Annotated in this window: 214 protein-coding genes, 2 tRNA genes and 4 pseudogenes (1 of these 220 cut by a window edge); 112 read left to right on the forward strand and 108 right to left on the reverse strand. The window is 61.5% G+C overall.

Features of this window, described 5'->3' with window-relative positions; translation table 11 throughout:
* Positions 1-48: 48 nt before the first annotated feature.
* The 6 genes from B7H23_RS16255 (at position 49) to B7H23_RS02395 (ending at position 5597) form a co-directional block, all read left to right on the forward strand.
* Positions 49-177 carry a hypothetical protein gene (locus tag B7H23_RS16255; protein WP_276293304.1) on the forward strand — a complete coding sequence of 43 codons (129 nt, stop codon included), beginning with the start codon at positions 49-51 and terminating at the stop codon, positions 175-177.
* Between the two features lie 177 nt (positions 178-354).
* Positions 355-1776 carry a chromosomal replication initiator protein DnaA gene (gene dnaA / locus B7H23_RS02375; protein ID WP_094075787.1) on the forward strand — a complete coding sequence of 474 codons (1422 nt, stop codon included), beginning with the start codon at positions 355-357 and terminating at the stop codon, positions 1774-1776.
* 192 nt (positions 1777-1968) lie between these two features.
* Positions 1969-3090 carry a DNA polymerase III subunit beta gene (gene dnaN, locus B7H23_RS02380; protein ID WP_094075788.1) on the forward strand — a complete coding sequence of 374 codons (1122 nt, stop codon included), beginning with the start codon at positions 1969-1971 and terminating at the stop codon, positions 3088-3090.
* Positions 3091-3101: 11 nt separating this feature from the next.
* Positions 3102-4292 (forward strand): DNA replication/repair protein RecF, encoded by a 1191-nt coding sequence (gene recF, locus B7H23_RS02385; RefSeq protein WP_094075789.1) that lies wholly within the window; start codon positions 3102-3104, stop codon positions 4290-4292.
* Positions 4289-5053 carry a molybdopterin-synthase adenylyltransferase MoeB gene (locus tag B7H23_RS02390; RefSeq protein WP_094075790.1) on the forward strand — a complete coding sequence of 255 codons (765 nt, stop codon included), beginning with the start codon at positions 4289-4291 and terminating at the stop codon, positions 5051-5053. The genes recF and B7H23_RS02390 overlap by 4 nt, the downstream gene beginning before the upstream one ends.
* Before the next feature lie 127 nt (positions 5054-5180).
* Complete coding sequence (locus tag B7H23_RS02395; RefSeq protein WP_094075791.1) at positions 5181-5597, forward strand: VOC family protein; 417 nt, start codon at positions 5181-5183, stop codon at positions 5595-5597.
* 160 nt (positions 5598-5757) lie between these two features.
* Here the strand turns inward: B7H23_RS02395 and B7H23_RS02400 are convergent, their stop codons facing one another.
* A complete protein-coding gene (locus tag B7H23_RS02400; protein WP_094075792.1) occupies positions 5758-6753 on the reverse strand; it encodes a 2-hydroxyacid dehydrogenase in 996 nt (331 codons plus the stop codon).
* Between the two features lie 192 nt (positions 6754-6945).
* Between B7H23_RS02400 and B7H23_RS02405 the strand changes: the two genes are divergently transcribed.
* The 5 genes from B7H23_RS02405 (at position 6946) to B7H23_RS02425 (ending at position 12018) form a co-directional block, all read left to right on the forward strand.
* The gene (locus B7H23_RS02405; RefSeq protein WP_094075793.1) at positions 6946-7500 is read left to right on the forward strand and encodes an SH3 domain-containing protein; all 555 of its coding nucleotides are present in this window, start codon (positions 6946-6948) and stop codon (positions 7498-7500) included.
* A gap of 175 nt (positions 7501-7675) precedes the next feature.
* On the forward strand, positions 7676-8194 hold the full coding sequence (gene fabA / locus B7H23_RS02410; protein WP_094075794.1) for a 3-hydroxyacyl-[acyl-carrier-protein] dehydratase FabA: 519 nt from the start codon (positions 7676-7678) through the stop codon (positions 8192-8194).
* A gap of 64 nt (positions 8195-8258) precedes the next feature.
* Entirely contained in the window at positions 8259-9476 is a 1218-nt protein-coding gene (fabB, locus tag B7H23_RS02415) for a beta-ketoacyl-ACP synthase I (protein WP_094075795.1), read from the forward strand.
* An 11-nt stretch (positions 9477-9487) separates the two neighbouring features.
* Complete coding sequence (fabI, locus tag B7H23_RS02420; RefSeq protein ID WP_094075796.1) at positions 9488-10288, forward strand: enoyl-ACP reductase FabI; 801 nt, start codon at positions 9488-9490, stop codon at positions 10286-10288.
* Between the two features lie 185 nt (positions 10289-10473).
* Complete coding sequence (locus B7H23_RS02425) at positions 10474-12018, forward strand: putative bifunctional diguanylate cyclase/phosphodiesterase (protein WP_094075797.1); 1545 nt, start codon at positions 10474-10476, stop codon at positions 12016-12018.
* Here B7H23_RS02425 and B7H23_RS02430 read toward each other — a convergent pair.
* A complete protein-coding gene (locus tag B7H23_RS02430; protein WP_094075798.1) occupies positions 12012-13067 on the reverse strand; it encodes a class I SAM-dependent methyltransferase in 1056 nt (351 codons plus the stop codon). The genes B7H23_RS02425 and B7H23_RS02430 overlap by 7 nt on opposite strands.
* A gap of 107 nt (positions 13068-13174) precedes the next feature.
* On the opposite strand from B7H23_RS02430, the gene B7H23_RS02435 reads away from it, so the two are divergent.
* Complete coding sequence (locus B7H23_RS02435) at positions 13175-13426, forward strand: hypothetical protein (protein WP_094075799.1); 252 nt, start codon at positions 13175-13177, stop codon at positions 13424-13426.
* Between the two features lie 85 nt (positions 13427-13511).
* On the opposite strand, the gene pnp is transcribed toward B7H23_RS02435, so the two are convergent.
* The 22 genes from pnp to tsaB form a co-directional block, all read right to left on the reverse strand.
* Positions 13512-15662, reverse strand: coding sequence for a polyribonucleotide nucleotidyltransferase (gene pnp, locus B7H23_RS02440; RefSeq protein WP_094075800.1), 2151 nt, complete (start codon positions 15660-15662; stop codon positions 13512-13514).
* Between the two features lie 268 nt (positions 15663-15930).
* Complete coding sequence (gene rpsO, locus B7H23_RS02445) at positions 15931-16200, reverse strand: 30S ribosomal protein S15 (RefSeq protein ID WP_094075801.1); 270 nt, start codon at positions 16198-16200, stop codon at positions 15931-15933.
* A 273-nt stretch (positions 16201-16473) separates the two neighbouring features.
* Positions 16474-16728, reverse strand: a complete 255-nt coding sequence (locus B7H23_RS02450) for a hypothetical protein (protein WP_094075802.1) — start codon at positions 16726-16728, stop codon at positions 16474-16476.
* A gap of 125 nt (positions 16729-16853) precedes the next feature.
* Positions 16854-17984: a magnesium/cobalt transporter CorA gene (gene corA, locus B7H23_RS02455; RefSeq protein WP_094075803.1), complete on the reverse strand. Its 1131-nt coding sequence runs from the start codon at positions 17982-17984 to the stop codon at positions 16854-16856.
* A 77-nt stretch (positions 17985-18061) separates the two neighbouring features.
* Positions 18062-19123: a tRNA pseudouridine(55) synthase TruB gene (gene truB / locus B7H23_RS02460; RefSeq protein ID WP_094075804.1), complete on the reverse strand. Its 1062-nt coding sequence runs from the start codon at positions 19121-19123 to the stop codon at positions 18062-18064.
* Positions 19120-19542 carry a 30S ribosome-binding factor RbfA gene (gene rbfA, locus B7H23_RS02465; protein ID WP_094075805.1) on the reverse strand — a complete coding sequence of 141 codons (423 nt, stop codon included), beginning with the start codon at positions 19540-19542 and terminating at the stop codon, positions 19120-19122. The genes truB and rbfA overlap by 4 nt, the downstream gene beginning before the upstream one ends.
* A gap of 139 nt (positions 19543-19681) precedes the next feature.
* Positions 19682-20293 (reverse strand): malonic semialdehyde reductase, encoded by a 612-nt coding sequence (locus B7H23_RS02470; RefSeq protein ID WP_240534945.1) that lies wholly within the window; start codon positions 20291-20293, stop codon positions 19682-19684.
* 129 nt (positions 20294-20422) lie between these two features.
* The gene (gene infB / locus B7H23_RS02475) at positions 20423-23002 is read right to left on the reverse strand and encodes a translation initiation factor IF-2 (RefSeq protein WP_094075806.1); all 2580 of its coding nucleotides are present in this window, start codon (positions 23000-23002) and stop codon (positions 20423-20425) included.
* Entirely contained in the window at positions 22999-23637 is a 639-nt protein-coding gene (locus B7H23_RS02480) for an RNA-binding protein (RefSeq protein WP_094075807.1), read from the reverse strand. The genes infB and B7H23_RS02480 overlap by 4 nt, the downstream gene beginning before the upstream one ends.
* 38 nt (positions 23638-23675) lie before the next feature.
* The gene (gene nusA, locus B7H23_RS02485; RefSeq protein ID WP_094075808.1) at positions 23676-25283 is read right to left on the reverse strand and encodes a transcription termination factor NusA; all 1608 of its coding nucleotides are present in this window, start codon (positions 25281-25283) and stop codon (positions 23676-23678) included.
* A 62-nt stretch (positions 25284-25345) separates the two neighbouring features.
* Positions 25346-25957 (reverse strand): ribosome maturation factor RimP, encoded by a 612-nt coding sequence (rimP, locus tag B7H23_RS02490; protein ID WP_240534946.1) that lies wholly within the window; start codon positions 25955-25957, stop codon positions 25346-25348.
* Positions 25958-26120: 163 nt separating this feature from the next.
* Positions 26121-26825 (reverse strand): tRNA (guanine(46)-N(7))-methyltransferase TrmB, encoded by a 705-nt coding sequence (trmB, locus tag B7H23_RS02495; protein ID WP_094075810.1) that lies wholly within the window; start codon positions 26823-26825, stop codon positions 26121-26123.
* Between the two features lie 29 nt (positions 26826-26854).
* Positions 26855-28108 (reverse strand): methionine adenosyltransferase, encoded by a 1254-nt coding sequence (gene metK / locus B7H23_RS02500; RefSeq protein ID WP_094075811.1) that lies wholly within the window; start codon positions 28106-28108, stop codon positions 26855-26857.
* Between the two features lie 164 nt (positions 28109-28272).
* A complete protein-coding gene (locus tag B7H23_RS02505; protein ID WP_094076824.1) occupies positions 28273-28689 on the reverse strand; it encodes a helix-turn-helix domain-containing protein in 417 nt (138 codons plus the stop codon).
* A 121-nt stretch (positions 28690-28810) separates the two neighbouring features.
* Positions 28811-30400: an apolipoprotein N-acyltransferase gene (lnt, locus tag B7H23_RS02510; protein WP_094076825.1), complete on the reverse strand. Its 1590-nt coding sequence runs from the start codon at positions 30398-30400 to the stop codon at positions 28811-28813.
* A gap of 161 nt (positions 30401-30561) precedes the next feature.
* A complete protein-coding gene (locus B7H23_RS02515; protein ID WP_240534947.1) occupies positions 30562-31629 on the reverse strand; it encodes a hemolysin family protein in 1068 nt (355 codons plus the stop codon).
* A gap of 4 nt (positions 31630-31633) precedes the next feature.
* On the reverse strand, positions 31634-32215 hold the full coding sequence (gene ybeY / locus B7H23_RS02520; RefSeq protein ID WP_094076826.1) for an rRNA maturation RNase YbeY: 582 nt from the start codon (positions 32213-32215) through the stop codon (positions 31634-31636).
* The gene (locus B7H23_RS02525) at positions 32208-33236 is read right to left on the reverse strand and encodes a PhoH family protein (RefSeq protein WP_094076827.1); all 1029 of its coding nucleotides are present in this window, start codon (positions 33234-33236) and stop codon (positions 32208-32210) included. Before B7H23_RS02525 ends, ybeY begins: the two co-directional genes overlap by 8 nt.
* A 121-nt stretch (positions 33237-33357) precedes the next feature.
* The gene (gene miaB, locus B7H23_RS02530; protein WP_276294079.1) at positions 33358-34779 is read right to left on the reverse strand and encodes a tRNA (N6-isopentenyl adenosine(37)-C2)-methylthiotransferase MiaB; all 1422 of its coding nucleotides are present in this window, start codon (positions 34777-34779) and stop codon (positions 33358-33360) included.
* Positions 34780-34899: 120 nt separating this feature from the next.
* Positions 34900-35796 carry a lysophospholipid acyltransferase family protein gene (locus B7H23_RS02535; protein WP_094075814.1) on the reverse strand — a complete coding sequence of 299 codons (897 nt, stop codon included), beginning with the start codon at positions 35794-35796 and terminating at the stop codon, positions 34900-34902.
* Positions 35796-36302: a ribosomal protein S18-alanine N-acetyltransferase gene (gene rimI, locus B7H23_RS02540; RefSeq protein ID WP_173861871.1), complete on the reverse strand. Its 507-nt coding sequence runs from the start codon at positions 36300-36302 to the stop codon at positions 35796-35798. Before rimI ends, B7H23_RS02535 begins: the two co-directional genes overlap by 1 nt.
* Positions 36302-36988: a tRNA (adenosine(37)-N6)-threonylcarbamoyltransferase complex dimerization subunit type 1 TsaB gene (gene tsaB / locus B7H23_RS02545; RefSeq protein ID WP_094075815.1), complete on the reverse strand. Its 687-nt coding sequence runs from the start codon at positions 36986-36988 to the stop codon at positions 36302-36304. Before tsaB ends, rimI begins: the two co-directional genes overlap by 1 nt.
* Before the next feature lie 405 nt (positions 36989-37393).
* On the opposite strand from tsaB, the gene B7H23_RS02550 reads away from it, so the two are divergent.
* Entirely contained in the window at positions 37394-37960 is a 567-nt protein-coding gene (locus B7H23_RS02550; RefSeq protein WP_143534712.1) for a hypothetical protein, read from the forward strand.
* Positions 37961-38038: 78 nt separating this feature from the next.
* Here the strand turns inward: B7H23_RS02550 and B7H23_RS02555 are convergent, their stop codons facing one another.
* The 4 genes from B7H23_RS02555 to lepA all read right to left on the reverse strand — a co-directional run bounded on the left by B7H23_RS02555 (position 38039) and on the right by lepA (position 45265).
* On the reverse strand, positions 38039-40201 hold the full coding sequence (locus tag B7H23_RS02555; RefSeq protein WP_094075817.1) for a malate synthase G: 2163 nt from the start codon (positions 40199-40201) through the stop codon (positions 38039-38041).
* Between the two features lie 153 nt (positions 40202-40354).
* Positions 40355-41602 carry a BaiN/RdsA family NAD(P)/FAD-dependent oxidoreductase gene (locus tag B7H23_RS02560; protein ID WP_094075818.1) on the reverse strand — a complete coding sequence of 416 codons (1248 nt, stop codon included), beginning with the start codon at positions 41600-41602 and terminating at the stop codon, positions 40355-40357.
* A 567-nt stretch (positions 41603-42169) separates the two neighbouring features.
* Positions 42170-43207: a GmrSD restriction endonuclease domain-containing protein gene (locus B7H23_RS02565; protein ID WP_094075819.1), complete on the reverse strand. Its 1038-nt coding sequence runs from the start codon at positions 43205-43207 to the stop codon at positions 42170-42172.
* Between the two features lie 249 nt (positions 43208-43456).
* Positions 43457-45265, reverse strand: a complete 1809-nt coding sequence (gene lepA / locus B7H23_RS02570) for a translation elongation factor 4 (RefSeq protein ID WP_094075820.1) — start codon at positions 45263-45265, stop codon at positions 43457-43459.
* Between the two features lie 171 nt (positions 45266-45436).
* Between lepA and B7H23_RS02575 the strand changes: the two genes are divergently transcribed.
* Together B7H23_RS02575 and B7H23_RS02580 are read left to right on the forward strand one after the other, a co-directional pair.
* Positions 45437-46069, forward strand: coding sequence for a biliverdin-producing heme oxygenase (locus B7H23_RS02575; RefSeq protein ID WP_094075821.1), 633 nt, complete (start codon positions 45437-45439; stop codon positions 46067-46069).
* Positions 46066-48678 (forward strand): HWE histidine kinase domain-containing protein, encoded by a 2613-nt coding sequence (locus B7H23_RS02580; RefSeq protein WP_094075822.1) that lies wholly within the window; start codon positions 46066-46068, stop codon positions 48676-48678. Before B7H23_RS02575 ends, B7H23_RS02580 begins: the two co-directional genes overlap by 4 nt.
* A gap of 24 nt (positions 48679-48702) precedes the next feature.
* Here the strand turns inward: B7H23_RS02580 and B7H23_RS02585 are convergent, their stop codons facing one another.
* Together B7H23_RS02585 and B7H23_RS02590 are read right to left on the reverse strand one after the other, a co-directional pair.
* Positions 48703-49713: an NAD(P)H-quinone oxidoreductase gene (locus B7H23_RS02585; RefSeq protein WP_173861872.1), complete on the reverse strand. Its 1011-nt coding sequence runs from the start codon at positions 49711-49713 to the stop codon at positions 48703-48705.
* Between the two features lie 171 nt (positions 49714-49884).
* Positions 49885-50115: a YdcH family protein gene (locus B7H23_RS02590; RefSeq protein WP_420814458.1), complete on the reverse strand. Its 231-nt coding sequence runs from the start codon at positions 50113-50115 to the stop codon at positions 49885-49887.
* Between the two features lie 150 nt (positions 50116-50265).
* Here B7H23_RS02590 and B7H23_RS02595 point away from each other — a divergent pair, with 150 nt between their 5' ends.
* The 3 genes from B7H23_RS02595 to B7H23_RS02605 are packed head-to-tail and all read left to right on the forward strand — an operon-like array spanning position 50266 to position 52104.
* Positions 50266-50469 carry a YdcH family protein gene (locus tag B7H23_RS02595; RefSeq protein ID WP_094075823.1) on the forward strand — a complete coding sequence of 68 codons (204 nt, stop codon included), beginning with the start codon at positions 50266-50268 and terminating at the stop codon, positions 50467-50469.
* 34 nt (positions 50470-50503) lie between these two features.
* The gene (purE, locus tag B7H23_RS02600) at positions 50504-51019 is read left to right on the forward strand and encodes a 5-(carboxyamino)imidazole ribonucleotide mutase (RefSeq protein WP_240534948.1); all 516 of its coding nucleotides are present in this window, start codon (positions 50504-50506) and stop codon (positions 51017-51019) included.
* Positions 51016-52104: a 5-(carboxyamino)imidazole ribonucleotide synthase gene (locus B7H23_RS02605; RefSeq protein WP_094075824.1), complete on the forward strand. Its 1089-nt coding sequence runs from the start codon at positions 51016-51018 to the stop codon at positions 52102-52104. The genes purE and B7H23_RS02605 overlap by 4 nt, the downstream gene beginning before the upstream one ends.
* Here the strand turns inward: B7H23_RS02605 and B7H23_RS02610 are convergent.
* The gene (locus tag B7H23_RS02610) at positions 52077-53168 is read right to left on the reverse strand and encodes a phosphatase PAP2 family protein (RefSeq protein WP_158215747.1); all 1092 of its coding nucleotides are present in this window, start codon (positions 53166-53168) and stop codon (positions 52077-52079) included. The two genes, B7H23_RS02605 and B7H23_RS02610, sit on opposite strands and share 28 nt — an antisense overlap.
* A gap of 143 nt (positions 53169-53311) precedes the next feature.
* Here B7H23_RS02610 and mbfA point away from each other — a divergent pair, with 143 nt between their 5' ends.
* Positions 53312-54295, forward strand: coding sequence for an iron exporter MbfA (gene mbfA / locus B7H23_RS02615; protein ID WP_094075826.1), 984 nt, complete (start codon positions 53312-53314; stop codon positions 54293-54295).
* Positions 54296-54339: 44 nt separating this feature from the next.
* Here the strand turns inward: mbfA and B7H23_RS02620 are convergent, their stop codons facing one another.
* The 8 genes from B7H23_RS02620 to B7H23_RS02655 form a co-directional block, all read right to left on the reverse strand.
* Entirely contained in the window at positions 54340-54897 is a 558-nt protein-coding gene (locus B7H23_RS02620; protein ID WP_094075827.1) for a DJ-1/PfpI family protein, read from the reverse strand.
* A 92-nt stretch (positions 54898-54989) separates the two neighbouring features.
* The gene (gene dut / locus B7H23_RS02625) at positions 54990-55454 is read right to left on the reverse strand and encodes a dUTP diphosphatase (protein WP_094075828.1); all 465 of its coding nucleotides are present in this window, start codon (positions 55452-55454) and stop codon (positions 54990-54992) included.
* Positions 55454-56764 (reverse strand): nicotinate phosphoribosyltransferase, encoded by a 1311-nt coding sequence (gene pncB / locus B7H23_RS02630; RefSeq protein ID WP_094075829.1) that lies wholly within the window; start codon positions 56762-56764, stop codon positions 55454-55456. The genes dut and pncB overlap by 1 nt, the downstream gene beginning before the upstream one ends.
* Before the next feature lie 12 nt (positions 56765-56776).
* Complete coding sequence (gene pncA / locus B7H23_RS02635) at positions 56777-57379, reverse strand: bifunctional nicotinamidase/pyrazinamidase (RefSeq protein ID WP_094075830.1); 603 nt, start codon at positions 57377-57379, stop codon at positions 56777-56779.
* Positions 57380-57468: 89 nt separating this feature from the next.
* Positions 57469-58104, reverse strand: a complete 636-nt coding sequence (locus tag B7H23_RS02640; RefSeq protein ID WP_094075831.1) for a hypothetical protein — start codon at positions 58102-58104, stop codon at positions 57469-57471.
* 94 nt (positions 58105-58198) lie between these two features.
* Positions 58199-58684, reverse strand: coding sequence for a VOC family protein (locus tag B7H23_RS02645; RefSeq protein WP_094076832.1), 486 nt, complete (start codon positions 58682-58684; stop codon positions 58199-58201).
* 13 nt (positions 58685-58697) lie between these two features.
* Positions 58698-59045 carry a DUF1428 domain-containing protein gene (locus tag B7H23_RS02650; RefSeq protein WP_094075832.1) on the reverse strand — a complete coding sequence of 116 codons (348 nt, stop codon included), beginning with the start codon at positions 59043-59045 and terminating at the stop codon, positions 58698-58700.
* A 17-nt stretch (positions 59046-59062) separates the two neighbouring features.
* Positions 59063-59713 carry a TetR/AcrR family transcriptional regulator gene (locus tag B7H23_RS02655; RefSeq protein WP_094075833.1) on the reverse strand — a complete coding sequence of 217 codons (651 nt, stop codon included), beginning with the start codon at positions 59711-59713 and terminating at the stop codon, positions 59063-59065.
* Between the two features lie 103 nt (positions 59714-59816).
* Between B7H23_RS02655 and B7H23_RS02660 the strand changes: the two genes are divergently transcribed.
* The 5 genes from B7H23_RS02660 (at position 59817) to B7H23_RS02680 (ending at position 65740) form a co-directional block, all read left to right on the forward strand.
* Positions 59817-60350, forward strand: a complete 534-nt coding sequence (locus tag B7H23_RS02660) for a thermonuclease family protein (RefSeq protein WP_094075834.1) — start codon at positions 59817-59819, stop codon at positions 60348-60350.
* A gap of 74 nt (positions 60351-60424) precedes the next feature.
* Positions 60425-62020 carry a peptide chain release factor 3 gene (locus tag B7H23_RS02665; protein ID WP_094075835.1) on the forward strand — a complete coding sequence of 532 codons (1596 nt, stop codon included), beginning with the start codon at positions 60425-60427 and terminating at the stop codon, positions 62018-62020.
* A gap of 156 nt (positions 62021-62176) precedes the next feature.
* Positions 62177-62833, forward strand: coding sequence for a peroxiredoxin (locus B7H23_RS02670; RefSeq protein ID WP_094075836.1), 657 nt, complete (start codon positions 62177-62179; stop codon positions 62831-62833).
* 140 nt (positions 62834-62973) lie between these two features.
* Positions 62974-63468 (forward strand): YciE/YciF ferroxidase family protein, encoded by a 495-nt coding sequence (locus B7H23_RS02675; RefSeq protein ID WP_094075837.1) that lies wholly within the window; start codon positions 62974-62976, stop codon positions 63466-63468.
* A 166-nt stretch (positions 63469-63634) separates the two neighbouring features.
* Positions 63635-65740 (forward strand): putative bifunctional diguanylate cyclase/phosphodiesterase, encoded by a 2106-nt coding sequence (locus B7H23_RS02680; RefSeq protein WP_094075838.1) that lies wholly within the window; start codon positions 63635-63637, stop codon positions 65738-65740.
* 10 nt (positions 65741-65750) lie between these two features.
* Here the strand turns inward: B7H23_RS02680 and B7H23_RS02685 are convergent, their stop codons facing one another.
* From B7H23_RS02685 to B7H23_RS02700, 4 genes are all read right to left on the reverse strand, one after another.
* The gene (locus tag B7H23_RS02685) at positions 65751-66641 is read right to left on the reverse strand and encodes a LysR substrate-binding domain-containing protein (protein WP_094075839.1); all 891 of its coding nucleotides are present in this window, start codon (positions 66639-66641) and stop codon (positions 65751-65753) included.
* Between the two features lie 283 nt (positions 66642-66924).
* On the reverse strand, positions 66925-67827 hold the full coding sequence (locus B7H23_RS02690) for an SDR family NAD(P)-dependent oxidoreductase (RefSeq protein WP_240534949.1): 903 nt from the start codon (positions 67825-67827) through the stop codon (positions 66925-66927).
* Positions 67824-69017, reverse strand: a complete 1194-nt coding sequence (gene queG, locus B7H23_RS02695) for a tRNA epoxyqueuosine(34) reductase QueG (RefSeq protein WP_094075841.1) — start codon at positions 69015-69017, stop codon at positions 67824-67826. The genes B7H23_RS02690 and queG overlap by 4 nt, the downstream gene beginning before the upstream one ends.
* Entirely contained in the window at positions 68998-69690 is a 693-nt protein-coding gene (locus B7H23_RS02700) for a glutathione S-transferase family protein (RefSeq protein ID WP_094075842.1), read from the reverse strand. The genes queG and B7H23_RS02700 overlap by 20 nt, the downstream gene beginning before the upstream one ends.
* A gap of 152 nt (positions 69691-69842) precedes the next feature.
* Here B7H23_RS02700 and B7H23_RS02705 point away from each other — a divergent pair, with 152 nt between their 5' ends.
* A complete protein-coding gene (locus tag B7H23_RS02705; protein WP_094075843.1) occupies positions 69843-70649 on the forward strand; it encodes an undecaprenyl-diphosphate phosphatase in 807 nt (268 codons plus the stop codon).
* A 9-nt stretch (positions 70650-70658) separates the two neighbouring features.
* On the opposite strand, the gene B7H23_RS02710 is transcribed toward B7H23_RS02705, so the two are convergent.
* From B7H23_RS02710 to cueR, 4 genes are all read right to left on the reverse strand, one after another.
* On the reverse strand, positions 70659-71642 hold the full coding sequence (locus B7H23_RS02710; RefSeq protein ID WP_094075844.1) for a complex I NDUFA9 subunit family protein: 984 nt from the start codon (positions 71640-71642) through the stop codon (positions 70659-70661).
* A 104-nt stretch (positions 71643-71746) separates the two neighbouring features.
* On the reverse strand, positions 71747-72466 hold the full coding sequence (locus B7H23_RS02715) for an MIP/aquaporin family protein (RefSeq protein WP_094075845.1): 720 nt from the start codon (positions 72464-72466) through the stop codon (positions 71747-71749).
* A gap of 146 nt (positions 72467-72612) precedes the next feature.
* Positions 72613-73035: a c-type cytochrome gene (locus tag B7H23_RS02720; RefSeq protein WP_094075846.1), complete on the reverse strand. Its 423-nt coding sequence runs from the start codon at positions 73033-73035 to the stop codon at positions 72613-72615.
* A complete protein-coding gene (gene cueR, locus B7H23_RS02725) occupies positions 73028-73432 on the reverse strand; it encodes a Cu(I)-responsive transcriptional regulator (RefSeq protein ID WP_094075847.1) in 405 nt (134 codons plus the stop codon). The genes B7H23_RS02720 and cueR overlap by 8 nt, the downstream gene beginning before the upstream one ends.
* 168 nt (positions 73433-73600) lie before the next feature.
* Between cueR and B7H23_RS02730 the strand changes: the two genes are divergently transcribed.
* Entirely contained in the window at positions 73601-75964 is a 2364-nt protein-coding gene (locus B7H23_RS02730) for a heavy metal translocating P-type ATPase (RefSeq protein WP_094075848.1), read from the forward strand.
* 60 nt (positions 75965-76024) lie between these two features.
* Here the strand turns inward: B7H23_RS02730 and B7H23_RS02735 are convergent.
* The 3 genes from B7H23_RS02735 to B7H23_RS16260 form a co-directional block, all read right to left on the reverse strand.
* Positions 76025-76100, reverse strand: a tRNA-Ala gene (locus tag B7H23_RS02735).
* Between the two features lie 153 nt (positions 76101-76253).
* Positions 76254-76694 (reverse strand): TIGR02300 family protein, encoded by a 441-nt coding sequence (locus B7H23_RS02740; RefSeq protein WP_094075849.1) that lies wholly within the window; start codon positions 76692-76694, stop codon positions 76254-76256.
* A gap of 108 nt (positions 76695-76802) precedes the next feature.
* A complete protein-coding gene (locus tag B7H23_RS16260) occupies positions 76803-76931 on the reverse strand; it encodes a hypothetical protein (protein WP_276293360.1) in 129 nt (42 codons plus the stop codon).
* Here B7H23_RS16260 and aroA point away from each other — a divergent pair.
* The 6 genes from aroA (at position 76923) to dxs (ending at position 84469) form a co-directional block, all read left to right on the forward strand.
* Entirely contained in the window at positions 76923-78281 is a 1359-nt protein-coding gene (aroA, locus tag B7H23_RS02745; RefSeq protein ID WP_094075850.1) for a 3-phosphoshikimate 1-carboxyvinyltransferase, read from the forward strand. The genes B7H23_RS16260 and aroA overlap by 9 nt on opposite strands.
* Positions 78278-78940 (forward strand): 2-hydroxychromene-2-carboxylate isomerase, encoded by a 663-nt coding sequence (locus tag B7H23_RS02750; protein WP_158215748.1) that lies wholly within the window; start codon positions 78278-78280, stop codon positions 78938-78940. The genes aroA and B7H23_RS02750 overlap by 4 nt, the downstream gene beginning before the upstream one ends.
* A 16-nt stretch (positions 78941-78956) precedes the next feature.
* Entirely contained in the window at positions 78957-79601 is a 645-nt protein-coding gene (gene cmk / locus B7H23_RS02755) for a (d)CMP kinase (protein WP_094075852.1), read from the forward strand.
* A gap of 195 nt (positions 79602-79796) precedes the next feature.
* Positions 79797-81524, forward strand: coding sequence for a 30S ribosomal protein S1 (rpsA, locus tag B7H23_RS02760; RefSeq protein ID WP_276294082.1), 1728 nt, complete (start codon positions 79797-79799; stop codon positions 81522-81524).
* Positions 81525-81857: 333 nt separating this feature from the next.
* The gene (locus tag B7H23_RS02765) at positions 81858-82463 is read left to right on the forward strand and encodes an SH3 domain-containing protein (protein WP_158215749.1); all 606 of its coding nucleotides are present in this window, start codon (positions 81858-81860) and stop codon (positions 82461-82463) included.
* Between the two features lie 92 nt (positions 82464-82555).
* Positions 82556-84469 carry a 1-deoxy-D-xylulose-5-phosphate synthase gene (gene dxs / locus B7H23_RS02770; protein WP_094075855.1) on the forward strand — a complete coding sequence of 638 codons (1914 nt, stop codon included), beginning with the start codon at positions 82556-82558 and terminating at the stop codon, positions 84467-84469.
* A 167-nt stretch (positions 84470-84636) separates the two neighbouring features.
* Here dxs and B7H23_RS02775 read toward each other — a convergent pair whose 3' ends face one another.
* The gene (locus B7H23_RS02775; RefSeq protein WP_094075856.1) at positions 84637-84858 is read right to left on the reverse strand and encodes a hypervirulence associated TUDOR domain-containing protein; all 222 of its coding nucleotides are present in this window, start codon (positions 84856-84858) and stop codon (positions 84637-84639) included.
* Positions 84859-84988: 130 nt separating this feature from the next.
* Here B7H23_RS02775 and B7H23_RS02780 point away from each other — a divergent pair, with 130 nt between their 5' ends.
* The 3 genes from B7H23_RS02780 to B7H23_RS02790 all read left to right on the forward strand — a co-directional run bounded on the left by B7H23_RS02780 (position 84989) and on the right by B7H23_RS02790 (position 87090).
* Complete coding sequence (locus B7H23_RS02780) at positions 84989-85351, forward strand: hypothetical protein (RefSeq protein WP_094075857.1); 363 nt, start codon at positions 84989-84991, stop codon at positions 85349-85351.
* 2 nt (positions 85352-85353) lie between these two features.
* A complete protein-coding gene (locus tag B7H23_RS02785) occupies positions 85354-85617 on the forward strand; it encodes a DUF7218 family protein (protein ID WP_094075858.1) in 264 nt (87 codons plus the stop codon).
* Between the two features lie 99 nt (positions 85618-85716).
* Positions 85717-87090: an NAD-dependent succinate-semialdehyde dehydrogenase gene (locus tag B7H23_RS02790; RefSeq protein WP_094076833.1), complete on the forward strand. Its 1374-nt coding sequence runs from the start codon at positions 85717-85719 to the stop codon at positions 87088-87090.
* Between the two features lie 89 nt (positions 87091-87179).
* Here the strand turns inward: B7H23_RS02790 and B7H23_RS02795 are convergent, their stop codons facing one another.
* Positions 87180-87338, reverse strand: a complete 159-nt coding sequence (locus B7H23_RS02795) for an entericidin domain-containing protein (protein ID WP_094075859.1) — start codon at positions 87336-87338, stop codon at positions 87180-87182.
* Between the two features lie 364 nt (positions 87339-87702).
* Positions 87703-90636, reverse strand: a complete 2934-nt coding sequence (polA, locus tag B7H23_RS02800) for a DNA polymerase I (protein WP_094075860.1) — start codon at positions 90634-90636, stop codon at positions 87703-87705.
* 400 nt (positions 90637-91036) lie between these two features.
* On the opposite strand from polA, the gene B7H23_RS02810 reads away from it, so the two are divergent.
* The 3 genes from B7H23_RS02810 (at position 91037) to B7H23_RS02820 (ending at position 95389) form a co-directional block, all read left to right on the forward strand.
* Entirely contained in the window at positions 91037-92440 is a 1404-nt protein-coding gene (locus B7H23_RS02810; protein WP_094075862.1) for a dipeptidase, read from the forward strand.
* Positions 92441-92506: 66 nt separating this feature from the next.
* The gene (locus tag B7H23_RS02815) at positions 92507-93127 is read left to right on the forward strand and encodes a ribonuclease D (RefSeq protein WP_094075863.1); all 621 of its coding nucleotides are present in this window, start codon (positions 92507-92509) and stop codon (positions 93125-93127) included.
* 105 nt (positions 93128-93232) lie between these two features.
* On the forward strand, positions 93233-95389 hold the full coding sequence (locus tag B7H23_RS02820; protein ID WP_094075864.1) for a transglycosylase domain-containing protein: 2157 nt from the start codon (positions 93233-93235) through the stop codon (positions 95387-95389).
* Positions 95390-95488: 99 nt separating this feature from the next.
* Here B7H23_RS02820 and B7H23_RS02825 read toward each other — a convergent pair whose 3' ends face one another.
* Both B7H23_RS02825 and B7H23_RS02830 read right to left on the reverse strand, forming a co-directional pair.
* The gene (locus B7H23_RS02825) at positions 95489-95941 is read right to left on the reverse strand and encodes a host attachment family protein (protein WP_094075865.1); all 453 of its coding nucleotides are present in this window, start codon (positions 95939-95941) and stop codon (positions 95489-95491) included.
* Positions 95942-95985: 44 nt separating this feature from the next.
* Entirely contained in the window at positions 95986-96207 is a 222-nt protein-coding gene (locus B7H23_RS02830; protein ID WP_094075866.1) for a hypothetical protein, read from the reverse strand.
* Positions 96208-96448: 241 nt separating this feature from the next.
* Here B7H23_RS02830 and B7H23_RS02835 point away from each other — a divergent pair, with 241 nt between their 5' ends.
* The 5 genes and pseudogenes from B7H23_RS02835 (at position 96449) to gdhA (ending at position 101088) form a co-directional block, all read left to right on the forward strand.
* Positions 96449-96733, forward strand: coding sequence for a DUF2849 domain-containing protein (locus B7H23_RS02835; RefSeq protein WP_173861873.1), 285 nt, complete (start codon positions 96449-96451; stop codon positions 96731-96733).
* Positions 96734-96745: 12 nt separating this feature from the next.
* Positions 96746-98410, forward strand: coding sequence for a nitrite/sulfite reductase (locus B7H23_RS02840; protein ID WP_094075867.1), 1665 nt, complete (start codon positions 96746-96748; stop codon positions 98408-98410).
* Positions 98385-99104: pseudogene (locus B7H23_RS16180) on the forward strand (phosphoadenylyl-sulfate reductase); the annotation flags it as partial. The gene B7H23_RS02840 and the pseudogene B7H23_RS16180, both read left to right, overlap by 26 nt.
* A gap of 27 nt (positions 99105-99131) precedes the next feature.
* Positions 99132-99650: a DUF934 domain-containing protein gene (locus B7H23_RS16185; RefSeq protein WP_240535014.1), complete on the forward strand. Its 519-nt coding sequence runs from the start codon at positions 99132-99134 to the stop codon at positions 99648-99650.
* A 97-nt stretch (positions 99651-99747) separates the two neighbouring features.
* On the forward strand, positions 99748-101088 hold the full coding sequence (gene gdhA / locus B7H23_RS02850; protein ID WP_094076835.1) for an NADP-specific glutamate dehydrogenase: 1341 nt from the start codon (positions 99748-99750) through the stop codon (positions 101086-101088).
* A gap of 31 nt (positions 101089-101119) precedes the next feature.
* Here the strand turns inward: gdhA and panC are convergent, their stop codons facing one another.
* Together panC and panB are read right to left on the reverse strand one after the other, a co-directional pair.
* Positions 101120-101989, reverse strand: coding sequence for a pantoate--beta-alanine ligase (panC, locus tag B7H23_RS02855; RefSeq protein WP_094075869.1), 870 nt, complete (start codon positions 101987-101989; stop codon positions 101120-101122).
* A 3-nt stretch (positions 101990-101992) separates the two neighbouring features.
* Positions 101993-102835: a 3-methyl-2-oxobutanoate hydroxymethyltransferase gene (panB, locus tag B7H23_RS02860; RefSeq protein ID WP_094075870.1), complete on the reverse strand. Its 843-nt coding sequence runs from the start codon at positions 102833-102835 to the stop codon at positions 101993-101995.
* Between the two features lie 171 nt (positions 102836-103006).
* Between panB and B7H23_RS02865 the strand changes: the two genes are divergently transcribed.
* Both B7H23_RS02865 and B7H23_RS02870 read left to right on the forward strand, forming a co-directional pair.
* Positions 103007-103960, forward strand: coding sequence for a GNAT family N-acetyltransferase (locus B7H23_RS02865; RefSeq protein ID WP_094075871.1), 954 nt, complete (start codon positions 103007-103009; stop codon positions 103958-103960).
* Positions 103957-104976, forward strand: a complete 1020-nt coding sequence (locus B7H23_RS02870; protein WP_094075872.1) for a polysaccharide deacetylase family protein — start codon at positions 103957-103959, stop codon at positions 104974-104976. The genes B7H23_RS02865 and B7H23_RS02870 overlap by 4 nt, the downstream gene beginning before the upstream one ends.
* Positions 104977-104985: 9 nt before the next feature.
* Here B7H23_RS02870 and gyrB read toward each other — a convergent pair whose 3' ends face one another.
* Entirely contained in the window at positions 104986-107466 is a 2481-nt protein-coding gene (gene gyrB, locus B7H23_RS02875) for a DNA topoisomerase (ATP-hydrolyzing) subunit B (RefSeq protein WP_094075873.1), read from the reverse strand.
* Positions 107467-107683: 217 nt separating this feature from the next.
* On the opposite strand from gyrB, the gene B7H23_RS02880 reads away from it, so the two are divergent.
* Positions 107684-109066, forward strand: coding sequence for a cytochrome P450 (locus tag B7H23_RS02880; RefSeq protein WP_094075874.1), 1383 nt, complete (start codon positions 107684-107686; stop codon positions 109064-109066).
* A 122-nt stretch (positions 109067-109188) separates the two neighbouring features.
* On the forward strand, positions 109189-109857 hold the full coding sequence (locus tag B7H23_RS02885) for a DUF1236 domain-containing protein (RefSeq protein WP_094075875.1): 669 nt from the start codon (positions 109189-109191) through the stop codon (positions 109855-109857).
* A 264-nt stretch (positions 109858-110121) separates the two neighbouring features.
* On the opposite strand, the pseudogene B7H23_RS16305 reads toward B7H23_RS02885, so the two are convergent.
* A pseudogene (locus B7H23_RS16305) lies at positions 110122-110391 on the reverse strand (lipopolysaccharide assembly protein LapA domain-containing protein); the annotation flags it as partial.
* Positions 110392-110550: 159 nt separating this feature from the next.
* Here B7H23_RS16305 and B7H23_RS02895 point away from each other — a divergent pair.
* From B7H23_RS02895 to B7H23_RS02910, 4 genes are all read left to right on the forward strand, one after another.
* Complete coding sequence (locus B7H23_RS02895) at positions 110551-111444, forward strand: methylated-DNA--[protein]-cysteine S-methyltransferase (RefSeq protein WP_094076836.1); 894 nt, start codon at positions 110551-110553, stop codon at positions 111442-111444.
* A 50-nt stretch (positions 111445-111494) separates the two neighbouring features.
* Positions 111495-112178 carry an endonuclease III domain-containing protein gene (locus tag B7H23_RS02900; protein WP_094076837.1) on the forward strand — a complete coding sequence of 228 codons (684 nt, stop codon included), beginning with the start codon at positions 111495-111497 and terminating at the stop codon, positions 112176-112178.
* Between the two features lie 141 nt (positions 112179-112319).
* On the forward strand, positions 112320-112745 hold the full coding sequence (locus tag B7H23_RS02905) for an Hsp20 family protein (RefSeq protein WP_094075877.1): 426 nt from the start codon (positions 112320-112322) through the stop codon (positions 112743-112745).
* A 122-nt stretch (positions 112746-112867) separates the two neighbouring features.
* On the forward strand, positions 112868-113122 hold the full coding sequence (locus B7H23_RS02910; protein ID WP_094075878.1) for a BQ00720 family protein: 255 nt from the start codon (positions 112868-112870) through the stop codon (positions 113120-113122).
* A gap of 86 nt (positions 113123-113208) precedes the next feature.
* Here B7H23_RS02910 and ptsN read toward each other — a convergent pair whose 3' ends face one another.
* From ptsN to B7H23_RS02940, 6 genes are all read right to left on the reverse strand, one after another.
* Positions 113209-113670: a PTS IIA-like nitrogen regulatory protein PtsN gene (ptsN, locus tag B7H23_RS02915; RefSeq protein ID WP_094075879.1), complete on the reverse strand. Its 462-nt coding sequence runs from the start codon at positions 113668-113670 to the stop codon at positions 113209-113211.
* Between the two features lie 69 nt (positions 113671-113739).
* Positions 113740-114318, reverse strand: a complete 579-nt coding sequence (gene hpf / locus B7H23_RS02920) for a ribosome hibernation-promoting factor, HPF/YfiA family (protein WP_094075880.1) — start codon at positions 114316-114318, stop codon at positions 113740-113742.
* 201 nt (positions 114319-114519) lie between these two features.
* Positions 114520-116040 (reverse strand): RNA polymerase factor sigma-54, encoded by a 1521-nt coding sequence (rpoN, locus tag B7H23_RS02925; RefSeq protein ID WP_094075881.1) that lies wholly within the window; start codon positions 116038-116040, stop codon positions 114520-114522.
* Positions 116041-116164: 124 nt separating this feature from the next.
* Positions 116165-116965, reverse strand: coding sequence for an LPS export ABC transporter ATP-binding protein (lptB, locus tag B7H23_RS02930; protein ID WP_094075882.1), 801 nt, complete (start codon positions 116963-116965; stop codon positions 116165-116167).
* Between the two features lie 16 nt (positions 116966-116981).
* A complete protein-coding gene (locus tag B7H23_RS02935) occupies positions 116982-117566 on the reverse strand; it encodes an LptA/OstA family protein (protein ID WP_094075883.1) in 585 nt (194 codons plus the stop codon).
* Positions 117559-118263 carry a hypothetical protein gene (locus tag B7H23_RS02940; RefSeq protein WP_094075884.1) on the reverse strand — a complete coding sequence of 235 codons (705 nt, stop codon included), beginning with the start codon at positions 118261-118263 and terminating at the stop codon, positions 117559-117561. Before B7H23_RS02940 ends, B7H23_RS02935 begins: the two co-directional genes overlap by 8 nt.
* A gap of 135 nt (positions 118264-118398) precedes the next feature.
* Here B7H23_RS02940 and sppA point away from each other — a divergent pair, with 135 nt between their 5' ends.
* Positions 118399-119370 carry a signal peptide peptidase SppA gene (gene sppA, locus B7H23_RS02945; protein WP_094075885.1) on the forward strand — a complete coding sequence of 324 codons (972 nt, stop codon included), beginning with the start codon at positions 118399-118401 and terminating at the stop codon, positions 119368-119370.
* A gap of 45 nt (positions 119371-119415) precedes the next feature.
* Positions 119416-119703 carry an integration host factor subunit beta gene (locus B7H23_RS02950; RefSeq protein WP_094075886.1) on the forward strand — a complete coding sequence of 96 codons (288 nt, stop codon included), beginning with the start codon at positions 119416-119418 and terminating at the stop codon, positions 119701-119703.
* Between the two features lie 46 nt (positions 119704-119749).
* Here the strand turns inward: B7H23_RS02950 and B7H23_RS02955 are convergent, their stop codons facing one another.
* Positions 119750-120250, reverse strand: coding sequence for a DUF2244 domain-containing protein (locus tag B7H23_RS02955; protein ID WP_094076838.1), 501 nt, complete (start codon positions 120248-120250; stop codon positions 119750-119752).
* 64 nt (positions 120251-120314) lie between these two features.
* Here B7H23_RS02955 and nth point away from each other — a divergent pair, with 64 nt between their 5' ends.
* Positions 120315-121067, forward strand: a complete 753-nt coding sequence (gene nth, locus B7H23_RS02960) for an endonuclease III (protein ID WP_094075887.1) — start codon at positions 120315-120317, stop codon at positions 121065-121067.
* Positions 121068-121073: 6 nt separating this feature from the next.
* On the opposite strand, the gene B7H23_RS02965 is transcribed toward nth, so the two are convergent.
* Positions 121074-121820 carry a sulfate transporter family protein gene (locus B7H23_RS02965; RefSeq protein WP_094075888.1) on the reverse strand — a complete coding sequence of 249 codons (747 nt, stop codon included), beginning with the start codon at positions 121818-121820 and terminating at the stop codon, positions 121074-121076.
* Positions 121821-122001: 181 nt separating this feature from the next.
* Between B7H23_RS02965 and B7H23_RS02970 the strand changes: the two genes are divergently transcribed.
* Complete coding sequence (locus B7H23_RS02970) at positions 122002-123003, forward strand: adenosine kinase (RefSeq protein WP_094075889.1); 1002 nt, start codon at positions 122002-122004, stop codon at positions 123001-123003.
* A gap of 124 nt (positions 123004-123127) precedes the next feature.
* Here B7H23_RS02970 and B7H23_RS02975 read toward each other — a convergent pair whose 3' ends face one another.
* The 3 genes from B7H23_RS02975 to hrcA form a co-directional block, all read right to left on the reverse strand.
* Positions 123128-123712 carry an outer membrane protein gene (locus B7H23_RS02975; protein WP_094075890.1) on the reverse strand — a complete coding sequence of 195 codons (585 nt, stop codon included), beginning with the start codon at positions 123710-123712 and terminating at the stop codon, positions 123128-123130.
* 296 nt (positions 123713-124008) lie between these two features.
* Positions 124009-124671 carry a nucleotide exchange factor GrpE gene (gene grpE / locus B7H23_RS02980; protein ID WP_094075891.1) on the reverse strand — a complete coding sequence of 221 codons (663 nt, stop codon included), beginning with the start codon at positions 124669-124671 and terminating at the stop codon, positions 124009-124011.
* Between the two features lie 137 nt (positions 124672-124808).
* A complete protein-coding gene (gene hrcA, locus B7H23_RS02985; RefSeq protein WP_094075892.1) occupies positions 124809-125900 on the reverse strand; it encodes a heat-inducible transcriptional repressor HrcA in 1092 nt (363 codons plus the stop codon).
* A 110-nt stretch (positions 125901-126010) separates the two neighbouring features.
* Here hrcA and rph point away from each other — a divergent pair, with 110 nt between their 5' ends.
* From rph to olsB, 11 genes are all read left to right on the forward strand, one after another.
* Entirely contained in the window at positions 126011-126730 is a 720-nt protein-coding gene (gene rph / locus B7H23_RS02990) for a ribonuclease PH (protein ID WP_094075893.1), read from the forward strand.
* Between the two features lie 5 nt (positions 126731-126735).
* On the forward strand, positions 126736-127419 hold the full coding sequence (gene rdgB / locus B7H23_RS02995) for an RdgB/HAM1 family non-canonical purine NTP pyrophosphatase (RefSeq protein ID WP_094075894.1): 684 nt from the start codon (positions 126736-126738) through the stop codon (positions 127417-127419).
* Positions 127416-128618 carry a radical SAM family heme chaperone HemW gene (hemW, locus tag B7H23_RS03000; protein WP_094075895.1) on the forward strand — a complete coding sequence of 401 codons (1203 nt, stop codon included), beginning with the start codon at positions 127416-127418 and terminating at the stop codon, positions 128616-128618. Before rdgB ends, hemW begins: the two co-directional genes overlap by 4 nt.
* A gap of 40 nt (positions 128619-128658) precedes the next feature.
* Positions 128659-129591 carry a 16S rRNA (cytidine(1402)-2'-O)-methyltransferase gene (gene rsmI / locus B7H23_RS03005; protein ID WP_094075896.1) on the forward strand — a complete coding sequence of 311 codons (933 nt, stop codon included), beginning with the start codon at positions 128659-128661 and terminating at the stop codon, positions 129589-129591.
* Positions 129584-129967, forward strand: a complete 384-nt coding sequence (locus tag B7H23_RS03010; protein ID WP_094075897.1) for a YraN family protein — start codon at positions 129584-129586, stop codon at positions 129965-129967. Before rsmI ends, B7H23_RS03010 begins: the two co-directional genes overlap by 8 nt.
* A 433-nt stretch (positions 129968-130400) precedes the next feature.
* Positions 130401-131339, forward strand: coding sequence for a class I SAM-dependent methyltransferase (locus tag B7H23_RS03015; protein ID WP_420814459.1), 939 nt, complete (start codon positions 130401-130403; stop codon positions 131337-131339).
* Positions 131336-132193, forward strand: a complete 858-nt coding sequence (locus B7H23_RS03020) for a TrmH family RNA methyltransferase (RefSeq protein ID WP_094076839.1) — start codon at positions 131336-131338, stop codon at positions 132191-132193. The genes B7H23_RS03015 and B7H23_RS03020 overlap by 4 nt, the downstream gene beginning before the upstream one ends.
* A gap of 44 nt (positions 132194-132237) precedes the next feature.
* Entirely contained in the window at positions 132238-132717 is a 480-nt protein-coding gene (lspA, locus tag B7H23_RS03025) for a signal peptidase II (protein ID WP_094076840.1), read from the forward strand.
* 79 nt (positions 132718-132796) lie between these two features.
* Positions 132797-133789, forward strand: a complete 993-nt coding sequence (gene acuI / locus B7H23_RS03030) for an acrylyl-CoA reductase (NADPH) (protein WP_094075899.1) — start codon at positions 132797-132799, stop codon at positions 133787-133789.
* Between the two features lie 95 nt (positions 133790-133884).
* A complete protein-coding gene (locus B7H23_RS03035) occupies positions 133885-136125 on the forward strand; it encodes an ATP-binding protein (protein ID WP_158215750.1) in 2241 nt (746 codons plus the stop codon).
* 201 nt (positions 136126-136326) lie between these two features.
* Positions 136327-137172 carry a l-ornithine N(alpha)-acyltransferase gene (gene olsB, locus B7H23_RS03040; RefSeq protein WP_476703823.1) on the forward strand — a complete coding sequence of 282 codons (846 nt, stop codon included), beginning with the start codon at positions 136327-136329 and terminating at the stop codon, positions 137170-137172.
* A 9-nt stretch (positions 137173-137181) separates the two neighbouring features.
* Here olsB and mutS read toward each other — a convergent pair whose 3' ends face one another.
* Positions 137182-139896, reverse strand: coding sequence for a DNA mismatch repair protein MutS (gene mutS / locus B7H23_RS03045; RefSeq protein WP_240534951.1), 2715 nt, complete (start codon positions 139894-139896; stop codon positions 137182-137184).
* A gap of 155 nt (positions 139897-140051) precedes the next feature.
* Between mutS and B7H23_RS03050 the strand changes: the two genes are divergently transcribed.
* The 6 genes from B7H23_RS03050 (at position 140052) to B7H23_RS03075 (ending at position 149256) form a co-directional block, all read left to right on the forward strand.
* Positions 140052-142331, forward strand: coding sequence for an NADP-dependent malic enzyme (locus B7H23_RS03050; protein ID WP_094075902.1), 2280 nt, complete (start codon positions 140052-140054; stop codon positions 142329-142331).
* A gap of 89 nt (positions 142332-142420) precedes the next feature.
* On the forward strand, positions 142421-145207 hold the full coding sequence (locus B7H23_RS03055) for a [protein-PII] uridylyltransferase (RefSeq protein WP_094075903.1): 2787 nt from the start codon (positions 142421-142423) through the stop codon (positions 145205-145207).
* A gap of 38 nt (positions 145208-145245) precedes the next feature.
* Positions 145246-146847 (forward strand): murein biosynthesis integral membrane protein MurJ, encoded by a 1602-nt coding sequence (gene murJ, locus B7H23_RS03060; RefSeq protein WP_094075904.1) that lies wholly within the window; start codon positions 145246-145248, stop codon positions 146845-146847.
* 67 nt (positions 146848-146914) lie between these two features.
* Positions 146915-147979 carry a tryptophan--tRNA ligase gene (gene trpS, locus B7H23_RS03065; protein ID WP_094075905.1) on the forward strand — a complete coding sequence of 355 codons (1065 nt, stop codon included), beginning with the start codon at positions 146915-146917 and terminating at the stop codon, positions 147977-147979.
* Positions 147980-148068: 89 nt separating this feature from the next.
* Positions 148069-148572, forward strand: coding sequence for a universal stress protein (locus tag B7H23_RS03070; protein ID WP_094075906.1), 504 nt, complete (start codon positions 148069-148071; stop codon positions 148570-148572).
* 108 nt (positions 148573-148680) lie between these two features.
* On the forward strand, positions 148681-149256 hold the full coding sequence (locus tag B7H23_RS03075) for a NifU family protein (protein ID WP_094075907.1): 576 nt from the start codon (positions 148681-148683) through the stop codon (positions 149254-149256).
* A gap of 169 nt (positions 149257-149425) precedes the next feature.
* Here the strand turns inward: B7H23_RS03075 and B7H23_RS03080 are convergent, their stop codons facing one another.
* Positions 149426-149998, reverse strand: a complete 573-nt coding sequence (locus B7H23_RS03080; RefSeq protein WP_094076842.1) for a L,D-transpeptidase — start codon at positions 149996-149998, stop codon at positions 149426-149428.
* Positions 149999-150209: 211 nt separating this feature from the next.
* On the opposite strand from B7H23_RS03080, the gene B7H23_RS03085 reads away from it, so the two are divergent.
* Entirely contained in the window at positions 150210-150713 is a 504-nt protein-coding gene (locus B7H23_RS03085) for an MmcB family DNA repair protein (protein WP_094076843.1), read from the forward strand.
* Between the two features lie 20 nt (positions 150714-150733).
* Here the strand turns inward: B7H23_RS03085 and B7H23_RS03090 are convergent, their stop codons facing one another.
* The 5 genes from B7H23_RS03090 to B7H23_RS03110 form a co-directional block, all read right to left on the reverse strand.
* Positions 150734-151078 (reverse strand): VOC family protein, encoded by a 345-nt coding sequence (locus B7H23_RS03090; protein ID WP_094075908.1) that lies wholly within the window; start codon positions 151076-151078, stop codon positions 150734-150736.
* A gap of 128 nt (positions 151079-151206) precedes the next feature.
* Positions 151207-153696 carry an ATP-dependent helicase HrpB gene (hrpB, locus tag B7H23_RS03095; protein WP_094075909.1) on the reverse strand — a complete coding sequence of 830 codons (2490 nt, stop codon included), beginning with the start codon at positions 153694-153696 and terminating at the stop codon, positions 151207-151209.
* Positions 153693-154373 carry an ATP-binding cassette domain-containing protein gene (locus tag B7H23_RS03100; RefSeq protein ID WP_094075910.1) on the reverse strand — a complete coding sequence of 227 codons (681 nt, stop codon included), beginning with the start codon at positions 154371-154373 and terminating at the stop codon, positions 153693-153695. The genes hrpB and B7H23_RS03100 overlap by 4 nt, the downstream gene beginning before the upstream one ends.
* Before the next feature lie 12 nt (positions 154374-154385).
* A complete protein-coding gene (locus B7H23_RS03105; protein WP_240534952.1) occupies positions 154386-156077 on the reverse strand; it encodes an ABC transporter permease in 1692 nt (563 codons plus the stop codon).
* Between the two features lie 5 nt (positions 156078-156082).
* Entirely contained in the window at positions 156083-157327 is a 1245-nt protein-coding gene (locus tag B7H23_RS03110) for an ABC transporter substrate-binding protein (RefSeq protein WP_094075911.1), read from the reverse strand.
* Positions 157328-157413: 86 nt separating this feature from the next.
* On the opposite strand from B7H23_RS03110, the gene B7H23_RS16085 reads away from it, so the two are divergent.
* The 3 genes from B7H23_RS16085 to B7H23_RS03120 all read left to right on the forward strand — a co-directional run bounded on the left by B7H23_RS16085 (position 157414) and on the right by B7H23_RS03120 (position 161102).
* Complete coding sequence (locus B7H23_RS16085; RefSeq protein ID WP_173861874.1) at positions 157414-157578, forward strand: hypothetical protein; 165 nt, start codon at positions 157414-157416, stop codon at positions 157576-157578.
* Positions 157579-157836: 258 nt separating this feature from the next.
* On the forward strand, positions 157837-160245 hold the full coding sequence (gene pheT, locus B7H23_RS03115) for a phenylalanine--tRNA ligase subunit beta (protein WP_094075912.1): 2409 nt from the start codon (positions 157837-157839) through the stop codon (positions 160243-160245).
* A 191-nt stretch (positions 160246-160436) separates the two neighbouring features.
* Complete coding sequence (locus B7H23_RS03120; RefSeq protein WP_094075913.1) at positions 160437-161102, forward strand: hypothetical protein; 666 nt, start codon at positions 160437-160439, stop codon at positions 161100-161102.
* A 42-nt stretch (positions 161103-161144) separates the two neighbouring features.
* On the opposite strand, the gene B7H23_RS03125 is transcribed toward B7H23_RS03120, so the two are convergent.
* Positions 161145-163010: an EAL domain-containing protein gene (locus B7H23_RS03125; RefSeq protein ID WP_094075914.1), complete on the reverse strand. Its 1866-nt coding sequence runs from the start codon at positions 163008-163010 to the stop codon at positions 161145-161147.
* A 237-nt stretch (positions 163011-163247) separates the two neighbouring features.
* Here B7H23_RS03125 and B7H23_RS03130 point away from each other — a divergent pair, with 237 nt between their 5' ends.
* From B7H23_RS03130 to B7H23_RS03140, 3 genes are all read left to right on the forward strand, one after another.
* Positions 163248-164237: a Gfo/Idh/MocA family protein gene (locus B7H23_RS03130; protein ID WP_094075915.1), complete on the forward strand. Its 990-nt coding sequence runs from the start codon at positions 163248-163250 to the stop codon at positions 164235-164237.
* Between the two features lie 212 nt (positions 164238-164449).
* Entirely contained in the window at positions 164450-166384 is a 1935-nt protein-coding gene (gene dnaK / locus B7H23_RS03135; RefSeq protein ID WP_094075916.1) for a molecular chaperone DnaK, read from the forward strand.
* Positions 166385-166456: 72 nt separating this feature from the next.
* Positions 166457-166918 carry a hypothetical protein gene (locus B7H23_RS03140; protein ID WP_094075917.1) on the forward strand — a complete coding sequence of 154 codons (462 nt, stop codon included), beginning with the start codon at positions 166457-166459 and terminating at the stop codon, positions 166916-166918.
* 71 nt (positions 166919-166989) lie between these two features.
* Here the strand turns inward: B7H23_RS03140 and B7H23_RS03145 are convergent, their stop codons facing one another.
* The 3 genes from B7H23_RS03145 to B7H23_RS03155 form a co-directional block, all read right to left on the reverse strand.
* Positions 166990-167589 carry an SCO family protein gene (locus B7H23_RS03145; RefSeq protein WP_094075918.1) on the reverse strand — a complete coding sequence of 200 codons (600 nt, stop codon included), beginning with the start codon at positions 167587-167589 and terminating at the stop codon, positions 166990-166992.
* A 2-nt stretch (positions 167590-167591) separates the two neighbouring features.
* Positions 167592-168119 carry a copper chaperone PCu(A)C gene (locus B7H23_RS03150; RefSeq protein WP_094075919.1) on the reverse strand — a complete coding sequence of 176 codons (528 nt, stop codon included), beginning with the start codon at positions 168117-168119 and terminating at the stop codon, positions 167592-167594.
* Between the two features lie 69 nt (positions 168120-168188).
* Positions 168189-168632 (reverse strand): hypothetical protein, encoded by a 444-nt coding sequence (locus B7H23_RS03155; RefSeq protein WP_094075920.1) that lies wholly within the window; start codon positions 168630-168632, stop codon positions 168189-168191.
* A gap of 137 nt (positions 168633-168769) precedes the next feature.
* Here B7H23_RS03155 and B7H23_RS03160 point away from each other — a divergent pair, with 137 nt between their 5' ends.
* From B7H23_RS03160 to B7H23_RS03185, 6 genes are all read left to right on the forward strand, one after another.
* On the forward strand, positions 168770-169906 hold the full coding sequence (locus tag B7H23_RS03160) for an acyltransferase family protein (RefSeq protein ID WP_094075921.1): 1137 nt from the start codon (positions 168770-168772) through the stop codon (positions 169904-169906).
* 130 nt (positions 169907-170036) lie between these two features.
* Positions 170037-171173 (forward strand): molecular chaperone DnaJ, encoded by a 1137-nt coding sequence (gene dnaJ, locus B7H23_RS03165; RefSeq protein ID WP_094075922.1) that lies wholly within the window; start codon positions 170037-170039, stop codon positions 171171-171173.
* 123 nt (positions 171174-171296) lie between these two features.
* Positions 171297-171896, forward strand: a complete 600-nt coding sequence (gene pmtA / locus B7H23_RS03170) for a phospholipid N-methyltransferase PmtA (RefSeq protein WP_094076845.1) — start codon at positions 171297-171299, stop codon at positions 171894-171896.
* Between the two features lie 42 nt (positions 171897-171938).
* A complete protein-coding gene (gene pyrF / locus B7H23_RS03175; RefSeq protein ID WP_094076846.1) occupies positions 171939-172643 on the forward strand; it encodes an orotidine-5'-phosphate decarboxylase in 705 nt (234 codons plus the stop codon).
* A gap of 226 nt (positions 172644-172869) precedes the next feature.
* Positions 172870-174102 carry a polyhydroxyalkanoate depolymerase gene (locus tag B7H23_RS03180; protein ID WP_094076847.1) on the forward strand — a complete coding sequence of 411 codons (1233 nt, stop codon included), beginning with the start codon at positions 172870-172872 and terminating at the stop codon, positions 174100-174102.
* A gap of 181 nt (positions 174103-174283) precedes the next feature.
* Positions 174284-174904, forward strand: coding sequence for a transglutaminase-like cysteine peptidase (locus B7H23_RS03185; protein WP_094075923.1), 621 nt, complete (start codon positions 174284-174286; stop codon positions 174902-174904).
* Between the two features lie 48 nt (positions 174905-174952).
* On the opposite strand, the gene B7H23_RS03190 is transcribed toward B7H23_RS03185, so the two are convergent.
* On the reverse strand, positions 174953-176485 hold the full coding sequence (locus B7H23_RS03190) for a YifB family Mg chelatase-like AAA ATPase (protein ID WP_094075924.1): 1533 nt from the start codon (positions 176483-176485) through the stop codon (positions 174953-174955).
* Between the two features lie 135 nt (positions 176486-176620).
* Positions 176621-177574 carry a glutathione synthase gene (gene gshB, locus B7H23_RS03195; RefSeq protein ID WP_094075925.1) on the reverse strand — a complete coding sequence of 318 codons (954 nt, stop codon included), beginning with the start codon at positions 177572-177574 and terminating at the stop codon, positions 176621-176623.
* Positions 177575-177730: 156 nt separating this feature from the next.
* Here gshB and B7H23_RS03200 point away from each other — a divergent pair, with 156 nt between their 5' ends.
* Positions 177731-179098, forward strand: coding sequence for a putative bifunctional diguanylate cyclase/phosphodiesterase (locus B7H23_RS03200; RefSeq protein WP_094075926.1), 1368 nt, complete (start codon positions 177731-177733; stop codon positions 179096-179098).
* A 64-nt stretch (positions 179099-179162) separates the two neighbouring features.
* On the opposite strand, the gene B7H23_RS03205 is transcribed toward B7H23_RS03200, so the two are convergent.
* Together B7H23_RS03205 and B7H23_RS03210 are read right to left on the reverse strand one after the other, a co-directional pair.
* Positions 179163-179516, reverse strand: coding sequence for a septal ring lytic transglycosylase RlpA family protein (locus B7H23_RS03205; RefSeq protein WP_094076848.1), 354 nt, complete (start codon positions 179514-179516; stop codon positions 179163-179165).
* A 255-nt stretch (positions 179517-179771) separates the two neighbouring features.
* Positions 179772-180026 (reverse strand): hypothetical protein, encoded by a 255-nt coding sequence (locus B7H23_RS03210; protein ID WP_094075927.1) that lies wholly within the window; start codon positions 180024-180026, stop codon positions 179772-179774.
* Between the two features lie 271 nt (positions 180027-180297).
* Between B7H23_RS03210 and B7H23_RS15810 the strand changes: the two genes are divergently transcribed.
* Both B7H23_RS15810 and B7H23_RS03220 read left to right on the forward strand, forming a co-directional pair.
* A complete protein-coding gene (locus tag B7H23_RS15810; RefSeq protein ID WP_143534713.1) occupies positions 180298-180747 on the forward strand; it encodes a plasmid mobilization protein in 450 nt (149 codons plus the stop codon).
* A complete protein-coding gene (locus B7H23_RS03220) occupies positions 180744-183509 on the forward strand; it encodes an AAA family ATPase (RefSeq protein WP_094075929.1) in 2766 nt (921 codons plus the stop codon). The genes B7H23_RS15810 and B7H23_RS03220 overlap by 4 nt, the downstream gene beginning before the upstream one ends.
* Before the next feature lie 271 nt (positions 183510-183780).
* Here the strand turns inward: B7H23_RS03220 and B7H23_RS03225 are convergent, their stop codons facing one another.
* From B7H23_RS03225 to B7H23_RS03235, 3 genes are all read right to left on the reverse strand, one after another.
* Positions 183781-186978, reverse strand: coding sequence for a phosphoribosyltransferase-like protein (locus B7H23_RS03225; protein WP_094075930.1), 3198 nt, complete (start codon positions 186976-186978; stop codon positions 183781-183783).
* Positions 186979-187310: 332 nt separating this feature from the next.
* A complete protein-coding gene (locus B7H23_RS03230) occupies positions 187311-188045 on the reverse strand; it encodes a hypothetical protein (RefSeq protein ID WP_094075931.1) in 735 nt (244 codons plus the stop codon).
* A complete protein-coding gene (locus tag B7H23_RS03235) occupies positions 188046-188393 on the reverse strand; it encodes a hypothetical protein (protein WP_094075932.1) in 348 nt (115 codons plus the stop codon).
* A 197-nt stretch (positions 188394-188590) separates the two neighbouring features.
* Between B7H23_RS03235 and B7H23_RS03240 the strand changes: the two genes are divergently transcribed.
* Both B7H23_RS03240 and B7H23_RS03245 read left to right on the forward strand, forming a co-directional pair.
* Positions 188591-189157 (forward strand): recombinase family protein, encoded by a 567-nt coding sequence (locus tag B7H23_RS03240; RefSeq protein ID WP_094075933.1) that lies wholly within the window; start codon positions 188591-188593, stop codon positions 189155-189157.
* Between the two features lie 141 nt (positions 189158-189298).
* The gene (locus tag B7H23_RS03245; protein ID WP_143534714.1) at positions 189299-189514 is read left to right on the forward strand and encodes a hypothetical protein; all 216 of its coding nucleotides are present in this window, start codon (positions 189299-189301) and stop codon (positions 189512-189514) included.
* A 153-nt stretch (positions 189515-189667) separates the two neighbouring features.
* On the opposite strand, the gene B7H23_RS03250 is transcribed toward B7H23_RS03245, so the two are convergent.
* The 4 genes from B7H23_RS03250 to B7H23_RS03265 all read right to left on the reverse strand — a co-directional run bounded on the left by B7H23_RS03250 (position 189668) and on the right by B7H23_RS03265 (position 193275).
* Positions 189668-189955, reverse strand: a complete 288-nt coding sequence (locus B7H23_RS03250; RefSeq protein ID WP_094075935.1) for a hypothetical protein — start codon at positions 189953-189955, stop codon at positions 189668-189670.
* Positions 189956-189967: 12 nt separating this feature from the next.
* The gene (locus B7H23_RS03255; RefSeq protein WP_206608840.1) at positions 189968-190672 is read right to left on the reverse strand and encodes a DNA methyltransferase; all 705 of its coding nucleotides are present in this window, start codon (positions 190670-190672) and stop codon (positions 189968-189970) included.
* Between the two features lie 591 nt (positions 190673-191263).
* Positions 191264-192142, reverse strand: coding sequence for a hypothetical protein (locus B7H23_RS03260; protein WP_094075936.1), 879 nt, complete (start codon positions 192140-192142; stop codon positions 191264-191266).
* Positions 192139-193275, reverse strand: a complete 1137-nt coding sequence (locus B7H23_RS03265) for a TIR domain-containing protein (protein ID WP_143534715.1) — start codon at positions 193273-193275, stop codon at positions 192139-192141. The genes B7H23_RS03260 and B7H23_RS03265 overlap by 4 nt, the downstream gene beginning before the upstream one ends.
* Before the next feature lie 337 nt (positions 193276-193612).
* Between B7H23_RS03265 and B7H23_RS03270 the strand changes: the two genes are divergently transcribed.
* From B7H23_RS03270 to B7H23_RS03295, 6 genes are all read left to right on the forward strand, one after another.
* The gene (locus tag B7H23_RS03270) at positions 193613-194107 is read left to right on the forward strand and encodes a TIR domain-containing protein (protein ID WP_094075938.1); all 495 of its coding nucleotides are present in this window, start codon (positions 193613-193615) and stop codon (positions 194105-194107) included.
* On the forward strand, positions 194107-194757 hold the full coding sequence (locus B7H23_RS03275; RefSeq protein WP_094075939.1) for an Nmad2 family putative nucleotide modification protein: 651 nt from the start codon (positions 194107-194109) through the stop codon (positions 194755-194757). The genes B7H23_RS03270 and B7H23_RS03275 overlap by 1 nt, the downstream gene beginning before the upstream one ends.
* Before the next feature lie 108 nt (positions 194758-194865).
* Positions 194866-196488, forward strand: a complete 1623-nt coding sequence (locus B7H23_RS03280) for a thymidylate synthase (RefSeq protein WP_143534716.1) — start codon at positions 194866-194868, stop codon at positions 196486-196488.
* Positions 196485-197435, forward strand: coding sequence for a TylF/MycF/NovP-related O-methyltransferase (locus B7H23_RS03285; protein ID WP_094075941.1), 951 nt, complete (start codon positions 196485-196487; stop codon positions 197433-197435). The genes B7H23_RS03280 and B7H23_RS03285 overlap by 4 nt, the downstream gene beginning before the upstream one ends.
* A 41-nt stretch (positions 197436-197476) precedes the next feature.
* A complete protein-coding gene (locus B7H23_RS03290) occupies positions 197477-198541 on the forward strand; it encodes a nucleotide kinase domain-containing protein (RefSeq protein WP_240534953.1) in 1065 nt (354 codons plus the stop codon).
* A gap of 52 nt (positions 198542-198593) precedes the next feature.
* Positions 198594-199553, forward strand: a complete 960-nt coding sequence (locus B7H23_RS03295) for a CBASS cGAMP-activated phospholipase (RefSeq protein WP_094075942.1) — start codon at positions 198594-198596, stop codon at positions 199551-199553.
* A 291-nt stretch (positions 199554-199844) separates the two neighbouring features.
* On the opposite strand, the gene B7H23_RS03300 is transcribed toward B7H23_RS03295, so the two are convergent.
* The 3 genes from B7H23_RS03300 to B7H23_RS03310 all read right to left on the reverse strand — a co-directional run bounded on the left by B7H23_RS03300 (position 199845) and on the right by B7H23_RS03310 (position 203944).
* Entirely contained in the window at positions 199845-200582 is a 738-nt protein-coding gene (locus B7H23_RS03300) for a hypothetical protein (protein WP_143534717.1), read from the reverse strand.
* 2 nt (positions 200583-200584) lie between these two features.
* Complete coding sequence (locus B7H23_RS03305) at positions 200585-201847, reverse strand: toll/interleukin-1 receptor domain-containing protein (protein WP_094075944.1); 1263 nt, start codon at positions 201845-201847, stop codon at positions 200585-200587.
* A gap of 429 nt (positions 201848-202276) precedes the next feature.
* Positions 202277-203944 (reverse strand): NB-ARC domain-containing protein, encoded by a 1668-nt coding sequence (locus B7H23_RS03310; RefSeq protein WP_094075945.1) that lies wholly within the window; start codon positions 203942-203944, stop codon positions 202277-202279.
* 680 nt (positions 203945-204624) lie between these two features.
* Here B7H23_RS03310 and B7H23_RS03315 point away from each other — a divergent pair.
* From B7H23_RS03315 to B7H23_RS03330, 4 genes and pseudogenes are all read left to right on the forward strand, one after another.
* On the forward strand, positions 204625-205146 hold the full coding sequence (locus B7H23_RS03315) for a hypothetical protein (protein ID WP_094075946.1): 522 nt from the start codon (positions 204625-204627) through the stop codon (positions 205144-205146).
* Between the two features lie 367 nt (positions 205147-205513).
* Positions 205514-206458, forward strand: a complete 945-nt coding sequence (locus B7H23_RS03320) for a hypothetical protein (RefSeq protein ID WP_094075947.1) — start codon at positions 205514-205516, stop codon at positions 206456-206458.
* A gap of 11 nt (positions 206459-206469) precedes the next feature.
* On the forward strand, positions 206470-207774 hold the full coding sequence (locus B7H23_RS03325; protein WP_094075948.1) for a hypothetical protein: 1305 nt from the start codon (positions 206470-206472) through the stop codon (positions 207772-207774).
* Between the two features lie 259 nt (positions 207775-208033).
* Positions 208034-208638, forward strand: a pseudogene (locus tag B7H23_RS03330) (transposase).
* A gap of 30 nt (positions 208639-208668) precedes the next feature.
* Here the strand turns inward: B7H23_RS03330 and B7H23_RS03335 are convergent.
* On the reverse strand, positions 208669-209802 hold the full coding sequence (locus B7H23_RS03335) for a hypothetical protein (RefSeq protein WP_094075949.1): 1134 nt from the start codon (positions 209800-209802) through the stop codon (positions 208669-208671).
* Positions 209799-210155 (reverse strand): hypothetical protein, encoded by a 357-nt coding sequence (locus tag B7H23_RS03340; RefSeq protein ID WP_094075950.1) that lies wholly within the window; start codon positions 210153-210155, stop codon positions 209799-209801. The genes B7H23_RS03335 and B7H23_RS03340 overlap by 4 nt, the downstream gene beginning before the upstream one ends.
* Before the next feature lie 326 nt (positions 210156-210481).
* On the opposite strand from B7H23_RS03340, the gene B7H23_RS03345 reads away from it, so the two are divergent.
* The 5 genes from B7H23_RS03345 to B7H23_RS03365 are packed head-to-tail and all read left to right on the forward strand — an operon-like array spanning position 210482 to position 213388.
* Positions 210482-211024 (forward strand): hypothetical protein, encoded by a 543-nt coding sequence (locus B7H23_RS03345; protein ID WP_094075951.1) that lies wholly within the window; start codon positions 210482-210484, stop codon positions 211022-211024.
* 3 nt (positions 211025-211027) lie between these two features.
* Positions 211028-211402, forward strand: a complete 375-nt coding sequence (locus B7H23_RS03350; RefSeq protein ID WP_094075952.1) for a hypothetical protein — start codon at positions 211028-211030, stop codon at positions 211400-211402.
* On the forward strand, positions 211399-211707 hold the full coding sequence (locus B7H23_RS03355; protein ID WP_094075953.1) for a hypothetical protein: 309 nt from the start codon (positions 211399-211401) through the stop codon (positions 211705-211707). The genes B7H23_RS03350 and B7H23_RS03355 overlap by 4 nt, the downstream gene beginning before the upstream one ends.
* Entirely contained in the window at positions 211704-213131 is a 1428-nt protein-coding gene (locus tag B7H23_RS03360; protein WP_240534954.1) for a type IV secretory system conjugative DNA transfer family protein, read from the forward strand. The genes B7H23_RS03355 and B7H23_RS03360 overlap by 4 nt, the downstream gene beginning before the upstream one ends.
* Positions 213128-213388 (forward strand): hypothetical protein, encoded by a 261-nt coding sequence (locus B7H23_RS03365; RefSeq protein WP_094075954.1) that lies wholly within the window; start codon positions 213128-213130, stop codon positions 213386-213388. Before B7H23_RS03360 ends, B7H23_RS03365 begins: the two co-directional genes overlap by 4 nt.
* Here B7H23_RS03365 and B7H23_RS03370 read toward each other — a convergent pair.
* The gene (locus B7H23_RS03370; protein ID WP_094075955.1) at positions 213382-213648 is read right to left on the reverse strand and encodes a hypothetical protein; all 267 of its coding nucleotides are present in this window, start codon (positions 213646-213648) and stop codon (positions 213382-213384) included. The genes B7H23_RS03365 and B7H23_RS03370 overlap by 7 nt on opposite strands.
* A 62-nt stretch (positions 213649-213710) precedes the next feature.
* Here B7H23_RS03370 and B7H23_RS03375 point away from each other — a divergent pair, with 62 nt between their 5' ends.
* The 4 genes and pseudogenes from B7H23_RS03375 to B7H23_RS16310 all read left to right on the forward strand — a co-directional run.
* Positions 213711-214190, forward strand: a complete 480-nt coding sequence (locus B7H23_RS03375; RefSeq protein ID WP_094075956.1) for a hypothetical protein — start codon at positions 213711-213713, stop codon at positions 214188-214190.
* Between the two features lie 14 nt (positions 214191-214204).
* Positions 214205-214813: a hypothetical protein gene (locus tag B7H23_RS03380; protein ID WP_094075957.1), complete on the forward strand. Its 609-nt coding sequence runs from the start codon at positions 214205-214207 to the stop codon at positions 214811-214813.
* Between the two features lie 146 nt (positions 214814-214959).
* Complete coding sequence (locus B7H23_RS15815; protein ID WP_143534718.1) at positions 214960-215382, forward strand: hypothetical protein; 423 nt, start codon at positions 214960-214962, stop codon at positions 215380-215382.
* Between the two features lie 4 nt (positions 215383-215386).
* A pseudogene (locus B7H23_RS16310) lies at positions 215387-216346 on the forward strand (recombinase family protein); the annotation flags it as partial.
* A gap of 548 nt (positions 216347-216894) precedes the next feature.
* On the opposite strand, the gene B7H23_RS03395 reads toward B7H23_RS16310, so the two are convergent.
* From B7H23_RS03395 to B7H23_RS03425, 7 genes are all read right to left on the reverse strand, one after another.
* Positions 216895-216981 (reverse strand) — tRNA-Leu (locus B7H23_RS03395).
* A 120-nt stretch (positions 216982-217101) separates the two neighbouring features.
* Complete coding sequence (locus B7H23_RS03400) at positions 217102-217725, reverse strand: 2,3-bisphosphoglycerate-dependent phosphoglycerate mutase (RefSeq protein ID WP_094075959.1); 624 nt, start codon at positions 217723-217725, stop codon at positions 217102-217104.
* 48 nt (positions 217726-217773) lie between these two features.
* Positions 217774-218577 (reverse strand): 4-hydroxy-tetrahydrodipicolinate reductase, encoded by an 804-nt coding sequence (gene dapB / locus B7H23_RS03405; protein ID WP_094075960.1) that lies wholly within the window; start codon positions 218575-218577, stop codon positions 217774-217776.
* 19 nt (positions 218578-218596) lie between these two features.
* A complete protein-coding gene (locus B7H23_RS03410; RefSeq protein WP_420814460.1) occupies positions 218597-220423 on the reverse strand; it encodes an ABC transporter ATP-binding protein in 1827 nt (608 codons plus the stop codon).
* Positions 220424-220502: 79 nt separating this feature from the next.
* Positions 220503-221468 (reverse strand): penicillin-insensitive murein endopeptidase, encoded by a 966-nt coding sequence (gene mepA, locus B7H23_RS03415; RefSeq protein ID WP_240534956.1) that lies wholly within the window; start codon positions 221466-221468, stop codon positions 220503-220505.
* Between the two features lie 101 nt (positions 221469-221569).
* Positions 221570-222493, reverse strand: a complete 924-nt coding sequence (locus tag B7H23_RS03420) for a pirin family protein (RefSeq protein ID WP_094075962.1) — start codon at positions 222491-222493, stop codon at positions 221570-221572.
* Between the two features lie 118 nt (positions 222494-222611).
* On the reverse strand, positions 222612-223994 hold the full coding sequence (locus B7H23_RS03425) for a hypothetical protein (RefSeq protein WP_240534957.1): 1383 nt from the start codon (positions 223992-223994) through the stop codon (positions 222612-222614).
* A 143-nt stretch (positions 223995-224137) separates the two neighbouring features.
* Here B7H23_RS03425 and B7H23_RS03430 point away from each other — a divergent pair, with 143 nt between their 5' ends.
* Positions 224138-224416, forward strand: a complete 279-nt coding sequence (locus tag B7H23_RS03430; RefSeq protein WP_094075963.1) for a hypothetical protein — start codon at positions 224138-224140, stop codon at positions 224414-224416.
* 42 nt (positions 224417-224458) lie between these two features.
* Here the strand turns inward: B7H23_RS03430 and coaBC are convergent, their stop codons facing one another.
* A complete protein-coding gene (coaBC, locus tag B7H23_RS03435; RefSeq protein WP_094075964.1) occupies positions 224459-225904 on the reverse strand; it encodes a bifunctional phosphopantothenoylcysteine decarboxylase/phosphopantothenate--cysteine ligase CoaBC in 1446 nt (481 codons plus the stop codon).
* A gap of 74 nt (positions 225905-225978) precedes the next feature.
* On the opposite strand from coaBC, the gene B7H23_RS03440 reads away from it, so the two are divergent.
* A complete protein-coding gene (locus B7H23_RS03440; protein ID WP_094075965.1) occupies positions 225979-226392 on the forward strand; it encodes a hypothetical protein in 414 nt (137 codons plus the stop codon).
* A gap of 58 nt (positions 226393-226450) precedes the next feature.
* Entirely contained in the window at positions 226451-227005 is a 555-nt protein-coding gene (locus B7H23_RS03445) for a cysteine hydrolase family protein (RefSeq protein ID WP_094075966.1), read from the forward strand.
* Positions 227006-227008: 3 nt separating this feature from the next.
* Here B7H23_RS03445 and ubiB read toward each other — a convergent pair whose 3' ends face one another.
* Both ubiB and ubiE read right to left on the reverse strand, forming a co-directional pair.
* The gene (ubiB, locus tag B7H23_RS03450) at positions 227009-228586 is read right to left on the reverse strand and encodes a 2-polyprenylphenol 6-hydroxylase (RefSeq protein ID WP_094075967.1); all 1578 of its coding nucleotides are present in this window, start codon (positions 228584-228586) and stop codon (positions 227009-227011) included.
* Between the two features lie 30 nt (positions 228587-228616).
* Positions 228617-228981, reverse strand: partial view of a bifunctional demethylmenaquinone methyltransferase/2-methoxy-6-polyprenyl-1,4-benzoquinol methylase UbiE gene (ubiE, locus tag B7H23_RS03455; RefSeq protein WP_094076853.1) — the end only. It continues 412 nt past the right edge of the window; the window shows 365 of its 777 coding nt (coding positions 413-777); its start codon lies off the right edge, out of view; the stop codon is at positions 228617-228619.

The following is a 228981-nucleotide window of genomic DNA, read 5'->3' on the forward strand; positions in this document are numbered from 1 at the left end:
TCGAAGCGGGTGATGCGCGTCCTTTGCGGTATTCTGGGGTAGGATATTGTGACCATTGAACTTCCGGGTTTCTCCGGTTTTGCGGAGGAACTCGACGAACGGACTTCATCCGTGCCGCCATTGGCGGACCGGACATGGTGGGGCTATGCCTCGCCGACTGGGAAAATGGCGGCCTGAACGAAGCCATCTGCGCATGGGCGCGGCGGCGGCACGTTCAGGATCGACGGCGGACAAAAGCGAGGTAAGACAGTGAGACAAGTGGATCGGCATAAGGGCGCCCACAAAAAAGGGGCAGCCCTACCCGATGGCGGAACGACGCCAGACGATAGCGATATTTCACCCGCTCTCCTGGAAATGTTCGAACGTGTCCGCCAGCGGCTTCGATCCGCACTCGGTCAGGAAGTGTTCAGTTCGTGGTTCGGCCGCATGATGCTGATGGAAGTCAGCGGCCCGATCATCCGCCTTTCCGTGCCCACGACATTCCTGCGCTCGTGGATCAACAGCCACTATCTCGATACGCTGCTCGAGATATGGAAAGAAGAGCGCCCGGAAACGCTCAAGGTCGAGGTTCTGGTCCGCAGCGCAACCCGCATGCCGCGCGCCACGGTGGTCTCCGCCGAGTTCGGGAACGAGGCGGCCGGCGAAAAACGTCCAAGCCGCGCTCCGACGGCCAAACCTTCGGCCGCACCGCCACGCGCCAGCAAGCTGCCCGATATTCGCCATGGCATATTCGGCTCGCCGCTCGATCCGCGTTTCACCTTCGAGAGCTTCGTCGAGGGGCCGAGCAACCGCGTTGCGCACGCGGCAGCCTGCGCAGTTTCGGAAGCCGGCGGGGGAGCGGTCCGGTTCAATCCGCTCTATATCCACGCATCGGTCGGCCTCGGCAAAACCCATCTTCTGCAGGCCATTGCCGACGAAGCCATCCGCAAGAACAGCAATGCCCGCGTGGTCTATCTGACGGCCGAATATTTCATGTGGCGGTTCGCCACGGCCATCCGCGACAACAACGCCCTTTCCTTCAAGGAGCAATTGCGCGACATCGACCTGCTGATCATCGACGACATGCAGTTCCTGCAGGGAAAGACGATCCAGAACGAGTTCTGCCATCTGATCAACACGCTGCTCGACAGCGCCAAGCAGGTTGTGGTGGCTGCTGACCGGCCCGCCGGCGAACTGGAATCTCTGGAAGAGCGCGTGCGCTCGCGCCTCAATGGCGGCGTCATTCTGGAAATGGGCCGGCCTGACGATTCCATGCGACTGCGCATGCTGCGCGGCAAACTGGAATCGGCACAAAACGACGATCCGTCGCTGGTGGTCTCCGAGGAGGTTCTGGAACATATCGCCCATACCGTGACCGGATCGGGCCGCGAGTTGGAGGGCGCTTTCAACCAGCTTCTGTTCCGCCAGAGCCTGGAGCCGGAAATGACCATCGAGAAAGTCGATGAGTTTCTGTCGCATATCTACAAGCAAGGCGAGCCGAAGCGTATCCGCATCGAGGACATTCAACGCGTCGTCGCCAAGCACTATAATGTGTCCAAGACCGAATTGCTGAGCAACCGACGCACCCGCACCGTCGTTCTGCCGCGGCAGATCGCCATGTTCCTGTCGAAGATTCTGACGCTGCGCAGCCTGCCAGAAATCGGCCGCCGCTTCGGCGGGAAGGACCACACCACGGTGCTTCATGCGGTCCGCAAGATCGAAGGCCTCATCGAGAACGACAAGAAGCTGGCGCAGGAAGTCGAACTTCTGAAGCGGCTCATCAACGAACAGGCCTGAACGAAGCGAGTCTAGTGTTTCTAGGCGGACCGGCACGTTTCCACAGGCCCCGGCAAGCGAAGCGGCAAATGTGCCGTTTCGCTTGCCTTTGCACCCCGAAAGATGCTCCTTTGCAGGACTGACCGGCGGCCTTAGGCGGTGCGCCGGCTCTTTTGTCGGTTCTGGTCTTTTTTCAAGGGAAGTAACGTCGCCATGCGTGTCACACTCGAGCGCTCCAATCTGCTGAAGTCTCTCGGCCATGTGCATCGTGTGGTCGAGCGACGGAACACCATTCCGATCCTTTCCAACGTGCTGCTCTCAGCCGATGGCGGCAATCTTCAATTGAAGGCCACGGACCTGGATCTCGAAGTCACCGAAGCGGTGCCAGCGACGATCGACGTGGCCGGCGGTACCACCGTTCCTGCCCATCTTCTCCACGACATCGTTCGCAAGCTGCCCGATGGCGCGGAAGTCGATCTGAAGATGGATGAGGACGGGCGCGCCATGAGTGTGGCGTCGGGCCGCTCATCCTTCCGCCTGCAATGCCTGCCGCAGGGCGACTTCCCGGCGCTGACGGCCGGACAGTTTTCCCATCAGTTCGACGTTGCCGCCGCCGAGTTGAAGCGACTGATCGACAAGACGCAGTTCGCGATCTCCACGGAAGAGACCCGCTACTACCTGAACGGCATCTATCTGCATGCCATCGAGAGCGATGGCGACCTGATGCTGCGGGCCGTGGCCACGGACGGACATCGGCTCGCCCGCACGCAGATGGCGGCGCCCGCCGGTTCGGAAGGCATGCCGGGCATCATCGTGCCGCGCAAGACCGTGGCGGAACTGCAGAAGCTGCTCGACCTGCCGGAAGAAGCCACGGTGAAGGTGGAACTGTCGGACACGAAAATCCGCTTTACCGCCGGCGAGGTGGTGCTGACCAGCAAGCTGATCGACGGCACCTTCCCCGACTATCAGCGTGTTATTCCGACCGGTAACGACAAGCGCCTCGTTCTGGAGCGCGACCGGTTCGCCGCCGCCGTCGACCGCGTGTCGACCATCTCTTCGGAACGTGGACGCGCGGTGAAGCTCTCTGTCGGCGACGAGCAGATCGTGCTGACCGTCAACAATCCCGATAGCGGCAGCGCCACCGAGGAGTTGCAGGCCGGCTACGAGTCCGAGCCGATGGATATCGGTTTCAATGCAAAATATCTGCTCGACGTCACCGCGCAGTTGACCGGCGACGAAGCTGTGTTCCTGCTGGCCGACGCCGGCTCGCCAACCCTTATCACCGATGAGGACGACAAGCAGACCCTCTACGTGCTGATGCCGATGCGTGTCTGACCGGCGATCCGGTGGATGAAGTCCGACAATCGGCCGACGCCGTCCCGCCAGTCTCGATCACGGCGTTGCGGCTGACGAATTTTCGCAGCCATAGCGAACTGTCGTTGCGGCTCGACCGTCGCCATGTCGTGCTGTTCGGCGAAAACGGAGCGGGCAAGACCAACATTCTGGAAGCCGTCTCGCTGCTGTCGCCCGGACGCGGTTTTCGCCGCGCGACCTATGCCGACATGGCGGCAAAGGGTGCCAGTGGTTTCGCCATCCATGCCAGTCTAGACGGCCCCGTTGGCCCAGCTGAGATCGGAACGGGTACGATTGCCGGAGGCGCTTTTGGATCGGCGAGCGCCAATGGCGAAGGCGGACGGCGCGTTCGCATCAACGGCGCCAGCGAGCCGGCCGAAGCGATGGCGGAATGGCTCCGCGTCGTCTGGCTTCTCCCTTCGATGGACGGGCTGTTCTCCGGCGGCGCCTCGGACCGGCGGCGCTTCCTCGACCGGATGGTGCTGGCGATCGACCCGTCGCATGGACGGCGGGCGCTGGCCTATGAGAAGGCGATGCGTCAACGGAACCGACTCTTCGCCGACGATGTGCGCGACGATCTCTGGTATGAGAGCGTGGAAGCGGAACTGGCGGAAGCCGGCCTGCCGATCCTCGAAGCCCGGCAACGTCTGGTCAGCGTATTACAGGCGCAGATCGACCGCCTGCCCGAACCCTCGCCTTTTCCGAAGTCTGACCTGACGCTTCTGCCCGGCTTCGAGGATGACGTGCCGGAGACGATCGATGCCTATCGCGAGGCGCTGGCCGCTGGCCGCTATCGCGACCGGGCGGCGGGCCGTGCGCTGGTCGGCCCGCACCGCGCCGACCTCATGGTCCAACACCGGCCAAAGGCGATGGCGGCCCGACTGTGTTCGACGGGCGAACAGAAAGCGCTCCTCATCGGTCTCGTCCTGGCCCATGCGCGCCTGACCGCGGCCCAGACCGAAATGACGCCGATCCTGCTGCTCGACGAGGTGGCGGCGCATCTCGATGCCGGACGGCGGGCCGCGCTCTTCGACATTCTCGACGAACTCGGCAGCCAGGCCTGGATGACAGGCACGGATGGCCATCTCTTTGCCGACCTTGCGGATCGCGCGCAGTTCTTCCATCTGTCGTCGGAAGGCGTGCGTCCTGTCGATGCGCCGCCCTCGATGGAGACCGACCGATGAACGATTCCGCGCTCAGCGCCGACGAATTGCGGCGTTACGCCCGCCATATCGTGCTGCCGGAGATCGGCGGGGCGGGCCAGCAGAAGATGAAGGCGGCGCGCGTGCTGGTGATCGGCGCGGGCGGTCTCGGCGCGCCGGTCCTGCTTTACCTGGCCGCAGCAGGCGTCGGCACGCTCGGCGTGATCGACGACGATGCGGTTTCGCTGTCCAACCTCCAGCGGCAGGTGATCCATTCGACCGATGCGATCGGAGAGGCGAAGGTCGAAAGCGCCGCCGATGCGCTGGCGCGGGTCAATCCGCATGTCCGGGTCGAGACGTACGCCATGCGGCTGACGGCGGAAAATGCCGCCGATCTGATCGGCCGACACGACATCGTCGTCGATGGTTCGGACAATTTCGAGACGCGCTATCTGCTGGCCGATCTGTGTGCATCCCACAAGGTGACGCTCGTGACCGGCGCGGTCGGGCGCTTCGATGGATCGCTGACGGTGCTGCAACCGTGGACGGAAAATGCGGACGGGCGGCCCAACCCGACCTATCGCGATCTCTTTCCCGAACCGCCCGCGCCCGGAACGGTGCCGTCCTGCGCGGAAGCGGGCGTGATCGGCGCGCTGACCGGCGTGATCGGCACGCTCCAGGCGATGGAGGTCATCAAGCTGATCACCGGGGCGGGCGAACCGCTGATCGGACGACTCCTCCTCTATGACAGCCTCGCCGCCCGGTTCGAGACGATCCGCTATCGCGGGAAGCGGGTCGCATGAAGATGAAACGATGGCACCCTTCAATACAGAAAGGCGGTGTCTTCGACTGAGCTGAACTGTCTGCTATGCGGACAAATTGGGCTTTCGCCGCGGTTGCACCAAAGTCGGCTTTGGGCGAGTATTCAGCATGATTTCCTACATCACTGTCGGTGCAGATGACATTGCCCGCGCGAAACGGTTTTACTCCGCGTTCCTGCCGGCCCTCGATTACGAGTTGGAGGAGGGGTCCGAAGGCCTGAGCTATGTGCTGCCCAAACAACCGGGTCAGTCTGCCGCCCTACCGGATATATACGTAAAACCACCCTTCGATGGACGTCCTGCCTCGGCTGGGAACGGCGTCATGATCGCATTCGAGGCTCGCAGTCAAAAGCAGGTTCGCGACCTTCACTCCGCCGCGATTGCCGCAGGCGGCTCCGACGAGGGTCAGCCGGGCTTCCGTGACGCGTACGGACCTCATTTTTATGTCGGCTACATTCGCGACCCTCAAGGTAACAAGATCGCACTGTTCTCCAACGATCCGAACGAAGCTGGGCGAGACGGATAGCTCGGGCTGCATGGGCGGCAAAAGCCGTTCGCCACATCGCAGAAGATCGGCATGATGGGCTCCGAGCGGGTATCTGAACCCGCATCTGGATTGATGATGCGCGACACCGCCGGCGTTTCCTGCGGGCGCTCTTGCGCCTGCTCGTACCGGCCTGGGCGGCTTACCGCCGAGACGGCAGCACGCGGTCCGGCGGGCGGTGGCCGTCGAAGACGACGCGGATATTGATCAGAACGCGCTCGCCCATCTCGATGCGGCTCTCCAGCGTGGCCGATCCCATATGGGGCAGCAGGGTGATGCGATGCTCGCGGCAGAGGTCCAGCAGACGCGGATTGACGTGCGGCATCTTGTTGAAGACATCGAGCGCCGCGCCGGCGATCCGGCGTTTGTCGACGGCGTCGATCAGAGCGGCCTCATCCACGATCCCGCCGCGCGAGACGTTGACGAAATAGGCTTCGCGTTTCAGCAGACCGAGCCGGCGCGCATCGATCATGTGGCGCGTTTGCGGCGTCAGCGGCGCATGGATCGTCACGATATCCATCCGCGCCAGCATGTCGTCCAGATCGTCCCAATAGGTTGCGTTCAGTTCGGCCTGGGTCTGGTCGGCAACGGGCGTGCGGTTGTGATAGTGGATCGACAGGCCGAAGGCCTTGGCCCGCCGCGCCACCGCCGTGCCGATGCGACCCATGCCGACAATGCCGAGTTTCTTGCCGAAAATCCGCCGGCCGAGCATCCAGTTGGGCGACCAGCCCTTCCATTCGCCGTTCATGTCCAGCAGGGCCTGACTGCCCTCCACAAGACGGCGCGGCACCGCAACGATGAGCGCCATGGTCATATCGGCGGTGTCTTCGGTCAGCACACCGGGCGTATTCGTCACGATGATGCCGGCGCGGTTGGCGGCCTCCACATCGATATGTTCGGTGCCGGCGCCGAAATTGGCGATCATGCGCAACTGATCGCCCGCCGAGCGGATCAGATCGGCGTCGATCCGGTCGGTGAGGGTCGGCACGAGCACGTCCGCTGTCTTCACCGCGTCCAGCAAGGCTTCCTGCGGCAGGGCTTGGTCGTCCGGATTCGGAACAAGATCGAACAGTTCACCCATGCGCTGCTCGACCGGAACGGGGAGTTTCCGGGTAAGAACAACACGGGGTTTGGTCATGGGAGCCCTTCCTCGCCAAAATTTTCAGCGTTCGATAAAGTCACTCTTAACCCTGTCGGCGCAGGATGGCAGGAGTGAATGCTTCGTCTCGTCCCTCCCTTAGCAGTGGGTCGGAAGGAAGCAAAGTATCGACCGGATCGCTGGCTATCCCCCGTGCCGTTCCGGTCGAATATCCAGATTAGGTCTGAACCCATGAACCGCCAGATACGCGCCGCCCTACCGCTTCTCGCCCCGATCTTCATCTGGGTTTTCATCCTGTGTCTTCCGGCCGGACAGGTCCGCGCGCAGGACATTACCGGATCCATCGAGACCGGGGCTTCGGGTCTGCCGCTTCCCCGCTTCGCCTCGCTGAAGTCCTCGCGCATCAATATGCGGGCCGGGCCGGGGCGCGACTATCGGGTCGAATGGAACTACCGCAAGGCCGGCCTGCCGATGGAGATCATCCAGGAATACGACAATTGGCGGAAGGTTCGCGATGCGAGCGGCGATGAAGGCTGGATCCACGTCTCGCTTCTGACCGGCAAGCGGACCGGCGTTGCCGCGCCCTGGCAGAAGGACGCGCTACTTCCACTGCGCAAGCGCCCAACGCCCGATGCCCCGCTGATCGCGCAGGTCGAGGCCGGCGCTGTCGGTGAGGTCATCTCATGCGACGGCCAATGGTGTGTCGTCGACTATGACGATCACGAAGGCTATATGCGCCAGGCGCAGCTCTGGGGCGTCTATCCCAGCGAACAGATTCGCGACTGATCACGATCGGGCGTCGGCCAGATGAAGTGAGCGAGGAACGGCGGCTTTTCCCATGGGGTTGAGACTCCGAGACCTTTCGCCCAGCCACCGATACGTGTAATCCGGGCAAAACGACCGGAAACCGTGCAGTGAGGGGCACTGCCCGGAGCCGTGTCAGGGAGATGAGTGCCGAACGATGAGCGAACGCAAATCCAGCTACGATTACGAAGACCTTCTTGCCTGCGCACGCGGGGAACTGTTCGGACCCGGAAACGCGCAACTGCCAGCTCCGCCCATGCTGATGTTCGACCGCATCACACGAGTATCCGAAGATGGCGGCGCCCATGGCAAGGGCCAGATTCGTGCCGAACTCGACGTCAAACCCGACCTCTGGTTCTTCCCCTGCCACTTCATCGGCAATGAAATCATGCCGGGTTGCCTCGGGCTGGACGCTATGTGGCAGCTGACCGGCTTCTACCTTGGCTGGCTCGGCCTGCCCGGCTACGGCATGGCGATCTCGACCGGTGAAGTGAAGTTCAAGGGCATGGTGACGCCCAAGACCAAGCTGGTCGAATATGGCGTCGATTTCAAACGCGTCATGAAGGGCCGGCTCAATCTCGGCATCGCCGATGGCTGGCTGAAAGCCGATGGCGAGCAGATCTATAGCGCAACGGATTTGAAGGTCGCCCTTTCGAAAGAAAAGGCTGGCGCCTAAATCCTATTCAGGGCCTATCGTCCCTACAGCACACACAATCTCCGCGATGGAAGGGAGAGCCCCCATGAAACGAGTCGTTGTAACCGGAATGGGCATCGTGTCGTCGATCGGCGACGATGCGGAGGCGGTCGCCGCCTCGCTTCGGGACGCAAAGAGCGGCATCAGCTTTGCCGAGCCGTTCTCCGAACACGGCTTCCGCAGCCAGGTCTGGGGCATGCCGTCGCTTGATCCGGCCGAGCAGATCGACCGGCGCGCCATGCGCTTTCTGCATCGTGGCGGGGCGTGGAACCATGTCGCGATGAAGCAGGCCATCGCCGATGCCGGCCTCGAGGAAGGCGGAATCACCGATCCGCGGATCGGCATCATCATGGGATCGGGCGGACCGTCCACGGAGATCGTCGTCGACGCCGCCGACATCACTCGTGAAAAGGGATCGCCCAAGCGCATCGGGCCGTTCGCGGTACCGAAAGCCATGAGCAGCACTGCTTCGGCGACGCTCGCCACCTGGTTCAAAATCCACGGCGTGAACTATTCGATCAGTTCGGCCTGCTCGACCTCGGCGCATTGCATCGGCAACGCCTATGAACTGATCCAGTGGGGCAAGCAGGACATGATCTTCGCCGGCGGGCATGAGGATCTGCACTGGACCTCGTCAAACATCTTCGACGCCATGGGCGCGATGAGCAGCAAATACAACGATACGCCAGCCGAAGCGTCGCGGGCCTATGACGCCGACCGCGACGGTTTCGTGATCGCCGGCGGTGCCGGTGTGCTGGTTCTGGAAGAGCTGGAGCGGGCCAGGGCGCGTGGCGCGACGATCTATGCCGAGATCGTCGGCTATGGCGCGACATCGGATGGCTACGACATGGTTGCGCCGTCCGGCGAAGGCGCGATCCGCTGCATGAGGATGGCGCTGGAGACCGTTGATGCGAAGGTGGACTACATCAATACGCATGGCACCTCGACGCCGGTCGGCGACCAGAAGGAAATCGGCGCCATTCGCGAGGTCTTCGGCGATGACATGCCGCATATCGGCTCGACCAAGAGTCTGACCGGCCATAGCCTCGGCGGAGCGGGCGTTCAGGAGGCGATCTACAGCCTGCTTATGATGAAAAACGACTTCATGGCGGAGAGCGCACATATCGAGACACTCGATCCGGAGTTCGAAGGCGTGCCGATTCTGACCGAACGGCGGGACGGCGCATTCGATGTCGCTCTTTCCAACTCTTTCGGGTTCGGCGGCACCAACGCCACGCTCGTCTTCCAGCGCTATCAGGATTGAGGGAGCCCGACGTGGACGGAATCATGAAGGGAAAGCGCGGCCTCATCATGGGCATCGCGAACCGGAACTCGATCGCCTACGGCATCGCCAAGACGCTTAGGGCGCAGGGCGCCGACATTGCGGTGACCTATCAGGGCGAAGCGTTCGGAAAGCGGGTCAAGCCGCTCGCCGAGGATCTCGGCGTCGAACTCATGATCGACTGCGACGTTGAGAATATCGATTCCGTCGATGCAGCTTTTGCGACACTGAAGGAAAAATGGGGCAGCATCGACTTTCTTGTCCATGCGATCGGTTTTTCCGACAAGAGCGAATTGAAGGGCCTCTATGCCGACACCACGCGGGAAAATTTCTCCCGCACCATGGTGATCTCGTGCTTCTCATTCACCGAAGTCACCAAACGGGCGGCGGCCATCATGCCAAATGGCGGATCGATCCTGACACTGACCTATGCAGGGTCGGTGCGCGTCATGCCCAATTACAATGTCATGGGCGTCGCCAAGGCCGCCCTCGAAGCGTCGGTGCGTTATCTCGCCGCCGATTACGGCCAGGACAATATCCGCGTCAACGCCATCTCCGCCGGTCCGGTGCGCACCCTTGCGGGCGCCGGTATTGCCGATGCGCGCGCCATGTTCAGCCATCAGGCCAGCAATTCGCCGCTTCGTCGCACCGTTACGCTCGACGAGCTCGGCGGCTCGGCGCTCTATCTTCTGTCCGAGCTTTCCGGCGGCGTGACCGGCGAAATTCACTATGTCGATAGTGGTTTCAACATCACCTCCATGCCCCGGCTCGATAATCTGCAGAAAGCGGAATAACGGGTCGAACGAACATCAGGGCAAATGGCGTTTCGTTAACGCCTGAACACCTTGTTTCCCGGGGTCGGCGGCGTCTGTTCCTTTGAGAAGAATTTGAACTTTATTCCTTCATTAACCTGATTTTCTGACTTGGCTTTAATTCCTGTCGGTGCAGATTTGCGGTGAACCCACCGGAATCAGTCTCAATGAAAAAAATACAAAATCCAAAACGAAGCAGAGCTGTCCGGCTCGCAACCCTCGGTTCACTCGGGGTCGCAGCCGTTAGCGGTACGGTCTATTTTTCCCGTATGTTCACCGATGCGTCATCCTTCGTTGCGATGGATGTCTATGTCGCTTCGGTGGCGGCCCTGTGTGCGCTGTGCGCCATGTTTGCCGCTTTGTCATTCTTTGCCGGCGTCGATGAATCGGAAGATTACGTCTTTCAGGAAACGCATATCGACAAGCTGACCGGCTTTCATACCCGCGTCGCCATGATCGGCCATATCGCCCAGGCCATGGCAAAGGTTCTGAAAAGCGGAAAGGCGCAGTTTCTGATCGATGTGGACATCGACCGTTTCAAGCAGATCAACGATCAGATCGGCTTCGAGGAAGGCGATGAGCTGATCGTGGCCGCTGGCCAGCGGATGCGCGACTTCTTCGGCGAGGACGCCAAGATCGGACGGATGGGCGCTGGCGAATTCGCTGTGATCCTGGAAGACGATGTCGACGATTTCGAGAATATGCTCGATCGGCTGATCGAACTTCTCATGGAGCCCTACCGGCTGAAGACCCACCACCAGAGCGTGACTTTTTCCGCAGGCGTGGTCGCCATGCCGAAGGACGGTCGCGACCCCCTGCAACTGGTACGGCGCGCCAATCTGGCCCTGCAGCGTGCACGGGCCGAAGGCGTTGGCGGCTGGACCTGTTTCGAAAGCGAAATGGGCCGCGTCGCCGACTACCGCCACTGGGTGGAAAGCGAACTGACCGACGCCATCGATCGCGGCGATTTCGTGCTCTATTACCAGCCGCAGCTTTCGTTGGAGGGCGAGCGAATCGTCGGCTATGAGGCGCTGATCCGCTGGCAGCATCCGCAGCGCGGCATCATTCCGCCCAATGAGTTCATTCCCGTGGCTGAAGAAAGCGGCATGATTTTGCAGATCGGCAAATGGGCGCTGCATCAAGGCTGCCACGATGCACGGCTGCTGCCGGACGATACCTATGTTGCAATCAATCTCTCGCCCGTTCAGTTCAGCGACCGCAACCTGACCGACACCGTTCGCCAGGCGCTTGAGGAATCGGGGCTGCCCGCGCATCGGCTGGAACTGGAAATCACCGAAACGGCCATGACGATGGATCGGATCGAAGCCCGCAAGGTCATGGCTGCGCTCGCCGATATGGGCGTGCAGATCGCCATCGACGATTTCGGCACCGGCTATTCCAACCTCAGCTATCTGATGGATTTCACCTTCCACAAGCTGAAGATCGACCGTTCCTTCGTCTGCCGCCTTCAGGACGACGATACGACCGGTGCCGTTATCTCCACGATCGTCGGCCTGTCACGCGCTCTTGGGGCCGAGACGCTGGCCGAAGGCGTGGAGACCGCCGATCAGGCCACCTTGCTGCGGGCTGCGGGTTGCGATTCGGTTCAGGGCTTCCACTATGCGCGTCCGGCGCCGCTCTCAACCTTCGTCTCCGCCAATGATGCGGATGCGCGTCTTCTGCCGCGGGCCGTCGGCGCGACCTATCACTGACGAGCAGCGACCGGCCGCGCTGCCTCGATCACCTTATAGATCGGCGTTTCCGCCAGAAGCCTTGCCGTTGCGAACCTCCGGTCGATCACCCCTTCATAGGGAAGCTGCCTGTTGGCGACGAGGAACAGCCGCCCGCCGGGCTTGAGACAGGACGCCGCCCGTTCAATGATTGCCGCGCCAAGCGCCGGTTCCGCCGCGCGGCCGGTGTGAAAGGGCGGGTTCATTACGATGGTATCGAAGCGGCCCTCGACCGGCTCGTGGGCCAGGTCGCGCCAGTGATAGGCGATAATAGCTCGAGTGCCCGTGAGATTGCGCTTGGCCGCTTCCAGCGACGCCCAATCCGCCTCGAACAGATCCAGCGAAGCGAGTGCTGGACAGCGCTTCAGAGCGGCAGCCGACAAATAGCCCCAACCTGCACAGAAATCGGCGACGGCGCCGTCTAGATCGGACGGTAAATGCTGTGCGAGAAGGGCGGAGCCGGCATCCACACGTTCGGCGCTGAACCCGCCGGGTGCCGTCACGAAACCAGCCGCCGACGGCTCTTCTTCCGGATGAAAGGCCGCGATCAGAGCCGTGCGAACCGCGTTGTCGACCCTCAACCACATGACGATACCATGATGTTTCGGCAACGATTGCAGGTCGTCGGTGAGACGCGACAACGCCTTGCGGATCGCCCCTGCCCCGTCGGTCTTTCCGCCGGCCGCGACGATCGTTCCGCCTTCGGCGCACACTCTGGCAGCGGTGGACAGCATCTGTTCGTTCCATCGGCGGTGGCGCGACAGGCAGACGATCACGATGTCGAATGATCCGTCGTTTGCGATCTCAGCGGAATCAGGAACGACGTTCAGTCCGTGCTGCGTCAGCTTCAGATAATCCGGGCGGAAGCCCTGAACCGCCAGCAGATCGTTCGTCAGCCCGTCAGGTAGCTGAAGATCGCCTGGCGGTGCGAGTAAAAGGACGCGGGCGGACGCGTCTGCCGAAAGCGTGTCATGCGAAAATGGCCGAGCGATCAGTTTGGACAGATCGCGGCCTGCACCCCCACTAGACATTCGACAGCCCTCTTAAGTCAGTAATCTTGATCAATGCGTCATAACAATTCGTTTGATTGAATCACGTCGAAGACCGATCTTCCTGTGACAGGACAGGAGAGATCACCATGCTGTTTCATTCCATCGACAACGCCGCCCGTCATCGAGCTTCCTTCTACGAACGGGCACGGACGTGGACAATAGAGAAGCGCCGGCAGAAACTTCGCCGCGATTCCATTTCAACTCTTCTCAATGTGGACGACAACATCCTGCGCGATGTTGTCGGAGTCAGCGGCGACGACATCCGGCGAGCGGTCGCGATGCCGCTCGACGTCGATGCGGCGAAAATGATCCGGCTGATGCAAAAGCGGATTTTCTAGAATCCGCCGGTCCGGCCGGGTCACAGAAAAAGGGGGCGCCGGTAAAGCGCCCCCTTTTCGTCATTCGTCCGGTTTAACGCGCAGATTATTCCGCGGCGTCTTCCCGCTTCTTCTCAGCTTTCGGCTTTTCCTTGCCGCTCTCCTGGTCGACGACCTTCATGGAAAGGCGGACCTTACCCCGTTCGTCGAAGCCCATCAGCTTGACGAAGACCTTCTCGCCTTCCTTGACGACATCGGTGGTCTTGCCGACGCGCTCCTCGGCGAGCTGGCTGATATGAACAAGGCCGTCGCGCGGGCCGAAGAAGTTCACGAAAGCACCGAAATCGGCGGTCTTGACGACCGTTCCTTCGTAGATCTCGCCAACTTCCGGCTCGGCCGTGATGGAGTGAATCCACTTCTTGGCCGCTTCGATCTCCTTGCCGTTCGACGAGGCGATCTTGATGGTGCCGTCATCCTCGATGTTGATCTTGGCGCCGGTCTTCTCGACGATCTCGCGGATCACCTTGCCGCCCGTGCCGATCACGTCACGGATCTTGTCGGTCGGAATGGTCATCACTTCGATGCGCGGAGCGAATTCGCCCACCTGCGAACGGCCTTCGCTGATCGCGTTCGCCATCTCATCCAGAATGTGCAGGCGACCGTCCTTGGCCTGAGCCAGCGCGATCTTCATGATTTCCTCGGTGATACCATCGATCTTGATGTCCATCTGCAGCGAGGTGATGCCTTCGGCCGTACCGGCGACCTTGAAGTCCATATCGCCAAGATGATCCTCATCGCCGAGAATATCGGACAGGACAGCGTAACGATCCTCTTCCTTGATGAGCCCCATCGCGATGCCCGCGACCGGCGACGAAAGCGGTACGCCCGCATCCATCAGCGCCAGCGAGGTGCCGCAGACGGTCGCCATGGAAGACGATCCATTGGATTCGGTGATCTCGGAGACCACGCGCAGCGTGTAGGGGAACTGCTCCTGCTCAGGCAGCAGCGGGTGCACGGCGCGCCATGCCAGCTTGCCGTGGCCGATCTCGCGACGGCCGGGTGAACCCATGCGACCGGTCTCGCCGACGCTGTAGGGTGGGAAGTTGTAATGGAGCATGAAGCGCTCCTTGTAGGTGCCGGTCAGCGCGTCGACGAACTGTTCGTCCTCGCCGGTGCCAAGCGTGGCAACCACGACAGCCTGGGTCTCGCCGCGAGTGAACACGGCCGAGCCGTGGGTGCGCGGGAAGACGCCAACTTCGGAAACAATCGGGCGAACGGTCTGCAGATCGCGGCCATCGATGCGGCTGCCATCGTCCAGAATGTTCCAACGCACGACGCGGGCCTGAAGCGCCTTGAAGGCGTCGGCAATCTGCTGCGGGCTATAGGCACCGGATTCGTCGCTGTCCTCGGCGGGCAGATACTTTTCCTTGACCTTCGCCTTGGCGGCGTCGACGGCCTTGTAGCGCTCACCCTTGTCTGTGATGCGATAAGCGGCGCGCAGATCGTCCTCGATGAAGGACAGCATCTCGTTTTCAAGCGCGGAATTGTCCGGCGCATTGTGCTCGCGCGGCTCCTTGGCAGCGACTTCGGCCAGCTTAATGATCGCATCGATCACCGGCTGGAACTCCTTGTGACCGAACATGACGGCGCCGAGCATTGTCTCTTCGTCGAGCTGGTCGGCTTCCGATTCCACCATCAGGACGGCGTCGTTGGTACCGGCAACGATCAGGTCGAGATCGCTCTCTTCCATTTCGTCGATATGCGGGTTGAGAACGTATTCGCCGTCGATGTAGCCGACGCGCGCGCCGCCGATCGGGCCCATGAAGGGCACGCCGGAGAGGGTCAGCGCGGCAGAAGCGGCGACGAGCGCCAGAATATCCGGATTGTTCTCAAGATCGTGCTGGAGAACGGTCAGGACGACCTGCGTGTCGTTCTTGTAACCGTCGGCGAAGAGCGGGCGAATCGGACGGTCGATCAGACGCGAGGTGAGCGTCTCGTTCTCGCTCGGACGGCCTTCGCGCTTGAAGAAGCCGCCCGGGATCTTGCCGGCGGCGAACGCCTTTTCCTGGTAGTTCACGGTCAACGGGAAGAAGTCGAAGCCCGGCTTCGGTTCCTTGGCGGACACGATGGTGGCGAGGACGACGCTCTCGCCATAGGTAGCGACGACGGCGCCATCGGCCTGACGTGCGACCTTGCCGGTTTCCAGGATGAGAGGGCGGCCGCCCCACTCGATTTCGACCTTGTGGTGTTCAAACATACGATATGTCTTTCATCTTGCTTTGGCCGCGCCCCAGCGCGCTTCATGCTGCGCCAGATGCGGCCTTCTTGCGGTGCTTCTTAGGCTGGCCACGGGCAAGACGGCAGGAGGCTTCGTTTCGATCGGCCGGCAATGCCGGCGGAAGCATCCTGCAATCCTGCCCCGTGACAGGCCTTCGGATGGTCGTTGACGCGGCGCGGACGCCGCGCATCTTCTCCAATATGAGAACGGCCCCGGCGCTAAGGAAGCGGGGGCCGTTTCACACGCCTTAGCGGCGGATGCCGAGGCTCTGGATGAGCTTGCGGTAACGCTCCTCATCCTTCTTCTTGACGTAGTCCAGCAGGCTGCGGCGGGTCGAGACGAGCTTTAGCAGACCACGGCGGGAATGGTTATCCTTCTTGTGGCCCTTGAAGTGCTCGGTCAGATTGGTGATGCGCTCGGTCAGGATCGCGACCTGCACTTCGGGCGAACCGGTGTCGCCTTCGGCGGTTGCGTATTCCTTGATCAGTTCGGCCTTACGCTCGGCAGTGATCGACATCGGATTGTCCTTTCAAAATCAGGAGGATCGGGACGCCCTTCGCCGGGATGTCGTCCAGCGTGGGCCATGACAAATAGCCGGAGAGGATCGAACCTCACCGGCCAATGGCGTGCCTATAGGCCATTTGTGGCGGAAATGGAAGCCGCGGCGTCAACAACCGCTTTTGACGTAGGCATCCGGCACAGCCTCACGCCAGGCGATGGATTCTGCGGCGCCACGAGACGAATAGGGACCATCCATTACGCAGTAGAACCCGTTGCGGAAATTGGGATACTAGTTGGTATCGATGACGCGCGTGCCGGCGCCGCCGCCCACACCCGGTCCGCCAAGCTGATCGAGGAAGGATCTGGCCGCTCTTTGGCTGCGACCGCAACGCAGAACGATGAACCAGCCGCAGGCCTGGACCTTTGTCACAGGTCGCTCGCTGCGCATTGGCGGTTCGATGTGAATCGAAACCGCCAAGGCTGGCAGAGCCGGCAGGGCCAGCCCGGCGGACAGAACGGTTCGCAAAAAAAGCTTTCCGGACATTCGTGCAACCTCCCCAATTGCATCGGCGCTTTCGGCCAACGCTGGTCAGACTCGGGATTGCGGGCCCTAGCGGTCAATTCGCCGACGGCCGTCCTCACGAGAAGTTGACAAGCGTTCATTGCGCTTCAATTGCCGCCCAGCCAGCCCTTTCGCCGGAAAAACCAGAGCAGGCCGAGCGCGATGACCAGCATCAGGCCAAGCGCCGTCGGGTAGCCGAAATAGAAGCTCAGTTCCGGCATGTTCCAGGGCGACACGTCCGGATCGAAATTCATGCCCCAAAGCCCCGCGAGGAAGCCCAGCGGGATGAAGATGGTCGAGACGATGGTTAGAAGGTTCACCACCTCGTTGGTGCGCGCCGAGGCCAGGCTCATATGCAGTTCGATCAGGCCCGTCAGCGTGTCTCGGTGGGTTTCGCTCATCTCCAGAAGCTGGATCGCGTGGTCCTGCGTGTCGGTCAGAAAGCGCCTCGTGTCGTCCGACAGAATATCGTTGTCTGTGCGGACCAGCGTGGCGATCGCATCGCGCAGCGGCCACAAAATCCGCAGCAGATGGCGGACCTCGCGACGCAGCTCGTACATACGCGTCAGCTGTTCCTGTTCGGCGGAATGCAGAACCTCTTCCTCGATCCGGTCGATCTCTTCGCTACGGGTTTCCAGAAGCGGGAAGTAGCCATCGACAATCGCGTCGATCAGAGCGTAGGCCAGGTAGTCCGCGCCACGGCCGAACAGACGCTTGCCGCCGGCATCGATGCGCTTTCGGACCGGATCGAAAACGTCGCCCGGCCGCTCCTGAAAGGTAATGACGAAATCGCGGCTGAAGAAGATGGTGATCTGTTCGCGCGCCCGATCGTCGTGAGTATCGAGCATCGGAAGGACCACGAAGAGATGGTCATCGTGAAATTCCGCTTTCGGTCGCTGGCCGACATTCAGCACATCCTCCAGCGCCAGAGGGTGGAACCCGAACCGCCGGCCGATCTCCTCGATCAGCCCGGCCTGCGCCAGCCCCGTGCAGTCCAGCCACAGTTTCGACCAGCCGCTCTTCAGCCGGTCCACATCGGAGAGCGTGACACCGTCATGGATTTCGTGACGGCCATCTTCGCCCAGCAGACGAAGCGTGAGGCGTGGCGGATGCGCGTCGGGATCGGCGATCAGCGTACCGGGCGGTGCGCCGACCGGGGCACGGCGGGATTTCGTTCTCTGCTTTCTGCGGCGGCTGCGCTTCGGCTTGTCGTCAACCGTTTCGGACAGTTCGGCCATGGCGGTGTCCCCTCGCAATGCGCTATCGATAAGAAAGAAAGCGCGAAGGCAGTGAAAGAAAAGGCCAGACCCGACGATCAGCTATGGGTGAAGACGCGCTTCGGCTGAAACTGACCGGCTTCGATCGCCCCAAGCGCGACCAGCCGGCCCCGATTGGTGACGAAAGCCTCTTCCGCTTCGGCCGGGGCGTCGCGTCCCCGGATGATGACCGCATTGCCGAGGCGCACGCGCGTCGCCGCATCGTCGTTCAGCGCGACATGCGGCAGGTCTTCAAGCGCGGCGGCCGTCGCGATCAGCAGATCGTCTAGCGCGGCGAAGCGTTCGATGCGCGGGCGCTCTGCCGGCTCCTCGCCGCGTTCGCGCGCGGCCTCATCGGCCGCAACCGCTGCGGCAACCTCGTCATCGCCGGTCTTCCGTGCGGCTTCGAGAGCTTCGAGCGTGACGAAATCCTCTTCCACGAAGGGGGCGACCTCGATCCGGCGCAATTCGCTGATATGGCCGTAGCAGCCAAGCTGGCGACCCATGTCGCGGGCAAGAGAACGGACATAGGTACCCTTGCCGCATTCGACCTCGAAGACGGTTCGGCCCGCCGCCTCGTCCATTTCGATAATGTCGAGCTTGTCGATCTCGACCTCCCGGGCCGGAATCTCCATCACCTCGCCGCCGCGCGCGACGTCGTAGGCGCGTTCGCCGCCGATCTTGATGGCCGAGAACTGCGGCGGCACCTGCATGATGACGCCGGTATAGTCGTCAAGAATGGCCTCGAGCGCCTCCCGCGAAGGCCGTGCTTCCGATGTTTCGGTCACTTCGCCTTCCAGATCGTCGGTGGACCGTTCCTCACCCCAACTCACCGTGAAGCGGTAGACTTTGATGCCGTCCATAACGAAGGGCACGGTCTTCGTCGCCTCACCCAGCGCGATCGGCAACATGCCGGATGCCAGCGGGTCGAGCGTACCGGCATGGCCGGCCTTTTCGGCATTGAACAGCCATTTGATCTTTGAGACGGCTTCTGTGGAGCCCATGCCGAAAGGCTTGTCGAGAATGACCCAGCCACTGACCGGGCGGCCCTTCTTCTTGCGCTGACGCGGCCCCTTGCCTTTCGGTTTGCCGCCGCGCCGGTTGCGGCCGTCGTCGCTCATTCGTCATTCTCCCGGTCGCCTTCATCGAACCGGTCGAGATCACGCGCCACCTCCGGGCTGCGCAATACATTGTCGATGCGGCTGAAATTGTCGAAGCTGGTATCGATACGAAACCGGAAGTCCGGCATGTATTTCATGTGTTTTAGCGCGGTTGAGACACGCTTTCGAATGAAGCTGCGATGGCGCGCGAGCGCTTTGACGATCTCGTCACCCTTGTCGCTGCCCATCGGCGTAATGAAGACGGTGCCGATTTTCAGATCGGGGCTCATCGCCACTTCGGAAACGGAGATCACCGCGCCATCCAGAACGGGATCGGAAATTTCCCCGCGTTGCAGCATTTCAGCGATGGCGTGACGAACCTGTTCGCCGACACGCAATTGCCGCTGGCTGGGGCCCTTGGAACGATCGAAACGGGACATGGACGGCCTTCCTTTCAGGATGGCGACAGGACGGGATGGAACCGGCCCGACAGGAAATGAGGCGGCGCTATAGCGAAGCTGGCCCGCTTTGGCCAGTCCCCTTTTTTCTTCCTTATTGAATCGCCGACTTTTATGGCTGCTAGGCCAAAATATCGGCCGCCTGCTCAAACGTCAGCCGCGGCAGGCGCTCATGCTTTGCGGGAGTCATATGACCGAGATTGCAGAGCCAGCTCGACCGCCAATTGCCACGCTTCTCATCGTCCCTGAAGAACTCCGCATCGACGCCATCGGCATCGAACCCGCCCATCGGGCCGCAATCGAGCCCAAGGCCTCGCGCTGCAAGGATCAAATAAGCGCCCTGAAGGCTGGAATTGAGAACGACATGGTTCTGAAATTTCTCAGGGTTGTCCGAAAGATTCTCAAACCGTGTCGGCTTTGGCGGAAACAGAATCGACATCGCCTTAGGGAATGCCGTGTCGTAGGCCACGACCACGGTCCAGGGCGCCTTCTCCGTCTTTTCCTTGTTGCCATCGCTCATATGCGGAATGAGCCGCGCTTTCGCTTCCGACCCGCGGGCGATGAAGAGGAAACGCGCCGGACAGGAATTGCTGGAAGTCGGGCCGAATTTCAACAGATCGTAAAGTTCGCGGATCGTCTCTTCCGACACGTCCTCGTCAGTGAAGCCCTGCGCAGTGCGGGCATCGCGGAAAAGGAGGTCGAAGTCGGCATCGGCTAGGCGCTCGGTCATCATCGGGTTCCGGTATCGGTTGAACGGTTCAGGAAGACCTATCGCCCAGCCTCGCAAAGGGAACGCCACGAACAAAGAAAAGGCGGGACCTTTCGGCCCCGCCCTGTCGATTGTCTGCTGTCGCGGTATCGGTCAGAGCGAGCGCGCGACCTCTTCGACCGTGAAGCATTCGATGACATCCTTTTCACGAATGTCCTCGTAATTTTCGAAGGCCATGCCGCATTCCTGCCCGGACTGCACCTCGGACACTTCATCCTTGAAGCGCTTCAGCGTCTTCAGCTTGCCGGTGTGGATGACGACATTATCACGCAGCAGGCGCACGCCGGCGCCGCGCTCAACGCGCCCTTCGGTTACGCGGCAACCGGCCACCTTGCCGACCTTGGTGATGTTGAAGACTTCCAGTATCTCGGCGTAGCCGATGAAGGTCTCGCGCATCTCCGGCGAAAGAAGGCCGCTCATGGCCGCTTTCACATCGTCCACCAGATCGTAGATGATGTTGTAATAGCGAATTTCCGTACCGTTCTGCTCGGAGGCATCGCGCGCCTGCTTGTTGGCGCGGACATTGAAGGCGATGATCGCGGCGTTGGACGCTTCGGCCAGGCTTATGTCGCTCTCGGTGATGGCGCCGGCGCCAGCATGGACGACGCGCACCTGCACCTCGTCATTGCCGACTTTTTCCAGCGCACCGATGATCGCTTCGGCCGAACCCTGCACATCGGCCTTGATGAGCAGCGGGAACTCCGTGATCTGGTTGGCCTGCGCCTGCGCCATCATCTGTTCGAGCGAGCCGCGCGAACCAGCCTGACGGGCCACCTGCTTTTCACGCGCCAAACGCTGACGATAATCGGAGATTTCACGGGCACGCGCCTCGTTCTCCACCACGGCAAGCCGGTCGCCGGCCTGCGGCGTACCTGACAGACCCAGCAGTTCCACCGGCATGGAAGGGCCGGCTTCCTTAAGTTGCTCACCGGTGCTGTCGACGAGCGCACGGACACGGCCCCATTCATTGCCGGCCACAACGATATCGCCGGTCCGCAGCGTGCCGGCCTGCACCAGAACGGTCGCGACCGAGCCACGGCCCTTGTCGAGCTGCGCTTCGACCACCGAGCCCTCTGCCGGCCGATCCGGGTTGGCCTTCAGATCGAGCAATTCGGACTGCAGCAGGATGGCCTCGAGAAGGCCATCGAGATTGGTCTTCTTGGTCGCCGACACCTCGACGTCCAGAACCTCACCGCCCATGCTTTCCACGAAAACCTCGTGCTGCAGCAATTCGGTGCGCACCTTGCTGGCGTCCGCTGCGGGTTTGTCGATCTTGTTGATCGCAACGATGATCGGCACACCCGCCGCCTTGGCATGATTGATGGATTCGATGGTTTGCGGCATCACGCTATCATCGGCCGCGACCACCAGAATGGCGATATCGGTGACTTCGGCGCCACGGGCGCGCATCGCCGTAAAGGCCGCGTGGCCGGGCGTATCGATGAAGGTGATCTTCTGACCGTCCTTCTCGACCTGATAGGCGCCGATATGCTGGGTGATGCCACCAGCTTCCCCGGACACCACATTGGCTTCGCGGATCGCATCCAGCAGCGATGTCTTGCCGTGATCGACATGGCCCATAATGGTCACGACGGGCGGACGGCTCTGCATGTCCTCTTCCCGATCTTCCACATCGTGGAGGCCAAGTTCGATGTCGCTTTCGGAAACGCGCTTGACGGTATGACCCATCTCGGTCGCGATCAGTTCGGCGGTGTCGGCGTCGATGATATCGCCGGGCTTGAGCATCTGGCCCTGCTGCATCATCAGCTTGACCACGTCGACGGCGCGTTCGGCCATGCGCTGGGCCAGATCCTGCACGGAAATGGTCTCGGGCACGGTCACTTCGCGCATCACCTTTTCGCGCGGGCCGCTGGACTGACCGCCACGCCGCGCCTTTTCCTGACGGCGGCGCATCGAGGAGAGCGAGCGGCTGCGGCCCTCATCATCGTTCAGGGCGCGGTTCAATGTCAGCTTGCCGGAACGGCGACGATTGTCGTCCGCACGCGGTTTGGCCGGGCGTGCGGCTTCGTTCTCGCGAGCCTTGGTTTCCTTGCGCTGCGGGGTCGCCTGCCGCCCTGCGGACCGCTCCTCGACCGGCGCATCGATCGCCTTGGCTTCCTTGCGGGCCACATCGTCGACACGCTTGCCGCCGCGCTTTTCCTCGACCACGGCCTTCGCCTCGGCCTCGGCCTGCAGACGGGCGGCTTCCTCGGCAGCCTTGCGTTCTGCTTCGGCGCGTTCGGCCTCACGCTTGGCATCTTCCTCAGCCAGGCGCTTGGCTTCCTGAGCCGCCGCCTCACGCTCAACGGATTCACGGGCCTTGGCTTCTTCAAGCGCGCGGGCGCGAGCTTCCATCTCGGCGCTGGACAGCCGTCCGCCGCCACCCTTCGCTACTGCCGGTCGCCTGGGCTGGGGCGCTGCGGCCGGGGCCTGGCGCTGCTGCGGCGGAGCCTTTGCCTCGACCTTCGGTTCAGGGGCTGCGGGCGCTGCCGCGTCCGCCTGCCGGTCTTCGGGCCGTGTGAACTTGCGCTTCTTCGTTTCAACGACGACGGCCTTGCTGCGGCCATGGCTGAAATTCTGCCGCACCGTACCAGCCTGATTGCCGGAGGGACGCAAGCCGAGCTTCGGCCGGACCTTGAGGGTCGTCTTATCGTCGTTCTTGTCGTCGCTCATTCCGTATCCTTCATTGCGGCTTCGTCCGCAGTTCCTTCGTGCTCCGCCGGTCCCTGCCGGTAGAGCGCCAGCGCCAACACGCGCTCGAATGCCGCCTGCCCGGCCGGATGACCAAGCACGGCAGCATGTATCACACTTCCCGCCCCCAATGCCAAACCCAATTGTTCGGCATCGAAAAGTCGGTAAACCGGGATGTCCGGGCCACCAAGATGGCGGGTTGCCGTGGCCGCCTGCTCCACCTTGCGCAGACCGTCCTGCGCACCATCGGTCGCATGAAGCACACAGGCCGCCTCGCCGGAGCGAATCTTCGCATCCACCTTTGCCGCACCGATAACGGCCCGACCGCTCTTGCGCGCCAGACCCAGCGCGCCAAGCGCACGTTCGGCCAGCAACCGGTCGACCCGATCCGCCAGATCCGGCGGCACCGCGACATCGGTCTTCAGGGCGCGGGAAAAGGCGCGGCGCTTTACCGCTTCTTCTATATATCGGCGCTCGGCGCGTACCCAGCAACCCCTACCAGGCAGAGAAGCTTTCAGATCCGGAACGAGCGAGCCATCCGGGCCCGCGACGAAACGCAACAGCGCGTTACCGCGCTCCGCCTTCGCTCGCGTCACAATGCATGTGCGGGTGGCCATCGCTTCCAATCGACTTCTCCCCGACGCCAATCATGGCGTCAGACGCTCGCTTCTTCGGCCTCGGCTTCGGCGCCAGCGTCGCCTTCGGCCTCTTCCTCTTCGGTCACCCAGCCAACGGCCTGGCGGGCATGCATGATCATCGCCTCGGCCTCTTCGGCGCTCACGCCGAAATCGGAGAGTGTGCCCTCATAGATGATCGTTTCGCCGTCCTTGCGTTCACGCCAGCCGGTCAGATCGTCGACAGCATAACCGGCGAAGTCTTCCATCGTCTTCACTTCATCTTTTTCACCGACGGCAACCATCATCGCCGAGGTCAGGCCGGGAATGTCACGCAGTTCGTCCTCGACGCCCAGTTCGCGGCGCTTTTCGTCCAGTTCGCCTTCGATCCGCTCGAGATATTCGCGGGCACGGGTCTGGATTTCCTCCGCCGTCTCGGCATCGAAGCCGTCAATCTCCGAAATTTCTTCCGGTTCGACATAGGCCACTTCCTCGATGGACGTGAAGCCTTCGGACGCAAGCACCTGGCCAACCATCTCGTCGACGTCGAGCGCTTCCATGAAGAGTTCGGAGCGTTCCTGGAACTCCGCCTGGCGGCGTTCGCTCTCCTTCTCTTCGGTGAGAATATCGATCGCCCATCCGGTCAGTTGGCTGGCGAGACGCACATTCTGACCGCGGCGGCCGATGGCCAGGCTCTGCTGGTCGTCCGGCACCACAACTTCGATGCGGTTGGCGTCCTCGTCGAGAACGACCTTGGCGACTTCCGCCGGCTGTAGTGCATTAACGATGAAGGAGGCCGCGTCGGGCGACCATGGAATGATGTCGATCTTTTCGCCGGACAGTTCGCCGACAACGGCCTGAACACGGCTACCGCGCATACCGACGCAGGCGCCGACGGGATCGATGGAGGAATCGCGACTGATGACCGCAATCTTGGCGCGGCTGCCCGGATCGCGCGCCACGGCGCGAATCTCGATGATGCCGTCATAGATTTCCGGCACTTCCATCTGGAAGAGCTTGGCCATGAATTGCGGATGGCTGCGCGACAGGAAGACCTGCGGGCCACGCTGCTCGCGGCGCACATCGTAGACATAGGCGCGAATACGGTCGCCATATTTGTAGAGTTCGCGCGGGATACCCTCGTCGCGACGGATGATGCCCTCGCCCCGGCCGAGATCGACGATGACATTGCCGTATTCGACGCGTTTAACCGATCCGTTGACGATCTCGCCGACGCGATCCTTGTATTCTTCAAACTGACGGTCGCGCTCGGCTTCGCGCACCTTCTGCACGATGACCTGCTTGGCCGACTGGGCGGCGATCCGTCCGAAATCCATCGGCGGCAGCTGCTCGGCAATGAACATGCCGACTTCCGCGTCCGGCTGACGCTCGCGTGCATCGCCGAGCTGGATCTGGGTGTGGTAGTCCTCAACGTCTTCGACCACTTCGAGCAGACGCTGCAGCTTGATCTCGCCCGATTGCGGGTTGATCTCGGTACGAATGTTCGTTTCCTGGCCGTATCGGGCGCGGGCCGCCTTGGAAATAGCGTCCGCCATCGCCTCGATGACGATCCGGCGATCGATGTTCTTTTCACGGGCGACCGCGTCGGCGATCTGCACCAGCTCCAGTCTGTTCGCACTGACAGCCATGGGTGTTTCTCCTGATGTCATCGCCGGCAACCGCGCCTGTTTGCGCTCCGGCGGTCGAAATCTCAATCCTCCGCCGAACCGGCGGTATCGTCGTTGTCGTTGTCGCTATCGAGGCCCTTCTTCAAAGCCTTGCGCACCGCCCGTTCCTTGGCCAGAGCGTCGCGGATCAGATCGTCCGTCAGTATAAGCCTGGCATCGGAAAGCGTGTCGAAGGGAATGGCGACTTCCACTTCATCGCCATAGCCGAGCGTGTCGCGCTTCAAGGTGAAGCCGTCATCGGTGACAGCCTCGATATAACCGCGGAACTTGCGGCGACCCGACAGGATCACGCTCGTTTCGATCTTCGCCAGATGACCCTGCCAATTGCGGAAATCGCTTTTGGCGATCAACGGCCGGTCGATGCCTGGCGACGAGACTTCCAGATGGTAAGCGCCTTCGATCGGATCGTCGACATCGAGCGCCGGCGAAATGGCGCGCGACAGCTCTTCGCAATCCTCCACACTCATCGTGCCGTTGGTCTTCTCGGCGAAGATCTGAAGCGTCTTGCCGTTCTGGCCGGTGATCCGCACCCGCACGAGACGGAAATCCAGCGTCTGCATGACCGGTTCGATAATCGCGGCGACATGCGCCTCGACACCTGTTTCGTGAATGATGCGATCATCCGACCCGGACAAAGCGCGCTCCGTTCTCTTCAAAAAAGGAAGCCGGTAATAAAAAAGAGCGGGACCTGGGGGACCCACTCTCCGTCTGACCGACCAAGAAGTTGACCTCCCTATACGCCCGCGATCCGTCATTTGCAAGACCGCTGACGCCCGCGGAAAAAGCGATCCAGCCCAGTCAGATGCGCTCGAACGCCAGATAGGCGGGCGGGCGTCCTTCGCGGATGGCCTTGGCTTCGTAGCGTGTGCCCGGCCAGCCATCATAGGGCGTGCGCCAGTGCTGCGGGCCGTCGGCGCGCCATTCGAAGGCGTCATGCCGGCGACAGTGCTGGAGCGTCCAGTTCACATAGGTATCGATGTCGGAGGCGAACCGAAAGACCCCGCCCGGCTTTAGAACGCGGGCGAAACGGTCGAGATTGGCGTCGTTGACAAACCGGCGCTTCCAATGGCGCTTTTTCGGCCAGGGGTCGGGATAAAGAAGATCGATGCCGGCAAGCGAATCGTCCGGCAGCCAGTCGAGCAGCCAGGTGGCGTCATCGTCGTAAAGGCGCAGATTGGGTCGGTCCTCGGCGTCCAGCGCCATCGCCATCTTGGCGAATCCGTTGACGAAGGGCTCCACACCGATGAAGCCGATCTGGGCGAAGCGGCCGCTTTCATAATGCAGGCGCTCGCCGCCGCCGAACCCAATTTCCAAACGCACCGCCTCAACCGGCACGGAGAACAGGTCGCGCAGATCAGCGGGAGCCGGTTCAGACAGATCGATAAGGCGCCCGCGTCTCGCACGGTCAAGCGCCGCGGCCTGTTTCGGTCGAAGGGTCTTTCCCTTGCGCCGGCCGAAAAAGGCGTCGGTCGTCCGGCTCGCTCTGGGTTTGTCGTCCGACATGGCAGAAAGACTTCAGGTTCGGATGCGAATCAGGCGCCCTGCCGGATCGCGTCCTTCAGAGCTTTCTTCAGATCGGTCTTTTCCCAGGAGAACGAGCCGCCGCGACCCGGCTTCCTGCCGAAATGACCGTAGGCCGCCGTCTGGGCGTAAATCGGCTTGTTCAAGTCGAGATGTTTGCGGATACCGGTCGGCGACAGGTCCATAACCTCCCGAACGGCCTTCTCGACGGCTTCGGCGGTGACGCGGCCCGTGCCATGCAGATCGACATAGACGGAAAGCGGCTGGGCCACGCCGATCGCATAGGATAGCTGAAGCGTGCAGCGTCCCGCCAGTCCGGCAGCCACCACGTTCTTAGCGAGGTAACGGGCGGCATAAGCGGCCGAACGGTCCACTTTCGTGGTGTCCTTGCCGGAAAACGCGCCGCCGCCATGAGGCGCCATGCCTCCATAGGTATCGACAATGATCTTGCGGCCGGTCAGGCCGGCATCGCCGTCCGGGCCGCCAATGACGAATTTGCCGGTCGGGTTGATATACCAGTTGCAGTCGTCGGCAATGGCCAGGCCGCCTTCTTCGAGCGCCTCGCGGATGTATGGCTCGACAACCTTGCGAACCTTTTTGTTGTCCCAGCTTTCATCCATGTGCTGGGTCGACAGGACGATCTGGGTCGCCTCCTTCGGCTTGCCGTCCACATAGCGCACGGTCACCTGGCTCTTGGCGTCCGGCCCAAGCTTGGCGGCATCGCCTTCGCCGGCATGGCGCGCTTCTGCCAGAAGCTGAAGGATACGGTGCGAATACCAGATCGGCGCAGGCATAAGATCGGGCGTCTCATCGCAGGCGTAGCCGAACATGATGCCCTGGTCGCCAGCGCCTTCTTCGCCCTGGCGATCTGCAGCATTGTCAACGCCTTGCGCAATATCGGCGCTCTGGCTGTGCAGGAGAATATCGATCTTGCAGGTTTTCCAGTGGAAGCCGTCCTGCTCATAGCCGATATCTCGGATCGCGCGGCGGGCGGCCGAACGGAACCGTGTGGGATTGATGACGTCCCGGCCGTTCTTGTCCTTCTTCATCAGGGTCGGCGGCAGGCGTACTTCGCCGGCGATCACAACGCGATTGGTCGTGGTCAGCGTTTCGCAGGCGACACGAACCGTCCAGGGATCAACGCCGGTCTTGCGCGCTTCCTTGTAGATCAGATCGACGATTTCATCAGAGATGCGGTCACAGACCTTATCGGGATGACCTTCGGACACCGATTCGCTGGTGAAGTGATAATTCTGTCGTAGCACGATTGGTTTACCTGTTGTCGATCAGCGGGACCGGGCGGAATCGCCCTTCATTTGCGGGAAAGGTCGCGCGGCCTTGTGCCAATCGAACAGAGCAGGGTCAAGCGTGTTCGGCGTCGCTCGTAGAGAAAACCCGCGTCCAGGTTGCGGGCGCAGCAGATCGGCGTTCAGTTCTCTTCCATCTCGCCCAGCGAACGGACCAGATCGATGATCCGGCGGCGCACCTTCGGGTCGCCGATCTTGATGAAGGCGCGGTTGAGTTGCAGACCTTCCGTGGAATTGAGGAAATCCACGACGTAATTGGCGTTGCCGACTTCGGCAAAACCGCCGTTCTTCGCCTCGCCATTTCCAGGCGCGCCTTCGAAGAAGAACGACACCGGCACCTGCAGGATATCGCTGATCGCCTGTAGCCGGCTGGCGCCAACACGGTTGGTGCCTTTTTCGTATTTCTGGATCTGCTGAAAGGTGATTCCGAGATTGTCGCCAAGTTTCTCCTGGCTCATACTCACCATATTGCGCCGCAAACGAATACGACTGCCAACGTGGACATCGATCGGATTCGGCTTCTTCTTTACATCCGCCATCTTTTCCTCATCGAGCGCCTCGGGGGGCATGGCGCCCGGGTCCGGACCGATCTGCAACCGCAAATCGCGTCGCGTGAGAACAACCCCTCGAATGTTTGGATAAATTGCCTAGACCAATCGGTCAATCCAAAGCACGGCGGGATGGAAGCGTGAGCAATAGAGCCAATATCCAAAACACAACCATAAGGGATATTCCGATTGTAGACCTTGATCGCATAGGTTGCAAGTCCGGTGAACGCGGCACATCGATATCGAGCATTGCCGAAGTGCCAAGCGCAAGGCCGGAAAGAACGCGTCCGCGGGCATCGATGACGCCGGAAATCCCGCTATTTGCTGCACGGATCATCGGGCGTGCGGCCAGCACGGCGCGATATTGCGCCAGACGGAAATGCTGAGCCGGTCCGGGCGTATCACCGAACCATGCATCGTTCGTAACATTGAGAATCAGCTCTGCATCGCCCTCCAGTTCCGCCGCTTCCTGTGGAAAGATGGTTTCGTAACAGATCAGCGGAAGAATGGCCGGCAGACCCGGCAACTCTATCAGTTCATGGCGTGCGCCAGCCTCGAAACCGCCGGGCAGGACTGCCAGTTCCGTCAAGCCAAAGCGCGACAGAAGATCGGCCAGCGGCAAATATTCACCGAGCGGAACGAGGTGCACCTTGTCGGCGCCGCCGATGATCGTGCCGGTGTCGTCGATGCCCAGCACGGCGTTCGTATATCGGGTCGCAGCGCCCTCGCCGTAGGCTCGCACCGATCCGGTCAGCAGAGTCTGGCCGGGTTGCAGCACACGGGCAATCGCCAGCAATGCCAAAGGCTGGCGCGTCAGCACCCAGGGCGTAGCCGTTTCCGGCCAGACAATCAGTTGCGGCAGTTCGCCATTCTCGACCGGCGCCTCCGTCAGTTCGAGATGGCGTTCGAAAATTGCCGTTCGCGTATCGTCGTCCCACTTTTCGGTCTGGGCGATAGCAGGCTGCACGATCCGCACGGCAAGACGATCATTCTCATTGTCCGGGCCAGCACTATCGGGTGCGATAATCAGACGCCAAGCGCCAAAGCCAATCTGAGAAGCGATAAGAAGAACCAGAAGCGACAGGCCCGCCCGTCGCCAGCGCGGCCCGGCCAGCAGCACAGGCAAGCCGAAAACGAAGGTCGCCAAGACATTCATACCGACCATGCCGACAAAGGGCAGAGGTTGCATCAGAAGCGGTACCGGCATAGCGGCGGCGGCCACCGGCGCCCATGGGAAGCCCGTAAACAGAAACGTGCGCAACCATTCCATCATGCCGAAACTGGCGGCGAGGGCGAAGACGCGACCGAGATCGTCGGCCCAGACCACCCGCGCCAGTGCTGCCGCCGCACCATAAAAGCAGGCCAGAATCGCCGGCAGAACGATCACGCCGATCGGCACCATCCATGCATGCAGATCCGCCTCGACGAAAAATGCCGCGCCAACCCACCAGAGCGTTGCGGCAAACCAGCCGAAACCGAACCAGAACCCGATGGAGAATGCCGGCATGATCCGCGCACTGAACGCGCCGCCACCGTCGGCAACGCCGTCCAGTAGAAGGATAAGTACCGGAAAGCTGATGAAGCAGACGAAAGGGAAGTCATATGGGGCCTGAGCGAAGCTTCCAAGCGCACCGACAAACAGCGCCAGACCGTGGCGCCGCCAACCTGACAGCAGAACGATGCGTCCGGCCAAGTCCTCCAGCATCGCGCGCGCCGCCCCTTTTTTCGAATCGCACCCTCGATCCGGTGGTATCAGATCGCGTCGGTCGATAAAATTGCGGGATCCTGCCGCGATCAGCTTCGAACGCCGCCGGGGAGCATCCGGTACGGAGCGGCTTCGCGAAGGAAACTCACAACCGGCTGTTACTCGGTTCCGCCTTCGGGTAGGACCGGAGCGCTGTCGCCACTGCGCGATACGCGACGCCGCCGGTCGGCCCGCAACTGGATGATGCGAACGCGTTTGATGCGACGCGGATCGGCATCGATGACGTGGAATTCCCAACCCGGCACCGCCTGCACGACCTCGCCGCGCGCCGGCACGCGGCCGAGCGCGTTGAACAGAAGGCCGCCAACCGTGTCGACATCCTCCAGCATTTCTTCGTCGGCCACGAAATCTTCGCCGATTTCCTCCGCGACATTCTCAATCTCAGCTTTGGCGTCCACGATGAAGACGCCCTCGGCGCGCTTGCTGATCAGCGGTTCTTCGTCATCGTCGTGCTCGTCCTCGATCTCGCCGAACACGACTTCGACAATGTCCTCCAGCGAAACCAGTCCGTCCGTGCCGCCATATTCATCGATGACGAGCGCCATCTGAATGCGCGCGGCCTGCATTTTCGCCATCAGATCGCCGGCGAGCATCGAGGCAGGCACGAACAGGACGGGGCGGATAAGGCCGAGATCGGAGAGCGGTTTGGCCAAATCGATACGGGTCAGGTTCATGTCGGCCAGTTCTGCCAGCGCATCGATCTGGCCATCGGCCTGCTTGGCCGCCGGCCCCTCGCGGCCACAGGAGCGGCGCGTCACATGGGCCAGCACGTCGCGGATATGAATCATGCCGCGCGGATCGTCCAGCGTATCGGCATAGGCCGGCATGCGCGAACGCCCCGATGTTTCCAGAAGGACCATCAACTCGCCGAGCGTGGTGCCGATTTCGACGCCTTCGATATCGCCACGCGGGATCATAACATCCTCGACCCGAACCTCGCGAAGGCGCAGAATATTGTTCAGCATCGCCTTTTCGGTTGGCGAGAAGCTCTCCGTGTCACTGTCGGAGGATTCCAGCGCCTCGGCCAGATCGGCGCGGAGGCTGCCCGGTCGACGCGCGCCGAAAAGGCGTTGCAGAAAACCGGGGCCGTCCTCGCCTGCCGCAGACGCCTGCTGGTCGGCCGGCTCAACTTCCGATTGTCGGCCCTCGTCGTTTTCGTCAGCCATTTCGTCAGGTCCGTTCACTGAAGCCACCATCATCGTCACGCTTATCCAGGCCGGTGCGGTAGGGGTCGGCAATGCCGAGCCCTTCGAGGATCGCGGTTTCCAGTCCCTCCATAGCGTCGGCGTCTTGGTCCGTTTCGTGATCCCAGCCGGCAAGATGCAGAAAGCCGTGGACGACGAGATGGGTCAGATGATCGTCGAAGGTTCTGCCGGCCTCGGTCGCCTCTTTCGCAACGACGCCATGGGCGATGACAATATCGCCCAACATGGGCGGGAGCGCTTCGCCCGGCATCAGATCAAAGGCGGGAAAGGACAGCACGTTGGTGGGTCGGTCCTTGCCGCGCCACTGCCGGTTCAGAGCGTGTACCGCTTCATTATCCGTGAGCACGATGGAAAGTTCGCAGCTTCCCGCCGCGGTCTGCAGACGCGTTTCGCGCATGACCGCCGCAACGGCCCGCGCCGCCAGCGCTTCTCGTCGATCAGGCTGGCCCCAGCCATCGCTATCGATGGAAAGCAGAAGATCGATCCCGCCACTCGCGGGACTGGGAGGGTGCTCGTCGTCTGCGGGCAATCGGGTCGGTTCAGGCATCGGATGGCCCTTCATCGCCATCTTCCGGTTTGGTGACCGACGAGCGCGCAACCGTCCGCTTCTCGCCTTCACGCTCATAGGCGCGCACGATTTCCGCCACGAGCGGATGACGAACCACATCGACATCGCGAAAGCGCACCTTCACGATACCAGGAACCTCACCCAGCACACGCAGCGCTTCGACCAGACCGCTATGGGTGCCGCGCGGCAGGTCGATCTGGCTGGGATCGCCGGTCACGATCATCCGGCCGCCTTCGCCAAGGCGCGTCAGGAACATCTTCATCTGCATGGACGTGGTGTTCTGCGCTTCGTCCAGGATGACGCAGGCATGGGCGAGCGTGCGGCCGCGCATGAAGGCGAGCGGGGCAATTTCGATCACGCCGGCGGTCAGCGCACGTTCCACCTTGTCGGCGGGCATCATGTCGTAGAGCGCGTCGTAGAGCGGACGGAGATAGGGATCGACCTTTTCCTTCATGTCACCCGGCAGGAAACCGAGCCGCTCGCCGGCCTCGACAGCCGGGCGCGAAAGAATGATCCGTTCGACGATGCCGCGCTCCAGCAGCATCGCGGCGTGGGCGACGGCCAGATAGGTCTTGCCGGTACCCGCCGGCCCGATGCCGAACACCAGTTCGGCCCGGTCGAGCGCGCGCATGTAGGCGTCCTGATTAGGCGAGCGGGCATAGATCGTCTTCTTGCGGGTGGAAATCTGCGCTGCAGCGACCCGGCTGCCGGCAATGTTCGGCAGGTCGAGCTGGTCGTCGGCGGCCACCGCCATGCGAATCGCCCCGTCGACATCGGAAGGGGCAAGTTCCGCGCCCTTTTCCAGCAGATCGTAGAGAAAATCGAGCGCGCGGCGCGCCTGCTCCGCGCCCTCCGATCCGCCGCGAATCGTCACTTCGTTGCCCGTGGCCCGCAGATCGACCTGAAGGGCGCGTTCGATACGCGCCAGATTCTGATCGAACTGGCCGAACAGCCGACTGGCAAGATTGTTGTCGTCGAAGGCAAGTACAAGATGAGCCATGTCCGACGCGCCGGAGGGCGCGGGCTTCACCGGTGAGACGTGACTCAAGCTGCGCTCCTTCGCTTCGGCTCGATCTTTCTGCGACTCACAAGCGCGGACCACGCTTGTGGGCTCCACCTTCTCATGAGACTCGCTTTTGCCTCATATGGGAAGAGGCAGGCACGGCAAAAAGGGAGTTAGGCCCAGCTTCCGTGACCGTCACGGTTACGAGATCGCCAATTTCACCGATTGGCTGGTCGATCACGACCGATTGCAGCCAGGGCGAACGGCCGATGAGCTGGCCAGGTTTGCGACCGGGCTTTTCCAGCAGAATATCCATCGTCTCGCCGATCTTCGAGCGACCGAAGGCGATCTGCTGCTCCGTCAGAAGCGCCTGCAGGCGCTGAAGGCGCTCATCCTTGACAGCTTCGGGCACATGGTCGGGCAGTTCCGCACCGGGCGTGCCGGGTCGCGGCGAATATTTGAAGCTGAAGGCCTGAGCGTGTCCGATGTCGCGCACGAGCCGAAGCGTCTCCTCAAAATCGGTGTCTGTTTCGCCGGGAAAACCGACAATGAAGTCACCGGAAATCGCGATGTCCGGTCGCGCGGCGCGGATGCGCGCGATCACGGCGCGGTATTCGTCCGCCGTGTGCTTCCTGTTCATCGCCTTCAGGATGCGGTCGGAGCCGGACTGCACCGGCAGATGCAGATAAGGCATTAGCACTGGCAGATCGCGATGGGCCGCGATCAGATCGTCATCCATGTCGCGCGGATGCGAGGTGGTATAACGCAGCCGTTCCAGACCCGGCAGTTCGGCAAGGGTCCGCAAAAGGCCGCCAAGGCCGATGGGCGATCCCGCCGCGTCTTCGCCATGCCAGGCATTAACGTTCTGGCCAAGAAGGGTGATCTCGCGGACACCGGCTTCGGTCAGGCCGCGCGCTTCTTCGACCAGCCGGGCAAGCGGGCGGGAGACCTCCGCGCCGCGCGTATAGGGCACGACGCAGAAGGTGCAGAATTTGTCGCAGCCTTCCTGGACAGTAAGAAACGCGGTGACGCCACGCTTGCGCGTCACCTTCGGCTTCGCCATCGGCAGATGATCGAACTTGTCCTCGGCGGGAAAATCCGTCTCGACCACGGTTTCGCCGGCACGGGCGCGGCGGACCGCTTCGCCGATCCGGTGATAGGTCTGCGGACCGATCACCATATCGACGGCCTTCTGGCGACGGACGATCTCCGGCCCTTCGGCCTGCGCCACGCAGCCGGTGACGCCGATCAGGAATTCGCGGCCATCGGCGCGCTTTTCCTGCTTCATGTCGCGCAGCCGGCCCAGTTCCGAATAGACCTTCTCGGCCGCCTTCTCGCGGATATGGCAGGTGTTCAGCAGAACGAGGTCGGCCTCGTCTGCGCTGTCGACCGGCCGGTAACCTTCGGCGGCGAGCGCATCGCCCATACGCTGGCTGTCATAGACATTCATCTGGCAGCCATACGTCTTGACAAAAACGCGTTTGGCCGGGGCAACTGAACCTGCGCCATCGCCGGCATCCCGGTCAGTGCTGGCATCCACCGGATCGCTGTCGATGAGATTTTCGGTCACGCGCCACTCTTTTTCGCATTCATTCAAGCGCGGCTCCATAACGCTCTTTTGCGGCAAAAGGGAGTCCCCTTCCGCCCCGCGCCCCGACTCTCAGCCCTGTGTCAGGCCACGTTCCAGAAGAGCGGCGATGTCGCCTTCGGCGCGGCGGGTCAGGTGTTTGCGGTCGGTCCCATGGCCGGCTTCGAAATGATCTCCGAAAATGAGGCGAACGGTCATGGGCGGGCCGAAAAGCACCGAAGTCAGGTGCGGCGCAAAGTCCTCATCGTCGATCCAAGCCGCGTAGTTTCTCCGCTCGTCCGCGTCCATTGGCGCACCACCCCGGCGAACATAGGCAAGCGCGGCGGTCTGGATCGTCATCGCCGTGTCCTCGCTCGGCAGCGCCAGCCGTACGGCGCCGAGCAGCGACGATTTGAAGGGCTTCAATTGCGTGCCTGCTGCCGTCGTGCCTTCCGGGAAAAGGATGACCGGTTCGCCGCCCCGCAGTCGATCTCCGATCTCACGCGTCTGTTCGCCGACTTTCCTCGGATCGTCCCGTTTGACGAAAATACTGCGGGTAAATCTCGTCAGGAACCCGATGGCCGGCCAGTCTTCCATATCCGCCTTGGCGACGAAGCAGCCCGGCACCGTGGCGCCGAGAACCAGAATGTCGGTCCAGGAGACATGGTTGGCGAGCAGCAGAAGCGGCCGGCCCCGTGTCGGCCCGCCTTCCCGGATCACACGAAGGCCGACGACGCGCAGCGCAAAGCGGTACCAGAGCTGCGTCATCGCGTAGCGGTGCGATGGCACGGGCGAGCGTGTCAGAACGACATGGACAAGCCCCATCGGAAGAAGAGCGGCAACCAGAAGTGGGCCGAGCACGGCTGCACGAATAACGGAGCGCCGACGTCGCGGGCGATGCGGAGCGCGCGGTTCGCCGGGTTCGTGCTGTTCTTCTGCACTGGTATTCGTGTTAAGCTCGTCATTGTCCGGCATTGCCGTCCGGTCCATCAAATTTCCCGCCTCATGATAAGCGCGTTCGAAGGCGAGCCATCGGCGTCGCGATAATAGCCCGAACGCTCACCAACCTTACGAAAGCCCAGACGACGATAAAGACCGATTGCGCCGTCATTGTTCTCGTCGACCTCAAGAAACAGCGCCTTGACCCGGTCTTTGTGAAGCTGGCGCATGACCTCATCCATCAGTGCCCAGCCGACACCGCCTCTTCTGCGAAAACGATCGACGGCAATGGACAAAATCTCAGCTTCGTCCGCCGCGATCTGGGCGATGGCGAACCCCTCGATTTGCCCGTTCGCGAACCCCTCGCGAATGGCGACCACCGCCTTTGTGTTCGGTCGGTCGATAATCCGCTCGATCTCGTCCTCGCTCCAGCCCTGCGCGAAGGATTGCGCATGGATCCGCGCCATGGCCGGCACGTCCTCGGGCGCCGCAGGAATGACCTGCCGCTCGCGCCGGCCTATTCCGGGAATAAAGGGCGTCAGGATCGGCCAGAACATCAGCCCGCGCTCCCTTCCACCTTCCGTGCGATCCGCGCGGCGGCGGAGGGCGGCTTGGCATCCGCGCCCCGGAGATAAAGTGGCTCGGGTGCGTCATTCGGCTCCCGGTGCCGCCCAAGCACGGCGATGGTCTCGATGGCGCCGGTGCGGCTGTCGGGCAGCGCATCCGCCGTGAGCCCAAGCGATGCGATCCCATCGCCAACAAGTCGCAGATCGTTCAGCGGAAGATCGCTGCGTCCCTCGGCGAAACGGCCATAAGGCAGCCTGCACGGCTGCATCACACAGTTTCCGTTCGCATCGAACGCAGCGGCATAGACCTCGTCCCGTCCCGCATCGATCGCAGCCAGAATGGGAACGGCCCCGAGTTTGAGGCGCGCTTCTGCCGCCAAAGCTTCGAGGGTCGTCACGCCCACCGCTGGAATGGACAGCGCCAGCGCCAGGCCGCGCGCTGCGGCGATGGCGGTTCTGACGCCTGTGAAGGAGCCCGGACCGATACTCACCGCGATCTTCGTCAGGTCGCCTTTGGCAAGGCCTGCCTCCGCCAGAATGTCGGCGATCATGGGAACGAGCCGTTCGGCATGACCGGTGCGCCGTTCTTCCAACCGCTCGGCCAAGACCGTGCCGTCCGCGCCGACAAGGGCAACGGCGCAGGACGACGATGCGGTGTCGAGCGCGAGCAGAACCATGATTTCCAGCTAAGCGATCCTGCCTGACGGAGCAAGCCGAACGCCCGTTCCATCGACGCTCCGCCTCGCCAAACATGGATTAAGCGATTTTCGATTGGCGACGCGGAACGGGAAAGCGGGCGGAACATTTGTCCCGTCGAAAGACCGGCAAACGCGTGTCAAACGGGCGCGGCGGCACGGTGGACGGAGCGGTTTTCCCGTTTTCTCGCTCCGGCATCAACGAATTGGCAGACGAGCACCTGTCCCGTCCGCGTTCGCCGGTCTTTCGACCACCATAATCTCCGGTCGTTTCCCCGGCGTTATTTTCGACCGCCGCTTTGGGCGGGGCGCGAATAATGATACATCGCGGCCATGAAATGTGCCCCGTTTCTTTTCCTTCCGCTTTTTCTGGCGGGCTGTACCACTATGCCGGGTGATCTCGCCGAACCCGTTCGCGCCCAAGCCTTCGCCGAAACGAAACTAGCGATCTGCTCCGGCTATGGCTGCACGTTCAAGGACGGTTTTGCGCCAGGCGCGGCCGACCGTAGCCGGCTGAAGGCCATCATGGCGCGGGGCGCTGCTTCGCCCAAAGCCGAGCGCCGTGCGATCCGCCGCGCCATCGCGTTGATGGAACGTAGCGCGCAGCAACAATCCCGCTTCGACATAGATGTCCCGCTTTCGCTGCAACGCCACGCCAACCGGCGCGGCCAGATGGACTGTTTCGACGAATCGACGAATACGCGCACCTATCTGCGCTGGCTGCATAAGGCCGGTATGATGCGGCACCACAGGCCCTCCCGCACAATCGCCCAGCGCGGCTATCTGCTCGATGGGCGCTATCCGCATAAGACGGCCGTGATCCAGGACGATAACGGATTGGCTTGGGCTGTCGATAGCTGGCGCGGCCGAAACGGTCAGCCGCCTGAGATCATGCCGATATCGCGCTGGGAAAACAGCAGTAGCAGCGATTTCGCCTACGATCCGTCGACTTGACCGCACCTTGTCCGGAATAAAAAAGAAAAGCCGGCGAAGTGTCCTCCGCCGGCTGCTATCATCTGCATCTTTCGACGACTATGCCGCGTGTTTTTCCTTGGCCTCGCGCCGACGGGCATGCAGCACCGGCTCGGTATAGCCGTTCGGCTGCTCGGTGCCCTTGAAGACCAGATCACAGGCCGCCTGGAAGGCAACGCTGTCGTCGAAATTTCCGGCCATCGGGCGATAGTTCGGATCGCCCTCGTTCTGCCGGTCGACCACCGCGGCCATCTCCTTCATCACGTCCATCACCTTGTCTTCGGTAACGACACCGTGGCGCAGCCAGTTGGCGATGTGCTGGGACGAGATGCGCAGCGTCGCGCGGTCTTCCATCAGGCCGACATCATTGATGTCCGGCACCTTGGAGCAGCCGACGCCCTGATCGACCCAGCGGACGACGTAGCCGAGAATGCCTTGCGCATTGTTGCGCAGTTCGGCCGTTTTGTCCTCCTCCGTCCAGTTGGGGCGCGGCGCGACGGGAACAGAGAGAATATCGTCGAGGCTGGCGCGCTCGCGGCTCTTCAACTCTTCCTGCACCTCTTCGACATCGACCGTATGATAATGCGTCGCGTGCAATGTCGCAGCGGTCGGGCTCGGCACCCATGCCGTGTTGGCGCCGGCCTTCGGATGGCCGATCTTCTGCTCCAGCATGTCGGCCATCAGATCGGGCATGGCCCACATGCCCTTGCCGATTTGGGCGTGGCCCTTCAGGCCGCATTCCAGACCGATATCGACGTTCCAGTCTTCGTAAGCCTTGATCCAGGGCGCGCCCTTCATGTCAGCCTTCCGGATCATCGGGCCGGCCTCCATCGAGGTGTGCATCTCGTCGCCGGTTCGGTCGAGGAAGCCGGTATTGATGAAAACGACGCGATCTTTCGCCGCGCGGATGCACTCCTTCAGATTGACAGTGGTGCGGCGCTCCTCGTCCATGATTCCCATCTTGATCGTGCCCGTCGCCATGCCGAGCAACTTCTCGACCCGGGTGAAGATCTCCACGGCGAAGGCGACCTCGTCCGGGCCGTGCATTTTCGGCTTCACCACATACATGGAGCCTTCGCGGCTGTTCATGCGGCGGCCGTTCGGCCCGACATCCTGCAACGCGCCAAGCGCCGTCATCGCCGCGTCCATCAGCCCTTCGAACACCTCGTTCCCTTCGGCATCGAGGATCGCCGGATTGGTCATCAGGTGGCCGACATTGCGCACCAGCATCAGCGCGCGACCCTTCAGCACCAGTTCGGAGCCGTCCGGCGCGGTGAATTTCTTGTCGGCGTTCAGTTCGCGCGTGACGGTCTCGCCGCCCTTTTCGAAGCTCTCCTTGAGCGTGCCGTCCATCAGCCCGAGCCAGTTTTCATAGACGTGGGTCTTGTCGGCGGCATCGACCGCGGCGACGGAATCCTCGCAGTCCATGATCGAGGTCAGCGCGCTCTCCAGTTCGACATCGGCGATGCCGGCCGGATCGTCCTTGCCGATCTGGTGGTTGCGATCGATATGGATCAGCGCGTGCAGGCCGTTATTGACCAGCGCCACGGTAGACGGCTCGCCGCCTTCCTCCGAGAAACCGGCCAGATCCTCCTCATAGCGCAACGTCTTGTCGCCATCATGGGTACGGACGGACAGCTTGCCATCCTCGATGGCGACGCCGGTCGCATCGGCCCAAAGCGCGTCTTCCAGCGGGAAGGTGCGGTCGAGAAACTCCTTGGCCCAGGCGATGACGCGCGCGCCGCGCTCGGCATCGTAGCCGCTACCGGATGGCAGATCGCCCAGCGCATCGGTGCCGTAAAGCGCGTCATAGAGCGAGCCCCAGCGCGCATTGGCGGCGTTCAGCGCATAGCGCGCATTGTCGACAGGCACGACGAGTTGCGGGCCGGCGACCGTTGCGATCTCCGGATCGACATTGCTGGTCTCAACGGAGAACTTGTCGCCTTCCGGCACCAGATAGCCGATCTCCTTCAGGAAGGATTTGTAGGCTTCGAGATCGGTCGGCGCGCCGTTTTCCCTGTACCAGCCATCGATCTTCTCCTGCATCTCATCGCGAACCTCAAGCAGTTCGCGATTCTTCGGCGTCAGATCGGCGACGATCGATGCGAAGCCCTCGAAGAAAGCCTCTTCCTCCACACCGGAATTCTTCAGCGCCTTCTCGACGATGAAATCGTGCAGCGCCTTGTCGAACTGCAATCCGTTGCGGGTGACGCGGTCGTTCATAATGATCCTCCGGGCATGTTGCTGGCGTGTCGGTTCGTTCAGCCGACAGATGGCCTTCCTGCCAGCGCATTCAACATGCCGCGCCGAACCGGTCAATTCCGGCAAAGGTGCAAATCACTTTTGCTCTATTGGAACAGGTCAGGCAGGCGCGTCTCAATCGCCGGCGGCGATGGCCGTGCCGGCGGCATGGGCCGACGCCCAGGCCCACTGGAAATTGTAGCCGCCGAGCCAGCCCGTCACATCGACCACCTCGCCGACGAAATAAAGACCCGGCACCGCCTTCGCTTCCATCGTGCGCGAGGAGAGCGCGTCGGTATCGACACCGCCCAGCGTCACCTCGGCCGTCCGCCAGCCTTCCGTGCCGGCGGGCACGATGTCCCATTCATTGGCGGCGGCGTCGAGCCGGTCGAGACTTTTCCTGCCCTGTTCCGCCAGACGCCCGGCCACACCGGCGCGGGCGCAGACGGCGCCGGCCAGCCGCTCCGGCAGCAGCGTCGCCAGGGCGGTCTCCACCGTCTTTCTGCCATCGCCGGCTCTGGCCTTGTCCTTCAGCGCCCCGGCCAGCGACACGCCCGGCGCCAGCGACAGGCGCACCGTCTCGCCCTCGCGCCAATAGGACGAGGCCTGCAGGATGGCGGGGCCGGACAGGCCGCGATGGGTGAAGAGGATCGCTTCGTCGAAGGCGGCTTCGCGTGCGCCCCGGCCCGCAACCACCCGGCCCGCCACCGAGACGCCGGCCAGCGCCTTCGCCTCTTCATGCAGCGCGCCGGTCAGCGTGAAGGGCACCAGCGCCGGGCGCGGTTCGACGACCGGCAGGCCGAACTGACGCGCCAGATCGTAGCCGAAGCCGCTGGCGCCCATCTTCGGAATCGATTTGCCGCCCGTCGCGACCACCAGATTGGCGCAGGACAGCGTCTGCCGCCGCCCGTCGCGCTCGACGGTCACGGCAAAGCCCTGATCGGTCTTCTCGACTTCAATGATCGCGGTGTTCAGCCATAGGTCGGCACCGGCGCGCGCCATCTCGTCCAGCAGCATGGCCACAATCTGTTTCGCCGAATCATCGCAGAACAACTGGCCGAGCGTCTTTTCGTGCCAGGCAATGCCGTGCCGTTCGACCAGCGCGATGAAATCCGCCGGCGTGTAGCGGGCAAGCGCGCTCTTGGCGAAATGCGGATTGGCGGAGAGGAAGTGCTTCGGCGCGGTGCGCGTATTGGTGAAATTGCAGCGCCCGCCGCCGGAAATGCGGATCTTCTCGCCCGGCGCCTTCGCATGGTCGATGACCAGCGTGGAACGCCCCTGCCCCGCCACATAGGCCGCGCAGTGCAGCCCCGCGGCGCCGGCACCGAGGATGATGGTGTGGTGGTGGGTCAGATTGAATTTTCTACGAGCCTTCTCAGACATAATCCCAATTCGGACACGTTATGATCAAAGTAGGACACATTATTTTGAAACGAGCTTCGAAGGTAGAACCCAGGAACGGAGCTTTGCTTAGGAAGCTGAACTTGACTAAGCACTTTTCTTTGAAATTGAGCCTTAGTTTCGCTGCTTCTATGCGCTATGTGATTACGTATTGCGGCAGAGCGGGCTAAGGCATTTTTGTGCTGCTGTGCAATTGTCGAAAATGGCCCGCCGTCTTTTAGAAAAATGCGAGCGGTATTTTCTAAATTCTCGACAGGTAGCAGCTGAATATAGCCATTACGGCCTCTTAGAATTTTAAGGGCATCGGCGCGATTTCGACACTGTACTAGACTACGTCGACGTCCAGCAGCACACGACGGCATCATCATGTTTGTGACGAACAAGCCAAGGAGATCGGTCTCAAACTCAGCAAATATCCTTAAAAAGGATAGCTCATATATCGCCTCAAGCTCCGTGATAGGTACGCTGTTTCGATTAAATAAACCTATCTGACGATTGAGCAACTTTCTGGTTGAAGCCAATCGACTTTTAAAACTTTGAAAATGACCATCAAGCGACATTTTCAAACAAAAAATTAGAGACTTCTTGGCGATTGCTTTTCCGATTGAAACGCGTTTCAGTAGCTATAGCTACTTTCGATGGAAGATCTTCACGTCGATTCAGTCTCTCGAAAAGACGAAAAATCTCCCTCACCCTCGCAGGAGTAATTTCAATATTGCTTTTAATTAATCTATCTATCAATACAAATAGGTGGAAAAACATGTTTTTATTGGAGATTGAGCTGCTATCGATACTTCGTCCAAAATTTCGATCAATAATATCCATTATCTCATAGAATAATTCTATGTGATCATCTCCATCTTTGTATTTATCGTCATTCTTTCTATAAAAATCATCTATATTTTTTTTGGTCTGCTCAAATATCCCCTGAGAGAGATACATGAGCAATATACTCGTAAATTCAACCTCCAACATTCTTGCTATATCATTCTCACTGAAAACTCTCCACTCTCTCCATCTTCCTAACTGATCATACGAAATGCCGTAGCTGGCTTCTTTGAAGTCCCCGAAAAACTCCGCGTTTCGGAGCTCCTGATCATTGAGCTTCGATCCCGTGGAGTTCATCCTTGCGAAAACGCCCAGTACGTCGGCGTCACTAGTATCCAACGGCAGCACGTGGACACTAAATTTATAGGAAAGAAGAGATTTTCTTTGGCCCTCTCTGAGGTCGGAAAATTTCCTATTAGCCAGCTCCGTATTGTGCTTTTTTAAAACTGTAAAATAATCGCTTGTTTCTACATCATCTAACAAATCAATATCTACATATGATATAATCGTACGCAGTCTCTGCTGCCCGTCAACAACCTCCCTAATCGTTGCTAACGAGTCGATATCTGTCTGCTCTCGCAAAAATATTATTGGAACCGGCATTCCACGATAAAGAGTATCGATCAGATACGATTTCTGGACGGGCTTCCAAACCGATCGTCGTTGAAAACTCGGGCTCAAAATGAGAGATTTACTTCTTTTCCAGCTTAAGAAATCGCCTATAGTATAGGTAGTTTGTTGAATATCCCACTGTTTCATCTTTTCTGGAAACTCCAAGCATTTATGCCATCATAGGGACTCATGCGGCGAAAATAGTATGGGCCAATACCGCTGTCTTTGCCATTCGCAGAGATCAGACCCTAGCATAGGAAACGAATAATCTTGGCTATTGCGCTGATGGCTGTCAAATTGGATCTCTCCGAGGCCTGTCTCAGTGGTGACTAGTCCATCCGGTTTGGCAAGAACCGCACATATCGATCACCTTTCGGACAGTAATCGTCCAGCCGATCAACTGTCCATCTTCAGGGCCTGAATAAACGCTTCCTGAGGGATTTCGACGCGGCCGAACTGGCGCATCTTCTTCTTGCCCTCCTTCTGCTTCTCCAGAAGCTTGCGCTTGCGGGTCGCGTCGCCGCCATAGCATTTGGCGGTCACGTCCTTGCGCATGGCGCTGAGCGTCTCGCGGGCGATCACCTTGCCGCCAATGGCTGCCTGGATCGGAATCTTGAAGAGGTGGCGGGGGATCAGTTCCTTCAGCTTCTCGCACATGCCGCGGCCGCGCCGCTCGGCCTGGCTGCGATGGACGAGCATCGAGAGCGCATCCACCGGTTCCTCATTGACGAGGACGCTCATCTTGACGAGATCGCCCTGCCGGTAGTCGCTGAGCTGGTAGTCGAAGCTGGCATAGCCCTTGGAAATGCTCTTCAGCCGGTCGTAGAAATCGAACACCACCTCGTTCAACGGCAGGTCGTAGACCACCATGGCACGGCTGCCGACATAGGAGAGGTCCTGCTGGATGCCGCGCCGCTCCTGGCATAGCGTGAGAATCGGGCCGAGATAATCGTCCGGCGTCATGATGGAGGCGCGAATCCACGGCTCCTTGATGTGGTCGATCTTGACCACGTCCGGCATGTCGGCGGGGTTGTGCAGTTCGATCTCGCTGCCGTCAGTCATGGAGAGCTGATAGACCACGGATGGCGCGGTCGCGATCAGTTCGAGGTCGAATTCGCGCGACAGGCGCTCCTGAATGATCTCCAGATGCAGGAGGCCGAGAAAGCCGCAGCGAAAGCCGAAGCCGAGCGCGGCGGAGGTTTCCATCTCATAGCTGAAGGAGGCGTCGTTCAGCCGCAGCCTGCCGACGGCCGCGCGCAGATCTTCGAAATCAGCCGCATCGACCGGGAAGAGGCCGCAGAAGACGACCGGTTGAGCCGGCTTGAAGCCCGGCAGCATCTCGGCGGTCGGCTTCTTGTCCTCGGTGATGGTGTCGCCGACGCGGGTGTCCGCCACTTCCTTGATGGACGCGGTGATAACGCCGATCTCGCCGGGGCCGAGTTCGCCCGTCAGCACCATTTTGGGCGTCAGCACGCCGACGCGCTCGACCGGATATTTCGCGCCCGTGCCCATCATGCGGATGGTCTGGCCCTTCTTCAGCCGGCCGTCGATGATGCGGACAAGGACGATCACGCCGAGATAGGCGTCGTACCAGCTATCGACGAGCATGGCTTTCAGCGGCGCGTTGGGGTCGCCTTGCTTCGGCGCGGGCAGGCGATGGACGATGGCTTCCAGCACATCCGGAATGCCCATGCCGGATTTGGCGCTGATCGGAATGGCGTCGGACGCATCGATGCCGATCACCTCCTCGATCTGCTCCTTGATGCGGTCCGGCTCGGCGGCGGGCAGATCGATCTTGTTGAGGACGGTCACCAGCTCGTGGTCGTTATCGATCGCCTGATAGACATTGGCCAGCGTCTGCGCCTCGACCCCCTGGCTGGCGTCGACGACGAGAAGGGAGCCCTCGCAGGCGGCGAGCGAGCGGGAGACCTCGTAGGCAAAATCGACATGGCCGGGCGTGTCGATCAGGTTCAGAACGTAATGCTCGCCATCCTTAGCCGTGTATTCCAGGCGAACGGTATTGGCCTTGATGGTGATGCCGCGCTCGCGCTCGATATCCATGGAATCGAGGACCTGATCCTTCATCTCCCGCTCTTCCAGCGAGCCGGTCGACTGAATCAGCCGATCAGCGAGCGTGGACTTGCCATGGTCGATATGGGCGACGATGGAAAAGTTGCGGATATGGGAAAGCGGTGTCTCGGTCATGGGCGCTCATATAGAGGCGTTCGCGCCCGCACGGAAGCGCCAAAAACGCCGACAGGTCGACCGCCCGTTCGCGGTCCGTGACATGGCGGCGATCGTACCGCTTGATGCTATGGATGCCGCGCCCTACTTACCGCGAATTGTTGCGGGACGCGACCGCTACCCGAGGGTGCAATGACACTGACGTTTACGACACAGCGTGACATGCTGGATCGGTCGGCGGACAAGCCAGCCGTCCGGCTTCGCATGGCGCTGCGCCATGAAACGCGGGAAGCGCACCAGGCGCTCGACGATCTCATGAGCACGTTTGTGTTGGACGATCCGACGGACTACGCGCGGTTTCTGACCGTGCATGACATGGTTTTGCCGGCAGCCGAACGGGCTCTCGAGGAGAGCGGGATCGCGCGGGACTTGCCGGACTGGCCCCGCCGTCGCCGGCGCGCCGCCCTTCATGACGATCTGGCTGAACTGTCGGACCGCCCGCAACGCCCGGCCCTTCAACCATCGTTCGATTTTTCTTCGCAGGCCGCACGGCTCGGCGCGGCCTATGTGCTGGAGGGCTCGCGAATGGGCGCACGCATGCTTGTCGACAAGGTACCCGAGGGCGATTCGCGCTTTCCGACGCGCTTCCTGCGCCATGGCGAGGGCGAACGGCTCTGGCCCGGTTTTATCCAGATGCTGGACACGGCCGACGGCGCGGGCCTACAGCAGGAACGCGCCATAGCCGAGGCCGAGCATATGTTCGATAGCTACCGACGCGCTGCCGAAGCGCTCCTGAAAGCGGAAAGTCTCAAGACAGTTTTATGAGCGATTATTTCGATGCGGATCAGCCCGCCGTTGACCTGACGAACTGCGACCGCGAACCGATTCACCTCCTGGGCCGGGTGCAGAGCTTCGGCTTTCTGATCGCCGTATCGTCGGACTGGATCGTCAGCCACGTATCGGAAAACATCGGCGCATTCCTCGATATCGATCCGGATTCGCTGATTGGCGAGCCGCTGGCGCGCCATTTTCCGCAAAGCGTCATCGACGTGGTACGCAACCGCCTGCAAAGCTTCGTCAATCGCAGCTCGCGCGAGCGGCTGCGCGACGTTCCGTTCGAGGATCAGAACCGCTCATTCGACATGACGGTTCATGTGATCGAAGAGACCGGCACCATCGTTCTGGAAATGGAGCCCGCACGACCGTCGGATATGGCCGAAGAAGAGCTGCTGTTGGTCCGCAATGCGCTGCCGCGCCTTTCCCGCCACGATTCCCATCGCCGTTTATGCCAGGATGCGGCCCGATATCTTCAGTTCATCACCGGATTCGACCGGGTGATGGTCTATCAGTTTCTGCAGGACGGCGCGGGCGAGGTCATCGCCGAAGCCCGGCAGAGCCGCCTCGATCCGTTTCTCGGCCTGCGCTATCCGGCAAGCGACATCCCCAAACAGGCGCGCGCCCTCTATGTGCGCCAGCCGATCCGCGTCATCGCCGATTCCTCCGAGGAGGGCATGCCGGTTCTGCCCAAGAGGACGATCGACGGGCGCCCCATCGATCTTTCCTCGTCGATCCTCCGAAGCGTGTCGCCCATTCATCTGGAATATCTGCGCAATATGAACGTCGCGGCGTCGATGAGCATTTCCATCATTATCGACGGCAAGCTCTGGGGCCTGTTCGCCTGCCATCACGATTCACCAATGGTGGCCGATCATGTGAAGCGCGGCGTTGCAGAAATGTTCAGCGAACTGTTCTCGCTGATGCTCTCGAACCGTTTGAACGAAGAGGAAAGGCGCTCCGACGAGGAGGTTCAGCGACTGACCAACACCTTCTCGGCATCCGTATCGCCCGATAGCGACCCGATCGAAAGCATGTTTCCGGTGCTGAAAGCGATTTCCAAACTGCTTTCAGCGGACGGGTTCGCGGTGGTCCTCGACAATGACCGGCGAACGTCCGGCCTCACACCCGAGCCCGGCGATCTTCAGAAGATTACCCGTTTTCTCAACACCGCTTCGGCCCATACGATCTTTTCCACCCACAAGATGGGCGAGGTCTTCTTCGACAATGACGGCGTGGAACGCAAACCGGCCGGACTTCTGGCGATTCCGATCAGCCGCAGCCCACGCGACTACATTATCTTCTTTCGCCGCGAGATCGTAAAAACCGTCACCTGGGCCGGCAATCCGGACAAGCCGGTGAAGGCCGGGCCGAATGGTGAACGCCTGACGCCGCGAGAGAGCTTTGCCTCCTGGCAGCAGGAACAACGCGGCTTGAGTGAAGTCTGGTCCAATAAGGATCTGCGCATTGCCGAGCAGCTGCGCCTCGTTATCCTCGAAGCCGTTCTGCGGTTCACAGACGAGGTCGCGCGCGAAAGGAAAGTGGCGCAGGAACGGCAGGAACTGCTGATCGCCGAACTGAACCACCGCGTCCGCAACATCCTATCGCTGGTCAAGGGGATCGTCAGTCAGAGCCGCGGCACCAATCTGTCCGTGGACGATTACATCGGTATTCTGGACACGCGCATCCAGTCCCTCGCCCGCGCGCACGACCAGATCACCAAACAGAACTGGTCGGCGGCCTCCTTTCACCGGATGGTCGAAGTCGAAGCGGCAAGCTATCTGGGAGAAAGCAAGGAACGGGTCCGCATTGTCGGCGACGATTGCCTCCTGGAGCCAGAGGCCTTCGCCACCCTTGCCCTCGTAATTCACGAGATGGTGACCAATAGCGCGAAGTATGGGGCGCTGTCGGCCTCGGCGGGCCATGTCGACATTACCACCAGGATGGAAGAGAACGGCTTTTACTCGATCGACTGGCTCGAGCGGGGAGGTCCGGCCGTCAAGGCGCCGGAACGGCGAGGCTTCGGCTCTACGATCGTCGAACGGTCCATTCCATACGAGCTGAAGGGCCAGGCAACCGTCGATTTCGAACTCGCCGGCCTGCATGCCAGGTTCGAACTGCCGCCGCGACATGTGAAGCCGGCACCGGTTCAAGCGAAGAAAGAGCAAGCCAAAAAGAACGAGAAGGCGACGGCAGCCAAGAACGATGCCCCTCTCGAAGCGGCGTACGCGCCCAGTCGCTTTCTCGTGGCCGAGGATAATCTTATTCTGGCGATGGAGCTTGAGGATCTTCTGCTGGAAAGCGGTGCGGAGAGTGTCGACGTCGCCAGCAATCTTTCGGATGCGAAAGCCATTGCCTCCAAGTCCGAGCTGGACTTCGCCATACTGGACGTCAATCTCGGTTCGGCGACGAGCTTTCCTATTGGCGAGATTCTCGCCGAGCGCGGCATCCCGTTCGGATTTGCGACGGGCTATGGCGAGGAACTGAAAGTCCCGGAATCGCTCGGCGAACGGTGTTGCATCTCAAAACCCTACGATCGCGACACGGTTCGCGGTCTCATCCGCGACGTTCTGGAACTGCACCGCCGGCAGACAGAATAGGCGCCAGGGGTACTGTTCCCGCGCTCAGGTCTCGGTCCGGGCCGTCAGGACAATCTTACCGATATGGTCGCCCTGCTCCATCCAGCGATGGGCGGCTGCGGCCTCGTCCAGGGCGAAGGTTCTGTCGATCAGGGGCCGCACCTTGCCGGCCTCCATCAGGGGCCAGACCTTCTCGTGCAGTTCCTTCGCCAGCGCCGTCTTGAAGGCGTTGGAACGCGGGCGCAGGGTCGAGCCGGTGTGAGTGAGCCGCTTTCTCATCAGGACGGACAGATCGATTTCCTGCTTGGCGCCGCCAAGCGTCGCGATCTGCACGATCCGCCCATTGACGGCCGCCAGCCTGTGATTGCGCGGCGCATAATTACCGCCGACCATGTCGAGGATCAGGTCGATGCCTTCGCCACCGGTCGCCTCCTGCAGAACGTCGACAAAATCGTCGGTTTTGTAATCGACGCAGCGCTCTGCACCGAGTTCTTCGGCCGCGCGGCACTTGTCGGCGCTTCCCGCCGTCGCAAAGGGTCGCGCGCCGAACGCCTTGGCCAGTTGAAGGGCGATGGTGCCGATCCCGCTCGTGCCGCCATGAACGAGAAAAGTCTCGCCCTCGGTCAGTCGACCGCGCTGGAAGACATTGTGCCAGACCGTGAAAACCGTCTCGGGAATCGCCGCGGCTTCGATCATGGAAAGGCCGTTCGGCACGGGAAGGCAGTGCCCCGCCGGCACGGCGACGTAACCGGCATACCCACCACCCGGTGTCAACGCACAGACTGCATCGCCCACGGCAAGACCGTCGACATTATCGCCGAGACTGGCGATCCGACCGGATACTTCCAGACCGGGCAGGTCGGAAGCATCTTTCGGCGGCGGGTAGAGGCCCTTTCGCTGGAAGACGTCAGGCCGATTGACCCCCGCCGCTTCAACTGCAACCAGAACCTCACCCTCACGAAGGGTCGGTAAAGGCCGGCGAACCCGCTGCAGAACATCCGGCCCGCCCGGTTCGCTGATTTCGATAGCTGTCATCTCGTGCGGCAGTTCGGCCATGTGGGGCTCTCCGATTGGCGGGTCGCCTTACCATCTGGTTCGAAGATGCGGCTTGAAAAGAGCCGATCGCCGCGGAGGCGCAAACGATAAGGGCGGATCGATGACGATCCGCCCCCGGAAGCGCAAGGCTTCGAAAACTCGAACGACCGATAAGGTCGTTACATTTCGGTACTAGTGGCGAACAGGCGGAGACAGACGCATGATCTCGTCTTTGAGAGCGAGTTTCTTTCGCTTCAGCCGGGCAATTTCAAGGTCATCTTTGGCCGGAGCAATCTGCAAACTCTCGATCTGCTGATCCAGATCACCATGCTTGCGCTGAAGCTGGGCGAGATGAGACTCTAGAGACATTAGCATTCCTCCGTTCGGTTTGTTGTTGAAGCGCCGATTGGCGACATATCTCATGTAGGCACGCGCCAGCGAGGCTTCAAAGTGCAGTGTGCCGTATAGATCGATTCCTGTCGAATGCTGTCTGACAGCATTTCAAAGAGAGTGTGAATGTGATAGGGAAAGTGCCTGCTTTTCAGGGAATTGGCCCTTAAAGGAATGCCCCTCATGTCCGATCAGGAGCAGGCTGAACTGCGCCTCCAACTCGCCCGTCTCAAACAGGAACACGCCGATTTCGATGCGGCCATCGATGCGATGAACCAGACCGGCTGCGATGCGCTTCGAATTCAGCGCATGAAGAAGAAGAAGCTGGTCATCAAAGACAAGATCAGCCAGTTGGAAGACGGCACGCTCCCCGACATCATCGCGTGAGCACGGACCGCACGAAAAGAACAGGATCTCAAAGATGAGCGCACCGGGAACGGACGCCGCCATGGCTCCGAAAGTCGCTATCATCATGGGCAGCCAATCCGACTGGCCCACCATGAAACATGCGACCGCCATTCTCGACGAACTGGCCATCCCGCACGAGGCGCGAATTGTCTCGGCCCACCGTACGCCCGATCGCATGCGGGATTTTGCCTGCTCGGCGCGGCAGAACGGGTTTCACGTTATCATCGCCGGCGCTGGCGGCGCGGCGCATTTGCCGGGTATGGTAGCTGCCTGGACCAGCCTTCCCGTCCTCGGCGTACCGGTTCAGTCGGCAGCGCTATCGGGTCAGGATTCGCTGCTGTCGATCGTTCAGATGCCAGCGGGCGTTCCGGTCGGAACACTTGCGATCGGCAAGGCCGGCGCGTCGAATGCCGCGCTTCTTGCCGCCTCGATCCTTTCCGTCTCGGACGGGCAAATTGCCGAGCGGCTCGACGCATGGCGCAAGGCACGGACCGGAGCGGTTGCCGAACGGCCGAGTGACGACGCATGACCAGGACGCCCCTTTTACCCGGATCGACCATCGGCATTCTGGGCGGCGGACAGCTCGGACGGATGCTGGCCATGGCAGCAGCCCGTCTCGGCTATAGCTGCATCGTGCTGGAAAAGGATGGCTGTCCGACCCGCGACGTCTGCGTCGATCATATCGATGCCGCCTATGACGACCCCGATGCATTGGCAGCTCTCGCCGAACGAGCGGACGTCGTGACTTACGAGTTCGAGAACGTGCCAATCGCCACGGTGGAGCGCTTGACGCGGGACGTTCCAGTCTATCCGCCGGCAATGGCTCTGTCCTGTAGTCAGGACCGCCTGGCAGAGAAGCGTTTTATCAACGAGACCGGCATCGGCACCGCGCCCTTTCTGCCGGTCGACGGCGACCGCGACATTGCCGAAGCGCTGAAGCGGTTCGGTGGCAAAGGCGTTCTGAAAACCCGGCGCATGGGTTATGACGGCAAGGGCCAGCGCGTCTTCGACGGACAGGGACCGGCCGATACCACAGGTATCTTCGAAGCGATGGGCGGGGTGCCGCTCATCATGGAAGGCTTCATCGATTTCGCCTGCGAGATCTCGATCATCGCGACGCGCAGCCAGAGCGGCGAGATCGCGCTTTACGATCCTGCCCGCAACGATCATGCCGAGGGCATTCTTCGGCGCTCCACGGTGCCGTCGGGTGCGGCATCATCCGTCGAGGATAAGGCCCGGAACGCTGCGCGCAAAATCGTCGAGGCGCTGGACTATGTCGGCGTCCTTGGCATCGAATTCTTCGTCACCGCGAACGACGAACTGCTGGTCAACGAAATCGCGCCGCGCGTCCATAATTCGGGCCACTGGACCGAGGCGGCCTGTGGCATCAGCCAGTTCGAGCAGCATGTCCGCGCCATTGCAGGCCTGCCGCTCGGCAGCACGGCCCGGCACAGCGATTGCGTCATGGAGAACCTGATCGGCGACGAGATCGCGGGGCTGCCGAAGATTGCCGAAAAGGCCAATGCCGTTCTGCATCATTATGGCAAACGGCAGGCCCGCCCTGGCCGCAAAATGGGACATGTCACCTATCTGTCGCCACGCACCAAACCCTGATCGTTGTCGATATGGAGGCGAGCGGACACGAAGCCGGCGACTTTCCAGGCGCAAAGAGCGATAAGGATTCCCGCATAGCCATCCACCGCATAGTGCCAGCCGAGCAGCACCGATCCGAACAGGATCGTCGCCAAAAAGGCGAGCCCTGCCATGCGTCCCAGCCAGCCTGACGGCCAGGCGAAAAGCGCGATCAGTGTCGCGGTGGCGACGTGGAGGGACGGAAAAGCGCTGATGGGCGAAGCATTGACGCCACCGGCATAGCTTTCCCAAAGCATGTTCTGGGTGGAAAGCGCGTAGAGGTTATGGGTCAGATCTATGGCGCCAAGACGGGCCATGAGAAGCGCGTAATCGCCGCCGAAACCCAGACGCCCATAAAAGCAGGGACCGGCGGACGAAAACACGGAAGCGATCAGGACGCCGCCGATAAGCCAACTTGCCATGAAAGCGAACAGAAAGCGGAAACGGTTTTCGAGCCCGCCGCGACCGATACCGATGGCCAGAACCACGCCTATAATGACGAAGTACCAGAGATTATAGATGAAATTGACGATCTGGACGGCGAGCGGCCAATCGTAGACAGGCCGCAGCCATTCATGCGGCAGGCGAGCGAAATGCAGCCAGCGCTCCAGATGCATGAAGCTCTCGTCCCAGGCGAAGCCACCAATCGCCGCCAGCCCCTTCAGCTCGCCGAATCCGATCGCGAAAAGGATGAAGATCGCCGCTGTTCTGGCAAACTGCATAAGACGAGCGGCATCGAAGAGGAAGCCGAACAGCGTGGTCAGGATATCACGGGCCGGCGTTTTGCTGCGGCGGCGCGCCGCGTCGATGAACAATATGAAGCTGACGACCGCAAATGCGAGCAGGCCCAGCAGCGCCAGATCCTCGAGAACGGAGGTGACAACGCCCATATCCGTCCGCCGTCCGGAGAACACGCCCACCGCTTGGCCGACAAGGGCGGTACCGAGGGCGATAATGAGAAGCGTTCCGTCGCCTGCCGGAAGGGCCGAACGCCTTGGCGCAGCCGAACGGAGGGCGGGTTTGCTGGTATCGGCAAAAAGGCTCATCGGCCCCGATTTCCCTTCCCGTGAAGGCGTGACGCCGGCATTCTCGACTATCGACATTGCTGTTCGGTAAAGACGCACCATCCGTCTTGACGGAACCGCCCCGCCCTACAAATTCCGGGAGGGTTCATGCCGGGAGACAATCGATGATCGAGCGCATATTCGGCGGCTCTCGCCGCCGGTTCGACAGCCTGTCCGAGAAAGAAATTCTGGCTCTCGCCATCTCTTCGGAAGAAGAGGACGGGCGCATCTATCGAAACTATGCCGACGGGCTGCGTGCCGAGTTTCCGGCCAGCGCAACCGTCTTCGAAAACATGGCCCGCGAGGAGGACGATCACCGACGCCGGCTGATCGAACTCTTCAAGACGAAGTTCGGCGATACGGTGCCATTGATCCGGCGCGAGCACGTCTCTGGTTTCTATCAGCGCAAGCCGGACTGGCTTGTTCGCCCGCTTGGACTGGAAAAGGTTCGGGGACAGGCGACCGATATGGAGCGGCAGGCCCAGCGCTTCTACGAGCAGGCGGCCCAACGGACCTCCGACATTGATATCCGCAAACTCCTTGGCGACCTTGCAGCCGCAGAAGCGCAGCACGGCCAGCGCGCCGAGGAACTGGCCCAAGAACACCTCGGACCGGAGGCGCGGGAGACAGAAGACGAGGCCGAACGGCGGCAGTTCATCCTGACCTATGTCCAACCGGGGCTCGCCGGCCTCATGGACGGTTCGGTCTCCACCCTTGCCCCGATCTTTGCCGCCGCCTTCGCCACACAGGATACGTGGCAGACGTTTCTCGTCGGTCTCGCCGCCTCGGTCGGCGCCGGCATCTCGATGGGCTTCACCGAGGTCGCGAGCGACGATGGCGTCATTTCAGGACGCGGCTCGCCGATCAAACGCGGTTTTGCGACCGGCATCATGACGACGGTAGGCGGGCTCGGCCACGCTCTGCCTTACCTCATTCCCCATTTCTGGACGGCAACGATCACCGCCATGGTCATCGTGGTGATCGAACTTTTCGTCATCGCCTGGATTCAACGGCGCTATATGGAAACGCCCTGGAGCCGGGCGCTCTTCCAGGTCGTCCTCGGCGGCGCGCTGGTCTTTGCCGCAGGCATGTTGATCGGCACGGCCTGAGCGTCTGCTTCCCGACCAATAGCGGGCCCTTTACGAAGCGGACCTCAGGCGCTTTCCAGTTCGCGATCCCGGACAAGAAACCGGTCTGCGATGGCCGAGATGAAGTCGGGCAATTCCCGATTGCCCGCCGACGTTACGATCTGCCGATCGCTTCGCGGCCCGCTTTCGCGAACGAAAGCGCCTGCATTGCGCAGATCGTTGCGGATGGTTCTCGTGCCGGTCACTATGCGTCCGCGAACGATGCCGGCTTCGCTCAGCAGGATGGGCGCGTGGCCACAGGCGGCGACAACTCGCCCGCCAGCATGGAACCGGGCGATGAAATTGATGGCGAACCGCTCGCCCTTCAACGCATCGACGGCGATGAGTCCCGGCGGAATAACGAGCATGTCGAAATCGGTGCGAACCACTTCGTCGAGCACCATATCGACGTGTTCTTCCTTGCTCCAACCGTCCTTGGACCATCCTCTGATCCGCCGATCGGCAAGCGACAGAAGGCGCACTTCCGCGCCCTCGAGGCGCAATTCATCACGAATGGCATGAAGCGCCGGCGCGTCGAAGCCATCCGTCGTCAATATGCCAATACGACAAGTGTCGAGTTTCATCGGGCGTCCCTTCCCATGTTCTATTCGGGGAGAACGCCTCAGATCGGCTTCCGTTCTTTCCGTTCAGGAGAAAGCGAGACGCGTTTCTCGCATCATGCCGAGCCGGTCGACCCGAACCCGCCGGCGCCCCTTTTCGTTTCGGTCGCGGTCCGACGCTCTTCCATCGTCGCGCGGATGACCGGGGCAACGACAAGCTGCGCGATCCGCATCCCGCGTTCGATGGTGACGCTTTCGGTGCCGAGATTGACGAGCAGCACCTTCACCTCACCGCGATAATCCCAGTCGATGGTGCCCGGTGTGTTGAGGCAGGTAATGCCCTGTTTCAATGCGAGACCAGAACGCGGGCGCACCTGCACCTCGAACCCTTCCGGGATTTCCAAAACGAGACCGGTCGGGATGGCCATGCGCTGCATCGGGGCGAGCGTTACCGGTTGGTCTTCGGGCAAGGCCGCGCGGACATCCATGCCAGCCGCCCCTTCGGTCGCGTAGGATGGCAGGTCGAGCCCTTCGCCATGCGGCAGGCGGACAATCCCGATGGTCGGCACGCCGGACGCCATCAGACGAGCACCGCCTGTTCCACGCGTCGTTCGGAACCGAACAGCCGCAGATAGTCCTGCACCACGGCCTCGTCCCCCGTCGCCTTGTTGGGATTGTCTGACAGCTTGACGGCCGGCCGGCCCACCGCCTCTGTGACCTTGATGACGATGCTGAGCGCGCGCAGCCGCTCGTTCTCGGTCGGCGCCATGCCGACGAAATCATTGGTCAGATTGGTGCCCCAGCCGAAGGCCATACGCACGCGGCCGTCGAAATGGCGATACGTCTTCTCGATGGTCTCGACATCGAGCCCGTCGGAAAAGATGAGAATGCGGTCTTGCGGATCGATGCCCTTTTGCCGCCACCAGTCGATGATGCGTTCGCCGCCCTCGATAGGCGGTGCGCTATCGGGGCGAAAGCCGGTCCAGTCGGCGACCCAATCCGGCGCGTTTTTTAGAAAGCTTTCCGTGCCGAACGCGTCGGGCAGGACGATCAGCAGATTGCCGCCATAGAGCGTGTTCCAGTCTTCCAGCACCCGATAGGGCGAAAGCAGCCGCTCCGCGTCGCTGCCGGCCAGCGCCGCATAGACCATCGGCAGTTCGTGCGCATTGGTGCCGACCGCTTCGAGGTCTGTATCCATGGCCAGCTTGACGTTCGACGTGCCGGTGAAATTCTCGCCGATGCCCTCCTTCAACGCCTCGACGCACCAGCGCTGCCAGAGGAAGGAGTGCCGACGCCGCGTGCCGAAATCGGAAATGCGGAGGTTTTCCAAATGGCGGAGCCGCTCGGTCTTTTCCCACATGCGCGCCTTGGCCCGTGCGTAGAGAACGTCGAGATGGAACCGGCCCATGCCGGCCATCGCCTGGCGGCTGCGCAGCTCCATCAGGATAGCCAATGCCGGGATTTCCCACATGGACACTTCGCACCACGGCCCGGAGAAGCTCAGTTCGAACTGGCCGTCGCGCACCGACAGATCGTAGTCCGGCAGGCGGAAACCGGCGAACCATTCCAGAAAGTCCGGCTCGAAGATTTGGGTCTTGCCGTAGAAAGTGTTGCCGGCGAGCCAGATGCGCTCCTTTTTCGACAGCATGACGGTGCGCGCATGATCGAGCTGTTCGCGCAGCACCGCCTCGTCGATCTCGTCGGCGAGGCGGATCCCGGGTTTGCGATTGATGAGCGAGAAGGTCACCGGCAGGTCGCGGTGCATCTTCCAGATCATCTGCAGCATCAGCAGCTTGTAGAAATCCGTATCGAGGAGCGACCGGACGATCGGATCGAGCTTCCATGTGTGATCGTGAACGCGCTTGGCGAGGTCGGTGATCGGGGTTGCCATGATTGTCTCCGGTCAGGCGAAGGTGACGCCTGCCTCCTCCATTGCCTGTCGCATCCGCCCCTTCGACCCGTCCAGATCGATCGACGCCGTCGCCTGCTCGACCACGCGTGCGGAAAAACCGTAGCGGCGCGCATCGAGCGCCGACCACGCCACGCAATAATCGAACGCCAGCCCGCACAGGACGAGATCGGTGATCTGCCGCTCGCGCAGATAGAAGGCAAGGCCCGTCGGCGTCTGCCGGTCGTTCTCGCGGAAGGCGGAGTAACTGTCGATCTCCGCGCGGAAACCCTTGCGGAGCACGAGTTCGGTCTTGGTCCATTCGAGACCGGCGTGAAACGCCGCGCCTTCGGACCCTTGAAGACAATGATCCGGCCAGAGCGTCTGTTCGCCATAGGGCCTCGCGACCGTCTCAAAGGGCGCCTTGCCTTCGTGCTGGCTGGCGAAGGAGGAATGGCCCGCCGGGTGCCAGTCCTGCGTCAGGATCACATGATCGTAACCGGCAATGAGGCTGTTCACGACCGGCACGATGGACGTCGCACCGTCCACGGCGAGCGCGCCGCCCTCGCAGAAATCGTTCTGCATATCGATAACCAGAAGTGCCGTCTTGCCGTCCATGGCGGCCCCTTTCTTCTCCGTCCCACGTCTAGTGGAGCAGCCCGATCAAGAAAAGGGGTCCCGACAAACAGGCCGGACTGCGGCCATTATCAGCGGTCGCCCATCATGAACTCGCCCTTGACCAACCAGGACAGGCCGAAGGCGATCACGGCGACGGCTTCGGCGGCAAGAATCACGAAGCGATCCGCCATATCCTCCGCCGGGCACCGCGCCACCGTAGTGAACTCATAGGCGATGATGCCGAGGCAGATGAAGATCGTCAGGCCGGCCGCGATATAGACGGCATTGCGGCGGCGCTTCATCGGCGTTTTCGCACCTGACGATCGGGTAAAGAGGAAAAGGCTCATCACGCCTAGTGCCGCCAAAAAAACGGCCGCGGCGACGACGTGAATCTGAGCCGACGCGCCCGCGCTCCAGAAATCGAGGCAATTGTTCTCCGATGTCGGAAACAATGCCACCGCATAGGCGGAGACGCCGGCGATGGTGGTGACGATATCGTCCATCTGCTCATAGCGATATGTGATTAGAAAGGTGCCGATAGCGAACAGCGTGCCGACGAAAATGTCGCGGAGATCGCCGTGATAATAGCTGCTGAGCGTCGGCCGAAACGTCATATCGATGAACAGGCCGCCACCAATCAGGACGAGCGGAAGGAGCAGGCCGAGCCAGCCGACGAGGCGGCGCAGGCGCATATAGTTCATCAGTCGCGGATCGCTGCCAGTCATGCCCGTCTCTCCTTCCGACAAAGGGAGACGGACGGCCCGGTAAAGTCAATCGGAAGAGTGATTTATCCGCAGCTCCGTCCGTCAATCGGGCAATTCAGGCGTCCTCCGCCGCGACTTCCAGCGCGGCGATGTCGAATTTCGTCATGGCGAACATGGCGTTCATGACGCGGCTTCTCTGACCGGGATCGCCATTCATCAGTTCAACGAAACGGCGCGGAACGATCTGCCAGGGAATATCGAACCGGTCGCGGCACCAGCCGCATTGCACTTCCTTGCCGCCTTCGGTGAGCGCGTTCCACAGCCGATCCGTCTCGGCCTGATCGTCCGTCAAGACTGATATCGAAGCGTATTCGTTGCGCGGCATCGCCATACCGCCATTCATCGCCTGATAGGGCGTGCCGGCGAGCGTGAAGTCGACCATCATGACATCGCCTGTCGTGATGGGCATCTCGTCGGGCATTCCGCCGGGCACATGCGCGACGTTCTCGATGCGGCTGCCGTGCAGCAGCGAAACATAGAAATTCGCCGCCTCTTCGGCGTCGCCGTTGAACCACAGACAGGTGCGCACTTTCGAAGTCATCGGCTTGGCCATCTCATGCTTCCAGAACGGGTTCGAAGCCGCCCCAGAACATCCGCTTTCCATCGAAGGGCATGTCCTGCGGCATCATCGACGGATCGTCCATCATCTTCTGCCAGGCCGCGTCGCGTGTTTCCTTGTCCGGCCATTTGATCCAGGAGAAGACCACCGCTTCGTCATCCTGTCGCTTCGTCGCCAGCGAGAAGGAGGTGGTTTCGCCTTCCGGCACATCGTCGCCCCAGCACTCGACGATCTCGAGCGCGCCGTATTCACGGAACAGTTTGGCGGCCTCCTCGGCATGCGCGATATAGCTGGCCCTGTTTTCGGTTGGCACCGGGGCCACGAAACCGTCGATATAAGCCATGGTCTTTCCTCCTGATTTCAATTCGCTGATGATTTGGGACGGCGCCCGAACAGCAGTTCGACATAGCGCCTCAGATGACCGACGCTTTCGCGTGCGCGCTCCGGCCCGCCATCGGCCTTGGCGATGATGAAGGCGCCCTGCAGGACCGCCTGGGTGTGAAGCGCAAGACTGTCGGCCGTCCAGTCCGCATCGGGGCAGGACCGGCTCTTCGCCGCTTCGATATCGGCGGTCAGCGTTTGCGCATGATCGAAAATCGAGGCCCTGGCGGCGTCGCGAATGGTCGGCGCGGACAGATGCGTTTCCTGCGCCAGCGTGCCCGCAAAACAGGTGAATTCGTCGGTCTGCCCGCCAATGATGTCACGGCGGAAATCGATATAGGCCAGCACCCGATCCAGCGGATCGTCCGGGAGGTGATAGGGCGCAGCTTCGAAGAGCTGGCCCGTCACCTCGCTCCAGCGCATGGCGGCGGCCACGGCCATCTCTTCCTTGCTGCTGAAGTGGTGGAAGAAGCCGCCCTTGGTGACGCCGGCGCAGGACGCCACCTCGTCCACCCGCGTCGCCGCGTAACCCTTCTGCCGAACGGAGGCGATGGCTGCATCGAGTATGCGCATTCTCGCCTCCTGTCCCTTTGCGTAGCCCTTGTGGCGCTGCGTCGTCTGTTCACTCATGTAGAATACATACCAACCGGTTGGTATTTTTGTCAACAGTCCAAGTTAGGGCGGCGGTAACCCGGCTTTGCCATCCTTCGCTGCAGTTGCAGCAGGACATGTCATGGGCCGGCCTCTTACTCATTCCCGCTTTCACTTTTGCCGACACCTGTTCGGTGCCTGCAGGGTGCCTGTCGCGACAGCCACTTTTCTGGCGGCGGCGCTCGTCGCGTCGTGCGGCGTCGCACCCCGTCAGGCGACACCCGAAGAAGTCGCCCTGGTGTCCTCGGCGGGCAGCGATCTTTATCAGCCGCGCAGCATGACGCGTTGCGAGGGCAAAGGCCGCAGGAACTGCGTGGTGGACGGCGATACGCTCTGGATCGGTGGCGAGAAAATGCGCCTCACCGGCATTGATGCGCCCGAACTGAAATATCGCTGCATCAAGGAGGCGGCACTGGCGCGCAAGGCGACCTGGTCGCTCGTCGAGATGGTAGACAACCAGCCTCTCGCGGTGCGCCGCCAGGGAACCGACCAATACGGGCGAACGCTGGCCAGATTGGCCAACGTCAACGGTGACATTGGCAAGCAGATGATCGCGCGTGGCGTTGCGGCCCCGTGGCGCGGACGACGCTACCCCGCTTCGTTCTGGTGCGGCTAGTCGGCGACCCACCGCGTTGACTTCGGCCCGGGCGCTTGCCACATGGCGGGCAAAGCTCACGCGGAACACCATTCATGGCCGATACATTGGAAGACAAGGTCGCGCGGCGGCGCACCTTCGCCATCATCTCGCACCCGGACGCGGGCAAGACCACGCTGACCGAAAAGCTGCTGCTGTTCGGCGGCGCGATCCAGCTCGCCGGCGAGGTCAAGGCCAAGAAGAACCGGCAGAGTAGCCGCTCCGACTGGATGAAGATCGAGAAGGAGCGCGGCATCTCGGTCGTCACCTCGGTCATGACGTTCGAATATGAGGATCACGTCTTCAACCTGCTGGACACGCCCGGCCACGAAGACTTCGCCGACGACACCTACCGAACGCTTACGGCGGTCGATTCCGCCATCATGGTGATCGACGCCGCCAAGGGTATCGAGCCGCGCACGCTGAAACTGTTCGAGGTCTGCCGGCTGCGCGACATTCCCATCATCACCTTCGTCAACAAGATGGACCGCGAGGCGCGCGACAATTTCGAGATTCTCGACGAGATCGAGGAGAAGCTGGCGCTTGATACCGCACCGATCACCTGGCCGATCGGTCAGGGCAAGAGTTTCTGCGGCACCTATCACCTGGCCGAAAGCGCGGTGCGCCACGGCGATGACGAGACGGAGCGCACCAAGGTCAACGGTCCGCAGGCCGATGCCGCCGCCGGCATGCTGCCGGACAACGAACAGGAGGGCTTCGTCGAGGGCGTGGAACTGGCGGCCGAGGCCTGCCGGCCGTTCGACATGCAGGCGTTTCGCGAGGGCCATCTGACGCCGGTCTTCTTCGGCTCGGCGCTGAAGAATTACGGCGTGCGCGACCTGATCCATGCGCTGATGGACTATGCCCCCGCCCCCCGCGCGCAGGAAGCGGAGAACCGCCATGTCGAGGCGACCGAGAAAGGCATGAGCGCCTTCGTCTTCAAGATTCAGGCCAATATGGACCCGAACCATCGCGACCGCATCGCCTTCGTCCGCGTCTGCTCCGGCACGCTGGCGCGCGGCATGAAGGCCAAGCTGGTGCGCACCGGCAAGGCCATGCCGCTCTCCGCGCCGCAATTCTTCTTCGCCAGTCAGCGGCATCTGGCCGAGGAAGCCTATGCGGGCGACGTCGTCGGCATTCCGAACCACGGCACACTGCGCATCGGCGACACGCTGACCGATGGCGAGGACATCGTCTTTCGCGGCGTGCCGAATTTCGCCCCGGAAATCCTGCGCCGCGTGTCGCTGAAGGATGCGATGAAGGCCAAGAAGCTGAAGGAGGCGCTTGCCCAGATGGCGGAGGAAGGCGTCGTCCAGCTCTTCACGCCGGAAGACGGCTCGCCGGCAATCGTCGGCGTTGTCGGCGCGCTGCAGATCGACGTTCTGGCCGAGAGGCTCAACCAGGAATATTCGCTGCCGGTCGGCTTCGAACAGGCCCGCTTTGCCGTTGCGCGCTGGATCTCCGCGCCGAGCCCGCAGGAGCTGCGCGATTTCATGGAAGCCCATCGCGGCGAGATGACGCGCGATCTGGATGGCGATCCGGTCTATATGGCGCCGAACGCCTTCTCGCTGAACTATGAGGCCGAGCGCTGGCCGAAGATCGAGTTCGCGACGGTCAAGGACTATCAGATCGGCGCGAAAAAGGCGGCTTGAGCGTGTAGCCAGGCGAACCGGCAACATATTCCGCCGGAGTGGCTGCAAAGCGAAATCGGTGCTCCGTCATGGCTTTTAATCGCCAAGCGAATCCCTAAATCGGGAGTGCCCACACCCTATATGTTTTCAACAACACCAATTGCCAAAGGAGCCATTATGAGCCTCCGTATCAACGACACGATCGAGAACCTGGAAGTCGAGACCGATCAGGGCACCTTCAAGCTGCATGACTGGATCGGCGACAGCTGGGCCATCATCTTCAGCCATCCGAAGGATTTCACGCCGGTCTGCACGACCGAGTTCGGCGCGGTCGCGCAACTTGCCGATGAATGGGAAAAACGCGGCACGAAGGTGCTCGGCGTCTCCGTCGACAGCGCCGACGATCACGTCAAATGGAAAGGCGACATCGAAAAGGTGGGCGGCGCGAAAGCCGGCTTCCCGATCGTCGCCGACACCGACCTGAAGGTCGCCAAAGCCTTCGACATGCTGCCGGCCGAGGCCTATCTGCCCGATGGCCGCACGCCGAACGATACGGCGACGGTTCGTACGGTCTACATTATCGGGCCGGACAAGAAGCTGAAGCTCTCCATGACCTATCCGATGAATGTCGGCCGCAACTTCGCCGAAGTCTTGCGCGCGCTGGACGGCCTGCAGACGGCGGCCAAACACACGGTCGCGACGCCAGCCAACTGGAATGTCGGCGAGGACGTCATCATTCCGGCGACGGTGTCCGATGAAGACGCCAAGGCGAAATTCGGCGAATTCGATACGGTGCTGCCCTATCTGCGCAAGACCAAGCAGCCGACTGCCTGACCGAGGCGACAAAACACCGAGTGAGAAAGGGCCGACACAGCAATGCGCCGGCCCTTTTCGCTATCCGGCATGGAACGAGAGCGGCGTCTCACGTGTTAGTCGAACAACCATTTCGAACACACCGAAGGAAGGTTCATTTCATGGCGATCGATAATCTCAAGGACGTGTATGTCGACCAGTTGCAGGACATTTTCAGCGCCTGCCACCAGTCCAAGAAGGCGACGGAAGAGCTCAAGGGCGCGGCAAACGATTCGGAACTGAAGGATGCGCTGGATGCCGGCGTAAAAGGCATCCAATCGGGCATGGATACGCTGCGCGAAATCATCGAAGGCCACGGTGCCGACCCGAAGGGCGAACACTGCAAGGGCATGGAGGGGCTTGTCGAAGAGGCCCGCTCGCACGGCATCAAGGAAGACATCAGCGATCCTGATGCGCGCGACGCCATGATCATCACGCAGTATCAGCGCATGGCGCATTACGCCATCGCAGGCTACGGTTGCCTTGTCGCCTTTGCGCGCCGGCTGGAACTCGATGGCGAAGCCGAAAAGCTGCAGGATTGCCTGAACGAAACCTATGAAGGCGATCGCCACATGACGGACCTCGCCATGGGCGGGATCAACAAAGCAGCCGTCTGAACCACTCCCGATCGACAGTATTACCGAAGGCCGGCGATTTATCTCGCCGGCTTTTTCACTTTGATAACCGTATCTAAAGCCGGTGGCGACGCAAACTTTCCTTTAGGGTCTTTTCGGTAATCTGTAAGGCTTAACGTTTTTCGGGTTTTCCATCGGTGCCGCAGATATGATCGAACGCTTTACGACGCTCATCGGCCATCACGATATTCCCACGCTTCTGCTTGCCATCCTGATCTGTACCGCCGGTTCCATACTGTTCGTGCAGCTTCTTGGCCGGGCGCGCCGGACGGATGGGCTTCAGCGCGTGATCTGGACATTCTATTCCGGCCTGGTCGGCGGCGGCACGGTCTGGACCACGCATTTCATCGCCATGCTGGCCTGGCGACGTGATCTGCTGCTCGGTTTCGATCCCATTCTGACCGGTAGCTCGCTCGTCGTCGCCGTTCTCGTCACGGCGCTCGGCGCTCATATCGTCGCCATCGGGGCGGAGCGACGCTGGGTCGAGTTCGGAGGCCTTATCATCGGACTTGGCATCGCCTCCATGCACTTTCTTGGCATGGCCGGCATCAACCTGTGTGCCGATCTGACGGCCAATCCCGGCGGTATCGTTTTGGCGATCCTCCTTGCAGCCGGATTCAGTGTGCTCGCGGTGCATCGACTTGCCCGGCCGATCACCCGCTTCTGCCGGTTCGGCGGCGCGCTCTCCTTCGCGCTCGCGATCCTCCTTCTGCACCTGACGGGCATCGGAGCGCTCGACGTGGAGATCGACCAGGCTCTGCTGGCGATGGGCAAGTCGTTTTCGCCCTACCTGATGGTCGAGGCCATTATCGCTGTCATGGTGCTGATCCTGATGACGGCGGGCGGCGCCTATCTCAACGATAGCCGCCACAAGGAAGAAACGAACCGGCGCTACCGCCATATGGCGATGCACGACTCGCTCACCGGCCTGCCAAATCGCCCGCAGATTCAGGAGCACCTCGTGGCGACGCTCGAGGATGTGGAGCACGAGGATAGCTGGGTGGCCGTGCTGTCACTCGATCTCGACCGGTTCAAGGAAATCAACGACGTTCACGGTCACGCGGCAGGCGACGAAGTCTTGCGCACCCTCGCTGATCGTTTTGCCACTCTGCAGGATGACCACGTCATGATCGGCCGGTTCGGGGGTGACGAGTTCCTTGCCGTGATCGGACCGGTCTGGCGCAAGGGCAGGATTCACACTCTGGCCGAGAGACTGTTGGCGGAAGTCCGCAAGCCGATGCCATGGCAGGGCCATGAGCTCAGCGTCGGCATCAGTATCGGCATGGCGCGCTTTCCCGAGGACGGTTCAAACGCCGAACAGTTGCTCGATCGCGCCGACCTGGCGATGTACCGAGCCAAGGAAAACGGCAAAAACCGTATCGAGCGCTACGAAGCAGGCATGGAGGAATCCAATCGCTCCCGCGCGGCGCTGGCAATGGATCTCCGCAACGCGATCGGCAATGACGAATTCGAAATCTACTATCAGCTGCAGAACGATACCGTGACGGGCAAAGCGCTGGGCGCGGAGGCGCTTTTGCGCTGGCACCATCCCGAACGCGGCATGGTCCCGCCCTCGGAGTTCATTCCCATCAGCGAGGATACCGGGCTAATTACGCAGATCGGCGAAATGGTGCTGCGGCGGGCCTGCCACGACGCCGCTGCCTGGCCGAACCGGATGCGGCTTGCGGTCAATGTCGCGCCGAAACAGCTTCTGGACGACAAATTCATTCGCATCGTGCAGGAAGCCCTCCTCGAAAGCGGACTTTCGCCCGACCGGTTGGAACTGGAGATCACCGAAAGCAGTATCATCGCCGACCAACAGCATGCGCTGCACGTCATCCGCCAGTTGAAAGCCTTTGGCGTACGGATCGCGATGGACGATTACGGAACCGGTTATTCCTCATTGTCCACGCTGCACAATTTTCCGTTCGATAAGATCAAGATCGACCGGTCCTTCATTGCGGACCTGCCCGGCAACGACCATTCGGCAGCCATCGTGCGCGCCACCCTCATTCTGGGCAAGGCGCTCAAGATCCCGATTCTCGCGGAAGGAGTCGAAACGGAAGAGCACATTGCTTTCCTGAAAAACGAGGGCTGCCAGGAACTGCAGGGCTTCTTTTTCGGAAAACCGATGCGGCTCAACCGTCTGAATGAGCATTTCGGCGAATTAACACAGGACGGATCGGCACAGGAGAACGACTGCGAGCTTCGTTCCGCCGAAATGAAGCCGGTTCCGGCCCGCGGGGTGGCCTAAGTCTGCGCGGTTAGGCCGGAAAGGACGATGCGACCTCGTCGCGCAGCCATTTGGAAAAAGCTGTCATCGCAGCATTCGGTCGCCGTCTTTCCGAGCGGAGGAGCCAATAGGCAAGGCCTGTCGGCTGACAGCCAGGGAACGGCGCAACGAGCTGCCCTGCCGCGATCGCATCCTGCGCCAGAAACTGCCATGCCAACATGACGCCCTGGCCGGCGATCGCCGCCTCCAGACAGAGCGCGCCATCGGAGAATGTGTATCCTTCGGGAAGGTCCTCTTCCTTCATGTCGAACTGGTCCAGCCAGACTTGCCATGGAATGACGGAGTTCACGTCCCGCAGGATCGGCACCGCCATCAGGTCGGCAGGCGCCTTCAACGTCTTCGCATGGTCCGGCGAACAGACAGGAAAGACCTGCTGCGGCGCCAGAAAGGTCGCCGCAACATCGGGGTAATCGCCATTGCCGACGCGGATGGCCAGATCGACATCGGATGCGTCGAGGTCGACAAGCATCGTCGTCGCTTCCACGCGCACCCGGATATCGGAATGAAGGCGCGAGAACTGGGCAAGACGCGGCACCAGCCATTTCGATGCGAAATTCGGCGCGACGGACAGGGTGAGGACCGATTCGTCCCGCCTACGCGCGGCCAAAAGTGCCTGATCGAGATAGCCGAACCCCTCGGTCAGTTGCGGCAGAAATTTCTCGCCGAACGGCGTCGGAAGCATACCGGTAGCGGACCGCTCGAAAATACGATGGCCGAGCTGCCTTTCCAGACCGATCAAATGCTGGCTGATCGCACCCGGCGTGACGCCGATTTCGGTAGCAGCTCCCTTCAGCGAACCGGTTCGTCCGACCGCTTCGGCTGCCCGCAAGGCGTTAAGATGGACACGACTGAGTTCGCTCATTCAGTTTTTCTATACAATGGGCGAGGGAACTTCCATTGAATAGGAGGTCTGGTACGCCGTATTTATGACGATCAGATTGATATCAGGTCAATGCGGTATGTCATGTCGGAAACTATCTTCCAGAAAATCTACAGACACATCCTCGGCGTGGGAGATCGCAACGATGCATCGTCCCACGCGGCGCTCATGGCTATGACACCCGATGAACTGGCGGATCTGCCGATGAGCCCCTGGGTAGATCTCCGTGCGCTGGCAGAGACCGAATTTACGCCGCTCGGCGCAATCAGCCCATCGCCCGCGGCGCATCCAGCACGCCGCGTCCCCGCCACGCATCCGTCTGCCAGAGATGGTCGAGCGCGCTGCGATAGTCCGGAAAGCGGAAGCGATAACCCGCCTGGCGGAGTTTCGCGTTGCTGACGCGCTTGTTGTCGCCATAGAAGCTTCGCGCCATCGGCGAAAGATCGGCACTTTCGAAGTCGATGGCGGGCGGTGGTTCGACACCCATGAGCGAGGCAGCATAGTCGATGACGTCCTGGGGCGGGGCCGGTTCGTCATCGGTCACGTTCCATGCGCCATCCGCTTTCAACCTCATGACATGCGCGGTCGCGCCGGCAATGTCGTCGACATGGATGCGGTTGAAGACCTGGCCCGGCTTGATGATTCGTCGCGCCTTGCCTTCGGCCAGTTTGACCATCTGGTTGCGGCCCGGCCCGTAAATGCCGGCCAGACGAAGGATCGCCACGGGAAGGTCGAGCTCTTCGCCCAAGGCGGACCACCCGTCTTCAGCCGCGATACGCTCGTGGCCGCGCTTCTTGCTGGCCAGACGACGCGCGGTTTCGTCGATCCATCCACCCTCCGCGTCTCCATAGACACCGATGGTCGAGAAATAACCGATCCATTGCAGCGACGGCATATGGTGACGAATGGTATCGCCGACGGCCTTCAGCACCGGATCGCCCTTTGCGTCCGGCGCGACGGAGATCAGAAGATGGGTGACGTTGCCGAGCGGGAGCGAGCCGACATCATCATCGCGACCACCGAAGCGGAACGGCTCGATGCCGTAGTCGGGAAGGGTCTGCAATTGCGCATCGGAGCGCGAGGTGCCGCCGATCCATTCCGCCTCGTTCGCCAGTTCCGTGGCGACGCCGCGCGCACTGTAGCCGGCCCCAAAGAGAAAGAGTTTCACGCCGCACCGGCCCCCTTTTCGCCATCCACAAGGGCCGTACGCCATTCGGCCCGCACTTCGTCATTCTCTTCGGTGGCGGCGCGATGCTGATGGCACGAGAGCGCCTGCCGGTCCAGCCGCGAAAGGGCCCAGACTGCCATGGCGCGCACCTGCGACGACGGGTCGTCGAGCAGTTTCGTCACTTTCGGCACCAGCGCGGGATCTTTACTATTGCCGGTGGCGATCAACACGTTTCGAACAAACCGGTCCCGGCCGATCCGCTTGATCGGCGAGCCGGGGAAGAAAGCCCGGAAGCTGACATCGTCCATCGTAAGGAAATCGGTCAGCGGCGGCGCCGTCAGATCGTGCCGGGCGGCGAGCTTCGCCTCTTTGGTTTCGCTGGCGAATTTGTTCCACGGACAGACGGCGAGGCAGTCGTCGCAGCCATAGATGCGATTGCCCATCTTTTCTCGGAAGGAAAGCGGGATCACACCGTCATGCTCGATGGTGAGGTAGGAGATACAACGCCGCGCATCGAGCCGATAGGGTGCGGGAAACGCATCGGTCGGGCAGATGTCGAGACAGGCGCGGCAGGAGCCGCAATGGTCGCTCTCCGGCTCGTCGCGTGGCAGATCGAGGGTGGTCAGAATCGCGCCGAGAAACAACCACGAACCATGGCTCCGGCTGACCAGATTGGTGTGCTTGCCCTGCCAGCCGAGGCCGGCCGCTTCTGCCAGCGGCTTTTCCATCAAAGGCGCGGTATCGACAAAGACCTTCACCTCGCTGTTATCGTCCTCGTTTATCTGCCGCGCACGGGCCAGCAGTTTCGAGGCCAGCGTTTTCAGCCGACCCTTTATGAGATCGTGATAATCGCGGTGACGTGCATAGACGGAGATATTGGCCCGGTCCCGCTGTTCCAAAAGCGGCAACGGATCGTGGTCCGGTCCATAATTGAGGCTGAGCATGACGACCGAGCGGACATCCGACCACAGCGCGGAAGGATGAGCGCGGCGCTCGGCCGTTTCCGCCATCCAGCCCATTGTTCCGTGATGACCCTCGGCCACGAAGCGCGCCAGCCGTTCCGCCGCTTGCGGGATCGCATCGGGTGCCGTGATCGCGACGCCGTCGAAGCCGAGCGCGTCGGCTTCCCGCCTCAGAAAGGCGCCGAGCCGACCGGCTCTTTCGGTTCCGCTAGAAATCGGGGTCCGCATAATGGGCGGAGGGCGGCAATCCGCGCACTCGCTCCTGCAGAAGGGGCCGGAAGGAGGGCCGACTTTTCACGCGAGCATACCAGTCGCGCGCCGCATCGTGACCCGACCAGTCCAGCTCGCCGAGATAATCCAGAATGGAGAGCGTCGCACCAGCGGCGAGATCGGCGATGGAAAGCCGGTCGCCAGCCAGCCAGTTTCGGCTGCCGGCCAGATAATTGGTGTATTTCAGATGCTGCTTGATGTTGTTGCGCGCAGCGCGCAGCGCCCCGGCATCGGGCGATCCTCCGCCTTTGTCGGTCGGCATGAGCGGGCGCGTCACCCGTTCGCGGACCATGTGGCGGGTCACCTCGTTTTCGCATTTTTCCAGATACCACAGCGTCAGCCGCCGCGCCTCGGCCCGACCGAACACATCTTCCGGCATCAGCCGGTTTTCGCGCGCCATACTGCCGCGCGTCTCATCCAGATATTCAAGGATCGGGATCGTGCCCGCAACCGGCTGATCGGCCTCGGCCAGCAGAACCGGGACCGATCCGGCCGGGTTAAGCTGAAGGAACTCACGCCGACGCACCCAGGGCAGTTCCTCGATCAGCGTGAACGGCACCGCATATTCGGAGAGGAGCAGGCGGGTGAAGCGGCTGCCCGCATTCATGGGATAGTGAAAAAGGGTCAGCATCGCTCACGCATCAGGGCTACGCATGGCCATCGTTATCCCGCACCGTTAAAGGGTATCCCAAAGTGCGATTCGATTGGCCATCGGGTGTTCCGGCTATAGAGGCTAACAGTTAAGCGCACAAGAATTAGCAACGTGTGAAGGACCAAGCGGCCGTGGGTGAACAGACGATTCTGGAAGCGCTGGTTCTGGGCATTCTGGAGGGGCTGACGGAGTTTCTGCCGGTCTCCTCGACGGGGCATATTCTCCTTGCCGGCCACTTCATGGGCTTCGAATCGACCGGCAAGGTGTTCGAGATCGTCATTCAGCTCGGCGCAATCCTGGCGATCGTGATGCTCTATTTCAGCCGGCTTCTCAATCTGGCGGTCACGCTGCCGAGCAGCGAGCGCTCACGCCATTTCGTGACCGGCATCCTGTTGGCGTTCCTGCCGGCGGCCGTGATCGGCGTTCTGGCGCATGACTTCATCAAGACGGTGCTGTTCGAGACACCCATGGTGATCTGTGTGGCGCTGATCGTCGGCGGCGTGGTGCTTCTCTTCGTCGACCGGCTCGTCAAGGCTCCACGCTATGACGATGTGATGGATTATCCGCTCTGGCTGTGCCTTGCCATCGGCTTTTTCCAATGCCTTGCCATGATCCCGGGCACCTCGCGCTCCGGTTCCACCATCGTCGGCTCGCTTCTTTTGGGTGCGGACAAGAGAAGCGCGGCGGAGTTCAGCTTTTTCCTCGCCATGCCGACCATGACCGGCGCGGTCGCCTACGACCTCTTCAAGAACCGGGATGTGCTGTCGGGTGCCGATACCTCGATTATCGCCGTCGGCTTTATTGCGGCCTTCATTGTCGCCGCGTTGGTGGTGAAGGCCCTGCTCGCCTATGTCAGCCGCTACGGCTATGGCCTGTTCGGCTGGTGGCGCATCATGGTCGGCGCTGCGGGGCTGGCCGGGCTGCTACTGGTGGGATGAGTCGGGCCTTCAGACGGGGCCGTGGCCGCGGTTGAACTCACCTTCAGGCCGGTAGCGCCAGATATAGGACGGGATGACGGCACGTATCGTGTGCGGCACGATGCCCAACCCTTCGAGCGTCCGGCCATCGCTCTTCGCCTCGTCGGAGACGATATTGTCATTGTCCAACTGCTTGACCTGATCGGAGGTGATCGGGGCCAGACCGAAGGGGATCAGATCGCCGACCGCGCCCATCATGCTGGCAATCGGCTTCGGAAGCGTCAGGAGAAGACGTTTGCGGTCGACCTGATCCAGAACGATTTCCATCAGTTCCTTGAAGGTGAAGACCTCCGGGCCGCCCAGTTCATAGACCGTGCCGCCCTGCAGTTCGCCGGCAACGCTGCGCGCGACCACTTCCGCGACATCGGCGACGTAAACCGGCTGGAACTTCGTGTCGCCGCCGGCGATCAGCGGCAAAGCCGGGCTGAAGCGCGACATCTCGGCGAAACGATTGAAGAAGCTGTCTTCGGGCCCAAAAATGATGGAGGGTCGCAGGATGACGGCATCCGGCACCGCGTCCAGAACCGCCTGCTCGCCCTTCGCCTTGGCCCGTGCATAGGCGCTTGTGCTGTCGTCATCGGCGCCGATGGCCGAAACGAAGGTGACGCCCGCCCCGACCTGCGCCGCCGCCCGCGCAACGGACGCCGCGCCTTCGTGCTGGATCGCGTCGAATGTCTGCTTGCCGCCTTCCATCAGAATGCCGACGAGATTGACCACATGGTCAGCGCCCTGGCAGACGCGCGCCACCGCCTCATCGTCGCGAATATTGGCTTTGACCGCCACGATCTGACCGACATCGCCCAGCGGCTGCAGATGATGGGCAGTGTTGGGGTTGCGACATGCCACGCGAATGCGGAACCCGCGCCTAGCCAATGCCTGCACGACATGCCGGCCCAGAAAGCCGGAGCCGCCAAAAACGGTGACAAGAGTGGGGTCTGACGGGTAGCGGGTCATGTTCGATCTCTGGACTGGACTGGGCCTTCCGGCCCATTTCATTCGCTCTTCCCTGCCGATTTAGCGGTTTTGGCGCAAAGCGCAACGCGAAGCACGATTTTGCGTCAGCTTTCCAGCGGAGTCGTATCCAAAGACCGCCTGTCATTATCGGCGCGGGCGGCGCGTTCACCAAAGAGCCATGTTGCCAGCGCGCCCGCAATAATGGCGCCGACGATCTGGCACAGGATGAATAGCGGCACGTCGACCGGGCGGATACCGGCGAATGTATCGGAAAAGGCGCGGGCGATGGCGACCGCCGGATTGGCGAAGCTGGTGGAGGCGGTGAACCAGTAGGCGGCGGTGATGTAGAGGCCGACGAGCCATGGGACACTGTCCGGGCGAAACCGGATGCCGCCGAGGATGAAAAAGACCAGGCCGAATGTCGCGACGATCTCGGCCAGCCATTGGCCTATGCCGGACCGGACGGTCGTGGAGGCTTGCAGGATCGACAGATCGAACATGCCGTGGGCAATCAGCGTGCCGACGACGCCACCGGCGATCTGCGCGGCCATGTAGGCGCCGGCGACGCGAAGAGAGGATTCCTTGCGGAGCAGGAAGGCGAGCGTCACCGCTGGATTGAAGTGGGCGCCGGAAATCGGGCCCAGAACGGTAATGAGGACGACCAGAATCGCCCCTGTAGGCAAGGTGTTTCCGAGAAGCGCCAAGGCGGTATCGTCGGTCAGATTGTCGGCCATGATGCCGGAGCCAACAACCGTGCCGACCAGCATAGCGGTGCCGAGCGCTTCGGCGATCAGGCGTTGCGGAAGGCCGAAATGCACGCTCATGCTACCGCGCTCCGCCATTCCCGGTCATTTCTTATCGCCACTACCGGCATCCGTTCGGCCCCTGCCCCGCTTCCATTCATTATCGTATGGCGGCGTCGATAGTCTCAACCGTGTAACAGAATGATGACATGGCGATCGGATCGCAATCAGTCGATTCCGTTGGCGCGCTGGATGGTGCGGATGTAGTTCGTGATCTTGCCAACGTCGCTTTCGCTGACGCCCTTGACCGGCGGCATGTTGCCGAACTGCCAGTGATGCGCGCGCACGCCGTTGAGAGCGGCAAGAATAAAAGCCTGATCGCCATGATGGCTCGGCTCGTAGATGCGATGAACGAGCGGCGGCCCCTGTTCCGAACCCGCAGCGTTGGCACCATGGCAGGTCGCGCAATTGGCGTCGAACAGAGCCTTGCCGGCCAGCTGCTCGGTCGAGAAATCGGGTATGGACAGTTGCAGGCCGGCCTCGTTCCGCTCCGCAACCGCGTCCGGCGCATCGCCGCGGAACAGGACGAACCAGGCGGTCGCAACGGCGGCCAGCAAAGCAATTGCGATGAAGGCGCTTTTCCTATCCATTCGCTACGCTTCGTCTGCCGGAAAGATCGTCGATGATCGGGCAGTCGGGGCGATCATTGCCCTTGCAGCGCTTGACCAGATCGCCCAGCGTGTCGCGCATCGCCGCCAGTTCCTCGATCTTCCGGTTGATCCGGTTCATGTGTTCGCTCGCGACCGCCTTCACATCGGCGCTGGCGCGGCTGCGATCCTCATAGAGCGACAGTAAAATCCGGCAATCTTCGATGGAAAAACCGAGCGAACGGGCTCTTCCGAGAAAAGCCAGCTTGTGGCCATCGGCCTCGCTGAAGTCGCGATAGCCATTGGTGCTGCGGGCCGGCCGGATCAGGCCGATCTCTTCGTAATAACGGATCGTCTTGGGCGGCAGGCCGCTAGCCGCCGAAACATCACTTATATTCATCGGGCACCTCCGAACATTGCGAGGATAAAGCTTCCAGCGGCAGGAAGGTCAACGGGGAGGTTTCGACAGAATGCCGTTTGGCCCGCCTTACGTCTCCATCGAAGATGGCCTTGACCTTCCAGTGACTGGAAGAGTTATCGTCCCGACAAATCGAGACAGGATCTTCCCATGACTGACACCACCCATCACCATTCCGGCCACAGCTGCTGCGGGGCAAAAACCGATCCCCAATCTGCCGCGTCAGCCGATCAAGCGACCGACCCGGTCTGCGGGATGTCGGTGACGATCAAGCCGGATGCCCGCAGCTACGACTATGACGGCACGACCTATTATTTCTGTTCGGAAGGATGCCGCACCAAGTTCCGGGCCGATCCCTATTTCTATCTGTCCGGCAATGCGGAGATCGTCAGAAACCGCCCACAGGTCGGCGTGCAGTACACCTGCCCGATGCATCCGGAGATCATTCGCGACGAACCGGCCGCCTGCCCGCTTTGCGGCATGGCGCTGGAGCCGATGGTGCCGTCCGACGAGCCGAGCGAGGAACTGGTCGATTTCAGCCGGCGCATGTGGATCAGCGCCGCGGCGGCCATTCCGCTGCTGATCCTGACCATGGGGCCGATGGTCGGCCTGCCGGTCCGGGAATGGATCGGCGAACGCCTGGCCGTTTATCTTGAGTTCGTGCTCGCAACGCCTGTCGTTCTCTGGGCAGCGCTTCCCTTTTTCCAGCGCGGCATCGATTCGATCCGCAATGCTTCGCCCAATATGTGGACGCTGATCGCCATCGGCGTCGGCGCGGCCTATCTCTATTCGCTGGTCGCGACCTTCCTGCCGGGCGTGCTGCCCGAACAATATCGGGAGGGTGGCGTGGCCGGCACCTATTTCGAGGCCGCCGTCGTTATCATCGCGCTGGTGTTTTTGGGCCAGGTCCTGGAACTGCGCGCCCGCGAACGGACCGGCGACGCGATCCGCGCTCTCATGGATCTGGCGCCGAAGACCGCCCGGCGCATCCTGCCAGACGGTTCGGAATACGATGCGCCGCTCGACAATATCGTCGAAGGCGACCGCCTGCGGGTGCGTCCGGGCGAAAGCGTGCCGGTCGATGGCGAGATCGAGGATGGCCGCTCATCCGTCGATGAAAGCATGATGACCGGCGAATCGGTGCCCGTCGAAAAGATAGAGGGCGACCGCGTGACCGGCGGCACGATGAACAAGAACGGCACATTCGTCATGCGGGCCACACAGGTCGGCTCCGACACTGTGCTCTCGCAGATCGTCGGCATGGTCTCTTCGGCCCGGCTGTCCAAGGCGCCGATTCAGGGCCTCGCCGACAAGGTGGCCGCCTATTTCGTGCCAACCGTCGTTGCGGTGGCGGTGCTGGCTTTCGCCATCTGGCTGTTCGTCGGCCCCTCGCCGTCTCTGGTCTTCGCCATGGCGGCGGCGGTCTCGGTCCTGATCATCGCCTGCCCCTGCGCGCTGGGTCTGGCCACGCCCATTTCGATCACCACGGCTGCGGGCCGCGGCGCGCAGGCGGGCGTTCTCGTCAAGGATGCCGAGGCGCTGGAACGGATGGCCGCCGTCGATACGCTGATCGTCGACAAGACCGGCACGCTGACCGAGGGCAAGCCGAAACTGACCGATGTGGTGGCGCTTGGCGAGCTTGGCGAGGACGCGGTGCTGTCGGTCGCCGCGGCGCTGGAGCGCGGTTCGGAGCACCCGCTGGCCGAGGCCATTCTCGAAGGCGGCGTGGCGCGCGGCGTGGACAAGCAGAACGCGGAGGGGTTCGAAGCCGTCACCGGCAAGGGCGTCACCGGCACGGTCGCCGGTCGCAAGACAGCGCTCGGAAACGCCGCCCTCATGGCCGACCTCGGCGTCGATGCGCTCAATGCGGAATCGGCCGCCGACGCACTGCGGACGGACGGCAAAACCGTCATGTTCGTCGCCGTCAACGACGAACTGGCAGGCCTCGTCGCTGTGGCCGATCCGATCAAGGCGAGCACCGAAGGCGCGATTGCCGATCTGCACCGCCAGGGCCTTCGCATCATCATGGCGACCGGCGACGATGAGCGGACGGCGCAGGCCGTCGCATCCAAGCTCGGCATTGACGAGGTCCGCGCCGGCATTCTGCCGGCGGGCAAGAAGGCGTTGGTGGACGAGCTTCACGCGGCGGGAGCGAGCGTCGCCATGGCGGGAGACGGCGTCAACGATGCGCCCGCGCTGGCTGCCGCCAATGTCGGGATCGCCATGGGTACGGGCGCCGATGTGGCGGTCGAAAGCGCAGGCATCACGCTGCTCGGCGGCGATCTGACGGGGATCGTCCGGGCGCGGACACTGGCCCTGGCGACCATCCGCAATATCAAGCAGAACCTGTTCTTCGCCTTCTTCTACAATGCGGCGGGCGTGCCGATCGCGGCCGGCATCCTCTATCCGATCTTCGGCATCGTGCTCTCGCCGATGATCGCCGCGGCGGCGATGTCGCTGTCCTCGGTCTCGGTCATCACCAATGCGCTGCGGCTGCGGCGGATCGATCTGTAGGCGAAAAATGAAAAAGGCGGCGCTAGCGCCGCCATCATCATGCGTTCGACGAAGAGGAACTGGTGGAGCCAAGGGGAGTCGAACCCCTGACCTCTACAATGCCATTGTAGCGCTCTCCCAACTGAGCTATGGCCCCACGCTTCGCCCGTCAAAGCGGACGTTCCTGAATGATGGCGCGATCGTCTGACAGCGCCATCCGGGATGGCGGGCTTCTATCCGTCCCCGCCCCAACGATCAAGTGGCAAGAACCGCCGTGGGCGAGATTTTTTCGTCCACTGGCGCCGATCGCCTAGCTGTCGTCTTCGTCGTCCCCGCCGACTGCGATGATATCGGACACGTCGTCATCGTCGTCGTCATCATCGTCATCGCCCAGGAAGGGGTCGTCATCGTCGTCGCCCAGATCGATGTCTTCGGCATCCAGATCGACGTCGGCATCGGCGGCTTTCGGCTTGGCCTTGCCGGTTTCCTCTTCGTCGTCATCGGCGTCTTCAAGGCTGACCAGCGCGGTATCGTCCTCGTCTTCCGTCTCGGTCTCCGCTTCCGTCTCGGTGACCTCTTCGGCCGGCGCTTCCGACTTCTTCACGGCAACGGTGGTTGCCGTTTCCTCGAAGAAGGAGAGCGGGTAGGTCTTGCCCGTATAGGGCGAGACGACGGGATCCTTGTTCAGATCGTAGAACTTCTTGCCGGTTTCGGGGCAAGTGCGCTTGGTGCCGAGTTCGGTTTTTGCCACGGTTCCAGATTTCCTCATCTATCGCGCTGCCGGTCGGCGCGCCTTGGCCGGTCTTTGCGTCAGATCGCCTGTTTGCGGGCCTGCCCATAGCGTCGGTCGGAAAGCCTGTCAAAGGGCCATCGCACGGAAAGCGCGCATCGGGCGGATGACCATTTCACAAAGCCGTGCTAAGCGCACGCCGCCCCCTTCGCTGAAAAGCATCGGCCAACCGATTGAAAAGACGTTCTCATGAGCCATTCCAGCATTCCCTCTCCAGCGACCGCGCATAAAAGCGAAAACCTTTCCGGGACAATCCGGGTTCCGGGCGACAAATCCATTTCTCATCGCTCACTGATGTTCGGCGGCCTGGCATCCGGCGAAACCGTCATCTCCGGTCTGCTGGAGGGCGAAGATGTTCTGGCGACGGGTCGAGCCATGGCGGCGATGGGCGCGAAGATCGGCCGCGATGGCGAAAAATGGCGGGTCGCGGGCACCGGCAATGGCGCATTGCTGGAGCCGGCGGATGCGCTCGATTTCGGCAATGCGGGCACGGGCTGTCGGCTGACCATGGGCCTCGTCGGCCCCTATCACATGACCACGCGCTTTACCGGCGATGCCTCTCTTTCCCGGCGGCCAATGAAGCGGGTTCTCGATCCGCTGCGGCAGATGGGCGTCGCGGTCGAGGCGATGGAAGGCGACCGCCTGCCGGTCACGTTGCGTGGGCCGAAGGCCCCGGCGCCGATCACCTACCGCGTGCCGGTCGCCTCGGCGCAGGTCAAAAGCGCCGTGCTGCTGGCCGGGCTGAACATTGCCGGCACGACCACGGTGATCGAGCCGGTCATGACCCGCGATCATACCGAGAAGATGCTGGCCGGTTTCGGCGCCCAGCTGGATGTGGAAGAGGACGCATCGGGGGTTCGGACAATCCGCCTGGAAGGCCAGCCGGACCTTAAAGGCCGCACCATCGACGTGCCGGGCGATCCGTCTTCGGCGGCCTTTCCGCTGGTTGCCGGGCTGATCGTGCCCGGCGCCGACATCACCATCGAAAACGTGCTGATGAACCCGACCCGCACAGGCATAATTCTGACCCTTCAGGAGATGGGCGGACAGGTCGACATCGTGAACTGGCGCGATGCGGGCGGCGAGGATGTCGCCGATCTTCGCGTGCGCTATTCGGAGTTGAAGGGCATCACCGTGCCGCCGGAGCGCGCGCCTTCCATGATCGACGAATATCCGGTTCTGGCCGTCGCGGCCGCTTTTGCCGAAGGCGAAACGGTTATGGATGGCCTGGAAGAATTGCGCGTCAAGGAGAGCGACCGGCTGGCCGCCGTTGCGCGGGGCCTTGAGGCCAACGGAATCGACTGCACGGAAACGGAAGCCTGCCTGACGATCCGGGGCACGCCCAGCGGCAAGGGGCTCGGCAGCGGCACGGTCGAGACCCATCTCGACCATCGCATCGCCATGGCGTTCCTGACACTGGGCCTCGCTACAGAGAAGCCGGTGGAGATCGACGATTCCACCATGATCGCGACGAGCTTCCCGCAATTCTTCGATCTGATGGGACAGTTGGGCGCGAAGATCGAGCGGACTGGAGCAGCAAGCCAGTGAGCCGCACGATCGAGTTCTGGTACGATCTGATCTCCCCCTACAGCTACGCCGCCTTCGGGCGGATCGCAGAACTGCCCGAAGACGTGGAGTTGCGTCCGCGCGCTCTGCTCTTCGGTGCGGTCCTCGCCCATTACCGCCATCTCGGCCCGGCCGAACTGGCGCCGAAGCGGCTCTTCACCTATCGCCAGGCGGTCCATCTCATTGCTTCGCTCGGCCTGCCGGTATCGTTTCCGCCCCGCCATCCTTTCAATCCGCTCGGAGCGAACCGCCTTCTGGCCGGTGCCCATGACGGTGCCGGCGCGACACTCGACGAGGTTCGCTCGGCCTTTACGTTCGTTTTCGGCCATGGCGGCGCGGTCGATACGGTGGAAGGGCTTGCGGCGCTCACCGAGCATCTCGGTCTCGAACCGGAACTGGCGACGATGCAGCAAAGCAAGGATCGGTTGAAGGCGAATACGCAGGAGGCCATCGAAGCTGGCGTCTTCGGCGTGCCTACGTTCGTGCCTCTCGACGATAAAGGCCGACGAGGACCCGTTTTCTGGGGCGTCGACGGCATGGATCTGCTGATCGACTGGCTGGACGATCCGATGCTGTTCGAAAAGCAACCTTATGTCGGGCTTGAAACGATCGAGGTCGGCGTTCGGCGTGAGCGCTCATGATGGAGAAAACCACTCAATGAAAGAACGCGAACCCTTCACCATCGCCATTGACGGCCCGGCGGCATCCGGAAAGGGCACGCTGTCGCGGCGGCTGGCGGCGCATTACGGGCTGCGCCATCTTGATACGGGCCTGACCTATCGGGCGGTCGCCAAGGCGTTACTCGACCGCGGCGTGTCGCTCGACGACGAAGCGGAAGCGGTGGAGGCTGCCCACACGCTCGACCTTTCGGCAATGGACCGGATGGTCCTTGCGGCGCACGGAATCGGCGAAGCAGCCTCGAAAGTCGCGGTGATGACCGACGTCCGCAAGGCGCTGGTGGAACGCCAGCGCGCCTTTGCCGCCGAAGGGCTCGGCGCGGTGCTCGACGGCCGCGACATCGGAACGGTGGTTCTGCCGAACGCCGATGTCAAACTCTATGTCACCGCTTCACCGGCCGTGCGGGCCGAACGCCGTTATCACGAGATCCTGCGCGATGGCGGCGTTGCCGACCGGGCTGCGATCCTCACCGATATCGAACGACGCGATGCGCGGGATATGGGGCGGGCCGATTCGCCGCTGCGCCCTGCCGAAGACGCGCACTTGCTGGATACGAGCGAAATGGGTATAGAAGCGGCGTTCAACGCGGCCCGCGCGCTGATCAACAGCAAGCGGGACGCCTGACGCAAACTATGCCCGTCCGCATCCTCCGCGCCGGATTGGCCGCCTGCCAATAGCTGAAATGGCAGGTCGGTTCACATGGTTTTCGAACAGCATGTTCGACAGACCGGGATCGCGAAGACGGGCTTTTGAAACACGAACCACCGGCGCAGAACGGGCAGGCGATGCGGCATTAGCCGCAAATTCCGACGCCGCCCGCTGGAGACTTCTTATCAAATGAGTGAAATGAATCCGTCGCGCGACGATTTCGCCGCCATGCTCGAACAGACCGAAGCGTCTGGCGATTTCGCAGCCGAAGGCAATGTTGTCGAGGGCCTCGTCACGGCCATCGAAAAGGACATGGCCGTCATCGATGTCGGCTTGAAGGTCGAAGGCCGCGTGCCGATCCGCGAATTCGGCGTCAAGAACGGCGAACCGACCCTGAAGGTCGGCGATACGGTCGAAGTCTATGTCGAGCGCATCGAGAACGCGCTGGGCGACGCGGTGATCAGCCGCGACAAGGCTCGTCGCGAGGAAGCCTGGATCCGTCTTGAAAAGAAATTCGAGGCCGGCGAAAAGGTCGAAGGCCAGATCTTCAACCAGGTCAAGGGCGGCTTCACCGTCGATCTGGACGGCGCCGTCGCCTTCCTGCCGCGTTCGCAGGTGGACATTCGTCCGATCCGCGATGTCGGCCCGCTGATGCACACCCCGCAGCCCTTCGAAATCCTGAAGATGGACAAGCGCCGCGGCAATATCGTGGTGTCGCGCCGGACCGTGCTCGAAGAGAGCCGTGCGGAGCAGCGCTCGGAGATCGTCCAGAACCTCGAAGAGGGTCAGACGGTCGAGGGTGTGGTCAAGAACATCACCGATTACGGCGCATTCGTCGATCTCGGTGGCATTGACGGCCTGCTGCACGTGACCGACATGGCATGGCGCCGCGTCAACCATCCGTCCGAGATCGTTCAGATCGGTCAGACGGTGAATGTGCAGATCATCCGCATCAACCAGGAAACGCACCGCATCAGCCTGGGCATGAAGCAGCTTGAGGCCGATCCGTGGGACGGCATCGGCGGCAAGTACCCGCTCGGCAAGAAGGTCAGCGGCACGGTCACGAACATCACCGATTACGGCGCGTTCGTGGAGCTGGAGCCGGGCATCGAAGGCCTGATCCACGTCTCCGAGATGAGCTGGACCAAGAAGAACGTCCACCCCGGCAAGATTCTGTCGACGACGCAGGATGTCGATGTGGTCATTCTCGAGGTCGATCCGGTCAAGCGCCGTATCTCGCTTGGCCTGAAGCAGACGCTGGAAAACCCGTGGGATGCGTTCGCGCAGAACTTCCCGGTCGGCGCGACCGTCACCGGCGAGGTCAAGAACAAGACCGAGTTCGGCCTGTTCATCGGTCTCGAAGGCGATGTGGACGGCATGGTGCACCTCTCCGACCTCTCCTGGGATCGCCCGGGCGAGCAGGTCATCGACGAATATGAGAAGGGCGACGAAGTGTCGGCCCAGGTTCTCGACGTCGATGTCGACAAGGAGCGCATCAGCCTCGGCATCAAGCAGCTTGGCCGCGATGCTGTCGGCGAAGCCGCCGCTTCGGGCGAACTGCGCAAGGGCGCCGTCGTCACCTGCGAAGTGACGGCCGTGACCGATGGCGGTCTGGAAGTGAAACTCGTCGATCACGATGTCGACAGCTTCATTCGCCGCGCCGATCTGTCCCGCGACCGCGGCGAGCAGCGCCCCGAGCGTTTCTCGGTCGGTCAGAAGGTCGATGGTCGCATCACGCAGTTCGACAAGAAGAACCGTCGCATTTCCGTGTCCATCAAGGCGCTGGAAATTGCCGAAGAGAAGGAAGCCGTCGCTCAGTACGGATCGTCCGACTCCGGCGCGTCGCTCGGCGATATTCTTGGCGCTGCGCTCAAGGAACGCGGCAGCGACGACGAATAAGCGTCCTCGTTCGCCATCATGCTATTGGGAAGGCCCGGCGCGCTGCCGGGCCTTTTCTTTGACCCGGTCATGCCGGCGGGACCCTCGACGAAACAACCGTCAAGACAGGCATGATTGCAATAAATGTGATGAATTGTGACCGCACCCAATAGTTGTGGCGGCTGACGTTGGGTGATAGCCAAACATGTCCTATTGCGGTCGAATTTCTTCGTTATCGCGCTTCTTATAGGGACCCATTCGAATAACTGGAAACGCCTGACTATGGCCAATGCCGGACGCGCCCTTGTTTTCGCTGCTTGTTTGCTTTTTGTCCCCACATGGGTCGTTCAGACCGTGCAGGCGGCTGATATTTCGGTCCGCGCCCGCGCCGGCATGAATGTCCGCTCCGGACCGGGCGTGGATTTCAGCCGCGTCGGCTCCATGGTCGAAAACGCCCGCGGCGTTCTCCTGGAGTGTACGCCTCTTGGCCGCTGGTGTCGCGTGCGCACGGATGAGGCGACTGGCTGGATCGCCGGCTCCTTCCTGATCGTCGATGGCGGAGAACTGGCCGGCGCGCGCGTTCGCGACGTGATCGAACGCATCAGTTTCTCCGATGCCAACGCCAGCGATGCGCGAACCGCTTCGACCGAGCGCAAAACCGAGGGCAGCGTCCCCGCAGAGAAAGCGGCCGGCGCCGTCTCGCAGGGCGTCTGCTTCTTTTCCGAATATGATAATGCGGGCGACGCGGACTGTTACGAAAAACCGGGCGAAGCCATCACGCTGGGACGGTCATGGAACGACCGCATCTCCTCGGTCGTGATCGCCGAGGGCTACTCGGTTACCGTCTGCGACAATTACGGGCTGACCGGTCGCTGCGAAGTCTTCGATACCTCCGTGAACCGGATGCCGGCCGCGCTGAACGGGCGCATTTCTTCGTGGCGAATCGAAAAGGCCCGCTGACGCAATTCGCGCCGGCATTGCATCGCCCCCTTTCCTCTCTTAGGAGCAGTTCGATATATGGCTGTCTACGTGGATGAAAGAGCTTACCGCCCGTGCCCGACCGACCGATCACACCGCTTCTTGACCGTATAGCCACCCCATCCGATCTGAAGGGGCTGAGCGACGACGAGTTGTCGCGGCTGGCGCATGAGCTACGTCAGGAAACCATCTCGGCGGTTTCCGAGACCGGCGGTCATCTCGGCGCATCGCTTGGCGTCGTCGAAATGACGGTGGCGCTTCACGCCGTGTTCGACACGCCGCGCGACAAGCTGGTCTGGGATGTCGGTCACCAGACCTACCCGCACAAGATACTCACGGGACGGCGCGACCGGATCCGCACGCTGCGGCAGGAAGACGGCCTGTCCGGTTTCACCAAGCGCAGCGAGAGCGAATACGATCCGTTCGGTGCGGCGCACTCCTCCACCTCGATTTCTGCGGCGCTCGGCTTTGCTGCCGGCCGCGATTTCGGCATGGAGACGGGCGACGCCATCGCAGTGATAGGCGATGGCGCAATGAGCGCCGGCATGGCCTATGAAGCGCTGAACAATGCGGGCCATCTCGGCAAGCGGCTGATCGTGATCCTTAACGACAATGAGATGAGCATCGCGCCGCCGGTGGGCGCGATGAGCCGCTACCTTTCGCGGCTTTACGCCGGCAAGCCGCTTCAAGATGTCCGTTCGCTCGCCAAGGGCGCCGTGTCGCTGCTTCCGCCACCGCTCCGCGAGGGGGCCGAGCGGGCGAAACATCTCGTCAAGGGAATGGTGGTCGGTGGCACGCTGTTCGAGGAACTTGGTTTCTCCTATGCCGGGCCGATCGACGGCCACGATATTCACGCTCTTCTGGCCGTTCTTCGGGCAGTCAAAGCGCGGGCGACGGGCCCGGTTCTGATCCATGCGATCACAAAGAAGGGCAAGGGATATGCGCCCGCCGAAGCGTCCGCCGATAAGTATCACGGCGTCGCAAAATTCGACGTGCCGTCCGGCAAACAGTTCAAGGCGAAGAGCAACGCCCCGTCCTATACGCGCGTCTTCGCCGACAGCCTGATCCGGCAGGCGGAGGCCGACCGGCGGATCTGCGCGGTCACGGCCGCTATGCCGTCCGGCACCGGCCTCGACGTGTTCGGCCAACGCTTTCCGTCCCGAACCTTCGACGTCGGTATTGCCGAGCAGCACGCCGTGACCTTCTGTGCCGCGCTGGCCGCCAGCGGTATGAGACCGTTCTGCGCGATCTACTCGACCTTTCTGCAGCGCGGCTATGACCAGATCGTCCACGATGTCGCGTTGCAATCGCTACCGGTGCGCTTCGCCATCGACCGGGCCGGGCTGGTCGGCGCCGACGGCGCGACGCATGCCGGCTCGTTCGATCTCGCCTATCTTGGCAACCTGCCCGGTTTCACCATCATGGCGCCATCCGATGAAGCGGAACTGCGGCATATGGTCGCCACCGCCGCGACCATCGATGACGGGCCGTCCGCCATTCGTTTCGCGCGCGGCGAGGGTGTCGGCGTCGACATGCCCGAAACTGGCGAGGTGCTACCGATCGGCAAAGGCCGGATCGTTCGCGAAGGCGGCAAGGTCGCCATTCTCTCGCTCGGAACACGGCTTGCCGAAGCCCTTAGGGCTGCCGAGGATCTGGAGACAAAAGGCCTGTCGGTCACCGTGGCCGACGCGCGGTTCGCAAAGCCGCTCGATACCGACCTGATCTTCCGGCTTGCCCGCGAACATGAGGTTCTACTGAGCGTCGAGGAAGGTGCAATCGGCGGTTTTGGCAGCCATGTTACGCAAGCCCTTCTCAATGAAGGCCATCTCGACGGTGGTTTGAAATTCCGGTCCCTTACCCTGCCGGACCAATTCATCGATCATGCCTCGCCAAAGCGGATGTACGACCAGGCCGGTCTCAATGCCGCGCATATGGTCGAAACCATCCTTGGCATGCTGGGCGTTGCGTCTCTGTCGGGCACAAATTAGGTCAGGCGGCCAGCACCGCGGGGATCAGAGAATTGGGCACTGCGCAATGAATATTCTATCGGGTCAATACCCCGTTCCTGGCCGACTTGTATGCACCAAAAGCCAGCCACTTGATGCGATGACCAGAACCATCGCATCGCGCTCTCAATGCCGTGCGAAAGCACGGTTCAGCTGGCCTTCCGCAGCTCGCTATGTTTCTTCAGGACACGCTGGCCGTCTTCCTGTTCGATCATATAGGCGGGGTTGTCTTCGGATGCGTCCCGCGTCACCTCGTTTCCATCGATCTGGCGGCTGACCTTCTCGGTGAACTTCTCCTGAATTTTGCCCTTCGCGGTGCCGTTGCCCCAGTCCCATTCCACCTTCGTATTGGCAGCGTAATCTTTTGACATGTGCTGATCCCTTGCTCTGTTAGAATGGCGGCTCAACCCATTTGGCAGGCAATCGGTTCCCTGCAACAAAACCTGCCGGGCGGGCGTTGTGACCACATAATTTCAGCACCAATGATGAAAGGGACGAACGATGCCGGAATATCAATTTGAAGTGGGCGTAGTGCCGTATGACCGCGATGTCGGCGACGATGGCGATGCGCCCGGTATCAGCCAGGAGATTACGGTCGACGATCTGGAAGGCATCGCTTTTTCCAACCAACCGCGCGACCAGAGACTGCGCCGCCTGCGCGAGATGCATAGCGAGATCTACAGCCGCCAGAGCGCCGATCGCGGCCATGATTTCGACGGTCTGCTCAATGAAGTCGAACGGCTGATCGCCGAGATCGACGTCGACGGCGACACCGATACCGGCGTCTTCGCCGCAATGAGCGGCGACGAGAACCTTTCGACCATGTCGCCGGACGAACGCGAGGACATGCTGGACAGGGACTGATCATGGCAAAAGATCACGGGCCGTCCGTCAAAGACGATGAGGTCTATGAGGAACTGCGCAAGAAGGGCTATTCCAAGCAAAAGTCCGCCGCGATCGCCAACGCCCAGGCAAATGACGATATGGAGCCATCCAGGAAGGGCGGCCAGGCACCGCCCTATGAGGACTGGACCAAAGACGATTTATACCGCCGCACCCAGGAACTCGACATTGCCGGTCGCTCCGATATGTCCAAGAGCGAACTGATCGAGGTGTTGCGCGACAACTAGATCAAACCGGCCGGCCCGGTATTTTTGCGCCGTGGCCGGCCAGCGCTTTCATTGTCCGTCGACCATGTGCGAACCAACCGTTTTATCCAGGAGATTTTCATGCCGAAAAGCACCAACCCCGCCACTGGCCAGACGTTCGAGGACATCGCCGGTCACGACGACGATTTCGTCCAGCGGGCTTTGGAAAACGCCGATCGGGCCTATGCGGAATGGCGACTGACTTCGTTCGACGAGCGGGCCGTCATCCTGCGCAGGGTGGCAGACATTCTGGAAGCCGGTCAGGACAAGTATGGCCGACTGGCAACATTGGAAATGGGAAAGCGGTTCGAGGAGGCAAAGGCCGAGGTCAAGAAATGCGCGTCGGTCTGCCGCTACTACGCCGACCATGCCGAGGAATTTCTTGCCGACAAAAGCCATGACAGCGATGCGGAAAAAACGCTCGTCAGCTATCAGCCGATCGGTCTCGTGCTTGCCGTCATGCCGTGGAACTTTCCGTTCTGGCAGCTTTTCCGCTTTGCCGCGCCGAACCTGATGGCCGGTAATGTGGGCATTTTGAAACACGCCAGCAATGTGCCGCAATGCGCCATGGCAATCGAGCAAATTTTCACCGAAGCCGGGCTGCCGCAAGGTTGCTTCCAGACCCTTCTGATCGGCTCGGACAAGATCGAAGCCATGATCGACGATGAACGGGTAAAGGCCGTCACCCTGACGGGTTCGGAGCCCGCCGGTGCCGCCGTTGCCAGCCAAGCCGCCAGGCAGATCAAGAAAGCGGTTCTCGAACTCGGCGGCTCTGACGCCTTCATCGTCATGCCAAGCGCCGATATCGATGCGGCCATCGCCACCGGCATCAAGGCGCGGCTTCAGAACAATGGGCAGAGCTGCATCGCCGCCAAGCGCTTCATCGTTCACGAAGATGTCTACGATCGGGTGCTTTCCGGTTTCAAGGAGAAGTTCGAGGCCATGTCGCTCGGCGATCCGATGGACGGCGACAACGATCTCGGACCGCTGGCGACCAAATCCATTCGCGACGAGCTGGCCGACCAAGTGGATCAGAGCGTGAAGGACGGCGCAACACTCGTGACCGGCGGCAAGGTGCCGGAGCGCGATGGCTGGTTCTACCCGCCGACCATTCTCGCCGACATTCCGAAGGATGCGCCAGCCTATATGGAAGAGTTTTTCGGCCCGGTGGCGCTTTTCTTCAAGGTGAAGGATATCGACGAGGCCATCGAGATCGCCAATGCCACGACCTTCGGCCTGTCATCGGCGGCGTTCACCAAGGATGGCGGGGAGCAGAAACGTTTCATCCGCGATCTTGTGGCCGGTGGCACGTTCATCAATCGGATGACGGCGTCCGATCCGCGCGTGCCATTCGGCGGCGTGAAACATTCCGGCTATGGGCGCGAACTTTCCGCGGAAGGCATTCACGAATTCGTAAATATCAAAACCGTCGCGGTGGACGATCCGGCCTTTTGATGGCGCTGTAGCCACGAAACGCGTAAAGAAAAAGGGCGATGGTCGAACCATCGCCCTTCAGTTCCCAACAGTGACAGGACCGTCTTCGATCAGTTGGCGACCGCGTTGGCCGTGGTTCCCGCAGCGGCCTGTGTGGCGTCGACCGTATTAGCCGTATCCTTGCCGAGGCCGCGAATCGTGTTGCCGCAACCCGCAAGCGATGGGGCGATGAAAGCGACAAGTGCGGCAACGAAAATAACGTTCTTCATGATGGAATTCCCTCTAACAATCACACAGAGGAAAACCGCCACGCCCGAACTTGTTCCCATGCACGGCAAAATTTTTGTCTTCTCTAAATCAGCAAGGCCGGTAAAACCGATTTCGGCGGTCGGCCAGGCTAATCCTCCACACCACTATCCAGCGCCAACGGCCGAATCCTTCTCTCATCTTCCGTCAGGGGTTGAAGCCGTTCCGAAGCGGTAAGCGCGCTATTCGGTTCCGGCACGGAACGATCCGTGGCGGGGCGTGGACCGGCAACCCCGCATCCGCTGACCGCCAATAGAGAAACCGCCAGGACGATGCCGGCGCGAAAAGGCAACGCCCAACAGCGCAGCCGCCGTGCGGCATCGCGGTTCAATGCGCTTCGTCCCAGTTCGACGCGGCCTGCGCATCGACCTGCAGCGGCACGGCCATGTCGACCGCCGGCATGGCGGCGTTCTCCATGACTTCCTGGATAAGGGGTATAGCCGCGTCCGCCTGGTCCTTCGGCAGTTCGAAGATCAATTCGTCGTGCACCTGCAATAGCATCTTCGCATCCAGCTTCGCCTCTTCCAGCACCCCATCCATGCGGATCATGGCGCGGCGTATGATATCCGCCGCCGAGCCCTGAATCGGCGCATTGATCGCCGCGCGCTCGTTGAAGGCGCGAACCGAATGGTTCGACGATCTGATGTCGGGGTAGTAGGCGCGGCGGCCGAACAGCGTCTCGACATAACCATGCTCGCGGGCGAACGCCTTGGTGCTGTCCATATAATCGCGAATGCCGGGAAAGCGCTCGAAATAGCGCTTGATATATTCGCCCGCCTCGCCGCGTTCGATGGAAAGCTGATTGGCCAGACCGAAGGCCGATATGCCGTAGATGATGCCGAAATTGATGGCCTTGGCGCGACGGCGCACCTCGCTCGGCATCCCTTCCACCGGCACGCCGAACATCTCGCTCGCAGTCATGGCGTGAATGTCGATGCCGTCGGCGAAAGCCTGCCGGAGCTGCGGAATGTCGGCGATATGCGCCAGGATTCGTAGCTCGATCTGGCTGTAATCCGCCGAGATCAGGACATTGCCCGGTTCGGCGATGAAGGCCGTCCGTATCTTTCGGCCCTCGCTCGTTCGGATTGGAATGTTCTGCAGGTTCGGCTCGGAGGACGACAGCCGGCCAGTGGTGGTCGCCGCCATCTGATAGGATGTATGGACGCGCCTGGTTTCGGGGTGGATGTAGCCCGGCAGCGCGTCGGTATAGGTGCTCTTCAGCTTGGTCAGCTGGCGCCAGTCGACGATGCGGCGCGGCAGGGGATGGCCTTCGGCGGCAAGATCTTCGAGCACCCGCGCACTGGTCGACCACTGGCCGGTCTTGGTCTTGCTGCCGCCCGGCAGGCCCATCCGCCCGAAGAGAATATCGCCGAGCTGCTTGGGCGAGCCGATATTGAAGCTTTCGCCGGCCATCTCGTAGATCTCGGCCTCGATTCCGGCGGCCTGCTGGCCGAACTCGCCGGACAGGCGCGACAGGATCTGCCGGTCGATCGAAACGCCCGCCTCTTCCATCTTCGCGATCACCGGCACGAGCGGGCGTTCCAGACGCTCGTAAACCGAGACCACGCCCTCGGCCACCAGACGTGGCTTCATGGCGAGCCAGAGGCGCAGCGTGATGTCGGCATCCTCGGCGGCGTAGTGGGTCGCCTTGTCGATCGGCACGCGGTCGAAGGTGATGGCGCTTTTGCCGCTGCCGCAAACCTCCTTGTAGGGAATGGGCTTGTGGCCGAGCCAGCGGTCGGCCAGCGGATCCATGCCGTGACCGCCCTGATTGCCGGCGGTTCGGCCCGCCTCGATCACGTAGGAGATCAGCATGGTGTCGTCGAAATTGACAAGCGGCAGGCCGTAGCGCGCCGTCACCAGCATGTCGAACTTGATGTTCTGGCCGATCTTCAGGCAGGCAGGATCCGCCAGAAGATCGCGCAGCGCGTCCAGCGCTTCCTTTTCCGGGATCTGTCCGTCGGAAAGGCTGCTTGCGCCAAGGAGATCGCCTTCGCCCTCCCGGTGACAAAGCGGCACATAGCAGGCGCGACCCGGCTCGACTGCCAGCGAAAACCCACACAACGTCGCCTGCATCGGATCGAGGCTATCCGTCTCGGTGTCGAAGGCGACGTGGCCTCGCTCTCGCGCTTCCGCGATCCATTCGCGCAGGTGTTGGATATTGCCGACCGTCTCGTATTTTTCGTGATCGAAGGCGATGTCGCGAATTTCTGCGGCGCGGCTCTCGGCGAAAGCCTGCGGCGTCATGCCGTCAGCAGACGACCCCGGCAGCACGTCATCCTTCGATGGCCCCTCGCCCGGATCGAGATCGGGGCCCCGCGCCTCTTCCCATTCGACGGGCACCTCCGCCGCCTCGATGGAAGCGGCATCCGCCTCAGTCTGCTCGGCGACGCGCCTGGTCAGCGAGGTAAACTGCATCGCCTTCAGAAAGCCGATCAGTTTCGGCCCGTCGAGTTCGTCCAGCGTCAGCGCGTCGAGCGGCAGTTCCAGATCGACATCGTCGCGCAGCGTCACCAGTTCACGGGAAAGACGCGCATTGTCGGCATGCTCAATCAGGTTTTCGCGGCGCTTCTTCTGCTTGATCGTGTCCGCTTTGGCCAGAAGCGTATCCAGATCGCCGAACTCTTCCAAAAGCTGGGCCGCGGTCTTCGGGCCGATGCCCGGCACGCCCGGCACATTGTCGATGGAATCGCCGGTCAGCGCCTGCAGATCGATCATCTTTTCCGGCGGCACGCCGAATTTTTCGATCACCTCGTCGACGCCGATCTCCTTGTCCTTCATCGGATCGTACATGCCGACAGTGGGACCGACGAGTTGCATCAGATCCTTGTCGGACGAGATGACGGTGGTATCGCCGCCCGCTTCGCAGGCGAGACGGCAATAGGTCGCGATAATGTCGTCGGCCTCGAACCCTTCCTGCTCGATGCAAGCGACATCGAAGGCGCGCGTTGCTTCGCGGATCAGGCCGAATTGCGGCACCAGATCGTCCGGCGGCGCAGAGCGGTTGGCCTTGTACTCGTCGTACAGATCGTTGCGGAACGTCTTTGAAGAATAGTCGAAGATAACCGCGAAATGGGTCGGCGTGATGCCCATTTCCGTGTCGCGCGCATTGCGCAGCAGCTTCCAAAGCATGTTGCAGAAACCGGACACCGCGCCGATGGGCAGGCCGTCCGATTTGCGCGTCAGCGGCGGCAAAGCGTGATAGGCGCGGAAGATGTAGGCCGAGCCGTCGACGAGAAAGAGATGATCGCCTTTTTTCATGGTCGAAACGCTTAGCGCGGCGCAGGCGACTCGTCCATCGCACAGTTGCAGCTGCCGGCTTGCTAGACCGCCGTTTTGCGTCGGCTTTGCGTATATTACCGAAGCTTAATGCTTCTGCCCTTGTTTTGCCCGTTTCCAATTATCAATTGTCTATGGTCGGCGACGTTAGAGCGCCACCGTCCGGATCAAGAGACCTGTCCCCCGTCTCCCGGACGACACGACGGAAGATCGCGTCCCCCTCTCGCTGATCTCCGCTCAGTAGAACGCCGCCGTGGCACCCCTCCGCCACGGCGGCTTTTCTCTGCCTATCTTTGGCGCACATCTTTTTATGGTTCGGCATTTGCCCCACCGCGTCGCGCGCCCTACCGTTGCGCGCAAACAAACCGCAACGGATCCCTTCATGTCCTCTTTCGATTCCATCCTCTCCCGTCTCGACGACCGTCTGGATGGCGCACTCGATCACCTCAAGGCGCTGATCGCCATTCCCTCCATTTCCACCGATCCGGACTATGCGGGGGCCTGTCGTCAGGCGGCGGAATGGCTGCGACAGGATCTTGAAGAAATCGGCTTTCGTGCTTCCGTACGCGAGACGCCCGGCCATCCGATGGTGGTCGCTCATCATGACGGGCCCGGCCCCGATGCGCCTCACGCTCTTTTCTACGGCCATTACGATGTGCAGCCGGTCGACCCGCTCGACGAATGGGATGCCGATCCGTTCGAGTCGGAGATTATCGAACGAAATGGCCGCAATATCGTGACCGGTCGGGGCGCAGCGGACGATAAAGGCCAGTTGATGACCTTCGTCGAAGCCTGCCGCGCCATGATTGCCGAAACCGGCACCCTGCCCTGCCGCGTGACGATCCTTTTCGAAGGCGAGGAGGAAAGCGGCTCGCCTTCGCTGCTGCCCTTCATCGAAGCGAACAAGGATGAGTTGAAGGCCGATTTCGCGCTCGTCTGCGACACCAATATGTGGGACGCCGATACGCCCGCCATTTCCGGCGGCCTGCGCGGTCTTGTCGGCGAGGAGGTAACGATCCATGCCGCCGATCGCGATCTGCATTCGGGCTATTATGGCGGGGCGGCGGCCAATCCGCTGACTGTCCTTTCGCGTATCCTCGGCGATCTCCACGACGAGACGGGGCGTGTCACGATCCCGAACTTCTACGATGGCGTGAATGAGACGCCCGATGCCATAAAGGCGAGTTGGCAGAAACTGGAACGCTCCGCCGAAGGTTTCCTGAAGGAGATCGGTCTGTCGGAACCCTTCGGTGAAGAAGGCCGGTCCATCATGGAACTGACATGGGCGCGACCGACCGCCGAGGTGAACGGCATTGTCGGCGGTTATACGGGCGAAGGGTTCAAGACGGTTATTCCGGCGAAGGCGACGGCGAAGGTCTCCTTCCGTCTCGTGCACGACCAGGACCCGGCGGCGATCCGAAAGAACTTCCGGGCCTTCGTCGAAGAGCGCCTGCCGAAGGATTGCACGGCCGAGTTTCATGAGCATGGCGGCTCGCCGGCGGTGCAGCTTCCTTACGAATCGGGACTTCTCACCAAAGCCAAACAGGCGCTGACGGAAGAATGGGGCGTCGAGGCGCCGATCATCGGCATGGGCGGCTCGATCCCGATCGTCGGCACGTTCCAGACCGAGCTCGGCATGGACAGCCTTCTGGTCGGGTTCGGTCTGGCAGACGACCGCATTCATTCGCCCAACGAGAAATACGAACTGAAAAGCTTCCACAAAGGGATGCGATCATGGGCGCGCATCCTGACCGCGCTCGGCCAAAAGGCCGGGGAGAGCGCATAGCGGACGCTAGGCCAATCTGCGCCGTGCCGCTAAGAGAGGCACGACCTTTCCGACACAGGATGAACAATGACCACGATCCGCGCCCATAAAGGCGATCTGCCCGACCTCTCGAACTACGATGTAGAGGCGGTGGCGATCGACACCGAAACGCTAGGGCTCGATCCCCATCGCGACCGGCTCTGCGTGGTGCAGCTTTCGCCAGGTGACGGAACGGCCGACATCGTGCAGATCGCGAAGGGCCAGAGTTCCGCGCCGAATATCGAAAAGCTTCTGGCGGACAAGGCCATCACCAAGCTGTTCCATTTCGGCCGGTTCGACATCGCCGTTCTCTATCACGCCTTCGGTGTGCTGGCCGAACCGGTCTGGTGCACCAAGATCGCCAGTCGGCTGGTGCGGACCTATACGGACCGGCACGGGCTGAAGAATCTCTGCGAGGAACTGATCGACGTTTCGCTTTCCAAGCAGCAGCAGTCGAGCGACTGGGGTGCGGACGAGCTTTCGACCGCGCAGTTGGAATACGCCGCCTCGGACGTGCTCTACCTGCACCGCCTGCAGCAGAAATTGCAGGAGCGGCTGGTCCGGGACGAGCGGATGGCGATGGCGGAGGCCTGTTTCGATTTCCTCCCGATGCGCGCGCAGCTCGATCTGGCCGGCTGGCCGGAAACCGATATTTTCGCCCATAGCTAAGCGACCGGCGCATTTGCGAAATCCTTAGCGGCCCGTTAATTCGCCGCATTTATCCTGCTTTCGACCCAACGGGGACATGATCGACGAAAGCGGGGCAAACCGGGCATGGCCGGACGCAAGAAAAAACTGCGCATCGAACCGAGGCTGGACGGACCGGCGACACCACGCAAACGGAGTGGCCAGACCGTGCCGGCATCCTCGCGACGGAAGCCTTCCACGAAGGGTCGCAAGCGCGCCCCCGCCCGCAAGCGCCGCGGTCTTTTCGGCGGCGCGCTCTACTGGTCGCTCACGCTGTCGCTCTGGATGGCGATCGGTCTTGGCGTCGTCTTCGGTTACTACGCGCTGAAAATGCCGCCGACGAGCGAATGGGCCATTCCCGACCGGCCGCCCAATGTGCGAATCGTCTCCGTCGATGGCGAACTGGTCGCCAATCGCGGCATGACCGGCGGCGAAGCCATCGGCATCGAGGATATGAGCCCGTTCATCCCGCAGGCGGTGATCGCCATCGAGGACCGGCGCTTCTACCACCATTTTGGCATCGACCCGATCGGCATCACCCGCGCCGTGTTCAACAAGGTTGCCAAGGGCGGGCGCACGCGGGGCGCATCGACGCTGACGCAGCAGCTTGCGAAGAACCTCTTCCTGTCGCCCGAGCGCTCCATCGAGCGCAAGGCGCAGGAAGCGATGATGGCGCTCTGGCTGGAGCGCAAATATTCCAAGGACGCCATCCTGCAGATGTATCTGAACCGGGTCTATTTCGGTTCGGGCGCGTATGGCGTGGAAGCCGCATCGCGCCGCTATTTCGGCAAGAGCGCGCGGGAAGTGACCGTCGATGAAGCGGCGCTTCTCGCCGGACTTCTGAAGGCGCCCTCGGCCCTGTCCCCCGCCAAGGCGCCGGACAAGGCGAAGGCCCGTGCCGAGGTCGTGCTGGCGGCGATGAAGGATCAGGGCATGTTGACGGACAGCCAGTTCGTCACCGCCATGAGCGCGCCGGTCACGCGCGCCGCCGCCCATTGGAACGGCTCGGAGCATTATGTCGCCGACCATGTAATGGACGAACTGCCGGGGCTGATCGGCGATGTGCGCGACGATCTCATCGTCTATACGACGATCGACCTGACGCTGCAGCGCATGGGCGAGAAGGCGATCCGCGGGCGAATCGCCGAAAACGGCCGCGAAAAGAATTTCAGCCAGGGCGCGCTCGTTTCGCTGGATGGCTCCGGCGCGGTTCGTGCGCTTGTCGGCGGACGCGATTACGCACAGAGCCAGTTCGACCGCGCGACCGAAGCACGCCGGCAACCGGGCTCGACCTTCAAGCCCTTCGTCTATCTGACCGCCATTGAGAATGGCTGGCGGCCGGAATCGCGCGTCACCGACGCGCCGGTCCGCTACGGCAAATGGGCTCCGGAAAATTACGGCGGCAAATATTTTGGCGAAGTCACGCTGGCCGAGGCATTGCGGCGCTCGCTCAACTCCGTGGCGGCGCAACTCATCATGGCGGTCACGCCGGAAAGGGTGGTCGATACCGCCATGAAAATGGGGATCGAAAGCCCGCTATCGATCAACGCATCGCTCGCCCTCGGCACCTCGGAAGTCACCCCGCTGGAACTGGCCTCGGCCTATGTCCCCTTTTCCAATGGCGGCTACCGGCCAATGCTGCACATGATCGACCGGGTCGAAGACCGGAACGGCAAGGTCGTCTACCAGTTTGAAGGGAACGCGCCGCGCGTTCTCTCCAACGAGGCGCTCGGCATGATGAACTTCATGATGAACGGCACAATCGAGGCGGGCACCGGACGCAACGCCGCCTTCGGCTGGCCCGCCGCCGGCAAGACCGGCACCACGAACAAGAGCCGCGACGCATGGTTCGTCGGTTACACATCCAATCTCGTCACCGCCGTCTGGTTCGGCAATGACGATGGCGCGCCGATGAAGAACGTCACCGGCGGCTCTATGCCTGCCAAAGCCTGGAAACAGTTCATGACAACCGCCCATCAGGGCCTGCGCAAGCGGCCACTTCCGGGCCATTTCACCCCGTCGCTTTTGCCGGACGGCGTGATCGCCAGTCATGATCGCCGGCCTGTCGGCGCCATCGAAACGCGCCAGCATTTCGACGAGACGGACGCCCGGATCCGGGACATCATTTCCGGCGGACAGAAGCGCAGCGACGCGCCGCGTCCGCAAGCGGGAGTGGGCGATAAGGTTATCGGACGGGTGAAAGAGCGAACGGGCGGTTTTCTGGACCGGCTTTTCGGGCAGTAAGCACAGCGGAGAACTTCGTTTCTCGCCAACATTGGAATTGAGAAGGGCGGGCCGCCGAGAGGCAGCCCACCCCATCCCAATTCGCACTGGCAATCCGCGTTATTTCTGCAGGATTTCCTCGATCTCATGAATCGGATGGTTGGCCAGTTCCTTGTCCACCTCGCCGACGATCCGGTCGGAGACCTCCTTGTGATATTCCTTGCGCATATCGCCAAGAACCTGCGGCGGCGCAGCGACGATCAGCCGTTCGATCTTGCCATTATGCGCCATCTTGTAGAGGCGGTCCGCAATGGCGCGCGCGAAGCGTTCCTTGCCGAGACGCTGCCAATCCGTGTCCTCGACCGCACTGCGCTGCGCCCCACCGGCGCCACCGTCATTAAACCGGCCGGGGCGATTGGCGGCCTGCTCACGGTTCGGCGGATTGTCCTGCTCCATCTCGCGGAAAACGTCGAGATTGGGATAGGTTGCATCGCCCTCATTGCGCAGGAAAAGCGCCTTCTCACCGTCGGCAATCACGACGATGTCGCCATGCTTCATTCGAAAATCGGCCATTCAAAACTCCCTTCAATACAATAAATTAAGACATTCAAACCGGGTCAGGCCGTATCGGCCTCATCGCCCTTGGTCACGCGTGTGGCGCCGGCAGGGCGCTCGAAAGCCCGTTTTTCCTCGTCTTCCTTGGCGATCTTCCTTGCGGGCTGGCCACCGGCCGTTCCCTGCTGATCCGGCGTCTCGCCATGCCCGAACGATTCCGGCGTTTCAAGCCGGGTCTGACGTTCGCCCTTTTCTTCAAGCATCTGCCTGGTTTCGCCTGCCATCTGCGATTTCCTTTCGTGATGATTTGTTCGGAAGCTCAACGCGAAGCGCGCCGTCAGCGTTCCGTTCCGAAAGCGCGGAATAGCTTTGCCGAGTTTCGCCGCTTCATGAAAAAGCGGTTGCCTCCGTCCCTACCGAAGACATCGCCATTTCTTTAGAACGACAGGGCATCGGCCCATCTTTACCGGCATCGTGGCGCGGACCCTCTTCGCGCCGTTGACGAAAGAGAAGACGGAGCTAGGCATGGCCCTGAAAGTGCTGACCGCAAACCGGCTGAAGGACGGCGAAGTCGTCTATTACAATCACGCCGAGGGCTGGACGCCGACCTTCGCCGGCGCATCGATCGCGCGGGATACCGAGACGGTGGAGACCCTTCAGAAGACGGGGGCAGCCGCCGCTGCGCGCAACGAGGTCGTCGATGTGAATCTGATCGACGTCATGCACGATGGCGACGACATCAAGCCGCTGCGCCTGCGGGAGATCATCCGCGCGTCCGGCCCGACGACCCATCCCCAATTCGCCCGCTGAAACGAGATCACCATGTATCGTTACGATGAATTCGACGCTGCCTTCGTTGCCGCCCGGACCAAAGAGTTTTCGGGACAGGTTGAGCGGCGGCTTTCCGGCGAACTGACCGAAGACCAGTTCAAGCCGCTGCGGCTGATGAACGGCGTCTATCTGCAGCTTCATGCCTACATGCTGCGCGTCGCCATTCCCTATGGCACGCTGAACAGCCGGCAGATGCGGAAGCTTGCCCATATCGCGCGGACCTACGACCGCGGTTACGGGCACTTCACCACGCGCCAGAACATCCAGTTCAACTGGCCGAAGCTCTCCGACATTCCGGCGATCCTGGAAGAACTGGCAGAGGTCGAGATGCACGCCATCCAGACCTCTGGAAACTGCATCAGGAACGTAACCTCCGACCAGTTCGCCGGCGCCGCCGCCGACGAGGTCGCCGACCCACGCCCCTATGCCGAAATCCTCCGGCAATGGTCGACCGTCCACCCGGAATTCAGCTATCTGCCTCGCAAGTTCAAGATCGCGGTGACTGGCGCAGAGGACGACCGCGCAGCCATCCAGTTCCACGATATCGGCCTGCAGTTGAAGGCGAACGAGGCCGGTGAGATCGGTTTTGTCGTCTATGTCGGCGGCGGCCAGGGCCGGACGCCCGTCATCGCCAAACTGATCGCGGATTTCGTGCCGGAAGAGCACCTACTCTCCTATGTCACCGCGATTTTGCGGGTCTACAATCTGCATGGCCGGCGCGACAACAAATACAAGGCGCGCATCAAGATCCTCGTCAACGAGATGGGTACGGACGTCTTCCGTAGCGAAGTCGAAGCCGAATGGTCGCATCTGAAGGATGGCGAACTGACGCTGCCGGACGCGGATATCGGAGCGATCCAGGCTTATTTCGCGCCACCGGCGCTGCCGGACCGCGCCGAGGGTGTTGTGACCGAGATCGCCGCGCGCAAACGCCTGCCCGGTTTCGACGAGTGGCGTCGGCAGAACGTCGCGGCACACCGTCATCCCGACTATGCGGTCGTCACCGTTTCGCTCAAAGGCATCGGCGATATTCCGGGCGACGCAACAGCCGATCAGATGGACGCCATCGCCGATCTTGCCGAGCGCTACTCCTCGGACGAATTGCGCGTGACGCATGAGCAGAATCTGGTGCTGCCGCATGTCGCACGCGCCGATCTGCCGGCGGTGTTCGAGGCGCTCGAAGAGATCGGTCTCGCCACGGCCAATGCCGGTCTTGCCACCGACATCATCGCCTGCCCCGGCCTCGATTACTGCGCGCTTGCCAATGCGCGGTCGATCCCCGTGGCGCAGGACATCTCGAACCGCCTTGCCGACCGCCAGCAGCAGATCGGCGAGTTGAAGATCAAGATTTCCGGCTGCATCAATGCCTGCGGGCACCACCATGTCGGCCATATCGGCATTCTGGGCGTAGAGAAGAAGGGCACGGAACTCTACCAGGTGACGCTCGGCGGATCGGCCGACCAGAACGCGGCCATTGGCGACATTATCGGCCGTGGCTTTTCGTTCGAAGAAATCGGCGGCGCCATCGAGACCATTGTCGACACCTATCTGGCCGAGCGGCTAGGACAGGAAGAAACCTTCCTGTCCTATCTACACCGCGCTGGGTCCGCACCGTTCAAGGAGGCGCTTTATGGCCCTTCATCGAAAGCAGCCTGAGACCTTTCCCACGATCGAGGAGAAGGCGGCATGGCTGGACGAGACCTATGGCCATCTATCGGCTGGCGAGATCGTCCGGGTTTCCATCGAGACGCTCTTTCCTGGGGCCATCGGCACGGTTTCCTCTTTCGGCGCGGATTCCGCGGCGCTGTTGAAGCTGATCGCCGATGTCGATCCCGCGACGCCCGTCGCCTTTCTGGATACGGGCCAGCATTTTGGCGAGACGCTCGGCTATCGCGACGATCTGGCCGTCGATCTGGGGCTCACCAATCTGCAGATCGTCCATCCGAAAGCCGATGCGCTTGGCCGTTTCGATCCGGCCAACGATCTGCACAAGAGCGACACCGACCAATGCTGCGATATTCGCAAGGTCGAGCCGATGGCGCGCGCCGTCGCGCCGTTCGATGCCTGGTTCACGGGGCGCAAGCGCTACCAGAGCGCCCAGCGCGCCGAGATGCCGGTCTTCGAAGCCGTCGGGCCGCGTATCCGCATCAACCCGCTGGCGCGCTGGACGACTGAAGATCAGGCCAACTTCATGCGCGCCAACGATCTGCGCGAAAACCCACTGGTCGCGTTCGGCTATCTGTCCATTGGCTGTTTTCCCTGCACTCAACCATCCAGTGACGGTGATGAGCGGTCGGGCCGGTGGGCCGGGCAGGCCAAAACGGAATGCGGAATTCATCTGGACGGGCTCGTCGCAATCGACGGCCAAGGAGACGCCATGAACGAGAGCAAGACGAAAATCTGGAATGGCGAAACCTTCATCGACGATGAATGGATCGAGGCTGAAACGGTAGCCGATCTTGCGCCGTCTCGCCCATCGATCCTGCCCGTTGCCGAATGGCAGGCGCTCGGCGATGAAGGCCGACAGGCTCACGGCGCGCCCATCGGCGTCCGGCTGGAGCCGGGCGACGATATCGCGGCCATTATCGAAGCGCTGGACGACCTGCCGATCGTTGCGCTTTCCTTTCCCGCCTATACGGACGGGCGCAGCTATTCGAAAGCCGTGCGTCTGCGTCGCGCCGGCTATGACGGGCCAATCCGCGCCGTGGGCGATGTGCTTTACGATCAGGTCGATCATATGATCCGCACAGGCTTTTCGGAACTTGTCATCACGAATGCGCCGACGATCGCCAAGCTGGAGCGCGCCGAGTTGCCGGGCATCGATCATCGTTATCAGCCTTCGCTGGATGAAGAGCAAAAGACCAACCGTTTTACATGGCGGCGCCACGCCGCCTAAAGCCCTGCCTGGCCGGTGAACAGACCGGCACGCTGCTTGCCGGCCGAACGCACTGGAATATCTCTTCGCTCTGATTTCGAAGTTGGAGCAGCAATCGATGAGCAAGGCGGTCGACGATTACGTCAAGAGCTTCATGAAGGGGCTGGAAAAACGAAACCCCGCGCAGACGGAGTTTTATCAGGCCGTTCGCGAAGTCGCCTGTTCCGTCGCACCGGTCTATCTGGACCGCAAGGACTGGGTGCAGGACCAGCTTCTGGAACGATTGACCGAGCCGGATCGCGTCGTCTCCTTCCGCGTGCCATGGGAAACCGATGACGGGCTGATCCGCGCCAACCGGGCCTGGCGGGTGCAGTTCAACCACGCCATCGGACCGTATAAGGGCGGGCTTCGCTTTTCCGACACCGTGACGGAAAGCGTGCTGAAGTTTCTCGGCTTCGAGCAGACCTTCAAGAATGCGTTGACGGGTTTGCCCATGGGCGGGGCGAAAGGCGGCTCCAATTTCAATCCGAAAGACAAGAGTGAGCGCGAGATCATGCGCTTCTGCCAGTCGCTGATGAACGAGTTGCATCGTCATATCGGCGAGGACATCGACGTACCGGCGGGTGATATCGGCGTCGGTTCTCGCGAGATCAGCTATCTGTTCGGCCAATACGTCAAGATCAACAATCGCTGGGCAGGCGTTCTAACCGGCAAGGGCACCTGCTTCGGCGGGTCGGCGATACGGACGGAAGCCACCGGCTGGGGCGTGGTCTACTTCCTGCGCGCCATGCTGCAGCGAATCGGCGAGGACATCGAGGGTCGGACGTTCTGCATTTCCGGGGCCGGCAATGTCGCGACCCATGCGGCGGAAAAGGTGCTCGATCTGAACGGCAAGGTTCTGAGCCTCTCCGACTCCACCGGCACGCTCTATTTCAAGGACGGGCTGCGCCAGGACGATATCGACGCCATACGGACGCTGAAATCCGAGAAGGGCAGTCTTGGCGATTATGACGGCAAAGGCACGTTCCGAAAAGGTAAAACGCCCTGGTCGATCAAATGCAACGTCGCCCTGCCCTGTGCGACGCAGAACGAGCTGGGCGAAGATGACGCCGAGACGCTGATCGAGAACGGCGTCACCGCCATTGTCGAGGGCGCGAATATGCCTCTGACTGCCAAGGCGCTCGAACAGGTGCGCAAGGCGAAGATCCTCTACGCGCCGGGCAAGGCCTCCAATGCCGGCGGCGTTGCCGTATCGGGCCTGGAGCAGACGCAGAACGCCATGCGCATGTCGTGGTCGAGCGAGGAGGTCGACCGTCGCCTCGTTTCCATCATGGAAGAGATGCATGGCCGCTGCCTTGAGCACGGCATGAAGGACGACCATGTCGATTATGTCGACGGCGCGAATATTGCAGCGTTCCTTAAGGTCGCCGCCGCCTTGAAGAGCTACGGCGTCTGGTAGCGCACGTCTCGTATCTGCGTGCAAAGTCCGTTCAGCGGCGCGGACCTTTGACGGTCAGGTTGTCGATCAACCGCACGCCACCCAGAAAGGCTGCGCCGACGAGCCGTCCGTCGCGGTCGCGCTCGTCCATCGGCTGCAAATCTTCCGCACCGACGAGAGCCAGGTAATCGATCTTCTCGAAGCCGTCTTCGAGGATCGCAGCCTGGGTGCGGTTGAGCGTGCCGGCGATATCTGCTCCGCCCTCTATGGCATCCACGGCGTTGGTCATCGCTCTATAAAGCGCAGACGCCTTCCTGCGGTCGTCGGCCGATAACCGACTATTGCGCGATGAAAGCGCCAGGCCGTCCTTTTCACGGACGGTCGGCGCACCGATGATCTCCACATCCATATCGAGATCGCGCACCATGCGGCGCAGCACGGCGAGCTGTTGGAAATCCTTTTCGCCGAACACAGCCGAATGCGGCCGGACCTGATTGAAGAGTTTGCAGACCACCGTCGCCACTCCGGCGAAATGACCGGGCCGATGCGCGCCTTCCAGCGGGATGGCCGGCCCCTCGACCACAATACTGGTGGCGAAGCCAGAGGGATAAAGCTCTTCGGTCGCGGGTGCATAAAGCATATGCGCGCCCAGTTCGGTCACCAGTTCGCGGTCGGTGTCCTCGGTGCGGGGGTAATTGGCCAGATCCGTCCGGTCGTTGAACTGCTTGGGGTTGACGAACAGGCTGACAATCACCCGGTCGGCGTCTTTCTGCGCAAGCCGCACAAGGCTGGCATGGCCTTCATGGAGCGCGCCCATCGTCGGCACGAGGCCGACGCGCAGGCCGTCCGCCTTCCACGCCGCGACATGGCGGCGCAATTCATCGATCTGGCGAACCAGCAATATCGGTTGCTTGTCGGTCATGGCTCAGTTCTTCGCTGTCTTCGAAGCCGGCGCCCGATCGCCAAAGAGGTGTTCGGGACCGGGGAAGCGCCGGGCGCGCACGTCGGAAGCGTAAGAGGAAATCGCTTCGCGTCCGGCAACGGCCCAATCGCCGTAGCGCTTGACGAATTTCGGTTTGAAATCCTCGAACAGACCCAGCATGTCGTCGGTGACGAGAATCTGGCCGTCGCATCTGGGCGACGCGCCAATGCCGATGGTTGGAATATCGATCGTTTCAGTGACCGTCTCGGCGATGGAAGCCGTGACCTTTTCCAGCACGACTGAAAAAGCGCCAGCTTCGGCCACGGCCTTCGCGTCGTCCAGAAGCTTTTCGGCGGCATCGCCCCGGCCCTGCACCTTGTAGCCGCCAACCGTGTTGATGGCCTGTGGCAGAAGGCCGATATGCGCCATGACAGGAATGCCGCGCTCGGTCAGAAAGCGGATCGTCTCGGCCTGCACGGCGCCGCCTTCCAGCTTGACCGCGCCGGCTTCGCCTTCCGTCATCAGGCGGGCAGCGCTCTCGAACGCCTGTTGCGGCCCGGCCTCGTAAGCGCCGAAGGGTAAATCGACCACCATGAGCGGTCGTGTCAGGCCACGCCTCACCGCACGCGCATGCATGAGCATCATGTCCATCGTCACGCCGACCGTGGAGGGCAGGCCATGCACCACGACGCCGAGCGAATCACCGACCAGCACCAGTTCGCAATGCTCGTCCATCAAACGCGCAATGGGTGTGGTATAGGCCGTCAGACAGACGATCGGCTCGCCGCCCTTCATCGCCTGAATATCCGGCGGCGTCAGGCTTTTCATGGTCCCGGTCGCGCTCATGGCCCGTGGCCTCCCTCTTCTCGGCCGCAATCGATATGGCGGCGGGGCACCGTTAGCATTTTTCGGCCCGGTGGCCATAGTCATGCCGCTTTGCACAAATCGGCGTATTTACCGCTTCGCAAAGTGGATAGGGCACAATGACCGTCGAACACGCGACGAAAGGCCGGTTGCATGGAGCCATCGATCACTGCCTCGGTCGAGACCGAACACGATTACGAGGAGACCGCCGGGCTGGCCACCATCGCCTTTGGCCGGCAGGCGGACCCGTTCGATCCGGCGCGGTTTGCATGGTTTTACGAGCGCGCCTTTTCGGAAGGCGCCACGGTCGTGCGCCTAACCGATGAGCGGACCGGCCAGAAGATCGGGCAGATCGCCATGGTCAACCATGCCATTGCGACACCGGGCGGGATCGAGCGCGCCAGCGCGCTGGTCGATCTTTTCATCCTTCCGGATTATCGCGGCGGCGCGCGCCTGCAGACGCTCTACGATACGGTCGGCGAGCAATTTCAAGCCCAATCGATCCGCTTCGGCCTCGGTATGCCCAACAAGAAAGCGCTGCCGGTCAATGAACGTTTCTTCCAATTGATGGCCTATCGTCGACTGGATCTGCGCGGCGGTCTCCAGCCACCGGCTTTGCGTAACAAGGTCCGAATTAGCGAGGAAGTGACCGGGGCCGGTGCGGAGCGCATCACCGAACTGTTCGCTCCCTTCGCGACGTCGCCCAGCGAAACCGGCCTCATCTGGGACGGGTCGCGAATGGCAGCGCGACTGGCCAATCCCGGCCAGCACTACGGTTTTCACGCCACGGACAATCTGGCGCTGATCTCATCGCCGCGCCGGTTCAAAAATGTTCCCGTGACGCTTCTGATCGGCTTCTTCGTCCGGCAGGGGGCCCGACCACGGAAGCGCGATATCAAGGCCCTCGTAACGAGCGCGACAGCGTTGTGGCGTCGCCCCGCCTTCATCTATGCCGGCCTTCACCGGTCCCTTCCCGCTCTGCCCGGCTGGCCGTTCCCCGAGCGGCTGCGCTTTTCGCCCATGGTCCTACAATTGCGTGATTTCGCATCGGAACGCGAACCGCTCGATCTCGACCGGTTCCAGCTCATCGATTTCGATTTCGGATGATGAAACAGTCCGCCCGCCATTTCGCCATTCGCGCCGCCCTCGAAGCCATCGCCGCGACGAATCCCCGCGCAATCGTCCGTCGCATGGCCGCCCATAGCGTGATCTTCACGCTTCATCACGTGCGTCCGGCCTCGGACGAAACCTTCGCGCCCAATGCAGGCCTGTCCGTGCGGCCGGATTTTCTGGACGAGGCCATCGAAGAATGCACTGCCTGCGACTTCACGCCCATTCGGCTTTCGGACCTGCCGGCGCGTCTGGCCGCCGAACCCCATGGCCGCTTCGTCGCCTTCACGCTCGACGATGGCTGCCGTGACAATCGCGATCACGCCGCGCCGGTCTTTCGCCGCCATGGCGTGCCTTACACGCTGTTCGTGACGAAGGGTTTCGCCCAGCGTACACAGACCATGTGGTGGGAGACGGCCGAGGCCGCGATCCGGCAGGTCGAACGCTGGGTTCTCGATGGCGAAGCGATGGACTGCTCGACGCTGGCGGATAAAACCGCCGCCTTCCGCCGGACCGCAGCCCTTGTCGACGGTTCCGAGGACGAGACCCGGGCCGTCACCGCCGTGGAAGCCGCAGCGCAGGCGGCAGGCGTCGATGGCAAAGAGATCGTCAAGCGCGAAGCCATGGACGAAGCGGAACTGACAACGCTTTCCAAGGATGATCCATTCGTCGAGTTCGGCGTCCACACGCTGACGCATTCGGCACTGGCGAAGCTGCCGGATAAAACCATGCGGCGGGAAATCGATCAGTCCATCGATTGGATCACGGAGCTGACCGGCAAGCGCCCCGTCAGCGTCGCCTATCCCTACGGCCATCCCTGGGCATGCGGCAGCCGCGAAGCTGCGGCGGCCGACGAAGCGGGTTTGTCAGTCGGCGTCACGACGCAGCCCGGCAAGATCGTCGTCGCGCCCGCCGCACCGCTGCTCCTGCCGCGCGTCTCGCTGAACGGCCTCTATCAGGAACCGCGCTTCGTCCGCGCCTTCCTTTCCGGCCGATTGCTGAAAACCGCCTGAGCCCGGCGCTCAGACGTCCAGATTGGCGACCGAGAGCGCGTTTTCCTGAATGAAGTCGCGGCGCGGCTCCACATCGTCGCCCATCAGGCGGGCGAACAGGCTGTCGGCATCGTTGGCGTCGTTCACCTTGACCTGAAGCAGCGAACGGGCCGCAGGATCCAACGTGGTCTCCCAGAGCTGGTCGGAATTCATCTCGCCAAGGCCCTTATAGCGCTGCATCTGAATGCCCTTGCGACCGGCGGCGAAAATGGCGTCCAGAAGAGCGAGGGGACCGGGGATGCTGACGCCGTTCTCCTTGCGTCGCAGTTGCGGCATCTTCGTATAGATCGGCGCCAGCCTTTCATGGAAACGGTGCAAAGCGCGCGCATCGGCCGAATTGATCAGCGCCGCATCCAGGTGGACGACCTCTTTGACACCACGCACGGTGCGCTCGAACATGTAACCGCCCGACTGTGGTGCATTGGGATCGTTGGTCGGCGACACACGCCCGGTCCAGCCCCGCTCCGTCTCGTCGGCAATCATGTCGAGCCGCTCTGCCATATGGTCGGCCGTGGCCTGCGCCTCGCCGCTATTGAGGATGGTCGGATCGAGAGCGCCGGCGATCACCGCCTGCTCGACCACGGAATGGTCGTAGCGGCTGTGCAGACCGGCCATCAGACTGCGAACGGATATCGCATCCTCGATCACGACGCGGAAATCGCCGCCCATGCGCGTTTCGCCATCGGCAAGGACAAGCGAGGCGTCTTCCAGGCCGCTATCGATCAGATAATTCTCGAAGGCCGGCTCGTCTTTCAGATAGACCGCACTCTTTCCCCGGCTCACCTTGTAGAGAGGCGGCTGGGCGATGAAGAGATGGCCGCGCTCGATCAGCTCCGGCATCTGCCGGAAGAAGAAGGTCAGCAGCAGGGTGCGAATGTGCGCGCCATCGACGTCGGCATCGGTCATGATGATGATCTTGTGGTAGCGCAGCTTGTCGGCATTGAACTCTTCGCGACCGATACCGGTGCCGAGCGCGGTGATCAGCGTGCCGATCTGGTCGGACGAGATCATCCGGTCGAAGCGGGCCCGCTCGACATTCAAAACCTTGCCGCGTAGCGGCAGGATCGCCTGGTTCTTGCGCGAGCGGCCGGATTTTGCCGAGCCGCCGGCGCTATCGCCCTCGACGATGAAGATTTCGGATTTCGCCGGATCGCGTTCCTGGCAGTCCGCCAGCTTGCCCGGCAGCGAGGTGATGTCGAGCGCGCCCTTGCGCCGCGTCAATTCACGCGCCTTGCGGGCCGCCTCGCGGGCGGCAGCGGCTTCCACCACCTTGCCGATCAGCGCCTTGGCTTCATTCGGGTGCTCTTCCAACCAGGTGCCCAGCGCCTCGTTGACGAGGCCTTCGACCACCGGGCGGACTTCGGAACTGACCAGCTTGTCCTTGGTCTGGGACGAGAATTTCGGATCGGGCACCTTCACCGAAAGAACCGCTGTCATTCCCTCACGGCAATCATCGCCGGTCAGGCTCACCTTCTCGCGCTTCATCATGCCGGATCGTTCCGCGTAGCCGGTGACCTGACGGGTCAGTGCGCCGCGGAAGCCGGCGAGATGGGCACCGCCATCGCGCTGCGGAATGTTGTTGGTGAAGCAAAGGACGTTCTCGTGATAGCTGTCGTTCCACCAGAGCGACAGTTCCACGGTGATACCGTCGCGCTCGCCCACAATGTGGATCGGATCGTCCACCAGCGGCTTCTTTGCGCGGTCGAGATAGCGGACGAATTCGATGAGGCCGCCCTCATACCAGAGTTCGACCTTCTTCTCGTCGGCATGGCGCTTGTCGATCAGGACAATGCGCACGCCCGAATTGAGGAAGGCCAACTCGCGCAGACGGTGCTCCAGCGTGCCGAAATCGAATTCGGTCTTGGTGAACGTCTCCTCGGAAGGAAGGAAGGTGATCTCAGAGCCTGAGCGCCCCTCATAGGTGAAGGGTTGGCGATCTTCCACATAGGTGCCTGTCACTTCGAGCGGCGCATCGGCAACGCCGTGCGTGAAGGTCATCTCGTTTGTCTTGCCGTCGCGATTGATGCGCAGCTTTAGGTATTTGCTGAGCGCGTTGACGACGGAAACACCGACGCCGTGCAGACCACCTGAGACCTTGTAGGAGTTCTGATCGAATTTTCCGCCGGCATGGAGCTGGGTCATAATGACCTCGGCGGCGGAAACCCCTTCTTCCTTGTGGATATCGGTGGGAATGCCGCGCCCATTGTCGATGACGGTGCAGGAACCGTCCGCGTTGAGCTGCACCGTGACAAGGTCGGCATGGCCGGCGAGCGATTCATCGATCGCGTTGTCCACCACCTCATAGACCATGTGATGGAGACCCGAGCCGTCATCGGTGTCGCCAATATACATGCCGGGGCGCTTGCGCACCGCATCCAAACCTTTGAGAACAGTGATGGAATCGGCGCCATACTGGCCACCTTCATTCCGTTCCGCCGCCGCTTCGCTCATACAGACTCCACATTGAAGAGGGCCGGGACGACGCGGCTTTCGCCAGCCGTTCGAATCGCCCGTCTAAATCCTTTTGAATATAGGCTTTCCGGCACCAAAAACCAAACGGCAGGCCGGCTTTGCGCACCCGTGCCGACGACCTTCGGTTGTGCGGTTTGCGCCTGCCCCTACATGACAGAAAGACACCGGTTTCGCCAAGCGACAGGAAAGACCCGCCATGGACGCCGAGCCTGCCCCCTTCATTCCGCCCGCGCCGCAGCCGCGCACCTCGCCGCCCAGCTTTCTGGAGATGCTGCGCACTGTCTATCGCAACCCGATCGCGCTGTGGGGCGAGCCCTCCTATAATCAGCCCTATGTCCACATCACCAAGGGCATCGGCGCGCCGATGGTGGTCGCCAACGATCCGGCGCTCATCCGCCACATCCTCGTCGACAACGTCAAGAACTACCGCATGGCGAAGGTGCGTCAGCTCATTTTGCGCCCGATCCTGCGCGACGGCCTGCTGACGGCGGAAGGCGAAACCTGGAAGCGTGGACGCAAGGCAATGGCGCCGGTTTTCACACCGCGCCACATTCGCGGCTTCGCTCAGCCGATGAAGACGGTCGCCGAGCGTTTCGTGCAGAAATACGAAGAGCCAGCGGAACGTGGCGATCCGGTCGAGATTGCGCACGACATGACGCAGATCACCTACGAAATTCTGGCAGAAACGCTGTTCTCCAACGAGATCGCCGGCGTGCCGGACGAGTTCGGCGACAAGGTCGACCGGCTTTTGCACACGATGGGCCGGGTCGATCCGCTCGACCTTCTGGCCGCGCCGGAGTTCATTCCAAGACTGACACGCATTCGAGGCCGCAAGACGCTGCGCTATTTCCGCGGCATCGTTCGCGAGACCATGGATATGCGACGCGAAAGGCTGGAACGGGGTGAGGATGCGCCGGAGGATTTTCTGACGCTTCTGTTGCGCGCCATGGGGCCGAACGGGCTGTCGGAAGAAGAGGTGGAAGACAACATCATCACTTTCATCGGCGCGGGCCACGAAACTACGGCGCGGGCGCTCGCCTGGACGCTCTACTGCCTGTCGCAGGCGCCCGCCGAGCGCGCGAAGGTCGAGGAGGAAGTCGACCGGGTGGTGGCCGACATTGCCGACCCCTACGATTGGCTCGACGCCATGCCGATCACGCGGGCCGCCTTCGAAGAGACGATGCGCCTCTATCCGCCAGCGCCATCGATCAACCGCGAATCGATCGAGGCCGATGAATGGCGCGATCTCAAAATGGCGGCGGGGACGACCATCCTCGTCATGCCGTGGACCCTTCACCGCCACCGCCTCTATTGGGATCAACCCGAAGCTTTCATGCCCTCCCGCTTTCTGCCGGAGAACCGCGAACGGATCGACCGCTATCAGTATCTACCCTTCGGAGCGGGTCCGCGCGTGTGCATCGGCGCGACCTTCGCCATGCAGGAAGCGGCCATCGCGCTCGGCGTCATGCTGTCGCGATACCGGTTCGATCTGGCAGAGGGTGCGCCCCACCCCTTTCCCGTGCAGAAGCTGACTGTACAGCCGCAGAACGGCATCCGTATGCGTGTCGCCCGGCGCTAGGCGGCCCTGCCAGAACCGAAACAGCCTGAAATGTGGCAGCGGCATGTTCTTCTGATGACGGCGGAACCAAGGGTCGTGGGCTTTGTTGTTGAGGCGACGGGACACTTAATAGGAGTTTTAAGATGACCAATTTGAAAGCGATTTTGCTTGGAACCGCCGGCGCCATTGCCCTGACCGGCGCCGCCATGGCCCAAACCACTGCCAGTGCCACTACCGAACTGAACGTTCGCTCCGGCCCCGGCCCGAACTTTGAAGTGATCGGCGCGATTCCGGCCGACGGTCAGGTCACGGTCAATGGCTGCACCGAAACCGGCAATTGGTGCCAGGTGACCATGGATGGCACGACCGGCTGGTCCTATGCCCAGTATCTGACCAGCGACTATGAAGGCCAGCGCGTCGTCGTCGTCGAGCAGCGTGAGGCGCTCAACGTCCCCGTGACCACCTATGACGGCGCAGAAGCCACTGGCGTCGTGACGGGTGCAGCTGGCGGCGCAGTCGCCGGCGCGCTTATCGGCGGGCCCGTTGGCGCCGCTATCGGCGGTGTGGCCGGCGCAGCGATCGGTGGCGGCACGGGCGACGCTCTCAGCCCCGACGACCGCGTGGTCACCTATGTTCGCGACAATCAGGTCGACCCCGTCTATCTGGATGGTGAAGTCGTCGTCGGCGCAGGCGTACCGGATACAGTTCAGCTTCGCGAGATCCCGGACTACGAATATCAGTACGCCTATGTGAACGGTCAGCCGGTTCTTATCGAGCCGTCCAGCCGTCAGATCGTCTACGTCGTCCGCTAAAAAGCGACAAGACGATTCCCGTAAGGGACGGGAGGCCTGCCGGAAACGGCAGGCCTTTTTTCGTCGATCAGCGCAATATAACTATAATAGCCAGGCGATCCGGAGCAGGCGTAAACTTTACGCGCGGTTGGCGTCCGGCGACGGCAGGCCCGCCAGTTGCGTTCCCGTCACGCCGGTATCGGCGCCATCGTCCCGACCATAAGGCCAGGTGCCATCATCGCTCGTACCATAGGGCTTCCCGGTCTGGACCGGCTTTTCGTTTTCCAGCCGGTTCACCTCCTGCTTACGACGCCTTGCAAGTCGGCGGTAACGGCCCTGCCGCATCCATGACACGAAGCCGCCGATCATCATGCCGAGAATCAACGCCGCCAGAAGCCAGATGAACAGCGGCAGCGACACGCTAAGCCCCTCATTGCCCGTCTGTAGAACATCGAGCGTCAGCGGCACGGACTGACGATTCACAACCGCCAGCGCTACGAGAATGATGGCGAGCGGGGCCAGGACGACGAAGGTGATAATACGGGAAATCATCAAGAATGTCCGTTTCGAGGAGTTCGGTTCATGGCGCGAAGATAGGCACCGATGCCCAAGGGGTCCAGCACGATGTGGCGGCACCACGCGAAAATCGGGTGGCGCGACGATGGACCTATCTGCCATTGTCGGCGAAACGAAACCCGAATGGTTCCAGCAATCATGACCCTCGCCGCTCTCAACATCGTTTACGGCTCTCCGGCCAGCCACAACGGTTCGGCAGACTTCGCCATCATCGAAAAGGTGATCGGCCATATCAGTGAGCGCCATCGCGATCAGCCCGGTCTGAACGAGCTGGCTGCGATGACCGGGCAGAGCCCCGACGGGCTGATCCGTCTCTTTCGGCGGTGGGCGGGCTTGACGCCGAAAGCGTTTCTTCAGGCGGTGACGCTGGATCATGCCCGACGTCTGCTGGTGGACGGGGCCGACCTTCTGGATGCCAGTCTCGAACTGGGCCTATCATCGCCGGGGCGGCTGCACGACCTCTTCGTCACGCATGAGGCCATGAGCCCCGGCGAATGGAAGGCCAAGGGCGCAGGGCTCCAGATCTTCCATGGCTGGCACGACAGCCCGTTCGGGCCGGCTTTGTTCATGGTGACGGAACGTGGCCTTTGCGGGCTGGCCTTCGCCGATGAGCCGGACGATCCCGTGACGTTCGATGACATGGCCCGGCGCTGGCCGGACGCGACCTACAGCCACGCCCCTGGCCGCACCGCGCCCTATGTGGCCCGCATCTTCGATCCCGCCGAATGGCGCGCCGACCGGCCCCTGCGCATCGTCCTCATCGGATCGGACTTTCGCATCCGGGTCTGGGAGGAGCTTCTTCGCCTGAAACCGGGCCGCGGCACGACCTATGGTGCGATCGCCCAGTCGCTAGGCGACAAGAAGGCCGCGCGCGCCGTCGGCGCTGCGGTCGGCGCCAATCCCATATCCTTCGTCGTTCCGTGCCATCGCGCGCTCGGCGCCGGCGGAAAGCTCACAGGCTATCACTGGGGCTTGACGCGCAAGCGCGCCATTCTTGGATGGGAGGCCGGCCTGCCGTCACGCGGCGACTGACGCTGACGCGCGCGCCTTTCCTGAGAAACCTCGCGCGCCACATAGACGGCATGACGCAGAAGATCGTAATCCATGAACGGCATGGGGCGTTGCTGGACGCTGAAGAGGTCGGAACGGTTTTCCGCCTTCTCAGCGAAAATCTGCCAGGACGAACCCACAATGCAAAAGGCCCGAAGGGTCAGCGCACACCGTTCCGCTCGGCCATCGCCTGCCTGCTTTCAGCGCAGAGCCGGGATGCCAATACGGCCAAAGCCACTGAAGCGCTGTTTGCACTGGCCGACACGCCCGAAACGATCCTGGAACTCGGTGACGACGAGATCCGCGAGGCCATTCGCCCCGCCGGCCTTTACAACATGAAGACCAAACGCATCCGGGCTTTATGCGAAACACTGCTGGTGGAGTTCGGCGGCACCGTACCACGCACCCGTGCCGAACTGATGCGCCTGCCTGGCATCGGGCGCAAATGCGCCGATATCGTCATGCATTTCGTCTTCGACGAGGCGGTAATCGCCGTCGATACCCATGTCGAGCGCGTCTGCCGGCGAACGGGTCTGGCGCAGGGCGTCAACGCGGGGAAGATTGCCGAGAATCTGGCTGGCCGCGCGCCGGACTGGGCGCTGGACGAAGGTCATTTCTGGCTGATCCAGCATGGCAAGCGCACCTGCATTGCCCGCGCGCCGAAATGTCCGTCCTGCCCCGTCGAACGGCATTGTCTGGCGCGCCGAACCGCCTGAGCCTCAAGCGCTGCACGGAAAGACGTTGGTCGATCGTCAGCTTGTATCGGTCCGATCACGCCCCCATATTCCTGATGAAGCAGAGCCACGCCAATCAGGGTGGCCCGCACGACAATGTCGCTCAATCGAGGACAAACGACGATGACACGGATGACCCCGTTTTCCAGCCCGCTCTTTCTGGGCTTCGAACAGATGGAAAAGACCATCGAACGTCTGGCGAAGTCCGCCGATGGTTACCCGCCCTACAATATCGAGCGTATTCGCGACGATGAGGGGCAGACGGTTCGGCTCAGGATCACGCTGGCGGTCGCCGGCTTTCAGGAAGCCGATCTCGATGTCACGACGGAAGAAAACCAGCTGATCGTGCGCGGCCAGCAGGGCGAAGAACCTGAACGGGAATTCATTCATCGTGGCATTGCCGCACGTCAGTTCCAGAAGAATTTCCTTCTGGCCGACGGTATGCGGGTTCTGAGCGCCGCACTGCGAAACGGCCTTCTATCGATCGATCTAGACCGTCCGGAGGCGGAGCGCCTCGTTCAGAAGATCGATATTCGTACTGTCGAATAGCCGGATTTGTACGATCTGCGCCCCGATCTGGGACGCATCGTCAAAATCGTTACCTTTCATTAACGGCTCAAGAGGACGATTGGACCCGGCAAGGGGAGGTCGTTCTCAGCAGGAGGCTGACCATGACTGACATGCAGAATGCAAATGTTTCACCCGAACAATTCGCTCATCTGGGCGAAGGCGCGATCGGTTACATCCGCAAGATTTCATCCGACGATTTCATGGCGGCGTGGCCGGGTGTCGCCGAAATGCCCTCCGGTATCGATATCTGGGCACTCTTCGCAGCCGACGGCGCGCCAATTCTGCTGACGGATGAGCGCTCCACGGCGATTGCCGCGGCGAGCGAGAAGGAATTGACGGCGGTTTCACTGCAATAGCAGCAGGGGCCGTTTACAGAACGAATCGAGCCGCACTGGCGCAAAGGCCGATGCGGCTCGATTCGTTTTTGGGGAATCGCTTCGGTTCAGGCGGCTTCCTGCGCCGGTGACGTCAGAATCTCGTAAATCGCGGCGGCGTCATACATGCCACGGATCTGCTTCATCGTATCGGACCGGCGGAGAACGCGCGCGATGCGCGACAGCGCCTTCAAATGGTCGGCTCCTGCATCTTCCGGCGCCAGCAGCATGAAGGCGATATCGACCGGCTGTTCGTCGATCGCATCGAACTCCACAGGCTGATCGACCGTTGCAAAAACGCCTTGCAGACGGTCCAGGCCGGCCAGCTTGCCATGAGGGATGGCCAAGCCGTTGCCAGCGCCGGTGGAACCGAGCCGCTCACGCTGCAGCACGGTATCGAAGATGTCCCGCTCCGGCAGCCCGGTCAGTTCCGCGGCGCGGCCTGCCATCAGTTGCAAGAGCTGTTTCTTCGACTTGGCTCTCAGCGCCGGCAGAATCGCCCGGGCGCTCAGTAGATCGGAAAGTTCCATCCCGCCCCTTTCGACTTGCCGTTTCACACCGATGCGGAAAGGCAAATCCTACTTCTTCTTCGCCGGCGATCAGTTGCCGGGATTGATTCCGGCCGGATCGATCCAGCCGATATTTCCGTCTTCGCGCCGATAGACCACGTTGACATGATCGCTGGAGGCATTGCGGAACACGAAGACCGGACTGTCCTTGGTATCCAGTTCCACCACGGCGTCGGCGACGCTCATCACGCGCAGAGACAGCGACGATTCGGCAACAATAGCGGGTGCGTAATCCTCGGCGACCTCGTCCTGCTCCTCGGGCAACGCGCTCATTATGCGGTATGCCGCATCGAACGCCTGATCCTGCCCATTGTCGCGATGGCTCTTGAGCTTGCGCTTGTAGCGGCGAAGCCGCTTTTCCACTTTGTCGGCCGCCGCGTCGAACGAAGCCTGCGCATCGTGCCCCTTGGCGCCGGCCTGGAACACCATGCTGGTATCCAGGTGAATCCGAATGTCGGTTTCAAATCCGCTGCCGGATTTTTCGACCACCACATTTCCCGAGAAGCCGCCATCGAAATATTTCTCGAGGGCTTCGGAGATCCGCTCGTCGATCCGCGTCCGGAAAGCTTCACCGATATCCATATGTTTGCCGGAAATGCGCAGGGTCATGTAAAAAGTCCTCGTTGAAAATCATATCGTGCTGGCAAGAGAATCTACTCTTCCGAAGCGACCGCACAAGGCGTTGACATCGACAACCAGATCATGGGTGGCTGAGTCTGACGGCGGCCTGACAGCATCGTGCCGATGGGCGGGCGGAATATTGGGGTGCGGCCCGGAAGTCAAGCTTTGCAAAGAAATAGCGGCTGCCGCTTAAAGGCACGCCGCCTGGGCAAGCGCCTTCTTTTCACGCCGGCGCTGGACGGAGGACGCAATATTCATCGCCTCGCGATATTTTGCGACGGTGCGGCGGGCGATCTCGATGCCTTCCTGTTGCAGACGTCCGACAATCTGATCGTCGGAAAAAACCGCATCCACCGCCTCGGATTCCACCAGTTGGCGAATGCGATGACGCACCGCTTCGGCCGAATGGCTCTGGCCGCCTTCCACCGCAGCGAGAGCCGCGGTGAAGAAATATCGCATTTCGAACGTGCCGCGCGGCGTCAGTAGATATTTGTTGCTGGTGACACGGCTGACCGTCGATTCATGCATTCCGATCGCATCGGCCACGGTTTTCAGATTGAGCGGGCGAAGCTCCGAGACGCCATGCACCAGAAAGGCGTCCTGACGGCGGATGATCTCGCTTGCGACCTTCAGGATCGTCTTGGCGCGCTGATCCAGGCTGCGAGTCAGCCATTGCGCATTGGCCAGGCACTCCGAAACGAACGCCTTCTCCTTATTGTCCGACGAAGCGGCGCTGACGCGGGCGACATAGGCCTGGTCGACAAGCACGCGCGGTAGCGCCTCACCGTTCAACTCAACCTGCCAGGAGCCGTCGGCTGCCGGCGTCACCACAACGTCCGGAACGATCGCATCGGTAAAAGCCCGGTTGAGTTGGACGCCGGGCCGGGGGTCGAGCCGTCGAATTTCGGAAAGCATGTCGATCAGATCGTCTTCGCCCACGCCACAGATCGTACGAAGCGCGATAAAATCACGACGCGCCAGAAGGTCCAGATTATCGATCAACGCCGCCATGGCCGGATCGAGCCTGTCTTTTACCGAAAGCTGGGCCGACAGGCATTCGGCGAGTGTGCGGGCGAAAATGCCGGTCGGTTCGAAACGCTGGCAAACGGCCAGAACGGCTTGGACATCTTCCCGTTCGGCGCCGAGCCGCAACGCCACCTCGTCCAGATCGGCACGAAGATAACCGCATTCATCCAGCAGATCGGCCAGTTCGCTGGCAATCAGCCTGTCGCCCGCCGTTCGGAACGAAAGAGCGATCTGCTCGGCAATACGATCGTCCAGCCCGACAGGCGCGGCGGCAAAAGCATCCAGGTCGTTGAGATCGGCTCCCGATAACGGCACGCCGCTGCCGGCGCTTTTCCACTGACCTGTCAGATCGGGCGATAGAGCCGGCGCGCGGCCTGGATCGTCGGGGAAGACATTATGAAGAGAGGTGTCCATGGCAGATGCCATAGCCGCGCTATCGGCCTCCACCAGAAGAGCGAGCGGGCTGTCGACAATCTCGTCCGGCAGCACATCCGGCTCGCTAGCCAGCCTGGCGCCGGTGTCGCTCTCGCCCCTCTCGATCAGCGGATTGCGTTCGACTTCCTCATCGATGAACCGGTCCAACTCCGCCTGGCCGAACTGCAACAGACGGATCGACTGCATCAATTGCGGCGTCATCACCAGAGACTGGCTCTGTCGCAACTGTAGACGCGCGGAAAGACTCATGAACGCTACCCCTTGATACCGCCGAAATGGCAGTCCGGCCCTCGCTCTTCTGCCGTAGCGGGTGGCGTGCCAAATTGAACTGGCATGAGGCTTGCTTGTCAAGCGTCGTGGGTGAACAATACCATCAAAGGGTAAAATTCTCGCCGAGATAGAGACGCCGCACTTCGGGATTGTCGACGATCTGCTGCGGCGTGCCGTGTGTGAGGACGCGGCCTTCATGGATGATGTAGGCCCGATCGATCAGGCCGAGCATCTCGCGAACGCTGTGATCGGTGATGAGCACGCCGATACCTCGCGCCTTGAGATGACGCACGAGTTCCTGAATATCGGCGACGGCAATCGGATCGACGCCCGCGAAGGGCTCATCAAGCAGCATGAAACGCGGACGGCTGGCCAGCGCCCGGGCAATTTCCAGTCGGCGGCGTTCGCCGCCCGACAATGCCGTTGCCTGGCTCTTGCGCAGATGCGCGATGCCGAACTCCGACAAGAGTTCATCGAGCCTTTCCTGCCGAGCCGAGCGATCCCTTTCGACCAGCTCGAGCACGCCCATAATATTGTCTTCGACCGTGAGGCCGCGAAAGATCGAGGCTTCCTGCGGCAGATAACCGATGCCGAGCCGGGCCCGCCGATACATTGGAAGGGTGGTGATGTCGTAGCCGTCGAGCTCGACCGAACCTTCGTCGACCGGCACCAGGCCTGTCACCATGTAGAATGTCGTGGTCTTGCCCGCGCCGTTGGGTCCGAGAAGACCGACAACCTCGCCGGTTCGCAGGCCGAAGGATGCACCCGAGACGACCTCGCGGCCGCCATAACGCTTATGCACCGCCCTTGCGATCAGCGTATCGGCAAGCCGCTTCTGATCGTCTTCGGACGGAACGTAAAATGTCTCGGTCGCATCGGTGCGGGGCAATTTTGGAATACGCATCGGTGAGGCCCGTTCCTCACTGACTGTCGGGAGAGATGACCATGCGAACCCGGCTGCCGCGACACGGCTCCAGCTTCGCCCGGCCGGTTTCGGTCTGCACGGTGAGCGCGCAGCCGGTCAGAACGTTGTCGCCATCGGACAGGACGACGCGCTTGCCCGTCAGGCGCAGAACGTTGGTCCGCATATCGAAGCTGCCTTCGTCCCCCGTCGCGGTCTGCGTGCCGGAGTTAACATAGACCTTGCCACCGACTTCGATGCGGTCGATGTCGGAAGACGATTGCCCGGTTGTCGAGGCTGGCTCCGCCTCGGCCTTCGCGGAATCGGCCCCGGCTTCCTTCTCATTGCTGTAAAACACCTTCATGAAGCTGGAGCGCATCTGCGTCTCCTTCTGCGTCACCACGACATTGCCGGTGAAGATCGCCGTGTTTTCCTTGTCGAACACCTCGAGCTGATCGCTCTCGATCTGGATAGGCTGGCCGCCTTCCAGCTTGAAATTGGTGTCCTGGCTCTGCTCCTGAGCGATAGCAGGGGCGACCATCATGGCCATAAGGCCGATAGCAGAAAGGCCGTTGCGAACACCGGCCCGCACAGATTTATCCATTGTCTGGTTCCTTCGAAGAGGGATCCGTTGTCACCGTTTCGGTCACCGGCTTCACATCGTTCGGCACCAGGCGCATTTGCACCGCACCTTTGAAAAGAGCCGTTCGATTCCGACTGTCGATGCGGACGCTGTTGGCCGTGAGAGTGGTTGTCTTCGTCGTCAACCTTACCGGCTTGTCGCTGGTGAAGCTACCCGCAAGAAGATCGATCCGCCCTTCCTTCACATGAGCGGTTTCGCCCGCCGTCGTTTCCAGATCGAGCGGCGAGAGAAAATCGAGATACTGATTTTCCGCATCGTAGAAGCCGGAATCGGATTCGAAGGCGACGCGGTTGTCCGATCCGAAAGGCAATTCGCCGGACAGGTTGCGCAATTCCAGGCGGTTCAGGTCGTCAGGCGATTGCAGCGCGCTCTCGGCGGTTATGCTGTAGGGCTGATCGGCGCTGTTTCGCCCTTCCACCTTCGGGGCGCCCATGACCACGCGGCCATCTTCCAGATCGTTGTTGTCGAGCTCGGGCACCGGAATAGCAAGCGTTGCAAGCACCGTCGCCAGAATGCCGAAGGCCAGAACGGCTCCTGCGCCGAACAGAAGCACATCGCGCACCCGGCGCACACGTCGGCTGTGACGGTGGGCCTGGCCGACCCGATCCCTCATCAGTTCCGTGGTTTTCGCACCGTCTGGCAGTTGCACATCGCTCATGAATCGTTCTCCTGCCCCGACAAAATGGCAAAGGCAAGCAGAAGGCTGAAATCGATGGCTCTTGAATCTCCGGCAAATCGCACAGATTCCAGTCCAGTCCATCGCGACGAAGCAGAGCGGAAGCGGAGAGAAGCCATGAGTGCATCCGATGTGGAGGAGATAGTCGCGCGCCGCCAGCAAAGGCGAAAACTCGGGCGCTGGCGGATCGCGGCCATAGTCTTCGCCCTCATCGCGATCGGCGCTCTTGTATGGCGGGTCGCTGGCCCTGGCAGCGAGATGTCGCTGAACGCGCAGATCGCCAAGGTCAAAATCGAAGGCACGATCACCGAAGATACCGATCTGCTCGACCGGCTGGACCGCATTGCCTCCACCGACAGCGTCAAAGGCGTCGTTCTCATGATCGATTCGCCCGGCGGAACGTCGGTTGGTGGCGAAGCGATACACGATGCTGTCCGAAAAATCGCCGACAAGAAACCCGTCGTCGCACAGGTCGGCACGCTGGCTGCCTCCGCCGGATACATGATCGCGGTCGCCGCCGATCACATCGTGGCGCGCCAGAGTTCTATCGTCGGCTCGATCGGCGTCCTGGTACAATATCCCAATGTCGAACGAGGGCTCGACATGATCGGCATCGAAATGGACGCGGTGAAAAGTTCTCCTCTGAAGGCCGAACCGTCGCCCTTCAATCCCACCACGCCCGCCGAACGCGAGGTGCTGCGGCGTGTGGTGGACGATATCTACGAATGGTTCGTCGGGCTCGTTGCCGCGCGGCGTCCGCTGTCTGTCGACGAGACGCGCCGATTGGCCGATGGATCGGTGTATTCGGGCCGTCAGGCCATCGCCAACAAGCTTGTCGATGCGCTCGGCGGCGAAGACGCCGCGATCGAATGGCTGGAAAGCAAGGGAGTGGAAAAGGATCTCGCCATTGTCGAATGGAAGCCGAAGGACGAGTACAGATTCCTCGGCGTGCCGCTCGGCATGGCAGGCGAAGGCCCGCTCGATGTGCTGGACCGGCTTCCGCTACCCCTTATCGGTCAATGGTTTAAGCGACAGCTGATGCTTGACGGTGTCATGGCTGTCTGGCAACCTTCCCGAACCGGGGGGTAAGGGACTTGCGATACGTCCGGAAAACCGGAGGGAGTGTCATCGAACATGATAAAATCTGAGCTCGTGCAGACGATAGCCAATCGCAATCCTCACCTCTTCCAACGGGATGTGGACCGCATCGTCAATGTGGTCCTGGAGGAAATCTCGCAGGCGCTGATCCAGGGCGACCGTGTGGAACTGCGCGGGTTCGGCGCGTTCTCCGTGAAGAACCGGCCAGCGCGCACCGGGCGGAACCCACGAACGGGCGAGACCGTGGAGGTCGAGGAAAAATGGGTGCCGTTCTTCAAGGCGGGCAAGGAATTGCGTGAAAGGCTCAACGCCGAGAAGAATTGATGGCGGCAGGCGCTTCAGCCTGCTTCCACCGATCTTCGGAACGAGGTTACTTTCCCTTCACCGTAGCCAGCGCGTAGCCGAATTCGCTGGCGAAGCTATCCCGGTCGTCCGGGTTGAGAAAATGGCCGATCGGCAAATGCCGCGCACGGTCTTTCAATGCCATCTCGGTAATACCGATATCCGGTTTTCTTTGCACGGCGAAACGCGTCCAGAACGGATTGAACCGGTGCTCCGCCACCCGGCCGGAAGGGGCATATTGGCGCACCGCAATATCATGCCGCCAGACCGTCACCTCTTCGCGCGCCCGCGCCGCCCGGTAATTCAACCGGAAGGCGATGTAGAGAATGACCAGGTCGAGACCGAAAAAGCCGAAGACCGGCCACGCTCCCAAAGACCAGAAATAAAGGCCGATCCCCAGCCACAGAAAGGCGACCGTGCCCATCAGGATCGCAAAGCCGGTGCGACCGAGCGAGCGATGGGGCGTCAGAACCGCATCGAAAATCGGCGCGCCGGCATCGTCCAGTCCATCATCTCTCTTTTCAGCCATCGGGCGGGGTTCCTTTTCACGGCCATCTTTCGATCCGGCAAGGACGGCATTATAGGCCATCATCATGGCAACGAAAAAAAGCATAAAAGCGGCGGACAAACCGTCCGGCAGAGCGAAACGGAGGTCCCGACGCTCCGCCTATACCAAAGCGCAGATCGAAGAGATCTTCCGGCGTTTTTCCCTGCAACGACCTGAGCCGAAGGGCGAGCTGGCCCATACCAACCCGTTCACGCTGGTTGTCGCCGTGGCGCTGTCTGCGCAGGCTACGGATGTGGGCGTGAACCGCGCAACGACCGATCTTTTTGCAATCGCCGACACGCCAGAAAAGATGCTGTCCCTCGGCGAAGAAGGCGTCGGCCGCCATATCCGCACAATCGGCCTTTGGCGCAACAAGGCGAAAAACGTAATCGCGCTATCGCAAAAACTCATCGACGATTTCGGCGGTGTCGTGCCTCAGACCCGGGAGGAGCTCGTGACGCTGCCCGGCGTCGGGCGCAAGACGGCGAATGTCGTCCTCAGCATGACGTTCGGCCAGAAGACGCTGGCTGTCGATACGCATATTCTGCGGCTCGCCAACCGCCTCAAGCTGGCCCCGGGCAAGACACCCGATGCGGTGGAGCAGAACCTGCTGGCGATCATTCCCGACCATTATCTCTACCATGCCCATCACTGGCTGATTTTGCACGGGCGCTATGTCTGCAAAGCCCGAAAGCCCGATTGCGAAGCCTGCATCATCGCCGATCTCTGCAAGGCCGATGAGAAGACGACCGACAGTGCCGCGCCGCTCGTCGAAATCGCCGACCAGAAGATCGGCTGACGACGATCAGGCCGGCAGTGCCTCGCTTTGCACCGCAGGCGGCAGGGCGTATTCGGCATCGCGCCGGCTCAGCTTCAGATGCAGATGCACCATCAGCGCCGCCGCGAAGAGCGGCGTCAGAAGGTTGAGCAGAGGCACCGACAGCATCGCGGCGATGGGCAGGCCGGCCAGAAAGACCGTCATGCCATGGCGCTTTCGAAAGACCTTCGCCTCAGCTTCGGACCGGTAGCGCAGCGCGGCAAATTCGAAGAATTCACGGCTGAGCAGGTAGGCATTGACGGCGAAGAAAGCGAAGAGATTGACGAAGGGCACGAACAGGAGCAGCAATGCCAGCAGATTGCCGAGGATGACCACGCCAAGGAATTTCACGCTCAGCCAGAAGCCGGCGATCATGGGCACAGGCTTGCCCCGCCGCACAGCCGGATAATCCTCCCGTTCGATCACCTCGGCAGCATCGTCCAGAAAAAGTGAAGCGATGATGGCGCTGGCCGGCGCGATCAGAAGGCCGAGCACGATGGCGAATACGATGGCGAATAAGATGGATGTCGTCACTTGTAGCCAGCCCTCCCACTGTGTCTCACCTTCCCATAAGGCGTCCACCCAGGGCAGCGCGGCCCATTCGAACAGTTCGCGCAGGCCGAACCACGTCGCCAGCAGGGCCAGCAACGTCAAACCGATGGACTTGAAGAAAACGCCGCGAAACTCCGGCGAGAAAAGGCGAAAAAAGGCGGCAGTCGTTGCGGTCAAAATCATGGAGGTGCGGATCGCCTTTTTCTACTGTGAAGTGAACACGGTGAAGTCGAGGTATGGTGCCGCGGGCCAGGCTTCAAGCAAACGCTGCGCCAACATGTCGGGCTTTGCCGATTGAGGGCTTTGCAATTCGTCGGTTTGCCCGCTATGCGGAAGCAACTTTCCCATCATGACGGATAGACGAATGAGCAACGGACCCACCCATCACGTGCTATGCATCGGCAATGCGATGGTCGATATGCTGGCGACCTGCGACGACGCCTTTCTGGACGAGCACGAGATTATCAAGGGCGCGATGAACCTCGTCGACGCCGAACGTTCGGCGCGCCTATACGATGCGATGGGGCCGTCGGAGACGATGAGCGGCGGATCGGCCGGCAACACTGCCGCGGCCATAGCCGCGCTTGGCGGATCGGTCGCCTATATCGGCAAGGTGGCGGACGATCAGCTTGGCACGATCTTCGAGCATGACATCCGCGCGCTCGGCGCGACTTTCGAAACGGAGCCCTTGCAGAACGGCGATCCCACCGCGCGTTGTATGATCTTCGTCACACCGGATGGCGAGCGTTCGATGAACACTTATCTCGGCGCCTGTACCGAGCTGACGGAAGCAGATATCGACGAAGACATCGTCAGCGATTGCGACATCACCTATTTCGAGGGCTACCTCTGGGATCCGCCGCAGGCCAAGGCAGCGATCCGCAAGGCAGCGGACATCGCCCACAAGCATGGCCGAAAGGTTGCCATCAGCCTTTCCGATCCCTTCTGCGTGGACCGGTATCGCGAGGAGTTTCTCGATCTGCTGCGCAGCCGCACGGTCGACATCGTGTTCGCCAATGAAACGGAACTTCAGTCCCTCTATCAGGACGATGATTTCGACAGCGCGCTGGAGCAGCTCGGCAAGGACTGCCTGCTGGCGACCGTCACACGTGGACCAAGCGGCTCGGTCGTCATTCGGGACGGGCAGCGACACGATGTGCCGGCTTTCATGGCAGCGATTCGACGCGACACCACCGGGGCCGGCGATCTCTATGCGGCCGGTTTCCTGCACGGATTAACCAATGGCATGGCGCTGGAGGAAAGTGCCGCGCTCGGCAATTTCTGCGCCGGCGTCATCATCGAGCAGATGGGCCCGCGACCACCCGTGAACCTGGCCGAACTGGCGCACGAGGCCGGCAAACTCTAGAGCGAGCTTCGGCCATTCGCTCACGATCGCGCATGGCCATTTGCCGAATCGTCAAAAAAGAGCCGGACGTTGCCGCCCGGCCCCTTCGCTCCCCAGCAGAACTGCGGATCGGTCTATTTTCGGATCAGAACTTGTACGACACGCGCGCACGCACCGTATGGAGATCGACATCGGCGTCGGTGTCGTCGAACTCACCGAAATTGTGGTACATGTAGTCGGAACCAACGACGATATTGTCAGTGGCAGCAAAGTCCAGCCCGGCTCCGACTTCCAGAGCGCCATCGCTCACATCGCCATCCGTATCGCTGTCACCCCAGGCATGGGCGTAACCGACCGTACCGCTGATGAGAACGCGGTCGACAGCGACACCGGCCTTCAGCTTGGCGCGAGCGATCACGTCGATGTCGAGATCTTCCCCGTCAATGCCACTGGCGTCGACATCGAACTCCGGACCGACGACGAAAGAACCGTACTGCATCAGGTAACCAGCGTGGACACCGCCGACAATGCCGCTCGGATCGTCGCCCGGATCGGCTTCGGCAAAGCCGTAACCGACCTGTGCACCGGCATAGCCACCGTCCCAGCCGAAGCGCTCCGGCGCGACGTCATAGGCCGGCGCGGGCGTCGGTGCGGAATAATCGATGGCGTCGGCAGCCATAACAGGCGTTGCCATTAAGGCGAACGCCGTGGTTGCGAGAAGAATCTTCATTTGGGGACCTCGTTACTCGTTTACGCTTACTCAAAAAGCGACGACCGATCGTCGCGGCGTGACGGGATAATGGGCCGCAATGGCGAACCGTTCCAGCCCATTGCGCAAGTAAAAGATCGAAGAGGCGGGATGGGCAGACCGGAACGATCGGCAAATGCTAAAAAACCTAAAGTTTTAAATGGTTTGTAGCATTAAACCTTTGTTCACCATCAATAATCTTTGTCGCTGGCGGCATCTTCGCTAAAGAAAAAGCGGCCCGCAGAGGCCGCTTTTCAAGGTAAATACGGGATTAACGATCAGGCATCGCGCGTCGCCATCTCGTCAGGCGGGCCTGGCTCGGCACTATCCTCCTGACCGGATCCTGTGTCGCCTGCAGGCGCTGCTTTCGGACCGCCCTTCGAAACGCCGACCATGGCCGGGCGCAGAACGCGCTCGCCAATGCGGTAACCGGCTTGAACGACCTGCACGACCGTATTGTTGGGCATGTCGGGATTGGGCACTTCGAACATCGCCTGATGGAAGTTCGGGTCGAAACGTTCGCCTTCCGGCTCCAGCTTGACGACACCGTGGCGCTGCAACGCGCCATGCATGGATTTCTGCGTCAGTTCCACGCCCTCGATCAGCGCGGCAAAACCAGGATCGCCATTTTTGCGGGCGTCCTCAGGAATCGCTTCCAGCGCACGGGTCAGATTGTCCGCGACGCCCAGCATGTCGCGGGCGAAATTGGCGATGGAGAAGCTCTTGGCATCGGCGACCTCCCGCTGCGAACGGCGGCGAACATTCTCCGCCTCGGCTGCGGTGCGAAGCAGCTTGTCGCGCAGTTCCTCGACTTCCTTGCCAAGTTCCATCAGCGCGGCGTTGGCCTGTTCGGCCTGATCGGCGGTGTATTCGCCGGAAGCGTCGGGCTTCGCGCCGTTCGCCTCGTCCATGGCTTCGATGGGATTGTCTTCGGCGTTCATCGATCCTCGTTCCATTCTGCGGCGGTCCATGCGACCGCTTTGATGTGTCGTGCCCGATATCGAGACAGCGGGCCCGCAAATCAACCCCTTACGCAAGGAATAGAGAAATGCCCTTACCGGCAACAGGCTGCGGGCATTCAGCTGCGCGAAAGCATCTTGCTGATGACTTGGGCCGTATAGTCTACGACCGGTACGACCTGCCGGTAGTTCAGCCGCGTTGGTCCGATCACCCCAAGCGCGCCGACGACCCGGTTGGCGCCATCGCGATAGGGCGCGACGACCAGCGACGAACCGGACAGCGAGAACAGGCGGTTCTCGGAGCCGATGAAGATGCGCACACCCGACCCTTCTTCCGCCAGATCGAGAAGCTGAACCAGATTCTCCTTGCGCTCCAGATCGTCGAACAGATGGCGCATGATCGAAAGGTCGTGCTCGTCCTGCAGGGTGCCCAGCAGATTGGAGCGGCCACGCACGATCAGGCGGGTGCCGTCGTCCTGGCCCTCGCCCCAGATGGCCAGCCCGCGGCGCACCAGATCGGCCGACAGGCTGTCGATCTCCTGGCGCATCTCTTCCAGCCGCAACGTCATCTCTTCACGGGCTTCGGCCAGGGTGCGACCACGAACATTGTGATTCAGGAAGTTGGCTGCTTCTGTCAGTTGGCTCGGCGTCACGCCTGCCGGCAGATCGACGATCCGGTTTTCGACCTCGCCACCTTCGGCAACGAGGATCGCCAGCGCCTTGCCCGGCTCCAGCATCACGAATTCGACGTGCTTGAGCGCGATTTCCGCCTTGCCGGCGACCACGAGGCCTGCGCCATGAGTCAAACCGGACAGAAGCTGGCTCGCTTCCGTCAGCATGGAATCCATGGTGGCGTTGCGGCCTGCATCCAGCACCTGCCGGTCGATGGACTGGCGATCCTCCTCGCCAAGACCGCCCAGTTCCATGAAAGCGTCGACGAAAAAGCGAAGCCCGCCCTCGGTCGGCATCCGCCCGGCGGATGTGTGCGGCGAATAGATAAGGCCGAGATATTCCAGATCGCTCATCACATTGCGGACGGTGGCCGCCGACAGCGCATTGGGCAGCATCCGCGCAAGATTGCGGCTGCCGAGCGGCTCGCCGGTATCGAGATAGGACTCCACGATCAGTCGGAAGATTTCACGCGAGCGCCCGTCCAGACCGCCGCCTGAAGCGTCGTCAGCGATGTTGAGAACGGGTCGTCGAGGCGCCATGCCATGGAATATAGGCGAGGGAGCAGCCGGGAAAAAGCCGTCTTCCGCCCTTTCCCCCCTCGATCCACACCGCTAGAAGGCGCGCAACAACGAACCCAGAGGATCGATATATGCGCCCTTCCAGCCGAACGCCCGACCAGATGCGAGCCGTTTCCTTCGAACGCGGCGTCTCCAAACATGCGGAGGGCTCGTGTCTCGTCAAGTTCGGCGATACGCATGTGCTTTGTACGGCGAGCCTCGAAGAGCGGGTACCGCCATGGATGCGCAATAGCGGCAAAGGCTGGGTTACGGCGGAATACGGCATGCTGCCCCGCGCCACGGGCGACCGCATGCGCCGCGAGGCCTCCGCCGGCAAACAGGGCGGCCGAACACTTGAAATCCAGCGCCTGATCGGCCGTTCGCTACGCGCCATCTGCAATCTGCAGAAGCTGGGCGAAAACCAGATCACCGTCGATTGCGACGTGATCCAGGCCGATGGCGGCACCCGCACCGCATCGATCACCGGCGGATTCGTGGCCATGATGGACTGCCTACTGTGGATGCAGGAGCGCGGCATGGTACGCGCCTCCGACGTCGCGACCGATCATGTTGCGGCGATTTCCTGCGGCCTCTACAATGGCGCTGCCGTGACCGATCTCGATTACGACGAGGATTCCTCGGCGCAGGCCGATGCCAATTTCGTGATGACCGGTTCCGGCGGGATCGTCGAGATTCAGGGCACCGCCGAAGGCGATCCGTTTACCGAAGAACAGTTCGCGCAATTGTTCGGCCTTGCCCGCCAATCCATTGCCGAACTCGTCAAACTGCAGAAGGAGGCGCTGGCGCGCTGAAGCCGATGGCCGATCCGATTGCCCTTTCGCGCGGCGACACGCTGGTTCTTGCCACACATAATGCCGGCAAGCTGGCCGAGATCACCGATCTGCTTGCGCCCTACGACATTACGGTCAGGGGCGCGGCGGAACTCGGCCTGCCGGAACCGGAGGAAACCGGTGACACGTTCGAAAAGAACAGCGCGCTGAAGGCCCTCGCCGCGGCGGAAGCGACCGGTCATATCGCGCTTTCGGACGATAGCGGATTGTGCGTGGCCGCTCTGGGCGGCGCGCCGGGGGTCTATACCGCGGACTGGGCCGAAAAGGAGGACGGGTCGGGCCGCGACTTCGCCATGGCAATGCAGAAGGTGGAAACGGCCCTGAAAGAATCGGAGGCGAGAAGCCCGGACGAGCGCCGCGCCCAGTTCGTTTGTATGCTTTGCCTTGCCAGTCCCGACGGGCGGACGGAATTCTTCCCCGGCATGGTCGAAGGCGCGCTGGTCTGGCCGCCACGCGGCGAAAACGGGTTCGGCTACGATCCGGTCTTTCAGCCGGAAGGCCATGACCGCACCTTCGGCGAAATGGACAAGTCGGAGAAAAAGGGTCAGACCCGCCAGGGCGATGCGGGACGGGCCGATCTCGGTCTGTCGCACCGTGCCCGCGCCCTAACAGCCTTCCTCGCCGCCAAGCTGCCGACGCAAGCCGGATGAGCGCGTCCGCCGATCTTGCCTTGCGCACACCTTCGCCGATCAATGGCGACGATGGCGCGCCCGGCTTCGGCATCTATCTGCATTGGCCGTTCTGTGCGGCCAAATGCCCCTATTGCGACTTCAACAGCCATGTCCGCCATGCGCCGCCCGATCAGGCGCGCTTCGCCGCCGCTTTTGCGCGTGAGCTTGCCACCATGCGGGAGGCAACCGGCCCGCGGGAGGTGACATCGGTTTTCATCGGCGGGGGCACGCCCTCGCTGATGGCGGTGGAAACCGTCGCGGCCGTTCTGGAGGCGGCGGACCGCCAATACGGGCTGCCGGACGGCATCGAAATCACCATGGAGGCCAATCCGCAAAGCGCCGAGGCGGACCGCTTCGCCGGCTATCGCGCCACGGGTGTGAACCGGCTGTCGCTCGGCGTGCAGAGTCTCATCGACACCGATCTGCGGTTTCTCGGCCGTCTGCACGACGTCACCGAAGCGCGAGCGGCCATTGAACTGGCGCGCACCATTTTTCCGCGCCTTTCCTTCGACCTGATCTATGCTCGCCCCGGCCAGACGCTGGAAGGCTGGACGACGGAGCTGAACGCGGCAATCGATCTGGCTGCCGATCATTTGTCGCTCTACCAGCTCACCATCGAGGACGGCACCGCCTTCAAGCGTCTTCACGACGCCAGGAAGTTCCGGCTGCCGGAGGACGGGCTCGCCGCCGATCTCTACGCCCTCACCCAGGAAATCACGACCACGCGCGGGCTGCCGGCCTATGAGGTGTCCAACCACGCCATGCCTGGCGCGGAGAGCCGGCACAACCTGACCTATTGGCGCTATGGCGAATATGTCGGCGTCGGACCCGGCGCCCATGGCCGGTTCCGTTTCGAGAACGGCCGCCGCGTGACCATGGCCGAACGCCATCCCGAACGCTGGCTGGAGCAGGTCGAGCGCGTTGGGCACGGCACCGCCGAGATCGAACAGCTGACCGAATACGAACAGGCCGACGAGATGCTGCTGATGGGCCTGCGGCTGACCGAGGGGCTGGATCTGGCCTGTTATGAAGCGATCGCCGGGCGGGATCTCGCGCCCGAAAGGCTGACGCTGCTGATCGACGAAGGCTTCGTCGAGCCGCTCGGCAACAGCCGAATCCGCGCCACCCGCGCCGGCATGGTGGTCCTTGACGCGGTGGTTGCCGATCTGGCGGCGTGATGGCGATTGCCTCCATCGCATCGCTTTGCGACAAGCAGTCATGAGCAATGCCCAAATCAGGGCCGATGCCGGTCCTAACCCGAAAGACAGCCGTCGCTACCTGATCGGCGGGCACAGCTTCTCTGCCCCGCTCCTGCCGGCTGCGCTGCATCTGGTGGCGACGCCCATCGGCAATCTGTCCGACATCACGATCCGGGCGCTGGAAGTGCTTGCCGCGGCGGACATCATCGCCTGTGAAGACACCCGCACCAGCCGCGTGCTGCTGCAACGCTACGGCATCACCGGAAAGCTTGCCGCCTATCACGAACACAATGCGGCAAGCGCCGGGGCGAAGCTGATCGCCGCGATTGCGGACGGGCAAAGCGTCGCGCTGATCTCGGATGCCGGCACGCCGCTTCTGTCCGATCCCGGCTACCGGCTCGTCGACGAAGCGGTGGAGGCGGGCATTGCCATCGTGCCGATTCCGGGCCCATCCGCTGCTCTGGCGGCGCTGACCGCCTCGGGCCTGCCAACTGATGCCTTCTTCTTCGCCGGGTTCCTGCCTTCGAAGGCCAAGGCCCGCGCCGACCGGCTGGCGGAGATCGCCGCCATTCCCGGCAGTCTCGTCGTCTACGAATCGCCGCGTCGCCTATCGGAAAGTCTCGCGACCATGACCGAAGCATTGGGCGGCGACCGGCCAGCCTGTGTCGGCCGCGAATTGACCAAGACGTTCGAGGAATTTCGGCGCGGCTCGCTCGCACACCTTGCCGGGCATTACGCCGAAGCCGGTGCACCGAAAGGCGAATGCGTGGTCTGCGTCGGCCCGCCCCTGCCGGTCGCTGCGCCGGAGGGAGAGGTGCTGGACACCCTGCTGCGCGACCTCTCCGACGAATTGCCGGCGGGTAAGGCGGCCGCCGAAGCGGCGCGGCAGACCGGCCTTGCCAAAAGCGATCTCTACAAGCGGATCGTCGAACTGAAGGCCGGCAATGGCTAGGGCGCGGCAACGCCATGGGTTGAAGGCGAAAAGAGGTTTCCTAAAGCGCGGCGCGCGCGGCGAGACGCTGGCGGCCTGGTTCCTACGCCTGAAGGGCTACCGCATTCTCGGCCGCAATGTCCGCACGCCGCTCGGCGAGATCGACATCGTCGCCAAACGCGGCGACGTGATCGCCATCGTCGAAGTCAAGGCGCGGCCGACACTGTACGAGGCAATGGAGGCCGTGACACCGACCGCTCAGCGCCGGATCGCCAACGCTGCCGACCTTTGGCTTGCCAAACGGCGCGACGCCCGGAAGCTGTCGATCCGCTTCGATATTATCGCGGTGGTCGGGCGGAGATGGCCCATTCACATCCAGAATGCATGGCATGGTTGATTTAGATATTAGTAAAATTGATACCCGATCCGCGAAGAGCGTTGAAAAATACGCTAATCGATTATATTTGTTGCCAAAGTGTGGATCGTCTGTGGATAAGCAAAGGCCCATCTGCGGTTGATTCCGGTGGATCGCATCGATTGACCGAACTTTTCGTTCACCCAATAAGCTCCTCCTGTTCACCCGTGAAACCGCGTTGCGACCCCACTTTGCCTATGGCACAAGCTCGGCCCATGACATCTGTTCCGCCTGGTAACAAATCGCGGCGCGGCAACAACGTTCGAGGCATGGCATCATGAGCGCGCGCGATACCAATCGGCGAAAACGAAACCCGGCGCGCGGGCCAGTTGGTTCCAAGTCTGATCCGGAGAGGAAGGCGAGCCGCCAACGCAGAAACGACGATTCCTCAGCGGCGAAGAAGCCCGACGCGACCATGCAGCCTCACCTTCCCCGACCGCCGGGCAATCTGCCTGCCGAGACACTGCCGCTCATTCTCGAAGTGAAAGGCGATACTGACTACGCGCTGCTGGATTCGGGCGACGGGCAGAAGCTGGAGCGATACGGCCCCTACCGCATCGTCCGCCCGGAGGGACAGGCGCTTTGGAGGCCGGCATTGCGGCAGGCCGAATGGGATGCAGCAAACGCCATCTTCACCGGCGACACCGATGAGGAAGGCATGGGGCGCTGGCGCTTTCCGAAGATGCCTCTTGGCGAGACCTGGCCGATGAAACATGACGGGATCGATTTTCTCGGCCGCTTCACCTCCTTCCGCCATGTCGGCGTCTTTCCCGAACAGGCGACGCATTGGCGACATATGGCCGGGCTCATCGAGAACGCCGGCCGGCCGATCAAGGTGCTGAACCTCTTCGGCTATACCGGCCTGGCATCGCTCGTCGCCGCACGCGCCGGAGCGGAAGTCACCCATGTCGACGCCAGCAGGAAGGCGGTTGGCTGGGCGCGCGAGAACCAGCTTCTGGCGGGACTGGACGACAAACCGATCCGCTGGATCGTCGAGGACGCCATGAAATTCGTCGAGCGCGAGGGCCGGCGTGGCAACAGCTATGACATCGTCCTGCTCGATCCGCCCGCTTTCGGACGCGGGCCAAAGGGCGAAGTCTGGCAATTGTTCGAGAGCCTGCCCGCCATGGTCGCCGGATGCCGGGCGATCCTCTCGGACAAACCGCTTGCGATGGTCCTGACCGCCTATTCGATCCGCGCCTCCTTCTACGCGATCCATGCCCTGATGCGCGAGCGGATGGCCGGCATGGGCGGACGCGTCGAATCCGGCGAACTCATCATCCGCGAACACGGTGAGGATGCCGGCGGACGGGCCATCTCGACCTCGCTGTTCTCCCGATGGGTGCCGGCATGAACGAGGCGGCGAAGGGGCCGGGCCGGCCGGGGCGCGTCAAGGAGATCACGGCGCTCACCAATCCGACGATCAAGGCGATCCGGGGCCTCGACCGCAAGCGCAACCGCGAGGCGGAGAACAGCTTCCTCGCCGAAGGGCAGAAGCTGGTGATCGATGCGCTCGATCTCGGCTGGACGGTCAAGACCCTGATCTACGCCAAGAATGCGCGCGACCATGCCGGCGTCGCCGATCTGGCCGCCAGGGTCGTGGCGCGGGGCGGCGACGTGCTGGAAGTCTCCGAAAAGGTGCTTGGCGCGATCACCCGGCGCGACAATCCGCAAATGGTAGTGGGCGTCTTTGCCATCAAATGGGTCAACCCGGATAAGTTGCCGCGCGACGACGACACGGTGTGCGTGGTTCTCGACCGGGTGCGCGATCCCGGCAATCTCGGCACGATCATCCGAACCGCCGATGCGGCGGGCGCAGCGGGCGTCATCCTCGTCGGCGACTGCGTCGATCCGTTTTCCATCGAGACGGTCCGCGCGACCATGGGCTCGCTTTTCGCCGTGCCCGTCGCGCGGATGAGCGAAGAGGCGTTTCTGTCGTTCCGGAACGACTGGCCCGGCAAGCTGATCGGCACGCATCTGGAGGGATCGGTCGATTACCGCACCATTGGCTGGGCGGAGAGCGAGCCGCTGCTTCTGCTTATGGGCAATGAAAGCCAAGGGCTTCCCGATACGCTGGCGAAAAGCTGCGACATACTGGCGCGTATCCCGCAGGCCGGGCGGGCCGACAGTCTCAATCTCGCCGTCGCGACCGGGCTGATGCTGTTCGAGGCGCGTCGCCACGGCCTTTCCATCGAGGATCACCCATGAACGAGCGTCCGCAGTCCGCGCCGCAGAATACCCGCAGCGACGAGATGAAGGCTTTCGGCTGGGCCGTGTTTCTCATCTTCGCCCTCGTAGTGATCGACCAGACCGTGAAGATCTGGGTCGAAGCCTATATGGAATATCATCAGGAGATCGAGCTTTTGCCGGTCTTCTCGCTGTTCCGGACACATAATACGGGCGTCGCCTTTTCCATGCTCTCCGATGTCGGACCGGGCCTGCTTACCCTTCTCTCACTGGCGATCTCGGCCTTCGTTCTCTGGCTGTTGTGGAAGACGCCGCGCGATCATCGCGTCGCCCGTCTCGGCTATATGCTCATCATCGCCGGCGCGCTCGGCAATCTCATCGACCGCGTCACTCTCGGCTATGTCGTCGACTATTTTCTTTTTCATACCGAAAGCTGGTCGTTCGCCGTCTTCAATCTCGCGGACGCCTTCATCACGGTCGGCGCGATGCTGGCCGTTCTTCAGGAAATTCTGATCTGGCGGGCATCGCCACGAAAACCCTCCTAGGATCAGGTCCGATTTGACTGGCGCGGCGCCGACCGCAAATAGACGTTCATCAACAAGTAGCCGATCCGGGAGGGACCGCATGGCCGACGAATTCAAAGCAATCCTCATCACCAGGGGCGACGGCGACGAGCAGACCGTCGAGGTCACGACCATCGGCGAGGACGATCTGATGGAGGGCGACGTCACCGTGCGTGTCGAGGCCACCACCGTCAATTACAAGGACGGGCTGGCCATCACCGGGAAGAGCCCGGTCGTTCGCCGCTTCCCGATGGTGCCGGGAATCGATTTTGCCGGCACGGTGGAGACGAGCGACCATGCCGACTGGAAGCCCGGCGACAAGGTGATCCTGAACGGCTGGGGCACGGGCGAGACCCATCTCGGCGCCTATGCCGAGAAAAGCCGCGTGAAGGGCGACTGGCTGGTCGCTCTACCCGAAGGTCTGTCGGTCAAGGACGCCATGGCGATCGGCACCGCCGGCTACACCGCCATGCTGTCGGTGCTCGGGCTGGAAGATGCCGGCTGCAAGCCCGACGATGGCCCGGTCCTTGTGACCGGTGCGACAGGCGGCGTCGGCTCCGTCGCCGTCTCCATTCTTTCGAAGCTCGGCTGGCACGTCATTGCCGCCACCGGCAGTCCAGAGAAGCGCGCCGACTATCTGAAGGGTCTCGGCGCATCCGAGATCATCGACCGCACGGAACTGAGCGAGAAGGGCCGCCCGCTTGGCAAGGAGCGCTGGGCTGCCGCCGTCGATGCGGTCGGCAGCCATACGCTCGCCAATGTGCTGGCGCAGACAAAGCATGGTGGGACCGTCACATGCTGCGGCCTTGCGCAGGGTTTCGACCTGCCGACCACCGTGATGCCCTTCATCCTTCGCGGCATCGCGTTGAAGGGCATCGATTCGGTGATGGCGCCCAAGGCGCTGCGCGAGCGCGCCTGGCAACGCCTCGCTACCGATCTCGACAGAGAAAAGCTGCAGTCGATCACCACCGAAATCGGCTTCGACGACCTCATCCCCTATGCGCGCCAGATCATCGAAAGCGGCATCCAGGGACGCGTCGTCGCGACCTTCTGACAAATTCGAGGCAAAAGCGACAAAAACGCCCGATCGTTAAAATGCGAACGATCGGGCGAAGTGTTCGGCAAAACTCCTGCGGTAGCGTCCTCGACATGACGACCGAAACCGCTCTTTCCCTGCCGCCCGTCCATGAAGCGTCCGATGCGCCGTCGCACGAAACCGTGACACCGCCGCCATTGCTGGACGACAAGTTCAAACCGGATCTGGAAATCGACGAGCCGACGCTGAAGGAAAGGCTTTGGCAGGCCGGGTTCCTTGTGCTTGCGCTGGCCGTTTTCGGCGCCGCTGCGATCTTTGCAGTCGGCGACGCCGGGCGCACGGCCGCGGCCGTCCTGGGTTTTGCCGCCTGCCTCTTCTTCCTTGCCGGAATGACCGATACGGGCCTTTCCAAACGGCTCAAACTGAACCGCGCCTTCCTTCTGGCGCGAGCCCGCAATGCCGAAGCGCGTCAGCTGTCGTTTCTCCGGCTATCCGAGGCGGCGGGCGATCTGTGCATTCAACGCGACGACAAGGGCACGATCCTTTGGGCCAACCAGAAATTTGCCGAGCTGTTCGGCCTTTCTCATTGCGATGCGTTGAAGGGCTGTACGCTACGCGAACTCGGCTTTGGCGGTTCACTCGAAACGGACGACCGGAGCGAAATCACACTTCTGACCAATGGGGAATATCGCTGGTTCGCCTTCACCGATCAAAAGGATGAAAAAACCGGTATTCACCAGTCGATCGCGCGGGACATCACGGCGCATCGCAAGGCGGAACAGGCGCTGATCGACGCACGCGAAAAGGCCGACGCGGCCAACCGGGCCAAAGGTCGTTTCCTTGCAACCGTCAGCCATGAGATCCGCACACCGATGAACGGCATTTCCGGTATGTCGAAGCTGCTCGCCGACACGACGCTGACCGACGAGCAGCGCACCTATGTGAACGCCATCGATGGATCGGCGGATGCTTTGATGGTGCTGATCGAGGATCTGCTCGATTTCTCCAAGATCGAAGCGGGCAAGCTGACCATCGACGAAGCGCCGACCGATCTACGCGAACTGACCGAAAGCGTCGCCGAGCTGCTGGCAAGCCGCCATGCCGATAAAGGCATCGTCATCAATGCCCGCACGGCCCGCAACGTGCCGAAGACCGTTCCCGCCGACGCGGGCAAGCTGCGCCAGGTTCTGCTCAATCTCGTCGGCAACGCGGTCAAATTCACCGAGAAGGGCGGCGTGACCATCGACGTCGCCATCGCGCCGACCGATGATGGCAGGGGACGCCTGACCGTCGCCGTGCAGGATACCGGTCCCGGTCTCAAGCCCGCCGATCAGGCCAAAATCTTCGGTGAGTTCGAACAGGCCGACAATTCGGAGACCCGCCGTCACGGCGGCGCCGGTCTCGGTCTCGCTATCTCAAAACGCATCATCGCCGCTATGGGCGGGACGATCACGCTTAAAAGCAAGCTTGGCAAGGGGTCGACCTTTACCATCGAAATCCCGGTCGACAGTGCGCCGGTCGATGCGGCTCCGCAACGGTTCGAGGGCCATTGCGTCGTGCTGCTTACCGATCCGGTCGAAGGCGATATTCTGCGCCGCATGCTGGAAGACGAAGGCGCAAGCGTCGTCTGCGTCGGCTCGCGCGACGATGCGGCAGCGCAACTCGAAGCGACCGGTGGCCTGCTGCTCATGGCGGCGGCCCGGCAGACCGAAGACGATGCGGGCGACCGGCTTTCGGCCTGGCTGAGCACCGACAAGACCGGGGCCATCACGCTGATCGACGCGATCGACCGCGGCCGTTTGTCGACGCTTCGCGAGGCCGGATTCGACCACTATCTTGCACGCCCGGTGCGCGGCCAGACATTGCTTCGCATCGCACGCACCGCGCTCGATGAGCGATCGGAAGCCAAAGCGCCAGCTCCTGCTCCGGTCGCGGCGAAAAAAGGCGGAACGCCCAAACTGGTGCCGAACGGTCAGAGCGGCCGGCGCGTTCTGGTGGCCGAGGACAACCCCGTCAACGCCCTTCTGGTCCGTTCCGCACTTGCCAAGGGTGGTCATCTTGCCGAAATCGTCGGAACCGGCCGTGGCGCTGTTGAGGCAATCCGATCCGGCGAACAGTTCGATCTGGTGCTGCTCGATCTCCACATGCCGGAAATGGGCGGGATGGAAGCGCTCGATCTCATCCGCCAGTCCGAAGAGGCCAATGGCCAGCCTGCCATGCCGATCCATGTGCTGACTGCGGACACGCAGGAGGAAACCGTGAGCATCGCGATGCAGCGCGGAGCCAATGGCGTGGTCCACAAGCCGATCAACCCGGTCGACCTCGTTGCGCTGGTGGAGCGCGCCACGGCATAGGGGTAGCATCTGCTCTTTTCCCCGATCGACCCCTGTCATAGACTTGTCGTGCAAGCGTATTAGTCAGGCCGCGACAGAGCGGTGGAGGATGACATGGCTGTTGGCGTTTCCCGGATACGGAAAATCATCGATCCGCGTCAGATCGTCCCATCGCCGTTTCGGGTATTTCCGCTCCGTTGGAAGGAAGCGCGCGGCGCAACTGTGCCGGCGGCACCGAAGAACCTTTTGCATGAAGCATCGATACCGCCGATCCTCGGACATAGTGGCAGCCTCATGGTGCGCCTGGCAACAAACCCGTCCGAGGTCGAGGCGGCCCAGCGCTTGCGGTCGACAGTATTCGATACGGCGGAAAGGCGGACAAGCGCCGCGACCGACCCGATCGATCGGGATATGTTCGACCACTATTGCGATCATCTTATCGTTCTGGACGAAGCGGCGGGCGGCTCTCTCATGAACCAGATCGTCGGAACCTACCGCCTTCTGTCGCCGGAGGCTGCGCTCAAGGCTGGCCGCTTCTATTCCAGCGCCGAGTTCGACCTGCCGGCGCTCATGGCGCGCCATCCGAACCGCCGTTTTCTGGAACTCGGCCGCTCCTGCGTTTTGCCGGCCTATCGCGGCAAGAGGATCATCGACCTGCTTTGGCAAGGCATCTGGACCTACTGCCTGACCCATCGGATCGATACGATGATCGGCTGTGCTTCCTTTGCCGGCACGGTGCCGGCGGCTCACGCCGAGGCGCTCTCCTTCCTGGCCCATCATGCGCCGGCCGACCGGGCGTTTGCCTGCCCGGCCGTTGCCGGACGCGGCATCCCGACCGACATGATGCCGGCCGAAGCGCTCGCGACCAAGAGAGCACTGGCGGCCATGCCGCCGCTCGTGAAGGGCTATCTGCGTGTCGGCGCAACCTTCGGTCACGAAGCCGTCATCGACGAGGATTTCGGCACGGTGGATGTTCTGACGATCCTGCCCGTCGAGCGGATCGCCGGACGCTATCTCAACCATTTCACGCCGAAGGCGAAACCTGCCGCGCCAGCGCTCGCGGCCTGAAGCCGGCCTTTATTTCGCGAGGCTCTTCTTGAGACGGTAAAGCGCGTCCAGCGCTTCGCGCGGCGTCAGATCGTCGGGCTCGATCCCGTCCAACATTTCGGCAATCGCGTTCTGACCGGGATTGATGGCGGCCTTTGCTCTACCTTCGGTCTCCACCTGGCGGACGGCAGCAGAAAAGAGCGGCAGATCGTCAACCAGTTTCGCTGCGCCGGAGCCGGACGTGCCTTCCGCCTCGAGCCGGTCGAGCACCGTCTTGGCACGCGCCAGAACGCTTTTCGGCAGGCCAGCGAGCCGCGCGACCTGAACGCCGTAGGACCGGTCCGCCGCGCCCTTGCCGACCTGGTGGAGGAAGATCACCTCGCCTTCCATCTCCTTGACCCGCATCGTGACATTGGCGAGCCGGGAGAGGGTTTCGGCAAGCGCCGTCATTTCGTGGAAATGGGTCGCGAAAATTGCCCGACAGCGATTGGTCTCGTGCAGGTGCTCGGCCGTCGCCCAGGCGATGGAGAGCCCGTCGAAGGTCGAGGTGCCGCGGCCGATCTCGTCGAGGATGACGAGCGAACGTTCGCCGGCCTGGTTCAGGATCGCCGCCGTCTCGACCATCTCGACCATGAAGGTCGAGCGCCCGCGCGCCAGATCGTCGGACGCGCCAACGCGCGAGAACAGCCTGTCGACAATGCCGATATGCGCCGCCGTCGCCGGCACATGGCTGCCCATCTGCGCCAGGATTGCGATGAGGGCGTTCTGGCGCAGAAAAGTACTCTTGCCGCCCATATTCGGGCCGGTCAGCAGCCAGAGCGCACCGGCATTTGCGCCCTCGGGCGGTGACAACAAGCAATCGTTGGCGATGAAGGCGTCGCCCTGCTGGGCGCGAAGCGCGGCCTCGACGACGGGGTGGCGGCCGCATTCCACCTCGAAGGTCAGGCTTTCGTCGATTGTTGGCGCGCTCCAGTTTTCCGCCTCTGCCAGTTGGGCGAGCCCTACCGAAACATCGATCACGGCAAGGGCGTCGGCGCCGGCCCGCAGCGCATCCGTTTCTTCGAGGACGGCGGCGGTAAGCCGTTCGAAGATGGCGGTCTCGATCATGAGCGCCTTGCCGCCCGCATCGGCGATACGGCTTTCCAGTTCGGCCAGTTCGGTCGTGGTAAAGCGCATGGCGTTGGCCATCGTCTGGCGATGGATGAAGCGCGCCTTTGCGTCGCCTTCCGTCAGTTTCACGCCATGGCTCGACGGCACCTCAATATAATAGCCGAGCATATTGTTGTGCCGGATCTTGAGCGCCTTGATCGCCGTTTCGGCGGCGAGGTCTGCCTGCATCGCCGCGATCACACGGCGGCTGTCGGAGGCAAGAGAGCGCTGGGCGTCCAGTTCCTCGTCGAACCCTTCCGCCACGAAGCCGCCATCGCGGGCCAGAAGCGGCAGATCGTACGCCAGCGCTTTGCCAAGAAGGCGTGCGAGGTTCGGTGGTAGCGCGCGCAGCGCCTTCTCGGCCGTTTCGAGCTCTTCGGGCAGCGCCGCCTCGCCGAGCCGTTCGACCAGCGCGGCGGTCGCCTCCAGCGCGGTGCGGATTGCGCCGATATCGCGCGGACCGCCGCGTCCGAGCGACAGGCGCGACAGGGCGCGCATCATGTCCGGCAGACCGCGCAGAACAGTGCGCAGCTCATCGCACAAGGCGCTTTCCTGGCGCAGAAACGTCACCGAGCGCTGTCGCCTGACGATCCGGTCGGGATCGGTCAGCGGCGCGGCCAAGCGCTCGGCCAGAAGGCGCGCGCCAGGGCCGGTCACCGTCCGGTCGATCACCTTCAGGAGGCTACCGTCGCGGCTGCCGGCAGAAGTCCGCGTCAGTTCGAGGCTTGCCCGCGTCGCCGCATCGATGAAGAGCGTGGAGGCGCCCTCCTCACGCTGCGGCGGCGACAGCGGCACGCGCGCGCCAAGTTGGGTCTTCTCCACCCAGGCGACCACACCGCCCATGGCACTCAGTTCGGCGCGGGAAAACTGGCCGAACCCGTCAAGCGTCGAGACGGAGAGAGCGCGGCAAATGCGCTCGCCGGCGGACGCGCTGTCGAAGAGAGCTGCGGGCTGTGGATTGGCGGTTCGGCCAAGCGCATCCCAGACCGGTCGGAATGCGGCGTCTTCGAACAGGCTCTGCGGAACCAGAATCTCGCGTGGATCGATTCGTAAAATGTCCGACAGAAGCCGGTCCGACCCGCTCATCGCGGTGCGGAACGCGCCGGTGGAGATGTCGATCCAGGCGAGAGCCGGATCGGCCTCACCCTTCACCCGCCCAACGGCAAGAAGCCAGTTCGGCTCGCCGGGCTCCAGAATATTCTCTTCGGTGATCGTGCCCGGCGTGACGAGCCGCGTCACATCGCGCCGCACCAGTGTCTTGCCGCCGCGCTTCTTCGCTTCGGCCGGATCCTCGACCTGCTCACACACCGCGACGCGGTGGCCGGCGGCGATCAGTTTCTGCAGATAGTCGTTGGCGGCATGAACCGGTACGCCGGCCATCGGAATGTCGCGGCCCAGATGCTGGCCCCGCTTGGTCAGGGTGATGCCGAGCGTCCGCGCGGCGATTTCGGCATCGCCGAAGAACAATTCGTAGAAATCACCCATGCGGTAGAAGAGCAGGCTGTCGGCATTGGCGGCCTTGATCTCGATGAACTGCTCGATCATCGGCGTCGCCGAGGCACGGCTGTCCGGCGAGACAAGCTCATTAAGGTTCATGCTCGCTTGCGGTTCTGCCATAAGGGGTTAACACTCTTTTGAGACCGACGGCCAAAGGGGGAGGCGCCGTCGGCGCGTAACACCTATGCCGATCATGGATTTGCATGTCCAGAGATCGGACTTGGCCAGTACGTCAACAATGACAGGGAGGACACATGACGAAGCGGAACGGAGAAGACGGCCCCTCGATCACCGAGCAGGAAGCCCTGGACTTTCACGCCTTGCCAAAGCCGGGCAAGCTGGAAATCTCGCCGACCAAGGCGATGGCGACCCAGCGCGACCTGTCGCTGGCCTATTCGCCGGGCGTCGCCGTTCCCGTCATGGCCATCGCGGAGACACCCGGCCGCGCCTTCGACTATACGGCGCGCGGCAATATGGTGGCCGTTATCTCCAATGGCACCGCCATTCTGGGCCTTGGCAATCTCGGCGCTCTGGCTTCCAAACCGGTAATGGAGGGCAAGGCGGTCCTCTTCAAACGCTTCGCCGACGTCGATTCGATCGATCTGGAGGTCGATACCGAGGATGTCGACGAATTCATCAATTGCGTGCGCCATCTCGGTCCCTCCTTCGGCGGCATCAATCTGGAGGACATCAAGGCGCCGGACTGCTTCATCATCGAACAGCGCCTGCGCGAACTGATGGATATCCCCGTCTTCCACGACGATCAGCACGGCACCGCCATCATCGCCGCCGCCGGACTCATCAACGCGCTTCATCTGACGGGGCGGAAGATGGAGGATGCGCGCCTCGTGGTGAACGGTGCGGGCGCGGCGGCCATCGCCTGCGTCGAACTGGTCAAGGCGATGGGTTTCACGCCGGACAATGTCATCATGTGCGACACCAAGGGCGTGATCTACAAGGGCCGTGAAAACGGCATGAACCAGTGGAAGAGCGCTCATGCCGCCGAGACGGACTTGCGCACGCTCGAAGAAGCAATGGAAGGCGCGGACGCCGTCTTCGGCCTGTCGGTCAAGGGCGCGTTCAGCGACAAGATGATCGCATCGATGGCCCCTCAGCCGATCATCTTCGCCATGGCCAATCCCGACCCCGAAATCACGCCCGAAGAGGTCAGGCGCATTCGCGACGATGCGGTGATGGCGACGGGACGTTCGGACTATCCCAACCAGGTCAACAATGTCCTCGGCTTTCCCTACATCTTCCGCGGCGCGCTCGATGTGCGGGCCCGCACGATCAATGAGGACATGAAGGTCGCCGCCGCCCAGGCGCTCGCCGAACTCGCCCGCGAGGACGTGCCGGACGATGTGGCAGCCGCCTATCGGGGGGCCCGTCCGCGCTTCGGGCGCAATTACATCATTCCCGTACCGTTCGATCCGCGCCTCATCTCCTCCATTCCGCTGGCCGTCGCCAAGGCGGCCATGGATAGCGGCGTCGCCCAGCAGCCCATCGTCGATCTGGAGAAATACGCCCAGAACCTTCAGGGCCGGCGCGATCCGATCGCCTCGACCCTGCAGCGCATCTATGAGCGGGTGCGGAGGCAGCCCAAGCGGATCGTCTTTGCCGAGGGCGAGGAAGAACAGGTGATGCGGGCCGCCATCTCCTACGTCAACCAGCGGCTCGGCACTGCCATTCTCCTCGGTCGCGAGGACCGGATCGACGAGATGGCCAAACAGAACGGCATCGATCTCAACCGGCAGGGCATCGAGATCGTCAATGCCAGGAAGTCCGAACGGGTCGACGCCTATGTCGAGCATCTCTATTCCCGCCTGCAGCGAAACGGCTATCTGCAGCGCGACGCCCTGCGCATGATCAACAATGACCGCAACCATTTCGCCGCCTCCATGGTCGCGCTCGGCGATGCGGACGGCATGGTCTCGGGCGTCACGCGCAACTATTCCACCGTGCTGGAGGACGTCCGGCGCGTCATCGATACCATGCCGGGCCATCGCATGATCGGCGTTTCCATCGCGCTGTGCCGGGGGCGGACCGTGGTTATCGCCGATACCGCGGTTCACGAAATGCCGGACGCCGAAGCGCTAGCCGATATTGCCGAGGAGGCCGCCGGGGTCGCCCGCCGTCTCGGCTATGAGCCGCATGTCGCCATGCTTGCCTATTCCACCTTCGGCCAGCCGCCGGGCGAACGCAGCGACAAGGTGCAGCAGGCGGTCCGTATCCTGGAACGGCGCGGCGTCGATTTCGAGTTCGACGGCGAGATGGCCGCCGATGTGGCGCTCAATGCCGATCTGATGGCGCAATATCCGTTCGTGCGGCTGTCACGGCCGGCCAATGTGCTCGTCATGCCGGCCTTCCACTCAGCGTCGATCGCGACCAAGATGCTGCAGGAACTGGGCGGCTCTACCGTGATCGGCCCGCTGCTCGTCGGGCTGGAAAAAAGCGTTCAGGTTGTCTCGCTCGGGGCCAAGGATTCCGACATCGTCAATATGGCGGCCATCGCCGCCTATAACGCGACGAATTGAGGGTGTTGGAAGTGAAGGGCGAAACCGGTTAGGACATATTCGAACCGTCCCGCCCTTCACCGTCCACCACGATGCCTGCCGGAGTTTCCATGCGTCATCCCGCCCTGAAGCTTGCCGAGGTGATCGACGCCGATACTCTCCGGGACAAACTAACGGCGCTGACCCATGAGCGCGACGGCGACGGCTCCGATCCGGCGATCCGCATGCAGGTTCTGGCGATCCTGAAAGCGGAGCTTACCGCGGGGCGCAAACGCATCGAAACCATGCTGCTGGAGGATCGCAGCGGCACGGCCTGCACGCGCCGGCTGTCGCACCAGATGGACGAGATCATCCGGCTCATCCACGATTTCGCCATCGCTCATGTCTACCGCGGCGCCAATCTCAGCCGTGGCGAGAAGATGGCGATCGTCGCTACCGGCGGTTATGGCCGCGACGCGCTGGCGCCGGGTTCCGATGTCGATCTTCTGTTCCTGCTGCCGCACAAGCAGACGGCGCGGATCGAACAGATCGTCGAATACATCCTCTACATTCTCTGGGATCTGGGCCTGAAAGTCGGGCACGCGACGCGCAATATCAATGAATGCATCCGCCTTGCCAAAAGCGACGTGACCATCGCCACCGCCATGCTGGAAGCGCGTTTCATATGGGGCGAGCGGCCGCTCTTCGACACGCTTGAACAGCGCTTCGTCGACGATGTCGAGAAGGCCGGCGGACGTGATTTCACCACCGCCAAGATGGCCGAGCGGGACAGCCGGCACGAGCGGCACGACAATTCCCGCTACAAGGTCGAGCCGAACATCAAGGACGGCAAAGGCGGGCTGCGCGATCTCCAGACCCTCTACTGGATCGGCAAATTCGTCTATCGGGTGGACCATTCGCGCCAGCTCGTCGGCAAGGGCGTCTTCACCCAGCGCGAATACAACCAGTTCCAGCGCTGCGACGACTTCCTGTGGGCCGTCCGCTGCCATCTGCATTTCGTGGCCGGCAAGGCGGAAGACCGCCTCGGATTCGATTTCCAGCCGGAGATCGCCGAGCGCCTCGACTATCAGAGCAAGCCCGGCCTGTCTGGCGTCGAGCGCTTCATGAAGCACTATTTCCTTGTCGCCAAACAGGTCGGCGATCTGACGCGCATCTTCTGCGCCGCGCTCGAACTGGAGCAGGCCAAAACCGCGCCGGGCCTCGCCGCGGGGCTGGTTCGCCCGTTCACCCGTCGGCGCAAGGCCGTGAAAGGCTATCCCGATTTCGTGATCGAGAATGGCCGCCTGAACGTCGCCGATGCCGATGTGTTCGAACGCGACAATCTGAACCTCATTCGCCTGTTCTGGCTCGGCGACCGTGAAGAGCTGGAATATCATCCCGATGCGCTTAGCCTCGTGACGCGCTCGCTCAAGCTGGTCGACCGCGATCTCCGGCGCAACCCGGACGGCAACGAGATGTTCATGGCCATCCTGACCAGCCGGCGCGATCCCGAAATCCAGCTTCGGCGGATGAACGAGACAGGCCTGCTCGGCCGCCTCATCCAGGACTTCCGCAAGGTCGTCGCGATGATGCAGTTCAACATGTACCACCACTTCACGGTGGATGAGCATCTGCTGCGCTGTATCGCCAATCTGGCGGAGATCGAAAAGGGCCACCTGGCCGACGAGCACCCTTACGCCACCGATTTCTGCAAGGATCTTTCCGATACGCAGCGGCGCATTCTCTATGTCGCCCTTCTGCTGCACGATATCGCCAAGGGGCGTCCCGAAGACCACTCCATTGCCGGCGCGCGTGTCGCCAAGCGCCTTTGTCCGCATATGGGTCTGACCAAATCGGAAACCGCGACGGTCGCCTGGCTGGTGCGCGAGCATCTGACCATGAGCATGGTGGCGCAAAGTCGCGATCTCAATGACCGCAAGACCATCGAGGATTTCGCCGATACGGTTCAGTCGGTCGACCGGCTCAAACTGCTGCTGATCCTGACCGTCTGCGACATTCGCGGCGTCGGGCCGGGCGTCTGGAACGCCTGGAAGGGCCAGTTGATCCGTCAGCTTCACACCGAAACCGAACTGCTGCTGACCGGCGGCTTTTCCGGAGCCAGCCGGGCCACGCGGATCGAGGCGGCGCGCCAGGGCCTGAAGGAAAGCCTCGCCGAATGGCCGCAGGACGACCGCGAAGCCTATGTGGAACTGCACTATCCCGCTTATCTTCTGGCCGTCGACCACGAAGCGCAACTGCGCCATGCGGACTTTATCCGCAACGCCACCCGCTCGGGCGAGCAACTGGCGCTCGATTACCGCACGCTTGCTTTTGAAGGCATGACCGAAATCACCGTTCTGGCTTTCGACCATCCCCGCCTGCTGTCGATCATCGCCGCGGCGTGTGCCGCCTCCGGCGCCAATATCGTCGACGCCCAGATCTTTACCACCACGGACGGACGGGCGCTCGATACGATCCGCATCGCCCGCGAATTCGACGCCGATGAGGACGAATTGCGCCGGGCACGGGCGATCGGACGCACCATCGCGGCGGTGCTGAAGGGCGAAGCGCATATTCCGCAATTGAAGAAGCGCAGCAAAGGCCGCCGCAAGGTGCGCGCCTTCTCGATCCAGCCGGAAGTGTCGGTGGACAATTCGCTGTCCAACGAGTTTTCGGTCATCGCCGTGGAAGGGCTGGACCGTACGGGGCTTCTGTCCGACCTCACCCACGCGCTGTCGGACCTCAATCTCGACATCGCTTCGGCGCACATCACCACATTCGGCGAAAGGGTGGTCGATACGTTTTACGTGACGGATTTGACCGGCGCGCAGATCGAATCGCCAGCAAGGCAAAAGCGCATTGTCGAACGGCTCTGCGGCATTCTCGATCCCGATGCCGACGAACGGGCGGCAGCGTGAACCGATGATCGAGGCAGAGCAGTGAGAGACGGCCGCCCATGAGCCTCATCCGCAAATTCGCTTCGGTCGGCGGCGCGACCATGCTGAGCCGGGTGCTCGGCTTCGCCCGCGAGGCGCTGATGGCAGCGACGCTCGGCGCCGGCAATTATGCCGACGTCTTCTTTGCCGCCTTCCGTTTCCCGAACCTGTTCCGTCGCCTCTTCGCCGAGGGCGCGTTCAATGCGGCCTTCGTGCCCCTCTTCGCCCGCCATTACGAGGGCGAAGGCCGAAAGGATGCCGAGCGCTTCTCGACCGAAGTGTTCAACGTGCTCTTCTCGGTCCTGCTGGTGCTGACCATCGCAATGGAACTGGCGATGCCGGTTCTGGTGGCGACAATCATCGCGCCGGGCTTCGCCGACACGCCGGACAAGTTCGACGCGACCGTCACGCTGTCGATGATCATGTTCCCCTATCTGATGTGCATGAGCCTGGCGGCGATGATGGCCGGCATTCTCAATTCGCTGCAGCGCTATTTCGTCGCGGCGATTGCGCCGGTCTTTCTGAACGTCATCCTCATCGGCGTTCTCGGCTGGGCGCTTTATCGCGACACCCCGCCCGCCGATGTCGCGTTCTGGCTGAGCTGGGGCGTTCTGGCGGCGGGGCTCCTGCAACTGGCCATCGTTACCGTCGGCGCGCGAAGGTCCGGGATCCGCGTGACCTTTCGGGTGCCGAAGCTGACGCCGAACGTCAAACGCCTGCTGATCCTGGCCGGGCCGGCGGCGATCACCGGCGGCGTCACGCAGATCAATCTGGTGATCGGCCAGATCATCGCTTCGCAGAAGGATGGCGCGATCTCCGTGCTACAATACGCCGACCGTGTCTATCAATTGCCACTCGGCATTGTCGGTATCGCAGTCGGCGTCGTTCTGTTGCCGGAACTGGCGCGTGCGCTGCGCGGCGAACGGGCCGAGGAAGCGACCCATCTGCAAAGCCGATCGGTCGAGTTCACGCTGGCGCTGACCCTGCCGGCGGCGGCCGCCATTCTCGTCATCAGCCCGGAGATCGTCCGGCTTCTGTACGAACGCGGCGCCTTCACCGCGGACACCACCGGGACCGTCTCGGGCGTTCTGGCGATCTTCGGCATCGGTCTGCCGGCTTTCGTCCTCATCAAGTGTTTCCAGCCGGCCTTTTTTGCGCGGGAAGACACGCGCACGCCGATGTTGTTCTCGATGATTTCGGTCGCCATCAATGTCGCGCTTGCGCTGACACTCTTTCCGCTTTTCGAAGAGCGCGGCATCGCGACCGCAGAGATCGTCGCCGGCTGGACCAATGCGCTCGGCCTTCTGACTGTTCTTCTCTGGCGCGGACACTGGCAGCCGGACCGCCTCCTACTGAGCCGCCTGCCGCGCCTGCTCTTCGCCGCAGCGATCATGGGCGGCGCGCTGTGGTACATCTCCGGCTGGACGGATCAGTGGTTCGGCGCCGAGGCCTTCACCGCCAAGCTCGTGACGATGCTGCTGCTGGCGGCTGTCGCCTTCGTTCTTTATTTCGGCCTCGCCTACGCCATTGGCGGGCTCGACCGTAATGAACTGCGTCAGGCGCTGCGCCGGAAGAAGGGCGAAAAGCCGGGCGACGAAACCCCGCCGGACATGCTGGCTTGATCGGCGCGGCCCGCTCTGCCACAAGGCCCGCCGACCCGATCTCCTTCCTATTGCGGACGCACCGTTCATGACCGACAGTTTCAAACCCCTCGTCTTTTCCGGCGTGCAGCCGACCGGCAGCCTGACGCTCGGCAATTATCTCGGCGCGATCCGCAAATTCGTGGCGCTTCAGGACAATCACGACTGCATGTATTGCGTGGTCGATCTACACTCGCTTACCGCGCGGCTCGTCCATGACGATCTGGCCGACCAGACCCGCGCCATCGCCGCGGCGTTCATCGCCGCCGGGATCGATCCGCACAGGCACATCGTCTTCAACCAGAGCCGCGTGCCGGGCCATGCGGAACTGGCCTGGATCTTCAACTGCGTGGCGCGGATCGGCTGGATGAACCGGATGACCCAGTTCAAGGACAAGGCCGGCAAGGACCGTGAGAATGCTTCACTCGGCCTGCTTGCCTATCCGTCGCTGATGGCCGCCGACATCATGCTCTACCGGGCCACCCATGTGCCGGTGGGCGACGATCAGAAACAGCATCTGGAACTGGCGCGCGACATCGCGATCAAGTTCAACAACGACTTTTCGGAGCGTATCGAGCAGGCCGGCCTTTCCGTGCCTGTCACGATGGGCGAGGAGAAGGTCAATGCCTATTTCCCCATTGTCGAGCCGCTGATCGAAGGTCCGGCCCCGCGCGTGATGAGCCTGCGCGACGGGACCAAGAAAATGAGCAAGTCCGATCCGTCGGATAATTCCCGCATCAACATGACCGACGATGCGGAGACGATCGCCAAAAAAATTCGCAAGGCGAAAACCGATCCCGACGGGCTACCCACCGAGGTGGACGGCCTCAAGGGGCGGGCTGAAGCGGACAATCTGGTCGGCATCTTCGCCGCGCTTTCCGACCGCTCCAAAGCCGATGTACTGGGCGAATTCGGCGGCCGGCAATTCTCCGAGTTCAAGCCGGCGCTTTCCGAACTGGCGGTGAGCGTGCTGTCGCCTATTGGCGAAGAGATGCGTCGGCTGATGGCCGATCCCGGTCACCTGGACGCCATTTTGTGGAACGGCGCCGAACAGGCCAATGGAATGGCCGAAAAGACGCTGGACGATGTGCGGCAGATCGTCGGCTTCGTATGATCGTATGAAGCGCTTGCCACGGTCGCGGCCGGCATGGTTAGGATAATGGTTGCCGGCCCGCTCCTGCCGGTCTCGCGAGAGGGACATGCATGGAAGAAATACCGGAACGGTTGAGCCGCAAGGCCGGTCGTAAACGCAAATTCCTTGCGATTATCGACGACACACCCGAATGCGAGCGCGCCGTGACCTATGCCGCCTATCGCGCGCAGGCGACCTCCGGCACGCTGAAGCTTCTTTACGTCATCCAGCCGGAACCCGGCGAATTCGCCCATTGGCTTGGCGTCGAGGAAAAGATGCGCGAAGAGGCGATGGATGAGGCGGAGCGGCGCCTCTCCCGTTTTCGCGATGCGATCGCCCGCCGGCTCGGCGTGGCTCCCGAAATCGAGATTCGGGAAGGCAAATATGCCGAGCAGATCCACGAACTGATCCGCGAAGACCCGGAGATCGTCATTCTCGTTCTGGCGACGTCGGCCTCTTCGGAAGGCCCGGGGCCTCTGGTGTCGTCTATCGCCGGACGCAGCGCCGCCTTTCCGATCCCCGTCACCGTCGTGCCAGGCAATCTTTCGGACGAAGATATCGAGACCCTTGCTTGACCGGAACGGGCCGCGCCCAAGCGAAAGAACTTGAAGGCACGCGGGCGCGACGCTACATTTAGAACAATTCTAAAGACACATTCGGCTTGCCGAAGAAAGCGTGAAATCATGTTCATTCAAACCGAAACCACACCGAACCCCGCCACGCTGAAATTTCTGCCCGGAGAGATCGTGATCGGCGAAGGCACGGCCGAGTTCAAGGATGTGGAAGACGCCGCGTCCCATTCGCCCCTCGCCGCGCGCCTTTTCGATGTGCCAGGCGTGACCGGCGTGTTCTTCGGCTATGATTTCGTGACCGTGACCAAGGATGACGATACCGCCTGGCAGCACATCAAGCCGGCCATTCTCGGCGCGATCATGGAGCATTTCATGTCCGGCGATCCGGTCATGGCGGCGGCGTCGAAGGCGATGGGCCAGCGTGCCGATGGCGAAGAATTCTTCGACAAGGCCGATGCGCCGCTTGTCGAGCAGATCAAGGAACTGCTCGACACCCGCGTACGGCCCGCGGTGGCGCAGGATGGCGGCGATATCACCTTTCGCGGCTTCCGGGACGGCGTCGTCTATCTGAACATGAAGGGCGCTTGTGCCGGCTGCCCGTCCTCGACGGCCACGCTGAAGCACGGCATCCAAAACCTGCTCCGGCATTTCGTTCCGGAAGTGCAGGAAGTCGAACAGGTCATCTAACCGCCGACTTTTATCGGGTCTGCATCCGACCGGCGTCCGTTGTGGACGCCGGTTTTTTTTGGCGGCGATACAAAGGCGCCTGCCAGAAAAACGGAAGGCCGGGTGTCCCCCGACCCCGGCCTTCCGGGCGCGGCCCCTCGGCGCGCCACCCCTCTGGAGGGGATCTGGATTAGAGGACGATGACCTTGGCCCCCACTTCGGCACGTTCGTAGAGATCGATCACGTCCTGATTGATCATGCGAATGCAGCCCGATGAGACGTTGCCGCCAATGGACCAGTATTCCGGCGAGCCGTGCAGGCGATAACCCGTGTCGCCGCGCTTGTTGTGAAGGTAGAGCGCGCGAGCGCCGAGCGGGTTGGAGAGGCCTGGCGGTTGGCCATTGCGCCATTTGGCGGTGCGCGGATCGCGCTTGATCATCTCGGGCGGCGGCGTCCAGGTAAAGCCTTCGCGTCCGACGCCGATGCCGTAGCGCATCGCCTTGCCGCCATCCATCACGAAATAGAGATATTTCGCCTTGGTATCGACGACGATGGTGCCTGGCTTTTCCGCCGTGTCGTAGCGCACCAGCGCGCGGTGATATTTCTTCGCCACCTTGCCGGGCGGGATCCGGGGCACGGTGTAGGATGCGTCCTTTACCGGCAGATAAGACATGCTGTAGGTGCGCAGCGTACTGCCGCTGGTACATCCTGCCAGCATCGCGAGCGCCAGACCGGCACCCAGAAGAACGCGCATTCTCGGCATGGTCGTCCTCAGTTTGTCGGGCCGTCGGAAACCGGCCGCCACATTTCCGTCACAAGCTATCTCTCATGCCTTCTTGGTTAGCAACAGGTTAACGAAACGGCATTTGTTCGTCTTGCCGCCTCGATGAGGTGCCGTTGCAGCGATGCAACGGCTGCGTTGCACGGTCCACATCGGCCTTTTCTGTCAACATCGTTCATGGCATGTTCCATTCATGAGTGTCGGGTCACCCCTCCGATTCGCCCATCCCCTGGCGGATGGTCGGCAATCTGATCGTGCCATGCTCGTGCGGCGGGGCGTCCAGCGCCTGTGCGTCGATCTTGGCGCCGTGGCGCTTCCCGAAGTCATGCTGAAGGGCGGCCGCCGCGCCGATCTTCTGGTGATGACCGCCCGGAACGAATTCTGGATCGTCGAGATCAAGACGAGCTTGGAGGATCTGCGCGCCGACACCAAATGGCCGGACTACCGCGCCCATTGCGACCGGCTCTTCTTTGCCACCCACCCGGCGGTGCCGGCGGACATCTTTCCGGACGATGCCGGCTTCATTCTTTCGGACGGATACGGCGCCGAAATCCTCGGCGAAGCGCCGGCCCATCCGCTGGCCGGGGCGACGCGCAAGGCGCTGCTGCAGCGTTTCGCGCGGCTCGCCACCCGGCGACTCATGCTGGCCGAGATGGCCGGGCTCGACGTGCCCGGACTGGACGAGGATGCGGGCTAGCGGCGATATCAAGCAAAAGCTCAGGCGCGTCCGGGTTGGGCGAGGACCACCAGGTTCCGGTCGGGATCGTGCAGTCGGACGAGGCTCGTCGTGTCCGCCGGTTCGATGGCGGATGGTTCCAGACCTGCGTTAGCAAGCCGTGAGTGCTCCGTTCTCAAATCGCTGACGATGAGTGTCAGCGTCCCCTTGCCGGCATTGGGCGCGTTCCGGAACAATTGAAAACCGGCAGTGTCTGCATGATGCCATTCGGCGAGCCCATCCATTGGCCTTGCATCGGGCGTCCGCTCGAACAGATGCTCGAACCAAACGATGCTTCGCTCAAGATCGCTGCACGACAATTGAGCGTAGACTTTCTCAATCGGCATCTTCTTTCCTCCGGGTGTTCCAGGCCAACGCCAGCCTTGAAGGGCAGTTCCCATTCGTCGACATCGATCAACGATTGGTGCAATCGGCGTTGATGCTACCAAAAGTTGCGCATTGCATCCGATTCGGATCACCCCTTCCGACGCTTTGCCCGTGCCGTCGGTGCGGCATTGGCCGGGTCGTCGGGCCATTCGTGCTTGGGGTAGCGACCGCGCATATCGGCGCGGACATCGGCCCACGACCCGGCCCAGAAGCCCGGCAGTTCGGTGGTCGTCTGGATGGGCCGGTGGGCCGGCGACAGAAGCTCAAGCAAAAGCGGTGTGCCGCCGCCAATCGTCGGATGGTCGGTCAGCCCGAACAGTTCCTGCACGCGGATGGCCAAAACCGGCCCCCGTTCCGGCTCATAGCGGATCGGCAGGCGGTTGCCGGTCGGCGCCTCGAAATGGGTCGGGGCGTCTTCGTCGATCTTCCGATGCAGATCGAACGGCACGCGGCTGCGCAAGGCGTCTGAGAGCTTACCGGATAGCGGGTCGAGCCGGCCGGCCCCATCGAGAAACGGGCCGAGCCAGTCGTCCAACTCAGCCAGAAGCGTGGGTTCGTCCATGGCCGGCCAGGGCGCGCCGACGGTGTCGTGCAGCCAGCGCAGACGGGCCAGCAGGCTTTCGGTCCTGTCGGTGAAGGGCAGGATGGAGAGCCCCGCTTGACGAACGGCCGACAGAAGCGCGGCGTCCGCTTCCGGCCCTTTCTCGATGGTGAGGGGCTGCTCGCTTAGCGCAATCGCGCCGATGGCGGTAATGCGCCGGCCCTTCAAACGGCGCGTCTCTGGATCAAAGGACGCTTCCACCCGGTGTTCGATCCGGTCCGTCATGGCATCGCGCACCGTTGCCTCGTCGAGCGCGGCCGCGGCAACGATGCGGCCCTGCCGCGCCTGCCCGGTCATATCGGCGACGACCAGCCATTCCTCGCCGGCCAGTGGGTCGGTCTCGTCGAGCGCCGCACCGCGCCCATTGGCCAGGATGTAGCGGCCGTGGCCGCCCCGCCGGCGGGCCAGACGATCCGGATAGGCCAGAAGCAGAAGCTCGCCGACCGACATGCCCGATGCCTCGCGACGCCCTGCGCCGGCGCTCTTCGCCAGACGGTCGGCAAGAGCGCGAGCGGATTTGGCGCGCGACGAATTATCGCGTTCGAAGCCGGAGAGGCGACGTTCCAGATCGGCCGCCATGCCGCCGAGCCCGCGTTCGGTCAGCAGAATCGCCAGTTTGGCGGCGCGTTTCACTTCGCTATGTTGTGCGGCCTCTGCGATCATGAAGGCGAGGCGCACTGGCAGCGCCAGTTTGCGCATCGCATGGCCGCTCGCCGTGATGGCGCCGGCCTCGTCCAGCGCGCCCAACAGGGCGAGCAACTTATGCGCTTCGTTCAGCGCCGGTTCGGGCGGCGGGTCGAGAAAGGGCAGCTTGCGCGGATCGATGACGCCGAAGGCGGCGCTGTCGAGCAGGAGGCGGGAGAGGTCGGCCTCCATGATCTCCGGCGTTCCATGGGCGATGAGCGCGGCGGTCTGCGGCTCGGCCCAAAGGCGGATCGCGACGCCCGGCCGGGTGCGGCCCGCGCGGCCGGCCCGCTGGTCGATGCTCGCGCGCGAGGCGCGAACCGTTTCAAGGCGCGTCACACCGCTGCCGGGCTCGTATTTCGGCACACGCGCCAGCCCTGAATCGATCACCACGCGTACGCCATCGATGGTGACCGAAGTCTCGGCGATGGGTGTTGCCAGCACGATCTTGCGGCGTCCATCCGGCGCGGGGCGAATGGCGGCGTCCTGGTCCTTACCCTGAAGGCCGCCATGCAGCGCCATGATGTCGACGCGCTCGGCCATCGCGGATGGGATCGCCTCGTGGAGGCGCTCCTCGACCCGGCGAATCTCGGCTTGGCCCGGCAGGAAGGCAAGGATCGAGCCCTCCTCCTCCGCCAGCGCCGCGCGGATCGCGGAGGTCATCACGTCCTCGATCCGCTGATCCGCCTTGCGCGGGCGATAGCGAATATCGACCGGAAAGGCGCGGCCAAGACTTTCGATCACGGGCGCATTGCCGAGCAGTTCGGCGACGCCCGCCGTATCCAGTGTCGCGCTCATCACCAGCAGCCGCAGATCGGGCCGCAGCGCGCCGGCAACATCCAATGCGAGGGCCAGGCCGAAATCGGCATCGAGACTACGCTCATGATATTCGTCGAACAGGACAGCGGCGATGCCTTTCAGTTCGGGATCGTCCAGGATCATCGCGGCGAAAACACCCTCTGTGACGACGAGAATGCGCGTCGCCGGTCCGGTGCGATTGTCCATCCGCATGGCGTAGCCGACCGTCTCACCGACCTCTTCGCCCAGGATCGCCGCCATGCGCCGCGCTGCCGCGCGGGCCGCCAGGCGCCTCGGCTCCAGCAGAACGATGGTGCCGTCGCCGCGCCAGCCGGCAGCCAGAAGCGCGAGCGGCACCAGGGTCGTCTTGCCGGCCCCGGGCGGGGCGACCAGGACGGCGCTGCTCCTCTCGTCCAGCGCCTGCAGAAGCTTCGGCACGGCTTCCCGAACCGGCAAGTCCGGCAGATCATCAAGCGCAGGCGCATGCGTTGTCATGCGATCCCCGGCTCGCCGATCGTGACGACCGGTCCGCGCGCTGCTTCCGCGTCGACCTTGTCGTGTGTAACCAGAATGGCGGGAATGCCCGCCTGGCGGATCGCACCGAAGGTCAAATCGCGCATCGCGGTTCGCAGATCGGCATCGAGGCTGGAGAAGGGCTCGTCCAGTAGCATGGCGTCGGGTCGTGACAGAAGTGTCCGCGCCAGCGCCACCCGCGCCTTCTGGCCGCCGGACAGCGTCGCGGGGTCGCGTTTCTCGATGTCCGGCAAACCGATCTGTCGCAGCACCCGGCGAACTTCCTCCTGCCGCGTCTGCCGACCACGGACCGCACTCGGCAAAGCGAAGGCAAGGTTCTGCCCGACATTCATATGTGGAAAAAGAAGCGCGTCCTGAAACAGAAGCCCGCAATGGCGGTCCGAGGCCGGTCTGCCGTCAATCTTCCGTCCCCCGAGCCAGACTTCGCCGCGGGCGGTGAACGCCGGATCGAGGAAACCGCCAATATAGGCCAGCAGGCTGGACTTGCCGGAACCGGACGGCCCCATAACGGTCAGGATCTCGCCCGGCGCGACGGTGTGCTCCAGCTGCAGCAGAGCCTGGCCGTTCAGTGCAATCCGTACGGCGCGCAGATCGAGGCTCGCATCCGCTTTTGCGCCTTGCCGCGCCCCATTGTCCAAGATCGCTCTCTCCTATGCCGCCATGGCCCTGCGGTTTCGCCATAGCAAGGCGGGCAGGATGGCGGCAATGGCGAAGAGGATCAGCGGCGGCAGCGTCTGCAGCAGCGCATAGACGGCGATGGTCCGACGATTGTCGCCGGCGGCCAACGCCACGGCTTCGGTGGTGAGCGTCGGCAGACGGCCCGCGCCGATCAGAACGGTCGAGAGGTACTGGCCGACCGAGACCGCGAAACCGATGGCGAACGCGGCAAGCAGCGCGTTCATCATCATGGGCAGCCGCACTCGGAAAAACGCGCGCAATCGGGAAGCGCCGAGCGCGGTGGCGACACGCTCATAGCGCGGATCGAAGGCCGCCCAGGCATCCTGCATCGTGATCATGAGATAGGGCAGCACGAAAATCAGATGCGACAGAATCAGCGCCGCATAGGAGCCGTCCGTTCCGGTGCGGATCGCCAGAAACTGCAGCCCGAAGAGAAAGCCAACCTGCGGCAGCAGCAAGGGCAGCCACATCACGCCTTGGGACAGGACGCTCGCCGGCCGTCCCACAGGGCGCGTCGCAAGGCGAAGCACCACCAACACCATTCCGATGAAAGCCGAGGCGAAGGCGGCGATCAGCGTGGTGGCGAGCGGTCCGCCAAGGCGTGGCCATGCCGTTCGCCAGCTACGCAGCGTCCAGTCCTGTGGCAGCGTATCTGGAAACGGCCAGAAGCCGGCACAGCACCATAAAAACAGTGCCAGGAACCCCGCGATCAGGAAAGACGCCGTTGCGACGGGCAGGCCGATAGCGACTGCGCGGGGGATGCGATCTCTAGCCAGCCGCAAACCTCTTTCCCGCATCACGCCAAGAATGGTCGCGCCGACCCGCTCCAGGCCGACCCAAAGCAGAATGGCAGCGAGTGTTACGGCGAGTTGCAGGATCGCGCCCGCGCTTGCGGTGAAGCGTAGAGAAAGGTCCGGATCGACCATCCACTGCGCCAGCCGGACCGAAAGCGGTGCCGGCAGGTTCGGTCCGAGAATCAGGGCGACGTCGATGACGGAGGAGGAAAAGGCGATCACCGCGAGAACGCCGAGTCGTATCTGCCGGTAGAGCGGTTGCCATTGCAGGAAAACAAAACCGGTCATACGACCGTAGCCCAGCGAAGCGGCAAGCTGGCGGCTGCGCGCCACCGGCATCTGCGGCAGTGCGGCGAGGATCAGCAGGATCAAGAACGGCGTTTCCTTCAGCACCAGCCCCGCGATCAGAGACAGTCCCGCCGGATCGCCGACGATCAAGACGTCCGGGGGGCGCTGCAGGCCGGTCGCCCATGGTGAAAGGAAGCGCAGGATCAGGCCCGATGGAACGATGAGGAAAGCGAAGGCGAAGGCCGCCGCGGCATGGGGAATTGCGAGAAGCGGCGCGAGCAGACGGCGCATCCGCTCGAAGACCGGCGTACCGGCCGCGGCGGCGGTAAAGGCGCCGGCCAGTCCGAGCGAGATCAGCGCGGCGGCCAGTCCCGTCACCAGCGACAGGCGGATGCTGTCATTCAGGCCCGGTGTCGCCAGCAGATCGTGGAAGGGTTCGAGCGACAGGGTCCGACCGCCGAGCGCGGGTAGATAGCCGAAGGCCGGCAGAACCGTACCCGCCAGCCCTGCCAGAACCGGCAGTGCGATTACGGCCAGGGCCAGTCCCGACGAAATGAGCAGAAGCGGCGCCCTCTGTCGCAAGGCGCTCAGCCGCCGACCACGTAGCGCTTTTCCCACTCCGCTTCGAGCCGATCCTGCCAACTGCCATGCGGTTCGACCAGAACCGGTCCGGTCTCAGCCGGCGACGGAGTCGCCACCCCCAGCGGCAGGGCCCCGAACGCCTTGCGATCGTCTTCTGGCAGGCTGGCAACGTCGAGCACGGTCGGGTCGCCCCATATTTCGGGGTTCTCCTTTCTGATCTGCGCTTCGGGCGAGATCAGGAAATTGGCAAGCAGGAGCGCGCCTTCGCGATTGGCCGCATTGAAGGGCACCGCCACGAAATGGCTGTTGCCGAGGGTGCCGCCGGGAAAGGGAAGCGGGCGCACCGTTTCGGGCAACTCACCGGCGGCGATCCCCGATGAAGCCTCGCCCGGATTGAATGCGAAGAGGATATCGATCTCGCCATCGGCAAGGAGCGCCTTCATCGCCGGATAGTTCTCCGGGTGGCGCTGGCCGCTGCGCCAGAGATTTGGCCGCATCTCGTCCAGCATGGCGAACATCGCTTTCGTGGCGGCGGGAAATGTCTCGTCGGTCGCCGGCTGGGACAAGTCGATATCCTTCGGCGCGGTTTCCGCCAGAAGCTGTTTCAGAAAAGTCGAGCCGACGAAATCGGGCGGTGCGGGATAGGTGAAACGTCCCGGATTGTCCTTAAGCCAGGCGGCAATTTCTTTCGCCGAAGCAGGAAGGTCCGCCGCTGCCGTCCGTGCCGTGTCGTGCCAGAAGGTCAGCTTGGCCATGCCCCAGGGCGATTCCAGCCCGTCGGTCGCTACCGTAAAATCCGTCACGACGGTCGGCTTGCCTTCCACGTCGACATATTCCCAGTTGGGCAGCGCCGTCGCCCAGCCGGGCGTCTCCAGAAGGCCGCGCTCCTTCATGGCGACGAAGTTCTCGCCATTGATCCAGATGAGGTCGACCGATCCGTCATCGATCCTGCCCGCCGCCTTTTCGGCGATGACGCGCGAGACGGCCTCGGCGGTGTCGGACAGACGCACATGGTTCACGGAAACGCCGTAAAGCGCCTCCATTCGGTCGCCGACCCAGTCGATATAGGCGTTGATGTTTTCCGCCCCGCCCCACGCATTCCATTGCACGGTCTGGCCTTTGGCCGCCTCTTCGATCGCCGGCCAGTCGGTGACGGAAGGTGCCTTATTTTCCGCCAAAGCGGGGTTCAGGTTCGCTACCAAGCCAACAAGAAAAAGGGCGGTGGAGAGCCAGGCTTTTCCAACTGTCATCACAGTGTTTCGTCTTTCCTGTTGTCATTGCGAAGGGTTTCGGGGCTGCCCTTCATGCCATGATACGTATTCATCGGATCGTCCCCATGCATCTAAACATTCCCCTTATTGCCGGAACCCTCAAGATCAAAACCATTCAATATATGCGCCGCTGCGAACTGGAGCGTCAGGTGCCGACACGCCAGATCGGCTCGCTCTACTTCATCTGGTGGCGCAAGGGCCTCAGTCCCCGTGCTTTTCACGACCATTGATCCGCCACGCATTGACACGGGCCGCGCTTGGCGCGATCGGCCTCTCTTCCATCTCCAGTAACGGGCGGAGGCCGCTTCTTATTACAACGACCTTGCAAAATGCCGCCGGACGATACGTTGCCAGTCGCGGAACGGCAGACAAGTGAGCGGAGCGGGTTTTCCCGCGCCGCCAAACAGCGTATGCAGCCGACCGACTGAATATTGGCAGTCCGGGCCGAAGAGCGCGGACCGCAGCTTTGTCTGGAGCGATTGCACGCGATGAAACTGACCCTGTCCTGGCTGAAGGATCATCTGGAAACGGACGCCGATCTTTCCACCATCTGCGAGCGGCTGACCATGATCGGTCTGGAGGTCGAGGATGTCGACGACCGGGCGAGCCTGAAACCCTTCACCATCGCCCGTGTGATCGAGGCGGGACGCCACCCCGATGCCGACAAGCTTCAGGTACTGAAAGTCGATACCGGCCAGGGAGAGCCGCTGCAGGTGGTTTGCGGCGCACCCAATGCACGCGCCGGCCTAGTAGGCGTTCTGGCACGACCGGGCAGCTATATTCCGGGCCTCGACACCACCATTGGCAAGGGCAATATTCGCGGCGTAGAGAGCTTCGGCATGATGTGCTCGGAGCGCGAGCTGGAACTGTCGGACGAGCATGAGGGCATCATCGACCTGCCGGAAGATGCGCCGGTCGGCCAGAGTTACGCCGAATGGGCGGGTCTCGCCGACCCCGTCATCGAAATTAATCTGACGCCGAACCGGCCAGACTGCACCGGCGTCTCCGGCATCGCGCGCGATCTGGCGGCCTCCGGTCTCGGAACGCTGAAGACGCCGCCCGTCCCCTCCATCGTCGGCGAAGGCGCATGCCCGACAGGCCTTACCATCGAAGCATCAGACCTTTGCCCCGGCTTCGCTTTGCGTCTGGTGCGCGGCGTCAGGAACGGCGCATCGCCCGACTGGATGCAGCGCCGGCTGAACGCGATCGGCCTTCGCCCGATCAACGCGCTCGTCGACATCACCAATTACGTCACCTTCGACCGAGGCCGCCCGCTACATGTGTTCGATGCGGCCAAGGTGAAGGGCGACCTTACCGTCCGCCGCGCAAAGGATGGCGAGGCGGTCGAAGCACTCGACGAGCGGACCTATGAGTTGAATGACGGCATCTGTGTCATTGCCGACGAAAACGGCGTGGAAAGCATTGCCGGAGTGATGGGCGGCGAGGCCTCCGGTTGCGATGAAACCACCACGGACGTCCTGATCGAATCGGCGCTCTGGGACCCAGCGAACATCGCACGCACGGGACGCGATCTCGGCATCATTACCGATGCGCGCTACCGCTTTGAGCGTGGCGTCGACCCTACCTTCATGGAGCCCGGTCTCGATCTGGCGACGCAATTCGTCACGGATATTTGTGGCGGCACACCGAGCGAGAAGATCATTGCCGGCTATGAGGAGCCTGAACGCCGGCAGATCGCCTTTCCGCCAAGCGAGGTGAAGCGGCTCACCGGCATTGACATATCGAAGGACGAAAGTCTTTCCATCCTTTCGCGCCTCGGTTTCGATAGGATGGATGACGGGGACGGGACCGCACGGATCAGCGTGCCGAACTGGCGGCCCGATATCGACGGCAAGGCCGATCTCGTCGAAGAGGTCATTCGCATTCATGGCGTCGACGAGATCGAGCCGGCGCCGCTTCCGGCCCATGGCGCGGTTGGCGGCCCCATTCTGACGCCGCTACAGAACCGCACCCGCGCCGCCAAACGCGCGCTTGCAGCGCGCGGCATGATGGAAGCGGTCACATGGTCGTTCATTCCGGCCGATCACGCCAAGCTGTTCGGCGGAGGCGATCAACGCCTGAAGCTCGCCAATCCGATCGCCGCCGATATGAGCGACATGCGGCCGTCGCTACTTCCGGGCCTGCTTGCCGCAGCCGGGCGAAACGCCAAGCGCGGCTATGGCGACGTCGCTCTCTTCGAGGTCTCGGGCACCTATGAAGACGACACGCCGAAAGGCCAGCGCCGCGTTGCCGGCGGCGTGCGCACCGGCAGCGCCCATATGGATGGATTTGGGCGGCACTGGTCCGGCGCCTTGGCGCCGGTCGGCGTGTTCGACGCAAAATCCGATGCGCTTGCCGTTCTCGAAGCCATCGGCGCGCCGGTCGACAAGCTGATGATCATGCAGGGCGCGCCCGACTGGTATCATCCCGGTCGGTCCGGCACCCTGCGACTCGGGCCGAAGACCGTTCTGGCCAGTTTCGGCGAATTTCATCCACGCGTGCTGGACGCGCTGGATGTCTCCGGCCCGGTCTGCGGCTTCGAAGTCTTCGTCGATGCCCTGCCCGCGCCGAAGAAGAAGGCGACCCGCACCAAGCCGAAGCTGGAACTGTCGCCGTTCCAAGCCGTCTCGCGGGACTTCGCCTTCATCGTCGACAAGACCGTGCCGGCCGGCGAGATCGTCAAGGCAACGGCTGCCGCCGATCGCGGGCTCATCTCCGATGTGAGGGTGTTCGACGTGTTCGAAGGCGCTTCGCTCGGCGAGGACAAGAAATCGATTGCGGTGGCGGTGACGATCCAGCCTCTGCAGCGAACGCTGACCGACGAGGATTTCGAAACGCTGTCCTCGACGATTATCGCCAATGTCGCCAAACAGACCGGCGGTATTCTTCGCGGTTAAGAACCGCGAAGAGCCGGGGGCAACGCATCATTAAGCACAATGGCCTAGTTTCGTCATCATAGCGTCGTTTTCGTTGCGAATATGCCGCACGACGCTGCCGATGATTTGCAAATTGGTCTCATCCGGTCGACTTGACGATCATCTAATGTTTTATCTGTGCAGTCGATGGGGCGTTCGTCGGTGGAGAAATCATGCGACATTTTATATTCGGCATAGGCCTTTCGATCCTTATGATGGCAACGGCCCCTTTGCGCGCCGCCGACATATTGGAGCCGAGCCTCGATACGGGCGCGATGCCGAAGGCCATTTCGGACACATCGCTTCTCGTCTTCGCCGGCCGCTCGATCGAGGGTCATGTCTGGCAACGGGATTCCTTGCCATTCGTCGCGGATTTCGGCGGACAGGTGCAGATCGGGGCGGCCGTGGCCCATACCCCCTACGACCTGCCCCTTGGCCTGGTGGTCGGCGGCGAGATCGGTGCTTCGGTTCGTATCGACAATGACGATTTCGGGCCGTCGGGCACGTCCGGCGAACTCTGGGCCGGCCCGACCATCCGCCATAAGGGCCTTCCCATCGGTCCCATCCTCATCAAACCGGCCTTTACCTTCGGCCTGACGGCGGTGACGGGCTCCTACGGTCTGGAGCGGCGGCGCGAAATCGAGGAAGACGGCGATGCGACGCTCCTCTACTTCATGGCGCCGGAAATCGCCGTTTCGCTGAAATCGATGCCGAACATCGATTTCGTCTACAGGGCGCAGCACCGCTCGGGCGGCAAGAACATCTTCTTCCTGCCGGCCATCGGCAATATGGGCGACACGACCAACGCCAACACATTCGGCGTGCGGGTCCATTTCTGACCGATACGCGCTCATTGGCGCTGTCACGTCTGGCGACTGATCCTACGCTGCCCGTTCATCGCTGGCCGCCTTGCCCGGCCTTTGTGCCCTATGGCGAAAAGGGCCATCGTAAACTTCGGTTGCAAGGCCGTCATGTGCGCGCTTTGCGTCCCGTTTCAGACGAGTGATGGCAGTCATCAGAGGATCGACATTGTCGACGCTCCGCCCGGCGGGCACCGTCAGCATGGCGATCGAACACTGCAAAAGCGGGAACTGGCGGCGATTGCCATATCGGTCCATACCCACAATATGGCCTCGGTCGCGATCTTCGGATCGGTAGAGGCTCGCCGCGTTGGTGGCGAATCTTTGCCTCAGAAGCTGCAGTTCGGCAGCCAGTTCTTCCGGTAGGATATCTTCGGCGCCAAGAAAGAAATCGTCACCGCCGACATGGCCGATCATGTAGCGTGGATCGAGGAATTGCTTCTTGAGCAAGTCGGCGAAAAGCGAAATCGCCCGATCGCCCTCTCGAAACGAGTAATTGTCGTTGAACGGCTTGAAATTGTCGAAGTCGAGATAGCAAAAGTGACGGGATCGGTCTGCAGAGTCGGCCTGCTTCTCGCAATATTTGCTGATCGTCGCATTGCCGGGCAGATTCGATAGTGGATTCTGGTCCCTGGCAGTTTCCAGGCGTCGGTCGTTTATGATCTCCAGAAGCGATCGGGCCGACAGGAAGCCTGCATAGGCCATATTGTCGGTCAGAATAATGCCATCTGCGCCATCCCAATAGGCAAACACGTCCAAAATCGCATCGGCCGACGAGCCGATTTCCGCGATTGGGCAAGGCCTTATGAAATGCGTGAGGCTTCGGCTGCATGAACTGTTGAGCAGCAGGTCGCGTCCATAGGGCGAATAGGTGAATTCCTTCAGGTCGATCTCGCGCACGAGGCCCTTGGCTTCGCCGGCGGCATCGAGAACGGGAAAGACCGACTGCTTCTCGGAATAGCGGAACGCTTCGAACACTTCGCTCATGCGGTCCGTCTGGTTGACCGTGCTGAGCTGCTCGATACGGTCGTGAACAATATTGGCGGACCGCGCGGGACCCGCCATCTCCTTTTGAAGCGTCAGCCGAAGATGCGGATAGCTCACATGACCGTCGTCAAAATCGAGGCGCGGCGGGCAGACAAAATAGCCCTGAACGAGATCGCAGCCCAGCCGCCAGCATCGCCGGTATTCCTCCTCGGTCTCCACCCCTTCGGCGACAATGCGACTGCCCAGAACATGGGCCAGGCTGACCAGCGTCGATACGAACAGTTCCTTTCGATTGTCGGCCATCATACCGGTCACGAAAAACCGGTCGATCTTGATGAATTCGGGATGGTATTCGTACAGAACCTTGAGCTCGGACATGCCCCGGCCGAAATCGTCGATGGCAAACCGAATGCCGTGTTCGCGGTGATCGGCGATCGTCTGCCGAATATTGGCATCGTTGGTGTAGTCATAGGTTTCGGAGAATTCCAGACAGAGCGCCGAGGGCTCGAACCTGTATTTGTGCAGCAGCCTTGCCGTGCAATCCGCCAGGCTGGTCGTGCCCTCAAGGGCGCGACCATCGAGATTGAAGAAAAGCTTGACCTCCTCATAACCGGCCGTGGCGGTTAGTTTCTTCAGTGCTTTTTCCAGGAGGATCAGGTGAAGGGCATCGGCCTGCCCCAAGCGATATGCCATGTCGAGGACGCTTTCGATCGATGCGAACCCCATCTTATCGTATCCGCGCATCAGCGCTTCGTAGCTGTATAGCGAGCCGCTTCTCATCGAAACGATGGGCTGTAGCGCCATGTCGAGACCATGCCATGCACGCGCAAGAAACCCGTCGATGGTCCAACGCGGTTGGTCGGCGGTTGGTTGTGACGGTATGTCTGGCGCGGTCTGCATTGGAACCTCTATATTCTGGGCGGTCGCGCCAATTTAAGACGGCAAAACTAAACTCGCATAAAGATCAATGCCGTAAAAAGCAGAATATTCAATAACTTAGAATTTTGGTGAAGAGGTAATAAATCACAGAATTGTGACAGCTCGCCAAAGGAGCGCCGACCTGTTTCACTGATCGGTTCACGGCGCGTCTAAGCTAAGGGTCCTCGCCTTAACGACACCTGCCGAAAGGAGACGGTCATGTTCCGCTGGGGCATTCTATCGACAGCCAAGATCGGGCGCGAGCACGTCATTCCGGCGATCTGCGCTGCGGACAATTGCGTGTTGAGCACCATCGCCAGCCGCGACGAAGGCGCAGCGTGGGCTCTCGCCGACCGGTTCGGCGCGCCGCACGCCTTCGGCTCCTATGACGCGCTTTTGGACAGCGATAAGATCGACGGGGTTTATATTCCGCTGCCGACCTCCATGCATGTGGAATGGGCCGAAAAGGCTGCCCGCGCCGGCAAGCATGTGCTGTGCGAAAAGCCCATCGCACTGAAGGCTTGCGAGATCGACCGGTTGATTTCCGCACGCGATGAGACCGGCGTTCTGATCTCCGAAGCCTTCATGGTCACCTACCATCCGCAATGGCACAAGGTGCGCGATCTCATCGCCGACGACGCCATCGGCAAGTTGCGGCAGGTCGATGCGGCCTTCACCTATTTCAACAAGGATGCGGACAATATGCGCAACCGGCCGGAGCTCGGCGGCGGCGTCATTCCCGACATCGCGGTCTATCCCACGGTCACGACCCGCTTCGCCACAGGGGCGGAACCGCAGCGAATCAGCGCAAGCGTCGACTTCGATCCGGAGTTCGGCACGGATCGCTATGCGTCCGTCCGGGCCGATTATGGCGCATTCGAGCAGAGCTTCTATGTTTCGACGCAGATGGCGCATCGCCAGACAATCGCCTTTCATGGGGACGACGGCTTCATCGAAGTGACCGCGCCATGGAACTCCAATCTCTATGAGGGCGACGAGGTGCGCCTGCACGACCGCTCGCATTCCCGCATGGAAGTGTTCCGCTATAGCGGCGTCGACCAGTACCGGCTGGAAGTCGAGACCTTTGCAACGGCCATCGAGACGGGCGACCGCTCGCCCATTTTCAGTCTGGAGGATTCGGTCAGGAACCAGAAGGCGATCGACGCCATCTATCGCGCAGGCGAGGATGGCGGTTGGGTGGATGTGTGAAAAGCCGGCGCGTCCGCTGCGGACCGCCCGTTCACATTTCCGTGATCTTCCCGCCGGCCATCGCTTGCGACCACCGGCCTTGCTCCTTATATGCGCTGCGAACGGCGCAAATCGCTTCCGCTGAACGGTTTTCGCTTCGCACTTTCAATCGGAACGGGGACTGCCACGGAACGCCATAACGGGTCCCGGCAGTCTGCTAAACGGAGATAAGAATGGCTAAAGTTATTGGTATCGACCTCGGCACCACCAATTCCTGCGTCGCCGTCATGGACGGCAAGGAAGCCAAGGTCATCGAGAATTCCGAAGGCGCGCGCACCACGCCTTCCATGGTTGCCTTCACCGAGGATGGCGAACGCCTTGTCGGCCAGCCGGCCAAGCGCCAGGCGGTCACGAACCCGGAAGGCACGCTCTTTGCGGTCAAGCGCCTGATCGGCCGCCCCTATTCCGACCCGACGGTCGAAAAAGACAAGAAGCTGGTCCCCTACGCCATCGTCGAAGGCAGCAATGGCGACGCCTGGGTGAAAGCCGGCGGCAAGGACCACTCCCCCTCGCAGATTTCCGCGATGATCCTTCAGAAGATGAAGGAAACCGCTGAGGCCTATCTCGGCGAGAAGGTCGAGCAGGCGGTTATCACCGTTCCGGCTTACTTCAACGACGCCCAGCGCCAGGCCACCAAGGATGCCGGCAAGATCGCCGGTCTCGAAGTGCTGCGCATCATCAACGAGCCGACGGCTGCCGCCCTCGCCTACGGTCTCGACAAGAAGGACGGCAAGACCATCGCCGTTTACGATCTTGGCGGCGGCACGTTCGACGTCTCCATCCTGGAGATCGGCGACGGCGTGTTCGAGGTGAAGTCGACCAATGGCGACACTTTCCTCGGCGGCGAAGACTTCGACATGAGGCTCGTCGAATATCTTGCCGACGAGTTCAAGAAGGATCAGGGCATCGATCTGCGCAACGACAAGCTGGCCTTGCAGCGCCTGAAAGAGGCCGCGGAGAAGGCCAAGATCGAACTGTCATCGTCTTCGCAGACCGAGATCAACCTGCCCTTCATCACCGCCGACCAGTCCGGCCCGAAGCACCTGACCATGAAGCTGACACGGGCGAAGTTCGAAAGCCTCGTCGAGAGCCTCGTCAAGCGTACCGTGGAGCCGATGAAGGCCGCGCTGAAGGATGCCGGCCTCACCGCCAACGAGCTGGACGAAGTCGTTCTCGTCGGCGGCATGACCCGTATGCCGAAGGTTCAGGAAACGGTGAAGCAGTTCTTCGGCAAGGAGCCGCATAAGGGTGTGAACCCCGATGAGGTGGTCGCCATGGGCGCCGCCATCCAAGCCGGCGTGCTGCAGGGCGATGTCAAGGATGTGCTGCTGCTCGACGTCACGCCCCTGTCGCTCGGCATCGAGACACTGGGCGGTGTGTTCACCCGCCTGATCGAACGCAACACCACGATCCCGACCAAGAAGAGCCAGACCTTCTCCACCGCTGAAGACAATCAGAATGCGGTGACGATCCGGGTCTTCCAGGGCGAGCGCGAGATGGCGGCCGACAACAAGATCCTCGGCCAGTTCGATCTCGTGGGTCTTCCGCCCGCACCGCGCGGCGTGCCGCAGATCGAGGTGACCTTCGACATCGACGCGAACGGCATCGTGCAGGTTTCCGCGAAGGACAAGGGCACCGGCAAGGAACAGCAGATCCGCATCCAGGCCTCCGGCGGCCTTTCGGACGACGATATCGAGAAGATGGTCGCCGATGCCGAATCGAACGCCGAAGCCGACAAGAAGCGGCGTGCGGCGGTCGAGGCCCGCAACCAGGCCGAGGCGCTGATCCATTCCACGGAGCAGAGCCTGAAGGACTACGGCGACAAGGTCTCCGAAGAGGACAAGACGGCCATCGAGACGGCCAAGTCCGATCTGCAGGCCGAACTCGACAATGAGGACGCCGATCCGGACGCCATCACGGCGAAGACGCAGACATTGGCCGAAGCTTCGATGAAGCTTGGACAGGCGATGTACGAAGCCAGCCAGACCGAAGCCGCCGCAGCAGATGCGCAGGCGGATGGCGCATCCGAAGGCAGCGAGAGCGATGATGTCGTCGATGCCGAATATGAGGAGATCGACGAGGATGGCGACGAGAAGAAGAGCGCCTGATCGTCCTTACAATGCATTGTAAACGAAAGCCCCGGCTGGAGACAGCCGGGGCTTTTTGTTGTAGGGGTTGTCATGGCATATGAACCAAATCCCGACGAAATGGACGATCCGGCCAAGCTCCGGACCCTTATCCAGAACGCATCGCGGCTCGGCCGCGACGATCTCGTCTTTCGCTGTCAGATGCAGCTAGCCCGCCTTGCCTCGCCTGAAAGTGACGATGCGCTGGAATGTGAGTTCTGGCAGGCCGTGCACATGGCCGAGGAGTTGCGGACGACAAAACCCGGGCGCACGAGTCGCCTGTCTCGAGCCAAGCAGAAGCACAAGCGCGACGGCGCCAGGAAATGCATTGCCGATGTCGCCACGAGCCCCGATTTGAGCGACGACTTTCGCGTTCTCAGCGATGGCGGTCATCCCGAACTGACCTTCGAATCGATCCTGCTACGCCACTCCGATCAATTCACGGCGGAAGAGGCAGAGCAGGTTCGCGAGAAGCTGGGCCGCGAGGGCATAAAACTGGACGATCCGGTGGGATAAGACCGGCATAAACGCTGCAAGCAATATGCCGGTCTCGTCGTTCTTCTGAACGTGCCGCAGAATTGGCGACACTAACCGTTGGCCAGCCGCCGCAACTTCTCCACCGCCGTATCGGACGATTCGCCATAGGCGATCGTGCCCTTGAAGCGGCCCTGCGAGTCGATCAGCAGGACCGAAGCGGTGTGGTCCATCGTGTAATCGCCATCCTCGAGCGGCACTTTTCTGGCGTAAATCCGCCAGGCCTTCTTCAGCTCGGCGACCTTTTCGGGATCGCCGGTGATGCCGGTGATGCGGTCTGTGAAGTTCTCGACATAGGACTTCATCATCTCCGGCGTATCGCGTTCCGGGTCGACCGTGACGAAGAAGGCGCGAATGCTCTCGCCGTCTTCACCCAGCCTGTCGAGCCAGTTCGCCATTTCATAGAGCGTGGTCGGGCAAACCTCCGGGCAATGGGTAAAGCCGAAGAAAATAGCGGCGGGCTGCCCTTCCAGCGACTTTTCGGTGATCGGATCGCCATTGTGATCGATCAGTTCGAAAGGTGCGCCCATTTTCGTATCGGCAATCATGGAACGCTCCGAACCGCCGAAAACCGATTGATAGACGAGCGCGCCGGCAATGGCCACGATCAGCAGACCGACTATCGTCCAGCTGACGATACGGAGCGTTCTCATTGTCAGTGCTCCTTATGTTCGGCGGCGTGACCGGAATCGCCGCTCATGGCAAACGGAACCACCGGCACGTCCATGGTGAGGGCGCCGGCCTTCTCGAACTCCACCGTCAGCGTCCGCGTCTCGCCTTCCTTCAGCGTGTCCCGCATGCCCATCAGCATCAGATGGTAGCTGCCCGGTTTCAATTCGACCTCCTCACCGGGCGCGATCTCCAACCCGTCCGCCAGCGGGCGCATCTTCATCACGCCGTCTTCCACGGCCATTTCATGGATTTCGACCCGGTCGGAAAAGTCGACCGAACCGCCGATCAGCCGGTCGGCTTCCCCACCCTTATTCTCCACCGTCAGATAGCCGGCGGCGACCTTGGCGTTGGGCGGCGTGGCGCGAAGCCGCGCATGCTCCACTTCCAGATTGCCAATGGTGTGCTTTTTCATTTCCACCATCCCGTCCGACATCTTGTCGGCTTCGGCCATGGCAGAAACGGGCATGATTGCGAGCGCCGCAACAGCGGCCAGAATCGTTCTTTTCATCATTCTATCCTTTTGACGCCTGTCGAGAGGCGTGTCCTTGCATTTCGTCAAACAGGACCGGCTTTGCCGGCTCTAGATGCGAATGGGCGGACCGCGGGCGAAAAAGGCTTTGGATGGAGAGAATGCCGGCGCGGCCTTCTGGTGGACCAGACGCGGTTTCGTCAGAGGCGCGGCGATGACCGGCGCTTTGCCGGACATCGGCGGCAGACCGGCGATCTTTGCGAAGGCGCAGACGAAACAGTGAAGCTGCGACGCATGGCCGGGCGCATCATCATCGCCGGCCAAACCACCGCGACAGATGACCGGCAGGGTTCCATCCGGCAGGGCGTAGTTCGCCAGTTCCACAGCCTGGGCGCGACCGTCCGCAGTGGCGGATGCGCGAACGGCCGAACCGAAGCCGAGACCGACCACCAGAATGGCGGCCAGTAGCAGGGCCAGGCCCTGGCGTATCGTCGGCGAGCGTCGCAATCGGCCGGTCATGCCGCGCTTATATTGTGAGACGATCCGGAAATCCATCCCGATCCGCCCATGGCAACAACAACGCTGTTTCAGCCAGACGAATTTGTCCTGTTTACCACCATGCGAAGTTTCCGTTTCGCGGATAACTCCGACGCGCTAAATGGGCCACTCCGTTTCCGTCGCCGGATCGTTCTATGACCATTGCCGCATCAGCGCCGAAGCCGACCATATACCACGCTTTTGCAGTCTGGCGGTTTGTCGCGGCGCTGATCGTCATGATGTACCATTTCGTTCATCTATCCGATGACTGGCGCATCTGGGTGCCATGGCTGGAAAACATGATGCCGCTGCTTGACCTGTTCTTCATGGTCTCCGGCTTTCTGATCTATGAGCGCTATCGGCACCAGCTCGGCAATCTGAAGTCGTTCGGCACCTTTCTTTATAAACGGCTGGCGCGGCTCTATCCGCTTCATCTGATCACCACGACGTTCTTTGTTCTGCTCGGTCTCGGCTGGGAGGCCGGCCTGATCCGCGCCGAGAATGGGCCCTACCTGTTCGACTGGAGCGCGCTGCCGGCCAATCTGCTGCTATTGCAGGCGTGGGGCACTACCGAATGGCTCAGCTTCAATTTTCCATCCTGGTCGCTCTCGGCAGAGTGGCTCTGCTATCTTCTGATGCCGCTCGTCGTTTTCATCGCCGCGCGGAACGGCATTCCAGGGCTGATCTTCGGCGCCGTGATCGCCTATCTGCTGGCACTGTTCGTCATCGCACAGGGCTGGTCCGCGGCCCAGTCCATTGCGGAAATGAAAAGCTGGGGCGCGTTGCGGGGCCTCGGCAGCTTTTTCATCGGCGCCGCACTCGTTCGTTTCGTTGAAATCTCCACCTTTCGCATGCGATCCCATCTGGTCGGCCAGTTCGCCATGGGCATCACGGTCTGGCTTATGTTCCAACCAGTTGCCTATGGCTATATTCTGGCCGCGCTCGGCGGAACGCTCTGGCTTGCCGCGCTTGCCGAACGCGATAATCCGGACGGCATGGCCTGGCTGCGTCCAGGTCTGCCCCTCTTCGCCGTCAGTTTCGGCATCTATCTGTGGCACCCCATTCTGGAAGCCTTCTTTCTCAAGGGCGTCTGGCGGATCATCGAACCGATCGTGGATTTCCGGATCGACTGGCTCTTCATCCCTGCCGCTCTCGGAACCATCATCGTTGCGCTGGTCAGCCACGCCCTTCTCGAAAAGCCGACCGGAGACTGGCTGATCGACCGGCTTCGCGGACGTAAAACCCGCCATGCACTGGCGGCCCGGACCGCCCTGATGGAGGGTGGCCGCTGAACGCGGCGGCAATCTCCCCCTTTCATCCTGGGCCAAGCCCCATTACATAGGCAACGCTGCCGCTGCGGCGCTTCGATGCGCTCCGGCAGATATTGCCCGCCTATGCCGTTTCAGGGACCGATCGCCAAGCATGGCCACCAAACACGACTATTACGAGCTTCTCGGCGTTGGACGCGAAGCGGACGAGAAGGCTTTGAAGAGCGCATTCCGCAAGGCCGCCATGAAATGGCACCCGGACCGCAATCCGGGCGATGCCGGGGCCGAGCACAAGTTCAAGGAACTCAACGAAGCCTATGACGTGCTTCGTGACCCGCAAAAGCGTGCCGCCTACGACCGGTTCGGCCACGCCGCCTTCGAAAATGGCGGCATGGGCGGCGGTGGACGCGGCGGCTTCGGCGGCGGCGGCTTCTCCGACATTTTCGAAGATATTTTCGGCGATATGATGGGCGGCGGTCGATCCCGCCGGGCCGGCGGTCGCGAACGTGGCGCCGATCTGCGTTACAATATGGAAATCAGCCTGGAAGAAGCCTTTATCGGCAAGACGGCCCAGATCCACGTGCCGACTTCGCGCAGCTGCGAGGAATGCGATGGCACCGGAGCGGCTCCCGGCAGCCAGCCGACCACCTGCCCGATGTGTAATGGCATGGGCCAGGTTCGCGCCGCTCAGGGCTTTTTCTCCATTCAACGTACATGCCCGCAATGCCACGGACGTGGAACGGTGGTGTCCGATCCCTGTAAAAACTGTAGCGGCGACGGACGCATCCAGGAGGAACGCTCGCTCTCGGTCAACATTCCAGCGGGGATCGAGGACGGCACACGCATCCGTCTGGCAAGCGAAGGCGAAGCGGGGCTTCGGGGCGGCCCGTCCGGCGATCTTTACATCTTCGTTTCCATCACTCCGCACGAATTTTTCCAGCGCGACGGCGCCGATCTCTATTGCCGGGTTCCGATCTCCATGGCGACGGCGGCCCTTGGCGGCCAGTTCGATGTCGGCACGCTCGACGGCAGCCAGGCGCGCGTCAAGGTTCCCGAAGGCACACAAAACGGCAAGCAGTTCCGCCTGAAGGGCAAAGGCATGCCGGTTTTGCGCGAAACCGTTGTCGGCGACCTCTATATCCAGGTCGCAGTGGAGACACCGCAGAAGCTGAACAAGCGTCAGCGCGAATTGCTGCAGGAATTTGCGGACATCTCCGAAGCCGAGAATTCGCCGCAAAGCACTGGTTTCTTCAACCGTATGAAGGATTTTTTCGAATCCTTCGGGGAATAGGCCAGAACCATCGTTACCGATGAGATCCATGAAGATGAGGATGGAAACTTCCGCTGACCGGATCGTTCGGTTAAAAAAGATGATATTCCGCGCATAGCGGTTGCGATCAAGGGACGCATGTTCATGTCACAAGCTGTACGAAAACCCCAGAAGCGGGCCCGCTTCAATGAGGAAATCCGCTTCATCAAGGGGTGGCTGGCTGATGTGAAGGCGGTTGGCGCCATCCTGCCCACCTCGTCCGTCACCGCGCGCATCATGGCATCGGTCGTGGATGTCTCCAGCGGGTTGCCTGTACTGGAACTGGGGCCGGGCACCGGCGTGATCACAAAGGCGATTCTGGAGCGTGGCGTTGCGCCCGACCAACTCTACAGCATCGAATATTCCAAGGATTTCGCCGACCATCTGAAAATCGAGTTTCCCGACGTCAACATCATTCAGGGCGATGCGTTCGATCTCGATACGACGCTGGGCGCGAAGAAGGATCAAGTCTTCGATTGCGTCATCTGCGCCGTGCCGCTGATCTACATTCCGGTCGAGCAGCGCGCCGGACTGATCGAGGATCTGCTGGACCGGGTCAAGCCGGGCCGTCCGGTCATTCAGATCACCTACGCGCCAAAATCTCCGGTTCCGCCCGGTAGCGGCAATTTCGAAGTGGTCCACTACGATTACGTGCTGCGAAACGTGCCGCCCGCCAATCTGTTCGTCTATCGCCGGCCGGCCTGACCGGCTGATCGTCCTTTCCTCGGTGACGCTTTCTTGACCGGCATCCGCCAGCCCGTATCCGCCCGCGACCGCCTCATTGTCGGACTGGACGTGCCGACAGTGGACGAGGCACGCCGGATCGCCGAGGAAACGCGCGGAATGGTCGGTCTCTACAAGATCGGCCATCAACTGGCCTTTACCGGCGGGCTCGACCTGGCGCGCGACCTGATCGAACGCGGGGAGAAGGTCTTTCTGGACCTCAAGCTGCTGGATATCGACAATACGGTGGAGAAGGGCGTGGCGTCGGTCGCCTCGCTCGGCATATCCATGCTGACCGTCCATGCCTATCCGAAGGCGATGGCGGCCGCAGTGCGTGCAGCGGCCGGTTCCGAACTGACGCTGCTCGGCGTTAGCGTGCTGACTTCGATGGACACGGCCGATCTGGCCGAGGCCGGCTATCGCGAAACCGCCGAAGAACTCGTTGGGCGCCGCGCGAAACAGGCGATGGAAGCCGGTATGGGCGGTCTTGTCTGTTCCGGCCTTGAAGCGGCGGCAGTCCGCGCCATTGTCGGCCCGGATATGGCCATTGTAACGCCGGGCATTCGGCCAAACGGGTCGGCATCGGGCGATCAAAAGCGGGTCATGACGCCTGGCGAGGCAATAAAAGCCGGCGCCAGCCACCTCGTCGTCGCACGGCCGATCCTCGGGGCGGACGACCGGCGGGCCGCCTGCGAGACCATCATGGCGGCTATTGGCGACGCCTTATAGGCGGACAGCTCGCGGGCTGCCGGCCTGGCATTCCCGGTGGCTGTGGATTGTTGCAGGGCAGCCAATCCACCGACCCGTCAAAGCGAAAGCAGTTTCACACAAGGCCCTGTTGCCATAATGTCGCGAGATTCGCTGCGTTGCCAACCGCCTGTTGCATTGCAACCGACACTCTTTAGTGTTGCTCGACCTCGGACGGACCACTCAGCAGGAGGATTAGGGGATGGGGATGCTATATCACGTCTATGAGTGGCAGCGCGCGGCGCTGGGACCGGCCAGGGTCATGGCGGACGCCACCCGAATGACCTTTTCCAACCCTTTGAACCCCTTCTCGCGCAACGCGCTCGGACGCTCGATAGCCGCCTCGGCCGAACTGTTCGAACGCATGACGCGACGCTACGAAAAGCCCGCTTTCGGCCTTTCGGAGACGGTGGTCGACGGTCAGACCGTGGCTGTTTCGGAAGAAATTGTCTGGCAGCATCCGTTCTGCAATCTTCTGCATTTCCACCGCGACCTGCCCGACACCGCCGATAAGGGGCCACGTTTCCTGCTCGTCGCGCCCATGAGCGGCCATTACGCCACGCTCCTGCGCGGCACGGTCGAGGCCATGCTACCGCATGGCGACATATTCATAACCGACTGGATCGATGCTCGCGACGTTCCGCTTTCCGATGGCGGCTTCAACCTCGACAGCTATGTCGACTATGTCATGTCCATGCTGCGCCACCTCGGCCCCGACACCCATATCATTGCCGTCTGCCAGCCCTCCGTGCCGGTCTTCGCGGCCGTGGCGCGGATGAACGAGGAAGGCGACGAAGCGGCGCCGTCATCGATGATTCTGATGGGCGGGCCGATGGATACGCGCCTGTCCCCCACCGCCGTGAACGATCTGGCCGCAGAGAAGGGCATCGCCTGGTTCCGCGACAATGTCATCATGACCGTGCCATGGCCGCATCCCGGCGCCGGGCGCAAGGTCTATCCGGGTTTCATGCAGCTATCCGGCTTCATGACCATGAATCTGGACCGGCACGTTATCGCGCATAAGGACTATTTCCTTCACCTCGTGCAGAACGATGGCGACAGCGCCGAAAAGCATCGCGATTTCTACGATGAGTATCTTGCGGTCATGGACATGACGGCGGAATTCTACCTGCAGACCGTCGAAAACGTCTTCATCCGCCACGACCTGCCGCTCGGCCAGATGCGTCACCGCGACCAGAAAGTCGATCCCTCGGCTATTACCAAAACGGCGATCTTTACGATCGAGGGCGAGAAGGACGATATCACCGGCCATGGCCAGACCAAGGCCGCGCTTGCCTGGTGCACCGGCCTGCCAGCGTCCATGAAGCAGCACTACACCCAACCCAATGTGGGACATTACGGCGTCTTCAACGGATCGCGCTTTCGCAAGCACATTGTCCCCAGGATCGTACAGTTCGCCAAGGATCATGGCGCAGGCTGAATAGCGCCACTTCGACATATATCCATCGAAATCAATCACTTATATGTTCATTGCGAAACTGACGTTTCGTTAGGACATTTTTTACCTTAACCAATTCTTACGTCATTTCGTCCCGAACGATTGACCGCTCGCCCAGCCAGTCCTTAACATTCGGTTAAGGTTTGGCGGAAGGACAGTTGCGATGCGGAAGGGTAAGGGCGCGGGGCTTCTCGCCGGACTGGCTGCAGGTTTCGCCGTTACGATCACCAGCGGCATGGGCGCGGCGGCCAGTTCGAACATGTGGACGGGCTCGACGACCTCGCAACCGATCGGCCATTACGAGTTCTGTGTCGCCAATCCCGCCGAGTGCGACGTCAAGAGCCGGGACAAAGGCCCTTTTATTCTAACTTCGCAGATCTGGCAGCGCGTGACGGAGATCAATCGCCAGATCAACCGCGCCATCGCGCCGATGAACGATGTCGACCTCTACGGCCGGGAGGAGCTCTGGACCTTTCCGAGCGGGGCAGGCGATTGCGAAGATTACGTGCTGGAAAAGCAGCGCTCGCTCGCCGCGATGGGCATCCCGTATTCGGACTTGCTGATCACCGTGGTGCGCAAACCCGATGGCGAAGGCCATGCCGTACTGACCTTCCGCACCGATCACGGCGATTTCATTCTAGACAATCTGCGCGACGAGGTCCGTTCCTGGGCGCAGACGCCCTATCGTTTTCTGAAGCGACAATCGAGCGTCCATTCCGGCCGCTGGGTGAGCCTGCGAAGCGGCAATGAAATCTTCGTCGGCTCGGTCGAGCCAAGCCGTTAGGCCCGTCTGTCCTCGTCAACGTCAGTCGAACGCCAATGACCCGTCCGATCAGGCGGCCTGCGCGAGGCGATCGCCGGCCATTCGAAAGGACAGCGCTTCGGCGAGATGAATACGGCCCGTGCTTTCCATGCCGTCCAGATCCGCCAGTGTTCGTGCGACCTTGAGAACCCTGTGATAACCGCGGGCCGAAAGCGCCATTTTTTCCGCCGCGTCCCGCAACAACGCTCCTGCCGCCGCATCGCAACGCGCCACTTTTTCGATGACGGAAGATCCGCAGACAGCGTTGGTCGTGGCGGTTGGCAGGCCAAGCTCGATAAAACGCGCATTCTGGATCGCCCGCGCTTCGGCGACGCGCTCGGCAACGATAGCCGAAGGTTCGGCGTCCGAAGGAGCGATCAGATCCGCTGCGGTAACCGCCGGCACTTCGATCTTCATATCGATCCGGTCCAGAAGCGGGCCGGACAGGCGCGCCTGATAATCGCTGACGCAACGCGGTCCGCGCGCGCAGCGATGGCCGGGTTCGCCCGCCATGCCGCAGCGGCACGGATTCATCGCCGTAATCAGTTGGATACGCGCCGGATAGGTGACGCGATGATTGGCCCTGGCGATGATGCATTCGCCGTTTTCGAGCGGTTGGCGTAGGCTGTCCAGCACGGTCGGATGAAATTCCGGCAATTCGTCCAGAAACAGAACGCCATTGTGGGCGAGCGAGACCTCGCCCGGCCTTGCGCGACTGCCGCCGCCGACCATCGCCGCCATGGATGCCGAATGGTGCGGCGCCCGAAAGGGCCGCCTTTCGCTGAGCTGACCGCCGGCGAGTTCTCCGGCAATGGAGGCGACCATCGACACTTCCAGCAGTTCGCGAGGCGACAGCGGCGGCAGGATCGAAGGCAAACGGGCGGCCAGCATGGATTTGCCGGAACCGGGCGGGCCCACCATCAAAAGGTTATGGCCGCCGGCAGCGGCGATTTCTAGAGCACGCTTGGCCGTTTCCTGCCCGCGCACATCCGCCAGATCCGGCAGGCTTCCAGCCATCTGCCGCCGGGCGGGCTGCGGGCGGGTAAGAACCTGCGTGCCACGGAAATGATTGGCGATGGCGATCAGGCTGCGCGGTGCGAGAATATCCATCTCCTCACCGGCCCAGGCCGCTTCGCCGCCGCTTGCCGCAGGGCAGATCAGCCCTCTTCCCTGCGCATTGGCGCCAATCGCCGCTGGCAGGGCGCCGGCAACCGGCGCGATGGTTCCGTCCAGCGACAATTCGCCTAGAACGGTATATCCATCCAGCGCATCGGCCGGAATAGCGCCCATTGCCGCCATCAGGCCGAGGGCAATCGGCAGATCGTAATGGCTACCCTCCTTCGGCAGGTCTGCCGGGGCGAGATTGACGGTTACGCGCTTCACCGGCATGGACAAACCGGACGCATGAAGCGCCGCCTGGACCCGCTCTCGGCTTTCCGCGACGGCCTTGTCCGGCAGGCCGACGATCTGCATGTTCATCTTTCCGGGCGCGACCATGACCTGCACGCAGACGGGAACGGCTTCGACCCCCTGAAACGACACGGTATGAATGGTAGCAACCATTGCCTGATCCTCTGTACCCGACCTGCCCTAAGGCAAGCATGGTTTTGCGTACAGATCAAGAACGTTCGATGAACTTTTCATTCCGCCCGGGCAGGCTTGCAACCAGGCGGACCGTATCGCCACGAAGGCAGGCCGTTATCTGGCCATATGGGACAATCGGCTTTCCACCGCGTCCCAGAAGAGTTCGGCAATGTCCTGGCCGCCAAACCGTTTCACTTCACGAATGCCGGTCGGGCTGGTCACATTGATCTCGGTCAGAACGTCGCCGATAACGTCGATACCGACCAGTGTGAAGCCGCGTTCGCGCAGGGATGGTCCGATGCGTTCGCAAATTTCGCGATCACGGTCGGTCAGTTCGATCGGCTCGGCCCGGCCGCCGACATGCATATTGGAGCGCGAATCCGTTTCAGCCGGAACGCGGTTGATGGCGCCAACGGGCTCGCCTTCGATCAGGATGATGCGCTTGTCGCCCTGTCGCACGGCGGGCAGGTAGCGCTGGACGATATAGGGTTCGCGGCTCATCTGCTCGAAGAGCTCGATCAGGGAGGTGAGGTTCCTGTCATCGTGACGCAGATGGAAGATACCGGCGCCGCCATTGCCGTAAAGCGGCTTCAGGATGATGTCGCCATGGCGCTTCCGAAAGTCGAGAACGGCTTTGCGGTCCCGGGTGATGAGTGTTTCTGGCATCAGGTCGGGGAAATCGGCGACGAAAATCTTCTCCGGCGAATTGCGCACCCAGGCCGGATCGTTCACCACCAGCGTGTCGGGATGAATCCGCTCCAGAAGGTGGGTGGTCGTGATGTAGTTCATGTCGAAGGGTGGGTCCTGACGCAGCAGGATGGCATCCATATCGGCCAGATCGATACGCTTTTCCTCGCCGAGATCGAAATGGTCGCCCTCCTCATCGCGAAGAACGAGCGGCTGTGCACGCGCAAGGAGGCGACCTTCGTCAAGGCTCATCGCATCCGGCTCATAGTGCCAAAGCTCATATTCGCGCTGCTGCGCGGCCAGGCCGAGGGCGAATGTGGTGTCGCCGGCAATATGGAGACCCGAAACATGATCCATCTGGATCGCGACACGCAACGTCATAAACTCATCCCCGCACTGCCATTCGATAGGCGGGACATAACGCGTTCGACCGGTGGGAGAAAGAGGCTGGTCCGTCGGATCAATCCGACAGATTACGTCAACGTTTTGGCAATTCGAGTGCAATAGGATGATATTCGGATCGACCGAAAGCCCCTTATGCGACCAGAAGCACGAACAGACTGTTCCGATACGGCCGAGTTCCTATCCACAGACAGTTTGACGGGGCTGGGCAACCGCCAGCGTTTTTTCCGAAAACTTGCCACCATGATCGAGGCTCATGCTGCCGATCCGGTGCCCTTCGCCATCACTCTGTTCAATATTGACGGGTTCAAGCCGATCAACGATCTGTTCGGGCGGTGCGCTGGCGATACGATCCTCGCACAGATCGCTCTGCGACTGCATAGCGCACTGGAAGAAGAGGCCACCGTCTGCCGCCTGGGCGGCGACGAATTTGCCATTCTCCACCCTTCCCTTTTTACCGAACAGGCCGTGCGCGTCGAGGTGCAACTCCTTCTGGAACTGGTTTCCGCGCCTTACGACATAGGCGGTCGATCCGTCCGTATCTCCTGCTCCGCGGGCAGCGCGATCTACGAGGACGCGGAGGACGACTGGGAGGTTTTCTTCGAAAAGGCGGAAAGCGCGCTGTATCACGCCAAACGGCAAGGTTGCGGTTCACTGCTCATCCATACGTGCCAGATGGAAGAGGCCATGCGGCGGCGCACGCAGATCGAACAGGCGCTGCGCCGCGCCGTATCGGCCGGTGAGATCGAGCCATTCTTCCAGCCCATCGTCGACTTGCGAACCGGAGAGCCCATCGGCTTTGAGTGCCTGGCGCGCTGGACCGATCCCGATTTCGGATCGGTGCCGCCATCGGTGTTCATTCCGATCGCCGAGGAGCGCGGGCTCATCGAATTGCTGACGCAATTGCTGCTGGAGAAGGCCTGCATTGCTGCCCGAGACTGGCCGCGCCGCATGTTTTTGTCCTTCAACCTCTCGCCCACGCAACTGGTCGACCCGGAGACGACCCGCCTGGTTCTGTCGATCATCGTGGCAACCCGGTTCGATCCGCGTCGCCTCGAGATCGAGATTACAGAAACCGGTGTCATGTCGGATCCGGCCTGCGCCAAGCAGATCGTCTCGCAGTTCCGCGATGTCGGCATTCATATCTCGCTGGACGATTTCGGCACTGGACAATCGTCTCTCGGTCGCCTGCGCGACTTTCATTTCGACAAGCTGAAGATCGACCGGTCCTTCGTTTCCGTCGTCCTGGAAGACCGACCGAGCGAACATATCGTCAAGGCCATTCTGGCGCTTTGCGACGGGCTGGATATCGATGTTATCGCGGAGGGTATCGAATCGCGCGAACAGGCGGAGAAGCTGGTGGAACTCGGCTGTCAGGGCGGACAGGGCTATTATTTCGGCACGCCGGCCGATGCAGCCTCGACAGTGGCGCTTCTGCAGCGGCTCTCCCGACGGTCCGACCTGAAAGACGATGCGCGAGAAGCCACTCTCATGGCGTCCTGACCAATAAAAACGGCGACCCAAGCGGGTCGCCGTCTATCCGTCGTCTCCGAAGAGGAAGGCCCGCTCAGGCCTTGCTGTAGCAAACCGAGGTGTGACCCGAGCGGATGAAACCGAGTTTGGAGGCCGCGCCCTTCGACAGATCGAGAACCCGGCCATGCGCATAGGGTCCTCGATCGTTGATGCGCACGACAATGGAGCGGCCATTGCGCTTGTTGGTGACCTTGACCTTGGTGCCGAGCGGCAGGGTCTTGTGAGCGGCGGTCATGGCGTTCTGATTGAACCGTTCACCCGATGCCGTCTTCTTGCCGTGAAATCCCGGCCCGTACCAGGAAGCCTTGCCACAGCTTGCTGCGGCCGGCGCAGCAAAGGACAACGCAAGCACGGCAGCAGCCGCAGCGGTAAAAATCGTCTTTTTCATATTCTGTGCCCCATGAACGACCGAAAACAGCGGCGGGCTATTGGCCCGCGGCACGGCACGCCCCATCCCCGAGGCCTTGTGCCGCAATGTTTTCCGGTGTGTTAAACTGCGCCGCTTCTCGAAGGCGGATCGGGCAACAATGTGATGGTTCCACGACGATTGCAGGGTCTTTTATGGGCGGATGTTCGATGTCGCACCTGAAGATCGTTCAGATGTTTACTCACCTACAAGCACGATATTGGCAGACCACCATACCTACGTCTTGTCGTCCTCCACATCGGCTATTTTGGAGATCGAGCGACTGATTTCAGACAGGACCCCGACAACGATACCGACCGCAACCATCAGAAGACCTTCATCGATATAATCGCCTGCAGTTCCGTTTCCGAGGTATCGTTTCACCAATTGCTGATTGTCCGTGTAGGCAACAGTAAAAGCTACTGAACACAGAAATATTCCTGCGAAGAATGCAAGATATGCAACAACGCTTGCTGCCTTTGTAAAGAACATTGAAATTTCCTAGTCATAGGAACGGGTTCTTTCGAGGCGCCCATGCGCAAAAAACCCGGCCGAAGCCGGGTCATGGTGCAGTTGAAGAGAATAACATAGAAATTTCAACGCTGTCCAAGGTTTTTGAGGAGCTAGAGAACTGGGAGCTTTGCCTTCGCTCCGACCCGGCGGTGAGGCAGAAGCTTCTGGCATTTGATGAAGCGGCGAAGCTCAGCGAACGGAGAGACCGACCTGAGCGAAAGTCCACTTTGCCCGTCCGGAGGCCGTCGCTATGAGCGTCCTCGCTCCTGCTTTCGGTTCTGCCAGCTCGAACCCTGCGGCAGGTGTATCGGACGAGCCAGACAATCGCCCTCGTCACAAGACGACGCGTGATTGCCCGCGTGTCACCGTCCGGTTCTCTCGTGATGATTACGAGCGTCTGCGGCAACTGGCTGACGGCATGGCGCTGAGCGTCTATCTCCGCGCTCTGGCGCTGAACGAAGAGTTGCCGCGTCGTCGTCCTCGCTCATACGCCTCCATCGCCGACAAGGCGGCCGTCGCCCAGCTTCTCGGCCTGCTCGGCCAATCGCGCATCGCCAACAACCTCAACCAGCTTGCCTACCACGCAAATGTCGGAAGCCTGGCGATGGATGATCGGACACGGGAGCAGATTGACGAGGCTTACGATACCGTCCTGTTGATGCGGACGACGCTGATGCGGGCTTTGGGCTATCGGGAATGATCCTAAAGGGCAACCAGCGTGCCCACGGGCGGGAACTGGCGCTGCATCTTCTCAATGTGGAGGACAATGAGCATGCCGTGATCCACGATCTGCGCGGGTTTCTCGCCGATGATCTGATTGGAGCCTTCAAGGAAGCCGAGGCGATCTCGCACGGTACCAAGTGCCGGCAATATCTGTTTTCGCTCAGCCTCAGCCCGCCGAAGTCGGCAAAGGTCTCGATTGCCGAATTCGAGGCAGCAATTGCCGGTATCGAGCGGCGGCTCGGCTTGACCGGCCAGCCGCGCGCCGTCGTCTTCCATGAGAAGAAGGGCCGCCGCCACGCCCATTGTGTCTGGTCACGGATTGATGTCGGACAGATGCGGGCAATCAACCTTCCGCACTTCAAGCTGAGATTGACCGATATCTCACGGGAACTCTATCGCGAGCATGGATGGGACATGCCAGTCGGTCTCCTGAACGCCGAAGACCGCGACGAGATAACCTATTCCCATGCCGAAGCCGGACAGGCCAAACGCGTCAAGCGTGATCCGACCGCGCTGAAGGCGATGTTCAAGGCATGCTGGGACGCATCGGATTCCCGTCAGGCCTTCGCGGCGGCGCTCGGTGAACATGGCTTCTGCCTAGCACGTGGCGACCGGCGCGGCTTCGTCGCCGTCGATGCGGATGGAGAAGTCTATTCACTGTCACGCTGGTGTGGCGTGAAGGCAAAGGAATTGCGGGCGCAGTTCGGACCGCAAGACGATCTGCCGACCGTCGATGAAGCCATCGCACGCCTCAAACGCGATGGTGTTCGCATCACCAAGGAAGCGGAGGACGCCCTCCCCGATGCGTTCGAGATGCGACGGGCTGAACTCGTCGAGCGACAACGGAGTGAACGAGAGGCGCTTGCCGACAGTCAGGAGCAACGGCGCATTGCCGAAACCAGAGAACGCAATGACCGCCTGCCGACCGGTCTCCGTGCCGTCTGGGCGCGCTTGTCAGGCCAGCTTGATCGTCTGCGGGACCAACTCGCCGAAGACGCGAAGGCCTGTGAGGAACGTGACCGCACCGAAACCCAGACTTTGATCGACAGGCATATTGTCGAACGCCGCGCGCTCGAACAGACATTTGATCGGTCCAGCCTCGCCATTGAGTTGGAGAGAGCCTTCTTCGACATCGGGCAAAGTCCTGACCTTCGGATCTACCAACCCGATCCGCTTCAGCCGCTCGTCCTGCCGCCGGAAGATACGCCGGTCACCATGGCACAGATCAGAAGCCGTCCCGAGCGCATCCTCGATGTCCTCTCCGAAAAAAAGGCCAGCTTCACCCGAAACGAGATCGTCATCGCCCTTGCCGATGTCTTCGATGATCCGATGCGATTGCGTGCAGCCGTCGACACTGCCCTCCGATCGCCAGAGCTTGTTCCGGTTGAAGGCACCGAATCACAATCCTTCACGACGCGGAACTACGAAACGGCGCGGTCAGCCCTGCAGAAGCGATGTAATGCATTGGCCGGTTCCGGCGGCTTCGGCGTCAATGCTCGGCATATCGATCGCGCCATCGCCAAGGAAAATACTCGTCTTAAAAAGCGTGTCGGTGCACAGCTCAGCGATGAACAGGTTGCGGCCATCCGCCATGTCCTGAAGCCGAACCAGCTCTCTGCGGTCGTCGGCCTGGCGGGCGCTGGGAAGAGCACGCTTCTCTCCGTAGCGCGCGAAGCTTGGGAACGGCAGGGCTATCGCGTGCATGGGGCCGCTCTTGCAGGCAAGGCGGCGGACAGCCTGCAAACCGCATCGGGTATTCCATCAAGAACGCTGGCCTCGCTCGAAGCGAGCTGGAAGAGCGGATATGAACCAGTTGGCCATGGCGATATCGTCGTCATCGACGAAGCGGGCATGGTCGGAACACGGCAGCTCAACCGTATCGCAAGCGCATTGCATGAACGCGGCTGCAAGCTCGTTCTTATCGGGGATCCGGATCAACTCCAGCCCATCGAAGCCGGAACGCCTTTCAAAGCCATCGTCAATGATGTCGGCGCGGCGCGCCTCACCGAGATCCGGCGGCAAAGCCCTCAATGGCAACGCGAAGCGTCACAAGCGCTCGCATCAGGTAGCATCGAAACCGCGATGCAGGCCTACGCTGAGCATGGCGCTGTCCGAACCGAACGCGACCGTGACCACGCCATTGCAACTCTGGTCGCGGACTACATGGCCGATCGTAGCGAGCATGGCGTATCCGCTTCACGGTTGGCGCTCGCGCATCGGCGGAAGGATGTCCACGCCCTCAACCAAGCGATCAAGTCAGCGCTGCGTGAGACGGAGGGTCCGAAGCCGGAAACGCTGTTCGACACCGACCACGGCCCACGCGCTTTTGCCGAAGGCGACCGTATTCTCTTCACCCGTAACGATGCCACGCTCAATGTCCGAAACGGCATGCTCGGAACGTTGGTAAAGGTTGGCAACCGGCAGCTGACGATCACCCTCGACCCGGATGAGAACGGGCAGTGCCGCTCGCTCACCTTCTCGCCGAGCGCGTTCCCCTCCATCGACCATGGCTTTGCTGTGACCATCCACCGATCACAGGGCTGCACCGTGGACCGCAGCTTCGTTCTCTCAAGCACGAATATGGATGAGCATCTTACCTACGTCGCCATGACGCGGCACAAAGATGTAGCAAGATTTTATACCGCGCCAGATATCACGCGAAAAATCGAGCAAACGAGAAGTCACCAGATAAGCACTCAAAACATCCCTATGGCTTCACCGAAACGCAGAATGTCTTAGGATGGTGGGGCTTCTAATTCAAAATCCGGTTTGCGCCCTGCCTCTGCTTATTCTGGAAACCGCCGCGTTCCTCGGAAGCTTTCTCGTGCACATAACCTCGAAGCGGATCGTGTTCTCGCTCTTGAGCATGATCTGGCTACTTTGCGGGCACGCCGCGGTCGATGCATAGATCGACCGAGCGTCATCATTAGGCGGCCCTTCTCCGAATTTGTAAGCTAGTGCCTATTAACTATCGAATAGGGTCTCGCATGGCGACGTATTTGTAATCCGCCTAGTTGACCAGTCGTTCGAACAACGGCTGCCATTGCGGACCAGACCCCTTGCCGCGAGAATGAAGCAGCGGCAGGCTGTTGTTGGGAACGCTGGAGGGGAACACTATGCTCAACGCTTGGTCACCGTAGCCCAGTGGCGCGTTCCTATAAATAGTTGCGCCGATGTCAGTTGCGACCGTCTTCGCTCTATCTCGCTCGTCGGGTGTCGCAAAAATCCCCTTGTCGCCTGCAAATAGGTTGTCTGCCGCACTGATGATCTCGCCGGCTCGGAAATCGATGCTAGAATACTCCAGTTCAGATAGCGCCTGGAGTATGTATTTTTGGCCTTCGTCTGTAGCCAAAAGTGCAAAGACGAATAAAAGAGAACCTCCGGCGGATAACGAAGCCAAATTTTTGTCGTGGAATTTTTTCATGTTCGCGGCAAGTGACTGTCCAGTGCCCACCATGTCGTCAACCACCACTATCACTTTGGGGACGCCGTGCTGTTCAATGTGTCGCTGATATGCTTCCTGGAAACTTGATGGCGGCAGGATTGCCGTCGTCGAAATAAGATTCTCCTCTGCATAAAGCGAAGCGTACTTTTGCCCGCTCTTCCCTTCGCCGTCCACGTAGGTAATCACAATGTCGTTGCGCCTTTCGGTCAACTTCTTTCGAACCGGGGCCTCAACAAGCCCGAGCACTGTCAAATTGGCGCTTCTTATCCGCTGAAGCACGTCCGCCTCAGAGAGGAAACGTGTTGCCTTAAGAATCGTGAATAATGCCCGCTGTTCGTGGTTACCCGGCCGCTGATTCAGCCATGCGCGCACCTCTTCCGGCCCAATATGTTTACCTCGATAGGTCGGCCAATTCTTTGTTAGTTCGACCAATTCTTCAGACAAGACGCGCGCTGCATCCTCAGCGCGTTGCGCATCCGCCGCCAGATCCTGTGAAAGCGCGTCCGCGGCGAGCCTCGTAAGACCCACATCGACGAGCCACAATTGGAAGATGGGCAGGACAGTGCGGTAACTGCCATTTTCCTCCACTAGCACCTCCCGGCTTACAAAGTCAGCCAGCACTCTCGTCAATTCAGCTTCGTTTATATCGGATGCGCTCCTGCGCTCGTATATGTTTGCAATTGTTGCCGGCACATCCGACCTGAAACACCGCGCGAGTGCGGCCAAAACGCGTTTGCGTTTGAGGACTATCGGCTCGCGCTCTTCCATTGGAGCGTGTATGCCATCTTGCCAAAGATGCGCGAACAGATTGTCGTCGAGGCGCGATATTTCTAAATTGACCGCCTCACGGACTTCTTCCCCTGTAATGTCGATGTCGCGCTCCCTAAGAGCGCGCGCGAAGACTTTTGAGCAAATGATCTTGCTAAAGTACGGATTACCGTTGGTGAGATCATAAACCTCAGCGATGGCGTCTGGATGCCATTCCAGGAACCCGGCCGAAGGTTCGCAAACCAGTCTAATATAGTCGTCCCACTCAGTCGCGCGGTTGAAATAGGTAAGGTTGACGCGAGAGAACTTGTTCAACCTTTGCCCCTGGCGGTCCATGACGAAGGGCATGTTCTCGCCTCCGACTAGCAATAGGCAGATGTTGCTCGTAGTCGTCAGCGCTCTGATGTTGCCGAACACAGTATCGGCGAGGTTGCCTTGGAGATAGAGGTCCTGCGGCATCTCGTCGAATTCGTCGACGATGATCACGAAGCGCCTGTCGGGGTCGCTGGCTTTCGCCGCGGCAGAGAGTTTCATCAACGGCGATAGAGAACCGTCGTATGATCCTCGCGGCACCGCCGCGTTGCCCGGCAACTCGCCGACGATGAATTCTTCGATCTGTTCCCCGAGTTGGCGAAGTGAGACGCGTGGATCTTCGTGTGCTATCTGGCCCCAAAGAATGTAGTGCCAGGAAAGCTTGCCTTTTGGATCTCGCAACCCCGCCTGATCCGCTGCAGCGGTTGCAAGCGAGGTCTTGCCGACACGCTTCTGACCGGTGATGTAAGAGGGCTCCATCGGACTTCGTACCATTCGGGCTACAAGCGTCTGCACCTGCTCCTGCCGACCAACGAAGTCTTCGCCTTCCGCCGGGCCAGTGCTGTAGGGATCGGCATAGGTGTAGGCTTCCCAATTGATTCCAGACTTCTGCGCGAGGACGCGCACTTCGAAAAGAGCGTCCTGCCGCTCAGAAGTACCGACCTCTCCCCATTCGATGCCCAGCATCACAGAAGCCGAGTGGCAAGCATCGATTATGGACACGTCGAGCGCCACCGAAAATTTGCCGGGCGACACGTTGCCGAGAGCAATTTCCTCGTTGAGGAAAAGAACCTGCGTACTTTCGCTGGCGACGCTGACGCGCACATTCATCGCAGCGCCACGACCATCGCTGCGAAACGGCACCAGGATTCGTAGTTCGCGCCCCTCTTCCATCAATGGATAGCGTTTCGGTAAATCCTCACCTATCCAGTCTTGGGCAACGACAGCTGTAAACCGGCCTCGAAGGGAGTGGGTGAACTCGTGGAGGCGTTCCGATGCGCACTGTAGCCACGGCTCAAGATATTCGACCGTGACGAAAGATGGATATTGCGTCGCCAAGCGCCGAGCGTCATCGATCGCGCGCTCGCATGCACCCAGATCCGCGGCGAGCGTAGACGATACCTTCGAAACGTCTTCCAAACCCGAGTAGACGGATATTACCGCATCCTTGACCTCCGAGAGATGATAGGCGCCACCAAACTCGAGGAGGCGGCCGTGACTGAGTGCGCCTAGAATCTTCTTTTTCGCCTCGATCATAGAAGTGAGCGTTGTATATGAAACGCGAAATGGCGCGAGTTGAGTATTCACCCAAGCCATCGCCCCGCGTAGCAAGTCCAACTTCTCGAATGTCTGCTTCTTCTTCCCCATTCCAAGGAAATCGGTAAATCCCGGAAGGCCTCTTTCCACCAAGGAAACGATGTTGCGTGCGAGATTGTTCTCAAGGTTATCCTGAACGAGTCCGTCGACCGCAAGCGCCCGAAGAACTACCGTTGATGCGACCGGCGACGCGTTGTGTTGGCTCGCGAGTATTTCCACCGCGTCTCCAAGTGAACCACTCATTGACGATCCGGCGAGTCCGAAAAGGAGCCTCCGCAGGGCGGTTCGAGCAATAGTGTTATCGGATCCATCCAGCATCCGATTTTCGAAGTCGTTTAGTGCGTTCTGCAATTCGAAACTGTCCATGTACGCACGTTACTTTGCACGATTCCGTATGGAAAGAGTGGGAAGAAGACATGCCGGAATGATAATCGGCAGCAGGAGATATGTGATCAGCGCCAATCCTCACTTTCAGAATTGTCACAACGCAGCCGTCGTCGATTTCCGATTTAGATCAGCTGCGGTCATTCGACCTCAATCGAAGGGCAGAAATGAGCCGGTAGCACCGGTGTGGCTGGTATAGAACAATGTCTGCTTCTGACTGGTTGATGCCGGCGAGCCGAGTGTCTTTTTACAGCCCCAGCGGCACCGTCGGCTCTACGTAATCGCGATCTTGAGTTTGCGACAATGATAACTTGCTACGGCCCGCTTGGCCCCAGTACATCTGGACCGACCGAGATAACCGCCTTCACTCCATCGAGTGCAGCAGTTGGCGCACTCGGCGTCTCCGGCTCGTAACCCGGCAATTGCCGCGCAACGGCTTCAGGCATTGTCTCTTCGAGTTCGGTGTCGAGTTCGTCGAGCTCGTCCTTGGTGAAGCCTTCGGCGCCGGATAGTTCGCGCGCTTCGTCGAGTTTGTCCTGGAATTCGATAAGCTGTTGGCGTTCCTGCAGCAGATGCTGGCGCTCAGTGTAGACCGGCTCGTATTCTTCCCAAGTTGGTGATGCGCCGGAGATGGCGTCTGCGTCGATTTCGCCGTGACCAAGCTTCTCGCCGTTTTCGTCATAGATGGCGCTGCGGTCTTCGGTACGGAAGACGCGGCGGCCATCCTCCATGACATGGGCTCGGTCGAGCAGGTCGTTCATTTCGTTCTGAACGGCATCAAGCTGTTCATTGTTGGCGATGAGCGCTTGCACTGTTGCTTCGTCATACTCATCCAGCTTCACCTGAAACGCCTCGATCTCCTCCATCGTCGCCAGCACGACCGAGATAGCAAGGTCGAAGAAATCGGCGTCCGCCTCGTCAGCCTGCTTTTCATTACGCATTCGTTTGTCGCGCTGAGCCTCGAATTTTTTGAGGTGATCGGCCTTGATCCACGCACTGGTGAGGCTCGGGCTGCTCTGTTTCAGGAAGGGGCTGGCGATCGACTGCATCTAGGCCCCGCAATCTTTCTTGATGAGTGTATGGACAAGAGCGCCGACCGGCTTGTCCGGATGCCGTTCCAGCCATGCGATAAGTCGCCTGGAATTCGCCTTGGCATCATCGCCATAGTTCCAGTCATAGATGCAGGCCATGCCGGTCCGGTCGGGCTTGTCCTGCAGCCAGCGCGCATAGGCCAGTCCCTCGACGACACCATTGATGTAGCTGGTGCTCTGCTCCGGCGTCATCTTGTCCAGGACATCGCCCGCCGATTGGGCGTTCGCCTGTGTTCCTGCCAGGAGCGACAGAGCCAGGCCAAGCGCCTGACTGCGACCGGATGAGAGACGTGGAAGATGGGGCATAAAGGGTGGTTTTTGTCATACTATCGTAACCGCCCCAAATTTGTATCGCTGCTCTGGAATTTGGTACAATATCAATAGGTTCGAGATTGCGGATTGGCCGCAAAACGAGCCCGGCAGGCACGACAGGAAAGGACCGATTCTGTCAATCGGCGGGCGGTTCCCGCCTCGCCTGTAACATACTGATATAAATACGATTTATGAAGATTGGATATCTCAGGGTCAGCACCGAGGAGCAAAACCCGGACCGGCAAATCGATGCGCTCTCGCCGCTCTGTGACAAGCTTTACATTGAAAAGCTCTCGGCGGTGGCCGCCAGGCGTCCCGTCTTCGATGCCGTGATGGCTGGCTTGCGGCCCGGCGATACGCTGATCGTCTGGGATCTCGACCGCGCCTTTCGTTCGACCGTCGATGCCATTCTGCAGGAAGAGCGGTTGCGAAAGCTCGGCATCGGTTTCGAGATCGTCTCGCTCAAGCTCGACACGGCGGAGCCCGCCGGCGAATTCGCCTATTCGGTGATGGCAGCAGCGGCGCAATATGAGCGCCGGATGATCTCCAAGCGAACGAAGGAAGGGCTGGAGGCAGCGGTCAGGCGCGGCGTGGTTCTCGGTCGCAGGCCTAAGCTCACCGAGATGCAAATCCGGAAAGCCCGTGAACAGCTTGCGTCCGGCGCGAGCAGCAAGGCGGAGATGGCCGCGCTGTTTGGTGTTCATCCTCGGACGCTGTCCCGCGCGCTGGCGCAGTTCGGAAGCAGCGCGACGTCCTGACCGACTGACGCTTCGAAGGGATTGGCGGGCCGGACGCCCTTCGTCTCCGCGACATTCATGAGAAAAGACCGCCCGCTTTCAGCCAGCCCATCACAGCGAGTGGGCCTATCGCTTCTGCATCTTCAGATGCAGGAGTTCGCTATGACCATCCCGGACATCCCCCAGACAGACGACCCGGAATTCGAGACCGCGCTCACCGCTCTCGTTCGATCCGCGGCGATGATCGACGATGCGCTTATCCTGATGAGCTGTGTCGGTCTCGATTTAGACCAACTGATGTCCCGTCATGGCGAGGCCATCATCCTGGCGCGGACCGTCATCAATGCCTGGCGCGACCATATGGGCGTTGATGACTGAAAAATCGCGGCCGATGCACACAGGGCATCGGTCGCGACCTGAAAATGACAGCCGTGCCCCCGGCGCGTCTCGCGACGGCCGTCCGAGAGAATGCGAAGCGTTCGACAAGCCGCCCATGTCGGTCCCGACATGGGCGGCGTTTTTTTAACAGTCTCAGAACAGTTCCAACTGCCGGGAGCGGGCAAAATAGTCCTGCCAGCGCTTCGATTGCGCCTCCTCGTCCAGCCAGTCGCGCACCAGCGCTGCGACCTCATCCATTCCGGACGCTTCGTCCGTGGCGAAGAAATGCGACCGGTAGCCGGTTTCCGTCATGGGCAGCGGTTCGCCATCCGCCGCTCGGATTTCCAGATGCGCCATCTCCTGGAAATAGTGAGGCTGATAGGAAAGCCGGATAGACCGGCCCTCCCATTCGATAGTCGTCTCCTGTGGGGTCTTGGTCATAGCCGCCTCCCCTTAAGCCGCGTCGCGGTCATCGCCGCTCTGGTTTGCGTCGGTCGAAGCATTCTGCCGCTGGCGGAAACGCGCCACGCCATGCAAGCGTCTCTCCGCAAGGTCGCAATAGGCCTGTTCCAGTTCAATGCCGATATAGCGCCGTCCGGTCAGGGCTGCGGCCACCGCCGTAGTGCCGGAACCGAGAAACGGGTCGAGGATGACATCGCCCGGCTTGGAAAACGCCTTTATCAGCGGCGCAATAATCTCGACGGACTTTTCCGTCGGATGAAACCGGTTGCCGGAATAAACCCACTTCTGCACGTCCGCAAAGGGTTCGGGGGGCGGCTTCGGCCAGCCCTTGGCCAGCACATAGGCCGATTCATGCCGGTAGGCCGTCTGTCCTTTCGAGGATGCATAGTCTTTCGTCCAGACGATATGGCCGACAATCCGGAATCCAGCCTTCGCCCATGCCGCCGTAAACTCCGGCAGTGCCGTCCAACCGCAAAAGCACAGGCAAAGCGTGTTCGGCTTCAAGACGCGATAGAGTTCATCGAAAACCGGCAGGACGGCTTCCGCATTGGCGTCATTGGCAACGCTCCGGCCTTTCCTGTCGCGGTAGTTCACAAGGTAAGGCGGGTCGGTCACGACCAAATCGACACTGCTGTCCGGCAGGTCCTTCAATCGGTCTTTGGAATCGCCGCATAAAATGGTGTTGTTCATCATCATCTCGCTTTCTGTTTGGGTTGAAAGCAGCGAAGCCAAAAAGAAGACCTCGCGCTTGAACCCTTGCCCAGCGGCGAGCGTCCAAAACGAAACCAATGAAGAAGCCGGCCGACCAAAGTCGGCCGACCGGACTTTGGGCGTGAGATCACCTCCGGCGACGGGTCAACAATTTTTGTGGGGGACCGCCTAGCCGTGCCCCGAAACCGGAACGGGTCGGCCGGCACCGCTCGCGGGTAAAAAATGTTGACCCGCAGCAGAGCATCGGCGGATGTGATGCAAGCTGGAAGAATGGGTTCCAAGCGGGCGGCACGACCGCGCAGACAAACATGCAGCGGCGAGCCTGCCGCTTCATCTCTTAACCGTCAGGGATGGAAGCCGTATGGCCGAGACAGCCACTCCTGGCTCGGTTCACGACAGCCCGGCGCGCCAAAGGCCGCGGACGGAAGATAAGATTGGAAATAGCATTCAAAATGGCGTCGAGAATTTGGGACAAAGGTCGGAAAAGGGCCGACTGCGGACAGTCGGCTTTTTCAGTATGGGGTTCTGAAGCGGACCTAATTTTTCGCACGTATCAATCTAGCGCAAAACGTTGCCTTACCTTGGCGTCGTCAGCCACTCAGCGATAGCGCTGGCCGTGCGGAATGCGTTCTGTTCTGCTCGGTCATCGTCTGCAAGGTGAGCGAGTACGTCACGCAGGGCACCTGGAATGCGATCGCTAAGGGCGGCGACCCGGTCAATTGAGGGTCGGTAAGTGGCATTCTGCTCGCCTCGCGGCACCGCATGATCGGCGTCTAGCAGCTTCAGAGCGATCGCAACGTCTCGCGCTGCCCCACCAAATGCGCCGAGGACGACCAGCGGCTTGCCTAGTTCAAGCGTGACGATCGCCTCTTCCACTATACCCGGCATCGCACCCTGATACGTGTCTCCAGGATCGGAAAGCACGCCCATTTTTCCTCCCATAACGACTCGAGCGTCAACGCGCGACGACATCATGCGCCGCGTTGTGCGGTAGCCTTCGGCCGCGTTTCGCGGCGCAACTGCGGCGAACCACTTACTGAGCTGCATGTCGTTTGACACGACTTCATCGCCTAGCCGAATGCCACCCCCGCCCGGCCGCACCGGAACGAACGCTTCGCCGCGCGCGATCTCCGTCGTGACGACGCCCCGTCCTTCGTTCAAGACAGCTAGAAGATCGGCGTAGCGCGTGCCCCTTGCGACCGGCTCGGGAACGAAGTGGCGGAACGGGGTCTCTCTCGACCCCGCGTAGGCGCCGGCGAGATGGCGAAAAATCTTGAATGTGTAACCCTCAGGTTTAAGGTGGCCCGCATAGGCGATTTCCGCCCCAGCGCGGACGAGTGCGGTACAGGTCGAAAGCAGCGCCCTGTCGACCTCGCGCTGCGGGAACCCGAGGCGGGCCCGGTCGGGAGCGTCGCCGATCGAAATCGCAACAATACGCCCTTCCAGCTCGCTCACGTGATCTCTCCCAACGTAAACATCCTCGTCGCAGGCGACGTTGTGCTGAGAGCCCTACGCAGCAGGTCCGCCTCGATGTTCCCTAGAGGCGGGTCCGGATAGACAATCTTGCCCGGCAGGCTGTCGCGGTGAAGGAGGTCAAAGAGTTCCGGTGGACGCGGAAGCACCAGGGTGTCGTGCGGGGAGGCTTCGCTGGCCTGCTTCTCGAACAGGTCACAGCGCAGACCTTCTGACAAAGCCTCCACCAGTAGCGGCTCGATCCACGCCGATCCGCCAGGGTCTGGATTCACCCTCACACGCGGTAAGTTGGCTCCGTAAGGGAACGTACGGCTGATCCTTCGCCCCCCGATGTCGACGAGTACAATCGGGCGGCGTCGGCGCTTCGCTTCGGTGAGTTCGAATACGCACCAGGGGCGGGAGTCGTAGACGTCGGAAACAATCGCCAAGAGCGTGCCTCGTCCGACTTCTCGGCGGAACCGCTCGCGATAGTCCTCGCCCGGCATGAGCTCGGTCGCGTCGTAGAAAGTCTCCAGCGGCAGACCATCTCGGGAGTCATTGATGAAATCGACGATCGCTCGGGCGCTGCGGTCCCCGTCGAGCTTCGCATGGCTGACGAATATCGGTTCTCGATCGGTCCTGCCACTGAGCCGACGGATATGGTCGCGCACACAGACCAACAGGACGAGCATCAGACGCCTGTCACGCGCTTCATCGTCCGCAAATCCGCCCCAGCCTCCCCGGCGTTGATACTGGATGTTTTCGGACATATCCGCCTCGAGCGGCGGCTCGCCGGTGCTGCTACCGAACGGGACGTAGAGGTCCTGTTTGCCGCGTGCGCCGATGGCGGCGCGCACTTCCGCGGTCCATGAGTTCCAGGCATGGCGCCGATCGTGCATTTCCTCGTCGTGGAGAAGGATTATGGCGTTATGGCGCGCCCGATTCAGGTCAACAACCCTTGGCACGTCGGTGCCGTCCGACCACGGCACGCTTGCGAAGCGCACCGGTACGCGGTGGGCGACGCCGTCCCGTTCCATGCCGATACCGTCGAAGTGCCGAGAAATGCGTTCTGCAATCCGGGCGCCTTCACCCGAGCGATGATCCCAAACCACATGCAATCTTAGAAGATCTATCACTCAAGAGATCCCTGTGAGTTGGCACTTGGAAAGGTGGGCCCAATGCGGAGAACATGGGTTAGAGTGGGGCGGCCGCAAAGGTACACTTAGCCATCGCTGCGAATATGCAGCGACGCCCGATAGACTACAATCTAAATGCAGCCAAACCCATCTACCTGCTCGGTCGGCCCTTAGCGAAGCCAGCGCGGCGCCTTCGACTTGCCGGAAACGCAGACGGCGCCGGTCTCCGATTCTTGGGTCAGGCAGTTTGCTCGCCCGTGAACATATGAAGTACAATGGATTGAACCCTCGATTCTAGGACCTACATCTAGATTGTATCAGTTGACGGGAACAGAACATGGCCAATCGTCGTCACGTCTTCATCAGCCATCACCATGCCGATGACGCCCGCGTGACTGGCCTCACCGTTATGCTGGCGCGGGCCGGCTACGAGATCCGCAACAGCTCCATCCGGGCCAAGCCTGAAAACCAGCGTCGGTTGGATGAAAAGCGTGTTCCGGAACGTACGCTCAAGCGCCTGCTGCGCATGAAGATGTCATGGGCGTCGACGGTCGTCGTGCTCATCGGCAAGGACACGCACAAGAGGCCGTGGGTCAACTGGGAAATCAATAAGGCCAACGAGCTCGGCAAGCGGATCGTCGGCATCTACGAACGAGGCGGCACTGAGAACGATATTCCCCAGGCTTTCGCTGACTATGGCGATGCGCTGGTCAGCTGGAATTCCGCAAACGTCATCGACGCGATCGAAGGCAAGGACGTTCCCTTCGAAAAGCCTGACGGTTCGCTGCGGCAGGATGGGGACCGTATTCCGCGTAACGGCTGCGCCGCCTGATGCCGAGCGTCTACGTCTATGCGGTGAGCTACGACCTCGGGTTTGCACCGAACCCGTTTGGTGGGCTCTGTACGCTCGCCTGCTGCAAACCAAAGATCCGCGGCTTGGCGCAGGAGGGCGACTGGATCGTCGGCCTGACCGGCCACAAGACCGCTCCCGCCCTTCGCTGTGTCTTCGCCATGGTGGTGACCGGCGACACGAACTTCGACGAATACTGGGCCAATCCTGACTACCGCTCCCGTCGACCCGTCCGGAACGGAACGCCGAAAAAGCACGTCGGCGACAACATCTACCATCGCGATGCGCCGGACGCACCTTGGATCCAGGAAGATTCAGTCCACAGCAGACCGGACGGCACGCAGTGCCCCTTGAACACCGCCCACGACACCCGGATCGAACGGGTGCTGCTGTCTGAAAGATTCGTATATTTCGGAGAAGCCGCCGAGGCCGTTCCGCAGCCGATCCTCGATGCTCTCGGCTATGTGCGCAATGCGAGGGACTATCGCCGTTTCGACCACGTCACCGCAAAGCCCCTGCTAGACTGGCTTGCACCGCAGATGGCGGTGCATCCGAATCACGTCGTCGCTCCGCCAATCGATTTCGCGTCCAGCGCCAAGCGCTACTCGTCGACGAAGCAGCGCATGATCTGATCTGCGGCTTGAGACCTTGGCTGCGCCGGTCTTTTCCTTAGCCTTCGGCAAGTCTACGCTCGATCTACCCGGCCGATTCGCTGTGCCTTCGACCGTGCGCGGATCGACGTGGCGGATAACGCTGAGACCGATATGCCTTCCTACCGCAACATCAGCCTTGCTCTAGTCGGAAGCGCCCGCGACCTCCTGCGCGACGGCGCCGACGTCGTCGTAAGGCAGCGGGCGACAAAGGAACTGGTGGCACGGAATACCCGCATCGAACGTCCGCTGGAACGCTATCTGTCCGTGCCGATCCGGAACAACGACGTGGTGGCCCAGTTCGCCGAAAGCATATGGGTGCTGGCTGGCCGCGACGACATCGCCTGGCTGACGAGATATTTGCCTCGGGCGCCGCAGTTCTCGGACGACGGCGCCGTATGGCGCGGAGCCTACGGTCCCAGGCTGCGGAACTGGCAAGGTGTCGATCAGATCGACGCCGTCAGGAGGCTGCTGCTAGCGGACCGCTCCAGCCGCCAGGCGGTCATGTCCATCTTCGACCCCGCTCGCGACTATGGGCCTTCCAAGGACATACCCTGCAACAACTGGATAAGCTGGATCATTCGGGAGGACCGTCTCCATATGTCCGCCGCCCTCCGCAGCAACGACGTCTGGTGGGGCTTCTCGGGCGTCAATGCCTTCGAGTGGAGCATGCTCCACGAGATGCTGGCATTCTGGGTCGGGGCAGAAGTGGGCCAGGCCGACTACCACGCCATGTCATTCCACCTGTACTCAGACCACTACGCGCGCGCCGAAAGGGCGGCTGCAGGCTTCCATGGCCTGTCGCCCTATGATTTCGGCGTCGAACGGGCGGCATTCGCTACCCCCTGGGAGAGGTTCGGCCCCGCGGCTGAACGCTGGTTCGAGCTTGAAGCCCGAATATCCGCTCGACCGGATGCAGAGATAGGGAGCTTCGGCGCGGTCGACGACCCGTTGCTCGACAGTGGACTGACGCTGATCCACGTCGCGTCGGGACACACTCACTGGAGCGCCGAGCGGCTGGCGGCCACGCTGGCAGCCTTACCCGCCGCGGATTGGGTTGTCGCACTCTACGACCGGCTTGCACCGCACTATCCCGGACTGACCGACGCGGTGCCTCAGGGCCCGATCGCGGACTTTTTCGCTGCCCGCATACGCGGCAGCTCTGACATGATCGACCACGTTAGGGCCGCCATCAAGAGGCTCCACACCGAAAAGGACCGCGCCTACGGCGGGGCCTGGAAGAAGCGCGGCGAGCGGGTCAGCATCCAACCTAACATCGCCCGAAAAGTCGACCGCCTGCACACGCTGGCGGAAACTGGGGCAGGACTTGAGGGAGAGTCCGCCCTTGATACGGCGGTCGACCTGGTCGTCTACGTCGAAAAGTATCGGCTGTACCTAGCACAGCAGCTTCCTCCGGGGGGCCTGCTGTCCCTAGATGCAGCCGTAACCCTCGAGGGAGAGGAGGCAGGCTTCGGCCACCTGATCGATACGATGGACCTTGCGCCCCGCACCCGCCCCCTCGCGGATACCGTGGCGGATCTGAACGACGCCTTCGACGCCTGCTGGAAGGGTGCCGAAAACGGGGAGCCCGTCGAAAGTCGGCTTGCGCGGGCCAACGCCCTTTCTGGGTACGCGGCCGAACTGCTGGCCCTTCTTGTCCACGGCGACAGGCAGACACTCGCCGCCTTCCTTCGTAACTGGAGCCCGGCATGAACCCGGAAGACCTCGCCAAACTCAGGATCAGGCTGCGCGATGCCGTCGTGGAACACGGGCCGGGTGCGCGCGTCGCGGTCGCAGGCTGGTCGCCCGCCGCCTTCGAGATCGCAGCCGATGCCGTGTTCTCGTCCGGAGGCGCGGAAGCGATCGGTATTTTTACCGGCGAAGGTGGCGGCGAGGTCCGCCCGCTCCGGGAGTTGGGTGCGTCTACCCCAGACATCATCGTGGTCGCGGAGGACGCGGGGAAGGAAGCCATCCTCGACACGATCGCCACTTCGGTGCCGGCCGGAACCAAGATCTTGATCGGCGGCTTCGCCCACTTCGAGTTCCGCGACCCGGCGTTCGAGGCAATACGCCGCGACCTGTTCATTCCCTCTTTCGCCAACGGATACCGGCACTGTCTCGTCCACATCTACCAGTGCCTCTCCAACGCGCGACGACGAGGCCTTGAGGGTGCCGTGGCGGAATTCGGAATGTTCAAGGGTGGAACCACCATGCTGATCTCCCGCTTCATCGAGGCGCTCGGTGCGGACTGGAAGGTCTACGGCTTCGACACGTTCGACGGCTTCCCCGCCAAGCGCAGTCCGCTCGACATGTACAGGCATCCCGACTGCGTCTTTCTCGACGTAGACATGGTGCGCGCGGTGTTCGCTGGACGAAACGTCGAAATCGTCGAAGGCGACGTTGTGGAGACGGTGTCCCGGCTTGCCGAAGAGGATCTGGTCCTTTCTTTCGTGGATACCGACAATTTCACGTCCGCTGAGGCGATCATCCGTGTCATAGCTGAGAGGACCGTAGTCGGGGGGGCCGTCGTCTTCGACCACTGGACCGGGCACGACCGGCATATCGACACGATAGGCGAGCGAATGGCCGCTAGGACACTTGCAGCAGACGGACGATACTTCAACCTGCACGGCACCGGCGTTTTCTTGAGGCAGATATGAACCAGTCCCCAACCCATTTCGTAAGGCAAGAGCCTCCCAAGATGCGCGAGGGGGTCTACGAGCTCTACTGGACGTTTGCTTCGCGGCGCCAGGCCGCCTTCGAGGCAAGGCTGGCAGGACGAAGCCGTCCCTGGACCGACGACCCAATTCTGCAGGTCTACAAGTTCTGCAACGTCTTCAGGGCAAGCGATCGCGTGTCCCAGTACATGATCAGGGACGTAGCCTATGGCGCCGATCCGGAAACCGATGCGCACGACCGGGTGTTCCAGATCACCGCCTTCCGTACCTTCAGCAACATCGCGACTTGGGAGTCTTTAACCCGCGAGCTGGGCGGTGCACCGCGGCTCGACCACCTGCGTTCGGGCGAATTCGAGACGGCGCTCGACCGCACCAAGGCGCGGAACGGTGGCCTCTATACTGGCGCCTTCATCCTCTGCGCCAATAAGGCCTTCGGCTTCGACGAAAAACACCGCAACCACGTCGCGTTGTTCAGACATATGTTCCTTGAGCATGCCTGCGCAGAACGGGTACTGCAGGCTCCCTCGCTCCGCTCGGTAGTCGAACTGCTGCAGGGATTTCCGCTGATGGGCCCCTTTATGGCTTATCAGACCGCAATCGACCTCAACTATTCCGAGCTGCTGGATTTCGACGAGAACGACTACACCCAGGCGGGGCCCGGCGCTCTCCGCGGCCTCAAGAAGGCCTTCGTCGATCTGGGCGATATGACGCCGGCGGATGCAATCCTTTGGATGACGGACCGGCAGGAAGATGAATTCCGGCGCCTCGACCTCCCCTTCGGAGGGCTCTTCGGCCGCCCCCTTCATGGCATCGACTGCCAGGGCCTGTTCTGCGAACTCGACAAGTACTGTCGGGAGGCCGTTCCCGAACTCGCAACCGCCCGAAGCAGGATCAAGGCCAAGTATTCCGGATCGTCGGGCAACATCGACCTGTTCTTCCCGCCTAAATGGCGACTCGCTTCTCCCGGTACGCTGCCAGCGGTGGCGGACGACGCAGTGGAAGGTCTGGGTAGACGTCGCCTCCATGGAACGTCAGCGGCGGTCCGTAATGACCGCAGCGCTTTCGCACTGCGCGACCTATTCGCATAGGCAGGCGTTGGATAAACACCTGCATGGAGCGGACGATTTACGCGGAGGTTAGGTGTTCAGAATTCTTGCACTCGACGGCGGCGGCATCAAGGGTACGTTCACCGCTGCTATCCTGACCGAACTCGAGCGGCAGACCGGCTGCCGCTTGGCAGACCACTTCGATCTCATGGTCGGCACCTCAACGGGCGGAATACTAGCGCTCGGTCTCGCTTTGGGCATCGAGGCATCTGCCCTGCTCGACCTCTATGTAAAGCGCGGCGCCGACATATTCCCCTCTCTCGGGTTTCTCGGAGCGCAGCGCGGCATGCTGCGCCAGCTGTTCAGGCCGAAGCTCCGGCAGGAGGAGCTCAGGACCGTGCTGGCCGAATATATCGGCGAGAAGCGTTTGGGAGATGCCGCGGTGCCGCTGGTCATCGCCAGCTACGAAGCCGTGCGGGGAAGGCCATACCTCTTCAAGACTCCGCACCATCCCAACCACTCCCGCGACTACCGGGCCTCGGCCGTTGACGTCGCCCTGGCGACCTCTGCGGCACCCACATTCTTCAGAGCCGCGGCGGTAGCGGCGCGCAAGGGTGAAAGCTACTTCGACGGCGGCGTCTGGGCGAACTCGCCCACGATGGTGGGAATTGCGGAGGCAGTCGCCTTCTTCGGCGTTCCGCTGTCGGAAATTGAGTTGCTCAGCATCGGCACCACGGACGAAGTACGCAGCTTTTCTCATATGCGCGAGGCCGGCATGCTGAAGTGGAACGTTGGTCTAGTCGACATCCTAATGAGCGCCCAGGCCGACGCCGCGCGAGCCCAGTCCGCGCTGCTGCTCGACGACCGCATGCTGCGCATCGATATGGTAAGGCCTTCAGGGGCCTACAGTCTCGACCGTGCGGATGCGCAGACAATTGGCGAACTAGCCGCGCTGGGCGAAGGCAAGGCGGCGGAGAGGCAGGTAGTGGAACAGGTGAAGGCGCGTTTCCTGAACGGGCAGCGGGCCGAGCGCTATACGCCCGTTCACTCCTAACGCCGCTGGCTGGCGGTCGCCGCATTCGCTGGCAATGCATGTTCTAACTTGCACACGAAAAGTCACTAACCGTTCCCCTTATGTACTAGGCTAGCAGCTTTCGGGCTTTCGCCGCAGCTTTGCGAACGCCCAATATGGCGCGTCTTGCCGACTGGCAGCTCCCGATCCCATCGCTGCCATTGGCTGAAACCATGCCAGATTTCGAAATCAGCAGTATGTCGACGAGCACTTCGCCGGCCGTTTGGCACTTCCACCAAGAGCTTGGTGGCTCACGGCGCGTCCTCAAGCCTCCTAGTCTAAATCGCCGCCACCGCTGCGCACGATCCTGTCCACGACGACTTGCATGATAATCGGATAGGGCACGCTCTCCTCTTCGATCATCCGCAGACGCTCGTCGCGCAACAAGGACCCGGCCTCCCACCGGGACCGCTCCCGCTCTCTGACTTCCCCCAGGATCGTGCTCTCGGCATCAAGAGCAGACGCGGAGGCTTCGCTCAGAAGATAGGCGGCCGCCCCGCCGGTACTTACGAGGGCGAACAAAGGGCGCTTAGGGAAACGCTTCGAGAATGCCATCGCCAGAGCCAAGCTCTGCTTGCCTCCTCCAATGCAGACAAGGGCGACCGGATCCTCCAGCTCCAGGAGGTCGAACTCGGCCGCGCCAGTCGATAGCCGTCGCGTGGCCGCCAATCCAATGCGATCGAGAAGCTCCTCGTCCTGCCTCTCCCTCTCCGACAGATCGATCTGTCCATAGAGACGCACCTTGGGTCGTCGCGACACTGCTTCGAGGCCACGCTCGGCAAAACTTGGCTCTTGGTATTCGCCCGCCACCATGGCGACCAGATGCCCAACCGCCGAACCGCCGTGCACCGCGAGCTCGCCCCTCTCCGCCAGGACGGCACGGGTCAGGCTGGCGACCGCCTGGTCGATGCCCCATTGCCCAAGCCTAGATTTCTTGAAGCTAATCGTTTCGCTGGCAGACGACGCGGTGACGCAGACTGTGCGACCTTTCAGTTGTGCTCCTTGCCACATCGTCACAACAGCCCTTGAACCATGCGGTGTGCTGCCATCGCCATTGACCCCTCGTCGACCAGCTCGATGTCGCACAGATTGGTCAGCCAGTCGTGCTGCTGCTGGCGCGACCGCTCCATCAACTGCGACAATCCGATTATGACGCTGCGGGTGGGCGCGGCACTGGCGGTATGTGCACGGTGATAGTCTGGCAATTCAGGGGGTCTGGGTGTCAGCCAGGTCGCGTAGGTCATCCCACCGGCGTGCAAGCGGTACGAACCGTCGGCTCCTCTGAGCGGAGCGGGGCCGCCGGCCATGGCGACGGCTTGCTCGAAGGACTGCTCGAGCGCAACGCGACGACGAAGGATCGCTCTGTCGTGCTCATGGCGGATGAACCGCTGCGCTGACTGGAGAGGGACCTCGTCAATGGTGCCATCCGTCCTGATCTCCGAGCCGAGCAGCAAGCGGCGCAGGGCTGGGTCGATGCCCGGGTCCTGCGGCGCTCCGTCGAAATTAAGGGCGATGATGCCAATGCCGCACGCCTTTGCCTGCGCGATCTCGAACGCTACCCAGGGCGACTGTGCGGAGTTCGAGGACTCGAGGACTAGGAGCAACGCTTTGTCGCCGAGCTCCTGCATCAGGCGAGCCTGGAAGTCCACGCCAGGGGCGATCCTGAAGTGATCGAGGAAGACGTCGAACCCATCGTGGGAAAGGGCGTCGAAGAGCTGTATCGCCGCGGCTGCCGTGTCGATCTGGCGATAGCTTATGAAGATCCGTGGGCTGGCCGTGATCCCACCGGCCTGCAGGACGGCAGGAAGGGCTTCGTCCTCCTGCCCGCTCCAGAAAACGGCGTTGATCGCGTCGAGCGGCGACGGCAGCAGCCTCTTGGACGATACACGCGCCTTTTCCGGCAGCACCGGCAGGATGGAGAAGGTATTGTCGCTTCCGATCCACAACGCCAGGGGGTCCATGCTCTTCGGCGCAGGGGTGCGGTCATCGCCCACGAGCACCAGGAGCTTGTGGCAATCATGCTCGCCGCAGGCATGACACATGTGGGACCATCCTCCGCACGGCGGCTCGACCGGGATGGCGTGTACACCTGATCGCAGCTCCCGCAGCAAGGCGACGGAGAGCGCTTCCATGGAACGCGCGGCGGCGGTGGACCCGACGTGGCAGAACTCGATGAGCATCGACGTCGGCATGGCAAGCCCGGTAAAGGTCTCGCATTGCTTCACGCCGCCGATCTCAGTGCGCACCACGAGTTGTATGTCTTGGAGCAAAGGCATGCCGGCACCACGATCTTTCGTACTCTCCAGCCGTAGCCCAAGCGCACGACGTTGTCCAAGGCGGTGAAGGAACTCAGCGGTACAGTGATGTCCGCTTTTTAGCACACTCGAAGGTTAGTTAAACGACCGCAATGGCGGCGCGAAGCTGTCGTGCATCAACGGCGAGCTATAGGGATGAAACGGGAGAGCGCAGCGTCTCCCTTTCCAAGGTGGTGGGGTCTGCCCCCACACATCTTGCGTACGATAAATTTGAACTGCCCCCGCCCGACCAGAAACCTCGTCATAGCCATGGAGGCTTAGGAATTTCCTTAGGTATATTCTTATGTCGAAATTGAGATCATCACCGACGGCGGTCTTCGCCGCGGTTGGTCCGCCGCTGAGAAGCTGCGGATTGTTGAGGAGAAACTGGAGGAAAGCAGCGGCGTAATATTAGTCTCCCTCTAACGATCGCTCCACTTCATAAATTTTAGCAAGAAGATCTAAAAATGCTTGAGGAACCGTTTCATTTTTCATGATAGCGTCATGCATCTTTGAATACGCGCTCCATTTCTTCGTAGGGCATAGACTTATTATATGAAGAAATATTTCATCATAAAAAGAGAAAAGACCTGTTTCAGGTTCATATTCTTTGAAAAAACAGAAATCGTTCATCAAATCCAACGTCTCAAGTACCCACAAATCGCTGAAGGTAACATCAAATTTCTCAAGTAAAAATATCTTGCGCCAATATTCAGATATAAAAAACGAATTGAAATGCTCACTTTCTTCAAATACCGCTAAAGATAAAAGAAGTGTTCTCTGCTCAAATGATAATACAGCATTAATAGAAGACTCTATGCTATATCGCACCAAAGTACGTTGTTTTTCTTGGTAGCCAATGACCGTTAATTTTGGATCGTCCCATCCGTCGATGTGACCGGACTCCAAAAAAACCTCAAACCGTTCAAATATTTTATCAACTGAAAAATTTTCTCTCTGTAGATACTTGAATTTCCTGTTGGCCATAGCCAGTAGCAGAGGCCATCCATTGAAGCGTCTGCAGATAGATTGGAGCCGTTTCGTTTCGGCGATCGATAGTTTTTTGACGCCGTGGCTCACGAGGCTTTGAGCCGCTTCCGTTGAAAGGCCACGCACCCTGACTGAAGTAGATCCGAGGAGCCTCTTGTTTCTGGTTGTAAACAGCACAGTGATGTGAGCAGGCACCCCTTTCATCCACCTGTACTGGCTCTCAATCCACAGACCGTCCGCTATGATCAGTACCTTGTCATCGTTCTCGGGGAGCTGACTACAGAATTCCTGGACCGATCCTATCGAACGCTCGCTCTCATTTGATTCGCTGTATTGCGCGATCAGCATCTGGCTGACAGCTTCTTCTTCGCTAATGAACCGCGGATCTGAGGTGCCGCCGCCTCGCTCAATTATCCCAAATTCTAGCCAGTAAATACCGCCCGGAAACACCTTGCGGATTTCGGGATCCAAACAGATCTCTTCGGCGATGGCGGTCTTGCCATAGCCGCCCGCACCGTGAACGGCTACAGTATGCGAGACCGAGTTGCTGGTCCCTTCTAGCAAAGCAGACTTGACGTCTTTGAACTCGGGCCGGCCGCGTTGGTATGAGTCCGCTAGTTCAATTTTTTCAGGAAATGTCGGACGAAGTGGTAGCTCTCGTTCGTCCACCCACTTGAAAACGGGCGTGTGGTACTTCTCCGCGAAGGTCTTACCGTCCGGGAAGACAAACCGATCGATCGCGTTCGCGAATTTGAGCCTCTCCAGTTCGCCGTGCAAACGAAAGTGAACCGCAAACGCATATTCGGGTTGAGTGGTACCTTTTTCTAGGTCTTTGATCCTTTGAATGTTGAGGTTCCTGACCGTCGCCCAGTCGTCTCCAACGTCGTCCTCAATATCCTTGATCCACGCCTGCCAGTTGTCGTCCATCTTTTCGGCGCGCGGGCCGTACCGAGCTTTCTTGAACTCCGCGGCCTGCTCCCCAACCGCGATGAGATATTCATTCTTTCTAACGATGTTATCGTTTTTGGTGAGCGCGTCGTTTATTCGTTCAACGAATTTCTTGTATTTGACGAGCGCTTTGAGCTTCATCGAAAATGATCTCCGGCTGTCGATTGAACGGTTACATATCTAAGATCCTGGTAGTTGTAGCAGTCTAGGGGTGGCGCTGCGGGAGTCCAAGTTGAGATCCGATATCGGGGCTTATGATCTCACCGGTATCAGCGTCGCGGACAATTCGACTTGGTCCTAGGGAGCGGTCGCGTGCCTCGCCGTGATGATGGAATCTCTCGATGACGTGGACCCCGTTCTCAGGATTGATATGGATGACGGACGGGCCGGCCTCCCGGTGCCATTCATCTAGATGGTGCCATTCCATACGATCGGGACGACCTTCATCGTCATAACCGATCTCCGATGGCGAGCCATCTGGAGGGCTTTCGAGCATCCCATTCAATGAGATGCGCCGAATAACAGGCAACCCTGTCTTGCGATTGTATATCGTCTCAGTGACGTAAAGATCTTCTCCCTCGTTCGCTTCAAGCACAGCTTACTATAATTTAAATCGATTTAAATTGCAAATTTTTGTTTTCTTATACGATTCTCGGTTTTCCCGACTTTTCCCCGATGTTGTTGGGAAGCCAACGGCCTTTTTCTCCGCAATGAACGCAGGTGACGGACGGCAAACTCCGCTCCGTCTCATTGGGTTGGCCAACCTGGAATAGTAGCAAGCGGTGAAGGCGGACGCGTCTTCTCCGTTCCAGGAGAAGACAATGACAAATTGGAGAAACGAGCTTGCGCTCAATCATGGACGCATTTTTTTGCCTGACGGTCATTGGGTGACTTTCGAAGAACCAACGAAAAAGACGTGGGATGGCGATATCTGGTGCGATCCGAAGGAGGAGATAGATGAGCCTCTCTACGAACAGGGTCTGGCCCGCTTCATGGAGTCGGTCGTTGCGGCAGGTCATTGCGGCCGGTCGGGAACCCAGCGGTTCAACTTCGTTCACCAGCACCTGACCGACCGGGCGAAAGGCGATCTGTTCGACTGGACCGAGCACTTCATCGATCGCGAAGTGCGGTCGCATCGTCCCGAAGACGAGGTGACCATCTGCGATGCGTTCGGCAAGGCTCCGAGGCGGACGATGAACCGGCTGAAGGAGCGTGTCGAAACGCCGCGCGAGACAAGCCTGCAGGAAGGTATGCTGTGGCGCATCTGCTATCTGTCAATCGCCAGGAAGTGCTTCCTCGCACGCATCGGCTATCCCGAGTTCTGTGAGCGCCAGGTCTCGTAGCGAACGGATGGTCTGAATGATCGTCACGGCCGGGCCGATACCTTATCGGCCCGGCTTCTTTTGCCGACCGCCCGCCTCTTTTATAGTCTCAGGGCTACAGGACCGTGCTGGCCGTCAGCTTCCCTCCGAAAAGTTTGGCAAGTTGAATCCGCCCGGTCTCCGCCAGCACATCTCTCCGTCATCCGTCAGTTTGAGCGCACCGGTCGCCACGCGCGACGCCGGTACGTACCCAAACTTTGAAGGCTGAAGCTCAATGGCGACACGAAAGACCCGCAGACCCGGCCAGCCGCCGGGCATCCGAAAACCAACCCGTAGAAGCCCACATTACCTTAGCGGCGCGGAAAACATCGAATATTCCATCCGGGATATGATCTCACCGCTTCTCGATACCGCGCAGACCGTGGCGGACGAGGACGAGGCGCGCGAGCTTGTGGCGGACATCGCAACAGCGAGCTTCAAGGGCCGCTTCGGCGAGATGGCGGATCTGCAGACCAGGAAAGAGCTCGCCACGCGCGAGGTCGACCACGCCGCGAAGCATCTCCTGCAGTTGCGCAAAAAGGCTGAGCACACGCCGAAATGGCTGCAGGCCTCGCAAATCAACGACAATCGGGACGAAGGCGGGCAGGTCGAACTGACCTATTCCAAATGGCAGTTCCGGCATCGCATCGAAGCGTTGCTGCTTATCCTGATGATGCTGGTGACGTTCATTGCCTCCTACGTCACCGCCTACAGCAATCTCATGGGCACCGGCAGTCCGGTCTTCATCGAGACGCCTGTTGCCTACTTCATGGCAGCCATGGCGCCGCTTGCCGGCTTCTGCCTGAAGCTGTTCGGCAATGTCTTCCGAAGCGATCGCGGCCATCATCGCTTCACGATTGTTCTTTTCTCGATGGCAGTCATCCTCGCCGCCGCTTGGGCGCTGCTGTTCGCCAAGCTTTATCACGGCCTCAGCACGGACGGCATCGGCACCGGGCTGTTCGACGAGCCAACGCTCTGGGATAGCTGGCGCGATACGATTTTCATTAGTGTGACTTTACTCACCGAAATCACGCTCAGCGCAGCTCTGGCGTCCCGTCTCGATCGTATCGCCCGCATCTATTCGCCGGACTTTTGGCACCGCAACCCGGAGAGCCTGACGCTGGAGCAGGATCTTAAGGACGCGAAGCGCGATGTCGACGCTCTGACCGACCGGCTCGCCAAGCTAAGCCGCGAATTCGCCCCTTACGAAAACGCCCTCGACCTGCAGGTCCGCATCGCACAGCTCGCGCTGAGCTCCCGCCGCTCGCGCGCCCAGAACACGTCCCTCATCTAAGGAGAACGACCATGACCTTTTCCCATCGCAAGCTCACTTCCTTCGCAGCGGCGCTTCTGGCGTCCTCGACGCTGGTCGCAACACCGGCATCCTCACGCGAAGCCGTCATCGGCCTGTCGCCGCTGCAGGCATCGGACGATCTGAAAGCCCAGGCCGAACGCGTGATCATGTATCTCGCCGAGACCGTTGAGCCTGGCGAAACCGCTCTCGTCTTCGATGCGTTGGATGTCGAACTGATCGGCAGCTTCTCCGTGCCGGAGGGCGAAGCCTACGCCAATCCGAAGGCGAAGCTGCAGGCCAACCGTCAGCTGTTCGCGGCTTTCAAGCACTTCTTCGAAGGGGCAAACCCCGATGCAGACAGGCCCGCCGCAATCGACTTGCCGAAACTCCTGCGGACCATCCGCGAACATTATCCGTCCGACAATGAACGCAGCATCATCCTCCTCGGCTCGCCGGTCCATGACGATCCGCTGGCCCCGAGCTATTCGATGGAAGGCGGCCGAGTGCCATATGATGGGCTGGTCGCGGCAGAGGCCAATGTCTCAGCCTACAGCACGGGCGGCCTGCCAGGGTCACTGGACGATGATGCCGTCCTGTTTGGCATCGTGCCGGCGGCCAAGGGCTGGCAGGCCTCGCTCAACCACGAATACCACGTCGAGCGCTTCTGGAGCGTGTCGGTCGAAGCGCATGGCGGCACCATGAGATATTTCGGTGAGGACATCGAGACGCTCTTCAGGCTCGCGAATGAAGATGGTGAACCGACGGCGCATCCGCAGCCGCTGGTACCGACCGACAAGCTGGAGATGATCCGCTTCTTCCCGGACAAAGGTCGCGACGCCAAGACGGAAGCACCATCAGAGAGTGCGCCAAACCGCACGGACATCGATTGGCACTATGCCGAGAACGTCCGCGTCCGGGCGAGCTGGGATTGCCTCGCATGCGATCTCGATCTGCATGTCCGATCACACCCGCAGGCCGAAGTCCTCTTCTACGGCCGCTCATCGACCGCAGAGGGCCAACTCTTCAAGGATGTTCGGCGCGGCATGACCAATGGCTTCGAGACCGTGGTCCTGAACGATGCCGTCGACCTCGCCGAAATGCTGATCGCCATCAACTTCTATGCCGGCGACGCGACCGACGGCCCGGTGGCGGTTGAAATTGAACTGTCGGTTGGCGACCGGAGCTTCACGAAAACCGTCGAGCTGAAAGCGCAGTCCGGCAATGGTGGAGTTGGGCGAAGCGCGATACTTGAAAGAGGGAGCGCGCCAAACCGTCACTGGATTGTTCTGAGTGCTCTAGAGCTTACCAAGAAATAATAACCCGTGAGCATGGCTTCTAAGAGCGCTGTGGCGGGCATCGTTCGGTAAAGATTTGTCCCGTTTTTTTTCCAGAGCCCGATCCGCTGCAACGTCTGCATTGAGCCAAAAGGTAACGTTGCACCCATAAAAGGAAAGAACCCAGCGGAGACGCACTTAAAAGTGGTTTGAAGCCAGCCACATTCCCAAATCAGCTTCGATCGGATTCAAGGTAGCTTTTGCTACCGTGGCGCGTTTGTTGATGGGAGATGTCGAGTGAGTGTTCTTTGAGCCGTTTCTGGCTGCGGTTCGATGCCGCAGCGATCGCCCGATCGCCGGGTATTGAACGCGATTTTCTGAATTGCGCCAACCGGATCACCATGGCGCGACCTGACCGAGGAGTTCGGCAAATGGTCGAGTGTCTATCGGCAGCACCATTATCCGGGCCCACCATTTGACAGCTGGCGCAAAAGGCGAACACAGAAAGAAGGTTCTGGCCGTTTAAAAGATAGCCTCACGACCAAGATCCACCTTATTGCCAACGCTAACGGACTGCCTGCCCGGGCGGAGATAAGTGGCGGCGAAATGTCTGAATCAAGAGGGATCGACGCGCTCGGCGATGATGATCTTCCCGAAGCTAAGGTTTTTAGCGCGGACCGTGGTTACGATAGCGACTATATTCGCCATGTCATCGAGCGGCGCGGGGGCGCACCAGTCATCCCCGGCAAGATCAAGAAACCGATCCTCGTCAACGTCATCACCTACGCCCTAAGGAACCGCGTCGAGCGCTGCTTCAACAAGCTCAAATGTCACCGTCTTCTAGCAACGCACTACGACAAAACCGCTGCCAGTTACCTCGACTTAATTTTGTCAAAAATAACCTAGTACAGTCGCAATTAAAGTTGCAGGACCTGCTTAATCACGCCAGGCTCCATTCGCGGCTTGGAACTGATAGTCACGGGTGATTTCCTCAAAACGATTTAGGTTGGGCAGTATGATGCTCTCCCGGTATGCAGCGATATGAGTGTCCTCTTCTGGATGATGAAAAGTCGACAACAGGTTGAACGTAGTAGGATGTAGTTCGTACAAATGTCTAACTAGCTGCAACTGATCGAGCGCTCCAGCTATGAGGCTATGATTGTCAGCACACGCGTGATCCATGCCCTGCAATACAGACCATACGGCGCCGTTGGCGCGAATACGCCCGGAAGGGTGAGAAACCCAAGAAGCAAGGCTTTCCGGCGACGCGGTGTGTTTTTTGTCTAGCCATGCCCATATGATCCCGTTTAGCGTTGTAGCTAAGATGAGCCACAGATAGAGTCGCCGTGGCGTTTGCAATGTGCTTCCATACCACCTATTGAAAAAAAGAAAGGCAGTAGAAATCAAGAAACGCATACTGACTTCATCAGCTCGCATTTCCGATATCACCTTGAAGGCGCTGCCCCGGGCCAACTTGCCAAAATTTTCACCCGCTTCCGAGATGTTTTGGTCTGTGTTGGTCAGTCCATAATGGCCATCAAATGCATGGCCTAGTTCATGTAGTAGCACGGCAACAAGCATCATTTCTGTAAGTATTGAGGCCGGTTGCTTCACTTCCGGATTTTCTTGGACAAATCTGTTTCGCTGAAGGTTGTATAACGGCAAGCTATTAAAGCTTAACCAGTTCATTCCGATCGGCTCCGCGAAGTCCATCCAGGGTGTTATACTCTTGATTCTTGGCTGTCCCAGCAAAACCTTATAAAGCGTAGGATAGCTGAAGCATGCAAATGCCATTTCCTGTGCAGCTACGAACAAGCCCATATCGCAGACCAGTAGGTACCGGTGCCTATCAAGAGGTATGCAATAGGCGTTAATATCCATTTGGTCGACAAATATTGTTCTGATTGAAAGCATTTCATCAAATGCATTTCGAGTTTGTTGACCCAGCGTTCCCGCTATCGCATCAATAACTTCAAGAGCACTGGACCGAGCACTATCAGCAGGAATATCAGTGGAAATGGAAAATCCAAATTTGTCGCAACACGCCTGTATCTCTGCGTCGGTTATCACTTGGATTCGTCCCCACATAGGGTGTGCAAGCCGCGGTGCGCCCAATATGCTGACGCTGCAAATGCGGCCTTCTCGCCGTCGCTATCTAGGTCAAATATGGCGAATCCTTTCACCACCGCATAAACCGCGGCGAATATCATGATCAGGTCTTTTTCGCTTTGATCCAGAAGAAATTCCACTGCACTCGCGGAACAAATTGCCTTGCGCAGGCCCTCAGGTGGCGACGTTAACCATTTCCGACCGGCAGCTTTTTTCTCTGCGTCACTACTCTCCCTCGCAGCTGCGCGTTTCGCGGCAAAGTAATCCCCAACGATGAGTTCAATTTGTTGATCCTCTAAGTCTAGAATAGACATTGCACAATCCCGCTGTTGTTTCGCATACCTGGCCAAGCCTAGCTGCCAACCATATCACTTTGATGGCGTAGTATGAGTGATACTAGAAAACGATAGACCATGACTTTGCAAGCAGGTCGAACAGCAACTTCCTTCCGTACAGCTGGAGTCCGAGAAATTTCGCGAATATTTTGCTATTTTGAAATCAAGCACATCAAGCCGTGCCCCACGCTACCCAGCCAATACTTTTCGCCGAACTGTGTCGAACAATCCGCCCGGTCTTCGCCCGTAACCACCCATCATAACCGCTAATCCGAAGGCTCCATCTCACTTGAGCGGAGCCTTTCATGCCTTTCGACATCACCTCACTTCCGGTCTCCGGCGGCGTTCTCGTCGCGGGAGCCGCTTGGGCTGGACTATCGGCCTTCGTGCTTGGCCCGCTGGTCGCGGAGCGGAGCGCCGAGACTATTGGCTGGATGCCGCAATGCGAGCGCCTGGTCGCCGACGACATTATGGAAAGCGGGGTAGAGCCTGAGCTGCAACTCATGCTCGGCTGTCACGATGTGCTCGGAGTGTTGCCACCCGAACACCGCCAGATTCTGGAGACGTTCGGCCTGGATATGGCTTGCGAGATGGTCGATGCGGCGAACGATCAAAAGAAGCGGCTTGCAGACCTAAAGCGGCAAAAGCTGGAGCGCGCGGTCGCGCAGGCCGGATCAAAATGCGCCTGTGCGGTCTCCCATATGACGGTGTCGAAGCGATGGGACTTTGCCGTCGCCGCCGGCAGCGCACGAACCGTCATGCCGTCCTCGGTCGCCAATATTGGCGCTTCGCTGCTGGGATCTCTGGCAAGCCCGTCCTGCGCAAACCTCATCAAGGCGGAGGGGTGAGCCATGATTATCGGTTCCGTCTTCGTTGATGCGGATGTCGTCCAGACCCATCGCGACAGCTATCTGGTCGCCGGGCTGAGTGTCATCTCCGTCCGCCGTCCCTTCCTGCCGCTTTGCCTTGTGATGGCCGCCGGGTTCGGCGGCTTCGGCTTTGCCTTCTTCGATTTGCTGCGGCCCGGCGAACAGCTGGCGATCGCCGGTCTTTGTATCGCGGCCCTGCTGACCGGCTGGCAGCTTGGGCAGCTGCAATTGCTGAGCCGCGATTTGCGCGGCTCAGAACTGACTGGCGCGGTCTATGGGACCTATGGCCATCTGAACCGGCTGCGTAAGGAAATCGTTGCCGCGAAGCGCATCGCCCGGATGGGAGATGCGCCATGAGCCGGCGTGGTCCCACCCTACGCGCGATCCTGCGCATCAACGGGCAGCTCCTGGCGTCCGCGCTTCTGTCGCTGCTTGCTCTGTGGCTCTGGTCGAACACCTCCGTTCTTTGGTGGGGATTGGGCCTGCTGGCCGTGTTCTGCGCCTTCGGCGCCATTTCCGCGCTTATAACCGCGCTCGGGCTGATCCGGCGCACCATCATGCGTGACCGCGAAATCGCCGCCTATGAGCGGAAGGGCGGCGCGCCCCAATCCGACCGGCTGGTCTCGTCCGAGGCTTTGCGGAAGAAGGGGCTGATCCGGTGAGCTGGCCCTTCGGACAATCAGGCGGGTCCGCTTCCAAGGGCGCGATCGATCCGGAAGGCCGGCGTCTTCTCGGCACAACCTTCGAAGGCGAGCCGATCTTCGCGCCGAAAGGTCATTCGCTACTTCTGAGCGCAAACGGTGGAGGAAAGACCACGTCGGGCGCGATGCCTTGGCTCTATTCTCTGCTATCCTCGTCCAACAGACCAGCTGTCCTCGCCTTCGACAGTAAGGATGGCGAGATGGCCCATCAGGCCGCGCCGATGATCGCCGGGCTCGGTATTCCGGTCGCGGTTCTCGACGATATGGGCGTGATGGGACCGGACTGTCCTTATCGCGTATCGCTCAATCCGCTCGGCGGCGTCGTGGCGGCCCATCGCCACCATGGCATGGATCTCGTCTTCGCCTCCGAGAACGCCAACCAGGCGTTCATCGCCGATCCGCCGGACGATGCCCGGAACCAGTATTTTAGGGATCAGCCCCGAACACTCATCGAGTTCGTGACCTTTGCGCTCCTCAAGCGCAATCCAAGGCTTGCGACGCCCGGCGGCGTCTGGGCTCTGATCGCCAATCCGGAGCTGCTGCTGAAGGTCGCCGCCGTCGAAGCCGATGAGGGCGACGAGATGCTGAAGGCGCTCGCCATGGACGTCATCGGCATGGCGCAGCATGAGCATTGGCCGCAGCACCGCGCCGCCGCGCTGAAGGCGCTCCGGATCTTCGCCGCCGGCACGCGCCTGCATGAAGCCGGCCTCGACGCGACGACCACCCATGCGGAGTTGATCCGCCAGCGTGCCGTCATTTTCTTATGCGGCCCGCAGGCCTTCATGAGCCGGATCGGCGCCTATTACGCGCTGCATATCCTCGCCTTCAACGATGCGTTGTACGTCGGCGCCGGGCCGCTGGCGATGATCGCAGACGAGTTCACCAATGCGCCGCTGAAGCCTTTGGTGGAAGCCCTGACGACATTGCGCGCCTATGGCGGCGAATTCCATATGATCGCGCAATCGCGCTCGGAGATCGAGCGGCGCTTCGGTCGCCTGGAAACCCAGACCATCGAAGAGAATGCCATCGTCAAGCAATGGTTCGGCTTCTCCTCTTTCGAAGAGGCGGAACGGGTCTCCAAGGCAATGGGCGAAGCGATGGTCGTCTCGTCAAGCCTTTCGACCGACGATCAGGAACTGCGCCTTCAGAGCAGCTACCAGACCGGCAAGGAAGCGATGATGAGTCCGGCGGCGCTGATGGCGATGCCGGAGAACGAGTTTCTGTACCACATCAAGTGTCTCGGCTTCGGCCGTGGGTTGAAGACGCCGATGCAGACCATCGCGCCTTATTGCCACCGGATCGGCCCAAACCCGCTGGAGGGCGGGATTTTGCCGCCCGATCCGAAGATCACGCTTCGCACACCGAACACGGAGACGGTCCGATGATGACCATTCGCTATCTCGCGCTGTTCCTGTGGCTCGCCGTCCCGGCGGCCGCCTATGGCGTTTATGCGGCCATCGGCCTGCCGCATATGATCGTCGGCTACACCTTCGAGAACAATGGCGCGCCCTTCGACCTGACGGTGAAGCGCCATTACGTCACCTGCACCTTTATCGGCCCCTATGGCGCCCACACCCGTCCGGCGGAAGACGGACGATGCGCGTGGGTCCGGTTCTTCAAAAGCAAGGAGGCCGCTCAATGAATGGAGCGCAGCGAATAGGCCGCCAATGGCTCCGGGATGGTGTGTTTGAGACCAAGGATTCGTGTGAGTTCGATACGCGCCAGTTCCTTCAGTCCACCGAGGACATCTGCGGTCGGCACCAGTCCCCTGGCGATCTGGCTGTCGCAATCGCCGCGGTCCGGCAACATCAGATTGTAGGGCGCAACCGCCTCCCAGAAGGCGAGGTAGTCGAGCGGTGCGAGCCACTCGCGCAATTCCTGAATGTCTTCGAATACGGCCATATCGACAGAATACCAAATCGCTTGATTGGAAAGCAATTTTTGCTGTCACAGGAGGCTTTGCCATGCCGCCCAGCATAGGGGAGCAGCTGAGGGCGACCTTCGATCTCGCCGTCCGGCGCCATGAGGCGAAGGTGCTGACGGATCCGCGGGACTGGGCAAGGGTCACGGACATCACAAACCGCCACAGAACCGCCCGCGAGGACATCGAGCGGCTCTATCTTGAAGAGTATGATCAGCGTGTCGAACGGGCGCTCGCGGACATCAACGATGAAGGGGCGAATAAGACCTACGACCATCCCGTACCAGAGGGTGCGGATGACGCGGCGAGTGGCGAGACAGGTACGGTCCAGGCCCGCCGCCGGGTGAAGCAGGAGCACGAACAGACGCTGCTGCAGATCGACCGCACCGAAGAGGCCGAAATCGCCGATCTCCTGGACGATGCCAGGAGCCGCAATGCGGTCAAGGATGTGGCGCGCGATCATTTTTACGACGTCGCGGACCGGCGAAAGCTCCCCGACCGGCGCGCGCCGAACAGAAGCTAGTCAGAAAGGACAGGATGATGGCCGACAATGACCGCAATGCCCATGACGAAGCCCGGAACAGCTTTACCGGCCGGACGCTGACCGACAGCCAGTTCGAAGAGGCCTGGCTGGTCTCGCAGATCATCGAGCGGGAAATCCACAAGACCGGCTCCTTCCGCGAGCCGCTGACCGATTATGCGCATGCCTTCTCACGATCCGAACGCTTCGATGCGGTCAGGGGCGAGACCATCATCCGCGATATCTTCAAGGCGCGCACCGGGGAAACCATGAACCAGTTGCGCGAGACGCTCCTGCAGCGCGAAGTCCATTCGACGGAAGCGATGGAAAATGACGCGCTCGAACAGGCGCGCTCGGTCACGGAGCGGATCAGGCAGGGCGACACGATGCCCTTCTACCGCGCCTATGATCTCGCGGCCGTCGAGATGGCGAACGAATACGGCATCACCGAACAGGGCGCGAAATCCCTCATGAAGGAAACCTATAGGCTTTCCGAGGGCCGCGATCTCTATGAGGTCGGCAAGGAGATGGAAGCGGAATATCACACGCCGGTCCGTGAAGCCGAGCGGGCCGAACGCGCCATCGTCGCCGAACAGAAGCGCAGCAATCGAACGCCGGAACAGTGACGGCGCCGCCCGTGGCAGTTTCCATAAGATAACGCGTTGGTATATAAGAATAAAATCCTTGACACCGTCTCTGCGCCCCGCTACGATGTTCTCTTTTTGTTTGCACCCGAAAAGGAGAGCGACAACGCATAAGACAAGGAGTTGATATGAAGACCGCACCCCCACAAGAACCACCGAAACGACCGGGCCAGTCCGGCCCACCCCCTGAACAGACCATTGAGGCCAGAACCCCGCCGACGCTGACCATCGACTGGGATCGCTATGCCGCCCATCTCGACGATTGGGACGGCACCGACGAAGAGAAGCAGGAATTCCTCGAAACGCTGTTCGCGATCATCGCCGGCTTCGTCGATCTCGGCTTTCGGCTGCATCCGCTGCAGCAATGCGAGGATATCGATACCGATGCCGTGCCGGACCCATCATCCGAGCCCTGTGGGCCAAATGAGGAATTGCGTCGGATCATCGCCACCGAGATGCTAGACTCGGACATGCTCTCGTCCATCGCCCCATCCGACCTGCCCACCGACCATGCGAGCGCGCCCGCCGCCGATGGAGGCCGCCATGAGTGACGTGATGCCGACAAAGGCGGTCATCTATTGCCGCGTGTCGTCCAAAGGCCAGCAATCGGACGGACACGGGCTGGAAAGCCAGGAGACACGCTGCCGCCAGCACGCGGCCGCGAAGGGGCTCGAAGTCGCCGCCGTCTTTCCCGACACGATCACCGGCGGCATCGACTTCATGAAACGGCCCGGCATGAAGGCGCTGCTCGCCTTCCTCGACGCCCAGCCGGACGAGCGCTTTACCGTCATCTTCGACGATCTGAAGCGCTTTGCCCGCGATACGCGCTTCCATCTCGATCTGCGCGATGCGTTCCGGGCGCGGCAAGCGACGATCGAATGCCTCAACTTCAAGCTCGACGATACGCCCGAGGGTGAGTTCATCGAAACCATCATCGCCGCCCAGGGCGCGCTGGAGCGAAAGCAGAATGGCCGACAGGTCGCCCAGAAGATGCGCGCTCGGATGGAAAACGGCTACTGGATCCACAATCCGCCTGTCGGCTATGCGTACAAGACCGTGAAAGGCCATGGAAAGCTGCTCGTCGCGAACGAGCCACTCGCATCCATCGTTCGCGATGCCTTCGAGGGTTACGCCGCAGGCCGGTTCCAGTCTCAGGCGGAAATCAAACGCTTCTTCGAGACCTTCCCGGAGTTCCCGCGCAACAGGGCGGGCAAGATCACCCAGCAGCGGGTCACCGATATCCTGACCCAGCCGCTCTATACCGGCCATATCTGCAGCGAGACCTATGGCCTCGACTGGCTCAAGGGCCATCATGAGCCGCTGATCTCCATCGCCACCTTCGACAAGGTCCAGGAGCGCCGGAACGGCATCGCCAAGCTCCCCGCCCGAAAGAACATCGGCAATGACTTCGTCCTGCGCGGCTTCGTCCATTGCGCCGAGTGCCAAAAGCCGCTGCGCAGTTCCTGGACGACGGGCTCGACCAAGCGCTATCCCTATTATCTCTGCCAAACCAAGGGCTGCGGCAGCTACGGCAAGTCCATCGCCCGCGACAAGATCGAGGGCGATGTCGCCGATATCGTCAAATCCATGCAGCCGACACGAAAGCTGTTCGACCTCGCCGTGATGATGTTCCGCGACACATGGGAGCATCGCGCATCGCTCGCCGCGGACATCGTCAAATCCACCGAGAATCAGCTCCGCCACACCGAGAAGCAGATCGAGGGCCTGCTGACGCGTATTCTCGACGCGACCAACCCGACCGTCGTCCGCGCTTATGAAGACAGAATCGCCGGCCTTGAGCGCGACAAGCTGAAGCTCCGCGAAACCATGGCCCATCACGTCCCCGAAGCCGGAACGTTCGACCAGATGCTAGAACTGTCGCTCCGCTTCCTCGCAAACCCGTGGAAAATCTGGCAATCCGGCAATATCACCATGCGCCGGACCGTCCTGAGACTGGCCTTTGCCGAGCCGCTCAACTACCACCGGAACGAGGGGCCTAGAACCCCGAAAACCACCTTGCCGTTCAAAGCCTTAGCAGGGGTTTTGGGGCAGGATATGAGATATGGTGCCCAGGAGAGGACTCGAACCTCCACACCCTTGCGAGTACCAGCACCTGAAGCTGGCGCGTCTACCAATTCCGCCACCTGGGCAATGTCGTATGGTCGTGCGCATCTAGACGGCAGCCGATGCGGTGTCAACGTTCAAATCGCCACTTTTAAAGCGAAGCGCCTTTCGAACCGCATCGGTCTTTTGCCGGACCCGTCCGCCGGCTATTTCGACGACAGCGTTTCGCTTGCCGTCACGCGCGTATCGGCCCCAAGCTCATAGATCAGCGGTACGCCCGTGGCGATCTCGAAACCGACGATCTCATCGCGGTTCAGCCGGTTCAGCACCATGCAGATGGAACGCAGCGAATTGCCATGCGCAGCGACGATCACATTCTTTCCGGCCATCACCTCCGGCAGAATGTCGGTGACGAAATAGGGCAGCGTCCGCGCCAGCGTGTCCTTGAGGCTTTCACCGCCGGGCGGCGGCACGTCGTAGCTGCGACGCCAGATGTGAACTTGCTCCTCACCCCACTTGTCGCGCGCATCGTCCTTGTTGAGACCCGCCAGATCGCCATAGTCACGCTCGTTCAGCGCCAGATCCCTTCGGGTCTCCAGATCGGTCTGGCCGAGCTCTTTCAGGATGAGGCTCAAAGTGCGCTGCGCCCGCGACAGTTCCGACGTGAAGGCCAGATCGAAGGAAAGGCCCTTATCCTTCAGCGCCACGCCCGCCGCTTTGGCCTCGGTCACACCCTTTTCGGTCAGATCCGGGTCTTTCCAGCCGGTGAAGAGATTCTTGAGATTCCATTCGCTTTGGCCGTGACGAACGAGAACGAGAGTGCCGGGCATAGTCGAGTTTCCTTGATTTCGAATTGCATTCAGAACCGGTGAGGCGCGCTACGATCTAAGCCCCAGAACGTCGATCATGGAATAGAGGCCGGGCGGGCGGCCATGGGCCCATAACGCCGCCGCCACTGCGCCGCGAGCGAAAATCGCCCGGTCTTCGGCATGGTGCGACAGAGTAATCCGTTCGCCCGCCCCGGCCATGATAACCGAATGATCGCCCACCACCGAGCCGCCCCGGAGCGTGGCGAAGCCAATCGCGCCGTCGGGCCGTGGGCCGGTCTGGCCATCGCGGCCGCGCACGGCATGGTCGGCCAGCACGATACCGCGCCCCTCTGCTGCCGCTTCGCCAAGAAGAAGCGCCGTGCCGGACGGGGCGTCGACCTTGTGCCTATGGTGCATTTCGAGCACTTCGATGTCGAAACTCTCCGGCAGCGCCTTCGCCGCCTGGCGCACAAGCTCCGCCAGAAGATTGACGCCAAGGCTCATATTGCCGCTCTTCACGATGGTGGCGCGTTGCGCGGCGGTCTGCAACGCATCTTCGTGCTGCGTTTCGAAGCCGGTCGTTCCAATCACATGAACGCGGCCCGCTTCTGCCAGGGCGCCGGCAAAACCTGTCGTCGCATCGGGCGCGGTGAAGTCCAGCAGTCCGTCGGACGTTGCGATGGCCTCGTCGAGGTCGTCGGTGATCGGCACGCCGTTCCGGCCGAGACCGGTCCGTTCGCCGGAATCGGCGCCGATGGCGTCCGCGCCCTCACGTTCGAAAGCAGCCGCCAGCACCACATCGTCCCGCTCGGCGATGGCGCGGATCAGAGCAGCGCCCATCCGTCCCCCGGCGCCGGCCACGGCCAGTCTCATTGGTTCCAAGCCCGTTCTCCTATTCGGCGGCGTCACTGGCCAGGTCGAGGGCCGGACCCTCACGCATCTGGCGATAACGGCGATAAAGACCGTTCGGCACCGCCATCAACTCGGCATGAGCGCCCTGTTCGACGACCCGGCCATCTTCCATGACCGCGATACGGTCGGCATTCTGCACGGTCGACAGACGGTGGGCCACGACGATTGTGGTGCGGCCCTTCATCACCTGTTCCAGCGCGTCCTGCACGCGCTTTTCCGATTCATTGTCGAGCGCGCTGGTGGCCTCATCCAGCAGCAGGATGGGCGTATTGCGGACGATGGCCCGCGCGATGGAAAGGCGCTGGCGCTGTCCGCCGGAAAGCGACGTTCCGTTTTCACCGAGCGGCGTGTCGTACCCTTCCGGAAGCCCCGAGATGAACTCGTCAGCATTGGCGAGGCGGGCGGCTTCGCGCACCTCCTCGTCGGTGGCGTCGGGACGGCCATGGCGGATATTGTCGGCCACCGAGCCTTCGAAGAGATAAGGGTGCTGGCTGACATAGGCGATCGAACTGCGCAGCGAGGATTTCGTCACTTCGGCCACGCTCTGACCATCGATGAGAATGCGGCCCCCATCCAGATCGAAGAAGCGTAGAAGGAGGGTGATCAGGGTGGACTTGCCCGCGCCGGAGCGACCGATGATCGCAACGGTGTCGCCCGCGGGAACATCCAGTGTCAGCCCTTTCAGGACCGGTCTTTCCTTCCCGTAGCCGAACCAGACATCTTCGAAACGAATATGACCTTCGCGGACCACCAGATCGAAGCTGCCGACCGCATCCCTTTGCGCCGGTTCCAGATCGAGAAGCTCGTAGACCATACGCGCGTTGACGATCGCCTTTTCCAGGACGATCTGGCTCTTGGCGAGCTTCTTGGCCGGCTCGTAGGCGAGAAGCATGGCGGCGATGAAGGAGGCCATCGAGCCAGGCGGTACGCCGGCCGCGATCGACCGCGTAGCGGTGAACCAGACGGCAATGGCGATAGCCGCGCCGATGATAAGATCGGTGATGGGCGAAGCGCGCTCGCTGATCCGCGCGACCTTGTTGGCCTGGCGCTCGACTTTGTCGTTCAACTGATGGAACTGCTCGCGCAGACGCGGTTCCATGGTGAAGGCCTTGACCACAGCAATGCCCTGAACCGTCTCCTGAATGGTGCCGAAAAGGCTGGAGACGGTGCCGACATTGCGGCGCACTTCCTTGCGCAGCCGTCTCATCAGCCGGTTGAGAAGGAAGAAGAGGACCGGGCCGACAAGAAGAACGGCGACCGTCAGGCCAGGCTCCTGATAGACCATCACACCGACCAGCCCGAGCAGCGTGATAATGTCGCGCGAAACAGTGACAAGCGCGGTGTTCAGAACCGACCGGATGCCATTGATATTGGTGTTGATGCGCGCGGTCAGCGTCCCGGAACGGTCCGACATGTGAAAGCGCATGTCGAGGGCCAGAAGGTGCGCGAAGATCCGCCTCTGATAGCGGGCGACGACATTGTTGCCGACACGCGCCAGCAGGATCGCCTGAAAATAGCCGGCGAGCGAGCGGACGGCGAAGGCAGCGAAGATGGCCGCAGCGATGATCGGGATGAGCGCGGTGTTTTCGCGCACGAAGATTTCGTCCACCACATCCTTGACGATGAAGGCGAGAAAGGCGGTCGCGCCGGATGCCAGCGCCAGGCAGAGGCCGGCCAGAAGGTAGGTCCGCAGATGATGGCGGAAATTCTCGGCGAAGATGCGTTTCAGCACGGCCAGGCTGGCCGTTTCGCCAAGACCGCTTTCTCGTCGCTTCGCCTGCATGGTGTTTGCGCTGCGCTTTCTCATCGGGCCGTATCGGTGCGGGCGCTTCTAACGCCTGCTATGGCATTTGGCCATAGGGCGGCCCGTCACGGGAGCCGATACGTTACCGATCCGGCCGGCGCCGGGGCAGCGGCGGAATTGGCATTGCCATTGCGGCGGTCGCCGCCGAGTAGATGGCCTGCCCGGGCGACTTCGGCTGTGCGGCAAGCACGGCGCGGCAGGCTTTCGGCAGGGCCGCCACGGTCATGATGTCGCGCGCTTTCGGCTTGGGCTTCACACCGGGCTTCGGCGGCTGCCAGGGCTGCCTGGTGAACCACCAGCCCATCGCCTCGCCGCAGCCATCGCCGCGGCCCGTGCCTTTTTGCGGTTTGCATTGCGGCGAACCGGACTGGCAGCGCAGACGGACATGGAAGTGGTAATTGTGCCCCCAGAAAGGGCGCACCTTGTTCAACCATGCACGGTCGCGCCCTGCCGTCTCGCACAGTTTCTTCTTGATCGAGGGATGAACCAGAATGCGCTGCACTTCGGAATAGGACGCCGCGCGTTTGATGACGGCGGCATGGGTCGGGGTCCAGACCCTTTCGTTGACCGGACGCGGCTCTCGCGCCTTCGTCACCAGCATATCGGTCGCGGAAAGGGTTTCGCGTTCGCGAACGCTCAAGCGGCGATCCGGCATCGGCGTCAGCCAGATATCGGCATCGAGCCCGACCTGGTGACTGGCGTGGCCACTCAGCATCGGCCCGCCGCGCGGTTGCGAGATGTCCCCGACCAGAAGGCCCGGCCATCCATCCCTCGCCGCCTCGCGGGAGAGTTTCTGCAAAAGGCCGATCATGGCCGGATGGCCCCAGCGGCGATTGCGGCTCGGCCGCATGACCTGCCAGTTCGGCCCGTCCATGGCGAGGCCGAGCCCGCCCGCAAAGCAACCCTTGGAATAGAAGCCGTAAGTGGCGGGCCTCATATCCGCCGGCAGTTCCTTGGCGCCGAACAGATCCTTGGCGAGCGATGCGGCCGAACCCGGCGACGCCAGAGCCACGGCCAGGACGACTGCGCAAAATATTGATCGGATCATGCCGGCGGTTCCATCCATCGTGCCCGAATCGAGCCGCCAGCATAGCACTGCCCGGCTCCAGACCCTATTCGGGACCGAAGGCGGCCGATACTCCGAAGCCATCAGGAAAGGCCCACCGCCCCCTCGCGGATGAAATTGCCGGAGCGCAGATCCTGCATGGCCTGCATGATCTCCTCGCGGGTGTTCATCACGATCGGGCCGTGCCAGGCCACCGGCTCCTGGATCGGCTTGCCGGTCACGAGCAGAAAGCGGACGCCTTCATCACCAGCCTGCACGACGATCTCGTCGCCCGTATCGAACACGACGAGGGTGCGGTCGCCGCTCATGTCGCGCAGGTGAATTTCCTTGCCATCCACCTCCTTTTCGACCAGCACGCCAACCGGCTTGCTAGCGTCGCGGAAGGTGGCCGAACCCTCGAAAATATAGGCGAAGGCCGAGCGGTAGGTGTCTATCGGCAGGACCTTGCGGACACCGGGCGGAACGGAAATGTCGAGATATTGCGGATCGGCGGCGATGCCGTCGACCGGCCCGCTCTTGCCCCAGAACGAGCCGCTGACGATACGCACGGCCGTGCCGTCATCGTCGATTTCGACAGGAATGTCGCCGCTCGTGATATCCTGATAGCGCGGCGTCGTCATCTTCTGGTCGCGCGGCAGGTTGGCCCAGAGCTGGAAGCCGTGCATCCGCCCGGCCTTATCGCCCTTCGGCATTTCCTGATGCATGATGCCGGAGCCGGCCGTCATCCATTGCACATCGCCCGCTCCAAGGCTGCCATTGTTACCGAGGCTGTCGGCATGATCGACGATGCCCGCCAGGACATAGGTGATGGTTTCGATGCCGCGATGCGGATGCCAGGGAAAGCCCGCCGAATAGAGCCTCGGATCGTCGTTGCGGAAATCGTCCATCATCAGGAACGGATCGGTCAGCGACGGGTCGCCGAAGCCGAAAACACGTTCGAGCTGAACGCCGGCGCCCTCCATATGGGTCGTGGTGCCGGACATGGTCTTGACGGGTCGGATGGACATGGCGCTGTTCTCCTGCGCAATTGGTCTCGACCATGATCTGGGTGTTGCAGGCCAGCGCAACAATCGCCCTTTCGTTGACGAACTGTTCGCCTTTGAAGCCAAAGGATGCAGGCGGACCTCAGATCAGCACGGCCCAGAGGGTTACGAGTGACAGGGTTAGCACAACGACCGATACAAGAAACACCGTGCCGTTCCAGCTCGTACCCACCCGAACCGGCGTAATGTGGCCCATCTTGGCGATCAGCATGGTGGTCGCGGTGAAGGGCGATGTCAGCCCCGTCAGCGCCCAGCCGGAGACGATGGCCAGCACGATCAGCACTGCCGGAATGCCGAGCTGTTCGGGTGCTGGCAAGAGCGGCGCAAAGAGCGCAACGGAAAGGATGGGGTTCATGCCGATCTGACCGGCAAGCGGCACGAACAGCATGATCGCAAACAGCAGAAGCGGTATCGGCACCGCCGATAGATCGATCCCCATCGCCGCAATCCAGGGCTTGGCCAGGATACCGCCGACCGCGCCGATGAAGCCGGCCATGATGAGGAGAACCAGCTCGGAGCGGTAGGCCGGCAGATCGCGCATGACGAGATTGCCGAGCCGGCCTTGAAGGTCGGACACGCCGGCGCCGCCATGGCCGAAGGCTTCGATGGCCAGCCATGCCAAAGCGACGAGCGGCACGAACACCATGACGATGGCCGCCATGCGCAACCCGGTCAGCACCTCCAGCAGGCCGACGCCGCCGAAGATGATCAGAAGCAGCACGACAAGCGGCAGCAGATCGGCGAAAGCGCCTTCGGCGGCGCGCGTCTGCGGTCGCGGGCCCGTCAGTTTCGGCTTGATGAGCGTGTCGTGCGCCCAGCCGATCGCGGTGAACACCACCATGTGGAAGATGGCGAGCGGGACGGTCGCGGCCCAGCTCGCACCCGGCACGATTCCCGTGGTAATCACCATCGAAAAGGCAAGCGGCGACCAGAAGATGGAGGCGCAGAAGCCGCGCTGGATGGCGACCAGCATTCGCCTGTTGCGAATGGCCGCAACATCCGGATCGGTCTCTTCCGCCACCATGCGTTCGACCATCGTACCGAGAAGCTGGATCGCGCCGTAATTCAGGATCAGCGCGAAGAGATGGCCGCCCGTCGTCAGCGCCAAATAGCGCTTGCCCGGTGGGCGGCTGGCAAGATAGCGCCCGCAGCGATGAATGGCGGGCGAATGAGCTGCTGGAATGCGCAAGGTCGCCAAGGCGACGAAGAAGGCGCAGATGAAATTGGCCTGCACGACCCCACGCGACAAAATAGCCACCCAGTCCGGACGCGTCGCGACCGCAACGATAGCAAGCGCAACGCCGATGGCAACGAAGGCAAGACGCGTCCAGGCCAGTTTCGGCAGGGATAAAATTAGATAGATTAGTACCACGCCGCCAGCGGCCGCAGCCGCGGGTTCAAAGCCGGTCCACTCATAAAGAGCGGCGAAGGCCGTTGCGGCCAGAAGAAGGCAGCCGATCAACACGCAACGGGTCCGCTTGGGCAAGGCATGAACGCTTCTAGCCATATTGAGCCGCGGAAGGAAAGCGCCCTTGCCCGGAACGGACCGGCCGGGATGAGCGTTGGACCTGTCAGTTTGCAGACCCATTCATTTTCAGGAGTATCATTATGGCCGCCGAACACCCTTACGCCGCAGACAACGATGCGCAGGAAGACATGATCATCAACCCGCTGGGCGTGGCGGCCAGTGAGGATTTGTCGATCGAGGAGAAGCTCGACCGGCTCGTCGCCATGAAGCAGGCTGTCGGCCAGCGCGGTGCGGACGGCACGCTCGATCCTGGCCTGGTCTCACGTCAGATGCAGGATATCGACGTCGCCATGGCGCGGGTTCAGAGCCAATCCGATCCAGCCGACACCAGGGGCGGCGACCGCCGCCCGGACGCTTGAAACCCTCCCACCGGCAAAGCGCCGACGAAATCGGCCTATCGATCAGGCGGATAGCTGTTCCGCAATGGCGAGGACGAGCCGCTCCGCCACTTCGTCCTTGCTCATCTCCGGCCAGGTTTCCACACCCTTTGCGGTGGCGAGCGCGACGCGGTTGCGTTCGCCACCCATCACGCCGCCTGCCCCGCCGATCCCGCTATCATGGCTGACATCGTTTGCGACGACCATGTCTGCGCCTTTGCGGATGCGCTTTTCCTCGGCATAGGCTTCGACGTTTTGCGTTTCGGCGGCAAAGCCGACGATGAGTGCGGGCCGCATGTTTTCATGCCGGGCGATGGAAGCGAGAATGTCAGGATTTTCTGTCAGTTTCAGCTTGGTCAGCCCGCCTTCGGTCTTCTTGGTCTTCTGCTCGGCGATCCGGCTGGCGCGGTAATCGGCGACGGCGGCGACGAAAATTGCCACATCGGCGGGCAGTACCTCTTCGACCGCGGCCTTCATTTCCAGCGCGGTTTGCACGCGCACCACGTCCACGCCCTGCGGATCGGGCAGCGTCACCGGCCCCGAAACCAGCGTGACCTTCGCGCCGGCGCGGGCGCAGGCAGCGGCGATGGCGTGGCCCTGGCGGCCCGAAGACCGGTTTGCGATGTAGCGGACCGGATCGATCGGCTCGTGGGTCGGGCCGGAGGTGATCACCACATGGCGGCCGGCCAGAGGTCTATCGCCGACCAGTGGCGAGAACATACGCGCCGCCTCTTCGGCGATGGCGAGCGGCTCGGCCATCCGGCCCGGCCCCGCTTCGCCGCTTTCTGCCATTTCGCCGGTTTTCGGGCCGATGAGATGGCAGCCATCCACTTTGAGTTGCTCAACATTTCGTTGCGTCGCCGGATGCGACCACATGGCCGGATTCATGGCCGGGGCAAGAAGCACGGGTGCGCGGGTCGCGAGCAGCACCGCGCCGGCCAGATCGTCGGCGATCCCCTGGACCATTTTCGCCATGCGGTCGGCGGTCGCCGGTGCGACGATCACCAGATCAGCCGAACGGGCCAGCCGGATATGGCCGACATCGATTTCCGTCTGCCGGTCCCATAGATCGGTGTAACAGTGCCCGCCGGACAGCGCCGCCGCCGCCATCGGCGTCACGAATTGCTGGGCGGCCTCGGTCAGCACCACGCGAACCGCCGCGCCGCGCTCGCGAAGACGGCGGATCAGATCGAGCGATTTGTAGGCGGCGATGCCGCCACTGATAATAAGGAGAACGGTCCTGCCGGTCAGTTCGGTTCCGCTCAACGCGGAGGACTCCGTACCGCCATCGACGAGCGGCAGTGAGGCCTTGATCTCGCCAGCTTCGCCGTCCGCGCCGCCATCTTCCGATGCCAGATCGCGCAGCACCGTGCGCAGCTCCTCCTCGACCGAACGGCCATTGCCGGCGGCCCGCATGCGGATCGCCTGTTTGACCTCGTCCTCGATATTGCGGATCGTGATGCTAGCCATGGTCGCTCCTTCGCCAGAAAGAAGCGATAATGGCAGTGTGCAATCAGTGCAATCATTTCTGTTGCGGGAGGTTAATGATGAGCGTTTTGGCAAGGCTGGCGCTGGGCGCCATCATCGGTCTGTTCGCGGGTGCGCCCGGCGCATGGGCCACCGGCGAGATCGCATGCCGTGGCATCGAGGATGAGGAGGTGCGCGTCTCGCTCGGTTTCGGCACTCTGCCGGTCCTCAGCGTGATTTCGGCGCGGATCGAAACGCCGGACGGCGCCTACCAGCTGCGCGGCGGCGAGGACGCCACCGAGATCCGGTTTGGCGACGGCGCATTCCTGCAGGATGGGCTGATCGCCCGTTTCACCGACGACATCATCAACGAGGTGATCGCCGAATTGCGTATCGTCAATATGGAGGATGGGCGCGACCTCGCCTCGGTGGGCCTACTGCGCCTTCCGAACGAGGGCGCCGTTTATGCGTTGATCTGCGAAGGGCCTTGAGCCCAGGCATCGGGCGCACTAAGCTCGAACCTTCATTGCAAAGTAAGAAAACAACCTCGTGCTCGAGCGCCCTGCTCTTCTTGTGATCGATCTTACTGTGGATTTCCTTTCTTCGTGGAAACCCAGCCGACGAGACTTGCTCATCGCAAGAACCAATGCTCTCGTTCACCTTTTTCGCGAGCGCAAAAGACCGGTCATCTGGGTCCGTCAGGAATTCAAATCTGATCTCAGCGATGCGTTTCTGGAAATGCGGGACAAGAAATTGCGTATCAACATAGCCGGGACAGCCGGAGCAGATCTCCATCCCGATCTCGAAAAGCACTTCGAAGACACCGTGATCGTAAAGAAGCGCTACAGCCCATTCTATGGTACCGATCTCGACATCCTGCTTTCAAAGCAAGCTATCCGTTCCCTCGTCATCGCTGGCATAAATACTCACGCATGCGTGCGCATGGCCGCGATTGATGCCTATCAGCGTGACATGCGTGTTGTGCTGGCTAGGGAGGCGATCGGTTCATACGATCAAGGTCACGCCAAAACGACCACTGACTACCTCGATGGAAAGATCGCCCATGTCCTTGATACGAAAAAAATTTATTTCTTGATGTCTTAACACTCAGCTGACCTGAATGGCGATCCAGACCGCCGATGCGGCAATGAGCCAGAGTGCCGCACGGCCCCAGCGCGTGTGCCGGGCTTCGGCTTTGCCGATCTCTTCAGCCGTCTGCGGATCGAAGCGCAGGCCGTTCTCGATCATGGAATCCATTTCGAGCGATAGTCGCTCGGCGCGCTCGGCCAGCGCCGGCGCCTGCCTCAGAAGTCCGAGCCCTGCCTGAACGCCGGTCCTCGCATCGGTCAGAAGGGCCTGGGGTCCGAGCTGTTCGGTCAGATATTCACGAACCACCGGTTCGGCGGCCTGCCACATATTGAAATGCGGATCGAGCGACCGGGCCACGCCCTCGACCGTCACCATCGTCTTTTGCAGCATGATCAGCTGCGGCTGGGTTTCCATGTCGAACAGTTCCGTCACCTCGAACAGGAGCGTAAGGAGCTTGGCCATGGAAATGGTCTCGGCGCTCTGGCCGTGGATCGGCTCGCCGATGGCGCGGATGGCCTGGGCGAAGCTTGCCGGGTCGTGCCGCTTGGGCACATAGCCGGCCTCGAAATGCACATCGGCGACGCGGCGATAATCGCGGGTTATGAAGCCGTAGAGAATATCGGCCAGGAACCGTCGTTCACGAAGGCCGAGCCGGCCCGAAATGCCGAGATCGACCGCCACGATCGTACCGTCCGGCTCCACGAAGAGATTGCCCGGATGCATGTCGGCGTGGAAGAAGCCGTCGCGCATGGCGTGGCGTAGAAAAGACTGGATCAGACAAACGGCGAGCGCCGACATGTCGAGGCCGCTGGCGCGTAGCGCCTCCACATTCGACAGTTTGATGCCGTCGATCCACTCCATGGTCACGACGTCGCGCCCGGTTCGTTCCCAGTCCACGGCGGGCGTGCGAAAGCCTGGGTCGTCGAGCGTATTTTCTCCCAGTTCCGACAGCGCGGCTGCTTCCAGCCGCAGATCCATCTCGATCCGGGTGGTCTGCGCCAGCGTTCGTGCGATTTCGACCGGGCGCAGGCGGCGCGTGTTCGGAACGAAACGCTCCTGCATCCGGGCGGCCAGAAAGAAGCTTTCCAGATCGTTGAAGAAGCGGCGGCGCACGCCGGGCCGTATCACCTTTACGGCTACCTTGTGATGGCGACCGTCCGGGCCGAGGATCACCGCCGGATGAACCTGCGCGATTGATGCGGCGGCCACCGGCTCGTGGAGCTTGACGAACACATCGTCGCAGGGTCGGCCGATCGATTCCTCGACGGCATGACGGGAATCCGTGATCGAGAAGGTCTCCATCCTGTCGTGCAGAACGGACAGATCCTCGGCGAGATCGGCGCCCACAATATCGGGTCGGGTCGCCAGAAACTGGCCGAGTTTGACATAGGACGGTCCGAGCCGTTCGATAGCACGCGAAATACGGGTGGCACGATCCTGCACCCGCGCACGCGGACGCGCCAGCCACCGGCCGATCCGCCAGACGAAGCGCGGCATCCCCTCGAGCTGATCGCCAGGCAGAGCCGCCACCACACCTTCGCGGGCAAAGATCCACCCTGCCCGCATCAGCCTGAACTGCGCGCCAATCGCCGTCACGCGGCCAACTCCTTCGCCATGGTCCTGATCCTAGATCTTCCAGCCAGAGTGACAGGCGGCGATGCCGCCGGAATAGTCGCGCCAGGCGACGCGCTCGAAACCGGCCTGTTCGATCATGGCCGCGAACTCGCTCTGACGTGGAAATTTGCGGATGCTTTCCACCAGATATTGATAGGGTTCCGCTTCGCCGGTCACCATCCTGCCGATCTGGGGAATGACGCGGAAGGACCATTGTTCGTAGACCTTCTCCAGAAACGGCATGTCGACTTCCGAGAATTCCAGACAGAGGAAGCGACCGCCCGGCTTCAGCACCCGATAGGCTTCGGTGAGAGCCCGATCGATATGCGGCACGTTGCGAATGCCGAAGGCGATCGTATAGGCGTCGAACGTATCGT

Origin of the sequence: Notoacmeibacter marinus (assembly GCF_002238045.1) — a bacterium.
In the GTDB taxonomy this organism is placed as follows: Bacteria; Pseudomonadota; Alphaproteobacteria; order Rhizobiales; family Rhizobiaceae; genus Notoacmeibacter; species Notoacmeibacter marinus.

What these genes read in the sequence shown, in the direction of transcription:
- dnaA (WP_094075787.1), top strand. Translation starts at nt 355, where the DNA reads ATGTTCGAACGTGTCCGCCAGCGGCTTCGATCCGCACTCGGTCAGGAA.
- dnaN (WP_094075788.1), top strand. Translation starts at nt 1,969, where the DNA reads ATGCGTGTCACACTCGAGCGCTCCAATCTGCTGAAGTCTCTCGGCCAT.
- B7H23_RS02390 (WP_094075790.1), top strand. Translation starts at nt 4,289, where the DNA reads ATGAACGATTCCGCGCTCAGCGCCGACGAATTGCGGCGTTACGCCCGC.
- B7H23_RS02395 (WP_094075791.1), top strand. Translation starts at nt 5,181, where the DNA reads ATGATTTCCTACATCACTGTCGGTGCAGATGACATTGCCCGCGCGAAA.
- B7H23_RS02400 (WP_094075792.1), bottom strand. Translation starts at nt 6,753, where the DNA reads ATGACCAAACCCCGTGTTGTTCTTACCCGGAAACTCCCCGTTCCGGTC.
- B7H23_RS02405 (WP_094075793.1), top strand. Translation starts at nt 6,946, where the DNA reads ATGAACCGCCAGATACGCGCCGCCCTACCGCTTCTCGCCCCGATCTTC.
- fabA (WP_094075794.1), top strand. Translation starts at nt 7,676, where the DNA reads ATGAGCGAACGCAAATCCAGCTACGATTACGAAGACCTTCTTGCCTGC.
- fabB (WP_094075795.1), top strand. Translation starts at nt 8,259, where the DNA reads ATGAAACGAGTCGTTGTAACCGGAATGGGCATCGTGTCGTCGATCGGC.
- B7H23_RS02425 (WP_094075797.1), top strand. Translation starts at nt 10,474, where the DNA reads ATGAAAAAAATACAAAATCCAAAACGAAGCAGAGCTGTCCGGCTCGCA.
- B7H23_RS02430 (WP_094075798.1), bottom strand. Translation starts at nt 13,067, where the DNA reads ATGTCTAGTGGGGGTGCAGGCCGCGATCTGTCCAAACTGATCGCTCGG.
- B7H23_RS02435 (WP_094075799.1), top strand. Translation starts at nt 13,175, where the DNA reads ATGCTGTTTCATTCCATCGACAACGCCGCCCGTCATCGAGCTTCCTTC.
- pnp (WP_094075800.1), bottom strand. Translation starts at nt 15,662, where the DNA reads ATGTTTGAACACCACAAGGTCGAAATCGAGTGGGGCGGCCGCCCTCTC.
- rpsO (WP_094075801.1), bottom strand. Translation starts at nt 16,200, where the DNA reads ATGTCGATCACTGCCGAGCGTAAGGCCGAACTGATCAAGGAATACGCA.
- B7H23_RS02450 (WP_094075802.1), bottom strand. Translation starts at nt 16,728, where the DNA reads ATGTCCGGAAAGCTTTTTTTGCGAACCGTTCTGTCCGCCGGGCTGGCC.
- corA (WP_094075803.1), bottom strand. Translation starts at nt 17,984, where the DNA reads ATGGCCGAACTGTCCGAAACGGTTGACGACAAGCCGAAGCGCAGCCGC.
- truB (WP_094075804.1), bottom strand. Translation starts at nt 19,123, where the DNA reads ATGAGCGACGACGGCCGCAACCGGCGCGGCGGCAAACCGAAAGGCAAG.
- rbfA (WP_094075805.1), bottom strand. Translation starts at nt 19,542, where the DNA reads ATGTCCCGTTTCGATCGTTCCAAGGGCCCCAGCCAGCGGCAATTGCGT.
- B7H23_RS02470 (WP_240534945.1), bottom strand. Translation starts at nt 20,293, where the DNA reads ATGATGACCGAGCGCCTAGCCGATGCCGACTTCGACCTCCTTTTCCGC.
- infB (WP_094075806.1), bottom strand. Translation starts at nt 23,002, where the DNA reads ATGAGCGACGACAAGAACGACGATAAGACGACCCTCAAGGTCCGGCCG.
- B7H23_RS02480 (WP_094075807.1), bottom strand. Translation starts at nt 23,637, where the DNA reads ATGGCCACCCGCACATGCATTGTGACGCGAGCGAAGGCGGAGCGCGGT.
- nusA (WP_094075808.1), bottom strand. Translation starts at nt 25,283, where the DNA reads ATGGCTGTCAGTGCGAACAGACTGGAGCTGGTGCAGATCGCCGACGCG.
- trmB (WP_094075810.1), bottom strand. Translation starts at nt 26,825, where the DNA reads ATGTCGGACGACAAACCCAGAGCGAGCCGGACGACCGACGCCTTTTTC.
- B7H23_RS02505 (WP_094076824.1), bottom strand. Translation starts at nt 28,689, where the DNA reads ATGGCGGATGTAAAGAAGAAGCCGAATCCGATCGATGTCCACGTTGGC.
- B7H23_RS02515 (WP_240534947.1), bottom strand. Translation starts at nt 31,629, where the DNA reads ATGGCTGACGAAAACGACGAGGGCCGACAATCGGAAGTTGAGCCGGCC.
- ybeY (WP_094076826.1), bottom strand. Translation starts at nt 32,215, where the DNA reads ATGCCTGAACCGACCCGATTGCCCGCAGACGACGAGCACCCTCCCAGT.
- B7H23_RS02525 (WP_094076827.1), bottom strand. Translation starts at nt 33,236, where the DNA reads ATGGCTCATCTTGTACTTGCCTTCGACGACAACAATCTTGCCAGTCGG.
- B7H23_RS02535 (WP_094075814.1), bottom strand. Translation starts at nt 35,796, where the DNA reads ATGGACCGGACGGCAATGCCGGACAATGACGAGCTTAACACGAATACC.
- rimI (WP_173861871.1), bottom strand. Translation starts at nt 36,302, where the DNA reads ATGTTCTGGCCGATCCTGACGCCCTTTATTCCCGGAATAGGCCGGCGC.
- tsaB (WP_094075815.1), bottom strand. Translation starts at nt 36,988, where the DNA reads ATGGTTCTGCTCGCGCTCGACACCGCATCGTCGTCCTGCGCCGTTGCC.
- B7H23_RS02550 (WP_143534712.1), top strand. Translation starts at nt 37,394, where the DNA reads ATGCCGGGTGATCTCGCCGAACCCGTTCGCGCCCAAGCCTTCGCCGAA.
- B7H23_RS02555 (WP_094075817.1), bottom strand. Translation starts at nt 40,201, where the DNA reads ATGAACGACCGCGTCACCCGCAACGGATTGCAGTTCGACAAGGCGCTG.
- B7H23_RS02560 (WP_094075818.1), bottom strand. Translation starts at nt 41,602, where the DNA reads ATGTCTGAGAAGGCTCGTAGAAAATTCAATCTGACCCACCACCACACC.
- B7H23_RS02565 (WP_094075819.1), bottom strand. Translation starts at nt 43,207, where the DNA reads ATGAAACAGTGGGATATTCAACAAACTACCTATACTATAGGCGATTTC.
- lepA (WP_094075820.1), bottom strand. Translation starts at nt 45,265, where the DNA reads ATGACCGAGACACCGCTTTCCCATATCCGCAACTTTTCCATCGTCGCC.
- B7H23_RS02575 (WP_094075821.1), top strand. Translation starts at nt 45,437, where the DNA reads ATGACACTGACGTTTACGACACAGCGTGACATGCTGGATCGGTCGGCG.
- B7H23_RS02580 (WP_094075822.1), top strand. Translation starts at nt 46,066, where the DNA reads ATGAGCGATTATTTCGATGCGGATCAGCCCGCCGTTGACCTGACGAAC.
- B7H23_RS02585 (WP_173861872.1), bottom strand. Translation starts at nt 49,713, where the DNA reads ATGGCCGAACTGCCGCACGAGATGACAGCTATCGAAATCAGCGAACCG.
- B7H23_RS02590 (WP_420814458.1), bottom strand. Translation starts at nt 50,115, where the DNA reads ATGAGATATGTCGCCAATCGGCGCTTCAACAACAAACCGAACGGAGGA.
- B7H23_RS02595 (WP_094075823.1), top strand. Translation starts at nt 50,266, where the DNA reads ATGTCCGATCAGGAGCAGGCTGAACTGCGCCTCCAACTCGCCCGTCTC.
- purE (WP_240534948.1), top strand. Translation starts at nt 50,504, where the DNA reads ATGAGCGCACCGGGAACGGACGCCGCCATGGCTCCGAAAGTCGCTATC.
- B7H23_RS02605 (WP_094075824.1), top strand. Translation starts at nt 51,016, where the DNA reads ATGACCAGGACGCCCCTTTTACCCGGATCGACCATCGGCATTCTGGGC.
- B7H23_RS02610 (WP_158215747.1), bottom strand. Translation starts at nt 53,168, where the DNA reads ATGAGCCTTTTTGCCGATACCAGCAAACCCGCCCTCCGTTCGGCTGCG.
- mbfA (WP_094075826.1), top strand. Translation starts at nt 53,312, where the DNA reads ATGATCGAGCGCATATTCGGCGGCTCTCGCCGCCGGTTCGACAGCCTG.
- B7H23_RS02620 (WP_094075827.1), bottom strand. Translation starts at nt 54,897, where the DNA reads ATGAAACTCGACACTTGTCGTATTGGCATATTGACGACGGATGGCTTC.
- dut (WP_094075828.1), bottom strand. Translation starts at nt 55,454, where the DNA reads ATGGCGTCCGGCGTGCCGACCATCGGGATTGTCCGCCTGCCGCATGGC.
- pncB (WP_094075829.1), bottom strand. Translation starts at nt 56,764, where the DNA reads ATGGCAACCCCGATCACCGACCTCGCCAAGCGCGTTCACGATCACACA.
- pncA (WP_094075830.1), bottom strand. Translation starts at nt 57,379, where the DNA reads ATGGACGGCAAGACGGCACTTCTGGTTATCGATATGCAGAACGATTTC.
- B7H23_RS02640 (WP_094075831.1), bottom strand. Translation starts at nt 58,104, where the DNA reads ATGACTGGCAGCGATCCGCGACTGATGAACTATATGCGCCTGCGCCGC.
- B7H23_RS02645 (WP_094076832.1), bottom strand. Translation starts at nt 58,684, where the DNA reads ATGACTTCGAAAGTGCGCACCTGTCTGTGGTTCAACGGCGACGCCGAA.
- B7H23_RS02650 (WP_094075832.1), bottom strand. Translation starts at nt 59,045, where the DNA reads ATGGCTTATATCGACGGTTTCGTGGCCCCGGTGCCAACCGAAAACAGG.
- B7H23_RS02655 (WP_094075833.1), bottom strand. Translation starts at nt 59,713, where the DNA reads ATGAGTGAACAGACGACGCAGCGCCACAAGGGCTACGCAAAGGGACAG.
- B7H23_RS02660 (WP_094075834.1), top strand. Translation starts at nt 59,817, where the DNA reads ATGGGCCGGCCTCTTACTCATTCCCGCTTTCACTTTTGCCGACACCTG.
- B7H23_RS02665 (WP_094075835.1), top strand. Translation starts at nt 60,425, where the DNA reads ATGGCCGATACATTGGAAGACAAGGTCGCGCGGCGGCGCACCTTCGCC.
- B7H23_RS02670 (WP_094075836.1), top strand. Translation starts at nt 62,177, where the DNA reads ATGAGCCTCCGTATCAACGACACGATCGAGAACCTGGAAGTCGAGACC.
- B7H23_RS02675 (WP_094075837.1), top strand. Translation starts at nt 62,974, where the DNA reads ATGGCGATCGATAATCTCAAGGACGTGTATGTCGACCAGTTGCAGGAC.
- B7H23_RS02680 (WP_094075838.1), top strand. Translation starts at nt 63,635, where the DNA reads ATGATCGAACGCTTTACGACGCTCATCGGCCATCACGATATTCCCACG.
- B7H23_RS02685 (WP_094075839.1), bottom strand. Translation starts at nt 66,641, where the DNA reads ATGAGCGAACTCAGTCGTGTCCATCTTAACGCCTTGCGGGCAGCCGAA.
- queG (WP_094075841.1), bottom strand. Translation starts at nt 69,017, where the DNA reads ATGCGGACCCCGATTTCTAGCGGAACCGAAAGAGCCGGTCGGCTCGGC.
- B7H23_RS02700 (WP_094075842.1), bottom strand. Translation starts at nt 69,690, where the DNA reads ATGCTGACCCTTTTTCACTATCCCATGAATGCGGGCAGCCGCTTCACC.
- B7H23_RS02710 (WP_094075844.1), bottom strand. Translation starts at nt 71,642, where the DNA reads ATGACCCGCTACCCGTCAGACCCCACTCTTGTCACCGTTTTTGGCGGC.
- B7H23_RS02715 (WP_094075845.1), bottom strand. Translation starts at nt 72,466, where the DNA reads ATGAGCGTGCATTTCGGCCTTCCGCAACGCCTGATCGCCGAAGCGCTC.
- B7H23_RS02720 (WP_094075846.1), bottom strand. Translation starts at nt 73,035, where the DNA reads ATGGATAGGAAAAGCGCCTTCATCGCAATTGCTTTGCTGGCCGCCGTT.
- cueR (WP_094075847.1), bottom strand. Translation starts at nt 73,432, where the DNA reads ATGAATATAAGTGATGTTTCGGCGGCTAGCGGCCTGCCGCCCAAGACG.
- B7H23_RS02730 (WP_094075848.1), top strand. Translation starts at nt 73,601, where the DNA reads ATGACTGACACCACCCATCACCATTCCGGCCACAGCTGCTGCGGGGCA.
- aroA (WP_094075850.1), top strand. Translation starts at nt 76,923, where the DNA reads ATGAGCCATTCCAGCATTCCCTCTCCAGCGACCGCGCATAAAAGCGAA.
- B7H23_RS16260 (WP_276293360.1), bottom strand. Translation starts at nt 76,931, where the DNA reads ATGGCTCATGAGAACGTCTTTTCAATCGGTTGGCCGATGCTTTTCAGC.
- cmk (WP_094075852.1), top strand. Translation starts at nt 78,957, where the DNA reads ATGAAAGAACGCGAACCCTTCACCATCGCCATTGACGGCCCGGCGGCA.
- B7H23_RS02775 (WP_094075856.1), bottom strand. Translation starts at nt 84,858, where the DNA reads ATGTCAAAAGATTACGCTGCCAATACGAAGGTGGAATGGGACTGGGGC.
- B7H23_RS02780 (WP_094075857.1), top strand. Translation starts at nt 84,989, where the DNA reads ATGCCGGAATATCAATTTGAAGTGGGCGTAGTGCCGTATGACCGCGAT.
- B7H23_RS02785 (WP_094075858.1), top strand. Translation starts at nt 85,354, where the DNA reads ATGGCAAAAGATCACGGGCCGTCCGTCAAAGACGATGAGGTCTATGAG.
- B7H23_RS02790 (WP_094076833.1), top strand. Translation starts at nt 85,717, where the DNA reads ATGCCGAAAAGCACCAACCCCGCCACTGGCCAGACGTTCGAGGACATC.
- B7H23_RS02795 (WP_094075859.1), bottom strand. Translation starts at nt 87,338, where the DNA reads ATGAAGAACGTTATTTTCGTTGCCGCACTTGTCGCTTTCATCGCCCCA.
- polA (WP_094075860.1), bottom strand. Translation starts at nt 90,636, where the DNA reads ATGAAAAAAGGCGATCATCTCTTTCTCGTCGACGGCTCGGCCTACATC.
- B7H23_RS02810 (WP_094075862.1), top strand. Translation starts at nt 91,037, where the DNA reads ATGTCCTCTTTCGATTCCATCCTCTCCCGTCTCGACGACCGTCTGGAT.
- B7H23_RS02815 (WP_094075863.1), top strand. Translation starts at nt 92,507, where the DNA reads ATGACCACGATCCGCGCCCATAAAGGCGATCTGCCCGACCTCTCGAAC.
- B7H23_RS02820 (WP_094075864.1), top strand. Translation starts at nt 93,233, where the DNA reads ATGGCCGGACGCAAGAAAAAACTGCGCATCGAACCGAGGCTGGACGGA.
- B7H23_RS02825 (WP_094075865.1), bottom strand. Translation starts at nt 95,941, where the DNA reads ATGGCCGATTTTCGAATGAAGCATGGCGACATCGTCGTGATTGCCGAC.
- B7H23_RS02830 (WP_094075866.1), bottom strand. Translation starts at nt 96,207, where the DNA reads ATGGCAGGCGAAACCAGGCAGATGCTTGAAGAAAAGGGCGAACGTCAG.
- B7H23_RS02835 (WP_173861873.1), top strand. Translation starts at nt 96,449, where the DNA reads ATGGCCCTGAAAGTGCTGACCGCAAACCGGCTGAAGGACGGCGAAGTC.
- B7H23_RS02840 (WP_094075867.1), top strand. Translation starts at nt 96,746, where the DNA reads ATGTATCGTTACGATGAATTCGACGCTGCCTTCGTTGCCGCCCGGACC.
- B7H23_RS16185 (WP_240535014.1), top strand. Translation starts at nt 99,132, where the DNA reads ATGAACGAGAGCAAGACGAAAATCTGGAATGGCGAAACCTTCATCGAC.
- gdhA (WP_094076835.1), top strand. Translation starts at nt 99,748, where the DNA reads ATGAGCAAGGCGGTCGACGATTACGTCAAGAGCTTCATGAAGGGGCTG.
- panC (WP_094075869.1), bottom strand. Translation starts at nt 101,989, where the DNA reads ATGACCGACAAGCAACCGATATTGCTGGTTCGCCAGATCGATGAATTG.
- panB (WP_094075870.1), bottom strand. Translation starts at nt 102,835, where the DNA reads ATGAGCGCGACCGGGACCATGAAAAGCCTGACGCCGCCGGATATTCAG.
- B7H23_RS02865 (WP_094075871.1), top strand. Translation starts at nt 103,007, where the DNA reads ATGGAGCCATCGATCACTGCCTCGGTCGAGACCGAACACGATTACGAG.
- B7H23_RS02870 (WP_094075872.1), top strand. Translation starts at nt 103,957, where the DNA reads ATGATGAAACAGTCCGCCCGCCATTTCGCCATTCGCGCCGCCCTCGAA.
- gyrB (WP_094075873.1), bottom strand. Translation starts at nt 107,466, where the DNA reads ATGAGCGAAGCGGCGGCGGAACGGAATGAAGGTGGCCAGTATGGCGCC.
- B7H23_RS02880 (WP_094075874.1), top strand. Translation starts at nt 107,684, where the DNA reads ATGGACGCCGAGCCTGCCCCCTTCATTCCGCCCGCGCCGCAGCCGCGC.
- B7H23_RS02885 (WP_094075875.1), top strand. Translation starts at nt 109,189, where the DNA reads ATGACCAATTTGAAAGCGATTTTGCTTGGAACCGCCGGCGCCATTGCC.
- B7H23_RS02895 (WP_094076836.1), top strand. Translation starts at nt 110,551, where the DNA reads ATGACCCTCGCCGCTCTCAACATCGTTTACGGCTCTCCGGCCAGCCAC.
- B7H23_RS02900 (WP_094076837.1), top strand. Translation starts at nt 111,495, where the DNA reads ATGACGCAGAAGATCGTAATCCATGAACGGCATGGGGCGTTGCTGGAC.
- B7H23_RS02905 (WP_094075877.1), top strand. Translation starts at nt 112,320, where the DNA reads ATGACACGGATGACCCCGTTTTCCAGCCCGCTCTTTCTGGGCTTCGAA.
- B7H23_RS02910 (WP_094075878.1), top strand. Translation starts at nt 112,868, where the DNA reads ATGACTGACATGCAGAATGCAAATGTTTCACCCGAACAATTCGCTCAT.
- ptsN (WP_094075879.1), bottom strand. Translation starts at nt 113,670, where the DNA reads ATGGAACTTTCCGATCTACTGAGCGCCCGGGCGATTCTGCCGGCGCTG.
- hpf (WP_094075880.1), bottom strand. Translation starts at nt 114,318, where the DNA reads ATGACCCTGCGCATTTCCGGCAAACATATGGATATCGGTGAAGCTTTC.
- rpoN (WP_094075881.1), bottom strand. Translation starts at nt 116,040, where the DNA reads ATGAGTCTTTCCGCGCGTCTACAGTTGCGACAGAGCCAGTCTCTGGTG.
- lptB (WP_094075882.1), bottom strand. Translation starts at nt 116,965, where the DNA reads ATGCGTATTCCAAAATTGCCCCGCACCGATGCGACCGAGACATTTTAC.
- B7H23_RS02935 (WP_094075883.1), bottom strand. Translation starts at nt 117,566, where the DNA reads ATGGATAAATCTGTGCGGGCCGGTGTTCGCAACGGCCTTTCTGCTATC.
- B7H23_RS02940 (WP_094075884.1), bottom strand. Translation starts at nt 118,263, where the DNA reads ATGAGCGATGTGCAACTGCCAGACGGTGCGAAAACCACGGAACTGATG.
- sppA (WP_094075885.1), top strand. Translation starts at nt 118,399, where the DNA reads ATGAGTGCATCCGATGTGGAGGAGATAGTCGCGCGCCGCCAGCAAAGG.
- B7H23_RS02950 (WP_094075886.1), top strand. Translation starts at nt 119,416, where the DNA reads ATGATAAAATCTGAGCTCGTGCAGACGATAGCCAATCGCAATCCTCAC.
- B7H23_RS02955 (WP_094076838.1), bottom strand. Translation starts at nt 120,250, where the DNA reads ATGGCTGAAAAGAGAGATGATGGACTGGACGATGCCGGCGCGCCGATT.
- nth (WP_094075887.1), top strand. Translation starts at nt 120,315, where the DNA reads ATGGCAACGAAAAAAAGCATAAAAGCGGCGGACAAACCGTCCGGCAGA.
- B7H23_RS02965 (WP_094075888.1), bottom strand. Translation starts at nt 121,820, where the DNA reads ATGATTTTGACCGCAACGACTGCCGCCTTTTTTCGCCTTTTCTCGCCG.
- B7H23_RS02970 (WP_094075889.1), top strand. Translation starts at nt 122,002, where the DNA reads ATGAGCAACGGACCCACCCATCACGTGCTATGCATCGGCAATGCGATG.
- B7H23_RS02975 (WP_094075890.1), bottom strand. Translation starts at nt 123,712, where the DNA reads ATGAAGATTCTTCTCGCAACCACGGCGTTCGCCTTAATGGCAACGCCT.
- grpE (WP_094075891.1), bottom strand. Translation starts at nt 124,671, where the DNA reads ATGAACGCCGAAGACAATCCCATCGAAGCCATGGACGAGGCGAACGGC.
- hrcA (WP_094075892.1), bottom strand. Translation starts at nt 125,900, where the DNA reads ATGGCGCCTCGACGACCCGTTCTCAACATCGCTGACGACGCTTCAGGC.
- rph (WP_094075893.1), top strand. Translation starts at nt 126,011, where the DNA reads ATGCGCCCTTCCAGCCGAACGCCCGACCAGATGCGAGCCGTTTCCTTC.
- rdgB (WP_094075894.1), top strand. Translation starts at nt 126,736, where the DNA reads ATGGCCGATCCGATTGCCCTTTCGCGCGGCGACACGCTGGTTCTTGCC.
- hemW (WP_094075895.1), top strand. Translation starts at nt 127,416, where the DNA reads ATGAGCGCGTCCGCCGATCTTGCCTTGCGCACACCTTCGCCGATCAAT.
- rsmI (WP_094075896.1), top strand. Translation starts at nt 128,659, where the DNA reads ATGAGCAATGCCCAAATCAGGGCCGATGCCGGTCCTAACCCGAAAGAC.
- B7H23_RS03010 (WP_094075897.1), top strand. Translation starts at nt 129,584, where the DNA reads ATGGCTAGGGCGCGGCAACGCCATGGGTTGAAGGCGAAAAGAGGTTTC.
- B7H23_RS03015 (WP_420814459.1), top strand. Translation starts at nt 130,401, where the DNA reads ATGCAGCCTCACCTTCCCCGACCGCCGGGCAATCTGCCTGCCGAGACA.
- B7H23_RS03020 (WP_094076839.1), top strand. Translation starts at nt 131,336, where the DNA reads ATGAACGAGGCGGCGAAGGGGCCGGGCCGGCCGGGGCGCGTCAAGGAG.
- lspA (WP_094076840.1), top strand. Translation starts at nt 132,238, where the DNA reads ATGAAGGCTTTCGGCTGGGCCGTGTTTCTCATCTTCGCCCTCGTAGTG.
- acuI (WP_094075899.1), top strand. Translation starts at nt 132,797, where the DNA reads ATGGCCGACGAATTCAAAGCAATCCTCATCACCAGGGGCGACGGCGAC.
- B7H23_RS03035 (WP_158215750.1), top strand. Translation starts at nt 133,885, where the DNA reads ATGACGACCGAAACCGCTCTTTCCCTGCCGCCCGTCCATGAAGCGTCC.
- mutS (WP_240534951.1), bottom strand. Translation starts at nt 139,896, where the DNA reads ATGAACCTTAATGAGCTTGTCTCGCCGGACAGCCGTGCCTCGGCGACG.
- B7H23_RS03050 (WP_094075902.1), top strand. Translation starts at nt 140,052, where the DNA reads ATGACGAAGCGGAACGGAGAAGACGGCCCCTCGATCACCGAGCAGGAA.
- B7H23_RS03055 (WP_094075903.1), top strand. Translation starts at nt 142,421, where the DNA reads ATGCGTCATCCCGCCCTGAAGCTTGCCGAGGTGATCGACGCCGATACT.
- murJ (WP_094075904.1), top strand. Translation starts at nt 145,246, where the DNA reads ATGAGCCTCATCCGCAAATTCGCTTCGGTCGGCGGCGCGACCATGCTG.
- trpS (WP_094075905.1), top strand. Translation starts at nt 146,915, where the DNA reads ATGACCGACAGTTTCAAACCCCTCGTCTTTTCCGGCGTGCAGCCGACC.
- B7H23_RS03070 (WP_094075906.1), top strand. Translation starts at nt 148,069, where the DNA reads ATGGAAGAAATACCGGAACGGTTGAGCCGCAAGGCCGGTCGTAAACGC.
- B7H23_RS03075 (WP_094075907.1), top strand. Translation starts at nt 148,681, where the DNA reads ATGTTCATTCAAACCGAAACCACACCGAACCCCGCCACGCTGAAATTT.
- B7H23_RS03080 (WP_094076842.1), bottom strand. Translation starts at nt 149,998, where the DNA reads ATGCCGAGAATGCGCGTTCTTCTGGGTGCCGGTCTGGCGCTCGCGATG.
- B7H23_RS03085 (WP_094076843.1), top strand. Translation starts at nt 150,210, where the DNA reads ATGAGTGTCGGGTCACCCCTCCGATTCGCCCATCCCCTGGCGGATGGT.
- B7H23_RS03090 (WP_094075908.1), bottom strand. Translation starts at nt 151,078, where the DNA reads ATGCCGATTGAGAAAGTCTACGCTCAATTGTCGTGCAGCGATCTTGAG.
- hrpB (WP_094075909.1), bottom strand. Translation starts at nt 153,696, where the DNA reads ATGACAACGCATGCGCCTGCGCTTGATGATCTGCCGGACTTGCCGGTT.
- B7H23_RS03110 (WP_094075911.1), bottom strand. Translation starts at nt 157,327, where the DNA reads ATGACAGTTGGAAAAGCCTGGCTCTCCACCGCCCTTTTTCTTGTTGGC.
- B7H23_RS16085 (WP_173861874.1), top strand. Translation starts at nt 157,414, where the DNA reads ATGCATCTAAACATTCCCCTTATTGCCGGAACCCTCAAGATCAAAACC.
- pheT (WP_094075912.1), top strand. Translation starts at nt 157,837, where the DNA reads ATGAAACTGACCCTGTCCTGGCTGAAGGATCATCTGGAAACGGACGCC.
- B7H23_RS03120 (WP_094075913.1), top strand. Translation starts at nt 160,437, where the DNA reads ATGCGACATTTTATATTCGGCATAGGCCTTTCGATCCTTATGATGGCA.
- B7H23_RS03125 (WP_094075914.1), bottom strand. Translation starts at nt 163,010, where the DNA reads ATGCAGACCGCGCCAGACATACCGTCACAACCAACCGCCGACCAACCG.
- B7H23_RS03130 (WP_094075915.1), top strand. Translation starts at nt 163,248, where the DNA reads ATGTTCCGCTGGGGCATTCTATCGACAGCCAAGATCGGGCGCGAGCAC.
- dnaK (WP_094075916.1), top strand. Translation starts at nt 164,450, where the DNA reads ATGGCTAAAGTTATTGGTATCGACCTCGGCACCACCAATTCCTGCGTC.
- B7H23_RS03140 (WP_094075917.1), top strand. Translation starts at nt 166,457, where the DNA reads ATGGCATATGAACCAAATCCCGACGAAATGGACGATCCGGCCAAGCTC.
- B7H23_RS03145 (WP_094075918.1), bottom strand. Translation starts at nt 167,589, where the DNA reads ATGAGAACGCTCCGTATCGTCAGCTGGACGATAGTCGGTCTGCTGATC.
- B7H23_RS03150 (WP_094075919.1), bottom strand. Translation starts at nt 168,119, where the DNA reads ATGATGAAAAGAACGATTCTGGCCGCTGTTGCGGCGCTCGCAATCATG.
- B7H23_RS03155 (WP_094075920.1), bottom strand. Translation starts at nt 168,632, where the DNA reads ATGGATTTCCGGATCGTCTCACAATATAAGCGCGGCATGACCGGCCGA.
- B7H23_RS03160 (WP_094075921.1), top strand. Translation starts at nt 168,770, where the DNA reads ATGACCATTGCCGCATCAGCGCCGAAGCCGACCATATACCACGCTTTT.
- dnaJ (WP_094075922.1), top strand. Translation starts at nt 170,037, where the DNA reads ATGGCCACCAAACACGACTATTACGAGCTTCTCGGCGTTGGACGCGAA.
- pmtA (WP_094076845.1), top strand. Translation starts at nt 171,297, where the DNA reads ATGTCACAAGCTGTACGAAAACCCCAGAAGCGGGCCCGCTTCAATGAG.
- B7H23_RS03180 (WP_094076847.1), top strand. Translation starts at nt 172,870, where the DNA reads ATGCTATATCACGTCTATGAGTGGCAGCGCGCGGCGCTGGGACCGGCC.
- B7H23_RS03185 (WP_094075923.1), top strand. Translation starts at nt 174,284, where the DNA reads ATGCGGAAGGGTAAGGGCGCGGGGCTTCTCGCCGGACTGGCTGCAGGT.
- B7H23_RS03190 (WP_094075924.1), bottom strand. Translation starts at nt 176,485, where the DNA reads ATGGTTGCTACCATTCATACCGTGTCGTTTCAGGGGGTCGAAGCCGTT.
- gshB (WP_094075925.1), bottom strand. Translation starts at nt 177,574, where the DNA reads ATGACGTTGCGTGTCGCGATCCAGATGGATCATGTTTCGGGTCTCCAT.
- B7H23_RS03200 (WP_094075926.1), top strand. Translation starts at nt 177,731, where the DNA reads ATGCGACCAGAAGCACGAACAGACTGTTCCGATACGGCCGAGTTCCTA.
- B7H23_RS03205 (WP_094076848.1), bottom strand. Translation starts at nt 179,516, where the DNA reads ATGAAAAAGACGATTTTTACCGCTGCGGCTGCTGCCGTGCTTGCGTTG.
- B7H23_RS03210 (WP_094075927.1), bottom strand. Translation starts at nt 180,026, where the DNA reads ATGTTCTTTACAAAGGCAGCAAGCGTTGTTGCATATCTTGCATTCTTC.
- B7H23_RS15810 (WP_143534713.1), top strand. Translation starts at nt 180,298, where the DNA reads ATGAGCGTCCTCGCTCCTGCTTTCGGTTCTGCCAGCTCGAACCCTGCG.
- B7H23_RS03220 (WP_094075929.1), top strand. Translation starts at nt 180,744, where the DNA reads ATGATCCTAAAGGGCAACCAGCGTGCCCACGGGCGGGAACTGGCGCTG.
- B7H23_RS03225 (WP_094075930.1), bottom strand. Translation starts at nt 186,978, where the DNA reads ATGGACAGTTTCGAATTGCAGAACGCACTAAACGACTTCGAAAATCGG.
- B7H23_RS03230 (WP_094075931.1), bottom strand. Translation starts at nt 188,045, where the DNA reads ATGCAGTCGATCGCCAGCCCCTTCCTGAAACAGAGCAGCCCGAGCCTC.
- B7H23_RS03235 (WP_094075932.1), bottom strand. Translation starts at nt 188,393, where the DNA reads ATGCCCCATCTTCCACGTCTCTCATCCGGTCGCAGTCAGGCGCTTGGC.
- B7H23_RS03240 (WP_094075933.1), top strand. Translation starts at nt 188,591, where the DNA reads ATGAAGATTGGATATCTCAGGGTCAGCACCGAGGAGCAAAACCCGGAC.
- B7H23_RS03245 (WP_143534714.1), top strand. Translation starts at nt 189,299, where the DNA reads ATGACCATCCCGGACATCCCCCAGACAGACGACCCGGAATTCGAGACC.
- B7H23_RS03250 (WP_094075935.1), bottom strand. Translation starts at nt 189,955, where the DNA reads ATGACCAAGACCCCACAGGAGACGACTATCGAATGGGAGGGCCGGTCT.
- B7H23_RS03255 (WP_206608840.1), bottom strand. Translation starts at nt 190,672, where the DNA reads ATGATGATGAACAACACCATTTTATGCGGCGATTCCAAAGACCGATTG.
- B7H23_RS03270 (WP_094075938.1), top strand. Translation starts at nt 193,613, where the DNA reads ATGGCCAATCGTCGTCACGTCTTCATCAGCCATCACCATGCCGATGAC.
- B7H23_RS03275 (WP_094075939.1), top strand. Translation starts at nt 194,107, where the DNA reads ATGCCGAGCGTCTACGTCTATGCGGTGAGCTACGACCTCGGGTTTGCA.
- B7H23_RS03285 (WP_094075941.1), top strand. Translation starts at nt 196,485, where the DNA reads ATGAACCCGGAAGACCTCGCCAAACTCAGGATCAGGCTGCGCGATGCC.
- B7H23_RS03290 (WP_240534953.1), top strand. Translation starts at nt 197,477, where the DNA reads ATGCGCGAGGGGGTCTACGAGCTCTACTGGACGTTTGCTTCGCGGCGC.
- B7H23_RS03300 (WP_143534717.1), bottom strand. Translation starts at nt 200,582, where the DNA reads ATGTGGCAAGGAGCACAACTGAAAGGTCGCACAGTCTGCGTCACCGCG.
- B7H23_RS03305 (WP_094075944.1), bottom strand. Translation starts at nt 201,847, where the DNA reads ATGCCTTTGCTCCAAGACATACAACTCGTGGTGCGCACTGAGATCGGC.
- B7H23_RS03310 (WP_094075945.1), bottom strand. Translation starts at nt 203,944, where the DNA reads ATGAAGCTCAAAGCGCTCGTCAAATACAAGAAATTCGTTGAACGAATA.
- B7H23_RS03315 (WP_094075946.1), top strand. Translation starts at nt 204,625, where the DNA reads ATGACAAATTGGAGAAACGAGCTTGCGCTCAATCATGGACGCATTTTT.
- B7H23_RS03320 (WP_094075947.1), top strand. Translation starts at nt 205,514, where the DNA reads ATGATCTCACCGCTTCTCGATACCGCGCAGACCGTGGCGGACGAGGAC.
- B7H23_RS03325 (WP_094075948.1), top strand. Translation starts at nt 206,470, where the DNA reads ATGACCTTTTCCCATCGCAAGCTCACTTCCTTCGCAGCGGCGCTTCTG.
- B7H23_RS03340 (WP_094075950.1), bottom strand. Translation starts at nt 210,155, where the DNA reads ATGTCTATTCTAGACTTAGAGGATCAACAAATTGAACTCATCGTTGGG.
- B7H23_RS03345 (WP_094075951.1), top strand. Translation starts at nt 210,482, where the DNA reads ATGCCTTTCGACATCACCTCACTTCCGGTCTCCGGCGGCGTTCTCGTC.
- B7H23_RS03350 (WP_094075952.1), top strand. Translation starts at nt 211,028, where the DNA reads ATGATTATCGGTTCCGTCTTCGTTGATGCGGATGTCGTCCAGACCCAT.
- B7H23_RS03355 (WP_094075953.1), top strand. Translation starts at nt 211,399, where the DNA reads ATGAGCCGGCGTGGTCCCACCCTACGCGCGATCCTGCGCATCAACGGG.
- B7H23_RS03365 (WP_094075954.1), top strand. Translation starts at nt 213,128, where the DNA reads ATGATGACCATTCGCTATCTCGCGCTGTTCCTGTGGCTCGCCGTCCCG.
- B7H23_RS03370 (WP_094075955.1), bottom strand. Translation starts at nt 213,648, where the DNA reads ATGGCCGTATTCGAAGACATTCAGGAATTGCGCGAGTGGCTCGCACCG.
- B7H23_RS03375 (WP_094075956.1), top strand. Translation starts at nt 213,711, where the DNA reads ATGCCGCCCAGCATAGGGGAGCAGCTGAGGGCGACCTTCGATCTCGCC.
- B7H23_RS03380 (WP_094075957.1), top strand. Translation starts at nt 214,205, where the DNA reads ATGATGGCCGACAATGACCGCAATGCCCATGACGAAGCCCGGAACAGC.
- B7H23_RS15815 (WP_143534718.1), top strand. Translation starts at nt 214,960, where the DNA reads ATGAAGACCGCACCCCCACAAGAACCACCGAAACGACCGGGCCAGTCC.
- B7H23_RS03400 (WP_094075959.1), bottom strand. Translation starts at nt 217,725, where the DNA reads ATGCCCGGCACTCTCGTTCTCGTTCGTCACGGCCAAAGCGAATGGAAT.
- dapB (WP_094075960.1), bottom strand. Translation starts at nt 218,577, where the DNA reads ATGAGACTGGCCGTGGCCGGCGCCGGGGGACGGATGGGCGCTGCTCTG.
- B7H23_RS03410 (WP_420814460.1), bottom strand. Translation starts at nt 220,423, where the DNA reads ATGAGAAAGCGCAGCGCAAACACCATGCAGGCGAAGCGACGAGAAAGC.
- mepA (WP_240534956.1), bottom strand. Translation starts at nt 221,468, where the DNA reads ATGATCCGATCAATATTTTGCGCAGTCGTCCTGGCCGTGGCTCTGGCG.
- B7H23_RS03420 (WP_094075962.1), bottom strand. Translation starts at nt 222,493, where the DNA reads ATGTCCATCCGACCCGTCAAGACCATGTCCGGCACCACGACCCATATG.
- B7H23_RS03430 (WP_094075963.1), top strand. Translation starts at nt 224,138, where the DNA reads ATGGCCGCCGAACACCCTTACGCCGCAGACAACGATGCGCAGGAAGAC.
- coaBC (WP_094075964.1), bottom strand. Translation starts at nt 225,904, where the DNA reads ATGGCTAGCATCACGATCCGCAATATCGAGGACGAGGTCAAACAGGCG.
- B7H23_RS03440 (WP_094075965.1), top strand. Translation starts at nt 225,979, where the DNA reads ATGATGAGCGTTTTGGCAAGGCTGGCGCTGGGCGCCATCATCGGTCTG.